This window comes from Alkalibacterium putridalgicola (genome assembly GCF_040959045.1).
Taxonomy (GTDB): domain Bacteria; phylum Bacillota; class Bacilli; order Lactobacillales; family Carnobacteriaceae_A; genus Alkalibacterium; species Alkalibacterium putridalgicola.
In genome coordinates this window covers 1,556,721-1,787,406 of the sequence record NZ_CP162615.1, presented here as the reverse complement: position 1 = coordinate 1,787,406, position 230,686 = coordinate 1,556,721, and the positions used below count along the sequence as shown (strand labels likewise).

Below are 230,686 nucleotides of genomic sequence, written 5' to 3'. Positions count from 1 at the left end.
AGCGATTCCGTCAACATAGAGGATTCGATCCTATCGGTCTGGGTCGGGCAGCAATAGGCTATGTGGTCAACCGAGGTCGTATCGTCGGTGGCGGGAGTACCATTACGCAGCAGCTGGCAAAAAATGCTTATTTATCAGCTGACCAGACGATCATGAGGAAACTGAAAGAACTGTTTCTGGCCATCGAAATAGAAAAGAATTACAACAAGGATTATATCCTTGAAATGTATTTGAACAATGCCTACTTCGGCAATGGCGTTTGGGGCGTGGAAGATGCCTCGCTTAAATATTTTGGGAAATCGGCTGATGAAGTGACGGTTCCGGAAGCCGCTTCTCTGGCAGCTATGCTGAAAGCGCCGAGTCACTATAACCCGATCGATGACTATGAACGGGCGATCGAACGGCGAAATGTCGTTCTGAAATTAATGGAAGATACAGAAGTTATAACCACAGAGGAAAAACTGGCTTATCAGAAAACAGAGCTGGATTTGTCAGACGGCTATAACAGGCAGGATAATTACCGTTACCCGTATTATTTTGATGCGGTGATCAATGAAGCCAGTAATGACTATGGAATCGAAGAAGAAGATCTGCTGAACAATGGTTATACGATCTACACTTCACTCAATCAGACACATCAGCAGCAGATGGATGCTGTCTATGAAAATAACCGCCTGTTTGAGACGGCTCCAGATGGCACGATAGCACAAAGCGCCTCCATAGCATTGAACCCGAAAACGGGCGGGGTGACAGCTGTTGTTGGCGGGCGTGGCGAGTACACGTTTAGAGGTCTGAACAGAGCGACACAGAGTTACAGGCAGCCAGGATCTGTCATCAAGCCGCTTGGTGTTTATGCTCCTGCTCTGGAAGAAGGGTATGATCCCTATTCCATGCTGGTAGATGAAGAACTGTCATATGGAGAAACAGAGTATACCCCTACGAATCTATCTGGAACATATGAGGGAGAAGTCCCAATGTATAATGCCTTATCCAGAAGTTTGAACGCACCGACAGTCTGGCTGCTCAATGAAATAGGCATCGATAAAAGTGTCAGAAAACTGGAACGATTCGGTATCGATGTTGAAGAAGGGGAACGGACCCTTGGTACCCTTGCGTTAGGCGGCGGATGGCATAAAGGCGTTTCTCCACTGGAGATCGCAAGTGCCTACAGTGTCTTTTCGAATGACGGACTGCGAGCCGAACCGCGTTTCATTACAAAAATCGTGGATGCTACCGGGGCTATCATCGTAGACAATACAGAAGCAAATATGACACGTGTCCTGTCCAAGGATGTGACCAGTGAAATGAACAGTATGCTGTTGAGTGTCTTTGAATCAGGTACAGCAAGAAATAATCAGCCTGATGGCTTTAAAGTTGCCGGCAAAACTGGAACTACCCAGACAGCAACCGGTGTCGGTTCCAATGATCAATGGATCGTCGGCTATACACCTGATATCGTGCTGGCAAGCTGGACGGGTTATGACCGCAATGCCTACCATCTGACTACTTATAGTTCACAAGGGATCGGTATGGTGTTAAAGGCTCAAATGGAAGGGATCCTTCCTCACACTGAACAGTCCACTTTCTTAGTTGAAGAGGCTGGCGAAGGCTATCAGCAAGAACAGGATTCAACCATTTTTGAACAGTTCACCGGCGGAATGGAAGAAGCTGGGGAAATAATAAAAGAGGGAGCCTCTCTCTTTAAAGATAAAACCAGCGAGCTGTTCGAACGATTCAGAAACAGAACACAAAACGAGTAGGTAAAGCGAAAATGAATCTTTTCTGGTATCTGTTTTCTATTCATGATACACTTGTAAAGGAAGAAAAAACGTTCGTATAGGAACGAAAACTGAAGGGATGATAGTATGTCCGTAAATATTTATGACACGGCTAACCAATTGGAACAAGATTTAAGAAAAACTGATGAATTTCAAAAACTTGATGCAGCATTCAAAGCTGTAAAAGAAGATGAAGAAGCAAATCAGGTATTCAATGAATTCAGACAAGTTCAGCAACTGATTCAACAGAAACAAATGAGTGGTCAGGAAATCACTGAAGAAGAAGCTCAACAGGCACAGGAAGTTTCAAATAAGATCGGTGAGAACGAACTGATCACTAACTTGCTCGAAGCTGAAAAAAGTGTTGGACAAATGATCGATGATATCAATCAGACAGTTCTGAAACCTGTCAGAGAATTATATCAATAAGAGTTTTTAGAAAGGACTTACTCGTGGAGTGGGTCCTTTTCCTGAAAACTATAAAGAACATACGTGCCCGAAAAAGGATGGATGAAAATGGTTCGATACATACATGCAGCTGATTTACATTTAGACAGTCCTTTCAAAGGATTAAAAAACATACCAGAAGAGCTTTTCAACAAAATTAAAGCGTCGACATTTGAGTCACTAAGAAATATTGTCGATGCAGCCCTTTCCCATCACGTCGACTTTGTTCTGCTTGCAGGTGATATTTACGACATAGAAGACCGTAGTATCCGTGCACAGGTCCACCTGAGAAAGGAAATGGACCGTTTGAATGAAGCTGATATCAGTGTTTTTCTCATACATGGTAATCATGATTTTTTGACCAATGATGAACTGCACCTTGCGCTGCCGGAGAATGTCGTTGTGTTCGGTCCGGAAGTCGAAACGAAGATACTGGAGACAGCGAGTCATGAAAATGTGGCAGTCAGTGGCTTCAGTTATGACCGGAACTGGATAGAAGAAAGAAAAATCAGCGACTATCCTTCCAGGAATGTAAAATGCGATTTCCATATAGGAATGCTTCATGGCTTCATGGAAGGTCAGGCCGCAGAACATGCACGGTATGCTCCCTTTAGCTTGTCAGAGCTTAAGGAAAAGAATTATGACTACTGGGCACTGGGGCATATCCACAAAAGACAGCAGCTCTCAAAGGATCCGCTTGTCTATTACAGCGGAAATACTCAAGGGAGACACAAAAATGAAGCGGGTGAAAAAGGATGTCTGCTCGTGGAACTGACAAAATCTCATGAAGACGTGACGTTTATCCCAACTGCAGATATCAGATGGCAGACAGTGGATCTGGATGTCACCTCTCATGAATCTATGAACGGGATTTTTGATAAAATAAAAGAAGGTCTGGCTAATGAAGAGTTAACCAATTCGCTGATCAGTCTTAATCTGTCAATTTCACCAGATACTCCGCAGACAGTTATTCAGAAGCTGGAAGATGAAGCTTTTTATCAGGTTTTCCAAAAAATCGGCCCGTCCGGATTCGTTTATATTGTTTCAGCCCAAATCAAAGTGAATAATACTGATCAACAGGTGCTTTCGCTTGAAAGTTCCTTTCCCTCCGCTTGGGAAAAGGCTGTGAGTGATGTCAGTAGAGACGAAACGTTTCAGGAAATGACTCAGGAGCTGTTTTCTCAGCATGCTTATGCCAAGTATGTTGATGATGATCAGGAAAAAATAAAAAATGACAGCATTGATGCAGCCAAGCAGTTACTGGTGCAGGATTTAGGAGACGAGATCAGTTATGATAATTAAGAAATTGATTATTTATGGCTATGGCAAATGGATCGATACTGAGTTTGATATACAAGCTCCTTTTCATTTGTTCATGGGAGAAAATGAAGCAGGGAAATCGACATTGATGTCATTCATCCATAGTATGTTTTTTGGCTTTCCCACGCGGCACAGCTCCGCCAAGCGTTACGAACCAAAAGAAAGCAGCCGTTACGGTGGTAAAATAATCATCCAGGATGAACGGTTTGGGGAAGTCAGCATTGAACGTGTTTCTGGAAAAGTGACCGGGGATGTCACTGTAACGCTTGAGGACGGGACGACCGGTGATGAGGCAATGTTAGCCATGCTCTTTTACAGCAAGTCCCGCTCTTTTTATGAAAGCATCTATTCATTTGACCTGAAAGGTATCGAAAATGTTCAGGATTTAAGCAAAGAACAGTTGAATCGCTTTTTCTTGAGTATTGGAGCACTCGGCCATGAGAAATACTTAAAGCAGGCGGACCATTATCATGTCCAGGCGGGAAAATTATTTAAGCCGATGGGAAGAAAACCTGAAATCAATCAGCTGCAACTGAAATTGAAAGAAAAGCAGCGTGGAGTAGAAAAAGCTAAAGAGAAGAATGAATCCTATATCAATCTGATAAAGTCTCACTTATCTAAACAGGAAACGATGAAAGAAATAGAAAAGGAACTGGCCAGTACCCTGGATGAACTGAACCACTTGAATGAGCTATCGAAGTATAAAGAGACCTTAGAGGAAATCGATTTGATAAAAAATCAGTTGAAAAAGATGCCGGATCCAGATCTGCCCGAAGATGGACTTTATCAGTTGAAGCAGACAAACAGTGAAGTCGAAACATATCAGCAGAAAATCAATGAACTGCAGGATAAACAGAAAACCTTGCAGCATCAATACAAACCGTCTAAAGAACTTATCCTGTATCAGCAGAATGAAGAGGAATTAAGCCAGTTCGAAAAAGAACTGGATCGCTGGGAAGATAGTGTACAGGCGCTGCAGCTGAAAAGGAAAGATTTATCAAATCTCGAACAGATGATAACTGAAATCAAAATCCGAGAAGATATCTCTCTTGCGGACGAGATTCCACCTGCACTGGAACAGTCGGGTATCAGTTATCTGAACAGTACTCGCAATCGGAGGAAGGAACTGGAAAAGAAACGTCTGGCGCTTGAGGAAAACAAACGAAACCTCATGCATCGAATCAACATAAATAATGATATGATGGATAAAATCGAACCAAAACTAATGTCTCTTTCAGAATTCAATTCCCTCGATGCAATGGAAGAGGATTTTGAGCTTAAGAAAGAAGAGAAGAATACTAATTTGCCTGTAATGGCGGTATTTTCAGCTGCTCTTCTTTTGAGTGCCTATTTGATCACAGTAGATGTGATGGTAGGTCTGGGGACTTCATTACTTGTGCTCATAGTAGCCTTTTATACCGGTTTTCGAACAAAAAATACAGCCTCAAAAAGCACTTCTGATAATCAGCGGGATCTGTTTTATCAGCAGAGAAACTTGCGTGATCAGTGGAAAGAGCTTCTTGCCATGAATGATGATTATCAGTCAAAACAGGAAGATATCGTCAAGGAACTTGATAACATAAAAACGACACAAGCATCGATCGAAGAGGACTTCAACCAATGGAAACTGAACCATTCATTTTCAGTGAAAGTCGCTCTTGATGACGTCGAGGACAAGTGGACTGTTTATCAGAAACTTAGAGAACTTGAAAAAAGAAAATCTGCATTACAACAGCAGACTGACGACATTGAAACTAGACTGAAGACACAACTGGATGCTTTTGAAGAAGCCTTTGCCCGTAAGTTCCTGTCTGGAAATGTTCTTGAAAAATTCAAAGAAATGCGGAGTATTTTTAGAGAGATAAAGAGAGAACAGCGCGGAATGAAGGAGTACATCAAACAGACAGAAGCAGTTCAGCATGAAATCAATTATTATGTACAGAAGTTGAATGAACTGAAAAAGACCAAACGGCAGTTTATTGATTCGCTGAATAGTGTAAACGAAGAAGACGTATACAGACTCTACTCTACACAGAAAGAAAAACAGGGAAAAGAAGCCAGGTTGTCTGTATTGTCAGCGAAAGTCCCTGTTAAAGACGGCGAGGAAACTATTCAATATAAACTGAATGATGTGAATAAAAATATGAATGAATTAAACGAACAGCATCAGAAATTAAGTGAACGACAGAAAGAATGCATGAAAGAAATCATGACGGATGAAATGAAGATCAGACGGCTAGAAGATGGCGGAGTATATACTGAACTTCTTCAGGAATTTGAAAACGAAAAGAGCTATTATCAGGAAGTGGTAACTAAATGGTCATCACTGAAAACGGCAGCAGGGATCATCGAAAAAACTCTGCATTATGCTAAAGAAGATAAACTGCCTCAGGCACTCTCAGTTGCTGAATCCTTTTTCAGTTTTTTGACAAATGGCAGATATCAGAAATTGTTTTTTGAGGATGACGTACTGTATATCATCGACCGATTCGGCAGCAGATGGCGAAGCGACGATTTATCCAGAGGAACAGTCGAACCGCTGTATATTTCGATGAGACTGGCTTTTATAAAAGCGACTAAAGAAAGCATACGATTTCCTGTATTGATCGATGATCCTTTTGTCAACCTTGATGATGAGCGTGTCAGAAAAATGTATCAGCTCCTTAGTGAATTTGATCTTGACGTTCAAGTCATCTACTTTTCTTTTGATTCTCGAATACAGGCTTTCATCGAGGAAGATAAGTGCGTATACTTAACAAAACAAGCTGGAAAAGGAGAGATGATCCATGAAGAAAATTTATGATTATCAAAAAGATGATCAAGTCAATTTGTATGTGCTCATAAAATCAGCAGACGAGAAAATAACACGTACCAATAAACCTTATTTGTCTTTTACATTTCAGGATACAAGCGGTGAAATAAGTGCCAATTACTGGGATGTCACCCCTGAAGATATTGAAAAATTCAAGCCGGGGACGGTCATAAGACTTGAAGGCAAACGTGAAGAATATAAAGGGAATCCTCAGATCCGCATCAATGCCATCCGTCCTGCCAAAGAAGATGAACCGAACAATCCAGAACTCTACGTCGAACGGGCACCGATCAACAAAGATAAAATGGTGGAAGAGTTCAATCATGCTCTCTTTGATATCACAAATGCCAATATGAATCGTATCGTTCGTTTCATCATGAAAAAGTATCAGCATGATTTTTTTCAGAGCCCGGCAGCCAAGACCAATCATCATGCCTTTATGGGCGGACTGGCATATCACACAGTCAGCATGCTGCGTATCGCGCGTTCACTTTCCGAAATCTACACCGACTTGGATGTTTCACTGCTGTTTTCTGGGGTCATCCTGCATGATGTAGGTAAAGTAGTCGAACTCAGTGGTCCAACGGCTACTGACTATACTCTGGAAGGGAAACTGATCGGACATATCGTGATGATCAATGAAGACATTGTCAGAGCATGCAGAGAACTGAAAATCGATGAGGATCACGAGGATGTCCTGCTCCTGAAACATACAGTCCTTGCCCATCACGGGGAACTGGAGTATGGCTCGCCCGTACGACCACTCATACCTGAAGCAGAAGTGATCCATTATATCGATCAGATCGATGCAAAAATGAACATGATTTCTTCGGCTCTCAGAAAAACAGAACCAGGTGAGTTTTCAGAGCGCGTCTGGGCAATGAATAACCGTTCATTCTACAAGAAAACGTATATAAATCCGGCTTCAGATTCTGAATAAAAAAAGAAGGATTTATGAATTGTTAATGAAAAAATCAAAAGTTTGATTTATACGTTTTCATTTTTAAATGACCTATGGTATATTTATCTAGGTACCGCTTGTTAATCCGTTAATAAGAGGAAATAAAAGAATATAATAGGATGTGTATGAGTTAGTATGAAAAAATGGTTAGTAGGCGCTATGGCTTGTTCAGGCTTATTGCTGGCAAGCTGCGCAAATAGTGAAGGCGAAGAAGTTGCATCAACTGAAGCTGGAAGAGTTCGTGAAAGTGAATTATATGAACGTATGAAAAGCGAACCTACCCAAGGCGGCATGACATACGGCGAGCAAATGCTTCAGCAAATTCTTTTAGAAGATATCCTTGAAAATGAATTTAAAGAAGATGTCACAGATGAAGAAGTAGATGCAGCGTTTGAAGAAGAAGCAGAACAGTATGGCGGCGTTGAGGCTTTTGAAGAAATGTTGACTCAACAAGGCATGTCTGCTGATGATGTAAAAGAGAACATACGCACGTCATTGTATGTGGAAGAAGCAATCATGCAGCATACTGAAATGACCGAAGAAGATGTTCAGGCTGCATATGACGAGTATGTTGTTAATTCTACAGTTGCTCATATTCTTGTCGAAGAAGAAGAACTGGCTAAAGATATCATCGATCAATTGAATGAGGGCGCTGATTTTGGTGAACTCGTAGCTGAATACTCAACCGATACAGGTACCGTTCAATCAGGTGGAGAGTTAGAATTAGAGGCGGGACGTTTTGTTCCAGAATTTGAAGAAGCCGCATTGAAGCTCGAAGAGGGCGAAATCACTCAAGAGCCAGTGGAATCTGAATTCGGATACCATATTATCAAAATGGTGGAAAAGGGAGAAAAAGGTACCCTTGAAGAAGAGCGAGAAAACATTGAAACAATGATCATTGAAGGCTATATGCAGGACCAGGAAATGGTCCAGCAGGCTATCAGCCAAGTCGTTCAGGATGCTAATGTCCAGATAGCCGATGAAGATTTATCTGGAGCTATGCAGCAGTTCATGCAAATGCCTGAAGCGGAAGAACCTGCGGAAGAATCACCGGATACAGCTATAGAAGAAAATGAAGAACCTGCAGAAGATACAGATACATCGGAAGAAGATACAGAAGACACAGAAGACGCAGAGTAATAAATGAAGTAGCGTAACAAACGTAAAACACCTTTTCACCTTTCAGCTTGAGTAAACTGCTGAAAGTGAAAAGGTGTTTTTTATGACCATAGTTAATTGTCAGTAGTTGATATTGTCTGTCGTTTCCTGAGCTTCTGTCTGTATTTTTTCTGTTTTTTCCTGAATCCTGCGTAAACGAGGTTCAGCTTCATGCTGGAATTCTTTGGCAATGAGTGTCATTTCATCCATGACATCATTTTGAACGAATGATACTTCAGCTTTTAACTGGTTGATGGAATCTTTTAAATCACTCACTTTATCCGAGACATCCTGCAGGTGGTCTGATGTTTCATCTGCATAATTTCTCAGCGCCTGCTGGTTTTCTTTTCCCGAGCGTGGTGTTTTGATCAATCCGTAGATTCCCCCGGCGACTAAACCGGATAAACTTCCTAATATGAAATGTTTCATTTAAATCCTCCTCTTTCAGTTCAATTCTTTTTTGATGGCGTGCATGATTTGATCCAGGTCTTCGCCTGAATAATCATTCGTATGGGTTTCCCATTTCAAACCAAAACCATCTGTCTCATCGTATCTCGGCAGTAAGTGGACATGACTGTGAAAAACACTCTGACTGGCTATCTCTTCATTGTTCATCAGCACATTCAGTCCCTTGCAGTCCGGATCAAAGGATTTAACTGCTCTGGCTATTTTGGGTACTTTTGAAAAAACACGAGCCGCCAGTTCATCTGAGTAGTCCAGGATGTTCCTGACGTGCTCTTTAGATATGACCAGTGTATGACCTTTGGTGACTTGAGACATATCCAGAATCGCAATAACATCTTCATCTTCATATATTTTACGGGAAGGGATGTCTCCTTCAATGATTTTGCAGAAAATACAATCGTCCATATAATCCCTCTTTCAGTCATTTTGTATACACTCAGTTTATCATATAATAGTGGTAAATAATAAAAAGAAGCCTAAAATCCATTTTACTCTGTTGAGATATGGTAAAATAATTACAATAAATGCAAGGAAGGAACGTTTAAATGAGTCTTAAAGTCACGAACCTGACAGGTGGATACAGTCGGACGCCTGTCCTGAAAGGTATATCGTTCGATTTAGACGATGGCGAGCTGATCGGTCTGATCGGATTGAATGGGGCTGGCAAAAGTACGACGATCAAACACATCATCGGATTGATGGATCCTTTTGAAGGGCAGATACAGTTGGACGGTAAAACGCTGAAAGAGGATCCTCCTCTTTATAGAAAGAAAATAGGGTTCATTCCTGAAACACCCTTACTTTATGATGAGCTGACTTTGAAAGAACATATCGAAATAACGGCAATGGCCTATGATGTGCCACTTTCTACAGTTATGGAGAGAGCGATGCCTCTATTGGATAAATTTCGCCTGACCGACCGTTTAGAATGGTTTCCCAGCGATTTTTCGAAAGGCATGAAGCAGAAAGTGATGATCGTGTGTGCCTTCATCATTGAACCGTCGCTGTATATCATTGATGAACCATTTTTAGGACTTGATCCTATAGCGATCAGAGATCTTATCCAGATGATGGAACAGAAGAAGAAAGAAGGGGCTTCGCTGCTGATGTCGACGCATGTGCTGGCAAATGCAGAACGGATCTGCGATAAATTTGTGATCATCGACAATGGAGAAGTTTATGCTCAAGGGACTCTAGATGAGCTGCGTGAAAAATTTGGCATGCCGGGAGCCACGCTGGATGAAATGTATACCCAGCTGGCGGATAAAGAAGGTTTCTTAAAATGACGATAGGAGATTTATTCAAAACAAGACAATCTATTTATTACAAAAAAATGAGTAAATATCTTAAATATGTCTTGAATGATCACTTTGTCATCTTACTGCTTTTTCTGGGCGGGGCTACAGGTCTGGCTTACCAGAACTATCTGGAAGCTGTCGAGTATAATGCGTTGGTTCCCAGGCTCCTGCTTCTTATAGTTATCGGACTCACGGTTTTTTCTGGTAGTATCCGCACGCTTGTTGAACCTGCGGATGCCGTGTTCCTCTTGCCTAAAGAAAAAGCCTTCGATAAGGTGATGAAAAAAAATCTGATCTACAGTCTTATTTTTCATAGTTTCTATACTTTGTTAATAGGCGTATTAGCTGCGCCTTTACTTTCAGCGATCGGTCATATGGAGAGCAATGGTCTTGTTTTCTGGCTGCTGACGCTGGTATGCTGGAAAGTCATTCATGGCATCCACGCTTATTATTCACTGAAGCAGCACAGAAGTGAAAGGGGCAGAACTATCCGCCTCATCATTGGATCGGTTTCTATAGTGGGTATCATGGTGAGTCTTTTTATTTCCGTTATAACAGGATTTCTTATTTCAGTTGTCACGCTGGGACTATTCTTTTTATTTGTGTTTCAATATAGTCAGTCAGACAGCTGGAACTGGGAAACGCTGATCGAAACGGAACAGAGACGAATACAGAAGATATATTCCATCATCAACCTGTTTATAGAAACCCCTTATTCAAAACATAAGGTGAAACGGCTAAAATTTATGGATTTTTTGTATACACTTCCTGTACTTGACCGGAATACCGAAATGTATTTTCTGTCGCGCATGTTTGTCAGAAACTACAATTTCAGCGGCTTGTATCTAAGACTGCTGCTGATTGGAAGTGTTGTTATTTATTTTTCTGAGAACTGGATCATCAATAGTCTGATCAGCATACTTTTTTTGTATCTGATCGGGTTCCAGCTGATACCGTTAAGACAAACATTCAAAAAAACGGTGTATTTCAATTTGTATCCTAATACAGATACTGATAAAATAAAAACTATTCAAAAATTAATTTTGCTGCTACTGACAGGTGGGTCTATTATTTATAGTATATCTTTTGTCAATAGCGGTATCCTGGCATTTATGAGGTTACTGTTGCTGAATGGTATCTTCAGCCTGTTCTTTACTTATATTTATATGCCGAGACGATTAAAAAAATAAAAAGGGGATTTTTATATGAAAGTCATTTGGGGAAAAGAAATAGTAGACAGAGACAAAGTTAATATCGATTTTGAAGATAGAGGTTACCAATTCGGTGACGGAGTATATGAAGTCATTAGAATATATAATCATACCTATTTTTGTGTTGATGAACATATCGATCGTTTTTTTACAAGTGCAGAAAAAATAGAGATGCGCATGCCGCTTACAAAGGCTGAATTAAAAGCTTTGATCACGGAGCTTCTAAAGGAGTCTGCAGTGAAAAATGGATCTATTTACATTCAAATGACGAGAGGGAATGCTTCACCAAGAGATCATTCTTATCCGTCTCAGGATGTTGTCCCGCTTCTGACAGGATCTATAACAGCAAGTGAAAGAAAAATCGAGAAAATGAAAAATGGTATGAGAACCACCCTTGAAGACGATATACGCTGGTTGAGATGTGACATTAAGATGATTTCCCTGCTCGGAAACATCATGCTTAAACACGAAGCGCATAAAAAGAATGCAGATGAAGCCATTCTGCACCGAGGCGATATCATCACAGAGTGTTCGTCTTCAAACATTGCGATGGTCAAAAACGGTGCTATATATACACATCCTGATGGCAACCTTATTTTACCCGGAATCACTAAAATCGTCTGGAAATCCTGTGCTGAAAAGTTGAACATCCCAGTCTATGAGCAAGCCTTTACGACCGAAGAACTTCTGAATGCAGATGAAGTGTTCATTTCAAGTACAACAAAAGAAGTCATGCCGATCAGTAAAATCGATGATAAAACGTTTGATGTATCGAAAAAAGGCTCGATCACTCGCTTGTTACAGAGTTGTTATGAAAAAGAGATCGTTAAACAATGTGGCGATTTAACGAATTAATGGAGACATTTCTACACTGAAAAATAAAAAAGAACATGCATGCGCTTGACGATAACTGATTTTCTTTCTACAATAGAAGGTGCATCAATGTCTTTACCATTGTTTGACTAATGAGATAAAAAAGGATTGAGTGAGTATGGAGTTGGAGAGAGAATCGGGGTGGCAACTGCATCCTATCGGAGGAGAAACAGGTCAGGCATATATGGGGACGCGAAATGAAGAACGGTTATTTTTAAAGCGCAATTCTTCTCCATTTTTAGCAGCTTTATCGCTGGAAGGTATATCACCTAAACTCGTCTGGACAAAGAGAATAGGAAACGGAGATGTACTGACTGCTCAGGAATGGTGCAGCGGGCGTACGCTTCATAAAGAAGAAATGCACATGACGAGTGTATTCAATATTATTCGCAAGGTTCATGGATCCCAAAGTTTAAAACGCATGCTGATGCGACTTGGGGGCAATGTTTTAAATCCAACTGATCTCTATAATCAATCGCTTGCCGATTTAGCTCCAGACCTCAGAATCCATCCTTTAATCAAAGAAGCCATCGTTTATTTAAAAGAGAATCTACCTGATGAAACAAGTACCGAGAATAAAGTCGTCTGTCATGGCGATATCTCGCACAAGAATTTACTTCTTTCCACTGATAATCATCTCTATCTCGTGGATTGGGATTCTGTCGTTATCTCGGATCCTTGTCATGATATCAGTCAGCTTATGGAGCGGTATATCCATCCAGAGAAATGGGATGCCTGGCTGGAATCAGTCGAATTTGCTGCAGAAGGGTATGCGAAAGAAAAAGTATACTGGTATAGCCTGCTGAATCTGCTTAATGACTTGAAACATAATCATAAAAAACAGGATTATATCAGAATGAACAATGATTTGATCAAATTAAATACAGTCTTAAATCGTATAAAAACATAAAATTGGGTCAGGTCTTTCAATCTGGCCTCTTTTTTAATGAGTACTAAAGGAGAATTCAAATGAGATTACGTCACAAACCATACGCTAAAGAGAAACTGGCAGAGTATGATCAGTATGTTGTCACAGAAGCGTTAGGACTTAAAGGACGCTGGCAGGAAAGATTTGGGAATGAAAATCCGATACATGTGGAAATAGGCTGCGGAAAAGGCCAGTTCATCATCAATATGGCGAAACAGCATCCCGAAATAAACTTTATTGGTATCGAACTGCAGACTAGTGTCATCGTCACTGCTCTGGAGAAACAGATAGAAGAAGACTTGCCGAATGTACAGCTGCTTCAAGCAAATGCAAGTGATCTGGCAGAGTATTTTGAAGAAAATAAAGTCGATCGTATCTATCTCACCTTTTCTGATCCTTGGCCAAAAAACCGTCATGAAAAACGACGCTTGACTTACAAGTCGTTTTTAAAGGTCTACGAAACGATTTTGAATCCGGAAGGCGAACTTCATTTTAAAACAGATAATCAGAAACTGTTTGAATACTCTCTGGTCAGCTTCTCGCATTATTCTGCAAAACTGAACGAAGTGTATCTTGATCTGCACAACAGTGATGTGACAGACAACGTCATGACTGAGTATGAAGAAAAATTCTCTAAAAAAGGCAACAGGATATATAAAGCAGTTCTTACTTTTGACAGCTCTGAATAAACGTAGGAAAGGAGTCTGGGACATTTGTCCGAGGCTCCTTTCGTTTTTTTTAAAATCAGCACAGTACCGCTCAACTTGATTTGGCCTGTTTTGTTAGCTGGCCGTACGATGCCTGCTGTAAGATTGCAGCCATCTACTATCTGCTAGTGAACCAGTCGATCTAGGCCATTGGCACACCTTTTTACGAGTAGCGGCGACCAAACTTGTCATAATAGCGAAATAGGCACACCTTTTTATGAGTAGCGGTGATAAAACTTGTCGCAAAAGCGAAATAGGCACACCTTTTTGTGAGGAGCGGCAACAAAACTTGTCACAACAGATCTCGAAAGATATATCCATAGGATTTGAGTAAGGGTAGGATAGAAGTTAGTTCTGGAAACGGCATTTTTTATTTAAATAGGCCAAATCCGTTGTAGTGAGTTGGTGCAGAGCATTCTATGAAGAGTTGAAAATAAATGCTAGCGATTATACATAAGTAAATGCAGAAGAGGGTGGGACAAAAGTCCCACCCTCTCTCTAACTGTTCATAAATTTTGTCACACACGGTAGATATCGATGATACTGCCTGTGTAGGCATCAGCGATGAATTCATACTGGACAAGTTTGTTCTCTTCATAACGGGATATCCCGCCATAGTAAACATCTGTTTTGTGCGCAAATTTTTTCCACGGTACTTTTGTCAGTTCGATCCAGGATCCGTCTAATGGGCCTTCTTCGAGGAAATCCTTTTTAATATCTTTTAAGATATCATCGGCTTTTAAAGCTTTTTTCTTACTGTATTGTCTGAATGATAGAGCACCAATTAGAAAGGACAACACAAGAACGAGGGAAAGCAGTGCCCATTCTTGCGAAGAATAACGGGACCCTTTCATTTTTTCTGACTGAAACACAGCGACTCCTCCTTTAAAATTATAGGTTAGGTCTATTTTATCACACAAGTGAGTGAAGTGTAATAGAAAAGGAATAGGAAAGCTTAAAATCCAACAGATTTTTGTGTATAATAATTAAGAATAGGTACAATACTATGTTTAGTGAGAGGAAACAGATAAATGACATCAACACACACAGATCTGAATACGAGAGAACTTATAAAAAAGACGACTGAATTACAGGGAACAAGTGGATTTGAACATGATGTGAGAGCGTTTATGCGTGACGAAATGACCCCCTACGTGGACAGCATCGATTATGATGGACTTGGTGGACTTTTTGGCGTGAAAGAATCATCGGAAAAAGAGGCACCAAAACTGATGGTGGCAGCTCATATGGATGAAGTAGGCTTTATGGTCTCTTCGATCACGGAAAAAGGGCTGATCAGAGTCCTGCCTCTGGGTGGATGGAATCCTTACGTCGTTTCATCTCAACGGTTCACACTACAGACCCGTATGGGGAATTACCCTGTCGTTTCTTCCTCAGTCCCGCCACATCTGCTGAAAAATAAAGAGGCATCCAAGTTATCTATTGAAGATATCCTGTTTGACGGTGGCTTTGAATCCAAAGAAGAAGCAGAGTCGTTTGGCGTGAGACCTGGAGATGCACTTGTACCGGACGTAGAGACGATAGAAATGGCAAATGGCAAATCCTTCATTGGTAAAGCCTGGGATAATCGCTTTGGTGTCACCTTGGTCTTGGAACTGCTTAAAATGCTGAAAGATGAATCACTCAAGAGTACGCTGATCGCGGGTGCGAATGTTCAGGAAGAAGTAGGTCTCCGTGGAACAAAGGGGGCAGTAAGGAAATTTGATCCAGATGCTTTTTTTGCTGTGGATTGTTCACCTGCTAATGATTTAAATGGTGACAAGGAAGCTTTTGGACGCTTGGGTGAAGGCTTCTTGCTGAGGATCCAGGACCCTGGGATGATATTGTCGAAAGAAATGAAAGAGTTTCTACTTGATACAGCTGAGACGAACGATATCCCTTATCAGTATTTTGTCTCAAAAGGCGGAACAGACGCAGTTGCGGCACATCAGCTGAATCAGGGGATCCCGAGTGCTGTCATTGGTGTTCCGGCACGTTATATCCATACCCACCAGTCACTGTTTCGAATCGATGATTATGAAGCTGCGCGGGAAATGGTTTATCGTGTCGTAAAGGCCTTCGATCGTTCCACACTGGAAACATTAAAGCTGAAATAATAAAATACAGAAGATTAAAGGAGAACATAAAATGTTTGTAAGTACGTATAATAATAACGGTTTGAAAGATGTATTGATGGTTTTACTTGAAAAAAGTGAAAGTGATGTACAGGAATTCAAAAGAGTCGACGATCTGGTCGAAATCACGAATAAAGAAACTGGAAGAGTCGTTGGTTACAACGTATTTAATGCTTCGTCTATTATAAATGATCTGACGAACGGGCCAGTTTCTTTATCAGAAGAAGATGTCGCTGAACTGAATAAGTTGATCGAAAAAGCTGGCTTCAATGTGACACTTGAACTGCAGGAGGGACCAAACTTTGTCGTCGGTCATGTTCAAACATGTAAACCGGTAGAAGGTTCTGACCATTTAAATGTCACTCAAACTGAAATCAATGACGGTAAAATCGTTCAGATCGTCTGCGGTGCGGGCAATATTGCTGAAGGACAGAAAGTTGTGGTTGCAAAGGTTGGCGCAGTCATGCCCGACGGAATGATCATCTGGCCTGGAGAACTCAAAGGAGTCAAGAGTGAAGGAATGGTATGTTCAGCAAGAGAACTCGGCCTTCCCCAGGAGTCAAAAGGAATCATGGTTCTGGATGATGACCGTGAAACGGGTGCTGAATTCAAACTCTAAACCAGTCATTCCATTAAGATAGAGGAGGGAAACGATGTCTTCCAAATATACAGATTTTTTTGAAACCAGCAGTAAAGCAGAAAAAAATCAGAAAAACAAAAAGACGAAACAGGTATCTTTTGATGACGCCTATTCACTTCCTAAGCATGTCAAAAGCAGAGAAACCGTAGAAAAAGGGTTTAAAGAATACTTGAGTCATAAAGAGGAAGATAGACGTAGAGGTTATATTACTCCTCCTTTTGAAGTGAGCAAAGTGCCTTCACCTATCTATGGCTACCATAAACCAAAAAAAGAGACGAAACCGGCTGTGGATTACGAGAGATTAAAAGAAGAAATGAAAAAAGAGGCCCGTGATCTGATTGTATACGAAGAGTACTTGACAGAAGAACTTGAAAATGAGTGGCGGACAGAAAAAGCGAAAGTTGAACAGCCTCCAGAACAGTATAGGACTAGCAAGCCAGGGTTGAATAAGAAGAAAAAGATGACCAGAAAAGCCTATGGCCTAAACCGTACGCTGGAAGCGATCATGGAAGAGGAAAAAGGCGGGAATAACCGGAATAGACGGAACGTTCCCGGATTATTTGAAAACAAAAAGGATCGGTAGTCCTATTGTATCGGAGATTTTACAAACGCATTAGCATATTTTAACTTTAGAATCTGAGGACTAGCTTTTATCATTCATTTGTCATATAGTATATAACGATGTGATTTTAGCTTGTTAGAGATAATTGGAGGACTACAAAAATGATACAAAATACGCTATACCATTTTGTTGGAATTAAAGGGTCAGGTATGAGTGCGCTGGCACTGATTCTGCATGATAAAGGTTATGACGTACAGGGATCTGACGTAAAGAAATATTTTTTCACTCAAAAGAATCTAGAAGAAGCCGGTATTCCGATGTTCGTTTTTGATAAGGATAATATCAAAGAAGGGATGACCATTATTGCCGGTAATGCATTCCCTGATTCGCATGAAGAAATCGTCCGTGCAAAAGAACTGGGCCTGCCCATCAAACGTTACCATGACTTCTTGGGCGAGTTAAGTAATCAGTATACCAGTATCGCTGTCACAGGGGCACACGGTAAAACCAGTACGACCGGTTTGCTTTCCCATGTGTTAAGCGGCATCAAAGATACCAGTTACCTGATAGGCGACGGAACCGGCAGTGGTGTGAAAGATGCGGAATACTTTGTTCTGGAAGCCTGTGAATACAGAAGACACTTCCTGGCTTATGCGACAGATTACGCAATCATCACCAATATAGATTTTGACCATCCAGATTACTATAAGAGTATCGATGATGTTCAGGACGCCTTTTTACAGTTTTCACAGCAGATAAAAAAAGCGATCTTTGCCTGCGGGGATGATGAAAGACTGCAGAAGTTACATGCTTCTGTACCTATCGTTTATTATGGCTTTGATGAATATAATGATTTTCAGGCAAAAAATATTGAACGGTCGACACACGGTTCATCGTTTGATGTCTACGTGCGCGGCGACTTTTATGGACGCTTCACTATCCCTTCGTTCGGTAAGCATAATATCCAGAATGCCTTATCCGTTATTGCCTTTGCCCACTATGACGGTCTGGATCAGGACAAAGTTAAAGAACGTCTGATGTCTTTTGCAGGAGTCAAAAGACGTTTCACTGAAAAAACGGTGATGGACACTGTGATCATTGATGATTACGCCCATCATCCTGCTGAAATCAAAGCGACTCTGGATGCTGCCCATCAGAAATATCCGGATAAAGAAATCGTCGCTGTTTTTCAGCCACATACATTCAGCCGGACGATCGCTTTGATGGATGAATTCGGAGAAGCCCTCGATCTGGCAGATGCCGTTTATCTGTGTGACATTTTTACATCTGCTAGAGAGCAGAATGGTGAAGTCACTATCCAAGATCTGCTGGAAAAGACTGAAAAAGGAAAAGAGATCATATCAGAAGACGATATGTCCCCACTTTTAAAACATAAAAATGAGGTCGTTATTTTTATGGGGGCAGGAGATGTCGAAAAATTCGAACATGCTTTTGAACGGATTTTGAGTCAGTCTGAAGCTGTGAATTAAAATATTTAGAGAAGGTACTGAAGAGAAGACGGAGTATCTGGAACGCCTAGCGTGTTCGAGATGTTTCCTGCTCTGAGGTACGTTCTCTTTTTCTATCCCTGAAATTTTGGTACTATAGTCATAGGAATAACAACTGGGAGTGGAGTAAATTGACCGATAATAAAAAACTGCTATTGATAGATGGGCATAGCGTAGCTTTTCGCGCATTCTATGGACTGCATAGCCAACTGGAAAGAATGAAGAACAGGAATGGATTGCACACCAATGCGTTATACGGTTTTCATAACATGCTTGAAGTCATTGTGGACAAGGAAAAACCGACGCATGCACTCGTCGCATTTGATGCCGGGAAGACCACTTTTAGACATAAATATTTTGAAGAGTATAAGGGCGGACGCTCTAAAATGCCCTCTGAGTTTGCTGAACAGATCCCCTATATGAAAGATCTTTTAAAGGGGTTCGGTCTGAAAAGCTATGAATTGCCGGATTATGAAGCGGATGACATTATCGGTACACTGGCCAGAGAAGCGGAAGAAAAAGGCTTCGAGGTCGTCGTTCTGACAGGAGACAGAGATTTGACCCAGCTGGCTTCTGACCACGTGCGTATCGATATAACCAAAAAAGGTGTCAAAGACCTTAAAGAACATACAAAAGATTCCATTCAGGAAGAGATGGGGATAACGCCTGAGCAGATCGTCGATATGAAAGGTTTAGCCGGTGATGCTTCAGACAATATACCCGGGGTCACTAAAATCGGAGAAAAGACAGCACTTAAACTTTTGCATGAATATGGATCCGTTGAAAATCTGTATGAACATATTGATGAAATGAAAAAATCAAAACGTAAAGAGTATCTGATAGATGAAAAAGAAACGGCCTTTTTAAGTAAGAAACTTGCTACGATAGACCGGGATGCACCTGTTGAGATCTCTCTGGATGAGCTGGATTATGATGGTCAGGACATGGAAGCCCTCATCTCTTTTTACAAGGAAATGGATTTCAATTCTCATTTAAGCAAGCTGGATACGACCGACTATATGGAAGAACTGGCTGAAGAGCTCACGGAGATCGATTCTACTTTCGTGGAAGAAATCGATGCATCCATGTTTAAAGATGGTATGGCGCTTTATACAGAAATGCTTGATGAGAACTATCATCATTCGGAGATCATATGTGTGGCCTGGGGAAACAAGGACAATGTATATGTTGCAGATCCGAAGACCGCTTTCCAGTCTGACGCATTCAAAAACTGGATCGAAGATGAAGCCATGCAAAAAGTCGTCTATGATGCAAAACAGACCTATGTTGCACTGAATAGAAATGAGTTGACCATAAAGGGAATAAGCTTCGATATCATGCTGGCGTCATATCTGCTCACCGCTGAGGACAGCAGCAGTGGTGACCTTGTGGATGTTGCAGTCAAACATGATTATCAGGGTGTTTCGCCGGATGAAATGGTTTATGGAAAAGGCAAGAAAATCAGCAGGCCGGAAGACGAATCGCGGATGCATGATCACTTAGCCCGAAAAGTTTTAGCTATTAATACTCTTTCAGAAACGCTCGACAAAGAACTGAAAGAAAACGAACAGGAAGATCTACTGAAGAAAATGGAGCTGCCGCTTGCCATGGTGCTCGCAGAAATGGAGATTCAAGGGATTACAGCAGATGCTGAGCGACTGGAAAAAATGAAAGGTGAGTTCCAGGAAACCCTTGATAGAGTCGAAAAGCAGATATTTAAAGAGGCTGGAGAAGAATTTAATATCAATTCACCCAAACAGTTGAGTGTGATTCTCTTTGAGAAAATGGGATATCCAGTGATCAAAAAAACGAAAACAGGCTATTCAACCGCTCAGGATGTCCTTGAGAAATTGAGAGACCAGGCACCGATCGTTGAGTATATTCTGGAATATCGTCAGATTTCTAAAATTCAATCGACCTATATCGAAGGTCTCTTGAAAGTGATCGACCCGGAAACGAGCAAGATACACACCCGTTACCTGCAGACTGTTGCGCGGACCGGCCGGTTGAGTTCGGTGGATCCTAACCTGCAGAACATACCGATCCGACTGGAAGAGGGCAGGAAAATCCGTCAGGCCTTTGTGCCTAGAGAAAAAGGGTGGAAAATATACGCTTCCGATTATTCTCAGATCGAGCTGCGCATTCTGGCACATATTTCAGAAGACGAGCATTTCATCAAAGCCTTTAATGATGACGAGGATATTCATACCACGACTGCTATGCGAGTATTTGATGTGGATGATGCTTCAAAGATCACTCCCAACATGCGTCGTGACGCAAAAGCCGTGAATTTTGGTATCGTCTATGGCATCAGTGACTATGGTTTGTCACAGAATCTGAACATCACGAGGAAAGAAGCAAAAGAGTATATCGACACCTATTTTGAACGTTTTCCTGGCGTGAAGACATTCATAGATGAAATAATCCGTCAGGCCAAGGAACAAGGCTATGTCGAGACGCTGTTCCATCGCCGACGCTATCTGCCGGATATCAATTCAAGGAATTTCAATTTACGTTCCTTTGCTGAGCGTACCGCTATGAACACACCTATACAGGGAAGCGCTGCGGATATACTGAAAATGGCAATGATCGAAATGAATAAACGGATCAAAGAAGAAAAGATGCAGGCGACGATGCTTCTGCAGGTCCACGATGAACTGATATTTGAAGTGCCTGAAGCCGAGATCGAAAAACTGGAAAAACTTGTAGAAGAAGTTATGGAAAATACAGTACAGCTCTCTGTGCCTTTGAAGGTCGATAGCAGTTATGGAGACAGCTGGTACGACGCAAAATGATAAAGATAAGAAGCGGGATCGATTCCCGCTTCTTTTATTGAATTTAACACTAGAGAAAGAGTTGAAAATATGCCTGAATTACCCGAAGTGGAAAATGTTCGAAACGGATTAAAAAAGCTGATCATCGGCAAAAGGATCGTCAATACCCGAGTACTGTGGGATAATATAATTAAAGATCCTCAGGTTTCTGAATTTCAGCAGAGGATACAGGGACAGAAAATCGAGGACATCCGCCGTCGAGGCAAGTTTTTATTGTTTGTCTTGAGTCGTGACGTTCTGATCAGTCATTTGAGGATGGAAGGGAAGTACCGTCTGGAAAGACCTGAAGTCCCCTTGACTAAGCATACACACGTCGTCTTTGAACTTGACAGCGGGGAAGAATTGAGATATCTGGATGTAAGGAAATTCGGTAAGATGAGTCTAGTTGAAAAAGCTGACTTGGAGTTGCATCCATCGATGAAAGATCTGGGCCCTGAACCCACAGATGATACTTTGGAAACAGCCTATTTAATAAACGCTTTGAAAAAAACGGAGCGTCCCATAAAAGCCTGTCTGCTTGATCAGAAGATCGTAGTGGGAATAGGTAATATATACGCTGATGAAATCCTTTATGATGCTTATATCCATCCAGAAAGAAAAGGAAATGAACTGAATGAAAGTGAAATCAAGCGACTGAGAGCTTCGATCATCAGTATCATGAACAAAGCCGTCGAAAAAGGTGGAACGACCATCCGTACGTATTCAAATGCTTATGGAGATGAGGGCAGTTACCAGAATTATCTTTCGGTTTATGGAAAAACCGAAGAAGTGTGTCCGCGATGTCAGCATACGATTAGAAAAATCAAAGTTGGCCAGCGGGGGACTCATTATTGTCCGCAGTGCCAAAAAGCAGGGAGTGACAAGCCATAGCACACGTATTAGGATTGACGGGAGGCATTGCCAGCGGGAAATCCACAGTCAGTCGTTATTTGAAAGAATCAGGTTTTCCTGTCATTGATGCGGATGTGATCGCCCGAGAAGTCATGGAACCGGGAGAACCTGCCTATTTAAAAGTCATTGAATGCTTTGGCCGGGAGATCCTGAACAAGGACCGGTCCATAGATAGAAAGACATTAGGGGATATCGTTTTTAATGACAGCAAGAAGCTGCAGCAGCTCAATACGCTTGTTCAAAAAGAGATCTTCACTGAAATAATGAAGAAGAAGAGTGAATTGAGTGCAGATGAACATAAACTGATCGTTCTTGACATCCCCCTTTTGTATGAGGCCGGTTATGATAAGGCAGTGGATGAAGTCATGGTGGTGTATGTGGATTATTCAACCCAATTAAGTCGATTGAAGAAACGAGATCAGCTGACAGAATCAGCCGCTGTTAGACGCATAGAAGCGCAGGAACCATTAAAATCAAAAAAAGACAAAGCGGATGTCGTCATCGACAACAGTGGAACACGCGAGCAGACCAAGCGGCAGATCGATGACTGGTTGACAAAAAATGACTATTCGTCACCACTTTAGTCATATGGTATAATAAGCATAAGAAATCCAAAGTAAAGGGCTGAAATATATGCATTGTCCAAGATGTCAGCACAATGGAAGCAGAGTGATAGACAGTCGACCGGCTGACGACGGCCGGGCTATCAGAAGACGACGTGAATGTGAGAACTGCTCGTTTAGATTTACTACATTTGAGAGAATCGAACAAAGTGCTATTCTAGTTGTCAAAAAGAATGGCAACCGTGAAGAATTCAGCAGAGAAAAATTGCTCAGAGGTATTAGACGAGCATGTGAAAAACGACCAGTGACAGCAGAAGATCAGGAAAATGTCGTAAACAAAGTAGAGCGGAAGATCCGTGATTTAGGACTTAGTGAGGTTCCATCAACAAAAATCGGAGAATTTGTCATGGAAGAACTTGTCGATTTGGATGATGTCGCCTATATTCGTTTTGCAAGTGTTTACCGTCAGTTCAAAGACATTGAAGTCTTCATGCAGGAGATGAAGGAACTGGAGAAAAAGAGAAAAGATAAAGAGTAAGTGAAAGGATAAACACATAATGAGTTACCCATGGAAAAATCTTCGCCCGAAAGATAGTCTGATACTGACAAAGTCAGACATTTTATCTGATTTAAATGTATCCACTGTTCTTTCTTTGTATCAGCCTTTAATGGGCGTGCAGGCAGCAAGTCTGTATCTGCTGATCAAGGAGTATCTGGATACATCTGAGGTCAGAGAATTGACCCTGTCAGATGTCATCACTCAACTGGATATAGGCCTGCGGGAATATTATGAGTCACGGATCAAACTTGAAGCCTATGGCTTGCTGAAAGTCTACAAGCATAAGGAGAATGAAGAGACTTATTTATTAAATATCGAAGCCCCCCTGCATCCGAAGCAGTTCTTCCAGGACACGATGTTGAGAATGCTGCTTACTGAAAAAGTGGGAGAACGTCTCGTTTCTGAATTAAAGAAAAAATACATTAAAACGGCTCATTCAACAGATCGATACCAGGAAATAACAAAGTCTTTCCATGAAGTGGTCCATTTCAATATGGAAAACTATACTGAAACATTTAATTCTATCGATATACCCAGTCAAACGACTAAACGCTCTCTGGTGGACGATGTATTAAAAGACAGTGATTTTGACTGGGACTTTTTCATGTCGGGATTAAACAAACATTTTATCCGTTCCAGATCACTTACCCCTGATATCAAAAAACTGATCGAGACCTTTCATTCGATCTACGCTATCAATGAACTGGATATGCAGAAATTCGTCATGGAATCGGCAGATATTACTTCTGGAGAAGTCAGTGAAAAAAATCTGACCCGCATTATCCATAATCATTTTTTAGGTAAATCGAAACAACTTAAATCATCTTCTCAAGGAAGCCTGGATGACGGGAGAAGAGCGCAGGAACTGCAAGCGAAAGGATTTAAAAGGGAAGAAATCGAAGTCGTCTTACATGCTGAAAAGACACAGCCCTATGCATACTTGAAATCCATCAAACAGCAAAAAGGCGGTTATGTCACGTCAAATGAAACGTGGCTGTTGAAGGAACTGGTCGAACAGGCCCCGTTATCCACAGCTGTGATCAATATATTGATGAATTATATACTGGTCGTGAAAAACGCTCCGATGCTGGAGAAAAATCTAGCCAGTAAAATTGCCAATGACTGGGCTCAGAATAAAGTGAGTTCGCCCGAAGAGGCTATGCTGAAAGTGAAGGAATTATACGATTCGGTCCGGGATAAAAGCAGTCAGAAACAATCCCGGCCTAAGACCAGCTACAAATCGGGCTATAAATCTTCTGCCAGCAGTAGAAAAGAAACCTTACCCTCATGGGCTAAGGAAGCTCAGCAGACTGATGAAAAACTAAGCACAGAAGAAGAAGAAGCCTTCAGAGAAAAATTGAGAAGAATCCGAAAACAGAAAAGTGGTGACCAATAATGGAAAGTCTCAAAAGTCAACTGGAAAAGATGATGGATGCCAGCAAACTGAATCAGACTTACAGAGATATCATGAAAAATCAGGTATTCACCGATCCTGACGTCCGTGAATTCCTGGCAGCAAATAAAGAGCTTCTGGATAAAACAGCGATCGAAAGAAGTGCCTCCAAACTTTATGAATTCGTTTCTGAAAAGCAGAAAGCAGAAAACATGAGCGGAGGTCTTGCTCCAGGGTATGAGCCAAAGCTTATCCTGAACAATCATCGAATCGATGTAACGTATGAACCGACACCTGAACTGATCAGCAGGCGCTCAAAAGAGAGGATCATGAATCGAATAAACTCTGTATTCATGCCCAAAGACTTAAAAACAGCTTCTTTTGAATCCTTTGAAGTAACGAAAAAAAGACAGGCGGCTGTAGAAAAAGCGATGATGTTTATTTCATCATATATTAATAATCCCAAGGCTTTTCACAAAGGCTTGTATTTACACGGAGCATTCGGTGTAGGGAAAACATACCTGCTGGGAGCCATCGCTCATGAACTATCCGAAGAGGGACACCCATCGACGATCGTACACTTCCCAACGTTCGCTGTGGAAATGAAAAATTCGATAGGAAAAAACACAACGGAAGACAAACTGGACAGTTTCAAGCGAGCAAAGATCCTGATGATCGATGATATTGGAGCAGACTCCATGTCTTCGTGGATCAGAGATGATATCCTTGGTGTCATCCTTCAATACCGTATGCAGCAGGAACTCCCGACTTTCTTCACGTCTAATTTTGATATGGATCAGCTGGAAAACGAACACCTGACTTTTTCACAGCGTGGAGAAAACGAACCGCTGAAGGCGAAGCGTATCATGGAAAGAATCAGATTCCTGGCTGAAGAAGTAGAGATGTCCGGAGAAAACAGAAGACATAAATAGGGTGGGAGTATTGTAAAACGAATGAACTTATGATACGATCATTACAATAAAACGAAGAGAAAGACAGCTGTGACAGCATAGCTTTTCAGAGAGAGAATGACTGCTGGGACATTCTTAAGACTAACTGCCGCAGACCCCTTTCGAGTACTATTTTGAATCCTGAGTAAAAATAGTCGCAGCCTCAGCGTTATCGAGTAATGAAGATAGAAAGTACACGTGTACTTTTCTATAAATTTTGGGTGGAACCGCGTATGATTCTGACGTCCCATTGAATGAGGTAAACTTATTCAATGGGACGTTTTTTATATATAAGGAGGAATAAAAATGGTCGAACAAATCAATGTCACACTGCCTGACGGTACAGTTAAAGAAGTGGAACAGGGCTCAACACCGAAAGATATAGCCGGGAGTATTGCCAAGTCTTTAGAAAAGAAGGGGCTGGCCGCCAAATGGAATGGTGAACTCATAGACTTCAGCCGTTCTTTAGACGAAGACGGGATGCTCGAGATCATCACACAAGATCATGAAGATGCCTTGTCAGTCCTTCGCCATTCAACAGCTCATCTGATGGCCCAGGCCATCAAGCGCCTGTATCCGGATGCGAAATTTGGCGTAGGTCCAGCTATCGAGAATGGTTTTTACTATGATACAGATACGAGCGAACCGATCACAGACGAAGATTTAGGTAAGATCGAAGATGAAATGATGGCAATCGTCAAAGAGAATCTTCCTATCGTAAGAAAAGAAATCAGCAGGGAAGAGGCATTAGAATTTTTTAAAAATGATCCATATAAAACGGAACTGATCAATGACTTGCCGGAAGATGAAGTCATCTCGATTTACGTACAAGGTGAGTTTGCCGATCTCTGCCGTGGGGTGCATGTTCCGTCGACGGGACGGATCCAGGTCTTTAAACTTCTTTCTCTGGCAGGCGCCTACTGGAGAGGTAATTCAGATAATAAAATGATGCAGCGCGTCTACGGTACTGCCTTTTTTGATAAAAAAGCACTGAAAGAATATCTGAAGATGCGTGAAGAAGCGAAGCAGAGAGACCACCGCAAACTGGGTAAAGAGCTGGACCTGTTTATGCTCAATCCGGAAGTCGGTTCTGGTCTGCCTTTCTGGCTGCCTAAAGGGGCAACGATCAGACGTATCATCGAGCGGTACATTACAGATAAAGAAATCAATCTTGGATATGAACATGTCTACACACCGATTATGGCCAACGTGGATTTCTATAAAAAATCAGGTCACTGGGATCACTATCATGAAGACATGTTTCCGCCGATGGACATGGGTGATGGAGAAATGCTTGTCCTGCGTCCAATGAACTGTCCACATCACATGATGGTCTTTAAAAATGATGTTCGCAGTTACCGAGACTTGCCTATCCGAATTGCCGAACTTGGTCAGATGCACCGTTATGAAAAGAGTGGGGCGCTATCCGGTCTGCAGCGAGTACGTGAAATGACCCTGAACGATGCGCATGTCTTTGTCCGTCCAGATCAGATCAAGGAAGAATTCAGACGTGTGGTCAATTTGATGCTGGCTGTATACGAAGATTTCGATATAACGGACTATCGTTTCCGCCTGAGTTATCGTGATCCTGAGAATACTGAAAAGTATTTCGACGACGATGCCATGTGGCTGAAAGCAGAATCCATGCTGAAAGATACTCTGGACGAAATGGGTCTGGAATACTTTGAAGCCATGGGAGAAGCTGCCTTTTACGGTCCTAAACTCGATGTACAGGTGAAAACAGCTTTAGGCACAGAAGAAACATTGTCCACCGTTCAGCTGGACTTCCTGCTCCCTGAACGCTTTGATCTGACATATGTCGGGGAAGATGGCCAGGACAATCACCGTCCAGTCGTTATCCACAGAGGGATCGTTTCGACAATGGAACGTTTTGTGGCTTACCTGATCGAACGTTACAAAGGGGCATTCCCTACTTGGCTGGCACCAGTCCAGGCTAAAATCATTCCTGTTAATCTGGATATCCACGGCGACTATGCCAAAGACCTGCAGGAAAAATTGTCATTACAAGGTCTGCGTGTGGAAGTAGATATGCGTAATGAGAAAATGGGTTATAAAATAAGAGAAGCTCAGACACTCAAGGTCCCTTATCAGCTTGTCATTGGTGACAATGAGATGGAAGAGGGCACGATTGCTGTACGTAGTTATGGTGAGAAGAAAACAGAGACTGTCGCATTGGATGCATTCATTGAGAAACTGAAAACAGAAGGTAAAAAATGAAGAGTTAAATAATGATTTGACAACACAGATCATTGATGGTATTATTAGAAAGTTGAGAAAACAAAGCAGAAGCCCCCGCTTCTCGCCTAAGTGATGCAAATCTCTGGGCAGATATGAACGTATATATAATTAAACGCAATGACTTGTGTTTTTATGCGGAGATAAGGCGGGATTTCTATAGCTAATAGAAATGTCGTCTTTTTCTGTGTTTTTCTCGCAAATACTTTGGAGGTGACCACCATAGCTAAAGACATGATTGTCAACGATCGTATTCGCGCTAATGAGGTACGGTTGATAGGTAAAGACGGTGAACAGATAGGAGTCATTTCACGTAACGAAGCATTGAGATTAGCAGAAGATGCCAGTATGGACCTGGTTCTTGTTTCTCCTAATGCTAAACCCCCAGTGGCTCGTATAATGGATTACGGAAAATATCGCTATGAACAACAGAAAAAAGAACGTGAAGCAAGAAAAAATCAGAAAATCGTCAATGTTAAAGAGATTCGTTTGAGCCCAACCATTGATGACCACGATTTCAACACTAAATTGCGTAACGCTCGTAAATTCTTGGATAAAGGCGATAAAGTAAAAGTTTCTATTCGTTTTAGAGGTCGAGCTATTACTCATAAGGAAATTGGACGTGAAGTATTAGAACGTATGGCGGAAGAAACATCTGATATTTCACAAGTTGAATCTAAAGCTAAAATGGATGGCCGCAGCATGTTCTTGATGCTCGCACCGAAAAGTGAGAAGTAATAAGCAATAGAATCATCACTTTATGATTCTGCTTAAAATTTTAGAGAAGAGTATTGGAGGAAAAGTATAATGCCTAAGCAAAAAACGCATAGAGGATCAGCAAAACGTTTCAAAAGAACAGGTTCTGGAAAACTAAAAAGAAGTCACGCAAAACGTAGCCATATGTTTGCGAACAAAACGCAGAAACAAAAACGTAAATTACGTAAATCTGCTATGGTTTCAGACAGTGATTACAAACGCATCAAACAGCAATTAGCTTACATGAAATAAAAATTTAGATTTCTAGGATTGTATTGAAGGAGGAAAAACAATGGCACGAGTAAAAGGTGGAGTCGTCACTCGCAGACGCCGTAATCGCGTATTAAAATTAGCTAAAGGATATTATGGTGCAAAACATCGCTTGTTCAAAGTTGCAAAACAGCAAGTAATGAAATCATATATGTATTCTTACAGAGACCGTAAGCAAAACAAACGTAATTTCCGTAAATTATGGATTGCACGTATCAATGCAGCGGCACGTATGAATGGTTTGAGCTACTCTAAATTCATGCACGGACTAAAAGTTGCAGGCATCGATATGAACCGTAAAATGCTGGCTGACTTGGCGATCAACGATGCAGCAGCATTCACATCATTGACAGATCAAGCTAAAGACGCATTAAACAAATAATAAAACTGGACCATATGATTTTGAGCATCGAATGCTCAAAGTCATATGGTTTTTTATTAATATAATGTTAACCGTATAGTAAAATAACTTTAATGTATTTTATCTGCTTCATGGTATAATAGAAAAGATTGCTTCAATTATAAGTGCTTTTCAAAATCCTCTTAGAATCAAATGCTCTAAGATAAGATAAAGAAAGCCTGGATTGATTTTAGTAATGAAGTAGAATCGTAAAAATATCATTATAGTATGTGAGGTATGACGAATGGACAAAAACAAAAAACGAATCGCCATTATTGGGAGCGGAGTGACCGGCCTCACTATTGCGTATCGCTTACAGCAGCAGGTCGATAAGGAAGAGCTACCTGTGGAAATAATCGTTTTAGAATCATCCATCCGTTCTGGAGGAAAACTGTATACCATGAAGTTTGGAGAAGAGTTTATTGATTTAGGAGCCGAGTCGATCGATACACGGCTACCTGAAGCAATGGAACTGATTAAAGAATTAGGCCTCAAGGATGAAATAGAGTTAAGTCAGAATGGCAAACAAGATGTGTATGCTTTCAATAAGTTGTATAACTTCGATTGTCCTACGTATAAAGGGATTCCCGTCAGGCGGACAGATATATGGAAGCTTGACTTGATTTCATTCCAAGGGAAATTGGATTTTTTAAGGAATACATATTTTTCCGGAAAAGAAGCGAATGAAGAAATCACAACCAAAGAGTACCTCGCACAACGTATCGGGGAAGAAATGGCTGAATATGCAGCCGAACCGTACTTTGCTAAAATCTATACAAGTGATATTGATGAGATCGGGATCCATGGATTCAATGAACCCATCGTAGAACTGGAACAGGAATACGGAACCTGGACAAAAGTTCTGGAGAACCACCCTGACATGCGTGATAGAGATGGTATGTATGCTACATTCAAAGAGGGACTGGAAACACTGACCAGAGAATTGACCGATAAAGTAAGCGGGAAAATAAGATTTTCCAAAAAGGTCACTGAAATAAAAAGAAGTATCAACAATACGTACATCCTTGATATAAATAAGAAAGAGCAGTTGAGAGTAGATTCCCTCGTTGTGGCAACGGATCCTGGATCTTATAATGAACTGTTCATAGACATCGAGTTAAGTGATTACTTCAAAGAAATCAAGATGGGGTCCGTGGGTTTTTTGCTGCTCAGCTTTCCAAAAGGTTCCTTGAAGAATCCGCCTAAAGGCAACGGGGTCCTGTCTGTCAGAAGGAATAATTCATATATTCAAAGCATTGTGTGGCTGAATAGAAAATGGAACCATTTTAAAGATAAGGACGAAGAGCTTTTGGGGATTTACTTCGGGCGTAGCGTAGACGGGGTCATGATGTCTTTAAGTAACAAGCAAATAGAAGAAGAAATCATCCAAGATGTGTCCAGCATGTTAAAAATCGATAGTGAACCCAACTACAAGATAATTAAGCGCTGGCCGAATGCTATTCCTCAGTTTACATTGACACACGAAGAAAAAAGAAAGAACTTGTTCGAGTTTTTGAGTGAAAAATATCCTGGTCTATATTTGGCCGGGAATGGAATCAAAGGATTTGGAATCAATAACTGTATAGCTCAAGCGAACGAAGTCAGCCAACAGGCTCTCGAACACCTTAAAAAAACAATATAGTATTTTTATAGCGTGATATTGAGTTGAATGGAAAAAAAACAACTAATTCTCTGTAAGAAAAAGAGATTTAGTTGTTTTTTTTTATGCTGAAACGTATTCTAGTAATAGAGATAAAGGAAAGAAGGGACAATATTATGAAGTTAACAGTGCTGGGTTACTATGGTGGTTATCCTACCAAAGGCGTAGGGACGAGTGCTTACCTAATTGAATCAGAGGGATTTCATCTTCTCTTAGATGCCGGCAGTGGAAGTCTGCTTGCCTTGGAAAAATATGTCGATCCTATAAAACTGGATGCTGTTCTGATCTCTCATTATCATCATGACCATATTGCTGATCTGGGTGTTCTGCAGTTCACACGATTACTAAAAAAAGACGAGCATGGGAATAAACCCCATCTGCTGCCAATATATTGTCACGATGAAGATAAAGATAGTTTTGCAAAAATGACATTTGAAAATGTCAGTCAGGGAATTGCTTATACAAAAGAACCAGAGCTGACGATCGGACCATTTAAAATAGAACATATGAAAACGATTCACCCTGTACCCTGCTATGCTTTTCGGATCACGGAGGAAAAAACAGGTAAAGCATTAGTGTTCACAGCTGATTCAGGTTATAAAAAAGATTTTATAGCCTTTTCAACAAAGGCTGACTTACTCCTTGCAGACAGCAATTTCTTCAGAGGGATGGAAAACCATTCTGTCCACATGACGGCTAAAGAATGTGGCAGAATTGCAGCTCGGGCCGGAGTGCAGAACCTGATGCTTACTCATTTGCCGCAAAAAGGCGATCTGAACCAGCTGGTCGCAGAGGCAAGGGAAGAAGCACCGGATGTGTCTGTACAACTGGCACAAAAAGATATGACAGTAACTATTTAAGAGGAGAGATATGGATGTATTATGTTAAGAATGAACGTGACGGTAAGGAAATACACGATCCTAAATTAAATTTAGCTATAGAGTATTATCTGCTCAATGAAGTGAAACTGGATGAACCGATATTGCTCTTTTATATCAATGACAATTCGATCATTATAGGAAGAAACCAGAACACATATGAAGAAGTCAATACAGCTTATGTGGAAGAGAACGGAGTAGATGTTGTCCGTCGATTTTCCGGAGGCGGGGCCGTGTATCATGACATGGGCGTCTTATGTTTCTGCTTCATTACTGAAGATGATGGTAATTCTTTCCGGGACTTTAAAAAGTTCACATCGCCAGTGATAGATGCTCTGCACCAGATGGGGGTAGAAGGGGCTGAATTAAAAGGTAGAAATGATCTGATCATAGATGGGAAAAAATTCTCCGGTAATGCCATGTATTCCAAGAATGGTAGAATGACTGCGCATGGAACCTTGATGTTTGATTCTCAAATCGAGGCAGTCGTTAAAGCACTGAAACCCAAAAAGCATAAGCTGGAATCAAAAGGTATAAAATCCATCCGCAGCCGTGTGACGAACATCAAACCCTTCCTTGATGATTCATATCAGTATATGAATGCCAAGGATTTCAGAGAACAGCTGCTTCTGCATATCTACGATACAGATTCCAAAGAAAATGTGAAGGAGTACGTCCTGACAGAAGAAGACTGGAAAAAAATCGATGCGTTTGCTGCTGAATATACAGCTAACTGGAATTGGAATTACGGCAAGTCACCTGCATTTGATATGGAGCGCAGCGAACGTCTATCTGTAGGGACAGTGGAAGTGAAGATGAATGTCAGAAAAGGTAAAATCGAAGATATCCGCATCTTCGGAGATTTCTTTGGCTTAGGTGAAATCGAAGACGTAGAAAAAGAACTGCAAGGTATACCCTATACCAAAGAAGCGATAAGAGATGCAATCAGTAAAGTAGATGTGAATAAATATTTCGGTAAAGTGGAGACTGAGGAGTTAGTCGATCTCTTTTACTGATCGTCAATAAAAATAAGAAGAGGTGTATTCGATGGACTGTCGTGTACACCTCTTTTTATTTGAATAGGCGTTTATTTATAATAATTATAAACAGTTAAAACACACAAAATTAAATTTGATTTTATAGACGACGTTGTTAAGGGTTTTTTTAAAAAAATATAAAATCGATATGTAAATTTGACAAAAAAAAGACAAAAAGGGGTTTACATTTTGTCACATTTAAGCTACTATTATAACTGTAGACAGATTCATTAGAAACTATTAATCAAACAAGCGAAGGGAGAAATACATAATGGTTACATTATTTACAACACCCAGCTGCACATCTTGTCGAAAAGCAAAGGCCTGGTTAGAGGAGTACGATATCCCTTACACAGAGAAAAACATGGCCCACACACCACTCGAAATCAATGAAATCAAAGCAATCATGCGTTTAACTGAGGATGGGACGGAAGATATCATATCTACACGTTCAAAAGCGTTTAAAGATCTGAACATCGATATAGACGAACTTTCAATGAAAGAATTATTTGTTCTGATCCAGGAAAATCCGACTTTGATCAGAAGACCGATAATCCTCGATGACAGAAGATTACAGATCGGTTATAACGAAGATGAGATCCGCCAATTCGTGCCTCGAGCAATCAGAGAAATAGAACTTCAAAAAGCACAGCAGTTGGTAGCACTAAAACAAAGCTGAATATAAAAAAGAATCGGCAAATCATTTGCCGATTTTTTTTTAAAAGTGAGAAAGGTATGATAATTATGAAAGTTGTGACTTGTATTTAAACAGTACCTTTTGTATAATAATTGGAGTGCAGTCTTTTCGACTGTACATTACCAGACAAGAAAATTTATCCCACAGGGACGTTTATTCCAAGGAAATGTGAGGTGTGGAATAATGGAAATTGAACATATCAACGATGATACGATTCGTGTAGTCATTGAAAATACTGATTTAGAAGAACGTGGTATCACTTTTCTTGATCTGCTGGGAAATCAGAAACAGATCGAAAAATTCTTTTATAGTATATTAGAAGAAGTGGATATCGATGAAGAATTTCAAGAATCTGAAGCAGTTACTTTTCAAGTCATGCCGAATAATAACGGATTAGAATTATTTATCAGTAAAGGGACCAATTTTAAAGAGGAAATAAATTCTTTGGACACGCTGAAGGACCAGTTAAATAAAAACGCGAATCAGAATGAAGAATCACTAGATGAAATTGATGAATACACTAAAGGTAATAACCCGACCAAAGAAGTAGTGGTTGCTTTAGAGAGTTTTGAACAACTGATAGCTTTATCTAAATCTCTGTATTTGGAAAGCGGGATGTCGACTCTTTACAGCTATAAAAACAAGTATTACCTCCACATAACATTCTTTGTCGAAGAAATGGTCGAAAAGACAAGTGATGAAGAACTGGCAGTTGCTCTTGAGTATGGAAACAAGACCAAAACAACACCTGAAGTATTAAATGAATATGCTGAAAAAATAATGGAAACAAACGCACTGGAATTGACACGCTATTACTTCAAATAAACTGAAAATCAATGAAGATCCTGCAGAATTTATTTCTGCGGGATCTTTTTTCGTTAAAAAATAAATAAACAGTAAATATTAATAAGTGAAGATAATAAAATGTGAAGAAGGGATAGCATGTTTACAGCAGTGGATAAGCAGCATAATTTAGTAACAGCGAACGAGTACACCAGAGAGAGTCAATGCTACTGCCCGGGATGCCGGGAAGAAGTGATATTCAAAAAAGGTGAAATCTATCAGGCTCATTTTGCTCATAAAAACAACAGTCGCTGCCAGATGTTCTCGGAAGGTGAGACAGCAGCACACATTGAGGGGAAATTACTTCTGTATCACTGGTTTAAAAAGGAAGAAATCACAGTTGAGCTGGAAGCCTATCTACCTGTATTGAATCAGAGACCAGATCTGCTGATTCAATATAACGGCGTTTCTGTGGCGGTCGAGTACCAGTGCAGTCCTATCTCAATAGAAAAAATCAGAAGCAGGACAGCTGGGTATGTACAGAATAATATAAAAGTGATCTGGATACTTGGTGAGAAATTAAAAGTGAATAAAACACTTTCCACGCGTCACTATGACTATCTTTTCGTGAATAAAAGTGGGGCATTCACTCTGTTTCAGCTCAATGAGAAAAAGCAGCAGCTTGAAGTTATCACAGATATTAGATGTTCCAATGCAGGACAGGCATTTAAGAGAAGCAGAGTCGATTTTGATGATGATATCTTCTATGTGAAAAAAATAGTTGAGCAACCAAACCACAACAGGGTTCCTGTTGTAAAGTCCAGAATAAATGAGGAAAAGAACTTATACCGACTTTCATATTATAAAGATAAAAGAGCAAGACGTTTTTTTGAACTTCTCTATTGTAATGATATGCATATAAAAACCTTACCTGATGTACTATTTTACAGTGTATCAAAGGAATGGTTCATCAGGACCTTATCGTATCAATGGAAACTGATAATCGTAATGTGGTTGGACGAACTGCACCCGACGCAGGTCATTACAGACGCCGGTCTCAGCCGAAAGATAAAAGAATGGGAGAACGAGGGAGAAATCATTTTTCATTATTTGCCGGATATAAAGCACAGTGTCCTGATCCAGCCATTGTTTCAGTTCATGGATCTTTTGTGTAACAAAGGTTATCTGAATGAAATAGCTGAGCGTAAATGGGTCCGCACTGAAACGATTTTATAACTATGAATATTTAATGAGTGAAGATAACGAAAAGATTAACAAACATAAAGATATTCTATTCGTTTTCAAATTATGTTATCATTAATATGTTGATAAAATTTTAGGAGGATATTTAATGGCTGAATCAAAAGCTTTACCCTTACGAGAAGAAATACCAGTCGAACAGACTTGGGATCTTACTGTCATCTATAAATCCGATGAGAAGTGGGAAGAAGACTTTAATGAGACTCAAAAATCAGTAGAAGAAGTGAAAACCTATCAGGGTCAATTAGCTTTCGGCAGCGGGACTTTCCTTGAAGCACTTGAAGCGATGTTGAATCTGTCAAGAAAAGTAAGCGCTCTTTATGTCTATGCGCACCTTAAAAATGATCAGGATACAGCGAATAGTACATATCAGGCGATGAATGACCGGGCACGCTACCTTGCAGCCTTGTCTCAGGAAGCGACGTCCTGGTTTGAACCTGAATTGATCGCACTGCCTGAAGAACAGCTATCCGGTTATTTTGATGAACAGGAAGAACTGAAACAATACAAACATTATATTACCCAGCTGACTGCAAACAAAGCACATGTTCTTTCAGCAGAAATGGAAGCACTGCTGGCAGCAGCAAGTGAAGTCCTGACCTCTTCCAGTCAGACCTTCAGTGTGCTGAACAACGCAGATCTGAAATTTCCAATGGTCAAAGGAGAAGACGGGGAAGAGGTCCAGTTGTCTCATGGGATGTATGGAGAACTTCTGGAAAGCACGGACAGAGAAGTAAGAAAAGAAGCCTTTGAAAAAATGTACGAGGTTTACGAAAGTTTCAAGAATACATTTGCCAGCACGCTCTCAGCAAATGTCAAGCATCATAATTATCAGGCTAAAGTCCATCATTATAATTCTGCAAGAGAAAGTGCCTTGTCAGATAATCACATACCTGAAGCCGTGCATGATACACTGATAGAAGTCGTTAATGATCATCTGCCGCTGCTGCACAGATACATGGATCTGAGAAAACAGGTCCTGGAACTGGATGAACTGCATATGTATGACTTATATACACCGATCACCGGTGAAGCCAGCCTGAAGTTCACATACGATGAAGCAAGAGACAAAACATTTGAGGGACTGGATGTTCTTGGTCCTGAATACAGAGCTGTACTCGACGATGCCTTTAACAGCCGCTGGATCGATGTCGTTGAAAATAAAGGGAAGCGCAGTGGTGCCTATTCTTCAGGTATGTATGATACTAATCCATATATCCTGCTAAACTGGCATGATTCACTCAATCATCTATATACACTCGTCCACGAGCTTGGACATAGTGCCCATAGCTACTTCACGAGAAAAAATCAGCCTTATGTTTATGGGAACTATTCGATTTTTCTGGCTGAAATTGCTTCAACGACCAATGAAAATCTGCTGACTGACTATCTCTTGGAGACAACAGAAGACCCTAAAGCAAGAGCTTACGTGCTGAACCATTATCTGGATGGGTTTAAAGGAACGGTATTCCGTCAGACACAGTTTGCAGAATTCGAACATTTTATGCATGAAGAAGCTGCAAAAGGCACGCCGCTTACAGCCGATTATTTGAGCGAAAGTTACAGAGAACTGAACAGCAAGTATTATGGTGATGCTGTTGAAAAAGATGAGGCCATTCAATATGAGTGGGCGCGTATCCCGCATTTCTACTATAACTACTATGTCTATCAATATTCTACAGGCTTCTGTGCCGCGACAGCTTTGGCTGATAAGATCCTTAACAAAGAAGAAGGGGCATTGGATAAATATCTGTCTTACCTGAAAGCAGGAAGCAGTGACTATCCGATCGAAGTAATGAAAAAAGCAGGCGTGGATATGACGGAAAGAGATTATCTGGAAAGAGCCATGAAAGTCTTTGAAGAACGACTGGATGAACTAGAAAAAGCGCTGGACTCTATTTAACTCATTAAATCATCAATGTGTTAGTTTTCTCTTTTATATCTTTTGAACACAATAAACAACCCGTCTCGAGCTGATCGCAATAGCTGAGGCGGGTTGTTTTTATATATTTAGATCAATGATCCTATACCATCTGAATCAGTGACAGATGCTTTGGCGTCGTTTTCTTGAGCTGGATCTTTTCATCAGAGAAACCGTGAAGTATCTGTTTAGTAATGACGGTATCTAAACGATAACCATATTCGTCATCGCCACTAGGATACAATACACAGGAGGGAGCGTTTTGTATATCCATTTCCTGTGCCAGTTTCTGATCTTTTTTGAATGCTGCTTTTGTAAAATCTGATTCGAAATCTTCTTCGAACATTTCCAGATCCAGTTTGATCAACTCGGCGATCTGAGTAAATAATTCTTTGGTAACATCTTTGCCTTCATTGATGACTTTATCCTGCAGCGCCATCAGGAATTTTCTGCCTTTTTTCTTGCCCTGCATCGAAGCGGCCTGAAAAGCTAAGCTGGCATGAAAAGAATCAGTGTAAAGCTGATTGCGATTGGATAACGTTTGGTTCTCTTTTTCTTTCATAATATTACCTATTGTATGGAAATTGAGTAATGGAATAAAACGCACCTTAACTTTTTCGTCTCGTTCATTGGAAAATGACTCTATAATTTTTTCGGTTTCATAACATGTTGTCCCCAAGGGATTTACAAATAAGAAAACTTCGATCATATTATTTAAAAACATCTTTAGCACACACCTAATTTGTATTTTTGTCAGTCATAACAGTTGTGATTCTTAATGGTTGCTTAATTTACTGCCGATACCCAACAGATTAAAATGAAACGGATTCTCGGGCAATAGTAATAGAGTTTCGAATATTTAATGTAAGCTGTAAAATCTTGTTGATTACATTATATAGACTAACAAATATATCAGGTATTTTGTAATGTTCTGCTTGATTACAGCATAAAAAAGACTGTTATTGTGACTAAAATGTCACAAACATCATAAATGTATGAAATCTAGTGGGCAGCATTAAAGGCACGGGCAATTTTATTTTGAGTCTCTCTTTTTGGAATAGCATGTTCTTTTAGGATCTGAGCAAACAATTTTTCACCCGTAGATTTTGAATCAGATTCCACTTCAAGTTCATAATCGATCTGATTCGAGTAATAACTCTTATCGAGTACGATAATGGAATGGGGGTTTTCAGCTTCAAGACGTTCGGTTTTCAGCTGGGCAATCTTGAAAACATCCTGATCGATCTCAATGCCCTCCTGAACCAGAACGGTGTGAATAGCTTCAGGAAGAGAAAACGATCCGGCTGTAATCAGTTCCCTGGCTTTTACTGGAGTCATATCCAGGGTCGTTTCAGTGTGATGTCCTTCAAAAGGTGTTTTGAGCGTCATTTCAGCTGAGCTGTCTTTTATACGGATACGGAGTGCGCAACGTGCATCTTTTAACTTGGCGTCTTGCGTATCGAAATAATAATTTTCCTGAATAACAGGAGAGGACACATCAGCAAAAAAAATGGTCTTTAGTTTATCGTATTCCTGCTGAGTTAAAAGGTTTTTGTACTCGATTTCTACTTCTTGTCTCATATTGATTATTAAACCCCTTGCTACGGTATTTTTTAAAAATATGTTACAATGATATCAATAATATTGACTAAATTAAAGTAAAGAAGGTATAGGATATGAATAGAGATTGGGAACTTTTCCTGCTTCCTTACAGACAGACAGTGGATGAACTGAAAGTTAAACTTCGCGGCCTGAGAGGAATGTATCAGTTGAGGAAAGAACACGGGCCGATTGAATTCGTCACCGGTAGAGTGAAACCGATAAAGAGTATTATAATGAAATCAAGAACAAGAGGTATTTCTTTAGATAAACTGGAGACTGATATGGAGGATCTGGCAGGCATAAGGATCATGTGCCCGTTCGTGGAAGATATTCATGACGTCGTATCTATGCTGAAGAACCGGAATGATTTAACAGTTGTTTATGAAAAAGATTATGTCACCAATAAAAAAGACAGCGGGTATCGTTCCTACCATCTGATATGTGAATATCCTGTCCAGCTGATCGATGAAGTAAAAATGGTTTTAGTGGAAATCCAAATCAGAACCCTTGCTATGAACTTCTGGGCTTCCATCGAGCACTCGCTGAATTATAAATATCAGGGAGAATTTCCTGAAGAAATCAATACCCGATTACAGAAAGCGGCAGAATCAGCTTTTCAGTTAGATGAAGAAATGTCTACGATCAGAGAAGAAATCAAAGAAATCCAAAAAAACTTCCGTTATTCTCAAGAGTAATTGACGTAAAGGAAGGAAAATCAACGTGAAAATAGCCATTGTACAGAATAATACTCAGGAATCATTACCTGTCGTAAGGCAGCTTAGAGAACTGCTAAATGAATCAGAATTGGAAATCGTAACTCAAAAACCGGATATCATCATTTCAGTTGGCGGAGACGGGACGTTATTGTCCGCTTTTCACCGTTACGCACATTTACTGGACAGTGTTCGTTTCATCGGTGTGCACACAGGACATTTAGGGTTCTATACCGATTGGAGACAGTACAACCTGAAAGAACTGGTCAACAGTCTGGAAAACGATAACGGTGAATTCATCCAGTATCCGCTTCTGGATGTTGAGGTCGTATATAAAAGTAGACACAAGAACAAGCATTTTCTGGCATTGAATGAATCCATCGTCAAAATCACTGACGGCACACTTGTTGGAGATGTCTATATCAAAGAAGAACACTTTGAGCGGTTTAGAGGTGATGGCTTATGTATTTCTACGCCAACAGGTTCAACCGGCTATAATAAATCGATCGGTGGAGCAGTCCTCCATCCAAGACTGGAAGCCCTACAGCTGACTGAAATCGCGTCTTTGAATAATCGCATTTTTCGAACACTCAGTTCGCCGATGATCATAGCACCGGATGAATGGATAAAAATCAAACCGATCGATACGAACACATTCACTTTAACGATAGATCAGTTAGTTTCATCAGAAACTGATGTTGATTACATACGTTTTCAAATTGCAAAAGAACGTATCCGATTTGCTCAATATCAGCATACGCATTTCTGGGATCGTGTGGAAGACGCATTTTTAGGAGCTAAAACGAATAATGAAAATCGAATGGACAGTCACTAGTCAGTCCCCTATGACATTAAAATCATTTTTAAAAACGAAACGTATTTCCAAGCGTCTGCTTGCGAAAGTCAAGTTTCAGGGAGGTCGTCTGGAAGTTAATCAGGAGCTGAGCAGGGTCAGAAAACAGGTATCAGAAGGGGATCGCGTTTCTCTTAGCTTGCCGGATGAGCCTGCAAATGACCACTTGGAGATCTCAGACAAGAAAATCGTTGTCTTGTTTGAGGACGAACATTTTCTTCTGGTCGACAAGCCAAGCAACGTTCCTTCTGTACCCTCATCACTTTACAGGAATCACACGATGGCTAACCGTGTAAAAGGTTATATTGAAAAAAAGGATTATCGTCATAAAACGATACACATCGTTACACGATTAGATAAAGATACTTCAGGAGTTATGATTTTTGCCAAACATGGCTTAGCACACTCTTATCTGGACCAGCTCTTAAAAGGAAAAGAATTATACAAGGAATACGTTGCGTTTGTAAATGGGAAACTCGAGAAACGATGGGACCTCATAGACAGACCGATCGGTCGTATGGAGGATTCTATAATAAAAAGACAAGTGGTTGAAACCGGAAAACCTTCAAAAACTGAATACTGGGTAAAAAAGAGGTACAGGGACTCGACACTGGTTAAAATTCAACTGCATACGGGACGCACACATCAGATCAGAGTGCATTTTTCTGATATCGGCCATGCTTTGCTGGGGGACACCCTTTATAATCCGGGATCGGCTGAAAAGTGGATAGACAGACAGGCTCTTCATTGTGCTAAAGTCGTTTTTGACCATCCATTCACTGGCAAAGAACTTTCAGTGGAATCCCCCTTACCAGATGATTTAAAGAGATTATCTAATCAATTGGAGAGTGTGAGCAGTGAAAAGAAAAGTTAAACGAAAAAAAACAACGAAAAGTGGCAAACGATCTGTTCTGCTGACAACACTACTTGTTAGTGTTGCTTTTTTATTGGGATCGTGGGCAGAAAGGAGTAACCTATCCTTTCAATGGATCGATACTTATGTAAGTGAAATAAAAGTGTATATAAGGTCCATCCCTATTCCATTTACTGACGATGAGATAAAAGGAAATACAGCTGAACTGCATTTTTTTGACGTTGGCCAAGGTTCAGCGACACTGCTGCAGGCCCATGACGGAACAACTATTCTGATCGATACCGGAAGATATGATGACAGCGAGCCTAGGATCATCAATTATCTTAATGATGAGATCGGTGTAGGGGGTAAGATCGACCTTATGATTTTCACTCACAATGATGCCGATCATATTGGTAATGGGGATATCGTCCTGGAATATTTTCAAGTAGAAGAAGTTTGGATGAATGGCATGGATCATACCTCTCAAACCTACAGTGATGTATTGGATGCAATGCTGGACACAGACGTAGCATACAAAGAACCCAAAGCCGGAGATGAAGCCGAAGTGGGACCTTTCTCGATTCAGGTCCTGCATCCTCTTTTAAATGAAACAGAAGAGAATCAGAATGACGAGTCGATCGTTACGCGTATCGCAATAGGGGATACATCTCTTGTACATTCTGGAGATGTGGATGCGCAAGTGGAAAAACGCATGATATTAGATAATCCAGCCTCGCTGCAGTCGGATATCATGGTTTTAGGGCATCACGGCTCAAGCACCAGTACAAGTATAGAGTGGCTGGAAGCAGTTGAGCCTAAAGTGGCTGTCTATCAGGCAGGCCCTGATAATCATTATGGCCATCCTCACAAAGAAACGATAGAGAAATTTACTGATCGTTCCGCTGCGTTACTTGGAACAGACACACATGGGACGATCCAGATCAACGTGACAAAGGATGATCAGCTGGAGATTTTAACTGAGGAGGGAAACTGATGTATGTGGTGTTAGAAGAAATAGAAGGCGAAACCGCCCGTCTCGTTCCCGATTCATCTAAAGAGCCTCTATATGTACCGGTTGGGGAACTCCCCGAAGATTACGAACTCGGGGATGTTTTTCTCGTTGAGAAGAAACAGGACCGGGCAGCTATTTACTTGAAGAGAGATATCAAAGAAAAAGAAAGAAGACTTGAGGTCAACCGCTGTAAAAGAAAAAGGCTTCTTAATAAGTCGCTTAATAAGAAACCGGATAAACACTGATTATATTTTTTTCTGCATAAAATGATGAGGGATGCCGGCATCTAAAAAACCTTCACCGTGGACTGTAAATCCTTCTTTTTCATAGAAAGAAATGGCGTGGTCTTGTGAATCCAGAATAAGGCTTGAACCATGCAACTGCTCTTTGGCGATTTTCTCGATATGTTTAAGCAGCAGTCTTCCCATACCTCGTTTACGATAAGGTGAAAGAACGGCTACCCGCTGAACCTTGACAGAATTATCAGCCTTTTTCAGTAAACGAGCGGTACAGACAGGTTTATCATCTTCATAACCGACGATATGCAGCGTCTGATCTTCTAATTCGTCTATCTCCAAGGATGGATCCACTTTTTGTTCCTCGATAAACACTTCTGCTCTGATAGCGATCGAATCACGATAGACTTCAGATAATATATCTGTGGTTGTTTTAAAATCCATACTATCCCTCTTTTCTGAAATTATGTCTTACTATAGCAATATTTACGTTTGTCGTCAATGTATCACCGAACTTACTCTTTCAATAGAAGGCTGTGTCGCTTATAATGTAAGAGAAACAAGTAAAAGAGGGGGATAAAGTGATCAACTGGAAAGAATCTAAATTAATGTTCTGGACAGTATGGCTCTTAGCAGCAGCCATACTCATTTACGTGCTTCAACGTATTGATTTTATATTAAATCCTTTAGTCGGCATTCTAACTGCGTTATTTATGCCACTGCTGATAGCGGGATTCCTGTATTATTTATTGAATCCTTTAGTCGAACTGCTGGAACGTTTTAGAGTAAAACGGATCATCGGCGTGGCTGTCGTGATGATCTTACTGATCGGATTTATTGCTCTATCGATCCTTCTCGGCATACCTATGCTCATTGAACAGACTTCCAATCTGATTTCCGGTATACCAATGTTTATCAGTGAACTGGAAATATACGCTAATCGTTTAGCTGAAGAGCCATGGATGCAGCAGATCGATATCACTATGGCTCTTGACAATCTTGAAATATGGTTGAGAGATATCGGATCGCGTTTCCTGTCTGGAATGGCTTCAGGTGTCGGCAGTGCTATCCAGGCCTTCACGGAACTGGCCTTTCTGTTTATTACAGTACCGGTGATCTTATTCTATATGCTTCATGACGGTCATAAATTTTTGCCTCTTGTAGTAGACATGACTCCTGCAAAATACAAAAAAAATATAAAAGAAATGATCATTCAGACAGACAATACCATTTCAAGCTATATCAGCGGAAAAGGTTTGGCCTCTTTACTGGTTGGGGTACTGCTCTTTTTTATGTATTCCATCATAGGTTTGCCTTCCGCTTTCCTGCTGTCATTTTTTGCCGCTATCACTAATTTCATACCATATGTCGGTCCGTTTATCGGAGCAGGACCAGCAATCGTTGTCGGACTGATCGAATCTCCTGCACGGGCCATACTGGCTGCTGTTTTTGTACTCGTCGCACAGCAGCTGGATAGTAACTTATTCACACCGTTCCTTGTCGGGAAGTCCCTGGCTATCCATCCGCTGACTGTCATACTGGTACTGCTGGCTTCTGCCAATATAGCAGGGCTTATCGGGATGCTGATCGGGGTCCCTGTTTTTGCGATCCTGAAAACGATCGGGACATACCTGATCAAAATGTATCATGAACAGAAACTGATTAAGTATTCAATAGACAAAAATAATTTTAAAGAGTAAGGACGTTTATATTGACTGATAATAAAAGTAATGAATTGACTAAAGAAGTAAAAAGAAGACGGACATTCGCTATCATCTCCCATCCGGATGCAGGGAAAACGACAATTACCGAACAGCTGCTTCTGTTTGGCGGAGCAATCAGACAGGCTGGAACTGTAAAGGCCAAGAAATCGGGTAAATTCGCCAAATCTGACTGGATGGAAATCGAAAAGCAAAGAGGGATCTCAGTAACGAGTTCTGTCATGCAGTTCGAGTATCAGAATAAACGGATCAATATCCTGGATACTCCGGGGCATGAAGATTTCTCTGAAGACACCTATCGTACATTGATGGCTGTCGATGCGGCTGTCATGGTCGTGGACAGCGCAAAAGGTATCGAAGAACAGACGAAAAAACTATTCAAAGTCTGTCGAATGAGAGGCATTCCTATTTTTACATTTATGAATAAACTAGACAGAGACGGTAGAGAACCCCTTGAGCTGATAGAAGAACTGGAAGAAGTTCTTGAAATCGATGCCTACCCCATGAACTGGCCGATCGGTTCCGGAAAGACACTTTTGGGCTTATACGACCTTTATCACAATCGGATCGAAGCATTCAGACCTGAAGAAACCAATAATGGCGAACGTTTCATCCCGTTGAATAAAGAGGGAGAGATAGAGGGAGAGCACAGGATCAAAAAGGAATCACTCTATGATCAAGTGCTTGAAGAAGCTTTACTCCTGAAAGAAGCGGGGAACGAATTTTCAACTGAAGCAATCGCTGCAGGGAAATTGAGCCCCGTATTCTTTGGTTCGGCTTTGACTAATTTCGGGGTCCAGACTTTTCTTGAAACGTTCCTGCAGTTTGCTCCAGAACCGTCTGCTCACGAAACGAGAGCGAACGATATCATTAAACCGACAGAACCAACATTTTCTGGATTTGTTTTCAAAATACAAGCCAATATGGACCCACGTCATCGTGACCGTATTGCATTTTTGAGAATCTGTTCTGGAAAATTTGAACGGGGAATGGACGTTACTCTGCCACGTACTGGGAAGAAAATCAGGTTGTCCAATTCCACTCAGTTTATGGCAGAGAGTAGAGAAACAGTGACAGATGCAGTTGCTGGAGATATCATCGGACTTTATGACACAGGGAATTTCCAGATAGGAGATACGCTGTACGCAGGTAAAGATGAAATAGAATTCCAGGAACTGCCACAGTTTACACCAGAACTTTTCATGAAGGTAGAACCAAAAAATGTAATGAAACAGAAGTCGTTCCACAAAGGGATCAACCAGCTGGTTCAGGAAGGTGCCATTCAGCTGTATAAATCGTATCACACCGAAACCTATATCATTGGAGCGGTAGGCCAGCTCCAGTTTGAAGTCTTCCAGCACCGCATGCTCAATGAATATAATTCTGAAGTCGTCATGACCTCTATCGGCAGCCGTATTGCCCGCTGGGTAAATCCGGATCAACTGGATGAGAACATGGGATCGAGCCGTAATATGCTTGTCAGAGACCGTTTCGATCAGCCGTTGTTCTTATTCGAAAATAAGTTTGCTGAGAGATGGTTCAGTGATAAATATCCTGAAGTAGAATTGACCTCTCTACTATAAAAAAACAGAAAAACACATATCCCTTTTCACGTTCATTCTGAACTGCACCCTGTCAAGTAGACAGTAAAAAAATAAAAAACTCTATGCCGCAGCCTGATACCGATATTCCATTGGTGTCAGGCTGTTTCTTGTCTCTTGAAATCGTTCGTAGTTGTAAAACTTCATGTACTTCTGTATATCTCTTTCAAGTTCCTTATAGGTTGAATAATGTTTCAGTTTGTAAGATTCACACTTGAAATGACCAAAAAAGCTCTCCATCGGTCCGTTGTCAATACATTTACCAACACGCGACATACTTCGTGTTATCCCAGCTTCTGTTGTAAGCTGACGATACGTTTTTGAGGTATACTGCGACCCTCGGTCGCTGTGTAAAAGCGGAGTGGCATTTGGATTAGTTTCTAATGCATCTTTTAGTGTGGCCATGACCAGAGGATTATCATTATGTTTTCTGAGTTTATAGGCAATGATCGATCCGTCATACAGGTCTTTAATGGCACTAAGATAGGCTTTTTGGCCGTCGCCATAATGGAGATGGGTGATGTCTGTGACCCACTTCTCGTTAGGTTTATCAGCTTCAAATTCACGGTTCAGATGATTCTCTTCGATATTTTTGTAGCTGGTTCGTGTACAGTATCCGTTAGAACGTCGAATATAGGACTTTAATCCCATTTGAATCATGAGGCGACGTACACGTTTCTTATTGTACCGTTTGGTCTTTGAGGCACGATTTAAATCGATTGTGAGGCGACGATATCCAAAGATGCCATTATAGTGATAAAAACGTTCTTTTATCCACGACATCAATCGTTCCGTTTCCTCTTCCCACCGAGAGGGAGTATGGTTCAACCATTTATAGTAGCCGGATCGAGAGACGTCTAAGATGTTACAGAGCATAAGTATAGAAACATCCGTTTCTTTATTATATTCATAGATAGCCTGAAATTCGTTCAGGCAGGATCCTATCCGCGCCGATTCCTCCTTTCGATAACTTTTAGCTTTTTTATCAAACCGTTCTCCGCTTCCAAATACTCATTTCTCTGCTTTAATCTTTTCACCTCAAGCTGAAGTTCTTCTTCTTCAGTCAACGTTTCTTTTGATTCTAAAGAACGCCCACGGCGGTCTTTAAGTGCTTCTGGTCCGCCATTTTTGTACTTGCGTACCCATTGATAGACTTGTTGATACGAAACATTATATTCTGCTTCGGCTTTATGATAATTCAGTTCATTAGCGATGGTGAATTGTGCAATTTCAATTCGTTCTTTCCATGTTGTTTTGCGCCCAGTATTCATTTTCTGACTTCCTCTACTAGTAGATTTAAATCCCTTTCCACTAGTATAAAGCTTAATCCATTTTCTTAAAACCGAACTGGACGAGATGTTGTACGTATCACAAGTCGATTCTAATCCCGCAGATGTATTTAGGTAGTGTTCAACTGCTTTTGTTTTCACTTCATCCGAATAGACTTTCCACCCTCTGGATTCTTTTAACCCTTCAATGCCATTGGCATTATATTTCCTAATCCAGCTTTTAAGCGCCGATTTACTTATCCCTTCATTCTTTATTAGAGAATTAATTGAACATCTTTCTTCCAGTATCGCGATGACCATCTCATATCGTTCATTTAAATTATGTGATGTAGTTCTTTTTGACATGACAAAAACTCCCCTTATAGTGTCAGAGAATTTTTTATTATTTCTCTGTCTACTATAAGGGGAGCATATCATTCATCTGAACCGGAAGGGGATATGTGTTTTTTACTTTATTTTAATTTTCAGGAAGTCGATTACTGTTCAGTGCTGTCAGTTTTATTCGTTTCTTCATTTGCTTTCTGCGACTCGCCGTTAGATGACTGTTCTTTTGATTTCTTAGTGATCACAATGGCATCATCTTCGACTGTTGCTGATATTTTACCTGGTTCTGGATTGTTGATATAAAACTCAGCGATTTTATCTTCGATGTGTTCTTCTATAACCCGTCTTAAAGGACGTGCACCCATCTTAGGATCATACCCTAAGTCGACAAGTTTCTCTTTAGCTGACTGATCGACGTGTACCGTTATATCATGCTGCTTCAATGCTTCATTGACATCTTCAAGCATCAGATCCACGATTTCCAGCAGATTTTCTTTTGAGAGGGGATGGAATTCAACGATTCCGTCAAAGCGGTTCAACAGTTCGGGTCTGAAATAATCCTGAAGACGATTTTTTATCGAATGCTGTTCTCCGCTCATCTGAGCTCCAAAACCTACGCTTGATTCGACATTGGTCGTTCCGGCATTGCTTGTCATGATAATGATCGTTTCTTTGAAGTTGACTGTACGCCCTTGAGCATCTGTCAAGCGTCCATCATCGAGGATCTGCAGGAACATATGCAGGACGTCTGGGTGTGCTTTTTCTACTTCATCGACCAGGATCAGACTATATGGATTACGTCTGACTTTTTCAGTAAGCTGTCCCGCTTCATCATAGCCAACATAGCCTGGAGGCGAACCGATCAGTTTGGATGTACTGTGTTTTTCCATATATTCGCTCATGTCCAGCCGAACATAGGAATCTTTGCTTCCAAACAATTCAAGAGCGAGAGTTTTTGCCAATTCTGTTTTTCCGACACCAGTAGGCCCCACGAACATAAATGAACCGATCGGGCGGTTTTTCTGTCTGAGACCAATACGGTTCCGGCGGATGGCTTTAGCTACTTTGTCAACAGCCTCATCTTGACCAATGACATGGTGTCTGAGCGCTTTGTCCAGATCTTTCAGCTGAGCCTGTTCTTTTTCTTTTAACTCACCTACAGGGATACCTGTTTTTATTTCGATGATATTTATAATATCCTGTTCTGTCACTTCGGGCTGTTCGGACTGAGGAGTCTGCTGTTCGATCATTTCTTTGTATTTTGTGACTTGATCACGATAAAAAGCAGCCTTTTCATAATCTTCTTTTTCTAAGGATTCCTGTTTCTGCTTTTCTGCTTCATCAATTTTTTCTTCCAGTGATTTCGGATCAACAGATTGAATCGTCAGATTCTTTTTAGATCCGGATTCATCCAACAGATCGATCGCCTTATCAGGCAGGAAACGATCTTGGATATAACGGTGAGATAATTCTACTGCACTTTTGATCGCTTTATCTGAATACTTAACGTGGTGGTAATCCTCATACTGTTTCTGGATACCTTTTAAAATCGTCAGTGTTTCTTCTATGGTCGGTTCATTAACTCTGACAGGTTGTAAACGGCGTTCCAGTGCGGGATCTTTTTCGATTTTTCTATACTCGTTTAAAGTCGTCGCACCGACCATTTGAAGTTCGCCTCTGGCTAAAGCGGGTTTTAAAATATTCCCGGCATCCATGCTGCTGCCTTCTGCAGAACCGGCACCGACGATTTCATGCACTTCATCGATGAACAAGATAATGTTGTCGTTATCTTTCAATTCATTCATCAACTGTTGCATACGCTCTTCAAACTGACCTCTGATTCCTGTTCCTTGAACAAGGGAGGCAACATCGAGACGGATAACTTCTTTATCCTGCAGTTTATGCGGCACTTCATCATTGACTATCTTCATCGCAAGACCTTCAACGATGGCTGTTTTACCTACACCCGCTTCTCCAGTGAGGACAGGATTATTTTTAGTTCGTCTGTTCAAAATTTCAATGACACGTTCGATTTCCTTGTCACGCCCGATCACCGGGTCTATCTTCCCGTCCTTAGCCATTTGAGTGAGGTCCACACCATATTCGCCAAGTAAACCGCCACGTCCTCCGCCGTTTGTCGGAGGCTGCTGATTATTGCCGGAGAACTGCCTATTAGGGGGAGTGGGTCTCTCTGTATTTGGATTCTGATTCTGAGACAGGGCACGGAAGAGGTCATCAAATTGATTGAAGCCAAACGGATCCTGGCTGTTTCCCTGATTCAAACGTCCTTGCTGTTCTTGCTGTTTTATTTCACGATAACATTTCTGACAAAGGTCAATTTCTCGTCGTCGTCCATTGACGCTTGTGGTTAAATGAATTGTTGCAGGTCGCTCCATACAGCGTTGACATATCATGATAAGAAAACTTCCTTTCTATATAAAGTTCTAATTTTATTATACGTATTATCTGTTCAAAGGTCAGTTCAAAGGGGTTGAGTTCACGCGAAAAACCTTGACCAATATTGACCTTTGATAGATTTATTATACATTGACCATTTTTGACTTTCAAGGATAAGTTATATGAGTTGAGAAAAAACAGTTGTAGGTAAAGGAGAAAAGTGGTAATCTGTATAGGAAGAAAGAATAAAATGGCGGTTTAATGGAAAAGTACGGAAAAAAAGTACACATCCATGACAGACTGAGGTTCTATTCTTTTCATAATAAAAAAACTTTTTTTAAAAGGAGCAGTTCAAATGGAAAAAAGAGAATACACGATTATTGCAGATACAGGGATCCACGCTAGACCCGCAACGTTGTTAGTACAGCAGGCAAGCAAATTCAATTCAGATATTACATTAGATTATAAAGGTAAGTCTGTTAACTTGAAATCTATCATGGGCGTTATGTCTTTAGGCGTAGGTAAAGGTGCAGAAGTTTCGATCACAGCTGATGGAGCTGACGAAAAAGAAGCCATCGCAGGAATCGAAGAAACAATTAAAAATGAGGGAATGGCTGAATAATGACTTCAAAAGTATCCGGAATTGCAGCAAGTGATGGAATCGCTCACGCAAAAGCCTACTTACTCGTTGAACCAGACTTAACAATCGAGAAAAATGAAATTTCTGATACTGATGCTGAAATGAAACGTTTAACAGAAGCAACTGATAAAGCTAAAGAACAATTAACTAAAATCAGAGCTATTGCTGCTGAATCGTTAGGCGAAGAAGAAGCACAAGTATTCGATGCTCATATCATGGTGTTGTCAGATCCAGATCTAATGGATCAGACAAAAGCTGTTATCGACAGTGAGAACGTAAATGCGGAATATGCTTTTAAACAGGTGACGAATACATTCATCACTATGTTTGAGGGGATGGAAGACAACGCATACATGCAGGAACGTGCTGCCGATATCCGCGATGTCAGAAAACGTGTGATCGCAAATCTCTTGAATGTGACCTTGCCTTCACCAGCAACCATTGAAGAAGAAGTTATCATCATTGCAGAAGATTTAACACCGAGTGACACAGCTCAGTTAAATAAGAAATATGTCAAAGCATTCGTCACGAATGTCGGCGGACGTACATCTCATTCTGCTATCATGGCCAGATCACTTGAAATCCCAGCGATCGTTGGGACTAAAGATATCACTGAACGCGTGTCTGAAAATGACCAGCTTATCGTTGATGGTTTAGAAGGGGACGTTTACATCAATCCTTCTGAAGAGGAAATATCTTCATTCAACAAGAAAGCTGAAGACTATGACAAGCTGAAACTGGAATGGGATCAGCTGTTGAATGAGCCGAGTGTGACCAAAGACGGCAAACATGTCGAATTGGCTGCAAATATCGGAACACCAAAAGACTTAGTCGGTGTCAAAGACAATGGCGGAGAAGGTATCGGTCTATATCGTACAGAATTCTTATATATGGATTCTGCTGAACTTCCTACAGAAGAGGATCAGTATGAAGCGTATAAAAAAGTTCTGGAAGGTATGGAAGGTAAGCCGGTCGTCGTGAGAACGATGGACATCGGTGGGGATAAAGAGCTTCCTTATTTAGAATTGCCTAAAGAAATGAATCCGTTCCTTGGCTACCGCGCTATCCGCGTCAGTTTAGATCAGGATTCTATTTTCAGAACCCAGTTAAGAGCGTTGCTTCGCGCTTCTGTTCATGGAACGTTACGAATCATGTTCCCAATGATCGCGACCCTGCAGGAGTTTAGAGAAGCAAAAGCTATACTGGAAGAAGAAAAAGCTTTGTTGATCAAAAAAGGTGTGGAAGTTTCTGATTCGATCGAAGTCGGAATAATGATCGAAATTCCTGCTGCAGCAGTGTTAGCTGATCAGTTCGCTAAAGAAGTGGATTTCTTCAGTATCGGCACAAATGATTTGATTCAATATACAATGGCTGCGGACAGAATGAACGAGCAGGTTTCTTACCTGTATCAACCATATAACCCATCTATTCTGCGTCTTGTGAAAATGGTTATAGATGCTGCTCATAACGAAGGTAAATGGGCCGGCATGTGCGGAGAAATGGCTGGAGATCAAATCGCAGTTCCATTACTGATCGGACTGGGATTAGATGAATTCTCAATGAGTGCAACAAGTATTCTTAAAACCAGAAGTCTGCTTAAAAAGCTGGATTCTGATGAAATGAAAGAATTGTCTCATAAAGCTGTTACAGAATGCACAACGGTAGATGAAGTTATTGAGTTAGTTAACCAATATGTAAAAGATTGATCAGACAGATTGGGTTCCATTTGGAGCTCAATCTGTTTTTCTATATTAAAAATTCAGGAGTGAGCGTATGACTAACATCGGATTCATAGGAACAGGCGTTATGGGAATTTCTGTAGTTGAACACCTGCTAAAAAATGATCACACCGTTACTGTGTATAACCGTACAAAGGCAAAAGCCGAAACACTTTTAACCAAAGGTGCGGTGTGGGCTGAAACCCCTCAGAATGTTGCGGAAACATCGGATATCATTTTTACGATGGTAGGGTATCCTGTAGATGTAGAAGATGTCTATTACGGAGAAAAAGGCATATTCAAGGCGGATGTAGCGAATAAAGTACTGATCGATTTGACGACCAGTACACCTTCTCTGGCAGAAAAGATCAATCAGACAGCAAAAGAAAAGCATGCAGAGGCCTTGGATGCACCGGTTTCCGGTGGAGACCTCGGTGCGAAAAAAGGAACGCTTACGATAATGGTCGGTGGGGATGAACAAGTATTCAATGATATGAAAGAGATTTTCAAGCTCTTCTCATCGTCGCTGGAACTGCATGGACCTGCTGGTAGTGGTCAGCATACAAAAATGGCTAATCAGATAATGGTCGCAGGCACGATGACTGGGCTGACAGAGATGCTTGTGTATGCAGAAAAAGCTGAGCTGGATCTAAAAAAAGTGGTGAAAACGTTGAGTGGCGGTGCAGCAGGTAACTGGTCACTGGAAAATTATTCTCCGAGGATATTAAAAGAGGATTATTCGGCTGGTTTTTTTGTCAAACACTTTATAAAAGATTTGAGTATAGCGCTGGATGAAGCAGAGAAGATGGGATTGAACTTACCGTCCACTATGTTAGCAAAAGAATTATACGAGCAATTGAGTCAGAAGGGCCATGCAGAAGATGGAACGCAAGCACTCATCAAATTGTGGTGGGAAAACGAATAGGGTAGCAAATTGTATTTTAAAGTTAAAGAAGCTGGGAAGAAAGTATAGTGACCTCAGAAAGTCTAACTTTTTGAGGTTACACTAAACTCCCAGCTTCTTTCTTAGTTTAGTGAAGGCGAAGTGTTCTCTGAAGGTATTGTGACCAGTTAATGATGTAATTCTGCAGGAAGTAGTCGCAAAAACCGTTTAGTGACCAGTTCATGCTGTGATTCTCCAGAAAGTAGTCACAATAACCGTTTTAGAGATCCGTTGATACAATAAATTCTAAATTCACCCAAAAGTGACTGCGATACTAGGCAATAAGTCATCAGGTTGATTTTTCTCTCTAAAGGATTTCACAAAAAGCAAAAAGACTGGGGATTCTCTTCCCAGTCTTAATTCTCTATCACCTTTATTTTCTTAACGTATTTACATATTCAGTCAGTCGGACCATTGCTGTCTTGATATCCTCTAAATTCGATGCGTAGCTGATCCGGAAGTAGCCTTCACCGGCAGCTCCAAATGCATCACCGGGGATCATGGCTACGCGGTATCCTTCAGCAAAGCCGTAGCAGAAGTCGTAGCTGCTCATCTTCAGTCCTTTTGGAAGGGCCGCAAAAATATAAAAGGCTCCTTTAGGTTCTGTTACTTCCAGATTCAATTCCTGAAGCGTCTGCATGACGACCCTGCGACGTTCTTTATAAGCAGCCTTCATCGGCAAAGCATCATCCTGACCATTTACCAGTGCCTCGATACCGGCATATTGTGTAACTGTCGAAGCGCTCGTGACCAGCGACTGATGGGTTTTGACAAGTTCAGATGTGATTAGCTCAGGCGCAAAAATGAGTCCTAAGCGCCAGCCGGTCATGGCATGTGATTTTGACAGGCCATTAATAACGATCGTCTGATCTCTCAGGTGTTTCCCTAACGAAACATGAGTGTCATCGTAAACCAGTTCACTATATATTTCATCACTGACCGCAAGCATTTTTGGATAGTTTGAAAGAGTGAGAGCAATTCCTTTCACTTCAGCTTCTGTCCACGTTATGCCTGTCGGATTGTTAGGGTAATTCAAAATGATGGCTTTTGGTGTTTTATCCAGAGACTGGATCGTTTTCTCTATCAAGTCAGGCGTGACCATAAAGCCGGTTTCAGATGTGTCCATGTAAATCGGGGTCGCTTGACTCATTTTTACCAGAGAGTCGTAAAGAGAAAAGAAAGGCGAGGGGATCAAAACATAGTCTCCAGGATTAAGCAAAGTAAATAGGGTCGTGGCCAATGCCTCGGTGGCGCCAACTGTTGCAATGATTTCCGTTTCCGGATCGTAAGACAGATCATATTTGGCTGCTGCAAAGGCCGAAGCAGCTTCTCTTAGTTTAATGTCTCCGGCAGTACGGGTATAGAACGAATAATCAGAATCGATCGCTTTTTTAGCAGCTTCCTTGACGTGTTCGGGTGTCGGGAAATCAGGCTGTCCGAGTGTCAGTCGGATCAATGGTTCGAATGTACTGACCTGATCATCAAATTGCCTGATTTTAGATATTTCGAGATTTCTTATCTGGTGATTTAAATTGAAGTGGGTAGTTTTATTCATGTGTTTTTCCTCCTGTATCGTATTAGTTTACCATAATGCAAATTCAATAAAACAGTATAAAATATCGTCATAGTCTCATATAAGACAATAATCAGCTTAAATCACAGCGCATCTAATGTAATTTGGGCTGAAATCTGTTAAAATGTAGAAGTGAAGTGACAAAAGAAGAGAAAGGGGAAAACAAATGAAACCATCCCAACTTATACCTATTATCAGAAGACTGGATGCAATGCGCGAAGATCAGTCGGATGAAGTTCAAGTAAGACGTTTTGAACGAAACGGCCAGGAAAAGTGCATCGTACGCTATGATAATAAATCTAATATGTTTGAACTTGAAGACCGAACGACAGAACAGACTTATGAATTCGATAATATCGATTATGTAGCTGTTGAAATACTTGAACTGGTCCAGCCCGCAACATCTACAGAAGAGTAAGAAGTGCACAAAAGGAAGTGCTTTGTGTGCTTCCTTTTTTTTAGAAACTCCCCTTTCGTGCATGTTGATTTCAGTCAGGAGGGAAAATATGCTGAGTAGTTTTAAGCCAACGTGGATGGTTGAATCCATATATCAAATCACCCCGGAACAATTAAAAAGAGAAAATATAAAAGCGGTATTGACCGATCTAGATAACACACTTATTGCCTGGAACAATCCGGAGGCAACGGAAGAAACGATCGCATGGATCAAATTAATGAAAAAGAATGATATCAAAGTGGTCATATTATCCAATAACTCTAGAAAAAGAGTAAAGAAGATCGCAAGTATTCTTGAACTGGATTTTATACCTAGAGCGTTGAAACCATTAACGAGAGGTTTCAAGAAAGCGCTGAAAGACTATTCTTATTCCGAAGAAGAATGGCTGATGGTCGGCGATCAAGTCATCACCGATATCAGAGGAGCTAATAAAGCCGGGATAAGAACGGTATTGGTCAAGCCTATACTAGATTCTGATGCTTGGAATACGCGATTGAACAGGTTCGTGGAGCTGAAGATCATGAACTATCTGATAAAAAAAGATCCCGAAATGAAATGGAGAGATACGATACATGGCAGACGAATTAAAGAATAATGAACTAAGGTGTATTGGCTGCGGAGCAGTTTTGCAGTCACAAGATGAAACGAAATCGGGTTATCTTCCTGCCTCTGTCCTGGAGAAAAAAAGCGCTGAAGATCTAGTGTACTGCAAACGCTGTTTTCGTCTGAGACATTACAATGAAGTTCAGGACATCGAACTGAGCGATGATGACTTTTTGAACATGCTTCATGAATTGAACGAAGAGAACGCACTCATAGTCAATGTCATTGATTTATTCGATTTTAACGGCAGTATCATCTCGGGGATTCAGAGGTTTGCCGGAAGCAACCCGATCGTTATCGTAGCCAACAAGAGTGATTTGCTGCCCAAATCGCTTGGTGAAGGCAAAATGCGTCAGTGGGTGACAGAGCAGGTTCAAAGCTATGGAATCAGACCACAAAATGTCTATCTGCTCAGCGCCTTGAATAAAGCCTCTGTTGAAAAATTTATGGAAGCTCTGGACAAGGAACGTCAAGGGAAAGATGTGTACGTCGTCGGAACGACCAACGTTGGGAAGTCCACACTGATCAATCAAATCATAAACATCGCTACAGATTCAGAAGATACGATCACGACTTCCTATTTCCCAGGGACCACATTGGGTAAAATCGAAATACCCCTGGACGATGAAAAAGTACTTGTAGATACGCCGGGAATCATTCAGAAAAGTCAGTTGTCACACTATTTAGATGCCAAAGATTTAAAGGTCGTGACACCGAGAAAAGAAGTGAAACCGAAAAATTATCAGTTGAACGATAATCAGACATTATTCTTCGGAGGATTGGCTCGCTTTGACTACCTGATGGGTGAAGGAAAAGAATCCTTTGTCTGTTATGTATCCAATGAACTTTATATTCATCGCACAAAAACGGAAAGAGCAGATGAACTGTATGAAAACCAGTTAGGGGAACTGCTGACACCGCCGAATGCTGCTTCGGCTGCTGATTTCCCGGCACTGAAGCGTCATGAATTTAAAATAAAGGAACCCTCTGACATCGTCTTCAGCGGCTTGGGGTGGGTTTCGATCGATGCTGTAGATATCACAGTAGCAGGATGGGCGCCTCTAGGTGTCGATGTTACCGTGAGAAAACAGCTTATTTAAATAATTATACTCAGAAAAGAGGATGGATATGAATTTAACAGGTAAACAGAAACGTTTCTTGAGATCAGAAGCAAACAGTCTGACGCCTATTTTCCAAATTGGGAAAAATGGATTAACAGTCGAGATGGTCAGGGAATTTGAAGATTCACTTGAAAATAAGGAATTAATGAAGGTCCAGTTACTTCAGAACACAGAGTGGACAGCCGGTGAAGCTGTCGAGTTTATAGAAGAACATTCAGACATTACTGTCGTGCAGAAAATAGGCAGGGTATTAGTGTTGTTTAAACCTTCTGACAAAGAAAAATATCAGCGCTATTCTTCTCGCCTGCCTAAATCCAATCATTCATAAAGGAGAGAACGAGCGTTGGTCAATAAAGTTGCAAATGTCATCGAACCGGAAGTTCTAAGTGAATTGATCGGGGCACTCCCTAAAAGGAAAATCGGGATTTTGGGCGGAACGTTTAATCCGCCGCATTTGGGACATTTAATTATAGCCGATCAGGTCAAAGACCAGCTTGGCTTAGAAGAGATTCTGTTTATGCCAAGTGCAGAACCACCGCATAAGAAAGAAAAGAAGACCATTGACGCCAGTCATCGGTCAGTTATGCTGACTGAGTCTGTGAAAGACAATGGTTCGTTTTCTGTGGAAAAAGCAGAACTTAAGCGCGGAGGAAAAAGCTACACGTATGATACGATCGTGGAACTTAAAGAAAAGAATCCCGATGTAGAATATTACTTTATTATTGGAGCAGATATGGTTCAGGATTTGAAAAACTGGTATAAAATCGATGAACTTGTAAATATGGTTCAGTTTGTGGCTGTCAACCGTCCCTATTACAGTCTGGAAACTCCCTATCCTGTTATTGGTGTCGATGTACCGAATATTGATATTAGTTCAACGTTGATCCGTCAGAAAGTGAAAGATGGTTGTTCTATTAGATATTTGGTTCCTCCCGAAGTAGAGAATTATATCGAAAGTAAAGGATTATATAAAAATGAAGAAAATTCAGATGGAATACCAGAATAACTATATTCGCTTAAACAGAGAAGAACTGGTTGAACTTATGCATGAATCCATGAGCTATCGCCGATATAAACATGTTTTAAGAGTGGAACAGACAGCTTTATATCTCGCAGATAAATATGACATAGACATGGAGAAAGTCAGCATCGCCGCCTTGGCACATGATTATGCAAAGGAAAGGCCTGATGCTGAAATGCGTGATCTGATCATCAGTGAAAATCTGGAATTGGATATGCTTCAGTTCGGAAGTAATATCTGGCATGGGCCTGTAGGGGCTATACTGATGAAGAACGAATATCAGCTTGAGAATGAAGAAATCCTTGAAGCTATCAAGGCCCATACCATTGGCAGTCCGACAATGAGTGAGGTGGCACAAATCATTTATGTTGCTGACTATATCGAACCCAAACGTTCTCACAGCGGTGTGGATAAAGCACGGAAACTGGCAGACAAAGATTTGACTAAAACAGTTTCTTACATTACCCGACAAACGCTGAAACATTTAGTCAAAAGAGAAAATAAAATATATCCCAAGGCAGTTGAAACGTATAACGCCTGGGTAGTAGACAACTAAGGAGAGAAAATATGAAACAAACACCAATGGAAGTACTAGAATACGTAGTGAAAGCAGCAGATGCCAAACAAGCCGAAGATATCGTTGCGCTTGATATGAAGAATGTTTCACTGCTGGCAGATTATTTCGTTATTCTGCATGCAAATAATGACAGACAGCTTAATGCCATTGCACAAAGCATATTAGATGAAGCTTCTAAGCACGACCAGGACATTAAACGAGTAGAAGGTAAAGATGATGCTAAATGGGTCCTCATTGATTTAGGCGATGTGATCGTTCATTTGTTCAATCAGGAAGAACGTGAATTTTATAAACTGGAACGCTTGTGGTCTGATGCAGATTATGTTGACATAGAGAAATGGCTGGACTAATGACATACAATTGGTTTGCAAAAGTATACGATGATTTGATGGATGACAGCCTTTATGAAAAATGGCTGAACTATACAAAAAAATACATTCCTGAAGGTGAAGCGATACTTGAACTTGGAAGCGGGACGGGCATACTGGGATTGAAGCTGAAAGAAAGCGGATATGATATTACCGGGCTTGACTTGTCTGATGAAATGTTGAGCCTGGCTTATAACCGACAACTCGAAGAAGGTGTGACGTTCCCTCTCGTCCAAGGAGATATGAGGGATTTAAAAGATCTGCCTGTGTATGCGAATGTCATCTGCTACAGTGATGCACTTTGCTACATGAAAGATGAAAATGAACTGTATGCAGTGTTTAAAGAAGTTTACAGCAAGCTTGAAAATGAAGGCTTGTTTCTTTTTGACGTCCACTCCATCTATCAGATCGAAGCTTTTCTAAATACGTCTTTTCATGCCGAAACTGATGGTATCGTATTTTTGTGGGACAGCTTTGAAGGAGAAGAACCTTATTCGGTGGAACATGAACTGTCATTTTTTGTGAATAGTGAAGATAACAGTTATGACCGATATGAAGAAACACATAAAGAAAGAACTTATCCGCTGGACATGTATAAAAAGTTATTACAAAAAGCCGGCTTCAACAAGATCGAAGTCTGTGCTGATTTTACAGAAGAAGTAAAAGAGGACAGCCGACGCTGGTTCTTCGCCTGTAAGAAGTAAGGAGTACGTTTATGAAAGTATGTGGAGTCGTTGCGGAATACAATCCGTTTCACAATGGACACTTATATCAGCTTGCAGAAGCCAAAAAGAAGACAGGAGCCGATGTTCTGATCGTAGCGATGTCCGGTAATTTTCTTCAGCGAGGTGAACCGGCTGTTATAGATAAATGGCAGAGAGCTCAAACTGCGCTTAGCCATGGGGCTGATATCGTTCTTGAAATACCTGCTGCCTTCAGTGTTCAGCCAGCTGATCTGTTCGCAAAAGGTGCAGTCGAACTCCTGGATCTTATGGGTATCGATGTTTTAAGCTTTGGAAGTGAATCCGGCGACGGTTCTGATTTTCTATTATCAGCAGCGATGTACCTGGAAAAAGAAGAAGAAATCAATGAACTGTTTAAACCTGAGCAGGAACAAAAACTGACCTATGCCAAAAACATGAGCAGACTTCTTGCGAAATACTTACCGGAAATCAAATTGGATCTTACCCAACCGAACAACATACTCGGATTTGCGTATGCAAAAGAACTGCAGAAGAAAAATAGATCTATCGGTATTCAGACTGTGAGAAGGAAAAGCAGTCATTATCATGATCAGGAAATCGGATCCGGTGACGAAATTGCCAGTGCAACAGCGATAAGGAAAATGTTGTCTTCTTCAAAGGAGTGGGAAACTGCCTCCAGTCTTCCATTTCCAGAAGAAACCAAAACCAGTTTAGTTAACAGCAAATTGGTTAAATGGGATGATTTTTTCCCGTATTTGAAATACAGGATAACAACGACTTCGCTGGAGGGATTGAGTCAAATCTATTTGATGGAACAAGGTCTGGAGTACAGAGTGAAGGCAGTGATAAAAGAAGCTGAGGATATGGCTGGTTTTCTGACGGCGCTCAAAACTAAACAGCTTTCCTGGACGAGACTTCAGCGCATATGTTTTTATATTCTTCTCGATAAAACAAAAGAAGAAATGGAAAAAAGAATAGACCATCTCAATTTCATCCGGTTGCTCGGATTCAACCGTACCGGACAGACTTATCTAAGTGAGATAAAGCGGCAGTTAGAGATTCCGCTGGTCACTAATGTCAGTCAGAAGAACAGTGCACTGGTTGCACACGATATCACTGTGAGCGAAGTATATAGACTAGCGGAGCATGACAGGATAAAATCTCAGGATTATAAAAGAAAGCCTATAAAAATGGATTGACTTTATCTGTTTAAAATAGTATAATTATTTTTGTTGCTCATTAAGTGAAAACTTTTAAAAGTAATGATGTTTGTGCCTATGACATTGTTTGATAAAAGACGTTAAACACTGAGGTGAAGTCTATGAAAATAAAATGGGCATTAAATGAATTGAAAAAGTATCAGGATTCTCCATTAACATTAAATGGATCGGTCGATTTAGAGGCGTCATTGAAAGAAAGAGACAATGATATAATCGCGGCAAGTCCGGTTTCCCTTCAAGGGATGTTGACTGTTGATGAGAAATCTGTATATTATGTTGATATGACGATGAAAGTGAAAGTGACGTTACCTTCTTCACGTTCGTTAGAACCTGTTGAATTGGTCATGACTATTCCATTTTCAGAGATCTATCTGGCCCCTGACTCTCCTGTTAGTCTGGAACAGTTTGCAGAAGAAGAACTGGCTGAACGCTTGACCACCGATACATTGAATCTCAAGAAGCCGATCGAAGATGCTATATTGACCAGTAAACCCAGTCAAATCTTCACAGCGGAAGAACTTGAATCAGATGATATGCCAAGTGGAAAAGATTGGATAGTTTTACCGGAAGATCAGCATAACAATGATATGCATTCATCTAATGGTGAAGGAGATCCGAGATTTGCAGTACTTAAAGATCTCTTCAAAGAAGATAACGAGTAAGCAATAGAATTCGAAACCTTTTAAGGAGGTGTGTTGGAAAATGGCAGTACCTAAAAGAAGAACTTCTACTAGCAGAAAAGCAAAAAGACGTACTCATATCAAATTGGACCTTCCAAACATGAGTGATTGTCCTAATTGTGGTGAAGTTAAACGTAATCACCACGTATGCCCTTCATGCGGACATTACGCAGGCAAAGAGGTAATCAACAAAGAAGCATAATTTAATCAGTCTATACGATGATTTAAATTATAGAAAAAGTGTTTATGACTCTTGTTCATAAGCACTTTTTTGCTTTTCTCTATGGTGAACACTACATAATAAAGAACTATCAATATATGAAAAGAAACGGATGTGACTGTGTGAATACATTATCGGACCAGCTCCTATTGATCGGTTTTTATTCTGTCCCATTTATAACGCTCCTTTTTTCAGGATGGATTAATAAGCAGTTTAAGCAGCTGCGGCTGTCTTTGAAAGTAGTCGATCTTATTATTCCCTATATGCTCGTACTCCTGTTCATTATGAGCGAGCTTTATTTCCCCATCAATCTCATTCCTTACTTCGTTATGGTCATATCTTTAGTGGGGATCATTCTGGCCACTTATTATACGTTTTACCTGAAAGAGCTGAAGCTTTATCTTTTTTTCAGAATATGGTGGCGGATCGTATTTATTACCTGTCTGCTTTTCTATATCAGTGCAGGTGTCTGGGTGCTTTTTTCCTAGCTGACCACGACCTGTCCTTAGTCATGAAACTTTAATAAACATGCGTTCCCTAGCCATATGTATCAGTGGCTAGGTTTTTTTTATTTTTGAGCAGAAATCCCAGTTTTTTTACCGGAAATGGTGTGGTAGAAAGTGGGGAATTGTGGTAGACTTTAACATATAAGTGGGGAAAGGGGATAGTGAAATGTTGCTGGGAGAGTATAAACATGCAATCGATGCAAAAGGACGTTTGATCGTTCCAGCAAAATTCCGAGATGATCTTGGAGAGAATTTCATTGTGACCCGCGGATTAGACGGCTGTCTTTTCGGCTATCCCATGAGAGAGTGGAGAGAACTCGAATCCAAGCTGAAACAGCTCCCTCTCGCCAAAAAAGAATCGAGAGCGTTTACACGCTTCCTTTATTCAGCAGCTACTGAATGCTCACTGGATAAACAGGGGAGGATAAACCTGCCTAATACATTGATCGATCACGCAGCACTTGAAAAATCGTGTTTCATTATAGGCGTGTCCGACCGTATAGAAATATGGAGCGAAGAGAGATGGACGTCATTTGCTGAAGACGCGAATGAATCATTTGAAGACATAGCAGAGGAAATGATCGACTTTGGTTTCTGATATGAAATCAGCAGAGGAGTATAGAAATGGCAGAATTCAAACATGAAACAGTATTACTTAACGAGACTGTAGACGGACTAAATGTAAAACGAGACGGGATATACGTTGACTGCACCTTGGGAGGAGCAGGACATACAGCCCTCATTTTAAGCCAGCTTGGTCCAGAGGGTCATTTATATGCATTCGATCAAGATATGACTGCTATCGAAAATGCCCGCAAGTTTTTGTCTGATGAATTGGAGAGCGGCAAACTGACCTTTATTCATGATAACTTCAGGCATTTGAAAAGTGCGCTTGAAGCAGAGCATGTCTATAAGGTCGATGGTGTTTTATATGATCTAGGTGTTTCATCACCGCAGCTCGATGTCACAGAAAGAGGATTCAGCTATCATAAAGATGCTAGGCTGGACATGCGGATGGATCAGACACAGGAGCTGACTGCTTATGACATCGTAAATCACTGGGAATACAGTGATCTGGTTCGCATATTTTTCCGTTATGGTGAAGAAAAGTTTTCAAAGCAAATTGCGAGAAAAATCGAAGCCAGACGATCAGAACGACCGATAGATACGACTCATGAACTGGTAGATATTATCAAAGAAGCCATTCCGGCTCCGGCCCGAAGAAAAGGCGGACATCCTGCTAAACGCGTGTTTCAGGCACTGCGTATAGCAGTCAATGACGAGCTTGGCGCATTGGAAGACTCACTTGAACAGGCAGTTGATTTGATAAATGTCGGGGGACGAATCAGTGCGATCACCTTTCATTCTTTAGAAGACCGTATAGTCAAACAGCTGTATAAAAGTTACTCAGAACTTCCGGAGCTGCCTCGCGGTCTACCGGTCATCCCTGATAGTAAGCAGCCCATACTGAAAATGGTGAACAGAAAGCCGATACTGCCTTCAGAGGAAGAGCTGAACAGCAATAACCGCTCACGCAGTGCTAAGCTTAGAGTCGCCGAAAAACAAAGAGAAAAATAAGTCACCTCTGAATAATCAGCAGAATGGAGAAGGTTACCTATGATGAATGATAACTTAGCTAGACAGTTGGCGAACAAGACCCAGCCGCTCAATCAGCCATTAACTCAACCTAAAACGACACAAACGAGAGAAACTGAAAAAAGATTACATAAAAAGGGATTGACCCGACTAGAGATGCTGGTAAGCAGTATGTTCGGTATCGTTCTTTTCGTTTTGGCAGTAGGGCATATCGCCTTATCTATGCAGGTCTCAACAACGAATAGAACGATCCAGGATATAGAAGCTCAGGCAGCAATGGTTCAAGTGGAAAACAGCAATTACGAACAGAACGTTCAGGAACTTTCACGCTATGACCGAGTGTATGCTATCGCAAAAGACAATGGTCTGGAAATGAATGAAGAGCAGATCAGGAATGTATTTAAATGAAACAGATAAAGAGAAAAATCAAAGAATCGAATCCCTTTCGTAATAGAAAATATATAGCGATCATGCTGTATATTTTTTGTTTTATCTTGTTTTTCAGTGTGTTCTCACGGTTTGCATGGATAATGGTCACGGGAGAAGTCAATGGGGAAAATTTAGTATCCAATGTGCACAAGCTTTATACGCGCAACAATGTCCTGCGGGCCAACCGTGGAACGATTTATGATTCCAGCGGCAACCCCATCGCTATGGATGCAAATACCTATAAAATGATTGCTGTTTTGACTGACGACTGGTCGACGCCTAAGCGTCCGATCCACATTCAAGAGCCGGAAGCAGTAGCAGAAGTCCTCGCAAGACATTTATCAATGAGTGAGACAGAACTTCTGGACAGGCTGACTAAAGACAGCAGCCAGGTCGAATTCGGCAGTGCAGGAAATAACCTGACCTATGAGATCGTGAGTAACATCGAAGAAGATCTCGAAAAAGAAGAATTGACAGGCATAACGTTTGAGGAGAAGAAAAGCAGGCTATACCCTAATGGAACCTTTGCTTCTCATACGGTCGGATTGGCACAGAGAGATGCGGAAAACGAAGAAGATCAGTCCCTTAAAGGCGTTCTCGGACTGGAAAAAGAATACGATGAAATCTTAAGAGGTGAAGACGGTTATATCGAATACCAGAGAGACCGTTTCGGCTACGTCATCCCTAATCAGGAAATCGAAGAAGTCCTCCCTACAGATGGTAATGATATTCAACTTACTCTAGATAGACGCATGCAGATCTTTCTAGAAAGCATCGTGGAAGACGTTGAGGAAGAGCATGCGCCAGAGGTCTTAACAGCGACTTTGATGCATGCTAAAACAGGTGAGATCCTTGCCACGACACAAAGACCTACATTCAATGCGACATCAAAAGAGGGGATCGACCAGACGTGGCAGAACTACCTTGTTGAATACCAATTTGAACCTGGATCGACATTGAAAGTAATGACCTTGGCTGCGGCTATCCAAGAAGGGACGTTCAAACCCTATGATTATTATAAATCCGGTAAAATAGAGGTCGGCGGAGAACTGATCAGAGACGTCAAGCCTGAAGGGTGGGGGTATATTTCATACCTGGAAGGACTCGCACGTTCAAGTAACGTGGGCTTTGTGCACCAGACAGAAAAGATGGGATACGATGTATGGGAGACCTACCTAGATAACTTTGGTTTCGGTCAGCCGACAGGCATTTCTCTACCGAATGAATATAGCGGATCAAATCCTTATGCCACGCTGAGCCAGCAGGCAAATACAGCATTCGGACAAGGTATATCAGTGACACCTATTCAAATGCTGCGTGCATTTTCTGCTATAACGAATGATGGGAAAATGGTTGAACCTCATTTAGTTAAGAAAATCGTGGATACTCAAACGGGTGAAGAAGATATTTTTCAGCCTGAAGAATCAGACGCAGTGATTTCTAAAGAAACTGCTGATCAGGCACTTGAATATTTGACCGAAACAGTATACAGTGATGTAGGTACAGCTCAGGGATATGCTGTCGAAGGCTTTGAGATTGGTGCTAAGACTGGTACTGCTCAAATGGTCGGCTATAATGGTCGCTACCTGTCCGGAGGATCCAATTACATCTATTCAGTTGTTGGTATGGGACCGGTAGAAGATCCTGAACTGATCTTCTATGTGACCGTCCAGCAGCCTGAACTGAATGGAGTCGGACATGGCAGCTACGTCGTTCGGAAAGTTTTTAATCCAGTCATGAAGCGTGCACTGGAATATTACTCTTCTGAAGAAACGGTCACTGATTTTGAAGAAACACCTGAACGGATGGAGAACGTCATCCAGGAAAATACTCAGACAGTTATCGAAACACTTACGAGTGAAGAGAAAGAATTCAGCATCATTGGCTCTGGAGACACGATCGTCCAACAGTATCCTGCCACAGACGCTGAGCTGAATGAGTCAGACAGGATCATGCTGATGACTAACGGTGCGATGACTCTGCCTGATCTAACAGGCTGGTCCAAGAGTGACGTATTGAAACTTTCAGAAATGACAGGGGTCGAAGTGATCATTAAAGGAGAAGGATTCGTCAATTCTCAAGACCTTGCTCCACACTCTTTCATAGAGAGTGAGACCGAACTCACGGTGACTTTATCACCGAATGGATAATTTTTCGGAAAGAAAGGAAAAAAATAGTGCAAAGCATTCAATTACTTTACCCGCTGATTTTGAGCGGGGCGATCGTCGCAGGCTTGACGCCTGTATTTATAAAAGTGTTCAAAGAAAAGCAGTTAGGGCAAACGACGAGGGGGGAAGGACCTTCCTGGCATGAAGTGAAATCCGGGACACCGACGATGGGCGGTATTTCTATCCTGATCGCTGTGTCGATCGCTATGCTGATATTCAGTATGGTGTTTTCTGTGAACGGTTTGCTGGTCCTTCTGCTTACCTTTATTTTGCTTGTATATGGAAGCATTGGCTTCATCGATGACTATATAAAAGTAATGATGAAGCGAAACCTCGGTCTGACAAGTCTGCAGAAACTGATTGGACAAATTGCTGCAGCTGTTTTATTTTATATAGGCGTTTCCCAAGTGCTGGACATACAGAGTGTCGCTCTGCCTCTTGGAACAGAACTGGATCTTGGTTTCTTTTATGTCCTGTTTATCCTTTTCTGGCTGGTTGGCTTTTCTAACGCTACCAATTTGACTGACGGTATCGACGGTCTGCTGACCACTACAGCATTTATTGCATATTTGACTTACACTGTGATCGCAGTCATGCAGGAACAGTATGAAGTAGCTGTCTTCACAAGTGCTGTTCTAGGTGCTTTGATCGTTTTTTTCCTTTTTAACAGGAAACCGGCCCGCATATTTATGGGTGATGTCGGCTCGCTTGCGCTGGGTGCCGGCTTGGCTGCTGTCTCGATCGTTCTGAATCAGGAATGGACCCTGCTATTGATCGGTATAATATTTGTCATTGAGACAGCAAGTGTCATGATGCAGGTGACGTCGTTCAAGTTGACGGGAAAACGATTATTTAAAATGAGTCCGATCCATCACCATTTTGAAATGGTTGGATGGGATGAATGGAAAATCGTCATCATCTTTTCGCTGATCACTCTGGCTGCTTCGCTGTTGACCTTGCTGATTTTATAATGTAAAAAACTGGTAGTAGTTATTCTACTTCCAGTTTTTTAAATTCACTGTACACTTATACATAGGCTAGATAGTAAAAATGAGGGGTTTTATGATGAAGAATGTAGAATATTTTGAAAATAAATCTGTTCTAGTCCTGGGACTTGCAGTCTCCGGCTATAACGCTGCACTGCTGCTTAATAGGCTGGGTGCAGAAGTCATCGTCAATGACTTCAAAGATCTTAGTGACAACGAGGAAGCGATGGATCTGACTGATAAAGGTATCGAAGTTATTTCTGGGGGACACCCTATGGATATCCTTGAAAGGCCGTTGGATTTTATTGTTAAAAATCCTGGCATTCCGTATTCCAACCCTCTGGTCAAGCGGGCAGTAAGTAAAAATATAAAAATCATTACTGAAATCGAACAGGCATACTTAATATCAGAAAGTCCAGTCATAGCTATCACAGGTACAAATGGTAAAACAACGACCACCATGATGGTGGAAACCCTCTTAAATGAGAACCGGTCTGCAGGTAAAGCATACGCAGTGGGTAATATAGGGACCCCGGCTAGTCTGATTGCTCAGAAATCCAAGCCAATAGATGACCTGGTCATGGAAGTCTCCAGTTTTCAGCTGATGGGCATCGATTCGTTCCATCCATCGATCGCTGTCATCACCAATATCTATTCTGCTCACTTGGATTATCACAAAACACGAGATGAGTATGTCAATGCAAAAATAGCTATAACAAAAAATCAAACATCATCTGATTATCTTATCTTCAATCGAGACCAGGATGAACTTACCGAATTAGTTGAAAGTACAAGCGAAGCACAGCTTGTCCCATTCTCTCGAAAAAGAGAACTGGAAAACGGCGTTTATGTAAAAAATAAAATGATCATGTACAAGAAAGAAGCCATTATGCCGACGGACAAGGTACTGATCCCCGGCGAACATAACCTGGAAAATGCACTGGCCGCAATAGCGGTCGCTAAGCTGAAAAAAATGGAAAACGAAGATATCCAAGCGGCATTCTCACAGTTCAAAGGCGTCAAACACAGGATGCAGCTAGTAGATAAGGTAGAGGGTCGAAGTTTCTATAATGATTCCAAGGCGACCAATTCATTAGCAACGATCCATGCCCTGGAAGGTTTTTCCGACCCAGTCATTTTGATTACTGGGGGACTGGATAGGGATGAGTCGTTCGACGACTTGATTCCTCTGCTGAAAGAGCATGTCAAAGCAGTTATTGCATTCGGTGAAACGAAGGATCAGCTGGCTGAGGTAGCCAGAAAAGCAGATATTGAATCGGTTATCGTAGTGGATACAGTAAGTGAAGCGACCGTAGATGCTTTTAGAAAAAGTGAAAAGGGCGATGTGATACTGTTGTCACCTGCATGTGCAAGCTGGGATCAGTATGCGAATTTCGAAGAACGCGGTGATGATTTCATAGAGACCGTAAAAACGATTCAACAGTCGGTTAAAGGAGGATAAGCACTTTAGTGCGTAAATAATGAAAATATTAGTAACAGGTGGAGGCACGGGCGGACATATCTATCCTGCCCTAGCGTTGATGAACAGGATGAAAGAACTCGATGACCACGCTGAATTTTTATATGTCGGAACCCATCGCGGACTTGAAAGTTCGATCGTTCCCGAGAAAGGCTATGCATTCGAGCCCCTTAAAGTAGAAGGTTTTAAACGCGATATCAGCTTTAAAGGGTTGATGTACAATATGAATACCGTGAAGCTGTTTCTTTCCTCTATATCTAAAGCAAAAAAAATAGTACGTCAATTTGATCCGGATGTTGTGATCGGTACGGGTGGGTACGTTAGTGCACCTGTTTGTTATGCAGCCGCTAAATTAAATGTCCCCACGCTGATCCATGAACAGAACAGCGTTGTAGGCTTAACAAATAAGTTTCTCGCCAGACATGTCTCTGCGATCGCCATATGCTTTGAGGAAGCCCGCGAACAGTTCGGATCCAATCAGGATAAGGTCGTCTATACCGGCAATCCTCGTGCCCAGGAAGTAGCTGGGTTTGTTAAAACGGATATCCTGAAAGAATACAGTCTTGATCCGGATAAACCGACGGTGCTGATTTTCGGAGGAAGCAGAGGCGCATTCAAGATAAATGAAACGATCGTCGACAGCGGGACAGATCTAACCAAGAAATCGTATCAGACGCTCTTTATAACCGGTAAGCATCATTATGCTTCTATAATGGAGAAATGGAATAAGTCAACGACTGTGTCTGAGGAAGATTCTAAGAACGTAAAAATCGTTCCCTATATCAACGAGCTGCCTGAAGTGTTTGCTTCGGTTTCGCTTGTGGTCTCCAGAAGCGGGGCAACAACACTTGCTGAACTCACTGCTCTAGGCATCCCGAGCGTCCTTATCCCGAGTCCCAATGTAACTGAAGATCATCAGACAAAGAATGCACAAAGCCTTGTGGACAAGGGAGCTGCATTGATGCTTGAAGAATCAGATCTGAATGGAGAGAAACTGATTGAAAAAATCGACCTTCTAATGGCTGACAAGCTTAAGCGAGAAGAAATGAGTCGGGCTGCAAAAGGATTAGGTAAACCCAATGCTTCAGACCTCATTATCGATACGATTTTGAAACTTTTGAAAATCAAGAAAGTTTAGGAGAAAATGCCATGAGCAAACAAGAGGAGAATTTCACTAAAAATGAAAAGAAGGTATCCGTGCCTGAATCCTCGGTCGTTTATCTAAAGAAGGATAGGAGAAGACTGCTCAAGTATGGAATAGTCGTTACTTTATTTTTGGCTGCAGGTCTTCTGTCGTACTATTTTGTCAGTCCATATCGTCTAGTAGAAGAGGTTTCGGTTACTGGGACAGATGAAGTATATGATCAGACTGTCCTTGATTCGAGCGGTTTGAGCTCTGGACAATCGATCTGGGAAAACTATCTGAATAGAGGCAAGATAGAAGAGCAGATCGTTGAATCCAATCCACAGGTCAAAAAAGCAGAGCTGACCCTCACTGGCATGCAAGCTCTCACAATTACGATCGAAGAGCACCAGGCAGTAGCCTATTTAGCCAGTGACAATACGTACAGAAAAATACTGGAAAACGGTGTTATTCTGGATGAAACAGTCCCTCGTATCAATTCTGGTCAGCCTATACTCAATGATTTTGAGGAAGGCAGAGCTTTAAACCAGGTTCTTGATGAATATGAAAAGATAGATGAAGAGGTAAAAGAATTGATTTCCGAAATAGACTATCTGAATGATGAACGTAATAGCCTGCTCTTACGAGTCTTCATGAACGACGGGAATGAAGTGCTGGTCAATGCACCGAATTTTTCGGAGCGGTTGAATTACTATGAGGAAATGAAAAATACGGTCGATGATGTGAAGGGTTTATTCGATTTGGAAGCGGGAGCATATTTTATACCTTTTTCAGATGAAGAAGAATCAGAAGAAATTGAAGATTTTGAATAAAAGCAAGAGTGAAGAGCGGATTTCACTCTTGCTTTTTTCGCGAATGCCGGATATTTTTGAATGTTACACAAAAGTAATCGAAAAATACTGATAAATCAGCAAACACTCTTCATAATAGCTGTCATTTTATGGTAAAATGAATTGGAGTAATAACTTTAAAATAAATATAATCTTTAAAAGATAGTTGAACAGTAAGATTTTTGAGATAGGAGGTTTCAATAAATTGAAAAATGGTGTGTATACAAGTTTAGATATTGGAACCACTTCAATTAAAGTCATTGTTTCTGAAGTTCTAAATGGTCAGATGAATGTTATTGGAGTTGGAAGTGAACGAACCAGCGGGATGAGTAAAGGCTTGATCATTGATATTGACGAGACCGCTCAGTCGATCAAAAAAGCTGTCGATCAAGCTCAAGAAAAAGCGGGTGTGAAAATCGATGCGCTGATCGTAGGCGTACCTGCTTTAAACATCGAGATCAATCCGTTTCACGTCAGTGTCGATGTCTCGAGTGCCAATCAGGAAGTCGATGATGAGGTCATCGAGAAAATGGTCAAACAGATCCGCGAGAAAAAAGTTGCTTCAGATCAGACACTCTTGTCTGTAATGATCGAAGAATTTATTGTGGACGGCTTTGACGGCATCAAAGATCCGAGAAAAATGGTCGGAGATCAAGTTGAATGTTACGGCACTGCGTTGAGTGTTTCAAAAACTGTGCTGCACAATATCAAAAAAAGTGTAAACAATGCAGGCTATGCAGTTGAAGACCTGATTTTCCAGCCTAAGGCGATGTCAGAGCTGATAATGACTGAAGATGAAAGACGATTTGGCACGATCCAGATCGATTTAGGCGGCGGACAGTCCACTGTATCGGCCGTTCATGATCAACAGGTGAAGTTTTCCAGCATAATCAAAGAGGGTGGAGCGAATATAACTAAAGATATATCGGTCGTCTTGAATACCTCGTTAAAAAATGCGGAAAAAATCAAAAGGGAAGTTGGCTATAGCTTTATTGATGATGAGGCGCTGGAAAATGATCAGTCTATCTCCGTTGATGTGGTAGGTCAGGATCAAACCGTTCAGGTCAAAGAGTCTTATATAGCTGAGATCATTGAAGCCAGAGTCGCTCAGATCTTTGAACAGATCAAGGCGGAACTGGATGAGATCGGCGCTTTGGAGCTCCCCGGAGGAATTATTTTGACAGGCGGGACTTCAGCGATTCCCAAAATAGAGGAGTTAGCAGAAGAGATCTTCAATGTACACGTAAAAAAATATGTCCCTGATTTTATGGGCGTGCGTTATCCGTCGTTTACGAATGCGATCGCACTGGTCCATTACAAGGCGATTATGGATGATATCCATAGCGTGATGAATCATTATGTCTTGTTCGACAAGGAGAAACCTTCTCAGAACATCGTCAAGAAACAGGATACGAGTCCGGTACAGGCGATTTCAAAACCGACTAAAAACAGTAACGAAAACAGCGAAACGTTTTTAGATAAAATAAAGAATTTCTTAGCACATTTCTTTGATTAAAACATATATTTTCTACAGGAGGATAAAACAGTATGGATTTAGAATTTGATTCTTTTGCTGCAAATGGAGCAAAAATAAAAGTGATCGGCGTTGGCGGAGCAGGTGGTAATGCTGTCAATCGCATGATCGAAGACGGTGTACAGGGTGTTGAATTTATCGTGGCAAATACAGACCTTCAAGCTCTGGACATGATGAGTGCGGAAACTAAAATTCAACTCGGACCTAAATTGACGCGTGGACTAGGTGCCGGTGCCAATCCGGAAGTTGGAAGAAAATCTGCTGAAGAAAGTGAAGAAGCATTGGCTGAAGCGCTGAGCGGAGCAGACATGGTCTTTGTCACCGCCGGCATGGGCGGAGGTACGGGTACAGGTGCCGCCGGGATCGTTGCACGTATCGCCAAGGAACAAGGTGCTTTAACAGTCGGTGTGATCACGCGACCATTCACGTTCGAAGGACCTAAAAAAGGCCGCTTTGCTGCAGAAGGAATTGCTTCGATGCGTGAACACGTAGACACCTTAGTCACGATCTCCAACAATCGACTGCTTGAAATCGTAGACAAGAAAACACCGATGATGGAAGCATTCAGAGAAGCCGATAATGTACTGAGACAAGGCGTTCAAGGTATCTCTGATCTGATTACCAATCCTGGCTATGTCAACCTGGACTTTGCTGATGTCAAGACAGTCATGGAGAATCAGGGATCAGCACTAATGGGGATCGGGACAGCTACTGGAGAAAATAGAACTGCAGAAGCGACTAAAAAAGCGATCTCTTCACCACTGCTTGAAGTCTCTCTTGACGGAGCAGAAAATGTGCTGTTGAATATTACAGGCGGATCTGACTTGACATTGTTTGAAGCGCAGGATGCTTCTGATATCGTATCAGCTGCAGCAACCAATGAAGTCAATATCATTTTTGGTACATCAGTCAACGAAGAACTGGGTGACGAAGTGGTCGTCACTGTTATCGCTACAGGCATAGATCCTGAAAAACGAGGCTCTCAGGCCAAGCAGTCAAAACAGAAAGCATCAGGACAGACACCAGCTGCCGCTCAGGAAAAAGATCCTTTCGGTAATTGGGATATTCGCAAAGAACCAAATCTAAGAGACCGTCACAACGCTGATTTAGATGAAAAGGCTGAAAGCAGATCAGAATCTTCTAAAAATCTCTTCGATCGTGAAGATTCAGCAGAAGACAAGTCTAACGAAGATGAAATGGATACACCGCCTTTCTTTAGAAGAAGACGTAAATAATCCATTTGAAAGGAAGAGTATAAATGAGTTTGAAGGATAAATTCAATGATTATTTTTCTCTGAATGATACCGATGATGATATGGATTATGAAACACCAGTCGCACCAGTGAAAAAAGAGAATAAAAAGTCATCAGCTCCTTTACCAGCGGAAAATAAAAAAGTTAGCTATAAAGGATCCAATCAGAATATAGTAGCGATCAATCAGCAGCAGGCTATAAAGAAACCTAGAATCAAAGTGGTTGAACCTCGTTTATACTCAGAAGTTCAATCGATCGCCGATGTTTTGCTGAACAATCAATCTGTTATCCTGAATTTCAGAAGGATGGAGAAAGAACAGGCCAAGAAGATGCTGGATTTTCTGATGGGGACGACTTATGCCATCAAAGGAGATATTCAGCGTTTGGGTGAGGAGATATTCATCTGTACACCACAGTCGTTTGAAGTCGATGGATCCGAACTGCAGGCGTTAAAAAATACTGATTTTTAATTAGAATGGAGTCCCAAAAGTTACTATGTTAGTACAAATATTATCAGCAGTCTATAGATTGGTCATGCAAGGGATCGATCTTTATAGGATTGCACTCGTTGTTTATTTCCTGCTGTCCTGGATGCCAGGCGGCTATCAGTCGAAGCTGGGTCAATTTCTTATCCGTATCTGTGAACCCTACGTTGGGGTGTTCCGTCAATTCGTTCCGCCTATCGGCATGATCAGCTTAGCCGGAATCGTGGCATTTTTTGCCTTGAACTTTATCGAGTACGGTGTGACTGCTGTATTTCAGCTTATTTTCAATCTCTTGATTTAAGATTGGATGATGAATGAATGGAAGAACTATACCAGCACTTTAGAGAAGACGAAAAATACTTTATCGATCAGGTAATGGACTGGGTCCAGCAGGTGGAATTTCAGTATTCTCCCTATCTCACTCCCTTTTTAGATCCAAGGGAACAGTATATCGTGGAAGCGATCATAGGTCAGCACAGTGAAGTAAAGGCTGAGGCCTTTGGCGGGTATGAAACAGCTGAAAGAAAAAGGCTGTTTCTATCACCTTCCTATTTCGATCCTAAACAGGAGGATTATGAAATCAAAATCACCGAGATCCGGTACCCTAAAAAGTTTGCCGAATTGTCTCATGGAAAGATTTTAGGCACACTTATGGGGACAGGCATCAAGCGGGAAATGATCGGTGATATTATCTCAGATGGAGAAGACTGGCAGTTTTTTGCAGATGCGTCTATCATGCAGTACCTGCTCACGTCCTTGACTAAAATCGACAATATCACTGTACAGCTCGAAGAAGTTCCGTATACGGCTATCCTTATGCCTAAAGACTCCTGGGACGAGCGACTTGAAATCGTTTCTTCATTAAGGCTTGACGTTGTATTGGCAGGTGTCTTCAATGTGTCCAGACAAAAGTCAAAGGAACTTATCTCTTCAAACAAAGTCAAAGTAAACTGGAATGAGACAGAAAGACCGGATATCATTTTAGATATACATGATGTCGTCTCTATCCGAGGATATGGCCGGATACGAATAGAAGCGATAGAAGGAAAAACAAAAAAAGAGAAAATCAGGCTTAAACTAGGTGTGCTTGATCGGAACAGATAAATCGTAAGTTTTAAATGATATTTGAATCAGGAATCAATAGATCTTGGAATAAAATAATTATGGAGGTGTCATTCCATGGCGTTAACACCAATGGATATACATAACAAAGAGTTTCCAGTGAGAATGAGAGGATATGACCAGGATGAAGTCAACGACTATCTTGATCAGATCATCAAAGAGTATGAAATGCTTTTAAAACAGAAAAAAGAGACAGAGAAAAAGTTGGATCTGGCAGAAGAAAAACTGGCTAATTATGATCAGATGCATGATTCTTTGAATAAATCGATCCTTGTAGCTCAGGAAGCGGCGGACAGATTAAAACTCAATGCTGAAAAAGAAGCTGAAATGATTGCAAAAGAAGCAAATACAGAAGCGTCTAACCTGAAACATGATGCTGAAAACAATGCAGATGAGCTATTGAAAGATGCAGTGAATAAAGCACGCAAAATCGAACAGGAAACAGAAGAGCTTAGAAAACAGAGCAGAATCTTTAGACAAAGGCTTCAATTAATGATAGAATCTCAATTGGAGTTAGTAAAAAAAGAAGAGTGGGATGATATTTTACAGCCACCCGCTTCAGAACAGCCTGAAATAGAAACAATCAAAGAAGTGAAAAAAGAACTGGATGAAAAAGACGGCGAAGAAACTGCAGATCTAAAACATGACTCTGAACCTTCAGTGTCCGTGGAAGAAGAATATGAAGAAGGCATGACGCCGGCAGTTGAACTTCCATAACAGAATAAATAAAAGAATCTTGAACCACCTTTTTTAGTGAAAGCTTTACAGAGAGTCAAATAATGCTGAGATTTTGACAAGTGGAAACTTTGATCGATCATTCAAGTTAACGGATAATGAATAAAGTAGTTATTCGCGCTTTCCCGCGTTAAAGGACTGAGGAAAAGTTAATAAACTTTTCAAACTAAGGTGGTACCACGAAGATTTCGTCCTTCCGGATGGGATCTTTTTTTTGCATCAAAAAATTTAAAATCGAGGGTGATGAAATGGAAATGAAAGAAACCTTGAATTTGCTTAAAACGAAGTTTCCAATGCGGGCAAATTTACCAAATAAAGAACCAGAAAGACAACAGGAATGGAAAGAACAGGATATTTACGGCCAGAGACAGGAACTGAACAAAGACAAACCTTCTTTTATCCTGCATGACGGACCTCCTTATGCGAATGGAAATATCCATATCGGTCATGCGTTGAATAAAATTTCAAAAGATATTATTGTCAGATACAAGTCTATGTCAGGTTTCCGTTCACCATATGTACCAGGATGGGATACACACGGACTACCTATTGAACAGGCCCTTACAAATACAGGGGTGGACAGAAAATCAATGTCTGTGGCGGAGTTCAGAAAACTCTGTGAAGACTATGCCTGGAAGCAGATCAATAAACAGCGTGATGACTTTAAACGCTTAGGTGTGGCCGGGGAATGGGACAATCCTTATGTGACGCTAACGAAAGATTATGAAGCGGAACAGATCCGTGTATTCGGAAAAATGGCAGAAAAAGGTTATATCTACAGAGGATTGAAACCTATATACTGGTCTCCTTCAAGTGAATCTGCACTGGCTGAAGCGGAAATCGAATATCATGATGTACGTTCTCCAAATATCTATGTAGCCTTTAATGTCAACGATGGCAAGTCTGTCCTTGACAATGACACATCTTTCGTAATCTGGACGACGACACCGTGGACACTGCCGGCTAACTTAGCTATTGCTGTAAAACCCGATGCCACTTACGGTGTCTATAAAGCGGACGGTAGAAAATTCGTCGTTGCAGCTGAGCTTGCAGATAAAGTAGCTGAAACGCTGGAGTGGAACGAGGTAAAACTGGTAAAAGAAATTCCTGGTAAAGACCTGGAAGGCATCACGGCCAGTCATCCATTCTATGACAGAGACTCACTGCTGATCTTGGGAGACCACGTTACATTGGAAGATGGTACGGGCTTAGTCCACACTGCTCCCGGACATGGTGAAGATGACTATATCGTCTGTCAGAACTACGATCTGCCAGTCCTTTCGCCAGTTGACGGAAAAGGATTGTTTACAGATGAAGCGCCTGGATTAGAGGGAATCTTCTATGATAAAGCAAATAAGACGATCACTGAATGGCTGGATGAAAATAATGCGCTATTGAAACTCGATTTCTTCACGCATAGTTATCCGCATGACTGGCGTACTAAAAAACCGGTCATCTTCAGAGCGACACCACAATGGTTTGCTTCGATCAAAGATTTCAGGCAAGATATTCTTGAAGCTGTCGAAGAGGTAGACTGGTTGCAGCCTTGGGGCATGCAGCGTATCTATAACATGGTCAGAGATCGTGGCGACTGGGTCATATCGCGACAACGTGCCTGGGGAGTCCCACTGCCTATTTTCTATGGTGAAAACGGCGAACCGATCATTACGCCAGAATTAACTGAACATGTTGCTGAATTGTTTGCGGAACATGGGTCTAATGTCTGGTTTGAAAGAGAAGCTAAAGACCTTCTGCCTGAAGGATTTGAGCATCCGTCCAGTCCTAACGGCCAGTTTGAAAAAGAGACCGACATCATGGATGTCTGGTTTGATTCTGGATCATCCCACCATGCAGTGCTTCGTCAGCGGGATAATCTGGAATTTCCGGCGGATATGTATCTGGAAGGGTCCGACCAGTACCGAGGATGGTTCAACTCCAGTCTAACGACTTCAGTAGCCATAAACGGGGTACCACCGTACAAATCAGTCTTGTCACAAGGCATGGTCCTGGATGGTGCCGGCAAGAAAATGAGTAAATCCATCGGGAATGTCATTGATCCAAACAAGGTGATCAAACAGATGGGTGCCGATTTGATCCGGTTATGGGTGTCGAGTGTCGATACGCAAGCGGATGTCAGAGTAAGTATGGATATCCTGAAACAAGTATCAGAAGTCTATAGAAAAATCAGAAACACGATCCGATTCCTGATTCAAAATACAGAGGACTTTGATTTCAATAAAGATGGCATTGCCTACGAAGACTTAAGACCTGTAGACCAGTATCTAATGAATAAACTCAATCTAACTGTTGAACATGTGATCGACGGTTACGAACGTTACAATTTCTCAGATATCTTTAAAGAAATCAATCATTTCCTGACCCTGGACGTCTCTAATTTCTATGCAAACTTTGCAAAAGATATCCTTTATATCGATGCACCGGAAGCGTATGACAGACGAGCAATGCAGACTGTCTTTTATCATATCGTTAGAGATCTGACTAAACTGCTTACTCCGATCCTGCCTCATACAGCTGAAGAAATCTGGAGCTATCTTGAAGAAGAGGAAAGCTATGTTCAGTTAGCCGAATTCCCGGAAGTTAAAGAATATGACAACTCAAAAGAACTTCTGGATCAGTGGAGCCGATTCATGTCGCTGCGGGATAACGTATTGAAAGCAAACGAAGTAGCACGTGAAAATAAAATCATCGGTAAAGATTTTGAAGCAAAAACGACGATTTATGCATCACAGTCTGTGAAAAATCTGCTGGATAGCCTGAATAGTGATATCAGACAAATACTGATCGCTTCTGAAATCAACATTAAAGATTTAGAAGAGAAACCTGAAGACGAACGCATTTTAGATTTTGAAAATGTATCGATCCTTGTAGAAAGAATGCAGGGAGACGTATGTACACGCTGCCGTATAACAACTGAAGACAGCATCAAGCTTTCTGAAGATGAATACCTGTGCCAGCGTTGTCATGATATTTGTGAAGAACATTATCCTGAAGTGTTGAACAACAATTAAACTGTAGTGGAACATTTCCTGTTGAATTAACAGGAAATGTTCTTTTTTTATGCATTAATGTATTGAAATAAAACGGTTTCTTTTGTATAATTTGATTGTGATAGAAAGTGAAAAAGACGATATAATACATTTGTATCATGTTTCATGTCTGTTGCAATATATTTTTGGGAGGATATACAATGGTTGAAGGTACAGTAAAGTGGTTTAATGCAGAAAAAGGTTTCGGTTTTATTGAAGTTGAAGGACAGGAAGATGTCTTTGTTCATTTCAGCGCAATCAACAGCGAAGGCTACAAGTCATTAGATGACGGCCAGGCAGTAGAATTTGAAATCGTTGACGGCGAAAGAGGCCCTCAAGCTGCAAACGTAAATAAAATATAAAAGAAAAAGACTTCCTCAAAACGAGGAAGTCTTTTTTAGTAATTGGAAAAGATTATAAACGGCTGGCAATCAGGTCATACAAGAATACGATCAGGATCGCGCCGACGATAGCTGGTATAATATAAAAATTAGCTATTTCCGGACCCCACTGGAACAAAGCATGTCCTGCCCATGCACCGATGAAACCTATAATAATGTTACCAATAATACCGCCTGGAACATCGGTACCAACAATAGCCTGGCCGATTGCACCAATGATGCCTCCAACTATAAGTGACCAAATAAATCCTAACATACTTATCTCTCCTCTTTCTTTATTATGATCTTACAAATAAAGTATAGGACACTGTCACATTTTGTTCAAATATTTTGACTTATTGATTTACTGATTATTGGTATCACTAGGTTCAGTGAGTTTGAGCAACTGATCTCTCAAGCGGCTTTCCAGTTGGGTAAGCTGCACTTCAGCCTCTTTACGTTTTGAACGTCCTTCTTTTTGTATGTTCAAGGTTTCTTCCAGCGTTTCCACTAAATCTGACTGTGTCTTTTCAAGCGTTTCGATATCGATAATACTGCGTTCGTTTTCTCTTGCTGTTTCGATAGAAGACTGTTTGAGCATTTCAGAATTTTTCGTCAAGAGATCATTGGTGGTCTCAGACACTTGTCTCTGTGCTGTGACAGCTTCTTTTTGTCGAAGAAGAGTCAAAGCCACCACGATCTGATTTTTCCATAAAGGAATAGCTGTGTTGATCGAAGTCTGTATTTTCTCGGATAAAGCCTGATTCGTGTTCTGGATAAGACGAATCTGCGGTGCCTGCTGAATAGTCATCTGACGTGCTGTTTTCAAGTCATACACACGTTTATCCAGACGATTTTGAAATTGGTTCAAGTCATTGACTTTTTGAACGTCCATCTGATTATTGCTGGTCTCAGCATGTTCAATGGCTTTTGGGATGATCTCGTTCTGCAGTTCTTCCATCTTGACTTCGCCGGCAGCAATATACACATTCAGCGCTTCAAAGTAATCGTAGTTATTGTCGTACAGTTCTTCAAGCATTTCGTTGTCTTTTAAAAGCAGTTCTCGCTCTTTATCGAGCTTGACGGCTATCTTATCGACCTGGGCACCGATCTTCTGATACTTGGCTGTGGTTTCGTAGATCGACCGATTGATTTTTCTGAATATTTTTTTGAAGAGATTCTTGTTCTCAGCCTTCAGTTCATTTGGGTCGGCTTCATTCAAGCGGAACATCAAATCGTTAAGTGTTTCTCCAATATGATTGGTTTCCTGATTCTGAACATGATTTAAAACACTGTGAGAAAATTCGCCCAATTTCTGCTGCGCCTGAGCACCATAATTGAGTAGTGAATCTGTGTCTGATATATCGATCTGTTTAGCCAGCTCATAGGCCTGGTTCCTGCGCTGTTCGCTGAGTGTATCGATGACTTTTTTTGATTCAGTCTTTTTTACCAAAGGCTGTTTTGTTTTTTTTGATTCATTGATCCCGGACTGTTCAGAGCCGAAGGGGTCGGCCAGTAAATCATCGATTTCTGCAGATTTTTGAGTATCAAACTGATTTTCATGATTAGTTGACATAGTTTGCACCTCTTATAAGTAGTCTGTTGGATAAGCTGATCGTCACTTTATATCGTTTTATCGAATATCTGGTCATCTGATTTGTCTTTATTGAACGTACGTTTTGCTAATTCTACTTCCACTGACATATCCTGAATATCATCTGCTTTAAATTTTACATAATCTTCAGCAATCAGTTCACACATCTTGTCAATTGTATTTGCTGACTTTTCAAGAATATCGTAGGTGGTTTTGCTTTTAGCTTTATGCCCTTCGATTTCGACATATTTTTCAGATAGATCTGCCAGTGAAGGGAGATGGACGTAAAGAAATTTATCGACATCATGCAGTCTGTTTGGCTCCTGCGTGATGTTTTTAAATAATTCCTTGGCCAGTGAGACAGTATTGTTGCGGTGTTCGATCGCTCTCAGTTTTCCGGATCGCTGCATATTCTGTTCAATAGTGATGATCTGTTGTTGAGCCTGAAACATTGTGCGTCTGAAATAATCGATATCTTCTTTCGATAATCCTTTTGAAGAATAGAATTCTTCCTTTTCTTTAGTCAGCCGGGGAAGCTTTTCTTTAGTCAGCCGGGGAAGCTTTTCTTTAGTATTTCCTCGAGAGTTTTTAGTCAAAACGTTTAACAGCAGTACACCGATCCCGATGCTCAATAAAAAGGAAATCAGGATATTGACTTCAAACCCCACCAGCAGTAAAAAGATGAACATGATTATAAATAAGATGAACGCGTAAGTTAAGTTTAAGCGTGTATTTGATTGTTTCATTTAAATCCTCCATTCCATTTAAGTGATAAATTTCTTCTACCCTAATAATATCATAAATGATGAATTTTTTTATATAAGACCTTAGATGGATTTATAAAGTTAAAATTCAAAACAGGATGAAAATCTTAAGTAAATAAGTTATGATAAAAAATATAACTAAGGAGATGACTTCATGGAGTTCTACGAAGAAACAATAAAGAGTACATCGATATACAAAGGAAATGTGACTGAATATATTGTCGAGGACGTGAAACTGCCAAACGGAGAAATGTCTCAGAGAGAGATCGTTCGTCATGACGGTGCTGCAGCTGTTCTGCCTTTTACCGAGGCAGGTGAACTGATATTAGTTAAACAGTACCGCAAGGCTATCGATCAGTTGAGTATTGAGATACCGGCTGGATTAAAGGATAAAACTGACGGCGACGGATTGGAGACCGCCAAACGCGAGCTGGAAGAAGAAACGGGTTATAACGCGAAAAACTGGAAATTCATCACGTCTTTTTACAGTACTCCGGGTTTCACTGATGAATTTTTAGAGATATATGAAGCCACTGGTTTATATCTGGCTGAGAATCCCTTGAGCCTGGATGAAGACGAGACGGTCGAAGTGGTTATCGCAACTTATGATGAAGCCTGGGAGTTTTATCATAAGGGTTTGCTGAGAGATTCGAAGACTGTTTTTGCCCTGTTTTACTGGAAAATGAAAAAATTAGAAAGAGAGCTAGGGAAATAATCATGTCATCAAGAATACAAAAGAAAGAAGAAGAAAAGATAAAAAAAAAAGAAAGAAAGAAAATAAGCAGGAAAAAAAGAAAAGAGAAGAAGAACAAAGAAAGGAAACTGAATAAAACGGGACGTACAGCTAAAAAGCGGTCAAAAGAAATGGACAGGTATCGACTGGTTGAAAAGCGTCTGAACCTGGCGATCATCATTGTCGCATTACTGCTGCTGATCGTTTTGTCCTATGTTTTCTTTATATAATAGACGAGGAAGGTATAATATGAAAATCGGTATCATTGCTGCTATGGAACAAGAAGCACGTGAAATCATCAGTAAACTAGAAAGTCCTAAGGAAACGACCAAAGCAAATCAGCATTTTTATGAAGGGAAAATCAATGATGTTCCGATCGTCCTTGTGCGATCCGGTATCGGGAAAGTCAATGCCGCCATTGCAGCGACATTATTGATCGAAGTGTATAAAGTGGAGGCTGTCATTAACACAGGATCTGCAGGTGGAATCGGAGACGGATTGACAGTGGAAGATCTGGTCATCTCAAGAGAGCTCTCATATAACGATGCAGATGCCCGGGCTTTTGGATATGATTTTGGTCAGATACCACAAATGCCCAGCAGATATACATCAGATCAGCCACTCGTGGAAGTTTTCAAGCAGGCCGCTCTAAAGAAGAACTGGACCATTAAAGAAGGACTAATCGTCACAGGGGATTCCTTTATCAGTGACCGTAAAAAAGTCGCGGAGATCCGGGAACAGTTTACTGATGTCCTGGTAACTGAAATGGAAGGCGCCGCGATAGCGCAAACCTGTTATCAGTTTGATATTCCATTTGTAGTTATTCGTGCTGTGTCTGATGTTTCTGACGAAGAAGCCTCACTCTCCTTTGATGAATTCATCGAGAAAGTTGGAAAAAAATCAGCAGAAACCGTACTGGAATTTATTTCTCTGGTAAACTAAGCAATTTAATAGATTTATAATAAGCAAGTATAATACAGGCAGGCTTTCGGTATCCTTTTGTCGAGAGTCTGTTCTTTTTTTGGTACAATAGCGAGTGAACTCAAGGAGGCAATAAGATGAAAAATTATTTTGAAAAATCAGATTTTGATTTGTTCGATATTAACGGACTGGACGAACGGATGCATGTCATCAGAGAATCTATCCAGCCAGTGTTCCAGCATTTCGGTGATACTTACATAGATCATGTAAATAAATACACCGGTTTTGAAGGAAGCTTTCATATAGCACAACATAGAAGACGCACAACAAACCCACCCGAATCAACTTGGAGCGCTCTAGGAGGCAATAAGCGCGGATATAAAAAATACCCGCATATCCAGATCGGTATCAATGAAGAGTATATTTTTATGTTTCTTTCGCTGATCGATAACCCCAAACATGAAAAACTGATGGCCCAGTATCTTTTATCTCATCCTGCGTTGTGGAATGATCTGCCCGAAGATTACTATGTCTCCGGAGATCATACCAAGACAGCCGTAAACAAAGCAGAAGAAGAGATGATCGAAAAAACGCTGCACCGCCTGGTCAAAGTTAAAAAAGGCGAGATCATGCTGGGACGTATCATCAGACCGGATAACGACGTGCTGGGGGATGGCGAAAAACAGGAAACATTCTTTAAAGAGACCTTGGATGTCCTCCTTCCTGTATATAAGGAATTACTGGATCTTTATCAAGAAGAGGAGAGAAAATGAAAACTGAAAAAGAAAAAATGACCGGCGGAGAAATGTACAGACCTGATGACCAGCAATTAGTAACAGAAAGAAGGGCTGCTCATCTGAAGGCGCAGGCATTTAACCGTGCGGAGACAGATCAGGAGAGACAGGAAATCATTAAAGAACTGTTCGGGAGTACAGGAGAAAACATCACAGTGGAACCGACTTTCAGAACGGACTATGGACAGAACATCCATGTAGGAGAAAATTTCTATGCCAATTTCAATTGTGTCTTTCTAGACGTCTGTCCGATCAGAATCGGAAAAAATGCGATGCTAGGACCCGGAGTCAGCTTAGTAACACCAGAGCATCCATTAGAAGCAGAAGCCCGGAATTCAGGCTATGAATTCGGTAGGCCGATAGTGATCGGAGACAACTGCTGGATCGGTACAAATGCAACCATCGTCGGTGGAGTGACACTTGGCGATAATGTGGTTGTGGCAGCCGGGGCTGTCGTAAAAAAATCATTTCCAGATAATGTTATTATCGGGGGGGTTCCGGCTGGAATCATCCGGACGATCGATAATGATTAGGGTATAAAGGGTCATAGATTCATTATTTAATGTTATGTACACGAGTTTTCTGCATATCTTTAGACATTTTTTGCTTGTTTAGATATGATGTAAGTATAGAACTCTTCTTAAACTGCTTTGAATAAATGGGCAGTTATGAAGAAAATAATGAATGGAAGGTGAAGCACATGAAAGAACTGTTTACATTTCCAACTGATGAACTTCTGCAAGAAAATGAGGTCGTAGTATCGATATCGCTTAACTCTGAATCAAACTCTTTTGAAACAGAAGCTAATCAGATTCAATTTCAAAATTTATTAAAAGAAGCTAAAGAGAAACTCTGTGAAAAATATGACGAAAAATATTGTGATTCATTACTTGAAAAAGTCGAAGGGCTTAGAACAAATACTGATTTCTGGAGAAAGGTGACGGATAGTGTAATCATCTATATTACTCCAGATGATGTGTATTACTATAGACTAAGTGTCCCTGTCCACAATGGAACAGTGGTATCTGACCAGGCTTATATTTTACCCCTGATTTCAAACTTTCAATACATCAGTTACTATCATTTACTGTGCCTGAATCATGATAAATTCAGATTGTTCAATGGTCGCGGTAATAAAGTTCAGGAAATTGAATTGCCTGAAGATGCACCAACGACATTGACTAAAGCATTGGGTGAAGAGCTGACAGGCGGCGCATTGAATGTTGCTGATTATGCTGGCGGTGCAGGAACAGGTATGTTCCACGGTCACAATGAGAAAAGCAACGAGGTGGAAATCGATCAGGTAAACTACTTCAGAGCAGTTGACAAATATATTTATGAGAATTTTTCTAAACCAACTGAACTCCCACTAGTACTGTTTGCTTTACCTGAAAATATTGCTGATTTTGAAAAAATATCCAAAAATGAATTTCTGGATGACACAAAAGTTGAAGCTTCACCAGCCCAACTTTCCGTCAACGACATACAGGATAAAACCAGTGAAGTCGTGAATGAAATCGTCAATAGACGCTACCAGAAACTGGTAGACCGTTACGAAGAAACCACACCGGAATTCAAGCTTGGTGCCCAGTATGCTGACTTGGCAATGGCGAGCATTCAAGGGAAAATCGATACACTACTACTGGAAGACCATTATCAGGTACATGGTCGTATCGATGAGAATGGACAATACCACGAAGGTACGGAAACGAATATTTACGTCAATCAGCTTGTCCACAACGTTTTGAAAACGAACGGTCAGGTATATGTACTGGAAACGGCCAGCATGCCATCAGATACAGGTATCGCTGCTCTGTTAAGATTCTAGGTCCAGACACTATTTGAATGATTAAAAAGAAACCTCTCAAAATCAGATACACTTCTGGTTTTGAGAGGTTCTTTAATTAGAAGACTATTGTGTGTTGACTAATCGGTTTAATACAGGTATACTAGAAGTTGTGTAAAATACCGCAGCAGAAAGTGGTAACCGCGTCAACAGTTTCTTGCCATGTTAGTTATGAGCTCAATTGTGTAACCAGCGGCTGCAAAGGTGAAGATTGAAAAGAAACTGCACGTATTACTGAGCTTTCACACGTTATTTTACTCCATATACTATAACAATGGAGGAATTTTATTATGTCAAGATATACAGGACCATCATGGAAAAAATCAAGACGTTTAGGTATTTCTTTAACAGGAACTGGTAAAGAAATCGCACGTCGTCCTTACGCACCTGGTCAACACGGACCTACAGCCCGTATCAAATTATCAGAATACGGACTACAATTAAAAGAAAAACAAAAATTACGTTTCATGTATGGATTAAATGAACGTCAATTCTTTAACTTGTTTACAGAAGCAGGTAAAATTCGTGAAGGAAAACACGGTGTCAACTTCATGATCTTACTTGAACAACGTCTGGACAACGTCGTTTACAGACTTGGTCTGGCAACAACTCGTCGTCAAGCACGTCAATTAGTAAACCACGGACACATCACTGTTAACGGTAAACGCGTTGATATCCCATCATTCCGCGTATCAGTTAATGATGTCGTTGGTGTTAGAGAAAAATCTAGAGACATGAAAATCATCAAAGAATCTGTCGAATCATTATTTGGTCGTCCGGACTTTATTTCATTCGATGATGAAAAATTAGAAGGAACACTTACACGTTTACCATTACGTGAAGAAATGCCTGCTGAAATCGAAGAAGCATTTATCGTTGAGTACTACAACAGATAATAAAAGACAAGATAATAATGAAAAGGCTGAGACATTCAAATGTCTCAGCCTTTTTTTGAGCCAGCAGGATAGCTAAACTAGTTTTATCATCTTAAAATAACTATCTTAATAAAGAAGAAGTCTTGTTTAGCAGGTTGGATTAGTGACTTGAATTTTTTTATGGAAGAATCAAGTTCAGCACATGATAAACGTCCTGAACTTAACTATTTTCTGAAAAAGTGGAGTACAGCACTTTTTGAACGGTCTGAACTCAACGATTCAGTGAAAAAGTGAAGTACAGCAATTTACGGACGTCCTGAACTCGACTATTCACTGAAAAAATGGAGGCAGAACCGATAATGGATATAAAAAGACCAAAAGAAATCTCTCTTTTACAGAAGATTCTTTCGGTCTTTTTATATTTTCATTTTTTCTAGTCAGATTACACGTAATAGTAAGAAACGACAGGTCATTTAGATATGCAGGTGCTGCAATAATACACTGACAAATTCTTCCAACATTAAACGGTCCTCTTCTGTGAAGCGGTTTTTAACCGGTGCATCCATATCCAAGACACCAATTTTCTTTCCGTCTTTTATCATAGGCACAACGATTTCAGACTGACTTGCCGCGTCACAGGCGATATGACCAGGGAAAAGGTGAACATCGTCGACGATAAGTGAACGCTGTTCTTTCAAAGCTGTTCCACAGACGCCGTCGCCTTCTTTGATCCTGATACAGGCTACTTTTCCCTGGAAGGGGCCAAGAATCAGTTCATTATCATTTTCATCCCACAGGTAAAAACCTGCCCAGTTGATATTTGAAAACTGTTCTGAGAGGAGTGCAGAGGCGTTACTCAGATTTGCGATCATATTTGTTTCGTCTGCTATAATGGCCGCCAGTTGTTTATTCAGCATGTATTTGATTTCGTTCGACATAAGTTAATCCTTTCTCTATTAAATTTATTTAATTTGCTTGCTAGTATAACATAATTCACTTAAGTTTGATATACTAGACAAAAGAGTGAGAATGCCATAAAAGGCAAAGATGTGTTGGAGGCGAAAGAATGACAGTTGAATTAATCATTACATTAAGTATTGTTATACTTGCTATATTGATCTATACCGTTACATATTTTATCAGAAAGAAACATTACGAGAGAATCGATGAGCTGGATCGCATAAAAAAAGAGTTGTATTCTAAAATGCCTTCGGACAAGATCCGGACTTTAGACAAAATGATGATTACAGGCCAGTCAAAAGAAGTCGCTGACAGTGTCATAGCTGACGTCAATATTATTGAGGGCAAGAATCTCCCGGCTGTCGAATCGCACTTGTTTGATGCTGAACAGGCAACGGACCGGTACCGTTTCAACCAGTCCACCAAAAGCGAACAGAAGGCTGAGGAATTACTGAAAGAGACTGAGGAAAATATCCTGCTCACCTCTGAAAAAATGGATGAACTTTTACAGAGAGAACAGGCAAATCTGCGAAAAATTGATTCGATCAAAAAACGTTATCATAAAGTAAGGAAAGAATTATTGGCGAAGAGCTTTACATTTGGTGAATCGATCAACAGCCTGGAAGATAGGTTGGGTGTAATGGAAAATCTCTTCACTTCGTTTTCTGATTTAACTGCTTCCGGTGACCATGAAGAAGCTAAAAAAGTGGTCAATCAGCTGGAATCCCGGTTGACAGAAATGGAAGCTATGATAGTTTCCATACCGGAACTCAACAGTAAGATCGAGAATGATTATGAGAAACAGCTTGAGGAAATTAAAGAAGGATACGAAAAGCTGATCGAACAGGATTATATTTTCCCAGAATCTTTTGATATTGAAGAACATATCAGTCAACTGTCAACTAAAATCGTCCAGTTGAAAGGTCTGCTTGCTCAACTTGAATTAGAAGAAATAGAATCTGAACAAGCCAATGTAGAACAGATTATTGATGAGCTGTATGATGCTATGGAAAAAGAAATCAATGCCAAGTACTCGCTTGAAAAACTTTTGAGAAAATTACCAAAGATCATTTATTACGTTACAAATCAGAGCAAGGAATTAAGTCTTGAGATCGATCGTATCGGACAGAGCTACCAGCTTTATCAGGGAGAACAGGAAACTTATGGTGAAATGAACAATGCGATGCAGGAACAGAAAAACGTAGTAGCAAGCCTGACCGAACAAATCGAAAAAAATAGTATCGCTTATTCAGATGCTGAAGAACTGCTGCTCCAAGCCTTTAGTCAACTGGAAAACCTCTCACATTCTTACGATACATTGTCAGAGAGTTTGTATGCTTACCGTGATAAAGAAAAAGAAATCAAAAAAGATTTGGAAGAGATGGAGCATGCGCTGAGAGAGATGAAGAGATATATTCAGGGAAAACACCTTCCTGGGCTGCCGGATGATTATCTTGACCTATTCTTTTACACAACGGATCATCTTGAACAGTTGTCAGTGGAATTAGCCAGACCAAGATTGGATCTAGAAGAAGTGACTCGTCTTCATGCCCTTAGTGATGAAGATATCGAGCATCTGGCAGATAAAACAGAAGAGACAGTAGACAATGCGTTACTTACTGAATTGACAAGTCAGCGTCTCTATCGATACAAAGAAGACTATCCTGGAGTCATGGAAACGATCAAGTACAGTGAAGCCTTGTTCCTGGATGAATATAACTATGAAACCTCACTTAAAATGGTGAGAGAGAAACTTGAATCGATAGAACCGGGGGCTTTTGAAGAAGTGAAGTCTCTTTATAAGAAAGAAATGTCAAACGCTCAATAATGACATACACAGACTCTTGGACCGTAGGATGTTTTACGGCTGAGAGTTTTTTTTTAGGTGTGTTTCGATAAGTGACGAATATAGCTTGAAGCTTGTAAGGATTTTGTTATAATATATAGAGTTTGATGATAACGAGAATCAAGAAGAGGTGCAAGATGATTTATTTTGATAATTCTGCAACGACAAAAATCGATCCATCCGTGTTAGCGACGTATCGATCTGTCAGTGAGCAGTACTACGGCAATCCGTCAAGCCTGCATCAGTTGGGAGAGCAGTCGAGGCAGTTATTAACTCAGTCGAGAAAACAGATAGCGGAGTTATTAGATGTCAGCAAAGAAGAGATTTATTTCACCAGCGGCGGAACCGAAGGGGATAACCTGGCTATAAAAGGCACTGCTATAGAAAAGATGGACTACGGACGCCATATCATCACTTCGTCCACGGAACATCCAGCCGTTATACAAAGCATGGAGCAGCTGGAAGCACTGGGGTGGGATGTTACTTATCTATCAGTTGATGAAAAAGGGCAAATAAGCCTTGAGGAACTCGAGCAGTCACTGAGAAAAGATACGGTTTTAGTATCGTTGATGGCAGTCAACAACGAAACAGGTAGTCTTCAGCCACTTAAAGAAGTAGGAGAACTGCTGGAACTTTATCCGTCTGTGCACTTTCATGTGGATGCTGTTCAGGCTATCGGAAAAATAGATCTGGATTTAAATGAGTCAAGAATCGATATAGCTGTCTTTTCCGGTCATAAATTTCATGCACCCAAAGGAACTGGATTTATATATGTGAAGAGTGGAAGAAAACTGGCGCCCTTGTTAAGTGGCGGCGGACAGGAAACAGGTCTTCGAAATGGAACCGAGAATGTTCCTGGCAATGTAGCGCTGGCAAAATCACTGAGATTGCTGATGGAGAATAAAGAGGAGACTGCACAAAAATTATTAGATATGAGGAAATCGCTGTTGGCGTATTTTGCCGACCTTGACAGAGTGACTGTTTTTTCACCAGAAGAAAGTGCTCCCCATATTGTCTGTTTTGGAATAAAAAATATCAAGGGAGAAGTCGTGGTTCATGCCCTTGAAAAACACGGCATTTATATTTCAACAACAAGTGCCTGCTCGAGCAGAAAAAAAGATAATATCCATTCGATCAGAGAAATGGGTTATTCATTAAAAGAAGCGGAGTCTGCCGTACGAATAAGCTGGAGTCAAATAAACACGCTGCAGGAAGTCGATGCATTCAAGAGCGCAGTCGATACCGTTTATTCACAGTTGAAATCAATTGAGTAGAGGAGAACAAATTTGGAAATCACAGAATTAATGATAAGATACGGTGAATTATCCACCAAAGGCAAAAACAAAAAGATATTTATTAAGAAATTAAATAAAAACGTTACAAAAAAACTGAAAAAATATGACCAGGTAAAGGTGAGTTACAATCGCGACCGCATGCATGTCAAACTTCATGGTGAAAATGCTGAACCGATTATTTCAGAATTGAATGACATATTTGGTATACAATCATTTTCGCCTATAGTCAGGGTCGAAAAGTCAGTCGAAGAAGCTGAAAAAGCCGTCATCGAACTGATCAGGAAAAACTATACTCCGGGCATGTCATTCAAGATCAACACCCGACGCTCAGACCATTCATTTGAATACGATACTAACGACATCAATCGCATGCTGGGCACAGCAGTGGAAGATGCTATGGCAGATATCCATGTACAAATGAAAAACCCGACAGTGACCGTTAGGGTCGAAGTTAGAAATAGGGGGATCTTTATATCGGTAGATACCATTCAGGGGCAGGGGGGGCTGCCAGTCGGTTCTTCCGGCAAAGGGATGCTTATGCTTTCTGGAGGTATTGATTCACCTGTAGCCGGTTATCTTTCAATGAAAAGGGGCATGGAAATAGAAGCAGTCCATTTTCATAGCCCTCCATACACGAGCCCGCAGGCTTTAAAGAAAGCCAAAGATCTGACGGCCAAGCTGTCTCGTTTTGCTGGAGAAATTATATTTATAGAAGTTCCTTTCACTGAGATCCAGGAACAGATCAAGAAAGAAGTTCCAGATGAGTATTCCATGACGATCACAAGAAGAATGATGATGCGACTGACGGATGAGATCCGTAGAAAACGTAATGGCTTAGCTATCGTTAATGGAGAGTCTCTGGGGCAGGTCGCATCCCAGACACTTGAAAGTATGCTGGCGATAAATGCTGTGACCAGCACGCCTGTCCTGCGTCCGCTTATTTCCACAGACAAGAATGATATTATAGATATCGCGAAACAAATCGATACGTATGAACTGGCCGTACAGCCTTTCGAAGACTGCTGTACGATTTTTGCACCAACCAGACCGAAAACGAAACCGAAATTACAGAAAGTGGAAGACTTTGAGAAAGCGATCGACGTTAATGGGTTGATGGACCGCGCATTAGAAGGTATGAAGATCGAAAAGATCGGCATAGAAACGGACGAGAACAAAGAACGCGAAAAAACCTTTGCTGACTTGTTATGATGTTTTAGTTGCAAAACCTCTTCCGAAACAGTTAAACTAAGGGTATACTATAGGAAAGAAGGGGAAACAATGGACGTAATGATGAAAGGTGAAAAATTTCAGACAAACGGACCCGTTCCAGAAGTAGGAGATAACGCTCCTTCCTTTAATCTTAAAAACCTGAACAATGAAGACGTTAAACTTTCCGATTATGAAGGAGAAGTCGTTATTTTAAGTACTTTCCCGGATATAACGACGAGTACGTGTGCAAGACAGACGGATACCTTTAATACAGAAGGTAAAGAGCTGAAAAATACCACAGTCCTCTCGATCTCTGCCAATACTGTTGAAGAGCAGGAAAAGTGGGGGCAGGCAAAAGATGTGGACACTGTTTTACTGCATGACAGCGAACGCAACTTTGCCAAGGAATATGGTCTATATATTGAAGATATGGACAAAATCGCACGTGCCGTATTTGTCTTAAATAGACACGGACAAATCGTTTATAGAGAAATCGTGAAAGAAATGTCCGGTGACCCAAATTACGAAGATGCTTTATCAGCTGCGCGTCACGAAGAAGCTGAACTGAGTTAATATAAATGAATAAATCAAGGCAATGATCATGAGTAGTATCAATAAAGAGGATCTTAGAGAATGGGTGTCTGGTGGAAATCCCTGATCGATCATATTGAGAAGTAGCATGTGAGCTATACAGTGAACAAAGAAGTAGCTGTAACTGGACTGACAGACCATTAAAACTGTTGTTAAGAGATCACTGTTTTTTAATTACAGTGATAATTTAGGTGGTACCGCGAAGCATTCGTCCTATATCCATAGGATGAATGCTTTTTTTATGAGAAAAAAGGAGTGATCATTTTGGAAAAATCGTTAGACATGTCAAAGAAGTATGAGCCGTCAAAAGTAGAAGAAGGGCGTTATGAAAAATGGCTGAAGGAAGATTTGTTCAGACCGGATGGTAAAGGGACAGAACCTTATTCCGTCGTTATTCCTCCACCCAACGTGACCGGAAAGCTGCACTTAGGTCACGCATGGGATACAACACTTCAGGATATCATTATCCGTCAGAAGAGAATGCAGGGGTATGATGCATTGTGGCTGCCGGGGATGGATCACGCTGGAATCGCGACGCAGGCAAAAGTAGAAGAAAAACTAGCTCAGGATTCCATTTCAAGATATGACCTGGGTAGAGAGAAATTTCTCGAAAAAGTTTGGGAATGGAAAGAAGAATATGCTGGAAATATCCGCAGACAGTGGTCGAAAGTAGGTATTTCCGTCGATTATTCAAGAGAACGTTTCACTTTAGACGAAGGTCTGAATGATGCTGTAAACAGAGTATTTGTCGACTTATATAATAAAGGACTTATTTATCGCGGCGAATACATTATCAACTGGGATCCCAAGGCACAGACTGCCTTGTCAGACATCGAAGTGGACCATAAAGATGTCAATGGTGCATTCTACCATATCACGTATCCTATCGTGGATGGTGAAGGCGAAGTGGAGATCGCAACGACACGGCCGGAAACCATGCTTGGTGATACAGCCGTAGCTGTTCATCCTGAAGATGAAAGATATCAGCACCTCATAGGTAAAAAAGTGCTGCTCCCAGTGGTCGAAAGAGAACTGACTGTCGTAGCAGACGATTATGTGGACCGGGAGTTCGGGACAGGTGTGGTCAAAATCACTCCAGCACACGACCCGAATGACTTTGAAATAGGTAAACGACATAACCTGGAACAAGTGAATGTCATGAATGATGACGGCTCAATGAATGAACTAGCTGGAAAGTATGAAGGCATGGACCGCTTCGAAGCACGAAAAGCTCTTGTCAAAGATTTGAAGGAAGCCGGCAACCTCATCAAGGTTGAAGAAATGACACATAGCGTCGGTCATTCCGAACGTACAGGTGTGATCGTTGAACCTAGACTATCCACACAATGGTTTGTTAAAATGCAGCCGCTGGCAGAACAGGCGCTGAGAAATCAGCAGACTGAAGACAAGGTCAACTTTGTCCCTGAACGGTTCGAAAAAACATTCAACAACTGGATGGAAAGCGTTCATGACTGGGTCATTTCAAGACAGTTATGGTGGGGGCACCGCATCCCAGCCTGGTATCATAAAGAAACCGGTGAACTGTATGTGGGAGAAACAGCTCCAGAAGACAGCGAAAACTGGGAGCAGGACAATGATGTTCTGGATACATGGTTCAGTTCAGCTTTGTGGCCGTTTTCTACCATGGGATGGCCGGATACAGATTCAGAAGACTTCAAAAAATATTTTCCGACTAGTACGCTGGTTACGGGCTATGATATCATCTTTTTCTGGGTCAGCCGCATGATTTTCCAGAGTCTGGAATTTACCGGCAAGGCGCCGTTCAAGAATGTACTGATCCATGGATTGATTCGAGATGAACAGGGCAGAAAAATGAGCAAGTCGTTAGGCAACGGTATCGATCCGATGGAAGTCATCGATCAGTACGGCGCTGATGCCTTGAGATGGTTCTTATCCAATGGTTCAGCACCTGGGCAAGATGTGCGCTTCAGTTATGAAAAAATGGATGCTTCTTGGAACTTCATCAACAAGATCTGGAATGCCAGCCGCTATGTTATCATGAATCTCGAAGATTTCTCATTTGAGGATATCGATCTTTCGGGAGAAAAATCTATAGCAGACAAATGGATACTCGCTCGCTTGAATCAGACCATCAGACAGGTGACTGAGCTGTTTGAAAAATTTGAATTTGGTGAAGCCGGCAGAAGACTGTATACCTTTATCTGGGATGATTATTGTGACTGGTATATTGAAATGAGTAAAGAACTGCTTATTCAGGGTACAGATGAACAGAAAGTGACGACCCAATCTGTCCTGGTCCATGTACTGGATCAGACACTGCGTCTCCTGCATCCTATCATGCCGTTTGTGACAGAAGAGATATGGGAACATATCCCGCATGAAGGTCAGTCTCTTGTCGTTGCAGAATATCCTGAAACGGTAAGTGAGTTTGACGATCAGGAAGCGATCACCAACATGGAGATGCTTATTGAACTGATCCGTTCTGTTCGTTCCATTCGTCTGGATGCCAATCGTCCGCTATCTAAAAAAATCGATATCCTGATAAAAACTAAAGGTGAAAAAGAGAAAGCCTTCTTAGTCGAGAACCGTTCCTTTATCGAACGTTTCTGTAATCCCAATGAACTGGTGATCGATACGGAAGTGGAAATACCTGGAGAAGTGAAGTCCGCAGTCATTTCTGGAGCGGAAGTATATCTTCCACTAGCGGGTCTAGTCGATATTCAGGAAGAAATCCAGCGTCTGGAACAGGAAAAAGCCAAATGGCAGCAGGAAATGGATAGAGTAGAGAAAAAACTGGCAAATGAAAAATTCGTGCAGAATGCACCGGAAAAAATCGTGAATGCTGAAAAAGAAAAAGGACAAGATTACAAAGAGAAGTACGAGGCGGTAACGAACCAGATCGAAAAATTAAAACAAGTCAAAGAAGGGTAAACATGAATAAAGTAGTCGTATTTGACATGGATGGTTTGATGTTTGATACAGAACCGCTATACTATAAAGCGAATCAGAAAACGGCTGATGCCTTAAGCATTCCGTTTGACTATTCCTTTTATGAGAAGTATATCGGAGCAAGTGAAACTGATTTTTTCCAGGCCATGTTTGATCAGTTTCCTAAAAACAATGTCCAGCAGTTCATCATTGACAGCAAAAAAGATGTTGAGGACCTTCTGTCATCTGAACCGCCTGCGATAAAAAAAGGCCTAGTCGAACTGCTCGCTTATTTAAAAGAGCAGGGGTATAAGACGGTCGTGGCTTCCAGTTCAGAACGGAAGTTAGTGGAAAAACTTTTAGAGATGACCGATCTCAAAGGCTACTTCGATGCGTATATTGGAGGAGACGAAGTCGCGAAATCCAAGCCTCATCCTGAAATATTCCAGAAAGCAGTCCAGCTTGTCGGGGGATGCACAGTCTGATGTGCTGGTTCTTGAAGATTCGCTCAATGGTGTTCGGGCAGCATATGAAGCCGGTTATAAAGTAGTCATGGTCCCCGATCTTTTAAAACCGTCGAAAGAAGCTAAAGCTAAAGCATTAGAAATCTGTGAGGACTTGGAGAAAATTCTTATCAAAATAAAAAGTGAGAATTTTTTTTAAATGACAGTATATATTGAAGAGAAGATAAAATCTTCTCTTCTTTTTTATTGGAGGGAATTCTATGCTTAATCAGAAATTTGTTGATGTTCCACAAGAGTCAAGACCTAGAGAAAGGATGGCCGAATATGGTCCTGAAGCACTCGCTAACCATGAACTGCTGGCAATACTGCTTCGAACGGGAACAAGAGATCAGAATGTCCTGCAGCTCAGCATGCAGGTTTTTTCAAACTTTGATGATTTGTACATGTTCAAAAATGCTACTCTGGAAGAACTTTTAGCCATACCGGGAATAGGGAAAGCAAAAGCCTTCGAACTGTTGGCAACGATCGAATTGGGTAAGCGTCTGGCTAAAACAACAGTTCTAAAAGAAGGAGCAGTCACGTCTAGCCAGTATGTAGGAAAGCTGTTACTGGAAGAACTGAAAGGCTTGCAGCAGGAACTGGTGGTGGGGTTATTTTTAAATACAAAGAACGAAATAATAAAAAAAGAAACGATTTTTAAAGGTGGGTTGAATTCTAGTGTTGCTCATCCAAGAGAGATATTCAAAGCGGCTATAAAATATTCCTCTGCACGTATAATCATAGCCCATAATCATCCTTCCGGGAATCCTGAACCTTCAGACGCTGACCTGCGATTTACAGAGAGGATGTGTGAAGTGGGAAAAATCGTCGGTATAGAACTTCTTGATCATTTCATTATTGGGGAGGACCAGTACATCAGTTTGAAAGAATATGGAGCCTTGTGAATTTCGATGTTTTTGACAGAGTGGTCATAAGATATTTCCCATAAAAAAGTGCTAAATACTTGCATAAAATAATATGGCGTGGTACTATGAATTTAGCATTTTGTTAGGGAAAGAAAAAAGTAATGTGTAATAACATTCCGATTCGTACCTATAGCAATAATGTGAAATAAATTGTGCTTTAAGGCACGAGGAGGAACAGTAAACATGGAAAACGGTACAGTAAAATGGTTTAACGCAGAAAAAGGATTTGGATTTATCGAGCGCGAAGGTGCAGACGATGTATTCGTACACTTCTCAGCTATCAACGAAGAAGGATTCAAATCATTAGAAGAAGGTCAAGCAGTTACTTTCGATATCGAAGAAGGCGCACGCGGACCTCAAGCAGCTAACGTAGAAAAAGCTTAATACTAAACTATTATAATTTTTTAACCGAGTAGGGTATCTATCCTGCTCGGTTTTTTAGTGCATAGAAATAATTAATGTGACGTTTCAAATATTAAATTTAAAATAAAGTGTAAGTTAGCTAGTGCATATTGATTAATAAAAAGGTACAATTGTATAATGTAAGTTTAGGATTTATTATGCTAGTATGTGAAAGTGTTGAAAGGAGATTTTTTAGTGTTCTGGTTCAGAAAAAAAGGGGTCGGTATTGATTTAGGTACCGCTAATACAAATGTTTATATAGAAGGAAAAGGTATCGTCCTTGGCGAACCTTCAGTTGTAGCTAAAGATAAAACAAAGGATGAAGTCGTATCTGTTGGTATAGATGCTCAAAAAATGATAGGTCGTACACCTGGTAGTATCGTTGCCTTGCGTCCGATGAAAGATGGCGTAATCGCAGATTTCGATACAACAGCAGCCATGCTTGAATACTTCATAACGAAAGCCGTAGGAAAACGTGGTTCTAAACCTGAAGTCGTTGTCTGTGTTCCCGGTGGTGGAACAGAAGTTGAAAAGAGAGCCATCATCGATGCGGCAAAAATGGCTGGAGCGAGAGATGCCTACTTGATAGAAGAACCGTTTGCTGCTGCAATAGGAGCAGGGTTACCTGTCAATGAACCTACAGGCAGCATGGTCGTGGATATCGGAGGCGGGACCACTGACGTTGCTACAATATCATTAGGCGGGATCGTCAGCAGCCGTACGATCAAAATGGCGGGTGATCAAATGGATCAGTCCATCATTCAATACATCAGAAACAAATTTAATCTGCTCATAGGTGAACGAACGGCTGAAGCGGTGAAAATGGAATTGGGCAGTGCCTCTATTGAAGCTGCTAAAGACATGGGCTCTATGGATATTCGCGGAAGGGACTTATTGACCGGTTTACCTAAGACGATATCGATTCCGGCTATCGATGTGGCAGAAGCCATCAAAGAAGTGATCGAAAGTATTCTTGTCGCTGTGAAGGGAACCCTTGAAGATACATCGCCTGAAATCTCAGCGGATGTTATCGACCGTGGTATCGTCTTGACAGGGGGCGGCGCTTTGTTGAAGCATCTAAGCGATGTTATTGCAGAAGAAACGGATGTTCCTGTATTTGTTGCAAGCAATCCTTTAGATTGTGTAGCGATAGGGACCGGAGAAGCATTGAACCACATGAATATATATAGAAAGCAATCGAGATAAATATGTAAACTAGCGGGAAGATATTCTTCCCGCTAGTTTAATGATACCGTGTATGCGTGTTCTAAAATTAGACACATATACCAGCTGTTCATTTCAAACTGCCTCTACGAACTGACTATAATCTATGGTAAAATAAGCGAAGTTAAATTATAAGAGGTGTCGCAATTGAACCAGTTTTTTACAAATAAAAAATTAATCGTCCTGCTTATCAGTGTGATCATGTTTGTTTCGCTGATTTCGTTATCCATGCGAAACACAGGGAACATCCCCTTTTTTCAACAGGCGACCAACGACATTACTGCGGTTCTGGGAAGGATTTATTCCAAACCTGCCAATGCTATAATCGGCGTGTTTGATTCGATAGATGATCTACAGGATACGTACACTGAAAATCAGAGATTAAAAATAGAAATCGATCAGATATATGAACGTCAAGCAGAATTGAATACACTAAAAGATGAGAACGCTCGCTTGGAAGAAGAACTGGATCTGAAACAGTCTTTAACCGATTACCGGACCATCTCAGGGACCGTAATCTCTCGAAATCCGGATAACTGGGTCGACCAGTTAGTTGTTGATCGCGGAAGTCAGGATGGTGTGGAAGTTGGGATGCCTGTCATGTCCGGAAATGGTCTGATCGGTCGTATCGCTGAAACAAATCCGACCAGTTCAAAAGTCGTTCTACTGACAAACATCGAGCAGACGGCTAATCAGGTTTCTTCAGAAATCGTCATGGGAGATGAGACAGTATACGGAATAATCAGCGACTATGATGCCGATGCGAATCAGCTTCTGATGTCTCAGATTACATCAACGGTAGAAATCAGCGAGGGAGAACTTGTGACCACTTCCGGTTTGGGTGGAACTATCCCACGAGGTCTGGTTATCGGTGAAGTGGAAGAGGTCTCAATGGATTCACATGGCCTTGCTCAACAGGTATATGTAAAACCTTCAGCTGATTTTAACGCTATCCGTTTTGTAACCATTATCCATCGTATGGCCGAGAGCGGTGAAGAGTGATGACTAACTGGAAAAAAATAACGATTCCCGTTTTTCTACTGTTTTTCACTTTGCTCATAGACGGAGGGTTGTCGTATTTATTTCGTGAACAGTTAAGTACGTCTTTCGGTGTAATGATCCCCAGACTGGTCATTATTACACTTATCATGCTTTCTTTCTATCTGGAACCAAAGCAGTTGTTCATCCTTGCTTTTGTTTTCGGTTTTATTTATGACAGTTACTACAGTGGGATTTTAGGCATATATATTGCAGCATTTGTGTTGATTCCATATCTGGTCATTCAAATCCGCCAGATAATCAATCCTTACTTCTCTGCTATATTGCTGATCAATATTGTTGTACTGACTTTAATGGAATTATTTGTTTTTAGTGTGTACAGAGTCATCGGACTGTCCGATATGACGCTGCAACTCTTCCTGGTCAGTCGCTTGAATGGCACATTGATATTCAATACACTTGCTTTTATAGTCATTGGGTATCCGCTCAAGGAATGGATCAAAGTGTTAGTCAGCTTAGAAGAAAACAAGGCTGGATCGAGTAGAAAAAACAATGTATCAATAAGATAAAACTAGAGGTGGAACAGAATGAAGAGTGCGGTATCACTAAAAGGGACCCAAGAAGGTTATCAGCTTATTATTCAGTCTTCAGCTTCCCTGCAGGATGTGTATGAAGAACTGGAAACATTAACATTACAGATGAAAAAAGATTCTCATACTGGGAGAAAAATCAATTTTCATGTCAAAACGGGTCAGAGAGAATTAACAGATGCAGAAAAAGAAAAGGTATCAGCAATCGTTGAAGATGAGTATTTTAAAGTCTCATCATTTGAATCAGAAGTTTTGTCGCTGGAAAAGTGTCTGCAGTGGCATAAAGAAGCGAGTCCCACGCTGGAAGTCAGGACAGTTCGAAGTGGACAGATCGTCGAGGCTGAAGGAGACATGCTGCTCATTGGTGTTGTTCACCCTGGAGGCATGGTTCGTGCCACGGGAAGTATTTATATTATAGGAGAACTGAAAGGCATTGCACATGCAGGGGTCAATGGGAAAGAAAGTGCTGTTGTCGTTGCTAATTTCCGGTATAATGCACAAGTACGGATAGGAGACAATGTTCATGTCATAGAAAAAAAAGATCAGCCAACGGATGAAGATTCTGACACAACAGAATTTGTATATGTTAATGACTTACATATCATTGAAGTTTCCAGCTTGGAAAACTTAAAAACTATTCGACCAGAAATAGGTAAACATGCAGGAGGTATTTATAATGGGTAAAGCCATAGTTATAACATCAGGTAAAGGTGGAGTAGGCAAGACGACTTCGACCGCAAATATTGGAACAGCACTGGCGCTTCAAGGGAAAAAAGTATGTCTCGTTGATATGGATATAGGGTTGAGAAACCTTGATGTTATTTTGGGTTTGGAAAACAGAATAATATATGACATCATCGATGTGGTAGAAGGAAGAGCAAAGCTTCATCAGGCACTTATAAAAGATAAACGTTTCAACGATCAGCTTTTTCTACTACCAGCAGCTCAACATGCAGATAAAAATGCAATAAATGAGATCCAGATGGTGGACATGGTCGAAGAACTGAAAAAAGACTTTGAGTATATTTTAATCGATTGTCCGGCAGGCATTGAACAAGGGTTTAAAAATTCCATTGCTGCTGCTGATGATGCTATTTTAGTCACGACGCCAGAAATTTCTGCTATCAGAGATGCGGACAGGATCATCGGACTGATAGAGCAGACGGCTATAGAAGCACCTCAGCTTGTAATCAATCGTATCCGTAAAGGAATGATGGAAGCAGGAGATGTTATGGACGTAGAAGAAATCACCCGTCATCTGTCTATTAAACTGTTGGGGATCATCTTTGAAGATGATGAAGTTGTTCGGGCATCCAATAAAGGGAACCCTGTTGTGTTAGACCCCAACCACCCGTCATCGCAAGGCTATCGTAATATTGCAAGAAGAATACTTGGCGATACGGTACCTCTCATGACGATGAAAGAAGAAAAAGTAAGTATTTGGAAAAAAATATTTGGCTTTGGAAAATAAATATGCTATGATATAAAAAATAATAAATAGCTATGATGAGAAAAAGTAAAAGTCACTCCTTTTCAGAGAGGTTACGGTCGGTGAGAGTAACTATAGGCGTACTTTGAAAACACATCTCTAAGCTAAAAGCTGAACTCGAGTAGGCTTATCGGATGCACCCGTTATCGTGCCAGCGTTTAGTCGTTTTGAACGTGTTGAGGTGACGATTTTTTATATTGTCACGAATAAAGGTGGGACCACGATATTTAATCGTCCTTTAATTCTCTTATATAAGAGGATTAAAGGGCGTTTTTTTTGTTTGTACAGGAACTGCAGTCTTGTATGAACACTTGCTGTAGAACTAAAAAAGTATAAATAACTCTAGGAGGAACACGAATGAAAAATTCAAAAATGCTATTAATGGGATTGATTGTTTCTGGGATCGTCTTAACAGGATGTCAGACTAATGAGACAGAAAGCAGTACAGATGAAAAGGCCTATGTGGTTGGTTTGGATGATACCTTTGCTCCAATGGGATTCAGAGATGATGACGGCGATCTGGTTGGCTTCGATATCGACCTGGCAGAGGCAGTAGCTGATGACTTGGGGTATTCCATCAGCTTTCAGCCTATCGATTGGGCTATGAAAGAGACCGAACTAAACACGGGTAATATCGATATGATATGGAATGGTTATACGATTACTGATGAACGTGCTGAAAAAGTAGACTTTGGCACACCATATCTGGAGAATAGTCAACTGATCGTTACCTTGGAGGAAAACGGGATCGATTCTAAATCTGATTTGGCTGGCAAAAAAGTTGCTGCCCAGCAGTCATCGAGTGCCATCAGTGCAATTGAGAGCGATCCATCTGATATCATGAGTGAATTTGATAACAGCGAAGTCATACAGTTCCCATCAAATAATGATGTGTTCAATGACCTGATATCCGGTCGAAGTGAAGCCATTGTGGTGGATGAAACGCTGGGAAGATTCTATATGTCACAGAATCCGTCACCGGATTACAAAGTGCTGGAAGAGGATTTTGGCAAAGAAGAGTATGCAGTAGGCTTCAGGCAGGATGATGATGCATTGAGAGAAGAATTTAATGCATCTTTAGAAAGACTCATGGAAGATGGAACGTACGATGATATTTATCAGGAATGGTTCAGTGAACAGGAATAATTTATAGGAGTGAAAGTTATGTTATGGTCAGCCTTGCCTTCGATCATTGGAGGCTTAGAGTTAACGTTGAAGTTGTTCGGGTTAGTACTGGTGCTTTCACTGCCGATAGGGTTGGCAGTGGCAGTTATAAAAGTGTATGGACCTAAATTTTTACAGGGTATCATTACGCTCTATATATATGTAATGCGGGGAACACCGTTGCTGCTTCAGTTAATGTTTGTATTCTTCGGCTTACCTTACATCGGCTTGACACTTGACCGGTTCCCAGCCGCTGTTTTTGCTTTCATCCTGAATTATGCTGCTTATTTCGCAGAGATATTCAGAGGTGGCATGGTAGGTGTACCGACTGGTCAGTTTGAAGCACTGAAAGTGCTTGGTATCAGCCACTTTAAAGGGTACCGGAAAGTCATCTTTCCACAGGTTTTGAAAACCACATTGCCCAGCATAGGAAATGAGGTACTGGCATTGGTGAAAGATACCTCTCTTGTTTATATTTTAGGATTAGGAGAAGTATTGAGAGCTGGCCAGATAGCAGCTAATCGCTATGCATCGCTGATTCCGTTTATATTCGTAGGTATCCTTTACCTTATTGTCACCGGCATTATTTCATATCTGTTGAATAAAATCGAGAAACAGTACCAAATATAAAAAGGGGGGAACGAGATGCTTGTCATAGAAAACCTGGGTAAAAAAATGAATGGTATCGATTTGATCAAAGATTTCTCATTAACAGTCAGGAAGAGAGAGATCGTATCCATAGTAGGGGAATCGGGATCAGGCAAGACGACTTTTATCCGATTGCTGAACCAGCTGGATATGCCAGATGAAGGACAAATCAAACTTGATGATGATGTTTTATTTACTAGCCAGGAAAGCGATAAAAAAGTAAACAAAAAAATTGGACTGGTTTTTCAGGATTTTCAGCTATTTCCTAATCTGACAGTTAAAGAAAACTGCACACTCAGTCCGGTCCTCAATAAGGATCTCAGTAAAAAAGAAGCGGAAATAAAAGCTGAAGAATTACTGAAAAAATTAGCTATCTTTGACAAACAGGAAGCATACCCTAAAGAGTTGTCAGGGGGACAGAAGCAGCGTGTAGCTATAGCACGGGCGCTTATGCTGGAACCGCAGATTTTATGTCTGGATGAACCTACTTCTGCACTGGATCAGGAGACTGCCAACCGGTTCGGTGAGCTGCTCATGTCCATCATCAAGAATGATGTCGGAGTCATTATGATCACCCATGATATAAATTTTGCTGAAAAGTTCAGTGATCGAATCGTTTCTTCCCGAAATTTTTTAAAATGAACGTGTACTCAATTGAAACTGGGTATCAGCTGTCATGGATATTAATTTAATGATTGACTATGGCTGGTCGATTTGGTATGCTAGTAATGTTGTAAATGTGTAGCACCACAACTACAACCGCTCGTATATAAGTCTGAAAAGCAGGAGACTGCTACTTATAACGGCGAGTCTAAGTGCTTAAGAATAAAACTGAACGTTTTATTCATTAATTAAAGGAGGTGCAGCAAACATGTACGCAATTATCAAAACAGGTGGAAAACAGTTTAAAGTTGAAGAAGGCCAAGATATCTTCGTAGAAAAATTAGACGGAGAAGCTGGTGATTCAGTTACTTTTGACGAAGTTTTGTTTGTTGGAGGAGATAATACTGTAGTAGGTAATCCCTTCATCGAAGGCGCGTCTGTAGAAGGTAAGATCGAGAAACAAGGTCGTGCTAAAAAAGTAACGACTTACAAATACCGTCGCAGAAAAGATTCCCATAATAAAAAGGGACATCGTCAGCCTTATACAAAAGTTTCTATCACATCAATCAAATCAAACTAATCATTGAGAAAGTGAGACTGAAATGATAGATATTCAATTTCGCCGTAAAGGTTCAAATTTTATGTCAGTCGAAATGTCTGGACATGCTGAAGCTGGCCCGTACGGTTATGATGTTGTCTGTGCTGCCGTTTCAGCCTTAAGTATCGGAACAGTCAATAGTCTGTCAGAGATAGCTGAAATACCCGTAGAGGTCGTTTCTGCTGAAGATTCTGGCGGCTATCTGGAATTTACTATTCCTGCTGGTATTTCTCAAAAACAAATGGAAACAGGCCAGATACTCATGAAAAGCCTTCATCTGTCTTTAAAAAGTATAGAAGAAGAATACAGTGAGTATGTGAAAATTAATTCCCTAAAAGGGAAATAATGGAGGTGCATTGAATATGTTGAAAATGAATCTACAATTTTTCGCTCATAAAAAAGGTGGCGGTTCAACAACCAACGGCCGTGATTCACAATCAAAACGTTTAGGAGCTAAACGTGGAGATGGACAAGTTGTCTCTGGAGGATCTATTTTATTCCGCCAACGTGGAACTAAGATCTACCCAGGTGAAAACGTGGGTCGAGGTGGAGACGACACTTTATTCGCTAAAATTGATGGTGTTGTTCGCTTTGAACGTAAAGGAAAAAACAAAAAGCAAGTTTCTGTTTATCCTGTAGCAAACTAATTATCATAGAAATTGGAATCATAAATCTTTACGATTTTGATTCCTTTTTTTCTATCATTAAAACTGACACTGTGTCATAACGTGTGCTCTGATTCCTACATACGTGCGGCTTAAATCTTGTGCAGGACAATCGAATGAGTTAGAATAATAGTAGAGTTTTATGGTATTTTCAACTCTGTCGGATCTCTGGCAGAGGGTTGAAATGAAAGGATTGTTGCAGTGGATACATCTAAAGTTGAGAAGTTTTATAACGTTTTACTTGGATCGACCCAGCTTATCAAGGAAGATCTGGATTCGACATTTATAGAAGCCTTTATTGAAACAGGTGAAAACATTCTGGACAATGGGCACATTCACATTGAAGATGGGCTCCCTGAACCAGAAACAAGAGATAAATTGAAAGAGTTATATGATTCGATATCTCTGAGCGAGCTGTCGCTGGAAGAAAAGAAAAAGGCTGTTCAAATGATTTTGATCAGTATGGTGAAAGAAGATCAGCTGCAAGTCAACCACCAGCCAACACCCGATGGTATCGGGGTCATCTTGTCTTATTTTATAGACCTTTTCTTTGATAGAGACAAACCGCTTCATATCGCCGATTTATCTGTCGGAAGCGGGAATTTGCTCTATACACTGTTTACGACCCTCTTTTCAAGAAACAAGCAGCTTAAATTGACAGGTGTAGACAACGACGAACTGCTCATATCGCTTGCGTCAACGCTCTCAGCTATGCTGGATATCCCTGTTCATTTGATGCATCAGGATGCCCTGCAGCCCTTGCTGCTCGAACCTGCAGACCTAATGATATCGGATCTGCCTGTTGGCTACTATCCGAAAGAGGTTCAAAGTGAGGAATTTCAGACTCGCTTCGAAGAGGGGTACTCCTACAGTCATTTCCTGCTCATTGAACAAGGATTCAAATACTTGAAAGAAAGCGGCTATGCCTTTTACCTGCTTCCGACGAATGTGTTTGAATCAGAAGAAGTAAAAAGCCTGCTGAAATATGTTCATTCTGTCGGGCACGTCCAAGGGATCGTTCATATGCCGCTGGAATGGTTCAGTTCAGCCAAGGCCAGAAAATCTCTGTTTATTGTTCAGAAAAAGGGAGCAGACAGTAAACAGGTATCTGAAGTGCTTGTTTCTGATGTACCGAACATCAAAGATCAGGAAGCATTCCAATCGTTTATCATCAATATAAAAAAATGGAAAAAAGAGCAGAACATTTAAAAATGGGAGAGAATACAATATGTCAAAAACTATTGCTATCAATGCAGGAAGTTCAAGTTTGAAATGGAAATTATTCACTATGCCTCAGGAAGAAGTCCTTGCTTCAGGCATCGTTGAACGTATCGGATTGAACGATTCGATCTTCACTATCAAATACAACGATGGTGAAAAATACGAAGAAGTCGTAGATATTGCGGACCATGAAATTGCTGTAGAAATGCTTTTAAAACAGCTGACTGAACTAGGTATCATCGAAGACTTCAACGAGATCACTGGTGTTGGACACCGTGTCGTTGCCGGCGGAGAAATCTTCAAGGATTCCGCTTTAGTGACTGATGAAGTCGTGGAACAGATCGAAAGTTTATCTGAGTTTGCACCGCTGCATAACCCTGCCAATGCGACAGGCATCAAGGCGTTCCGTAAGATTTTACCGGATATCACAAGTGTTGCAGTATTTGACACGTCTTTCCATCAGACCATGCCTAAAGTGAACTACTTGTACAGCATTCCTTTAGAATACTATGAGAAACACAATGCACGTAAATACGGCGCACACGGAACCAGTCATAAATATGTTGCCCAGCAAGCAGCTGAAATGCTGGAAAAACCGATTGAAGACTTGAAAATCATCACCTGCCACTTGGGTAACGGTGCATCGATCACTGCGGTCGACGGCGGAAAATCAGTTGATACTTCAATGGGCTTCACTCCTTTAGCTGGAGTAACGATGGGCACACGTTCAGGTGACATCGATGCTTCACTGCTTCCATTCTTGATGGAAAAAGAAGGCATTGAAACGATCAATGACATGATCTATATTCTGAATAACGAATCCGGTCTTAAAGGCCTTTCTGGGATTTCAAGTGATATGAGGGACTTGGAAGACGCAGAGGAAACAAATGAACGTGCAGCCTTGGCTCTGCGTATCTTTGAAGACAGAGTAATCAAATACATCGGTTCTTATGCAGCAACGATGAATGGTGTCGATGCGATCGTATTTACTGCGGGTATCGGTGAAAATGGTATAGAGACACGTGAGAACATCATCAATGGTGTTTCATTCCTTGGTGTCAACATCGATAAGGAAAAAAATGATGTCCGCGGCAAACAGAGAGTTATTTCTACAGACGATTCTAAAGTTAAAGTGCTGCTCATTCCTACAGATGAAGAACTTATGATTGCCCGTGATGTACAGAAATTAAGTAAGTAAAACAAACAAAAAAACGTCTCTTTCACGGTAAAGGAAAGAGACGTTTTTTATTTGAATCGCTTGGTCGATCAGTCTTCTGTGAACTCGTTGTTCAGGTCAGTACGTACGATCAGCACGTCACACTCAGCCTGACGGATCACATATTCAGAAACGGACCCTACAAAGATTCGTTCTACCGCATTCAAACCGGTCGCACCCAGCATGATCAAATCGATGCTTTCAGCTTCAGGGATCTGTTTGGCGATCATTATTTTCGGTGAGCCGTATTCTAGTACAGTCTTGACTTGTGACAAGCCTTCTTTTTCCGCATATTCTTTGTAGTCGTTAAGGGTATTCTTGGCTTCTTCACGCGCATTATCTGCGATCGATCCATCAAACGTACTGAATGACTGATAAGCCCGCGTATCGATAACGTGAGCAAGAACCAGAACAGCATCATTTCGCTTAGCCACTTCGACAGCTTTCTTGAACGCTTTCTCTGCCTGCTGAGACCCGTCTATCGCTACCAATATCTTCTTGTACTCTTGTAACATGTGACACACAACCCTTCATATTTTCTTACCTTCATTATACTAAAAAAGTAAGCGATTACCTAATAAAAGGAAAAAAGAGCCAGGACGCTAGGTCCTGGCTCAGTTTATGACTAAGTATAAGAAATCCGATGGTGCCGGTTGAATGCCATGTTAGGTTGAACCCGCTATTGGCAGGTGGGCTTCACCAGAAAAATATTTGACTTCCAAGTGATAAGGCGTGTCAGCAATTCTTCCTTTAGAATCCCAATGTTTTAATAAAATGTTCGGTCAACACAGTTTGTAGGCATCGCGTACACCTCAGAATTCTTATCTTTATATTAGCACAGAGGTCTAGTTTAGTCAACGCAGAGTGCTCGGTTACGAAAAAAATTATTTGTTGTTGAACTTGGATAATTGACTGTTCAAAGCATTCTCAAATTTAGATGTAGCTGCCGGTGAATAGTACCGTTTATTCTTGATGGTGTCTGGGAGGTACTGCTGTTTGATCCAGTGATCGTCATGGTTATGGGGATACTGATAGCCGATCCCGCTGCCTAGTTTTTCAGCTCCAGAATAATGGGCATCTTTCAGGTGATCAGGGACATCTCCGGATAGACCGTTTCTTACATCGCTTAAAGCGGCATCTATAGCGGAAATGGCACTATTGGACTTGGGTGACAGACACATCTCTATCACCGCATTGGCCAAGGGGATACGGGCTTCTGGAAAGCCAATTTTTTCTGCTGCTTCTGCTGCAGTGACGACACGGGCGACCCCTGCCGGATTGGCTAGACCGATATCTTCATATGCTGTGACGATAAGGCGTCTGATGATGACTTTGAGTTCGCCAGCCTCGATCAAGCGAGCTAAATAGTGAAGTGCAGCATGGACATCACTGCCGCGAATGGACTTCTGAAAAGCAGAGATAGCATTGTAATGGGCATCGCCATCTTTATCATGACTCAACGCCTTCCTTTGAAGACATTCTTCGGCCGTTTCTTTCGTGATGACGATCTTACCGCTGCTGTCTGCTTCGGTTGACTTTACAGCCAGCTCCAAGGCATTCAAGGCACTTCGCAGATCCCCTTGAGTGGCCCGGGCAAAGTAGGCCAGTACATTTTTTTCAATAGCGATAGAATAGGAGCCGAGACCATCTTCCTCGTCGGTCAGCGCCCTGTTTAAGGCAGAGATGATTTGGTCCTCCGCCAGAGGTTTCAGTTCAAAGATCTGTGCCCGACTTCTGATCGCTGGGTGAATAGAAATATAGGGATTTTCCGTCGTAGCCCCGATCAAAACGATCCGTCCGTTTTCAAGATGTGGGAGCAGAAAATCCTGTTTGGGTTTATCTAGACGATGGACCTCATCGAGGAGCAGAACCACCGTTCCGCTCATTTTTGCTTCTTCGACTACGATCTCCAGATCCTTTTTCTTGTCTGTCGCTGCATTCAGCATGCGAAAGGCATATTGAGTGGATCCGGCTATGGCGCTTGCTATGCTCGTTTTTCCGATACCGGGAGGACCATATAAAATCATGGAGGAAAGCTGTTTGGCTTTTACCATCCGCCATATGATCTTTCCTTCTCCCACGAGGTGCGTCTGTCCTACGATGTTGTCAATGGTTTTTGGCCGCATGCGGTAGGCTAATGGTTTGTTCAATGTGATTCTCCTTAATGAAACGCGTAATTTCAGGTGATACAAGTATAGCATTCTTTCTTCTACAATGGAACAAAAGTGAACGAATGTTTGCTATGGAAAAGACTAATTTTTTATGTTGGATGAGACCTTTTGTGATATGATATAAATTGATATCAACAGCATATTATATTAAGAGGAAGTATAAAATGAATCTAAAGAAAATAATACAGAACAATCAGCTTGAACCTTATTTTGTAAAAGGATCCTTCGGTATAGAGAAGGAAGGGCTAAGAACCGATGAATCAGGACATCTCGCTCAAACAGATCATCCGGCCGGATTCGGTAGCCGTAATCATCATCCTTATGTCCAGACAGACTTCAGTGAGGCGCAGCTTGAATTAGTTACGCCGGCTCTCGACACGTTGAAGCAGCAGTATCAATGGCTGAAGGCTTTGCATGATGTCGTCAACCGTACGATCGATGAAGATGAATTTGTCTGGCCATTCAGCATGGCTAATATCCTGCCGGAAGAAGAGGATATTCCTCTGATCAAAGTGGATGATTACAGAGAAATCCGGTATCGTGAAAAATTGGCTGAAAAATATGGCAGAAAAAAACAGATGATCAGCGGTGTCCATTATAATTTCTCTTTTACCCCTGAGTTTCTGGAGAAAATCAACAGTCATGTTCAGTCAGAAGAAAATGTCGATGAGTGGTGCAATGACTTGTACCTGAAGATGTCACGAAATTATCTAAGGTATCAGTGGGTCCTGACTTACCTGTTCGGAGCATCTCCCACAAGTCATCCTTCGCTTTTGGACAGTGAGACTATCGGTCCTGTAAGAAGTCTTAGAAACAGCCAGTACGGCTATCACAACACGTTCAGCGATAATGTTTCTTATGAATCCATAGAGAATTATATTCGTGATATCGAAGAGTTAGTACAAAACAATACTTTATATGAAGAAAGAGAATATTACGGTTCATCGCGTTTACGGGGCGCCGGAAAAAACGTGTGCCAGTTAGTCAATAACGGCACACGCTACGTTGAATTCCGGTCATTCGACCTGAACCCGCTCGATCCGCTTGGATTTTCTTATGAGCAGTCTCTATTTGTTCATGTCTTTCTACTGACAATGGTTTGGATGGATGAAGACAACACTGATGAGGATATCAAGGTAGGTATAGCTAAGAACGCAGCCACTGCGCTTGAACATCCCTTTGAACCTTCGCAGTATAAAGAAGAAGGTCTTGCATTATTGAAACGTATGAAGGAGACCAGTCTGGAACTGGATCTGAGTGATGACTATACAGCTGTGATAGACAAAGCGATCCATCTGTTTCATCATCCAAAAGAGACGCTGTCCGCTCGGATCGTCGAGGAACAGAAAGACAGAGGCTCATTTATTGAATATGGTATCGCGCTCGGGAAAAGCTATAAACAGCTTTCTCTTGAGAAACCTTTCCTTTTGAATGGGTTTGAAACACTGGAAATGAGCACCCAGCTCCTTTTGTTCGATGCTCTGCAGCTCGGTGTGAAAACGACGGTGCTGGATGAACAGGACCAGTTTCTTGCCTTTAATCATAAAGGGGATAAAGAGTACGTCAGAAACGGAAATATGACATCAAGAGATACGTATATTTCCCATTGGATCATGGCGAATAAAACCGTGACGAAGAAACTACTCAAAGACAATGATTTTGCTGTCCCTGAAGGTGAAGAGTTTTCTTCACTAGAAGAGGCTAAAGATTATTATCCTATTGCCAGAGACAAAGCCATCGTCATCAAGCCCAAATCGACCAACTACGGTATCGGCATCACGATTTTTAAACAAAGACCTGAAAGAGCTGATTATGAAGAAGCACTGAACTTCGCCTTTACAGAAGATGACAGCATCCTCATAGAAGAATATATCGAAGGGACTGAATATCGCTTCTTTGTACTGAATGGGAAAGTTGAAGCTGTCCTGCTGCGCGAACCGGCCAATGTTACGGGGGACGGTGAGCACACGGTCAGAGAGCTTATCGAAATGAAAAACACTCATCCTTACAGAGGAGAGAATCACCGTGCTCCGCTGGCAAAAATAAAAATGGGTGAGATCGAAGCACTCATGCTAAAAGAACAAGGTTACACTTTCGACAGTGTCATAGCTAAAAAAGAAAAAGTATATCTCAGGGAAAATTCAAATATCTCTACGGGTGGTGACTCTATCGATGTGACTGACGACATGCATGAAAGTTATAAACGCATTGCAGAAGAAATCGCAAGTGCATTAGATGTTAAAGTAACTGGTTTGGATCTGATCGTCCCTGACATTAAAGTACCGAGTACAGAAGAGAATAAAGGCTATACTGTCATAGAAGCCAACTTTAACCCGGCGATGAATATGCATGCCTATGTACAAAAAGGAAAAGGCAGACGCTTATCAAGAAAAGTGCTGGATATGTTATATCCTAACATCGAACTCTCTTAGTTTAGAAAGGATAAATTATGAGCGAAACAGTCTATTTAGATCATGCAGCGACTACTCCCATGCACCCTGAAGTAATTGAAATTATGACAGAGGCTATGAAAAGAAATTTTGGAAATGCCTCAAGCATTCATCAAATCGGACGTGAAAGCAGAGGCCTGGTTGAAGAAGCGCGCCGAACGTTTGCGGAAAGTATACATGCCAAGCCTCAAGAAATTGTCATTACGAGCGGCGGGACCGAAAGTGATAATATCGCCATATTAAAGACTGCTGAAAAGTACAAAGATAAGGGGAAACATATTATAACGACTGTGGTCGAACATCCGGCTGTCTTGAAACCCATGGCATATCTAAATGAAACAGGATTTGATATCACTTATTTGCCTGTCAATGAAGATGGGGAAGTAACCGTGGAACAAGTCAAAGAAGCTCTCCGGGAAGAGACTATACTTGTTTCGATCATGTATGGGAATAATGAAATCGGAAGTCTTATGCCTATCAAAGCAGTAGGTCAATATTTGAAAGAAACTGCTCCTGAAGTGGTCTTTCATACAGATGCTGTTCAGGCTTATGGGACTGAGGATATCGACGTAAGAGATGAAAATATTGACTTACTCTCAGTCTCCGCGCATAAAATCAACGGACCCAAAGGGATAGGCTTTCTCTATATAAATGAGGATATCTCAATCCCCCGTCTAATTATGGGTGGAGAACAGGAGAACAACAAACGAGCGGGAACTGAAAACATCCCTGGTATTGCGGGCTTTAAAAAAGCAGTAGAACTGAGAATGACAAACAAAACAGATCTAAGAGATTCTTATAGTTATTTCAAAAAACTGTTTATTAATAAACTAGAAGAAACTGATATAGACTTTAGCGTAAATGGATCAATGGAAAGAAGTCTACCACATATACTGAGCATTCATTTGAAGGGAGTACCGTCAGATAAACTGCTCATCCACTTGGATTTAGCTCGAATCGCCGTATCGACAGGTTCCGCCTGCTCAGCAGGGAATGTTGACCCTAGTCATGTATTGATTGCTTTATATGATAAGGGACACCCGGCAATCGAAGAAACAATAAGAGTGAGTTTTGGTTTGGGTGTGACAGAAGAAGCTATTATAAAAACAGTTGAAAAAATTCAGGACGCCTGTACTTTTTTAAAGGGAAGTTGATGTATAATAAAGACAGTAGAACTTTAAAGGAGGAATAAATGAATGGCAACATACAAGACAGATCATTTATTAGGCAGTGAGGATCATTATGCTGTACATGAGGATGCAAAACGGTACACGCTTAGAGACAACGGGTTCCTGGAAAGTAAAAACGGTTCGTTTCAATATGAGCGTGTCCTTTCTCTGCATAGTCAGGACAAGAAAGTCCCTAAACTGAAACTGGTTATTTCCAAGGAGATCAATGAGCTGAAACTGTCTGCTGTGACCTCGAACGGGTTGAAGAAAGTCGACCTATACAAATCCGATCAGCTGGAAGAGGAAAGAAAATTTGCCGAAGGGATCATTGAATCGCTTGTCAACGCCAATGTTCTTAAAAAGGTTTAAAACCCTCTTTCAACCTAAAAACCTGCTCCAGAGAAAAGACACACAATCCAATTGTGTGTCTTTTCTTTTAATAATCCCCGCTATCCCTTGATTTATTCATGATAGACAGTATAATAGTACAGACTGGAAACATACGAACCTTCAATTCGTGCAAGTACAGAATCTTTACAGAAATGATGGTGAAAAAATGTCAAATGCAAGTACAAGAGTGGTCGTAGGCATGAGCGGTGGAGTCGATTCATCCGTTACAGCTTTACTGCTTAAAGAGCAAGGGTATGACGTTATTGGCGTTTTTATGAAAAACTGGGACGATACAGACGAAAATGGTTTCTGTACCGCTACAGAAGATTATAAGGACGTCGCTCTCGTAGCCAATAAAATAGGCATCCCTTATTATTCGATCAATTTCGAGAAGGAATATTGGAACAAAGTCTTCCAGTATTTCCTGGATGAATATAAAAAAGGACGCACACCGAATCCGGATGTCATGTGCAACAAGGAAATCAAATTTAAAGCCTTCCTTGATTATGCCATGAGTCTTGGCGCTGAATATGTCGCTACCGGGCATTATGCCAGGGTCAGCAGAGACGAAGACGGAACGACTCACATGCTGCGCGGTGTGGATAACAACAAGGACCAGACCTATTTCCTGAATCAGCTGTCTCAGGATCAGCTGTCTAAAGTCATGTTCCCTCTAGGTGAAATGGATAAAAGTGAAGTCAGAAAGATAGCTGAAGAAGCTGGACTGGCCACAGCCAAGAAGAAAGATTCAACAGGCATCTGTTTTATCGGAGAAAAAGACTTTAAAGAATTTTTGATGAATTATCTTCCTGCTCAGCCAGGTAACATGGTGACCGAAGCAGGCGAAGTCATGGGACGTCATGACGGGCTGATGTACTATACTATTGGACAAAGAAAAGGTCTGGGTATAGGTGGAACAGGTCAGTCCAATGAACCGTGGTTTGTTATTGGGAAAAATCTGGAAAAGAATGAACTGATCGTCGGCCAGGGATTCACTCATCCCCACCTTTATGCGACGCATCTGGAAGCTAGTGACTTCTCCTTTACAATTGGTAAAGAGTATCCTGAAACGTTCAGATGCTCTGCTAAATTCAGATACAGACAAAAAGACGTCGATGTAACTGTTCACTATAATAAAGAAGAAGATACAGCAGTAGTAGAATTCGATGAACCGGCACGTGCAATCACTCCCGGTCAGGCTATCGTCTTTTATGATGGAGACGAATGTCTGGGCGGCGGAACGATAGACCGTGCCTACAAGGAAACTGAATTACTGCAATACATTTAAGTGAGATGATGATAAAAGAGCTGCTCTGTTGATCAGACAGCTCTTTTTTTACTTTCTGGATGAACCCTTCAAAATGAATGTCCTTTCTGTTTCAGATGTAGTATACTGATAGACAATATTAGTGATAAAAGGAGCGGTACGCATGTACTTATTCGAGCAGTATGGTATGGAAGGAGAAGAACAGTTCACCTATTCTTCATTGAAAGATTTGAACTTTCCACTTCATTTTCATCGGGCATATGAAATCATTATTGTAGAGAAAGGTGAAATGGTCATTGCTGTTGAAGAAAGAGACTATCACCTTAAAGAGGGGGAGGCTGTATTCATTTTCCCTAATCAGCTGCATAAACTGTCTACACCAGAATATTCTGTCTGTAGAGTACTTATTTTTTCACCAGAACTGATTGGACATTTTTTTTCATCTTACAAAAGTTCTGTACCAGAAGATAACCGCTTTGCAGTGACAGAGATACCGGAAAAACAGGCACTGTCCTCTATTTATGCACAGAAAGCAGTCTTATATGGGTATTGTGATACACTGATCCGTTCGACATCTTTTGAAGAAATAAAAGTATCCTCAAAACGGAAGATCATCCAGAACGTCCTTATTTATATCGACAATCACTATCAGGATGACTGTACATTAAAAGATGTCACAAAAGCCATCCAATATGATTATGCCTATGTCTCAAAACTGTTTTACACTTACACGAACCTGACATTCACGACCTATATAAACAGATACCGTTTAACTCAGGCAACTTATCTCCTGCTCAATACGGAAGAGACGATAAGTGATATTTCTCAAAAATGCGGGTATAAGACACTGCGCACGTTCAACCGTAATTTCAAGGAATTAAAGTCTGTTTCACCCTCTAAATTCAGAGAAGAAAATAAAGTTTCTGGTAAAAACCTCTAGATTAATGAGCGAGTATTAGATAAACTATTCAAGGAAGGAGGACGTCTCATGCAGCAGCTTGATTTTTCAAACGAAATGGGTTCAGAAGAATATATCAGTGGTGAAATAGCCGCGGTATATTTCTCCAGTCCTTCTAATTATTATAAAGTGATGCTTGTCAAGATCGATTCAACGAACACAAAAGTAAATGAGACACAGACTGTGGTCACAGGTAACTTTGGTCAGATCCAAGAAGGGGACAGTTACAAGTTCTTTGGAAAGTGGACGGATCATCCGAAATACGGACTACAGTTTCAGTCTTCAAAATATATCAAAGAAAAACCCTCTACTGAAGAAGCGATCGTAACCTATCTTTCCAGTCCACGCTTTAGAGGAATCGGAAAGAAGTCTGCTGAAAAAATAGTGGATACTTTAGGTCTGAACTGTATTGATATGATCCTTGATGATGAAAAGGTGCTGGACAGCATCCCTGGATTGAATGAATCAAAAAAAGAAATGATCCTTTCTGTTCTGGACAAAGAACAGGGGATGCAGAAAGTCATCATAGCCTTAAATAATTACGGGATATCCAATAAACTGGCTTATAAGATATATCAGCGCTTCGAAGGGGACACACTCTCTGTCATTCAGTCAAATCCATACCGGCTGATCGAAGAAATCGAGGGTATCGGTTTCAGCCGGGCGGATGCAGTAGCTGAGGAGATCGGGATCGTTGGTGATGCACCTGAACGAGTGAAAGCAGGCATCGTTTATACGCTTGAAGAACAGACCATGAAATCCGGCGATACTTATGTAGAAGCAGAATTTTTATTGAATAACAGCATCGCTGTACTGGAAAAAAGCCGGCCATTTATCATAGATCCGGATCTGATCGCTGAGAATATTATTGAACTAGTCGATTCTCAAAGCATCATCCAGGAGGAAGATGCCTTTTACCTGCCTTCACTGTATGCTTCAGAGTGGGGGATAGCCAATGCGCTAGAGCGGTTGAAGATAAATGCTGAAAAAGAAACTGTAAAAGAAGCTGCCATAAACAAAAAAATAAAGCAGTTTGAAAAGCGTCGGGGTATTTCTTTCGGATCGTCTCAGAAAGAAGCGATAAAAAAAGCTTTAACGTCACCGGTATTCCTGCTGACCGGAGGGCCTGGAACAGGGAAGACGACGGTCCTTGAAGTCATCGTATCCATTTATGCTGAACTGGAAGATATCAGCCTGGATCCGGCAGACTATCCCAATGACCCTTTCCCTGTCCTGCTGGCTGCACCGACTGGACGTGCAGCTAAACGAATGAAAGAAACGACCGGACTGCCATCAAGCACCATTCATCGACTTCTTGGCTTGACGGGTTCCGATGATGATCCGCTTCAGGAATCTGATCGGATGCTGAAAGGTTCCCTCCTGATCATTGATGAGATGTCGATGGTCGACACCTGGTTAGCTTATCAGCTCTTGAAAGCTGTCCCAGATAATATGAAAGTCATCATGGTCGGAGATAAAGACCAGCTGCCTTCAGTGGGGCCAGGTCAGGTCCTCAGAGATTTGATTGCGAGTGAAGAAATCGAGAAAAAAGAACTCACTGAGATCTATCGCCAGAATGACGGCTCATCGATCGTCTCGCTGGCCCATGAAATTAAAAGAGGCGATATACCCGATGATTTCACTTCAAAGAAAAATGACCGGAATTTTTTTCCGTGCGGGACGAATCAGGTCGTCGATATCGTGTCATTATTAGTTTCAAAAGCGATCGAAAAAGGGTACACAGCTCAGGATATCCAGGTGCTGGCCCCGATATACAAAGGCAGTGCCGGGATCGATCGGCTGAATAAAAATCTTCAGGATCTTTTCAATCCTAAAAAAGAAAAAACCAAAGAAGTCGAATTCATGGATAAAAACTACCGTATAGGAGATAAAGTTCTGCAGCTCATCAATGAGCCCGAGCGCAATGTTTTCAACGGAGATATGGGAATCATTACCGGGATCGTCTCAAAGAAAGAATCAGAAAACAATGTGGAAGAACTGGTCATAGATTTTGACGGTAATGAAGTCAACTATCTGAGAAATGAGTGGAATAAAATCACACTCTCATACTGCTGCTCTATCCATAAGTCTCAAGGCAGTGAATATCCGATGGTCATTCTGCCTATCGTATACGGGTATGGCCGTATGCTCAAAAAGGATATCATTTATACTGCCATCACACGTGCCAGTCAGACATTGCTTTTATGCGGAGAACAGAATGCATTTCTGAAGAGCGTTTCTGAAAATACAACGGAACGGCTGACCTCATTAGCCAGTCGGATCAGTACCAGTTCAAAAGAAGAGAACCCGGTTCTGGAAATCAAGAGAAAGAAAATAGAAACACCTCAGTCAAGAGCCGACTATGTCCTGACGCCTTCAGATGTTGAAACTGATGCAGTGGATCCGATGATCGGCATGGAAGGTATCAAACCTTAAAGAAGCGACCTCATAAACTGAGATCGCTTCTTGCGTTTTATATCCAGAATGGCCGTTTGACTGTTCGGACCGACATGTTTTGTATGTTTTTCTCTATAAGCTCGCCGTCACGCTGACCATACTGGGGAGTGTACAGCGTGAAGCTGCAGGAAGCAACTCGATGACTATGCAGCTTGGGATGCTTCAGATGACTCTGAGTTGTCAGGATCGAAAAAAGAATACTGAGAAGCTCTTTAAAGCTCACTTTTTCAGCAATAACCAAATCGATCATGCCGTCAGTTGCAACAGCCTCCGGATGAATAGGAATGCCTCCTCCAAAAAATTTGTTATTTGTACATACGATAAGTAGGGATTCACCATAAATATAATTCTGTTTATCAGTCACCAGCTTCAGCGGGAAGGCTTTCTGGGAAAAATAGGCAGAGAGAACGGAAGCGAGATAAGAGAACTTTCCGATGGTCTGCTTGTTTTTCGTCTTGTCTATTTTATTGATAACCATGCCATCCAGTCCAAAGCCTATGCTGTTTACAGCAACAATATTTGAATAGTCCGATGTACCGATCAGTACATCCAGATAGGTAGGGGAATCGGTATCGAGTATATTGTTAACTGAGGCTTCGATCGTTAATGGCAGTCCAAGCGACCGGGCAAAATCGTTGCCGGATCCCGTAGCTATATAGGCCAAAGGAATAGGAGCGTCAACATTCAGCAATCCCTGCACAGCTTCATTTAACGTGCCATCGCCTCCCACAGCAACGATCAACGTGTCATTTTCTACCTTGTCTGCTAAATGTTCAGCGAGTACAGTGGCATGCTTGGGGTATTGGGTGATATGTATTTCGTAGGTACTATTAGAACGCTGCATGACCTGTCGGATCTGGTGCGTTGTTTTTTTGCCGTTTCTGGAAAATTCGTTCACGATAAAAATCAAATGTTTATTCTTCACGTAATCACCAATTCTTGTTTTATAACCATAGTATACGTGAAATATATAGAAAAGAAAGATAATCTTAGTAAATACACAGAAACAGAACTTGTCCTTGTCATTGTGACACTTAAAGTGTTAGAATGTTTCGAGTTGACTAATAGCGATTTAAAAGGAGGATATTAAATGTTACGAGTAGCAAAAAAATATACATTAAGCGCGGTGGACTATGTCTATATCATTTTCGGATCATTTTTAGCGGCTGTGTCTTTTCAGGTGTTTTTATTACCTAATAATATAGTCTCAGGTGGTGTTTCCGGCTTATCCATTGCAGCGAATGCCACGTTCGGCTGGGATCCGGCGATGTTCCAGTATGCACTTAATATTCCTCTACTGATCCTGTGCTTTTTACTGCTGGGGAAAGAAGCGGGATATAAAACGATCCTGGGCAGCCTGCTGATTCCCTTTTTCCTGATGTTCATTGGAGATTGGGATCCTGTCACTAGAGAGCCGCTTCTGGCAGCTTTGTTTGGCGGCGGTATTACCGGTTTAGGTCTCGGTATCGTTTTTCGGGCAAAATCGTCGACTGGCGGAACGAGTATCATAGTACAAATTTTATATCAGTACCTCCACCTCCAGCTGGGACTTAGCACTATAATGGTGGACGGTGTTGTCATCCTTATAGCCTTGCTGGTCTTTGATGTCGAAACAGTGATGTTTTCACTGATAGCCTTGTACATCGTTTCCAGAACGATCGACATGGTCCAGCTTGGCTTCAATAGAAATAAAAATGTCTTCATCATCTCAGACAATCCAGAAGACATCAGACAGGAAATCCTGCATACCATGGAACGTGGAGTCACGAATCTTGGGATACGCGGAGGATATGGCAATACAGACAAAGATATGCTGATGGCTGTTATACAGGAAAGAGAATTCACGCTCCTGAAAGAGGCAGTCATAAAAGCCGATCCTGATGCCTTTGTCGTTGCCATGCCGGCCAGTGAAGTGCTGGGACGCGGATTTTCGATGCATAAATATTTTCCTGCGCATGAAACAGATTGGACAGATGAAGTGTAGAGACTTGTATGCTTTAATCATTGGCTTTTTAGTAGTAAACTGTCCGGAGAATATTGACTAATGGACCGATCTGCGCTATACTTTTAACATTCACAGAAGGACATGCTGAAGCTTTACTAAAAGAGAGATATTCCGCTGGTGAAAGAATATCACAGACTTCAGTGCTACCTTTGGATCATTTATACGAAAGTATAACGTTACTTGGCGTTAACAAGTCTCAAGAGGTAATGGCTGACTGAATAAGTTATTACAAACAAGGTGGTACCGCGAGCACTCGTCCTTGTCTGTAGTAATTTATTCAGTTTTTTTGTTTATATAAATTGTTTATAAAAGGAGAAATGAAAAATGAAAGAACTATCAAGTGCTGAGTTGAGACAACTTTTTTTAGACTTTTTCAAAGAAAAAGGACATAAAGTAGAAAAAAGTGCCTCACTGGTTCCCGTAGAAGATCCGACGCTGCTCTGGATCAATTCAGGAGTCGCTACGATGAAGAAATATTTTGACGGCACCGTCCGACCGGATAACCCTAGAATAGCCAGTTCACAAAAGAGTATTCGGACAAATGACATCGAGAATGTCGGTGTGACGGCCAGACATCACACATTGTTCGAAATGCTGGGAAACTTCTCTATAGGAGATTACTTTAAAGAAGAAGCAATCGAATGGGCATGGGAATTCCTGACTGGGGACAAGTGGCTGGCGCTGGACCCGGATAAACTATATATTACGGTCTACCCTCAGGATGTAGAGACGTATAACATCTGGAAAGACAAGATCGGTGTTGACGAGTCTCATCTTATAGAGGAAGAGGGTAATTTCTGGGATATCGGAGAAGGACCGTGCGGCCCCGATTCTGAGATTTTTTATGACAGGGGAGAAGCCTTTAATGATCTGCCTGAAGGACACGAAGAGAATTATCCAGGCGGAGAAAATGAACGCTGGCTGGAAATATGGAACTTGGTTTTCTCGGAGTTCAACCATAAATCCGATGATACGTATGTGCCATTACCTAATAAAAATATTGATACGGGTATGGGACTTGAACGAATCGTATCTGTCGTCCAGAATGCACCGACAAACTTTGAAACAGATTTGTTCATGCCTATCATAAACAAAGTCGAAGATATTTCCGGTCACGAATATAACAAGAACAAAAAGGATAGAGTCAGTTTTAAAGTAATCGCGGATCATATCCGTACACTGGTTTTTGCCATCAGCGATGGGGCACTGCCTTCCAACGAAGGACGGGGTTACGTGTTAAGACGCCTGCTGAGAAGAAGTGTCATGCATGGCAGAAGGCTGTCCATCGAAAAACCATTCCTGACCCAGCTGATTCCAGTAGTCGGGGAAATCATGCAGGCACATTATCCTGAAGTCAGTGAGAACACTGAATTTATTGAGAAAGTTATTTTAAACGAAGAAGAACGATTCCTTGAAACGCTCTCTGCCGGTTTAGACAAGGTAAAAGAAATCGTCGAAGAATTAAAGGCTGAGGGGCAGACCATTATTTCAGGAAAAGATGTTTTCCAGTTGTATGACACATATGGTTTCCCTCTGGAATTAACAGAGGAAGTTGTTGATGAGGAAGACATCACAATCAACTATGAAGAATTCGAAGTGGAAATGGAAAAACAGCGTGAACGAGCACGATCTGCCCGCCAGGCAGAAGGGTCCATGGCCGTTCAGTCTTCTCTCTTAAGTGATGTGTCAGTTGAAAGTGATTTTATAGGTTATAATCACGACGAAACGTCGAGTGAACTCGTTAGGATTATTAAAGAGGAGAGCTTTGTCCAGACAGCTGAGCCGGGAGAATCAGTCAGACTTATATTCAGCGAAAGTCCTTTTTATGCTGAAAAAGGTGGACAGGTGGGCGACAGCGGCCTGATCCTGAATGATGAACAAACCGTGATGGCAGAGGTGACGAATGTCAAATCTGGCCCTGATGGACAGCCTATTCACGAAGCAGAGATAAGACACAAGCTGAATGTCAATGAGACCTATTATCTAGTCATAGACAGAAAACGTAGAAGACTGATCGAACGGAACCACACGGCTACGCATCTATTGCATCAGGCATTAAAAGATGTTCTGGGGGATCATGCGAATCAGGCTGGCTCTCTAGTGGAAGACAGTCAGTTAAGATTTGACTTTACTCATTTTGGGCAAGTGACTGAAGAAGAGCTCAAGAAAATGGAAGAGCAGGTCAATCAGAAGATCCAGGAAAATATTATGGTCGAAACAGTTGAAACAGACATCGATACGGCAAAAGAAATGGGCGCAATGGCCTTATTTGGTGAAAAATACGGGAAGCATGTCCGAGTCGTATTGATAGATGACTATTCAAAAGAGTTATGCGGTGGAACACATGTCAAAACCACTTCAGAAATCGGCTTATTCAAGATCTTATCCGAAACAGGTATCGGTGCCGGAACACGACGTATTATCGCGAGAACAAGCGAAGGGGCCTACCGCTGGATGGAAGAACAGCTGACTATCTTAAAGCAGGTCTCAAAATTAATGAAACTGCAATCGCACAGTGATCTGCCTATTAGAGTAGAAGGTCTTCAGAAAGAAATAAAAGAGATCAGTCAGGCAAATGAATCGCTGCATGCCAAACTGGCGAATGCTCAGGCGGAAGATATCTTTACAAAAACGGAAACAGTTGGAGACTTAACTGTTATCGCTGAAGAAATCAAAGCTAAAGACATGAACCAGCTGAGACAGCTGGCAGATAAATGGAAGCAGAATAACTATTCGGATATCCTGGTCCTTGGACTGAGAAATGAGGATAAGGTCAATCTCATAGCTTCTCTTAATGAGAAAGCAAGAGAGAAAAATCTGAAAGCTAGCCATCTTATCAAAACGATTTCTCCTTATGTCAAAGGCGGCGGTGGCGGCCGGGACGACTTTGCACAGGCAGGCGGAAAAAATCCGGACGGACTTCCGGAGGCATTACAGGCCGTTTCTGAATGGGTAAGAGAAAACAGCTGATCTGTGTAGTAAATGAATAAGTATATTCATATTTCGATTTCACATCATAGAATGCATTGTACTTTGGGTTGATTTCTAGTAAAATGGACATACTAGAAACTTTCAGAAAGAATATGATCAACTAGCCACTTATATTCTGTAATGAAAAGACGGAGGGAACATTAGATGACTTCAAATGACCATACTGTTCGATTTAATGTAGATAATATCGATGAACACAGTGTTGAAGAAACATTGAAACTCGTATATACTGCATTAGAAGAAAAAGGGTATAATCCTATCAATCAGATCGTCGGCTATCTATTATCCGGAGATCCGGCATATATACCTCGTCATAACGATGCCAGAAACCTGATCAAGCGGCACGAGAGAGACGAAGTCCTGGAAGAACTCGTTACGCGATATATTGAGACAAAAAAATAATATGCGGATAATGGGTTTGGACGTCGGATCAAAAACGGTAGGTGTGGCTGTCAGTGATTATTTTGGATGGACGGCACAGGGAATAGAAACAATAAAAATAAATGAATCCAGAGAAGAATTCGGACTGGACCGTTTAAAAGAACTCATCGAAGAGTATGAAGTAGAGTCGTTCGTTGTCGGGCTCCCGAAAAATATGGATGGCACGATCGGCGAACGGGCAGAAATCTCTATGGAATACGGTGACAGGATAAAAGAATGTTTCGGTTTGCCGGTCACGTATGTCGATGAACGGCTGACAACCATGCAGGCAACAAGAATGCTGATAGAAGAAGGAAATACTTCCCGTAAAAAACGAAAAAAAGTAATCGATAAACTTGCGGCTGTGATGATATTACAAAATTATTTAGATCAGCAGTCAAAAAGCTAAAGGAGGAAATAACTATGTCAACTGACCACAACCATGATCACAACCACGACCATGAGCACATAACGATCATAGATGAAGAGGGTAATGAAGAATTATATGAGATCCTTTTCACTTTTGAATCAGAAGACTTCGATAAATCCTATGTCCTTGTCTATCCAGCTGGAACAAGTGAAGGTGATGAAGTCGAATTGTCTGCATTTTCTTATAAAGAATCAGAAGGCGGGCTTGAAGGAACATTAAGTTCCATCGATTCTGATGAAGAATGGGAAATGATCGAAGAAGTATTAAATACATTTATAAGTGATGAAGAAGAAGATTAAGTAAAAAAGCAAACAGAAAGACGGATATCAGTAGTGAGTCGCTTTCATCTGGAAGCAGTTATGAAAGTCTCACGGCTATCCGTCTTTTTTTTTGAGTCAGATATAAAGTAATCTTGAAAGTACAACATTAACGTGCGGAAAATTCGATTGTAGCATAGAATTATCTTTTCTATACACTGGATATTGTGTATAATGATTAAGATAACTATCTTAACAAAAAAGGATGGACAGTTCATGCCTGATAGAAAGTCAACCAAGACGGTAAGAAAAATTGTATTGAGTATCGTTTCAATTCTGATCATATTAATTATTGTGCTCGTTGTATCGGGGTATCAGTACTATACCTCCTCACTGGAACCGCTAGAGCCGGAAAGAAACACAGATGTCCCGGTAGAAATCCCTATTGGTTCATCACGGACAGATATTGCTCGTATACTTGAGGAAAATAATATCATACGGAGTGCATTCGTCTTTAATTATCATTTAAGATTTACTGGAGAAGAGGGCTTCCAAGCAGGCTACTATCTATTTTCACCTTCGATGTCTACAGAAGAAATCGTGTCCCAGCTTCAAGAGGGTGGCACACCGATCATGGAAGAATCGGCAGGGAGCATCACGATCCCCGAAGGATTTACTGTAGAACAGGTGGCTATCGTTATTGAACAACAGACAGATTATTCAGTCGATGAATTCTTTGAACTGATCGAAAGCGATGCTTTTCTGGAAGAAAAATTGGAAGAATATCCGGATCTTTTGACTGGAGCAATGGAAGTCAAGGAAGAAACACTGTATACATTGGAAGGGTATCTTTTTCCTGCTACATACGAGTTTCTTGATGATACAACAATGGAACAGTTAGTTACACAAATGATCAGTCGAATGGATCAAGTGTTCCAGGAACATTATACTGAAATCAAAGAACAGGAAACGACTGTTCACGACATATTGACACTGGCTTCTTTTGTTGAACGAGAAGGTATTACTTATGAAGACCGTGAACTGATCGCTGGTGTCTTTTACAATCGTCTTGATGTCGGCATGGCCCTTCAGACAGATGTGAGTGTAACCTATGCTCTTGGAGAGCATCAGGAAAGAATAACCTATGATGATCTGGAAGTTGATTCCCCCTATAATTTGTATCAAAACACAGGGCTTGGACCTGGACCGGTAAATAATCCGTCTGAAGAAGCCATTCAAGCCACTCTTTATCCTGCTGAAACAGATTATATGTATTTTCTCGCTGATTTAGCGACACGAGAAGTATATTTTTCAGAGACATATGAGCAGCATTTGGACTATAGAGATGAATATTTACGATAATAATTAAAAGCATTGAGTCTTTATTGACTCAGTGCTTTTGTTAAGACCACTATACCGTCAATTTAAGAAAGGAATTGTGTAATGAATAAGAATCAAAAAGACAAACCTATTGTCATAGGAGTAACTGGAGGATCGGGCAGCGGGAAGACGAGTGTCAGTCAGGCTATTTACAACTATTTTCCCGGTAAATCGATCATGATGCTTGAACAGGACTCTTATTATAAAAATCAGGATCATCTAAGTTTCGAAGAGCGTTTAAAAACAAATTATGATCATCCTTTTGCTTTTGATACAGACTTACTTATTTCTCATCTACACGATTTATTAAACTACAAAAGTATCAATAAACCGGTTTATGATTACACTCGACATACAAGAAGCGACAAAACGATCCTGCAGGAACCGAAAGAAGTCATCATTCTCGAGGGAATCCTGATACTTGAAGATGCCCGCTTGAGAGACTTAATGGATATCAAAGTCTATGTCGATACGGATGATGATATAAGGATCATTCGTCGCATTAAAAGAGACATCGAGGAGCGGGGGAGGACACTGGACAATGTCATTGAACAGTATCTAACTGTTGTAAAGCCGATGCACTCCCAATTCATAGAACCAACAAAAAAATACGCAGATATTATTATCCCCGAAGGTGGAAGAAATCAAGTGGCCATTGATTTGATGACGACGAAGATACATACCATCTTTCAAGAGCGCTCCTTGTAAAAGAGGGGCTCTAATTTTATAAAAACGCTTTACATCGACAAACGTTCATGGTATCTTAATTCCATTGAGAATTTAGTTGACATTAAATTTTTTGATATATAGCTATTATTAGACTAAAGTATTTTATGAGGTGAATGATAATGATGACAGAAAAAGTATATCCAATGACAGCTCAAGGAAAAGAAAAGCTGGAAAACGAATTAAACGAACTAAAGTCAGTAAAGAGAAAAGAAGTTGTTGAACGGATCAAGATAGCTAGAGGATTCGGAGATTTATCCGAGAACTCAGAGTATGAATCTGCTAAAGATGAGCAGGCGTTTATCGAAGGCCGAATAAGCACTCTTGAAAACATGCTGCAAAATGCTGAAATTATTGACAGTTCCAATTCTAAAGAAGGAGAAGTGACTTTAGGGCGATCAGTTATGTTCAAAGAACTCCCGGATGGAATTGAAGAAGAATATACCATTGTCGGTAAAGCTGAAGCGGATCCTTTCTCAGGTAAAATTTCAAATGAATCTCCTATAGCACAAGCCTTGCTTGGAAAAAAAGTTGGAGATAAAGTTGATATCCAAACACCTGGCGGGACGATGTCAGTAGAAATCACAAAAGTTGTCTAAATAAAAAAATAAGCTAAAGACTTGTCTGAGAAGGATGAGCCTTTAGCTTTTTTATCAGTCTTAGGACCTATCTTTATGATAAAGTGATGCTATTTTGAAAAAATTTCGCTATACTTGCTGTAGACTAAATAAAGGAGAGTGAAGGCTATGAGTACCTATGCTTATAAAGCAACGCTGGTAGTGTTATTCGTCTGGATGTTATATCAAATCGTTCATAATTTTGTTTTTCTCTTATTTTTGATATTAGCTTTAGGTTTTCTTATTCTATATAAATCCTCTCCTAAAGAAACGCAGCGTCACACCAACTATCTTTGGACAAGCATTGCTTTCTTTCTAGCCTCGTTTGTTTTTACAAGTGCCTTTTGGGTATTGCTTGTCCTGTTTCTTCTTTTTCAATTAAGCTCTGATGAGAAGCTGCTCAATACGATGCGTGATCCTTTTTTTAGAAAAAAACAGTACTGGCGCGATAAAGAATTCATCTCGATTCAGTGGAATGAACTGGAAGCCAATGAACTGAAGCTGTATCGAAACAAATGGATCGGTGATGATTTTGTAGGTAAAGATATCTTTGAATGGGAAGATCATAATCATCAGAAAATCATGGGTGATACATTTTTTGATTTGGGGAACACTGTTTTGCCGATGAAAGAAAATGTTTTGATGCTGAGAAAAGGTTTCGGTGATACGAAATTATTCATACCGAAAGATGTAGCTATATCTCTAGATGTCAGTATCATTCTAGGGAAGCTTATTATTGAGGATGAAGTTTTTGACTTGAAAAACGAAACAGTCAAATGGCAGTCTCAGAATTATGGGAAAGCTTTGCGAAAAATCAAAGTCGTTTCCAGTACGATCATAGGGGAAGTAGAGGTCGTCTATTTATGAAAAAGACCTTGTCCCACTTATTTAAGTATTTTTTGCTGTTCTTTTTTATTCTTCTCTTTATTACAGTGTTTATTTTCTTGTCCCTTTCTGAATATCAGTGGGTCACGGCGCTTTACAGGGCAAACATTGTCGGTGTTTCTCTAATTTTTTATCTCATTTTCTTTTCGTTTATCCTGGCAGTCGTGACGCTTTCTTATTTAAGATCATTTGAGAAAAAGAAGCTGAGAAAAGTGGAAGAATGTTTGAGGATGATGAGTCAAGGGCATTACTCTGCCTCGATTTTTCTAAATATGTATTCACTGGATACGCCGTTGCAGATAAATGAGGATATTGACAGACAGTTCCTGAAACTGCATGAAAAATTGATGTTCATGGCTGATGAAGCGTTGAAAAATGCAGAAGAATCCAAGACACTGGATAATGAAACAAAAAACGATATCCTGGAAGGCGAAAGAAAACGCATTGCTAGAGAACTGCATGACTCTGTATCTCAGCAGTTATTTGCTGCGTCCATGATGCTTTCTGCAGCTAATCAGCAGGCAGGCGACTGTCCTGAATCTTTAATAAAACAGTTGAAGATGGTCGAGCAGACGATCAATGCTTCTCAGACAGAAATGCGTGCGCTGCTTCTTCATCTTAGACCGGTACAGCTAGACGGGAAGTCTTTGAAAGAGGGCGTAGAACAGCTGCTGAAAGAACTCTCGTCCAAAATCGAAGTGGATATTCATTATCAGATAGAAAGAATCGTCATGCCCACTATTATGGAGGATCATTTTTTCAGAATTCTGCAGGAACTGTTGTCGAATGTTCTGAGACATGCAAAAGCGGAAGTACTGGAAGTTTATTTAACACAAAACAGCAGTGGGATCCAGCTTAGAGTGAATGATGACGGTGTCGGATTTGATGTCAACAATAAAAAAGCGGGCAGTTACGGGCTACATAATATAAAAGAACGGATAGAAGGTATGGGAGGGAGCGTTAAAATTGTGTCTCTTCCAAACTTTGGGACACGTATTGAAATAAATGTACCTTTAGTATGAGGAGAGTGATCATGTGATACGATTGATGCTGGTGGACGACCATGAAATGGTGAGATTAGGCTTGTCATCCTTTTTCTCTATTCAGGAAGATTTTGAAGTGGTGGCAGAAGCTGCAGATGGAGAGGCAAGTATTGAACTGGCTGTAGAAGAAAAGCCGGATATCATTTTAATGGATCTTGTTATGGAAGTGATGGATGGAACCGAAGCCACTATTGAAATAATGAAGAGGTGGCCTGAAGCAAAAATCATTATTTTAACTAGTTTTATTGATGATGAGAAAGTCTATCCGGCGATGGAAGCCGGTGCATGCGGTTATATCCTGAAGACGTCTTCTGCAACAGAGATAGCTCAGGCGATCAGAGAAACCTATAATGGACAATACTATATTGAAGATGAAGTGACGAGCATTCTTGAAGAAAAAAGACATGAAGAGAATGAAGGACACTTGCATGACAGACTAACAAGTCGTGAAAACGAAGTCGTCCAACTCATATCCAAGGGCTACACTAATCAGGATATCGCGGATGAATTGTTTATTACATTGAAAACTGTGAAAACACATGTCTCTAATATCTTGTCAAAATTGGAAGTGGAAGACCGTACGCAGGTAGCGATTTATGCGTTCAGACATGACATCGTTGAAAATGAATAGTAAAAAGGCCTCAGTCAAGTAAAGCGTACTCACTTGACTGAGGCCTTTTCATCTAATTAGTTCGTTAAAATGACGGGTAAAATAATGGGACGACGTTCTGTCTCTGCAAAGAGAAAGGCTTTAATGTCATCGATCAATTCATTTCTCATTTTATATTCATTCAGTTGTTTATGTTTGAATGAGCGCTGAATACTGTCATAAGCAACTTTTTGTGCTTTCTGGATCAGTTCTTCAGATTCTCTCATATAAATGAATCCTCTGGAAATGATATCGGGACCGGCGAGGACCTGTTTCTTCTTAGCGTCGATCGTAGCAACAACGACGACAAGTCCGTTATCAGAAAGGATCTTACGGTCTCTAAGGACAACGTTGCCGATATCCCCAACGCCACTGCCGTCTACATAAACATCTCTTGCTTCGATTTCACCTGCGCGTCTGGCGGTGTCTTCGGTGAAAGCAAGGATATCTCCATTATCCAGTATGAAACAGTTGTCTTTTGGTACACCAGTTTGCTGAGCAAGCTGGGCGTGGATACGCTGCATACGATGTTCTCCATGAATAGGGACAAAGTATTTTGGCTTCATAAGCTGCAGCATTAATTTCTGTTCCTGCTGGCCACCATGACCGGATGTGTGGATGTTATTTATTTTACCATGAATAACGTTTGCTCCAGCTTCAAGCAATTGATTAATGACACGGTTGACGCTCATTGTATTGCCTGGAATAGGAGAGCTTGAAAAGATAACGTTATCTCCAGGCTGAATAGAAATTTGTCTGTGTGTACCGTTTGCGATCCTGCTCAAGGCTGCCATCGGTTCTCCCTGAGACCCAGTACATAAAATCAGAACTTCATTTGCTTTATAGTTCTTTATTTCATTCGGATGGATAAATGTTCCTTCATCTGCCTGAATATATCCTAACTCTTTACCTGTTTCCAAATTGTTGACCATGCTGCGCCCAAACACGGCAATTTTGCGCCCTGTTTTGTTTGCCGCCTCAATGGCTTGCTGGACTCTTGAAATATTTGAGGCAAAAGTAGCAAAGATGATACGCCCGTCGATTTTTTTGAATAAGCTTCTGATCGAGTCACCGACTACTTTCTCGGATTTTGTGAAGTTGGGGATCTCAGCATTTGTACTGTCTGACAGTAAGGCGAGCACGCCTTCTTCGCCGATACGAGCCATCTTATGCAGGTTGGCAGGTTCTCCCACGGGTGTGAAATCGAATTTAAAGTCTCCAGTTTCTACAATGTTTCCATTTGGTGTTTTAACAACGATGCCGTAAGCTTCAGGAACACTATGGGTGGTTCTGAAGAAAGATACCTGAGTCTTTCTGAACTTGATTACAGTGTCTTCATTTATCTCGTGCAGGGTTGCTGAACGGAGCAGATGGTGTTCGCTTAATTTGTTTCTGATCAAAGCAAGTGCCAGTTTTCCTGCATATATAGGAATATTGAGTTCTCTCAACAGATAAGGCGTTCCACCTACATGGTCTTCATGTCCATGAGTGATGAAGAGTCCCTGGATCTTATCCTTATTTTCTACCAGATAAGAGTAATCAGGTATAACATAATCGATTCCCAGCAGATCATCTTCCGGAAACTTGATTCCGGCATCGATCAAGATGATTTCATCTTGAAATTGTATAGCATAGGTATTTTTACCTATCTCGTTTAAGCCGCCTAATGCAAAGATGGCCGTTTCGTTGTTTTTTATATTTGGTTTCATTATATAACTCCCTTGTCATAATTATTGATCTATTAAAAATCTTACTTTGCCTAACTGTGATATATAGTAAATTAAAAAGGTAAACCTATTTTGATAATCTCCGCTCGGTGCGTGGTGTAAGAAACCACTGTTATAATTATTCTACCATACTAAAAATAATAAGTATAGAATAAGGAAAACAGCATAGAGGAGAACAAATCAGAAAAATCGGATTGTAGTTTGCCGGAAATTTAGATATAGTAGAACGTGTATGTATAGTGAAGGAGTGTCTGGCATTGGAAAATAAAAAGCTTTTTATATTTGATATCGATGGAACTGTCCTGGATAATAGCAAGTCCATCCCGTTAGAAACGAAGCAGGCGATCAAAGAGTTAAGCGAATCACATGAAGTTGCAATAGCGACCGGAAGGAATCGTACGATGGCGAAAGAAGTCATTGAGGAATTAGGGATTTCCAGTTACATCGTATGTAACGGTGCGGCGGCATACTATAAAGATGAAGCTATTTATACAAATTTTCTAAATGAAGAGGATTTGGAAAAGTTGATTGACATTGCCGATGCACATGACCACCAACTGGTCTATGAAACAATAGATGATTTAAGACGCAGGAATGAAGTGCCCGGTAAACGTATGACAAACGGTATGACATTTGTAGGCTTTGATGTTCCAGCTTATGACAAAGAATTTTACAAGAAAAATCCGCTTGTTCAGTGTCTGTTATTTATTTCTGAAGAAGAAATGGATATTTACGCTGATAAGTTCAGTCATTTCAGATTTGTACGCTGGTATAAAGAGGGGATAGACGTGTTACCTGCAGACGGATCGAAATATCTGACTATAAAGATATTAGCTAATCATATGGGGATAAATCTGAACGATGTCATAGCTTTCGGTGATGGCATGAATGATATTGAAATGATCAGACATGTAGGTACAGGAATTGCTATGGGAAATGCAGAAAAAGAAGTAAAAGATGTTGCAGATAGTGTAACAGAATCTAATGAGAATAATGGCATTCCCAGTGCTTTACGTAAAATGAAGTACATTAAATAATAAAGTTGCCAATATAAATAAATCAAAAAAATCAAAAAAAGAATCAAAAAAAGAATGTTCAAAATAAAATTTACTCTGGACAAATAGATTGAAATAAGTAATAATATAAAAGGACATTCTTTTTGGGGGTATAGCTCAGTTGGGAGAGCGCTTCGCTGGCAGCGAAGAGGTCAGCGGTTCGAGCCCGCTTATCTCCATAATTTTTTAAGAACTGCAGAACAAAACACACGTTTTTGTGTTTTGTTCTGCAGTTCTTTTTTTATTCCGACAGCTTATTAGTGTTCGATCACAGTCGGTGCAGCTGGAATTAACAGACGACTTCACTAGAAGATAAGGTACAATCGCGAAGTACCGGTAATTGAATTAAAGTTTCAAATATATTTATTGAAACGCTTACATTTTTAGTATATAATCTACACTTACAGTGAAATATGAGAATGGAGGCGATGAAATGCTGACAGATAGACAGGTAGCTGAACTGAAAGCACTTATGGAAAAACATAAGAATAGTAAAGAGTCACTTCGAATCGCCGATGTAACCAAGGTGATTTATCCCGTTGATAAGTACAAGAAGCAACATAAAATTAAAAGTTAAACTTAAAATCAGAGAACTAAAAGATATGCCTTAAAGTTAAAGCATAAAAATCAATTTTAGATTTTTTAAAGTTAAGCCAAGGTAAAGATTTCCTGTTACTATGCAGAATCTACACACATTTTACTTAATTTGAAATTCTAGTGTGGTATTTTGTTGTTGAACAGTATTCCTTTCAGCACAGAGCTATGCTAAGATATAACTAAACATAATCGGAAAATTATTACTATGTTGAGCTCCCCTCTAGAATGGTTGCTGAAAATTCAGATGACCATAACCACTTTTAAATGAATATTTCTATTAGATTGATAAAAAAACTATCTTCATCTATTGAAAAGTGGTATATTAGTATACGACATTATTTTAAATATCTACAAAAGCATTATGGTGTTAAGTCAAGAGAATAGATTAAAAATGACAACCTATTTTCATAAAAAAGGGTACACTGAACTAAACCGCCACGTATTCGAAAATACGTTCGGTTTATATCTTCGGATAGTCGTCCTTAAGAAATAGTTTCTCTTAAGACTCCATCGCCTCCGATCTTGCGATATAGAGTTGGTGATCGCTTAGGAGTGCAAACACCAGACGCACTAATTTTCGTGCAGTTAAGACGAGGGCTCGTTTGTGTTGTGTTTTCGGTACTTCTTTATATTTTTTCTGGTAATAGGCTTCATACTCAGGAATATATCGTCTTACAGAGTTGGCAGCTTGAACTAAGTAATAACGTAAATAACGGTTTCCTGACTTAGACATTGGTGTCTTTTCTTTTTGATAGTTACCAGATTGATGTTTTGGCCAATAAAGACCAGCGTATTTTGCCAATTGAGCTTCGTGGTTAAATCGGTCGATTTGACCAACTTCAGCGATAATGCCTGCGGCATAAACAGGTCCAATGCCTGGAATGCTTAACAATGTTTTGGCGCTATCGATGGTTTCCATAATATTCTCAATAGCTTTATCAATGATTTTTATTTCTTGTTCAAATCCACGTATAACACGCATTTGAACACCTAGATTGATATCAATACTGTCTTGTGCTAGTTTGCCTAAGCGATAAGAGTCTGAGACAGATTTTCTAATGACTTTAGCTAATTTGACAGGATCTTTAAAGCGTCCTCGCCCAAACTTTTGAAGTAAAGCAGCTAGCTCAACGCTATTCATTGTCCGAATCTCAGCCATTGAAATATCGCCATTCATTAATTGAATCATCGTTGAACTAAACACAGAGGTGCTTATATTTTCAGCTTTTAAGTCACTCGAAAGAGTGTTGCACTTGTAATAAAGATTTTCCACGTAGTGCTGCTGGGCTTCGGTCATCTGACGAATCAACTGATAGCGTGTACGAGTAAAACGTAGTAGAGCAACGAATTTTTCCTCTCGTGGTTGAGTTTTCGTATGCTTTCCAGTTGTCAAAAACTCAGCAATGATTTGGGCGTCTAATTTATCATTCTTTTCTTCTGTCCAGACTTTAGAAAAACGATGAATAACCCGCGGATTTTCTACAATGGTTTCAACGTTAATCAGTTTCAACTCTGGATCATTTGAGAAGAATAAGGACGGATGCATACTGTATTGACCAGTCGCTTCCATACCTACAAGTATTTTGTCAAAATTCAACTCCTCGTGAAAGCGAAGGATTTGGTCTTTAATCATTGTGGCGCCTGACTCACTATTCGCTACTGTCTCTTGCCAAAGAATCGTATTGGTATCATCTTCACGTAAGAGAAAACAAGCATCAAGCTTCGCTTTACTTACGTCTAAACCGACAAATAATTTCATGGAAGGGTTCCCCCTTTCGTTATAAATTTGGAAGGTAAGCTTGGTCACTCCGGGCTATCCCTGTAACACAATGCGTGCCTTAACCTCGCGCATAAGTATTTAACTCGTTTCTTGTGTAGCTGCCAAAACCGAAGGTTTCCTAAGACCAACGGACACAAGAACCAAGCCATACAGCTTATGAGTAAATAGTCTCAACATTGTGACGGGAAGCATGCTTAATGAGTAGTCGAACTACAAGGAGAGGAAAGCTTCATCCCATTTAGAACCATCTTCCATCTAGTTCTATTTTACACAGAAACAGCACGGAATGACCAAGCGATAACCAAGATATTTAATTATCAAAGAACTAAAGTGAATGGATCATCAAAAGCGACTTTTTGAAATTTTTCTCCCCCATGGGGGAGAAAGCTCCATTCTTTCAAACAGTTAATCAATCAACTAAGTTAAGAACAATTCTTAACTACAAACTTATTATACGAGGAGAGGACTTGATGAACTTAGAAAATAAATCATCTCAAATAGAATTTACAACGGCTTCTCAAACATTAAAGTATGGATTTTTTTGGTTTATTGCTTTCTTTTTCGCTATTCTGGCTTTTCTATTTAATTCACCGGAGGAAATACTGGAAGGGCAAATCGTTATACTCCTGTCTCCTTCAAATTTAGTAACAGATTATTTTGCTATATCAAACGTCGGAGCAACACTTTTCAATTCAGCAATATTAACAGCTCATTCAATATTGATCATTAAAATGTCAAAGGCAAGGATCAATGGAGCTGTCATTGCCGGCGTATTAACAGTTGCTGCTTTTTCCTTTTTTGGTAAGAATCTTTATAACTCTACGCCGATAGTTTTAGGTGCTTTTGCATATGCATGGTCAACTAAAGCACCGGCTGAACATTCATTACTTGCTGCATTGTTTGGTACTGCTTTAGGCCCACTTGTTAGTGAGATCTCATTTAATATCGGTCTATCCTTGTTGTCCGGTATCTTCTACGGATACCTAGCCGGCTTTATTGCCGGCTATATTATTCCTCCTTTAGCTCATCATATCGTTAAATTTACTAAGGGCTTTAGTGTTTATAATATAGGATTTACATGCGGTGTTATAGGTACCTTATTCGTTTCTATTATTCGTAGCACAGGGAGAGAAGTAGAGCCGGTATCGCTCTTATCTTCCGGTCATAATGAACCTTTCATCATCATTTTTCTTGTTTTATTCTCAATTATGATGATCACTGGGCTTCACTTTAATCATTGGACGTTAAAGGGATACGGAGAATTGCTGCAACATTCCGGTCAGCTTTCAACTGATTTTCTTGATCTGAATGGTTTTAGCATTACTTTGATCAATATGTCATTACTAGGATATCTATCCCTGGGCTATGTTCTGTTTCATGGCGGAGAATTAAATGGACCAGTTATAGGTGGTATCTTAACTGTGGTCGGTTTTGGAGCTTTTGGTAAACATATCAGAAATGTCATACCTATCCTTATAGGAGTGACTTTGATGGGATATTTGAACAATTATGACATGAGTTTAACAGGAGTAGTCACTGCAGGGTTGTTTGGAACAACCATTGCCCCGATAGCTGGAAGATATGGCGTAGTGATCGGTATGTTAGCTGGAGCGTTCCATTTAAGTATTGTAAGTAATACAGACACTCTTCATGGCGGGATAAATCTTTATAATAATGGCTTTTCTGGGGGATTCGTTGCAGCAATAATGATTCCCATATTGGAGGCTTTCCATTATCATAAGGAAAAAAGGAAGGAACTTCGAGAACCAGTGGATCCAGCAGATGAGATGAAAGGCGAGTCATAATTAGAGAACCAGAATAACTGGGATAAGAAAGGTAGACAAAAACCGCGTTCCCGGTTCAGCATGCATACTACATGCTGAACCGGGAACGCGGTTTTTTAACGAATATTGATAAATAAGCAGGCAGAGTCTATACCGGAGTATATTGTTCTATTCTGCTGATCCTAATACTTCCAAATCATCAGGGAGGGCTAAAGGGTTATCTGGATCGATGTGGTCATAAAACATGACGCCGTTCAAGTGGTCAATTTCATGTTGAACCACAATGGCAGGAAAGTTCTTCAAACGTTTTTTCTGTGTGTTGCCGTCAATATCGACATATTCAACTTTGATACGTTTATGTCTGGGGACATATCCCGGCACTTCCCGGTCCACAGACAAGCATCCTTCTCCTTCTGACAGGCAAGTCTGCTGAACAGAATGACTGACGATCTTTGGGTTGATCAATACCCCGCTGAATTCGGGTTCAGACTCTTCGGGATCATCAGAAGGAACATGAACGGCGATCATGCGCTTGGAAACATTTACTTGCGGAGCCGCTATACCGACTCCTGGTCGTAATTCATATTTTTCAGCTGTTTCAGGGTCCTGGCTGTTCTTTAAAAATTCCAACATTTTATCTGCCAAATCTTTTTCTTCATCAGTCAAGGGAAGAGTCATTTTACCCGCTACTTTACGTAAAGTAGGGTGTCCTTCACGTATAACATCATTCATGGTCAACATTTTCATTTCCTCCTTAAGCAAGTTCACTAGTATTTTAACAGTTTTTCCTAATTTCTGCACCTTTATTATTAAATTTATAAAAATAGCTGATAAGTTATGTTTGTTTATTAAGAGTGATGGATTTCACATGATAATTTTTCTGAAAAATCAACTGGTACACTTTTTTTTTTTCGGGTCTTTTATATAACAGTTTTTTTCCCTGTATTACTTTATTAAAATAAATTTTAAAATCTCATCATTCCAGAGAGTATAACAGTAACGTTGTGCTTTGTATCACAATGACCCGACAATCCTTTTGTGCCGGTATTTCTTCCCGGTCAATTAAGACGCTATCGCTTGCATTTCACTTAAAAAAATGATAAATTGGAAAAGGAATAGATAAAAATGTAACAGTCAAAAAGCGCTGTAACACTTAATTATATAAAGAGAGAGGAATGGGTAATCTATGGCAAAGCAACCAGTTGATTACGAAGCATTATTAAGTTCGATCGAAGCTTCGTTTCCGATGGTTCAAATATTAGATAAAGATGGGAACGTTGTTAACAACGACATCATGCCGGATTTATCTGATGATGAATTAGTAGAATTAATGACAAGAATGGTGTGGTCACGAGTCCTTCACGACCGCTCAATGGCGTTAGCTCGTCAAGGAAGATTAGGTTTCTATGCTCCAACAATGGGACAGGAAGCTTCACAGCTAGCAAGTCATTTCGCATTCAAAAAACAAGATTGGCTATATCCGGGATATCGTGATATTCCACAATTGATTCAACACGGCTTATCAGTATCCCAAGCATTCTTATGGTCAAGAGGACATGTGGAAGGCAATAACTATCCTGAAGATTTACATGCAATGGGTCCTCAAATCATTATCGGTGCACAGTATATCCAAGCGATGGGTAATGCAGTAGGACAGAAACTGGCTGGAAAAGAAGATGAAGTAACCTTCACTTATACTGGTGACGGCGGATCTTCACAGGGTGATGTATACGAAGGTATGAACTTTGCCGGTCGTTACAAAGCACCTATCGTCTTCTTCATTCAAAACAACGGCTATGCTATTTCCACTCCTCGTGAGAAACAGTCCGCTGCTAATACGCTGGCTCAAAAAGCTGCTGCTGCTGGTATCCCTGGAATCCAGGTCGATGGTATGGATCCATTGGCAGTATATGCAGTAACTAAGCAGGCACGTGAATGGGCTGCTTCAGGTAATGGTCCAGTACTGATCGAAACGATCACATCCCGTTTCGGACCACACTCAACATCTGGTGATGATCCAACGCGTTACCGTGAACAAGAATCGTTCGATTACTGGGAACAAAGAGATCCGCTTATTCGCTTCCGTAACTTCCTGAAAGAAAAAGGACTATGGACTGACGAAAAAGAAGAAGAGCTGATCGAAAAAACTAAAGAAGAAATCAAACAAGCTGCCAAAGAAGCAGATCAAGCTCCAAAAATGAAAGTTTCAGAATTCCTGAAAAACATGCACGGCGAGCCTGGTCAGAATATCGTTGAGCAGATCGAGAAATATGAAGCAAAGGAGAGTAAATAATCATGGCGAATCTTACAATGATTCAAGCGATCACGGAAGCCTTAGATCAAGAAATGGCTCGTGATGAAAAAGTCCTGGTATTCGGTGAAGACGTAGGTAAAAACGGCGGTGTTTTCCGTGCGACTCAAGGTCTTTTTGATAAACACGGTGAAGACCGTGTCAATGACACTCCGCTTGCTGAATCTGGAATCGGCGGTATGGCATTTGGTTTAGCTGTTCAAGGCTTCCGTCCAGTAATGGAAATCCAGTTCTTCGGATTCGTTTTCGAAGTCATGGATTCAATTGTTGGTCAAATGGCGCGTACACGTTACCGTACAGGCGGCAAATTAAACTTGCCAGCCGTAGTTCGTTCACCATTTGGTGGCGGTGTTCACACACCAGAAATGCACGCAGACAGTTTAGAAGGTTTGATGGCTCAGTCACCAGGACTTAAAGTCGTTATCCCTTCAAACCCATACGATGCTAAAGGGTTGCTAACTTCAGCTATCCGCGATGAAGATCCTGTTGTATTTCTTGAACACATGAAATTATACCGTTCATTCCGTGATGAAGTTCCTGAAGAACAGTACACGGTCCCTCTAGGAAAAGCGGGAGTTGCTAAAGAAGGTTCTGACGTTACTGTAGTAGCCTACGGTTATATGGTACGTGAAGCACTTAAAGCTGCAGAACAGCTGGAAAAAGACAATGTATCAGTTGAAGTACTTGACCTGCGCACAGTCTCACCAGTTGATTATGAAACAGTAGTTAAATCTGTTGAAAAAACTGGCCGTATGGTTATGGTTCAGGAAGCTCAACGTCAGGCCGGTGTCGGAAACACTGTTATTTCTGAAGTTTCTCAGCGTGCTATTCTTTCATTAGAAGCACCTATCGGCTTCGTTTCTGCCCCTGATACGGTATATCCATTTGGTCAAATCGAGAACACCTGGTTACCAAACGCTAAAGATATTACTGCAGCAATCAAAGAAACAGTTGAATTTTAATTAACGTTAACTGTCAGTACTGAATGAACACATTCAAAGTAAAATCATTTTAGAAGGGAAGAAAATTACAATGGCTTTTACATTTAAACTCCCTGATGTCGGGGAAGGCATGGCTGAAGGAGAAATCGTCAGCTGGTTAGTTTCTGAAGGAGACACCATCGAAGAAGGCGATTCTATTGCTGAAATCCAAAACGATAAATCAGTTGAGGAACTAGCCTCTCCAGTAGATGGAACGATCAAGAAATTCTTGGTAGAACCAGGAACAGTCGCTTCTGTAGGTGATCCTATTGTTGAGATCGATGCTGAAGGACACGAAGGTGACAGTGAGGATTCAGAAGAAGCAGCAGAAGAAACAGCTGCTAAATCAGAAGTATCGTCTGAAGAAGCTAAAGCCGGCGCTGAAAAAACAGATCCGGCGCAATCAGAAGCAAGTGTTTCTGATGATGTTGTTAAGACTGCTGATTCTAACAAACGCGTTCTTGCCATGCCGTCTGTCAGACAGTATGCACGTGAAAAAGATGTTGATATCAGCCTTGTAGAAGCATCAGGCAAAGGCGGGCGTACGACACGCGACGATATCGATAACTTCCTTCAAGGTGGCGGACAAGCTGCAGCTTCTCAAGAAACAGCTGCTACTGAAGATAGCTCACAGAGTGAAGCTAAAGGAACGACTTCTGCGGTTTCCACTAATGTCAAACCATTTAAATCTGGTCGTTCTGATGAAGAAACCAGAGAAAAAATGTCAACGACCCGTAAAGCAATTTCAAAAGCAATGGTCAACAGCAGCTTGACGATTCCATCTGTATCATTGTTTGATGAAGTAGATGTAACGAAATTGATGGCACACCGTACGAAATTCAAGACGATTGCAGCTGAGCAAGATGTTAAATTGACTTTCTTGCCATATGTTGTTAAAGCGATCATCGCTGTCATGAAGAAATTCCCGGCACTTAACTCATCTATCGATGATACGACTGATGAAGTTGTTTACAAAAACTACTTCAACATCGGTATTGCTGCGGATACTGATCAAGGACTTTATGTTCCGGTTGTTTCAGATGCTGATAAGAAATCAATGTTCAACATCGCTTCTGAAATTTCAGAACTAGGCGCTAAAGCACATGAAGGCAAATTGAAATCAAGTGATATGGCAGACGGATCGATTTCAATTTCTAATATTGGTTCAGTAGGCGGCGGTTGGTTCACGCCGATCATCAACCATCCAGAAGTCGCTATTTTAGGTGTTGGACGTATCGCTAAAAAAGCAATCGTAAATGACGAAGGAGAAGTCGTTGCTGCTCCAATGCTGGCATTGTCGTTAGTGTTCGATCATCGTGTTATTGACGGTGCAACAGGTCAAAAAGCCATGAACGAATTAAAACGTCTGTTGGCAGATCCTGAGTTATTATTAATGGAAGGATAAGGTGAATCATAAATGGTAGTAGGAGATTTCGCAATTGAACTGGATACAGTAGTTGTCGGAGCTGGACCTGGTGGATATGTGGCAGCTATTCGTGCCGCACAAATGGGACAGAAAGTCGCTATTGTAGAGAAAGAATTTATAGGTGGCGTATGCTTGAACGTTGGATGTATTCCTTCAAAAGCATTGATCACTGCTGGACATAAGTATCAGGAATCACTTGATTCAACAGTATTCGGTGTTACTTCTAAAAATGTTGAAATCGACTTTGCGAAAACACAGGAATGGAAAAACACTCAAGTCGTCAATAAACTGACTAAAGGTGTTGAAGGCCTTCTTAAGAAGAACAAAGTAGAGATCTTACGTGGGGAAGCATTCTTTAATGACGAGAATACAATGCGTGTCATGGGAGAAGATAGTGCGCAAACCTATTCCTTCAACAATGCGATCATCGCAACAGGCAGCCGTCCAATCGAAATTCCAGGATTTAAATTCAGTGACCGTGTTTTAGACTCTACCGGTGCATTGAATCTGACTGAGATTCCTAAAAAAATGGCTATCGTTGGCGGTGGATACATCGGTTCTGAATTAGCGGGTGTCTATGCCAATTTAGGTACTGAAATCACGATTCTTGAAGGTCTTCCTTCAATCTTGAATGGTTTCGACAAAGACATGGTCAAGCTTGTAGAGAAAAACTTCAAGAACCGCGGAGTAGATATCATTACTAACGCAATGGCTAAAGAGTCAACTGTTACAGATAACGGCGTAACTGTTAAGTATGAAGCTGATGGAGAAGAAAAATCTCTGGATGTGGATTATGTATTGGTTACAGTAGGACGTAAGCCAAATACTGATGAATTAGGTCTTGAACAAGCTGGTGTTAAAGTCAGTGATCGTGGATTGATTGAAGTCAACGAACAAGGCAGAACGAACATTAATAGTATCTATGCTATCGGTGACGTCGTTCCAGGACCTGCTTTAGCACACAAAGCAAGTTATGAAGCTAAAATAGCTGCTGAAGCTATTTCCGGTAAAAAAGTAGCTGTGGATTACCGCGCACTTCCAGCCGTAGCTTTCACAGATCCTGAAATCGCATCTGTTGGATACACTGAAAGTGAAGCAAAAGAAAAAGATCTTGATGTTAAAGTCACAAAATTCCCACTTGGTGGTAACGGTCGTGCATTATCTCTTAACGCTACTGAAGGTTTCGTACGTTTAGTAACAACGAAAGAAGACAATGTCATCGTTGGTGCTCAAGTTGCGGGGATCAGTGCTTCAGACATCATAGCTGAGCTTGGTTTAGCTATTGAAAGTGGTATGAACGCTGAAGATATCGCCTTAACGATCCACGGACATCCTTCATTAGGTGAAGTTGTCATGGACGCGGCTGAAGCAGCATTAGGTTTACCTATCCACATGTAATAAGTGTAAGGTTGTAAACACGGGAGATTCTCGGCTTAAAAGCCGGGAATCTCTTTGTTTTTGCAATTTGCTGTCTACTCATTTAAACTTAGATTAAAGATGTGTGAAATGAGGAGAAATTATGTCGGAGAATAGAATGAATAGAGATAAAACGGTCATTAAATGGATCGATGAGATAAGTCGGGTCATTATTCAAAAAAAAGATAATCAATTGGAAATCGAACAGAAGACATCGGCCAATGATTTAGTAACGAACATGGACAAGTGGGTGGAGAAAGAGTTGGTTGAAAGAATCCGCTCAGCTTATCCTGAAGATCGTATTTTAGGAGAAGAAGGATTCGGAGATGCTGTTGAAAACATGAGCGGGACAGTCTGGTTCGTGGATCCTATTGATGGAACATTGAATTTTATACTTCAGAACGAAAATTTCGCTTTGATGTTAGCTGTTTACGAAGATGGAGTACCGGTGCAAAGCTATATCTATGACCTTACCCTCAATAAATTGTACAAGGCAATTAAAGGCGAAGGGGTCAGTTGTAACGAACAACTGTTAAGTGAACCAGCGAATGTATCCTTGAGTGAAGGTATGCTCGCTACGAATTCTAGTATTATGATTGAAGACAAATATGATAAAGTCAGAAAAATAGCTAGAAAGAGTTTAGGTTTAAGACTGGTCGGTTCTGCCGGGCTTGAGACAGTTGAAGTGGCGAAAGGAAGTATTGCGGCTTATATCGCTACGAACTTAAAGCCTTGGGATATTGCTCCAGGCATTTTATTTATGGAAGAACTCGGATTGAAAGCTACTCAATTTAATAATGAACCATTAGATTTACTCAAGAATAACAATATCGTTTTTGCGACCCCAAAAGCTCATGACGAAATTATGAAACTTATGAATATATAATGAGGGAATAGCTTGTAATTTTGTTTGTATTACTGTTATAATACTTGGGGCAACAATATAGGATATTTGGAGAGCATTTATTCTTGAGTGTGAATCTATCAAGAATAAGTGCTTTTTATGATGAACATAAAAGAAAGCTCTATGAAAACGACAACAAATAATTAGATTCTAAGGTAATGAATTCGGAGGAATATTATGAAAAAAAGAGATGATATAAGAAATATTGCAATAATAGCTCACGTTGACCATGGTAAAACGACGCTGGTTGACGAGTTGCTGAAACAGTCTGATACGTTGGATGCTCATGGTGAATTAAGTGAAAGAGCCATGGATAATAATGATCTGGAAAAAGAACGTGGCATCACGATACTGGCTAAAAATACAGCTGTTAAATATAAGGACCACAACATCAACATTCTGGACACACCAGGACATGCCGACTTCGGTGGAGAAGTGGAACGTATCATGAAAATGGTCGACGGTGTTATTCTTGTCGTAGATGCTTACGAAGGAACGATGCCTCAGACACGTTTTGTTCTAAAAAAAGCGCTGGAAATGAAATTGAGACCGATTGTTGTTGTTAACAAAATTGATAAAGATACTGCTCGACCAGCAGAAGTCGTTGACGAAGTTGTAGACCTGCTTATTGAGTTAGACGCAGATGAAGATCAGCTGGAATTCCCGGTTGTTTACGCTTCTGCAATCAATGGGACAAGCAGTCTTTCGGATGACCTGGCAGATCAGCAGGACACGATGGAGCCTATCTTTGAAAGTATTTTAAAAGAAATTCCTGCCCCTGTGGATAACAGTGACGAACCTTTACAATTCCAAGTATCGTTGCTTGATTACAATGACTACGTTGGAAGAATAGGTATCGGTCGTGTATTCAGAGGGAAAATAAAAGTTGGAGACAACGTTACGTTAAGTAAACTGGACGGGTCAACCAAGAATTTCCGTGTAACAAAACTGTTTGGTTTCTTTGGACTCGATCGTGTAGAAATCGAAGAAGCTAAAGCCGGAGATTTAATTGCTGTTTCAGGATTTGAAGACATTTTCGTTGGAGAAACAGTGACACCTGCAGACCATGTAGATCCGTTGCCTATTCTTCACATCGATGAGCCAACGTTACAAATGACTTTCTTAGTGAATAACTCTCCGTTTGCAGGCCGAGAAGGTAAATGGGTAACATCAAGAAAGATCGAAGAACGTCTAATGATGCAGCTTCAGACCGATGTATCACTTCGTGTAGAACAAACTGAATCTCCTGATGCGTGGATCGTTTCTGGACGAGGTGAGTTACACTTATCTATCCTGATCGAGAATCTGCGTCGTGAAGGCTTTGAGTTACAGGTATCCAAACCTGAAGTTATCGTTAAGGAAATTGATGGTGTGAAATGTGAACCATTTGAACGTGTACAAATCGACACACCCGAAGAGTACATGGGTTCAGTTATTGAGAACTTGAGCCAGCGTAAAGGTGAAATGCAGGACATGATCCATACTGGAAATGGACAGGTTCGTTTGATATTCCTGGCGCCTGCTCGTGGTTTGATCGGTTTCACAAATGATTTCTTATCTCTGACTCGTGGCTATGGTATCATGAACCACACCTTTGATCAGTATTTACCGTTGGCACAAGGTAAGACTGGTGAACGTCGTTATGGTGCGTTGGTTTCTATGGAAAACGGTGCAGCAACGACCTATAGTATTATGAATCTGGAAGACCGTGGGGTCATCTTCGTAGAACCTGGTACAGAAGTTTATGAAGGGATGATCGTCGGGCAGCATAACAGAGATACAGATATAGCTGTTAACGTCACTAAAGAAAAACAGAAGACGAATGTCCGTTCTGCAAATAAAGATCAGACTAATGTTATCAAACGTCCGCGCATCATGACACTTGAAGAATCTTTGGAATTCTTAGCTGATGACGAATATTGCGAAGTTACACCCGAATCTATCCGATTAAGAAAGAAAATCTTGAATAAAAACGAACGTGAGAAAGCAGCGAAACGTTCACTGTAAGCTATTGAATTTGAACTGAATCTCATCTCATTTCTTTTATATTTTCAACTCAGTACAGTTATGATATACTTGTAAAAAGAAAGCGATGGAAATAGTTTGAGGAAGGATAGACTTATGGATCAATTACAGATTGCTCTTGCTAAAGACGTTTTAAATGAAGACGCTAGAAAAATAGCTTCTTTGATCGAAAACCAGCAGCATTTGTGTGTTGCTTGCCCTGCTTTTGAAGAAGTCATTGATACCCAAATGTTTGGTTTTTCAAAAAAAGTGGAGTTTGCGATCGCTATGGGCATGATGGATGAAGAAGAAGGACATTTAATGTTGAGTTCTTTAGAAAAACATTTAAATGATTTATACACAGACGCTTTTAATTCCAACTAAAAAGAGTGAAACAGATTAAAAGTCCCTCTCGTGTGGAGGGACTTTTTTGTTATAATGAAAAAAACAGAAGAAGGTGAAAAACTTGGAACAGGAAAAAAGCACCAGAGCCGGATTAGTTGTCTGGCTGTATACCACAAAATATGTAAACAAGTTAAAGCGTTATGGTCTTGTCCATTATGTGTCGAAAAGTATGAACTATGCAATCATTTATGTGAACCGGGAGGATATGGAAGCAACCGCCGGCACGATCGCAAAACAGCATTTCGTGAGAAAGGTTGAAGAGTCTTATCGATGTGACCTGCCAAATACTTTTGACGGCATCTTGGATGAAGTTGCAGCATTATCAGAAAAAGAAGATGAAGATAATATGTTGGGCAGTATGTTTAAATAATAGTGAAGGGTGATCGTGCATGAGAATTATATCAGGAGAATTCGGGGGTAGAAGACTCAAAGCTGTTCCCGGTCAGAGTACCCGTCCTACTACAGATAAAGTGAAAGAATCCTTATTCCACATGATCGGTCCGTATTTTGATGGCGGTCATGCTCTGGATCTTTATTCGGGAAGCGGGGCTCTTGGGATCGAAGCGGTATCGAGAGGTATGAAGAAAGCGTATCTAGTCGATCACAGCCACCAGTCAATAAAGACGATCAATGAGAATGTCAAGATAACGAAAGAGCAGGAAAAATTTATTGTCTGGAAGAAAAAGGATACTCAGGCTCTGGAAAATCTTAGACAGCTTGGGGAATCTTTCGATCTGGTGCTGCTTGATCCTCCTTATGGCAGACAAGAGCTGGAACAGGTAGTGAAACAGCTTCTTGACTACCAGTTAGTGAATGATCGTGCTGTCATAGTGTGTGAAACAGATAAAGACGTGTCGCTGGACTTCGATGCCCCAACTCTGAGATTTATAAAAGATAAGATATATGGTACCACGCGCATTTCTCTGTATGAAAAGGTGGCCGCCGAATGAAAAGAGCCCTGTATGTAGGAAGCTTTGATCCGTTGACGTATGGTCATTTGAACATTATGGAAAGAGCAGCAGACCTGGTGGATGAGCTGATCGTCGTGGTAAGTGCGAGTACGGCAAAAAACTATTTGTTTTCTGAAGAAGAACGGCTCTCAATGGTTAAAGACAGTTTGCTGGACAGGAATATTGAAAACTGTCAGATCATTGCCCATGATGGATTGACCGTTAAACTGGCAAGAGAAAAAAATGCCAGACTGCTGATTCGAGGTATCCGATCCGTAAAGGATTTTGAATATGAACGGGATATAGCCGATCTGAATTCTCTCATGGATGAGGGTATCGAGACCCTTTGTCTGATTTCTGATGCAGAGTACCAGTCCATCAGTTCGACCATGGTGAAAGAAATTGCCTTTTACGGAGGCGATGTACACCAACTTGTCCCCAGCGGTGTAGAGGATAGATTGAAGAAAGCAATGATGAAGGTGGATAAAGACAAGTGAATAAGAAACGATTTATTTTAAAAACATTTCTTCTGGGACTGGCCGTTTATCTTTTATTTTTTCTGCCTATTCCATATTTTATCGAAAGACCCGGAAGTGCTGTGGTCATTAACGATAAAGTAGAGGTAGATGGACAAACAGATGGCTCAGACAGTCAGTATATGCTGACGACCATTGAGGTTTTCAGAGCTACGCCGTTTTCTTCGCTCTTTCAGTTTTTACCCTATCATTCCGGAGTTAGCGAAGCAGATATGCTTGGCAGTTATGATGATTATGATGATTATCGTATGCTACAGCAGTATTACATGGATTATTCCATTGACACAGCTAAAGCCGCAGCATTTAATGCAGCTGAGTTACCTTATGATATAGAATATGAAGGAGTTTATGTGATGTCGGTGTCTCCGGAATCCAACTTCTATGATGAGCTGGAGATGGGGGACAGTATTTCTGAAATCAATGGAGAATCTTTTGAGAACACAGACGGGTTCATCGAGTATATCAGCCAGCAGTCTGTGGGAGATGAAGTGACCCTCACTGTTGTCAGAAGCGGAGAGACGACCCAAGTGAGTGGCGAACTGATTTTGATCGAGGAAACTGGTAATCCGGGTATCGGCATTACGCTGGTGACGCAATCTTCAGTTACGACATCTCCAGAGGTTTCAATAGATGCTGGGAATATCGGTGGCCCCTCAGCTGGACTGATGTTCTCGCTGCAAATTTATAAAATGCTTGTTGAAGACTTTGACAGCGATCTGGTAGTTGCCGGAACGGGCACTATTGCTGAAAATGGTGATGTTGGCCGCATAGGAGGAATTGACAAGAAAGTTGTAGCTGCACATGAAGAAGGAGCTGCCGTTTTCTTTGCTCCGGATGATGAAATCGACAGTCAGGTACTGGAAGAGTATCCTGATCTGCAATCGAATTATGAAACGGCACTCGAAGCAGCAGAAGACATTAACACAGATATGGAGATCGTACCTGTTGACCACATCAGTGATGCTATTGATTATCTAAATAATATCGATTAAATAATAATACGAAGAGGTAGGGACTAATATCCTTGCCTCTTCGTTTTTTTCTAAGATCTGTATACTTTAAGTAGCCAGTCTAGCGTTCATGTATCAATATAATCAGAGCATTCCTAAGTCATTATTTAATGACGCAATAAAATTGTATTTTGATCAGAGTTTTAAAGTGAGTTTTTATTTTTTTGGATAATATAATAGGTGAGGAGTTGAAGGAGGGGTTCGACAAGACATGAAGCAAATCAGATACGTTAAGGAAATAAGTATAGGCATTCTCGTTATCGGGATACTTTTAATTGGTTATTTCGGGGTGTTATCAGATTCTGATGAGGGTGATGAAACGGCAGATACTGTCTTATTGGAGTCGTTGATGGAAAATCCTTCTCAGATGCCTGAGGAAGAGGAGAAAGAAGAAAATGAAGAGCTCCTGCATCAGGAGGGGAAATCACAGGAAACAGTGACTGTAGTCGTTGATGTGAAAGGGGCTGTAAAGTATCCGGGGGTTTTTTCTCTCAATGCAGAACAGCGCGTGATCGATGCAGTAGAGGCGGCAGGTGGTCTGACAGAAGAAGCCGATTCTAAGACTATTAATTTTGCACAGCTACTGGTAGATGAAATGTATGTCTATATACCGGCAACGGGCGAGGAAACGACACAGTTGTCCGGCATGTCTGAAAATCATCTGACAAAAGAAACTATCATTGATATCAATTCAGCAGATGAAACAGAGATGCTTCAGTTGGATGGCATTGGTCCGAGTAAAGCGGCGGAAATCATTAAGTATAGAGAGACGAACGGTCCATTTAAGTCAATAGAAGAACTGATGAACGTGTCCGGTATAGGAGAAAAAACGTTTGAACGAATAAAAGAAATGATAAAAGCTGATTAAATAGCATGCTGTTGAAATATTTTTCAAGACGGGTGGTTTAAATTGTGAATAGAGAAAAAGGCAGCAGTATAAAAATACAGGTATCTACAAATATCAGTAAAAGAAATAAGACATCTAGATGTTTACAGGAAAACTGATTTTTATCGCGTTGTCACTCTTGTCTGTCGCGGTAGGTATAAGTAGTGGATTTACTCTGCCAGTGCTGATAGTGACAGCTTTTATCTGGCAGAGAGTGCTCATCCAAAAGAACGGTGTCCTCCTTATCGTCTCCATTTTAGTGACGCTATTATTCAGTATGAGATTTGCTTATTTCTATCCGACTGGCTCTTCCATAACTCTGTCTGAGAATGAATGGGTAAGTGTGGCTGTGAAAGAAACCAGCTGGAAAGTTGACGGAGATAAGTTGGAATTTGAAGGTCTGATTCAGCAGGACAGTGTCCGTGAAAAAGTCAAAGTGATCTATTACATTAAGAGCGAAGGTGAAAAGCATCGACTGGCTGCATCGATTCCTAAAAGTGCCGCCATTAAAGGTGTTCTGTCGATACCTGAGGAACCTTCTAACTTTAACCAGTTTAATTATGGGACGTATCTGAAAAATAAAAAAATCTTTAATATACTAAAAGCTTCCGAACTTGCTGTTTGGGAACACGAACAGGAAAAACCAAGGGATGTGTATGTATTCGATTCCTTTAGACAAGAGATACTATCGCACATTGATCGTACATTGACACCGAAGACGAGCGCTTATACCAAGACCCTCTTGTTTGCTGATAAACGTTCATTCTCGAGCGATGTCATGGATTCCTTTAAAGAGTTAGGAATCGTGCATCTGCTGAGTATTTCCGGGCTGCATGTCGTTTTTCTGATCGATTTGATACGGCTTTCGCTTTTGAGGATGAAAATAAGCAAGGAGGCCACGGCTTCAAGTCTTTTACTGATCCTGCCGCTTTATGGCATAGCGACAGGCTTTGGGGTGAGTGTCTTCAGAGCTGTAGGCCAGGCCTGGCTAAAACTGTTAGGGGACAAACTGAATCTGACGGTGACAGCACTAGACAGCTGGTCTATGATGCTGATCCTGACTCTTTTCATTCAGCCATACAGTCTGTATATGATCGGTTTTCAATTAAGCTATCTTATAAGTTTTATGATTATTGCACTGGCACATCAGCCTTTTTTTAAACAAGGGACTAAAGTGGAGACATATGTGACTATGAATCTTCTGCTGCTTGTCTCTTCCATCCCCGTATTAAGTTATCATTTTTATGAGTTTTCCTGGGGTGTCCTTGTTTTGAACAGTCTGTTCATTCCTTTGGTGGGCAGTCTGCTGTTGCCGCTGCTGATAGTCAGTCTTTTGCTCTCGTTACTGATCCCCAGTTCTTTAATCTTTGAAGGCATTCTATTTATGATAGATAAGCTGATAACTGCCATGGAAACCATTGTCAGTGAGACTGCATCGAGTCTGACTTTTACTTTCGTTACCGGGAGACTCTCACAGGCAGCCTATTTTCTGCTGGCTTTATTCATTTTAGTGTTACTCGTAATGATCGAAAAGAATAGACCGAAAAGATTTCTTCCTTTTCCCGTTATCGGCATAATCATATGTGTGCTTTCTGTCAGGTTTTCACCTTTAGGACAAGTTCTAATGATCGATGTGGGTCAGGGAGAAGCTATCCTGATAAAAGAACCTTGGGGGAGAGGGAATTATCTCATTGATACCGGTGGACAGGCAGAATTTCCGGTCGAAGAATGGCAAAATAGGGAAAAAATGTTTAATGTGGGTGAAAATATCATCCTGCCTGTGCTAAAATCAGAAGGAGTACATAAACTGGAATCCATTATTATTACCCATCCGGATATAGACCATTATGGAGCGATGATGGATATCATCAGTCATATGCGCACAGAACAAGTGGTTTCCGCTAAAACCACCTTTCTGGAGGAAAATTTTCAGAGTCAGTTTTCTTCTATCGTCAAATTTGGCACTGTAATCAAAGAAGCAGCTGAAGGCAGCGGCATCTATCTTCCGAAAAACACATTCGCCGTCCTGTCTAATGAAGAAATGACAACTGCTTCAAAAAATGACAGTTCATTGGTCCTGTATGGGTTGATCGGCAGAAAAACGTGGCTTTTTACGGGTGACTTGGAAGCTGAAGGTGAAAAAGTCCTGCTGGAAAAATATCCGAATATGACGGCTGATATTTTGAAAGTCGGCCATCACGGAAGTCAGACATCCTCCCACGATGGATTTATCAATCAGCTCAGGCCTGAAACAGCCTGGATTTCCGCCGGCAAGTCTAACAGATACGGGCACCCGCATGATAATGTAACTGAGAAGCTAAGAGATCGGGATATTAACATTTATCGGACAGACACTAATGGAGCAGTCAGATATAGATTCACAGACCAGTATCCATTAGTAATTATAGACAGTTACCTGTTTTCTTTTGAACAGAAAAGAGGACAAAGAGGAGAATGAGATGAAAACCGTATTAAAACAGATCGATAAAATAAAAAAAGGACAGCTGAAGCCTGTTTATGCTGTCATCGGCACTGAAAGAATGCTGATAGAAGAGGTGACGGCTTCTTTGACTGAGACGATCCGGGCCGGTCAGGAAGATGACATGAATATCATGCATTTTGATCTCACCGAGACCAGTATAGACGATGTGATATTTGAAGCCGAAAGTTTTCCTTTTTTCGGCGGGAAGAAACTTATCTTCGTTCATTCAAGCTATATCTTTACCGGAAAGAAAGTCTCAGCGGCTGTTAAACACACGCCGTCACTGGTTGAGAACTACTTGAATGATCCATCGGACTTCTCCATACTCGTTTTTATTGCTCCTTACGATAAGCTGGATAAACGAAAGAAAGTGACTAAAACCCTTTTGAAATCAGCCGAAGTCATCGATGTGACCCCGGCATCTGAAAAAGATACAGCTGACTATTTGAAAAGTTACTGCCAGAGCAGCGGATACAGTATGTCCAGAGAATCTTTTGAGCGGCTGCTGCAGTTGACAGATAGGAATCTGTCAAAAGCTAAAAATGAACTGGATAAGCTGATGGTATATCACATAGAAGACAAAGAAATCAGCATGGAGTCGATCGACAAACTGGTATCGAAATCGCTGGAACAGAATATCTTTGAGCTGAATGAAAGGGTATTGAAGAAAAATGTCAAACAGTCAATAGTACTTTATCAGGATCTTCTCCATCAGAAAGAGGATCCAATAAAAATCCTTGCTTTAATGATCAGTCAGTTCAGATTACTGCTGCAGGTAAAGATTTTACGGAAAAAAGGATACCAGCAGGCTGATATAGCGGGTATACTAAAAATACACCCCTATCGTGTCAAGCTGGCATTGCAGACGGAGAAAAGATTCAAGCAGGAGATCCTGTCACAAGCGCATCGCTATCTGATTACTGCAGACTACGAAATCAAGAGCGGGAAAGTGAACGCAGAGATGCAGATCGAACTCTTTATATGGAAATTTTCCACAATGACGGAATAAACCTGAAATGAGCAAAAGTTTTCATTGAAAATATAAGTCATGTGATGTAAAATGGAGAATGTTGAACTAATCAACTCACATGGTCTAGATAGTGCTGTTTAGTTACAGTAACCATTTAATTCCAACTATATGTTTACTAAATAAGGAGTGTTTTACAATGCCAAATATGGATCAAGCAATCAAACGTCAAAGACAAGACGTGAAAAAAAGAGCAACTAACCAAAGTCAAGTCACATCAATGAGATCAGCTAAGAAAAAATTCTTAACAGCTGTTGATACTGATGCTGACAATGCAAAAGACTTATATGAAGATGCTGTTAAAGCAATCGATAAAGCTTCATCAAAAGGATTAATTCACGAAAACAAAGCTGCCCGTGATAAATCACGTTTAAGCAAAAAATTAGCTAAATAAGTATGAAAAGTATTCTCTAAAGACACTTAGTCTTCGGGAATACTTTTTTTATGATAAACTGATAGCGACTAGTTTATACAAGGAGTGTTAGAATGGCTGAACAGAGCTTTAATTTAAAATCGCTATATAAACCAAGCGGAGACCAGCCTGAAGCGATCAAGCAGCTGGTAAAGGGTATCAAGGATGATCAGAAAGAACAGGTACTTCTTGGCGCCACCGGAACAGGTAAAACGTTTACGATGTCCAATGTCATTCAGCAGGTCAATAAACCAACGCTGGTGATGGCTCATAATAAAACATTGGCGGGACAGCTGTATACAGAGTTCAAGGAATTTTTCCCCGACAATGCAGTGGAATATTTCGTCAGTTATTATGACTACTATCAGCCGGAAGCCTATGTTCCTTCAACGGATACCTTTATTGAAAAAGATGCGAGCATCAATGATGAAATCGACAAGCTGCGGCACTCTGCCACCAGTTCTCTGCTCGAACGACGGGACGTTATCGTCGTTTCTTCAGTGTCCTGTATCTATGGGTTAGTTAATCCGAAAGATTACGAGGAACATGTCCTTTCATTGCGATCAGGGATGGAGATCAGTAGAGAGGACTTATTGCGCCGATTGGTGGACATGCAGTTCGAACGCAATGATATCGATTTTCAGCGTGGTCGGTTCAGAGTGCGCGGGGACATTGTCGAGATATTCCTGGCTTCCAGGGAGAGCGAAGCGATACGTGTCGAGTTTTTCGGTGATGAAATCGACAGGATCAGGGAAGTGGATGTTTTGACAGGTGAAGTCAAAGCGGATCTTGCTCATGCAGCGATTTTCCCTGCGACTCACTTTGTATCAAACGATGAACAGACACGGTCTGCTATTGAATCGATCCAGGCTGAATTAAAGGACAGGCTTGAAGAACTTCATAAAGAGAACAAGCTTCTGGAAGCACAGCGACTCGAACAGCGGACGAATTATGACATTGAAATGATGATGGAAATGGGCTACTGTTCCGGGATAGAAAACTATTCCAGACATCTCGACGGACGGAAGCCGGGAGAATCGCCTTATACACTGCTGGACTTCTTTCCAGAAGACTCGCTTTTCATCATCGATGAATCCCATATGACTATGCCGCAGATACGGGGCATGTATAAAGGGGACAGAGCCCGTAAACAGCAGCTGATCGATCACGGATTCAGATTGCCGAGCGCACTCGATAATCGACCGCTGCGTCTGGAAGAGTTTGAAGAACGAGTACCACAGATCACTTATATTTCAGCTACGCCGGCCGAATACGAAATGAGCCGTTCGAGCCAGGTCGTGGAACAGATCATCCGTCCGACAGGCTTGCTGGATCCGATCGTTGAAGTCAGACCTATCAAGGGACAGATCGATGATATCATCGAAGAAATAAACAAGCGTATCGAGAAGAACGAGCGGGTGTTTATCACGACCCTGACCAAAAAAATGTCAGAAGACTTAACGGATTATCTGAAAGAAGTGGGGATAAAAGTCCAGTATCTGCACAGTGATGTCAAGACGCTGGAGCGGACACAGATCATCCGTGACCTGAGAGTCGGGAAGTTTGATGTGCTGATCGGTATCAACCTGCTGCGAGAAGGGCTGGACGTGCCGGAAGTCTCGCTGGTCACGATTTTGGATGCTGATAAAGAAGGGTTCCTCAGAAGTTCACGTGCGCTGATACAGACCATGGGACGTGCCGCACGTAACGAGAATGGCCGGGTCATCATGTATGCGGATCATATCACTGATTCTATGCGCAATGCGATTGATGAAACAGAAAGGCGCCGTGCCATCCAGGAAGAATATAACGAAAAACACGGCATCACCCCGACGACCATCAAAAAAGAAGTACGGGATCTTATTAAGATCACGACTGCTGTGGATGAAGAGGAAAAAGATCTGTCGGAAGAAACGATCAAAAACTTATCCAGAAGAGAAAGAATGGAACTTATTGAAACGATCGAACTTGAGATGAAAGAGGCAGCTAAGGATCTTAACTTTGAGAAGGCCGCAGATTTAAGAGATGTCGTCATGGAACTGAAAACGAAATATATGAAGTAGAAACTGAACAGACTTCTGTATGTTTACCGGTGAAATCACTTGATTTTTCCTCAGGACTAGTGTACTCTTTAGAGTGTGCATGACGCACAGACCGTTACTTGGTTTGCCGCATCACCAGCGCCTACTCAGTAACAGGATTCACAATATGGAAAGAGGTGGAAAAAAATGGCAATTTCAAAGGAAAGAAAAAATGAAATCATTAATGAATATGCCCGTCACGAAGGAGACACTGGTTCTCCGGAAGTGCAGATCGCAGTTTTAACTGCTGATATTAATGAATTGAATGAACACGCAAAAACACACAAAAAAGATTTTCATTCAATGCGCGGACTAATGAAAAAAATTGGTCACCGTCGTAACCTGTTGGCTTATTTACGTAACAAAGACATCACGCGTTACCGTGAATTGATCCAAAGACTTGGTTTACGTCGTTAATTTATATCTTAAGCAGGGCTGCTTATTCATATAAGTGAAGTCATGTTTAATATTTATGATAAATACAAAGCGGGATTCTATGGAATCTCGCTTTATTTATAATAAAGATCAGGATGCCTGTCATACTACTAACCAAACGTGATGAGTCTGAATCGTCAGAAAAATGACGTTTGTTTAGTAGATACGGCTTCCTGTCAAAATGAAGGAGAGAAATGAATGACTGAAAAAAAAGTTTTCACAACTGAACTCGGTGGACGTAAATTAACTGTTGAGATCGGCCAAATGGCAAAACAGGCTAACGGAGCCGTTCTCGTCCGCTATGAAGACACTGTGGTTTTAACTGCTGCAGTGGCAAGCAAGAAAGCCAGTACCCTGCCATTCTTCCCGCTGATGGTGAATTACGAAGAAAAAATGTATTCTGTCGGAAAGATACCTGGAGGATTCATAAAACGTGAAGGAAGACCATCTGAAAACGCCACATTGACTGCGCGTCTGATCGACAGACCGATCCGTCCAATGTTCGCCGAAGGTTTCCGTAACGAAGTGCAGGTCATGAATACTGTATTGTCTGTCAATCCGGACAATTCTCCTGAAATGACAGCAATGTTCGGTTCATCACTGGCATTATGCGTATCAGATATTCCGTTCAACGGTCCTATTGCCGGCGTTAATGTCGGACGTATCGATGGCGAATTTATCATCAACCCGTCAGAAGAGCAAATGAATGAATCAGATATCCAGCTGACTGTTGCCGGAACAAAAGATGCCATCAACATGGTGGAAAGTGGCGCGGATCAGGTTGCTGAAGAAGACATGCTGGAAGCTTTACTGTTCGGACATGAAGCAATCAAAGAACTTGTTGCTTTCCAGGAAGAAGTCGTAGAAGCGGCAGGAAAAGATAAGATGGATGTCACTTTACTGCTTCCTGACAAGGAATTGAAAAATGAAATCGTCAATGAATATAATGACAAGATGAAAGAAGCGATCCAGACGTTTGACAAGCAGGAACGTGCTGAAAAAACAGAAGCGCTTAAAAATGAAATCGTTGAGAAGTATGAAAGCGAATATATGGATGCACCGGATTATGAAGCTGTCATCAAGGATGTCAAAGCGATCATCAATGGTATGGAAAAAGATGAAGTGCGTCGTCTGATCACTGAAGAAAATACACGTCCAGACGGTCGTAAAGTGGATGAAATCAGACCGCTTGATTCAGAAGTAACGATACTGCCGCGTGTCCATGGTTCAGGTCTGTTTACCAGAGGTCAGACTCAGGCATTATCTGTCGCAACGCTTGCACCGCTGACAGAACATCAGCACATCGACGGATTAAGCAGCGAAGACAGCAAACATTTCATGCATCACTATAACTTCCCGAACTACTCTGTCGGAGAAACAGGTCCAGTCAGAGGACCGGGTCGTCGAGAAATCGGACACGGGGCTTTAGGAGAACGTGCCTTACTGCCGATCATTCCTAACGAAGAAGATTTCCCATATACCATTCGTTTAGTAGCTGAGGTGCTTGAATCAAACGGGTCATCATCTCAGGCAAGTATCTGTGCTGGTACGCTGGCACTGATGGATGCAGGTGTTCCGATCAAAGCACCAGTCGGCGGTATCGCCATGGGACTTGTGATGGAGGGAGACAATTACACTGTCTTGACCGACATTCAGGGACTGGAAGATCACCTGGGGGATATGGACTTTAAAGTAGCCGGTACCCGTCAGGGAATCACTGCCCTGCAGATGGATATCAAAATCGAAGGGATCACGAAAGAGATCCTTGAGGAAGCTTTAGTTCAAGCTAAAAAAGCAAGACTTGAGATCCTGGACAATCTTGAAGCAACGATCGACGCACCGCGTTCTGAGTTGAGTCAGTATGCGCCTAAGATCGAATCGATCAAGATCAAGCCGGCTCAAATCAAAGTGGTCATTGGTAAAGGTGGAGAAACCATCAATGGCATCATCGATGAAACAGGTGTTAAAATCGATATCGATGAAGAAGGCAATGTCTCGATCTACGGTCAAGATGCCGAAGCAATCAAACGTGCCATAACGATCATCGAAGAACTGACAGAAGAAGTCGAAGTCGGTAAAGTGTATTCCGGTACAGTTAAGCGTATCGAAAACTTTGGGGCATTTGTCGAAATTATCAAAGGTACAGATGGCTTGGTCCATGTATCTGAATTGTCAGACAAGTACATCAAAAATGTTTCGGATGTCATTTCTGTCGGTGACAAACTTGATGTTAAAGTAACAGAGATCGATAATCGCGGTCGAGTCAACTTATCACGTAAAGCTGTTCTGGCAGAACAAGAAGAAAAAGAGAATAAATAATTTTCTACAGTAAGCAGAAAAAGCATGTCTCTCATAAAACGGGAGACATGCTTTTTGTTTTTCTGGTTCTTTTACTATAAAGTATTAAATAGAACAAATGGTACAGACAGTACGGGCAAAAAATGATACAAAAGGAGCAGAGAGTGTGGATAAAACGTTCAGTCACAAGTTGAATACAATAAAATGGGTAGGCATACTCACAATGACTATCGATCATATTGGGTATTTTTTACTTCCGAATCTGCTGCTATTACGTATTATCGGCCGCATCGCATTTCCTTGTTTTCTCTACAGTACGATAGAAGGAACGAGACGGACACATTACTATGGAAGCTATATATTTCGATTGATCCTGCTTGGGATCCTGTCCATGCCAATTACTCCAAATACTGTCAATGTGCTCTTCTTACTAGCTTTATTTTCTTTATCGTTGAGATTTAAAAAGTTTACTTTGGTGTTCGCTCTGTTAAGTGTGTTTGCTGAGTACAGTATCTACGGGTTTTTGCTCGGATGGAGCATATACTGGCTGAAAGAACGCAGCTGGCTTCAGGGGACTGGCCTTGCAGCGCTGACACAACTGCTTGTAGGGGCATCGATCCAGCTCTTTTCTCTGTTGTCCCTTCCACTTTTAGTTATGGACAAAGGGTTGAAACTTCCTAAACTGCCGAGATACTTTTTTTATGTTTATTACCCGCTGCACCAGCTGGTTTTGATAGTGATCGCTGCCAGTCTTTAAAAAAATGAAGAAATCCAGCTCAGCAAAGACTGTCTGCTGGTTTTCAAATACTAAACATAGGTGTGTTCTCCACGAATGGAGAGATCAGTAGAGGTGATGACTTCTGTTTTATTTGTATCGTGATAGGTCACGACAAGCCCGCCTGTTGGATCGATCGTTCTGATAGACGCTTTTCTTTTTTGTTCTTTATCTATGATCCAATAATCTTTTCCGATCAGGACAGACTGCTCTCGGCAGATAGATAAGAAAGGTTCAGTATGCTGAGAACCCAGGAAAGCTACATAGAAATTTTCGAAATGTTTTAGAAAACGGGCTACCAGCTTATTGGGATCGATCTCTCCAGCCTTTTCTTCTCTGATCGAGGTTGCCTTACTCTGCAGGTCTTCCGGTATGTCCATTTGATCCACGTTTGTATTGATCCCGATCCCAATAACGATACCTTTAAGAGAACGGCCGGAAAATTCAGTCTCTACTAAGACACCGGCTATTTTTTTGTTGTTCAGAATAATATCGTTCGGCCATTTGATTTTCACATCAGCCCATGCGTCCAGTGCTTTTACAAGTGAGGCAGCTGTCAGCTGGGTAAGCAGTGGAATCCTTTCAAAAGGAATATCCGATTTCAGGACGAGCGATAAGGAAATACTGGCACCCGCAGGAGATGTCCAGTTCCGGCCCAGTCGTCCTTTACCGGCAGTCTGTTCATGTGCCAGGATGATTTCCCCGTTTATCAGATCTGTCAGATTTTCTTTTGCGTAGCTGTTCGTTGAGTCCAGCCTGGCGTGCAGCTGAACAGGTTTACCTATAAAATCAGTCTCCAGCTGCTTTAAAATGGCCGGAACGGAGAGCAGGGGATAAGCTAAATGAATGTCTCTACCTTGTGTGCTGATCGGATAATTTTGCTCCTGCAGCTCAGTAACAGACTTCACTACCCTTTCCTGGCTTGCCATGAGCTCACTGGCCAAGTTCTCAAATGTAAGTATCTGTGGATAGGCTAAGGTCAGTGCATCGATAATATCTTGTTTAAAAGTCATGTCTTGGGGTCTCCTTAATAATAATATCTGTAAAAACAATTACAGGATATTCGGGTCTTGTATATATTCTATCAGAAGTGAAGGGGCATTTGGAGAGCGGAGGATAAGGGAGGCAGAGTTTCACTCACAGATGCTAACGAGATTTATCCGTATTGTAAGTAGTGAAGAACTGAAATAGCCTCGGAGTATGAAAATGACCCTATCTGTGCTATACTTTAAATACGAGTGTGAACGAACGGGCAATACATAGGTGAAAAAAACTATAAATAAAACAAGCTGAAAAAGCTTTTTAGAGGTGGAAAAAATAGTGAGTAATATAAAAATTATTCCTCTTGGAGGAGTAAGAGAAAATGGTAAAAACTTATACGTTGTGGAATCGGGAGAGGATATCTTTGTCCTTGACTGCGGTCTGATTTATCCGGAAGATGAACTTTTCGGTATCGATGCCGTTATTCCTGATTTTAGTTATTTAGAAGAGAATAAAGACAGAATAGCCGGTGTCTTTCTGACACATGGCCACGAAGATGCTATCGGAGCACTGCCTTATTTCCTTGATTTATTTGAAGTACCCGTATTCGGTTCAGAACTGACGATCGAACTGGCTAAATTATTTGTGAATGAATCGAGCCTGACACCCTCATTTGATGACTATCACGTCATTGATGAGAAAACGGAAATCGATTTTAACGGTACGCTGGTCAAATTCTTCCGTACAACACATACTATTCCCGACTCTATGGGGATCGCTGTGCAGACTGAAGAAGGAAACATCGTCTACACCGGTAACTTTAAGTTTGATCAAAGTGCCCAGGATATGTACAGCAGCGATTTGTCTCAAATAGCCGATTTAGGTAAAGAAGGCGTCCTCGCACTGCTGAGTGATTCGGGAGAAGCAGAAAGCCCATATGAAAACGTTTCTGAGAAAAAGGTTCAGGAAGAAGTTCTGGATACATTCCAGAACACTGAAGGCAGGATCATTGTAGCGGCTGTAGCCAGTAACATTCTGCGTATCCAGCAGGTATTGAATGCGGCACATCGCTCCAATCGAAAAGTGTTTATAACCGGAAAGAATCTTGAAGCTATACTTGAAACAGCTATGAAGTTGAATAAACTGACACTGCCGGATGAAGACCTGATCGTACCGGTCGACCAGATCGGTAAATATGATGATGATCGGGTGCTGGTTCTTGAAACGGGAGCTGCAGGTGAACCGATCAAAACCCTCAATCGTATGGCCGCAGGCAGCCACCCTCAAGTCAACATTAAAGAGGGGGATCTGATTTTTATTGCGACAAGTCCTTCTATAGCAATGGAAGTGATGGTTGCAGAAACTGAAAACTTGATCTACCGTGCAGGAGCTACGGTGAAACAGATTTCAGATAATATGAAAGCTTCTGGACATGCCACGCCAAATGATCTGCAGTTAATGATCAACCTGCTGAAACCGACCTATTTCATTCCTATCCAGGGTGAGTATAGAATGCTGGCTGCGCATGCCGATTTAGCTCATGAAACAGGTATTCCTTATCAGAACATCTTCATCTTGAGCAACGGGGACGTCGTAAGCTATTCTAAAAATAAAATGACTCAAAGTGGACAAGTATCTGCAGATAACACACTGATCGATGGTATCGGCATCGGGGATATCGGAAATATCGTCCTGCGTGACAGACGTCTGTTGTCTGAAGACGGGATCTTTGTTGCCGTAGTGACGATCGACCGTAAGAAACAGAAAATCGTCTCAAATCCGCATATTGTTACAAGAGGCTTCGTCTTTGTTAAGGAAAGTCAGGACTTGATAGACGAATCTTCTGACATTGTTAAAGACATCGTGAAGAAGAACCTCAAGCACAATGACTTCGACTGGGGTTCGATCAAACATGATATAAGAGAAGCATTGAATAGTCATTTATGGAAAAAAACAAAGAGACGTCCGATCATTCTTCCTGTTATCATGGAAGTCAATCAGAACAGACGCTTCAACAGATAAATTTAATTAAATAATCATACTGTACTAGGGGAGTCAATGATATTGACTGAGAGTGAACTGAAAGTTTAGACCCTTTGAACCTGTACGTTAATGCGTGCGTAGGAAGAGTACTTGATGTGAGAACTAAAGCTTCTGGGTTTCTAGCTCAGGTAAGCCTGAAATCTCCTCCTAGTTCAGTTATAGACTATGGAGGAGATTTTTTATGCAAAACAGAAAACTGCGTATTTATTTGGAAGGGACATTATTTGCCGCGATAGCGATGGTTTTATCATTTATTCCGACAGGTATCGGATCATCATTCAGTGTCTCTCTAGGAATGATTCCACTGACATTCTATGCGATCAGAAGAGGACTCGTACCGGGCCTGTATGCTGGTTTTCTTTGGGGGCTTCTGCATTTTGTCACTGGTTCAGTATACATGCTGAATATTTATCAGGTCATGATCGAATATACGCTGGCTTATGCCTTTGTTGGACTGGCCGGCTTCTACAGTAAAGACATACTGAAGAATATTTCTTTAAATAATCACAAAACTGTTCAATTTTACATTCTCGTCGCCGTCTTTTTCGGAGCTCTAGGACGCTATTTCTGGCATTTTATCGCCGGCTGGATCTTCTGGGGGGATTATGCTCTCTGGGGAATGAGTGCGGTATTGTTTTCACTCGTTATGAACGGTTTAAGTATGCTGGTGACCGGATTTGTGACTATGATCGTCATGCTGATACTTTATAGAAATTCACCTGTTATCTTTCATCCGAAAAAATAATGAGTCAGATAACCGTCTATATTTCTAGACAGAGAGTGCAGAGCTAATGTAAACTAAAAGAAATGAAGGTTTTTAGAAGGAGTCAAACATGGACATTATTTCTGCACTTTTTTGGATAACTATCCTATTAAATTCAGCCTTAGCCATATTTACCGTTTTTCGTGAAAAAGAAAGAGATATTGCAGCGATATGGGCCTGGCTGCTGGTGATCATCATGCTGCCAGGCTTTGGGTTCGTCATTTACTTGTTTTTAGGGAGGAAAATATCAAAAGAAAAAATATTTGATATTCAATCTCAGGAACGTATCGGAATGGTCCAGTTAGTTGAGTCACAGAAAAAGTTGATAGAAACAGAAAATCTTGATGTCCCTGAATCCAAGTATCAGGACAAGACCTTTGAACTTATCCAGTTATTTCTAAACGGGAATCAGGCAGTTCTGACAAAAGGAAATAAAGTGAAACTGATAAATGACGGCAATGATAAATTTGATCAGATGCTGGAAGATATCAGAAAAGCAAAAGATCATATCCATGTGACCTATTATATATTTCGGGGGGACTCGATAGGAAAGAAACTGCTTAAAGCACTGGAAGACCGTGCAAAGCAAGGTGTTAAAGTAAGGGTACTCTATGATCCTGTGGGTGCAAGAGTACTGGGTAAGCATTTTTTTGATGGTCTGCGTCAATATGGCGGTCAGGCGGAACCTTTTTTTGGCTCCCGCTTTTTTCTTATCAATTTAAGACTGAATTATAGAAACCATAGGAAAATCGTGGTGATTGACGGAAAAATTGCTTATACTGGTGGATTCAATGTCGGAGACGATTATCTTGGTTTGTATGAAGAGATGGGGTACTGGCGTGATACTCATTTAAGGATCGAGGGGAACGGCGTACTTTCTCTCCAGACACGCTTTTTGATGGACTGGAATGCATCGACAAAACAAAAAACGATCGAATATGACGAAAGTTATTTTCCATTTTCTGGATTAAAAGGTGATACAGATTTGCAGATCGTCTCAAGCGGACCGGACAACGAGATGCACGCCATTAAAAAAGGATTCATCAAAATGATCAGTATGGCCAAAGAATCTGTCTATATTCAAACGCCTTATTTCATACCTGATGAAGCATTGATGGAAACCCTTAAAGTGGCGATCCTGTCTGGGATCGATGTCAAGGTCATGCTTCCCAACAAGCCTGACCATCCTTTTATTTACCGGGCGACCTTGAGCTATGCTGCAGAACTGATCGATTATGGGGGGGAAGTTTACATCTATGACAATGGCTTTCTGCACTCCAAGACGATCGTCATAGATGAAGAAATCCTGTCAGTAGGCACAGCCAATTTTGATATCAGAAGTTTCAAACTGAATTTCGAAGTCAATGCCTTTATTTATGACAGGGTGCTGGCTCAGAGTCAGGTCCAGCTCTTTAAAAAAGATGCTGCGCAGTCGTTTTTACTTACCGAAGAAATCGTCGACGGCTACTCCACGTGGGAACTGTTCAAACAGCAGTTCAGCCGTTTGTTTTCTCCCATTCTATAAGGTGGCTTGAACTTTCAGACGGGGTAATGCGATCAAAAGAGACGATAAAGATCATTTTAAAGATAGTGATGACATTAAGGTCAGCGTGTATAGAGAAGGATAAATATAAAAATGCTGGGAAAAGCGAACAAAGGGATACGACCTTTGTCAACTTTCTCCAGCATTTTATTTTCGTCTATATAATCGTCTGATATGCCTGATATCTCGAGCATTGATCAAGTAAGTAATAGATTGAAGCTCTGACTTGATAATGACTTGAGTCGTTTTTGGTGAAAAATAAGCGATGCCTGTAAATTCACTTATACTTTCTGACTGCGAAGTAGGATTGACCTGTATCGCGACAAGGAACCGATTTTTAACCGCTTGTTTTAAAAAAGTCGTGATCTGTTCTTTAGGCATCTGGGGCTGAACATTAGTAATGGATGGAAATAGCGAACCGTATCCCTTTTTCAAGTAATGAACGATGGACTGTCTGTTCTCGGCTAATCTGTTCATATTTATCCTCTCCCGAACATATGTTACCTATATTATATCTAACGAACATACATTCGTCAATGGAATTTATTTTATTTAGTGGATATTGTTTCTATTTATTGACGGAATAAGTATAATATAAAGTGTAGTGAAAAAGGGGTGATAAAAAATATGAACTACCAGATTATTACTGATTCTTGTAGTGATTTGCCTTTAGAGCTGGTCGAGAGATATAATCTGGCGATCGTCAATTTTACTATTAGAATCGGCGATGAAGAATTAGCAGATGACATGGGAGAAAAATTTGATAAAGAGGATTTTTTTCAACGTCTCAAAGAAGGAGAAACGGCCTCCACTTCTCAAGTCAACGTGCATTCATACTTAGAGAAATTCAAATATTATATTGAGCAGGGGATGCCGGTTCTTTATTTAGCTTTTTCTTCAGCTCTGTCAGGCTCATTCAACTCAGCCGTTCAGGCTAAAAGAATGCTCGAGGAAGAGTTTGGTGAAGTGGATATAGATATTATAGACACGAAAGCTGCCAGTCTAGGGCAAGGGCTGCTGGTTTATGAGGCGGTCCAGAAGCAGGAAGAAGGGTATACGAAAGAAGAACTCATTAACTGGGTGGAAGAAAACAAACTGAATTATCATTCCTGGGTGACAGTCGATGATATCAAGCACCTGCATCGTGGTGGCAGAATCTCTTCCACGGCTGCTACAGTCGGTTCTCTGCTTCATGTCAAACCGATCCTTATTATGGATCCCGAAGGCAGACTTGTACCAGCTACTAAATTGAGAGGCAGGAAAAAATCCCTAAACTATCTTGTCGAACAGACGATCAAGGGCGTGAACGATCCTGAAAACCACTCGATTTTCATTGGCCATGTCGGTGTACAAGAGGAAGCTGACTTGATCAGGGATAAAATACTTGAAAGAGTCAGTCCAAAAGAAATGATTGTTTCCAGTTATGGTCCGACAGTAGCGGCACATACAGGCTTTGGCTCGATTGCTGTTTTCAGTTATGGACACAGTCGAACAGACTGATTCCATAAATTAATACAATAAGCTTAACCCAACCCGGAAAACTAGTATACTAGTTGACAAGTCATATGTTGTATGGTATTATTCTAGAGTAAGACATAAATAATAATTTTTATACGGTTGGGCGTTAGCTTTCAAGGATAATTTCTTCTGGGGTGAGAAGAAGCTTGTTAGCTGCGCCCACTTTTTTTGAAAGGGGGAAGAAAATGAACCGGGAAGCTATAAATTATGTTAAAGAAGCTGAAGCGAGAGTAGAAGAACTGCGTGCTAACGCTAAGGCGGAAATCAAGGAAATAAATGCAAAAAAAGAAGAGGAAATCTCACATCATCAGGCAATCACGAAACAGGAAGTGGAAGCCTACAAGGAAAAGAAACACGATGAAATGAGACAGGCCTTGGAAAAAGATGAGCAGGAAATGGAAGAAGCCGTTCAGGCTGAGACCGTTAAGTTCGATGTTGCTTATAAAGAAAAAAAAGATGTGTTAGCCAATCGAATAGCAGAGGAGGTATTGCGTCGATATGGCAATAGCTAAAATGAAAAAGTTGACATTATTAGCAGAACATGCTCATAAAGAGGATGTTTTAAAAAGAGTACAGGAGATGCAGAGTCTCGAAGTTACTTCACTTGCTGATAAAGACGATGAAGATTTACTAAAAGAGTTCATAAGAGAAACACCTGTTTCAAAAACCCAGGATCTACAGGGGAAACTTCAGGATATCGAGTATGCTATCGATTACCTGGATGACTATGTTATTCAGCCGGGACTGATCGAAAAACTGAAATCTAAAAGAGACGTTTATACGCTCTCCGAATTGGAAACACATGTTGAGGCGGCGAATATAGATACATCACTCGATCTTGTGTCAGTTAAAGAACAGGAAATAAATACACTCGGCGAAGAGCTTAAAAGATTAAAACAAGAAGAACAGTTCCTGAGAAAATGGCGGGGACTTAATTTCATGCCGAATGAAGTCGACCGGTTCAACCTGATGCACATCATGATCGGTACGGTGGATATAGAGCATGCCGAGCCCCTTATCGATACATTGAAAGAAAATGGCAAGATATATTACGAGGAAGTTTACAGACGCAGTGATGAAGTGGCGTATCTCTTTATTCTTCCTAAAGATGATGTGGAAACATTGACGGATAGTATCAGTCAGTACAGTTTTCAAGAACTAAACTATGACTACGAAATGCTGCCGGAAGATGCGCTGTACAGAAATCTGCTGGAACAGAAAGAAAAAAGAGAGACGCTGGCTGATCATAAAAAAGAAATGGAAGGCTGGAAGTCAGTTTATAAAGACTTGCAGTTAGCGGAAGAATACTACTACAATTTATCCGAAAGAAACAAAGCGAAGGATATCCTAGTCGATAGTCCTCACTTGTTCATGTTGACTGGATGGATAGAGGAAGAAAAAGTTGAGGAATTGAAGTCCAGCATCAACCTGGCAGTCGGCGAAAACGATGTTGTTATACTCACGGATGAAATTAAGATGGAAGAATACAGAGATGTACCTATTGTTCTTAAGAACAACAAATTAATCCAGCCGTTTGAAATGATCACTGAGATGTTCAGTTACCCACAATACAATGAAGTCGATCCTACTCCTTATATGTTCCCGTTCTTTCTGATTTTCTTTGGGATGATCGGTGCCGATCTGGGTTATGGTCTAATATTATGGGTTGCAACGTTTGGTGCTTTAAAATACTTTAACATTGAAGGGTCTACAAAAAGATTTCTCAAGTTCCTGTATATACTTTCGTATCCGACTATGGCTTTTGGATTATTTTTCGGAAGTTTCTTCGGGATAGAACTGCCCATACAAGTGCTTTCTCTTCAAGACGATGTAATTGAAATCATGATTATTTCCGTCGCCATCGGAATTTTCCAGTTGGTATTCGGCTTGATCATGAATGGTATCATCAAAGGGCGTCAAGGACAGAGAGCCTCAAGTTATATCGATGGGTATGCATGGGCTATGATGCTCGTAGGTGTCGTGCTCTATGTGCTAGGGTCAATGGTCTGGGATATTTCTTTACTGTCTCAAATCGGTATTGGTCTGGCATTGCTCAATGTAGTCGGTATTCTAGTCGTTTCCACTATCTCAAGCAAGAACAAAGGACTTGGGTTTGGACTCGGTCTATATAACTTATATGGAGTCTCTGGGTATATCGGAGATATCGTAAGTTATACGCGATTAATGGCTCTTGGTGTAGCAAGTGCGAACATTGCTATGGCATTTAACCTGATCATCGGTTTCTTGCCACCGTTGATCAGATTCACTGTCGGTGTCGTACTGATCATTGCATTACAGGCTTTAAATATTGCACTGGCTTTCTTAAGTGCGTATGTTCATTCATCTAGGTTACAATATGTAGAATTTTTCGGTAAATTCTTTGAGGGTGGCGGCAAACCGTTGCTTCCTCTGAGAACACTTGAAAAACATATATGGTTAAAAAAAGAAGCTAATTATAAAATGGAGGAATAAATTATGGATTTTGTACAAACACTTTTCGGAGACAACATGGGTCAGGTATTTGCGGCGATAGGGATTGCAGTAGCAGTTATCTTTTCAGGAATCGGTTCATCACGCGGGGTTTCAACTGCCGGTGAAGCAGCAGCAGCTTTAACTAAAGAACAACCAGAATCATTTGGTCGTGCATTGGTACTACAAATGCTACCAGCAACACAAGGTCTTTACGGTTTCGTAATCGGGCTGTTGATCCTGCTTGAAATCACTCCTGACATGGCTGTATCTCAAGGATGGTATTTATTGATGGCTGGTCTTCCAGTTGGGATCACAAGTTTATCTTCTGGTGGTAACCAAGGACGCGTTTCTGCAGCTGCTATGCAGATCTTGGCTCAAAAACCAGAACATACAACTAAAGGGATCATCTACTCAGCGATGGTTGAGACTTACGCAATTCTAGGTTTCGTTATTTCCTTAGTAATGATTATCTTATAATACCAAAATAGAATCACTTCTTTAACAGAGTATAGTCCTTTTCAGGTCTATACTCTTCGTAAAAAAAGAACTACTAAGGAGGTTCAGTATGGCAGATTTAAAACTGTTGACAGAAAGAGTTGTTGAGAAAGAAAAAACAGCGATCCGTCAGCGTGTAGAAGAAGCACGTGAAAATGCTGAAGACGAGATCCAGGCTGCTCGTGCAAAAGAAGAACAAGATAAAATTGTACGTAAACAAACAATCGATGAACAAACTCAACAAAAGTATAAAATACGTCTAAACACGTTAGAAGTTCAGAAAAGAAACAATATCCTAGCAGCAAAACAAAGGGTTCTTTCAAAAGTATTGGAAGATGCAAATCAGGAACTGAATCAGATCCAGGCCCCTGCATTCAAGAAATTTCTTGCTGACATCCTGACTCAGTTCAAAGCTGAAGGCAGCGTTGAACTCTTATTAGGAGAAAAAACATCTGGTCTTGTTTCTCAGGAATGGATCGATGAAACAACGGGTACACAGCTGCAGGCAACACTTTCAAACGAAACCGTTGATGATAAAGCAGGTGTACTTGTGCAGAAAGAAGGAGTCGAGTACAACTTCATGTTTGATGCATTGATCGAAGATTCAAGATCGGAGCTCATTCGCATCATAGCTAAAGAATTATTCAATTAAGGAGGAGAAAGATTTGAAAGATACCGCTTATAGTTCAAGTAATGTTCTCATACGTGTCTACGAGAACAACCTCCTCACTCGTGCTCATTTTGAAAGGATGCTGACAGCAGATTCATTTGAAGAGGCTGTTAATGTACTTCGTGAAACACCTTATCGTAATGATGTTGATAGAATAAAAGAAGACAAAAATTACGACTCAATGTTCATGAATGAGCTGCATCAGACGTATAATGAGATGCTTAATATTGTACCGAACAAGGAATTGATTGAACTTTTTGGATTACGCTATGCATATCACAACATGAAAGTCCTTTTTAAGGAAGAAATAACTGATCAGGATTTGGATCATTTGTTTATTCCTATCGGACGGTATCCCATCTCTGAATTACGTCAGGCTGTTCGTACACGAGAGTCAGACGTTCTACCTGAAGAATATATGAACAGTATAAACGAAGTGAAAACTGATTATGAGGAATACCACAATGTGCAGGCAGTAGACATCATACTGGACAGACGCTATTTTACGCATGCCCGTCTGTTAGCTGATGAAACTGGCGAATCTGGTGTGCCGGAATTGATTGAACGCCACATCGATTATAATAATTTTTCAACACTTGTTAGAGGGATACAGCAGAATCGTACGCGCAACTTTATGCTGACGATTTTGTCAAGTTCCGGATCCATACCGAAAGCAGATTTGCTTGAGCTAGTTGAAAAAGATCTAAATGCTGTAGCCGAGTACTATAAAAAGACTGATTATCGTGATATCGTAAGTAGAGCGATCGATAAGGATACCGGAGAATTGTCAACGGTCAATGTTGACTATGAGACTGACAATGCTTACATGGAAAAAATGCGTGAAGCACGTCTGGAATCATTTGGGCCAAAGCCTGTTATTGCTTATCTGTATGCGAAAGAAACAGAAGTGATGAATTTACGCTTGATTCTTTCAGGTAAAGAAAATGGCTTGACCGCGGATGAAATTAGAGAAAGGATGCGATTAAACTATGCCTAATAAAATTGGTGTTGTTGGAGATAAAGAGTCCGTATTGGCTTTTAAAATGCTTGGATTCTCTGTGTCTTTCGCATCTGAAGCTAAAGAAGCGCGCCGTATCATCGACAGTATGGCAGATAAAGATTATGGAGTAATATATTTAACAGAACAATTGGCAGAGATGATACCAGAAACCATTACACGCTACGATGCAAAAATGAAACCTGCCATCATTTTGATCCCGAATCATGCCGGGTCACGAGGAATCGGTAAAAAACGTGTCCAGGATAATGTGGAAAAAGCTGTGGGTCAAAATATCTTATAGGAGGGTACGAATTTGAGTAAAGGAACGATTGTGAGTGTTTCCGGCCCACTGGTTACAGCTAGTGGTATGGAAACAGCAAATATACAAGATATTTGTCGAGTAGGTGAATTAGGACTGATCGGCGAAATTATTGAAATGAGAGGCGACGTAGCCTCAATTCAGGTTTATGAAGAAACATCAATGGTCGGACCTGGCGAAACTGTGGAAACGACTGGAGAAGCTTTATCAGTAGAATTAGCACCCGGTATGATTTCACAGATGTTTGACGGGATCCAGAGACCTCTTGATGAATTTATGGAAAAAACGCAAAGTAATTACCTTGAAAGAGGAATGACTATTGCCCCTTTGAATCGTGATAAAAAATGGGAGTTTGTTCCTTCTGTAGAAGTCGGGACAGATTTGACTGAAGGCGATATCGTGGGGACCGTTCAGGAAACAAACGTTATCGAACATCGCATCATGGTTCCATATGGTGTTAAAGGGAAATTGAAATCGATCGAAACAGGGTCTTTCACTGTTACCGATACGATTTATGTCTTAGAAACTGATCAAGGCGATAAAGAATTTACAATGATTCAGAAATGGCCTGTACGTCAGGGTAGACCGATTGCAGAAAAACTGAATCCGGTCGAACCACTGATCACTGGTCAGCGTGTTATCGATACCTTGTTCCCTGTAGCTAAGGGTGGCGCAGCTGCTGTACCAGGTCCGTTCGGAGCGGGTAAAACAGTTGTTCAGCACCAGATCGCTAAATGGGCCGACGTTGACTTAGTTGTCTACGTAGGTTGTGGTGAACGTGGGAATGAAATGACCGACGTTATTAATGAATTCCCTGAACTGATCGACCCGAATACTGGCGAATCGATCATGGCAAGAACTGTGCTGATCGCTAACACGTCTAACATGCCCGTGGCAGCCCGTGAGGCTTCTATTTATACCGGTATCACGATCGCAGAATATTTCCGTGACATGGGTTATTCAGTAGCGATCATGGCTGATTCAACATCCCGTTGGGCTGAGGCTCTGCGTGAGATGTCTGGACGTCTTGAAGAAATGCCTGGTGATGAAGGGTATCCTGCTTATCTAGGAAGTCGTATAGCTGAGTACTATGAACGTGCCGGAAAAGTCGTTTCCTTAGGAAGCACCGGCAGAGAAGGAAGTATCACAGCGATCGGAGCCGTGTCACCTCCAGGGGGAGATACATCTGAACCTGTTACGCAGAACACTTTGCGTGTCGCTAAAGTATTCTGGGGACTAGACAGTTCACTGGCGCAGCGTCGTCACTTCCCGTCTATCAACTGGCTGAATTCATATTCATTATATTCGAATGATATGAATTCCTTTGTCGGCAGCAAACTGAACGTCGACTGGAGCGGTATGGTCACCCATACAAAATCATTGCTTCAGGATGAGTCGGAACTGCAGGAAATCGTTCGTCTGGTCGGTGTGGAATCCTTATCTGAAAGAGACCGTTTAAAACTGGTCACAGCTCGTATGGTCCGTGAAGACTATCTGCAGCAGAATGCCTTTGATGATGTCGATACCTATACATCCAGAAATAAACAGTATGAAATGCTGAATGCTATCCTTAAGTATCAGCAGGAAGCCGAAAAGGCAATGGATCTAGGCGCATACTACGACGAAATCATTAAAGGGACCGAAGACGTACGTGAAAGAATCGGACGTATGAAATTTGTTCCTGAAGAAGAATTATCCCGCATTCAAGAAATAAACACACAAATCGAAAACGATATGAAAGTAGTACTTGAGAAAGGTGGTGTAGAATCAGATGCTTAAAGAATATAAAACAGTTTCTGAAATCGTTGGACCGTTAATGACCGTTCAAGGTGTTGAAGGAGTTAAATTCGACGAATTAGTAGATATCGAACTCCAGACAGGTGAACGTCGTCGTGGACAAGTACTGGAAATCAATGGCGATAAAGCTGTCGTTCAGTTGTTTGAAGGATCATCTGGTATCAACTTGGATGAGACGAAGGTTCGTTTCCTTGGAAAGCCTCTATCTCTTGACGTCTCAGAAGATATGATCGGCCGTACATTTGATGGTATGGGACGCGTGAGTGACGGCGGACCGGATCTGATCCCGGAAAAAAGTCTGGATATCAATGGACAAGCGATCAATCCGATCGCCCGTGAATATCCGGATGAATTTATTCAGACTGGTATTTCAACGATCGACCATCTGAATACATTGGTACGTGGACAAAAACTACCGGTATTCTCTGGTTCTGGACTGCCACATAAAGAACTGGCTGCCCAAATAGCTAGACAGGCCAGCGTTAAAAATAAAGATGAAAAGTTCGCGGTTGTTTTTGCAGCTATCGGTATCACGTTTGAGGAAGCTGAGTTCTTTATGAACGACTTTAAAGAAACAGGCGCTATCGACCGTTCTGTGCTGTTCATCAACCTGGCTAATGATCCGGCGATCGAACGTATTGCGACACCGCGTATGGCTTTGACAGCGGCTGAATATCTGGCTTTTGAAAAAGACATGCACGTTCTTGTTATCATGACAGATATGACCAACTATGCTGAGGCACTTCGTGAAATCTCAGCGGCCCGTCGTGAAGTTCCTGGTCGTCGTGGTTATCCCGGGTATCTGTATACCAACCTGGCAACCTTATATGAACGTGCCGGAAGACTGGAAGGAACGAAAGGATCAGTAACGCAGATTCCGATCTTGACGATGCCGGAAGATGACATCACTCACCCGATCCCTGACTTGACAGGTTATATCACTGAGGGACAGATCATCCTGTCGCGTGAACTTTATAACCAGGGTTATCAGCCTCCAATCGATGTCCTGCCATCCTTGTCCCGTCTGAAAGACAAAGGGACCGGTGAAGGCAAAACACGAGAAGACCACGCGCCAACCATGAACCAGATGTTCTCTGCTTATGCTCAAGGTAAAGAAGCAAAAGAACTGTCTGCCGTGCTTGGTGAAGCAGCCTTGTCTGACGAGGATAAGAAATACGTTGAATTTACCAATAAATTTGAGAAAGAATATGTTAACCAGGGGAATTATACCAACAGATCTATCGAAGAAACTCTGGATTTAGGCTGGGACTTGCTGAGAGTTCTACCAAGACCTGAATTGAAACGTATTAAAGACGATATGTTAGACAAATATATGCCCAAAGGAGAGTGAGGTAAATGGCCAAGTTAGACGTCAACCCCACTCGAATGGAACTTGCGAAATTAAAGAAACGATTAGGTGTAGCAAGTCGTGGTCATAAGCTACTGAAAGACAAGCAGGATGAGCTTATGCGTCAGTTTATTGAACTGATCAGAAAAAATAATGAATTAAGAAACCAGGTCGAAGAAAAACTGGAGAAAGCCATGCAGTCTTTTGCTATGGCAAAATCATTATTACACGAAAACTATATTGAAGAACTGATGGCTGTTCCAACACGAAGTGTCTCTTTAAATATGGGGCGTCGAAACATTATGAGTGTCAGAGTACCTCAAATGAACTTTCAATATGATGAAAGTGTCGAAGATGCGACAGAGTTAACATACGGCTATTTAAATTCGAATGGTGAACTGGATTTGACATTTGAATATCTTGTAGAAGTCATGCCGCAAATGTTAGAATTGGCAGAAATTGAAAAAACATGTCAACTGATGGCGGATGAAATCGAAAAAACAAGACGTCGTGTAAACGCATTGGAATATATGACGATTCCTCAACTTGAAGAAACCATTTACTTCATTCAAATGAAACTGGATGAAAGTGAACGTGCAGCAATCACCCGTCTGATGAAAGTGAAGGACATGGGTTAATAAGATGCAGCAGTATTCAAACCACTGAAAGAAGTTATTTAACTTCTTTCGGTGTTTTTTTTGTACTCTGAAAGAGTATTTGAGTTATAATAAATATAACTATGAATAACGGCTGATAAATATATGGAAGATCAAAAGCATGAAGAGAGGGGGATATCATTGGAACCGGCATTTTTTGAGAAAGAAAATGTTAGACGGGCCATCGTTTTTGGCGGCGGGGGTGCCAGAGGAGCTTTTGAAATAGGCGTGTGGAAAGCACTGGATGAACTGAGTTATCATGCCGATATCGTCACGGGGACATCGGTGGGAGCATTGAACGGAGCTTTATATCTACTTGGCAATCAAAAAGCGGCAGAAGAGATGTGGAAAGAAATCGAAACAAACGATATCCTGGGATTTGAATCTCCAGCAGAAGTTGCGGGGTTTGGTGATTATGGTAAAACAGTTTCAGAATTTATAATGAAAGTCATTAAGGAAAAAGGATTGAGCACCAAGCCTCTGAAAGAAATGGTCATCAAATATATTGATGATGAGCAGGAAATAAGAAATAAAAGTATCATATTTGGTCTCTCTACTGTCAGTTTTAAAACAATGAAAGTCGAAAACTTTTACCTGGAAGATATAGAAAAAGGCAAGTTGAGAGATTATCTTCTTGCCAGCTCTGCACTTTATCCGGCTATGGAAAAGTATTACATCAACGGAATACCTTACATCGACGGGGGTTATGGAAACAATATACCGATCGATATGGCGCTGGATAAACAGCCGGACCAGCTGGTTGTAGTGGATGTCCATGGCCCGCATTTGTTCAAACGCGATCCGCGTATCGATAATTGCGAGTATATATGGATCAGAACGAACTGGCCTCTAGGAGATATGCTACTATTCGATAAGCAGAGGACAGAACTGAATATTCGACTGGGCTATCTGGAAACCATGAAACAGGCGCATGCTAATGATTACATGGGATACTGGTATACATTCGATCCCGAAAGTCAGGATACTGAAAAAGAGGCATTCTATGTTGCTCTACATCAGTTATTGATCGGCCAGCGTTCCAGTCATTTATTGAGTCAGATCGATAAGGAGAATTACCAGAAGACGTTATTGAAGGAACTTTCAAGAAAATGGGGAAAAGTGGTCGATAAAAACACGCTTATGCTGGCTCTGCTTGAGATGACCGGCAGAACGTTTAAAGTTTCACCTGATAAAAGGTATGTAATAAGCGACTTTCAGGATCGGATAATGGAAAGAGTGAGAAAACTGCTGGAAGCTGAAGAAAAACAGCCGATCGAAGTCTTTGAACCCTCCTATATCCTCAGTGGAAAGGAATGGAGCAAAGAATTCTTTGAACAGTTGCCTCTAGTGTCTAACCGCAGAATGACTGTACAGATACTCCGGTGGATATCTGATGATTTGATTTCTTCGGACCACCCGCTTTTTAATATCATTATGAGAGTGAAGCCATATCCTCTGATCCTGGCTCTTTACTGCAAGTTTTTATTTTCGAAAGAAAATGAATAATTTTAAAAATTTGTTCATTTCCACTCTGAAATATGGTAGAATTGAGGATAAGTTTTTAAAGATAGTATGTGTCAGGAAGGAAGTTCAAATGGAAGATCGTGGTTTACTCATCGTATTATCTGGACCCTCAGGTGTCGGTAAAGGGACAGTACGGAAAGCTATTTTCGAAAATCATTCCAATAACTTTGATTATTCTATCTCAATGACTACACGCAAAAAGCGTGAAGGTGAAGTAGAAGGTGTCGATTACTTCTTTAGAACAAAAGAAGAGTTCGAAAAACTTATCGAAGAAGATGGTTTGCTTGAATATGCTAATTATGTAGGTAATTATTACGGCACACCGATGAAATACGTCAATCAGACTTTGGATCAGGGAAGAGATGTCTTTTTAGAAATCGAAGTTCAAGGAGCATTGAAAGTAAGAGAAAAAATGCCGGAAGCTATTTTTATTTTTCTATCCCCGCCTAACCTGGAAGAACTGAATTCCCGCATAGTGAATCGCGGCACAGACAGCGATGAAATGATTGAAAAAAGAATGAAAAAAGCAGTAGAAGAGTTAAAGCTCATTCAGTACTATGATTATGTTGTTGAAAATGATACCGTTGAGAATGCTGCGCGAAAAATACGCAATATCATTGAGAGCGAGCATTTGAAAGTGACAAGAAATCTGAAAGAGTACGCACATATAATCGAGGAGATGGAATAAATGTTATTATACCCTTCACAAGATGATTTACTGAAAAAAATCAATTCTAAATATTCATTGGTGATTTTAGCTGCTAAACGAGCTAAACAGTTACATAATGAAGATGACACACACATGCTGGAAGACTATCAGAGTGTAAAAAACGTCGGTAAATCCCTCGAGGAAATCATTTCGGGAGATTTAGTTATCGATCCGGACAGCATAGAAAAATAAATAATCAGTAGCCTCTGTTTTAGGTCTTTTATAAGAGAATCTCTTTAAAAGACCAAGTGCAGAGGTTTTTTCTAGTATGCGAAATTGACAGAATGGTTAAAGACAGCGATGTGTTTTACTGATAAAATAAGAAAAAGACGTGTGAGGTGTAATAGATGTTAAAAGGGAAAAAAATAGCACTGTATGTTACTGGAGGAATAGCGGTATATAAAGTCGTTGATCTGATGCGAACGCTGATCAAAGCGGGTGCAGAAGTTAAAGTCGCTATGACGGAGTCTGCGACGCAGTTCGTCTCTCCATTGACCTTTCAAGTCTTAAGTAAAAGCGCCGTTTATACCAATACATTTTCAGAAGATGATCCCGAACGGGTCAATCACATATACTTTGCTGACTGGGCAGATTTAGCGATCGTTGCCCCATTGACAGCGAATACACTGGCTAAACTGGCTAATGGGATAGCTGATAATTTTGTCAGCTCAGCTTTACTAGCCAGCACCTGTCCTGTTTTCACCATCCCTGCAATGAATGAGCATATGTGGGAGAATCAGGCAACACAGGCCAATATCGAAACACTTAGGGGAAGACAGATGTATGTGATGAATCCTGATGAAGGCTTTCTGGCTGAAGGTTATTCAGGAAAAGGCCGGTTTCCGGCCCAGGAACGTATAGTGGACGAATTGCGTCTGTTTATACGCGAAGCGGCCGTGGATCTGCCGCTTAAAGGGAAATCTGTGCTGGTGACTGCCGGTGGAACGAAGGAGCGTATAGATCCCGTACGATTCATTTCCAATGATTCCTCTGGGAAAATGGGCCATGCAGTAGCAGAGGCCGCCTGGGAAAGTGGAGCCAAAGTGACGCTGATCACTGCCAGTTCGTTAGACGTGTCCGAGAATATTACCGTTGTCCGGGTAGAATCCGCTGAAGAGATGTATGATGCCGTATCCAGCCGCTTTGATTCAAGTGATGCACTGGTCATGGCTGCAGCGGTATCTGATTATTCACCAGAAACGGCAAGTCCGCATAAAATGAAAAAGCAGGATCAGTTGACTATAACATTTAAAAAGAACCCTGATATTTTGAAAGAGATGGGGAATCGTAAACATTCATCCCAGTGTCTGGTCGGTTTCGCGGCGGAAACAGACAACATAGAAGTGTATGCAAACAAGAAACTGAAAGAAAAGAAGGCGGATCTGATCGTGGCTAACGATGTGGGCAAGAAAGACCGCGGGTTTAACGTGGACAAAAATGAAGTGATTTTCTTCAGTCAAGCTCGAGAGCCACAGATCATTCAACTCAAAGAAAAAACAGAAATTGCAAAAGACATTATCGATTGGATCAGTGAATTTTTAAATTAAGAGGAGAAGTCACATGTCTCTAGTAGCTAATATAATAGTGGATGTCCCTACGCTCCAGACAAATAGACCCTATACTTACAGTATCCCTGAAGCTTTCAGTGACGTCATAGAACCAGGCATGCGGGTCGTTGTTCCTTTTGGGAACGGGTCGAGAAAAATACAGGGTTTTGTCGTTGAAATCAAAGAACAAAAGACAACGGAAATGGAATTGAAGCCTGTCGAGTCTTTGATGGATAGCTATCCGGTCCTGACAGAAGAACTCCTTCGATTAGGTGGATTTCTGGCCTATCAGACATTCAGTTTTCAGGTCAAATGTTACCAGACTATGCTGCCGGCAGTGATGCGAGCCAAGTACAGTAAAAAAATAAAAATCATTGATGAAATACCTGAGTCTTTGTTATGGGATGTCTTTAAAGGTAAAGACGAAGTGAGCTGGGAAGATGCAGAGAAGCAGAACGCTTTAACACAGCTCATTCAGCTGGAAAAAGAAGATAAAGTCGAAATCGACTATGATGTACAGGATAAAGCAGCAGTCAAAAAAGTAAAAAAAGTCAGATCCATACTGAGTTTCGAGACCTATGAAGAAATCAAGGCCGATATCCGGTCCAATGCAAAAAAACAGAAACTCTTTTTGGATATCCTGCAGTCTACGGATAATGAAACGGCACTGACTTATGCGGAACTGAAAGAGTGGGGGATAACCTCCTCGACTATCCAGTCGGGCGTCAAAAAAGGCTGGTGTGAGGTTTATCATGAGGAAGTATATCGGGATCCTTACGCTTCAAGCACTTTCGAACGAAGCACTCCATTGTCCTTAACGGAAGATCAGGCGCACGCGTTCAATGAGATCCATCAGACGATCAAAGACGAGCAGCACAAGGTCTTTCTTCTAAAAGGAGTCACGGGAAGCGGGAAAACAGAGGTCTACCTGCAGACGATTTCTGAAGTGATCGATAAAGATGAAGGCGCGCTTATGCTGGTGCCCGAGATCGCTCTGACCCCTCAGATGGTCCAGCGTTTCAAAAGCCGTTTCGGTGATCAGGTGGCTGTACTGCACAGTGGCCTGTCGAATGGCGAGAAGTATGATGAATGGCGCAAGATAGAAAAAGAAGAAGCCAAAGTTGTCGTCGGTGCACGTTCAAGTATCTTTGCACCGTTGAAGAACATTGGCATCATTATTATAGACGAGGAACACGAAACAAGCTACAAGCAGGAAGAATTTCCTAAATACCATGCCAGAGATGTGGCGATCTGGCGGGGCGAGTACCATGATTGTCCGGTCGTTTTGGGCAGTGCCACGCCTTCTCTGGAGTCCAGAGCCCGGGCAACTAAAGAGGTGTATACTCTTCTTGAACTGAAAAGTCGTGTCAATGACTATCCCATGCCCGAAGTCGACGTGATCGACATGAGAGAAGAAGCGAAGAGCGGCAACCATTCGATCTTTTCCGAAGCGCTGCTTGACGGTCTGAAAAAGCGGATCGAACGGAACGAACAGTCTGTGCTCCTTTTGAACAGACGCGGCTTTTCCTCATTCGTCATGTGCCGAGACTGCGGTTATGTACTGGAATGCCCGAACTGTGACATCTCTCAGACGCTGCATATGGACACGAAGACCATGAAGTGTCATTACTGCGGACATGAAGAAGGCATCCCCAAGAAGTGTCCGAAGTGTGAGAGCCGGTCCATCCGGTATTATGGCACAGGCACGCAAAAAGTAGAAAAAGAACTGAAAGAATTGATCCCGGAAGCGGGGATCATACGCATGGATGTGGATACGACCCGTAAAAAAGGTGCTCATGAAAAACTGTTCAATCAGTTTGAGAGAAAAGAAGCGAATATCCTGCTGGGCACACAGATGATCGCCAAAGGTCTGGATTTTCCAGATGTGACGCTTGTCGGTGTGATCAATGCAGATACGGCTCTTGGATTGCCGGATTTCCGTTCTGCCGAAAAAACGTTCCAGCTGCTGACTCAAGTGAGCGGTCGTTCGGGGCGGGGAGAAAAAGAAGGCAAAGTGATCATTCAGTCTTATAATCCTGAACATTATGCCATCCAGTATGCAAAGCAGCACGATTATGATTCATTCTATAAAAGAGAAATGCATTTACGGCATATAAGTGAATATAGTCCGTACTATTTTCTTTTAAAGATCTCTGTGAGTCATGAAAATGAAATGACGGCTGCCAAAAAAATCAGACAGTATACGGATTATATCCGTCCAGCCTTGTCAGATAAAGCCATCGTCCTTGGACCTACGCCTAAATCGATCGCCCGGACACACAACCGCTATCATTTTCAAGTCCTGATCAAGTACAAACAAGAGACCGGACTGACAGATAAAATACATCAGTTACTGCAGGAAACGCAGAAAGAACAGGCTAAAGGCATCTTTATATCGATAGATTATCAGCCTTTAGACTTTATTTAGAATTGAGGTTTTAACATGTATAAAGTTATTTTTATGGGCACACCGGATTTTTCAGTCCCGATTCTGGAAGCTTTGGCAGAAAATTCTCTGTGCGAAGTTATCGGCGTGGTAACACAGCCGGATAGAAAAGTCGGAAGAAAAAAACGGCTGACTGCTCCTCCCGTCAAGAAAAAAGCTTTGGAATACGATATTCCTGTTTTCCAGCCTGAGAAATTGTCTGGAAGTGATGAACTGAAAGACATTTTAAATTTGAGCCCGGATCTGGTGATTACTGCCGCGTACGGTCAATATGTCCCGACCGTCCTGCTCCATACACCGCCATTCAAAGCGATCAATGTCCATGCGTCGCTCCTCCCGAAATACAGAGGAGCTGCGCCGATCCATTACGCCTTGATCAACGGGGAACCAGAGACAGGTGTAACGATCATGTATATGGAGAAAGAAATGGATGCTGGAGATATCCTCTCACAGCGAAGCCTGCCGATTGAAGAGACAGACACAGTCGGGAGTTTATTTGATAAACTCAGTCTGCTCGGCAGGGATCTGCTGATGGACACGCTTCCTGACCTGTTCAGCGGTGAAATCGTTCCGACGAAACAAAAAGAATCGGAAGTCACTTATGCTCCAATGATCAAGCCTTCTGAAGAAAAGGTCGACTGGGAAGAATCAGCTGAAACGATCCATAACAAAATACGGGGAATGAATCCTTTTCCGGGTGCCTATACGCTCTTGAGCGGTCAGCGATTCAAACTGTGGAAAGCTGAACCGATAAAGAGAAAGAATGAAGAGGTGCCGGGAACGATCGTCGTGTTGAATAAAAATGAATGCATCGTGGCCTGTGGAGACGATACAGCCTTGTCACTTCATGAAGTTCAGTCTTTCGGCAAACCGAAAATGCCGATCAGAAATTTTCTGGCTGGTGCTTTAAATTATTTAAAAGAGGGAATGCACTTTGACAACGAATAATCTGAAACACAGCAGCCGATACATTGCTGTTACGATACTGGAAAAAATCGAAAAGAATCAGTCTTTCAGCAATCTGCTGCTCACAGAAGCGGTTAAAAAGAATCAGTTGTCAGACAAGGATAGAGGACTGCTGACGGAACTCGTATATGGCGTGATCCAGAACAAGCTGCTTCTGGACTATCAGCTCGAGCCGTTCATCAAACAGCCGGAGAAAGTTGAAAACTGGGTCAGACAGCTGCTCAGACTTTCCTTGTATCAGATGACCCAGCTGGATAAAGTGCCTGCACATGCAACCGTGAACGAAGCGGTGCGTATTGCTAAAGCCAGGGGACACAAAGGGATTGCCGGATTCGTCAATGGTGTCCTGCGTAGTATCGACCGCCAGGGTGTGCGTTCTCCAGAAGAAATCACGGACTCGGTTAAGTACTTGTCGATCAGATACAGCTTTCCGGTTTGGATGATCGAACTCCTCATAGAAGAAGTAGGCATCGTTGAAACTGAAAAAATCATTCAGTCTTTGTCTAAACGAGCGAAAGTGAGCCTGCGCGTCAATACTCAGATGAAGCCGATGGACGAGGTCATTGACCAATTGAATGATGAAGGATACGAAGTCAGACCCAGCCAGATCGCCAGAGATGGACTGATATGCGAGAACGGACTGCCGGTGAGCTCGGAACTGTTTAAAAACGGCACCATTACGATTCAGGATGAAAGCTCCATGCTGGTCGCAGAAGCGATGCAGATAGACGAGGGTGACAATATCCTGGATGCCTGTGCTGCACCGGGCGGAAAGACTACACATATGGCCTCTTATCTCGACGGCTCGTCCGGATCTGTCACTGCTCTGGATCTGAATAAAAACAAGCTGAAAAAAGTTGAGGAAAATGCTGAACGTCTTGGAATGTCGTCACTGATCAGGACACGTCCGATGGATGCAAGAAAAGTCAGCGATGCATTTGAGGCTCAGTCATTCGATAAGATCCTTGTCGATGCGCCGTGTTCCGGTCTGGGACTGATGAAACGGAAGCCGGATATCAGATATCAGAAAACACTGGATGATATCTATGCTCTGCAGAAAGTTCAGGGAGATATCCTGGACAGTGTCGCACCCCTTTTGAAAAAAGGCGGACGACTGATATACAGTACCTGTACCATCACACTCAAAGAGAACAACGAAGTGATCGAAGCATTTTTGAAAGAACACCAGGAGTTCAAACTTGAACCGGTCTTTACACATAAAAAGGCTGTTCAGCTTTCCAAAGAAGGTCTTGTCAATTTATACCCGCATTATTTTGATACAGACGGATTCTTTATAGCAAGTTTAGTTAAATACTGAACCTAAGGTGGTGGGAAGTCTCTGACACTTAAAGTCAGGCTTTCCGCCATTACATAGCAATCATGAAATCAAGTTAAGCAGGAGTGAGAGAAACTGAAAATTTTTAAGAAAACCCACATCGGTAAACGTTCGATCAATCAGGATTACGTTGAGACGTTTTTAAATAAAGACAACCAGCTCTTAGCTGTCCTGTGTGATGGTATGGGAGGACATAAAGCTGGGGATATAGCAAGTGAAATGGCTGTGCTTCAGATAGGTAACCACTGGAAAGAAACATCGTTCAGCAATGGGCCTGAAGCAAGCGAATGGCTTGATCAGCATATCAATCTGGAGAATCAGAGAATCTACAGGATAGCAAAGACTTACAGTGATCTGGATGGAATGGGCACAACGCTCGTCACATCAGCATTTATAAATGATGAAATCGTCGTCGGGAATGTTGGGGACAGTCGCGCTTATTATCTGGACCAGAACGGACTGGAGCTCGTGACCGAAGATCACTCGTTTGCCAATGAACTGAGACTAAAAGGAGAAATATCTGATGAAGAAGCCAGAAATCATCGCCAACGCCATACACTTACCCGCTCGCTGGGTGTGTTCGACAAAGTGGCTGTCGATTTTTTCTATTTAAAGCAGACCGATGACTCGCTGCTCATGCTTTGTTCAGATGGTTTGTCAAACGGTGTTGATCAGCCATTGATGGACAAGGTGCTTAGAGGAAAGCGGTCTTTAAGTGACAAGGCGAATATCATGACTGAATATGCTTTACAGAACGGTTCGACCGATAACATAACCATGTGTCTGATCGAAAATAAATCAGATTCAACTGATAAAGGAAAGGAGGATGAATAAATGAAGGCTGGAGAAAGAATAAATGACCGGTATAAGCTGATCAGGGAAATCGGCTCAGGTGGCATGGCCAAAGTGTTTTTAGCTGAAGATCTGATCCTTGAGCGTCAGGTGGCTGTTAAGCTTATGGCTTATAATTTCCACAATGACGAAGCCAGTATTCGCCGATTCAAAAGAGAGGCCTTGTCCACCACGGAGCTGCTTCATTCGAACATCGTGAATGTCGTCGATGTTGGAGAAGACGAAACCCCCTATATCGTTATGGAATATGTGGAAGGTTATGACTTAAAAGAATACATTAAAGCTCATCACCCTATTCCGTACAAGAAAACCGTGAATTTCATGACACAGATATTGAATGCCGTAGAGTATGCGCACAGACACAATATCATCCATAGAGATCTAAAGCCCCAGAACATACTTATCGCACATGATGAAACGATAAAGATAACAGACTTTGGGATTGCTGTGGCGCTGTCAGAAAACTCGATCACACAGACCAACTCGCTGCTGGGTTCTGTGCATTATATTTCTCCTGAACAGGCACGAGGAAGTATGGCGACCAAGCAGTCAGATATTTACTCGCTTGGCATACTCCTTTATGAGCTGTTGGCCGGACATGTCCCTTTTGACGGAGAGTCGCCGGTTTCCATAGCACTCAAGCACTTTCAGAATGAGATACCTTCTCTTAGAGAGAAGGACGCCTCCCTCCCTCAGGCTCTTGAGAACGTGGTCTTGAAAGCGACGGCCAAAGAACCTGAGAAGCGGTATCAGTCTGTGCATGCAATGAAAGAAGATTTGCAGACCGCTCTTTCTTCAGATAGAACCAGAGAACCTAAATTTGTACCAGAAGATATGAGTGACGACAGAACTCGGATCCTTAAACCGTTCATACCACCCAAGCAGAAAGAAGAATCGGAGGAGTCAGCGCCTGTAGGTGAAAAGACATCCGCAAAGAAAAAGGCGCTTAATCGCTCACAATCAGTAAAAACGACGAAACGCAAGAAAGTCTTAGTGCTTATCATCATCTTTTTAATCATCTCTGTGCTGAGTGTACTCGCCTTTATTTTTTCTCAACCTCAAGAGGTTCAAGTACCGGATTTAGCTGGACTGACCACAGAAGAGGCATTGACGGAACTGGAAACACTCAACTTGGGTATAGGGGAAAGGGTCGAACAAAATGATGAAGAAATAGAGGAAGGCCGGATCATTAAGTCAAATCCTGCAGCTGGCTCAACTTTAAGAGAAACCAGCGAGGTCGATGTGTATGTCAGTCTTGGAAAGATGCCGGTAACGGTCGGGGATTATGAGGGCGAAGTTTATGAAGAGTCCAGAGCCGAATTGACAGACCTTGGTTTTACTGTGGAAAGAGAAAATGACAACCATCCTTCTATTCCTGAAGGGGATATCATTTCACAGAGTATCGATTCAGGAGAAGAAGTGATCCCAAGTGAATCCACGATGGTCTTTACTGTCAGTGAAGGCCCGGAAGGTCATGATCTGATTAATCTTACCGGTTATTCTCTTGAAGGAGTCGAGAGATATGCAGATGATTATAATCTTTCTGTCACGATCACACGCGAACCGCACGATTCCATTCCTGAAGGACAAGTTGCAAGTCAGTCGCCAGAACCGGGCTCCCTTGTTTATAACGGTTCCCGTATATCTGTGGTCTTCTCCACAGGGCCAGAGGAACCGGAGATCATTTCTTTTGACCGGGGTATAACGATCGAATACGTCGATACCCAGGAAGAGACTGAGACGGAGACTACAGAAGAAAATGGCGGAACGCAGCCCGAAGAGATTGTTGAAGAACCGAATCATATCGAGATTTATGTCGACGATGCTGAAAATACGTACGACGACATCTACCGTGAGTTTGATATTTATGAAGACACTATGGAAATCATTTCCTTCAGCGTCCTGGAAGATGAGACGGCTAGTTACAGAGTCTTGAGGAATGGTGAAATAATCATGGAAGAATCTGGAATAACACCGAATAATTAGAAAGGATGTGAGAGCGTGAATAAAGGCCAGATCATAAAAGCGTTAAGCGGGTTTTACTATATCAAAACAGCAGAAGGTACAGTCTATCAGACACGCGCACGGGGGATTTTTCGAAAGAAAAAGATCACACCTCTAGTTGGTGATTATGTCGAATTCAGTTTTGGAACCGAACAGGAAGGTAGTCTGGAAACCATTCTTCCGAGAAAAAACGAACTGGAAAGACCATCAGTGTCCAATATTGATTTGGGGATCATTGTGATGTCCATAAGTGATCCTGATTTCTCAACGTCTCTATTAGATCGATTCCTGGTTTCGGTTGAATATAAAGACATTCAACCGCTCATCTATGTAACAAAAACAGACATTGCCAGCGAAGCAGAGTATAATAGGGTCAAGACCATCTGTAAAGATTATGAAAAAATCGGTTATGCAGTCATCTTGCCTGAACAGTGCAAGACTATGGAGCCGGAAGATATCAAAGAAAGCCTGCAACCTTATGTAGAAGATAAAACGGTCGTCTTTATAGGACAGTCTGGAGCAGGGAAATCCACGCTGCTGAACAAGATAGACCCGCAGTTGAATATCAAAACCGCCGGCACATCAAAATCTCTGGGCAGAGGGCGCCATACGACCCGCCACGTGGAGCTGATCCCTGTGATGGGAAGTCTGATCGCGGATACACCGGGGTTCAGTGCTATTCAGTTTGATGACATCACAGAGCAGGAACTGAGCGAATGTTTTCCTGAAATTTGGGAAAAGGGCAAAGACTGCCGATTCAGCAGCTGTATTCACCAGAATGAACCGGATTGTGCAGTGAAAGCTGCTGTAGAAGAAGGAGAAATCGCAAATCATAGATATAAGAATTATTTACAGGTATTAGAAGAGATTCAAAACAGAAAACCACGTTATGGAAAGAAAGGGGAAAAATAATGAAAATCGCACCTTCGATATTAAGTGCTGACTTTGCAAATCTAAAAGATGACATCCTCACGGCTCAGGAAGGGGGAGCTGACTGGATCCATGTCGATTCGATGGATGGTCATTTTGTTCCTAACCTGACTTTTGGCGCCAATGTAGTGAAGGCTATCCGGCCTCATACCAGCTTGCCGATCGATTGTCACTTGATGGTGGAAAATCCGGGGAATTTTGTCGAGGATTTCGCTCAGGCTGGAGCAGATTATATATCGATCCAGTACGAAAGCACAGCCCATGTCAATCTTGCACTTCAGCTGATCAAGAGTTTTGATGTCAAAGCCGGCATCGTTATTAACCCTTCTACCCCAGTCAGTTTGCTGGAAGATGTTCTTTCTATGGTAGACATGGTCCTTGTTATGACCGTGAACCCAGGATTCGGTGGCCAGTCGTTTATTCCGGAAACATTGAACAAAATCAGAAAACTCGATCAGATGAGAACAGAGAATGACTATCACTTTCTTATTGAAGTCGACGGCGGGATCAATCCTGAGACTATAAAAGAATGTGCCGAAGCAGGCGCGAATGTTTTTGTGGCAGGTTCTTACGTATTCAATTCTGATGATCCTGGGGAACGCATCGAAGCCTTGAAAAATGCGGTGAGGGATAGTGCCTAAGACGGCTCACATCGTTCTTGGAGCACCGGCAGAACAAGCGGTGTTCCCTGAACCCAGGCAGGGAGATAGCGTGATAGGAGTGGACAGAGGCGCGTTTGAGTGCCTGTCCAGGGATATCGGCGTCACTATAGCGGTTGGGGATTTTGATTCCGTGACACCTGAAGAAAAAGCGGCTCTTCGGTCATCAGCGGAATCCTTCCATGAATTTGATTCCGATAAAGATGATACAGATGCCGAAATTGCCTTAAAGATCGCTGTTAATGATGAAACAGTAAGTGACATCAGGATCTATAACTGGTCTGGCGGTCGACTGGATCATCTGTTGAGTATTTTCTATATGGTCTATCAGCCGAGGTTCAAAAAAGCGATCGGCCGGATGACGTTATACAATAAAACAAACACGATCACGTTTTATCCACCGGGAAGTCATACGCTCGTGAAGGACACAGCCCGGCAATACTTATCCTTCATTGGCATGACGCCGATCGAAGAGCTGACGCTTAGAGGTGTCAAATATCCTCTTGATAAAGAGTCTTATTCCTATCCAAGAGCGCTGGTCAGTAATGAATTTCTGGAGAAGGAATGCCGGTTTTCATTCAGCACAGGTCTGCTGGCCGTGATCCAAAGCGGTGATAAATAAAAAGAACGGATATCTAAAGGAATTGTTCCCTTGATATCCGTTCTTTTTCGTTTTTAAACGCGTTCAACTTTACCTGATTTCAAAGCGCGAGCTGAAACCCAAACTTTTTGAGGTTTACCATCAACCATAATACGAACTTTTTGTAAGTTCGCACCGAAGGTACGTTTAGATTTGTTATTAGCGTGAGAGCGATTATTTCCGCTTCTAGCTTTACGTCCAGTTACAAAACATTCTTTAGCCATTCTTTTTCTCCTCCTTCGTGCCTAGCTCAAATAAATAAAGCTAACTCATACTTATATAAAATATCATAATTATGCGTATGAAGCAAGTGGTTTTTAAAAAAAGAATCAAGTGTTTTACCTTTACAGAGGCCGGGTAAGTAGACGGAAAACAACTTTTTATACATTAAACTGGAATACTCCCTACAAAATCTAACCATTACAGTGTATACTAGGTAGAGTGTGTACTACACAAAACTTTTGGATGCATAAGCAAACAGGCATAGAGACACCATCTTTTTTTATCAGGTGCAGTATGCTAAAATATGTTTGAATATCAGAGGAAATTAACAATGTAAAAAAAATCTTGTAAACCGAAAGGAGATTGCAATATGAGCGTTCAAATGAATACAGAATACGGGAACATAGAAATGGCCAGTGATGTGATATCCACTGTAGTTGGTGGTGCTGCAACGGAGATTTTCGGAATCGTAGGAATGGCGAGCCGCAATCAAGTACGTGATGGTATCAATGAGATCCTGAATAGAGACAATTATTCCAAAGGTGTCGTTGTAAGACAGGAAGACAAAGATATAGCGGTAGACGTTTATATCATTGTCAGTTATGGTACGAAAATCACGGAAGTATCTAAAAATGTACAGGAAAGAGTTGGATATCAGCTTGAACATGATCTGGGCATCAAAGCCAGTTCTGTCAATGTGTTCGTCCAAGGCGTCAGAGTTCAAAACGATTTTTAAGCCAACGTCACATGTGTTGAGTGACAAAGGAGGATAATGAAAAAGTGGATGTAAATAGTTTGAAAGCAAAGAAATTTAAAGAAATGGTGGCTCTCGGGAGACAGCGCCTGGATGAACACACAGAATATGTTAACTCGCTGAATGTCTTTCCTGTGCCGGATGGCGATACGGGAACGAATATGAACCTCTCATTTACGAGTGGAGCCAATGCGGTAAAGGAATCTTCAAGTGAAAAAATGGGAGAAATCACCCAGTCCTTAGCTAAAGGTCTATTGATGGGGGCACGCGGAAATTCAGGTGTTATCCTTTCTCAGTTATTTAGAGGGTTTTCAAAAGCTCTGGAAGGAAAAGAAGAAGTAAATGCGTCAGATCTTGCTCAGGCCTTTCAGGCAGGTGTGGATACAGCGTATAACGCTGTCATGAAACCTGTTGAAGGGACGATCTTGACGGTGGCTAGACAATCGGCAAAAGCCGGTATCCAGAAAGCTGAAGAAACAGACGATGTGATCGTTCTGATGGAAACAGTTCTTGAAGCCGCAAAACGTTCATTGAAGAAGACCCCAGATCTCTTGCCCATACTGAAAGAAGTGGGCGTCGTGGATAGTGGCGGTCAAGGTCTTGTCTATATATATGAAGGGTTCCTGTCATCACTGACGGGTGAAAAACCATCCGAAGATGCAGAGCCGAATCTCGATGAATTAGTACGCGCCGAACACCACAGAAGCGGTGTACACGAGCATGTAAATACTGAAGATATCACGTATGGCTACTGTACAGAGATCATGGTGCACATTGGCGAAGGTGAAACGGTCGAAAAAGAATTCGATTATGAAGAATTCCGTAATTATCTGAATGAACTGGGCGATTCCCTGCTGGTCGTAGCAGATGACGAAATCATTAAAGTGCATGTGCATACAGAACGTCCGGGAGAAGTCATGAATTATGGGCAGAAGTTCGGTTCGTTAATGAAAATCAAAGTCGATAACATGCGTGAACAGCATTCTGCTTTGTCCGGAGATGAACTCGAGGGATCAGAAGCAAAACCAGCAAAAGAAGAAAAAGACTTTGCGGTCGTCGCGATCGCTCCCGGCGAAGGACTGAAGGAACTGTTCGAAAGTCTGGGTGTCGATTATGTTCTGCAGGGTGGACAGACGATGAATCCAAGTACTGAAGATATCGTCAAGGCAATGGAAAGTGTTCCTGCCAGACAGTATATCATCCTTCCCAACAATAAAAATATCTTTATGGCTGCTGAACAGGCTACGGACGTCATTGAAGCCGAAGCTGCCGTTGTTCCTACACGCACCATCCAGCAGGGACTGACAGCCATGCTGGGGTATAACCCGGGACAGGACCTTGAAGCGAATAAATCAGCCATGTCTGATGAAATCGAGATGGTCAAATCCGGTCAGGTGACGTTTGCGGTCAGAGATACTGAGTTGAATGGATTGACTATCAAAAAAGATGATTACATGGGAATCATTGATGGAGATATCAAAGTAACGGCTCCCGAACTCTTTGAAGTCACTTTAGAGACAGTTAGAGCGATGCTGGACGACGAAAGCGAAATCGTGACTGTGCTGATAGGCGAAGAAGGTTCTGAGGAAGACGCGGAAAAATTAGCTGAAATCCTGGAAGATGAATTTTCTGATATCGAAGTGGAGATCCATCAGGGTGGACAGCCGGTCTATCCTTATCTTATTTCTGTAGAATAAAAGGAGACAAATAGAGAAACGACTTGAACGTCCGTTGTTTTCTCTATTTTTCTTTATTTAAAAAGAAAGGAGGAGCCTATGACTCTGTCGATGGAAGATTCGGTTGCACGTTTGAGCGGAGTCGGAGAAAAAAGAGTGGAAGCGTTGAATGAGCTGGGAATAATCACAATCCTCGATCTGCTGACCTATTATCCTTTCCGCTTTGAAGATCTGACAGCTAAAGCGATCGAAGAGATCGAAGACAATGAAAAAGTCGTTCTGGAAGGAACAGCAATATCGGAAGGAACAGTTTCTTATTTTGGCAGAAAAAGAAACAGGCTGACTTTCCGGATGAACTGTGATCATGTCATCGTCTCGGTCACCTTCTTCAATCAGCCTTATCTTAAAAAGCAGATCGAAGCGGGGAAGGAAATCAAGGTCTTCGGTAAATGGGATGGGCATAGAAAGCAGCTGAGCGGAATCAAGATCCTTTCTTCCGACTCTGCGAATGACCAGGAAGCTATCTATCATTCCTCGAAAAAAATCAGACAGTCTACGATCTTTAAATTGATCGAAAAGGCCTGGGAAATTTACAAGGACATCATACCGGAAGATATGCCCAAGCCCCTTCGCCGGCAGCACAACCTCCTGTCACGCAGAGAAATGATCTATCACATGCATTTTCCTTCTGACAGTAGAGAGCTGGAGGAGGCCAGATATTCTGTTATCTTCCGGGAGTTCTTCATTTATCAGTTAAGGATGGCCTGGATAAAACGACAGACTAAACTAGCACAGAACGGGCTGACGATCGATTATGATGTCAGACAGTTGAAGGCATTTTTTGATACACTCCCATATGAGCTGACCCAGGCTCAAAAGCGGGTCGTGAATGAAGTGTGCAAAGATTTGAAAATACCAGGACAGATGTTCAGACTCCTCCAGGGAGATGTAGGGAGCGGGAAAACGGTTGTTGCAGCTTCAGCCATACTGGCAGCCAAGACAGCAGGGAAACAGTCAGCCTTGATGGCACCGACAGAAATCCTCGCGACCCAGCACAAACAGTCACTGGATGAGATGTTTAAAAAAACGGCAATCAATGTGGAACTGCTGACTGGATCGACCAAACGCAAAGAACGGGAGAAGATTTTAGAAAGGTTGAGAACAGGTGATATCGATTGTATCATCGGTACACATGCTCTGATCCAGGAAGATGTCGTGTTTCACTCGCTGGCTTTAGTGATCACGGATGAACAGCACCGGTTTGGGGTCAACCAGCGCAGAACACTTAGAGAAAAAGGCTTGAACCCTGATGTGCTGTTTATGACAGCCACGCCGATTCCCCGAACCCTTTCCATTACCGCATATGGGGAAATGGATGTCTCGGTCATCGATGAGATGCCTCTTGGAAGGAAGCCGATCTCGACTTACTGGATCAGACCGAAGCACTTTGACCGGATGACCGGTTTTTTGAAGAAAGAGCTGGCAAAAGGACATCAGGTTTATGTCATCAGTCCACTGATCGAAGAGTCGGAAATGATGGATCTGGAAAATGTCACAGCCCTTTACCATACGTATCAGGAGATCCTTGGCGAGTCATTTAACGTGGGCCTTCTCCATGGGAAAATGTCTGCTGCAGAAAAAGAAGCGACCATGGACGAGTTTCAGCGTAATGCTATCCAAGTGCTTGTGTCCACAACAGTTATTGAAGTAGGTGTCAACGTCCCGAATGCGACGCTGATGATCATTCATGATGCCGACCGCTTTGGACTGGCCCAGCTTCATCAGCTGAGAGGACGCGTCGGACGAGGGGAGCAGGAATCCTACTGTATTCTGATCGCGGATCCCAAAGGTGAAAAAGGGGCAGAACGGATGCAGATCATTACCGAAACCTCAGACGGCTTTGCCTTGAGTCAGCGGGATCTGGAAATGCGCGGACCGGGTAATATTTTCGGCAAAAAACAATCGGGTCTCCCTGAATTTAAAGTGGCGGATATCGTTGAAGATTTCAGTATACTTGAAGAAGCCAGGATGTCAGCCCAGCAGTTGATCCAATCTTCAGAGTTTTTCCAGAACACTGAGTTTGAACCGCTGAGAACCAGTCTGGGTATCACTGGAGAAAACGAAATGATACTGGACTAGAATATATCGAGGAGGAAAATAATATGAGAATAGCCGTAGATGCGATGGGTGGAGACAATGCCCCATCAGAAATCGTAAAAGGGTGTGTAAAGGCCGCCCGTGAATTTAGTGATGTCACGCTGGTATTATATGGAAAAGAAGACCTTATCCGTAAAGAATTGGATGAGTCACTGACCAATATAGAGATCGTGCATACGGATGAGAAAATATTAAGTGAGGATGATCCTGTCCGTTCGATCAGAAGAAAAAAAGAGGCGTCTATGGTCAAAGCCGCTTTATCAGTGAAAAACGGTGAAAACCATGCGCTGTTCTCAGCTGGGAACACAGGTGCACTTCTGGCAGCCGGGACATTGCTGATCGGGAGGATGAAAGGCGTCGACCGCCCTGGACTTTTAGCCACTTTCCCGTCGCTTTCTGACAAGCGATCTGTCTTTCACATGATAGATGTAGGAGCTAATGCTGATTCCAAGCCCGTGAATATCGATCAGTATGCAACTTTAGGTTCACAGTATGCCAGATTTGTCCATGGCATCGAATCCCCGACTGTCGGTCTATTGAATAATGGCACAGAAGAAAACAAAGGGAGCATGCTGACCAAAGAAGCGTATCAGTTATTAGAAAATAATAAGGATATTAATTTTGTTGGTAATGTCGAAGCCAGAGAACTCCTGAATGGTGTCGCCGATGTCATCGTGACAGATGGCTTTACCGGCAATGCTGTATTGAAGACGATCGAAGGGACCGCCATGTCTATGATGACTGTTCTGAAAAATTCCATTTATAATAATGGGATAAAGTCTAAAGTCGGCGGACTACTGCTTAAAGACAGTCTGAAAGGCATGAAAGACTTACTGGATTATTCAAAATACGGTGGAGCGGTTCTTTTCGGTGTCAAAGCCCCGGTCATCAAAACACACGGGTCCGCTACATCTGAGCCAGTTTATCATACGATCCGTCAAATCAGAGAGATGCTGGATTCTAAGCTTCTGGAAGAATTGATTGGTCACTTTGAACAGAATGAAGAGTGAAAGCGGCTCAGACCCTTCGTCAGTTATGAAGAAAAATATATTTTTCCCAAAAAAGATGGAAATTGAAAAAAGAATGCGCTACAATTACAATTGTGCATTAAATGATAATTTGATAACAGGCTTATGAAAAAAAAGTAACAGATCACTATTACTCTTCAAAGGAGCGAAAAAAATGACAGAACAAGAAGTTTTTGAAAAAGTACAAGCAATCATCGTTGAACGATTAGGTGTAGATGAAGATAAAATTTCTAGAGATACAACCTTTAAAGACGATTTAGGTGCCGACTCTCTGGATGTAGTTGAACTCGTTATGGAGATGGAAGATACATTTGGCAGAGAGATTTCTGATGAAGATGCAGAACAAATCACAACAGTTGGGAAAGCAGTCGATTACATATATTCAAACCTATAATATTTAGTTGAACAAAATTTGACTATTATAATATAATGAGAAATAAATGATAATAAAATGCTTGAATTTTAAACCAATTGTTATAAAATGAGAAATAAGCATTGATATGCTAATAAATACAGTGTATAATTCAATTTATATTATTAAGCTTTTGATTAGAAAAGAATGAAAGTTTGGTAATCTTCTTTCGGGGAGTTATAAATCACTTTTCGTAGAAGGAAAGCATAGGAGGTTAAGTAGTGGCCGTCGAACGTAGTTTGTTAGAGGTTAACAACTTAGAGACAGGGTTTCGTTTTGGTGATGTGTATCATAACGCAGTAGATGGTGTTTCATTAACATTAGAGAACAATGAAATACTTGCTATCGTAGGAGAATCCGGATGTGGGAAATCCACACTGGCTACATCCATTATGGGACTGCATGATCCAAAGAATACCGAAATCAAGGGAGAAGTTATCTATAAAGATTTAAACCTTCTTGATTTGAACGAAAAGTTGTATAACCGTATCAGAGGAAATGACATTGGAATGATTTTCCAGGATCCGCTTGGCTCATTGAATCCATTAATGACCATATATAATCAAATTTCGGAATCACTTGAATATCATTCAGATTTAAATGAACAGCAGAGAAAAGATAGAGTATTAGAATTACTCAATCAGGTCGGCATTCCAAGACCTGAACAAATCATGAAAAATTATCCGCATGAATTATCTGGCGGGATGAGACAAAGAGTAGTCATTGCCATTGCTCTCGCGAACAAGCCCCCAGTCATTATTGCAGATGAACCGACAACAGCCTTGGATGTTACGATTCAAGCTCAGATCCTTGACTTGATGGTCGATATCCAGGATGAAACAGGCTCTGGAATCATCCTGATCACCCATGACTTAGGTGTTGTTGCAGAAACAGCAGACAGAGTAGCAGTAATGTATGCGGGACAAATCGTGGAAGAAGCACCAGTTGAAGAACTGTTTGCCAATCCTAAACATCCATACACACGTTCACTCTTGAATTCCATTCCACACGAACTGGAAGATGACGATGATGAATTGCATGTCATTCATGGCACAGTGCCTTCATTACAGAAATTACCAAGAAAAGGGTGCCGATTCGCTCCGCGTATTCCGTGGATACCAGAAGAAGCACACGAAGAAAATCCAGTCTTGCATGAAATCAGTCCCAACCACAAAGTGAGATGTACGTGCTGGAAACATTTCCACTTTGAAGGGGAGGATAAATAATATGGCTTTCTTAGAAGTTCAGGATCTAAAAGTGCACTACCCGATCCGTGGAGGGGTGCTTAACACGATCCAAGATTATGTCAAAGCGGTCGATGGTGTCAACTTATCCATTGAAAGCGGAAAAACATACGGTCTAGTTGGTGAATCCGGTTCAGGAAAAACAACGATCGGTAAAACGATCATCGGACTGGAAAAAGCAACAGCCGGCAAGATCATATATGAAGGTGAAAACGTAACAAATAAAGCGCGCAGCCGAAAGAAAAAATACGCCAATTACAACAAAGACGTTCAGATGATTTTTCAGGATTCCACCTCATCTATGAACCCTAAAAAGCGTATTATCGATGTCATGGCTGAACCCATGCGCAATTACTTTGATTACACTCCGGATGAAATCAAGAGAAGAGTCGCAGACTTACTTGAAATCGTCGGGATGAATGCAGAAGCGATGTATAAATATCCTCATGAATTCTCAGGAGGACAGAGACAGAGGATCGGTGTTGCCCGAGCGGTAGCGAGTGATCCAAAACTAATCATTGCAGATGAACCGACTTCAGCACTTGACCTGTCAGTACAAGCTCAGGTACTTAACTTTATGAGACGTATCCAGAAAGAATACGGATTGAGTTACCTCTTTATTTCACACGATTTAGGTGTGGTTCAGCACATGTCTGATGATATAGCGATCATGCATAGAGGACGTTTTGTTGAGCAGGGATCTAAAGAGGCTATTTATAACAATCCTCAACATATCTACACGAAACGATTATTATCAGCCATTCCCGATATGGATCCAAAAACACGGGATGCGCATAAAGTCGAAAGACAGCGTGTGGAAGCAGAATATGATGCACAGGAAACAGAGTACTACGATCCTAAGGGACGTGTTTACGACCTTCAACGATTTGACGAAGATCATTTTGTGGCTTTGAAACCTGAAGAACCTAACGCATCTCTGCAAAATGAGAAAGTCAACACAGGAGGGGGAAATTAATCATGTGGAAAACAATTATCAGGCGTGTACTCTTAATGATTCCTCAAATCCTGATCCTGAGTATCCTCATCTTTATTATTGCTGACTTCATGCCAGGAGATCCTTTTACTGGACTGATCGATCCCAACTTGGATCCGGCTCAGCTGGAAATAATGAGAGAGAGATATGGTCTGAATGATCCGCTTCCGGTTAAATATGTGAGATGGATGACTAATGCCTTTCAGGGCGACTTTGGACGAAGCTTCAATTATCAGCAGCCTGTTACCGCGGTTATTGCCGGGCGTATAGGCAATACAATACGATTGTCCTTACTATCAGTTATTTTAACTTACCTGATCGGTCTACCATTAGGCATCTTGGCTGGACGATTCAATGAGTCTGTTTTGGATAAAACGATTCTTGTCTATAACTTTGTCAGTTTCGCTGTTCCGATTTTCGTTTTAGCTTTACTTATGGTTTGGATCTTCGGTTACAACCTGAACTGGTTCCCGGCTCGAGGAAGTATCGACATCAATGCTGATACACAATGGGAGATATGGACGAGTCAGTTTTATCACCTCTTACTTCCATCGATAACGACCGCTATTTTAGGAACGACTTCGATCATCCAATATTTGAGAAGTGAGATCATCGATGCGAAAGTTTCTGACTATGTAAAAACAGCACGCTCAAAAGGTGTGCCGATACAGAAAGTGTATACGAAACATATCTTCAGAAATGCTTCACTTCCGATTGCATCAGGATTCGGTTTTACTATTGTAAGTTTATTTACAGGATCGATTTTCATCGAACAGATCTTTACGTACCGTGGGATGGGATATTTATTCCTCCAATCAATCAATACGAGAGATTACAGCGTCATTTTTGTTCTAGTCTTGTTCTATGGGTTCCTGGCATTAATAGGAACGCTTCTATCTGACTTGATTCTTATGGCTGTAGATCCGCGTATCCGCATTGATTAATCTGATATTTTTGTAGAAAGGAATGAATATGTCTTATGGCAACAAAAAAAGATGCAGAAGCTGCGGTTTTATCTGATGATATGGCTGCATCTGCCCCACCGATGGGTATGAAAGTAATTGCTCGAGAGTTTATGAGAGATAAACTGGCTTTAGTTTCACTGATCTTGCTGATCGTGATTTTAGCGACAGTCTTTATCTGGTCATTCATAGTTGATCAGGATGTCGTACAAACCGTAAGTTTATGGGATTCTTATTTACCGCCGATGTCAATGAGTGAAGATCCTCTTTATGAAGGAACAAGATATATACTGGGTACAGATTCGGCAGGACGAGACATTTTCGGCTTACTGCTTATAGGAGCACGTAACTCACTGCTCTTGGGCTGGACAGTTACCGTTGTAACGAGTGCCATTGGTATCGTTGTCGGCATCCTGGCCGCTTACTATGCAGGTATGGTGGATAACATCATCATGCGTATAATCGATTTCATCATGATCTTACCTCAATTAATGATCATTATTATCTTTGTAACGATCGTTCCAAACTACAACGTCGTTACATTTGCAGCAATACTGATACTCTTTAACTGGCATGGACAGGCTCGATTTATTCGTGGGCGTGCACTGACTGTTGGACGTCTGGATTTCATCAGCGCTTCTAAAACAATGGGTACACCGTCACTTGTCATTATGCTTCGCGAAATGATGCCTAATATAAGTTCACTGATCATTGTCAACCTGACACTGAACTTTGCAGGCAGTATCGGCTTAGAAACAGGGTTATCCTATCTTGGATTCGGTTTACCGACCGGTACACCAAGTTTAGGGACGTTAGTTTCCTATGCCACTAATCCAGATATTCTGGAAAATAAAGCTTGGGTTTGGTTACCAGCTTCAACCTTGATACTCGTGTTGGTGCTGTGTATAAACTACGTCGGTCGCGCGCTACAACGTGCAGCAGACGCTAAACAAAGATTAGGATAAGAGAAGGGGAGAAAAATTATGTCAAACAAGAAAAGATATAGCATGCTTGCAAGTACAGCAGCTGTTGCATTTATTTTAGCAGCTTGTGGTAATGGGGATACCGAAGATACAACAGAAGAAACTGGAAATGGCACGGACACTTCAGAAGAAGTTGAAGAAGGTTCTGATGAAGAAGCTTCTGCCGGGGACGAAGTACAACCGGTCGAATTCGACACACGTGTTGAAAACGAAGGGGAAGCCATTGAAGGTGGAACATTAAGTGTTGGTTATGTATCTGATTCACCATTTACAGGGATCTTCAGTACAGAACTTTACACAGGTAATCCAGACGCTATCGTTATGGGTTACATGATGGGTACTTTACTAGGTTACGATGAAAACTATCAAATCGATGATTCAGGTGCAGCGACATTTGAATTGGATCAAGAAACGAATACCGTAACAATGACTGTTAAAGATGATGTTTTATGGCATGACGGTGAACCAGTTAAAGCTGGAGACATCGCCTTTGCACACGAAATCATTGGTCACCCGGACTACACTGGTGTACGTTACAGTGGAGATCTGGCTAATATCGTCGGTATGGAAGACTTCAAGAACGGTGAAGCTGACAGTATTGCCGGGATCACTGTGGTAGATGATAAAACAATAGAAATCGAATACCAAACCGTTGGTGTTCAAATGCTTCAAGCTGGTGGTGGCGTATGGGGTTATGCTGCACCTCGTCACTATCTGGAAGATATTCCCGTTGCTGAACTGGAATCTGCTCCTGAGATCCGCGAAAACCCAATCGGGTTCGGACCATTCATGGTGGACAATATCGTCCCTGGTGAATCAGTATCTTATACTGCTTTCGAAGATTACTACCGTGGTGCACCAAGACTTGACCGTATCGAATTAGAAACTGTTCCGACTACAACAGCTGTTGCAGCTATGGAAAATGCATCATATGATGTATTTGTAGGTATGCCTACCGATCAGTTCGAAAACTATGAAAATATCCCTGGTTACACGAACTTAGGTGTCGACGATACAGCCTACACTTATATCGGTTTCAAACTGGGTGAATGGCAGGAAGCTGAAACAGACGAAGACGGAAACATTACAGAACCAGCTCAGAACGTTTATAATCCGGATGCTAAAATGGCAGACAAGAGCTTACGTCAGGCCATGGCTTACGCTATCGACAATGATGCTGTTGGCTCACGTTTCTACCAGGGCTTGCGTCGTCGTGCTAATTCTCCGATCATCCCTAACTTCTCAGATTACTATGCTGAAGATCTAGAAGGCTATCCATTCGACCAGGAACGTGCAAACGAACTCCTTGACGAAGCTGGATATGTAGATACTAATGGTGATGATTTCCGTGAAACACCTGAAGGCGAAGAGTTAGTTATCAACTTTGCATCTATGTCTGGTGGAGAAGTTGCTGAACCGATCGTTGAGTACTACATGCAGTCATGGGAACGTGTCGGCTTGAATGTTCAACTTCTTGATGGCCGTCTACATGAATTCAACTCATTCTATGACCGTGTTGAAGCAGACGATCCAGATATCGATATCTATCAAGGAGCATGGGGAACAGGATTTGACCCAACTCCAGAAGGCTTATATGGCCGTTTCGCACCATTCAACTACACGCGTTGGGCTACAGAAGAAAACGATGAGTTTATGGAAGCAATGACAAGTACCGAAGGCTTCGATATCGACTGGCGTGCAGAACAGTTCCAGGAATGGCAGGAATACTTCATGGAAGAATTACCAGTTATTCCTACATTGTTCCGTAAAGCTGTAACACCTGTCAACAATCGTGTTGGTGCTTACGACATCACTGTTGGTGAAAATCCAGATACTGAAGGTGTAGGTCTACACACGCTTTACCTGATCAGTGAAGACCGCGCAACTGAATAACTTCTAGCAGTTGTTCAAGACAAGAATCACTATCTGAATATTCTGAAAAACCACCTGGACTATTTTTCAGGTGGTTTTTTGGTATTAAATATTTGAAGTTATTTTATAATTAATGTAATATAAGATGTAGATTTCGTGTTTTTTTCACAAAAAACTTCGAATTAAAACTAAAGAATGATGAGGGTTACATATGTTTTTAGCATGGCGAGAAATAAAGTATTCAAAAACACGTTTTGCATTGATTATAGGCGTGGTTATTTTAATTGCTTATCTGGTTTTCTTTTTGACCGGACTGGCATACGGTTTAGCTCAGGAAAACCGTATGAGTATCGACAAGTGGGATTCTGACGGCATCGTGCTGGCAGATGAATCTAATTTAAATATCAATATGTCGATGTTTCCAAAGGAACAGATCGACGACATCGAAGCATCTGAGAAAGCGTCTCTGGGTGTCGCATCCAGTGTGGTGCAGCCAGCGGATGAGAGTGACGAAGAAAGTAAGATAAATGTCACGTTTTTCGGTATCGATAAAGAAGAATTCATTTTCCCGGAAGTCGTTGAAGGGGAAGAATTTGAAAGCAACAGGGAAGTTATTGCAGATATAAGCTTGAGAGAAGAAGAAGGTATCGAGATCGGAGATGAATTGTCATTAGCCGGAATGGATCTTACTGTCGAGATCGTTGGCTTTACTGAGAATGCGAAGTTCAGTGTCGGTCCTGTTCTTTACACAAACCATCCAACATATCAGGAAATAAGAGCGAGCGGCTTTGGTGAAAGAGAAGAAGAAATTATCAGTGCCATAGTGGTCCGCAGTGATTCAGAAGAACTGGCTGATGTCGAGACAAACAGCGAAGACCTGAATGTCTACTCTACAAGCGAGTTCATTTCTAACTTGCCCGGCTACACAGCTCAGGTATTGACGTTTGGATTAATGATCGGCTTTTTAGTTCTGATAGCAGCCATGATCATCGGGATCTTCATTTACGTTCTTACTTTACAGAAATCATCCATGCTTGGGGTAATGAAAGCCCAGGGGATATCATCCAGCTATATTGCTAAATCTGTAATAGGTCAGACGTTCCTGCTTTCCTTTATAGGTGTATTCACAGGCTTGGGATTGACCCTGCTTACTGGATTACTTTTACCGGCAGCTGTACCGTATCAGAACAACTTTATCTTTTTAGCTTCGATTACAAGCTTGCTGATAATAGTAGCTGTGGCGGGAGCCTTTTTCTCAGTTAGAACGGTAGTTAATATAGATCCACTAGAAGCGATAGATTAGGAGATTGTTATGAAGCTGATTGAATTGAAAGATGTAAAGAAAACCTTCCAGGATGGGAGAAAAACGATCGAAGCATTAAAACCGACAAATTTCTCAGTAGAAGAGGGAGAATTTGTTGCAGTCATCGGGCCAAGTGGATCGGGGAAAAGCACCTTTCTTACGATCATTGGAGGCTTGCAGACACCAACTGAAGGAAATGTTTTTATCAGAGAAGACAAATTCAGTGAGTTAGATGAAAAAGAACGGGCAAAAAAAAGGTTCGATGAAATAGGATTTATCCTGCAGGCATCTAATCTCATCCCCTTTCTGACGGTTAAAGATCAGTTGAAGTTAGTCAATAAGATAGAAAAATCAAAACTCGATGAAGATAAAGTACAAAATTTGTTATCCGAACTAGGGATCGATCATTTAATGGATAAATACCCAAGTGATCTCTCGGGTGGCGAAAAACAGCGTGCGGCGATCGCCCGGGCGATGTATCACAATCCTGCCGTCATACTGGCTGATGAACCGACAGCCAGTTTGGATACCGATCGTGCGTTTGAAGTGGTGGAAATACTGGCTCGAGAAACAAAGAAGGAGAAGAAAGCGACTATCATGGTCACTCATGATGAACGGTTGACCGATTATTGTGATGCCGTTTATACAATGAAAGATGGCGTATTAACAAAAAATCAGAAAAAGTAGGCGATATAAATGGCAAAAACAGTAAGTGTTATTGGGGCCGGTGTGGCCGGTCTGGCAAGTGCTATCCGTTTACAGAATCAAGGTTATGACGTAACGCTATACGAAAAAGAAGCCTTGCCGGGCGGAAAAATGAATCAGATAAAAAAGGACGGCTTTACGTTCGATTTGGGTCCGAGTATCGTCATGATGCCGGAAATTTATAATGAAGTATTTGAGGTGGCCGGACGCGACCCCAAGGACTACATACCGATGACACGACTTGATCCTATGTATTCTGCTTATTTCGAAGACGAGCGTATCGATGTATCCAATGATTTGGTTAAGTTGATCGACCATTTAGAAGGGATAAGCGATGAGGATGCGGTCGGTTTCCTTGCTTATCTGAAAGATATATATGAACGATTCATCATTGCTAAAAAGTATTTTATCCAGCGTCCATTCAGGAATGCGAGCGATTTTTATAACCCATTCATGATCCGACAAGCAATGAAACTGAAGACCTTTGACAGTGCCAACCATTCGATTGGTAAATTCGTGAAAGACAAACGTCTGCAGCAGATTTTAAGCTTTCAGACACTCTATATCGGTATATCGCCCTCAAACGGACCTTCCCTGTATACCATCATTCCTATGATCGAATACCTGTATGGTATCTGGTTCATTAAAGGCGGAATGCATACGATGGCAAGTTCAATGGAACGTCTGTTTTTAGAATTGGGCGGCACAGTGAACTACAATACACCGGTAGACGAAATCGTTATCGAAAATAAAAGGGCAACAGGCATCAAAGTCAACGGTGAAAAAATACTTTCTGACTATGTCATGTGTAACGCCGATTTTCCTTACGCAATGAAAAATCTGGTGAAAGATAAAAAGGCAAAAGGCAAGTATACAGATAAAAAAATAGATGAGATGAAGTATTCATGTTCTTGCTTTGTCATGTATCTTGGTATGAACAAAAAATATGATGATGTGGAAAACGTTCATAGTTTTATCTTCTCTCAGGAACTGGACCAGAACCTGGAAGATATTTTCGAAGGGAAACTGCTGGAGAAGGCCTCATTTTATGTGTACATCGCTTCGAAGATGGACGAAGATCTGGCACCTGAAAATAAAGACGGTATCTATGTACTGCTGCCTGTTTCGGATCTGGCCACGGCGAATTACGAATGGACAGAAGAAACGAAAGCTTATTACCGTGATCAAGTACTGTCCAAGCTTAAAACCATTGAGGGTTTCGAAACGGTCGAAGAAGACATCATATCTGAAAGTTATATGACGCCAGTCGACTTTGAACAGAAATACAATGCCTACAATGGAGCGACCTTTGGATTAAGACCGACCTTGACTCAAAGCAACCACTTCAGACCCCAGGCTAAAGCCAAACATACAGAGAACCTTTATTTCACTGGAAGCAGCACGCATCCTGGAGCAGGGGTACCGATCGTTCTGACTTCTGCCAAAATTGCCACAGACGAATTGATCAAAGACGATAAATAGAATATTAAAAAGGAGGACAGAGCCGAAGCTCTGTCCTCCTTTTATGGACTATAATTTAAAATAGTTTTCTAAATACTCAGCCAGTCCATCTTCGTGGTTAGAATGTCTGGTAATATCATTACTTATTGACTGTAGACGTTCAGAACCATTTGACATAACGACTCCGTGTCCGGCGTACTGGATCATTTCATAATCATTTTCCTGATCACCAAAGGCCAGTATGTCCTCACGGGCGAAATGATAGTATCTGGCTATGCGTTCCAATCCCATGGCTTTCTGTACACCTGCAGCTACGACTTCAAGACATGGCGTATTACCGCCCCACATACGGACCTCTACCGAATTTTTGTAAGTATCGATGATTTTCTGCTCGATTTCCGGCTGGAAATTTCGGGTAGTGGTAAATACGCCGACAGAAGTGGGATCTTCCAGCAGGATCTCCGGTCTTAGTTGTCTGCTCATATGGATCCCTTCAGGAAAGAAGTCAGGATAAGGAACATATTGTCCTTCGATATAAATGGCTGTCTGGGATTCAGCTGCTATAAGTTGAACTTCGGGATTATCCTTAAGAGACAGCATGGACAAAGCAAGGTCTTTGCTTAGTGTCTTATGGTAACCATGATCCCAGGATTTCTGTGAAGGATTATGTAACCAGGCCCCATTGAAATTCACGATCGGCGTATCCAGTTCAAGCTGCTTGTAGTAATAATAACTGTTCCTATAAGGCCTTCCTGTAACGATAGAAACGATATGGCCATCTTTTCTTAGTCGCTGTATTGTCTGTAACGTCCTGTTTGATATTTCAGACTGGTCGTTAAGGGTCGTACCATCCAAATCCAGGGCAATTAATTTTCTTTGCATATTATATCATCCTTTTAGTTCATCGCTTTTCAGTATCTTTATCAGTATAGCAAAGCTGCATGAAAATGTATAATAGTAATTATAAAGGAAAGCTACTCCTGATTTGATTAAAAAAGTCAGACATATGTATGAATTCTCAAGCATGAATATGGTAAAATATAGGAGTGTAAGGAGGAAATTTCATGACTGAAAAGAAATCAGTATGGACTGAAGAAGAAATTGAAGATATAAAAAAACGCATAATGGAAGCCATGGAGCAGGTTATTGACCCGGAACTCGGAATCGATATCGTTAATTTAGGCTTAGTGTATGAAGTGAATGTATTTAACGGCGGTTATTGCGAAATAAAAATCACACTGACCACTATGGGCTGTCCACTAGCTGATGTCATAACTGGAGATATTCTAAACGCTATGAAAAACATACCGGAAGTAACAGAAACTGATGTTAAATTAGTATGGTATCCGGCTTGGGATACCTCCAGAATGAGTCGCTATGCACGTATTGCTTTAGGAATCAGATAATCCATACTCTCAGTAAAGTCCAGGAATCGTTTTTTTATTCCTTAGGCTTTAATGAGAGTTTTTTACTGTTATAATAAAAGATGAAACCTGCCGATAAAGGAAAATGTAAAGAGGTGAAACCATTGTTGAACTACATACCCTTGAATATAATAAGTGCTTATTCTTTACTGGAAAGCACAGTTACTGTCAAACAGCTGGTGTCCAGGGCCAAAGAGCTCGGATACAGCACGATCGCACTAACGGATAATGAAGTCTTGCATGGGGCAGTTGAATTCTATCAGGAAGCAAAAAAACAGGATGTTAAGCCGATCATTGGTATAACGGTCGATATATACGAGAACGAGGGGACAGAAAAAGGTTTATCTGCTGTTTTACTTGCTGAAAATGACGAAGGATATCAGAACCTTCTGTCCTTATCCAGTAAAATAAAAGTCGATCACGTAAGAGTTACAGCCGATATATTGAAGGCTCATGCCAGTCATTTAACGGCCATCGTTGCTTTTCAAAGTTTAAATGAACTTCTTTCTGATAAAGATGCCCGTCTGAGGGAACGTTTAGAAAGAATCAGAAGAGAGATCAGTCATACTTATTTAGGGGTGGCCTATAACGGAAAAAATAATGATGACGTAAAGAATATTATTAAATTTGCTGAAGAAATCGCTATGCCTACTGTGGTCAGTGAACCTGTCAAGTCACTGGAAGCAAAAGACTCCCTGTCGTTGAAGGTTCTGAATGCAATAAAAAATCAGACTACGCTGGATTCTGATGAGCATCAGGATGAACTTCCTTTCTTTTTTTTAAAGCAGCCGAAAAATATAGTTGACAAATACACGCAGATCGGTTTAAATGACGCATTGACCAACTCAGTGAGGATTGCTGATTCGATAAATCTGGAGTTGAGCTGGGAGAGTGTCCTTCCTCAGTTTGATACACCAGATGGAAAAAAATCATCCCATTACCTTAGGGAAATAGTCTATTCTCATTTAGAGGATAAATTACCTGGACATTCTGAAGTATATGACCATCGAATCCAGAAAGAACTCGATGTGATCATCAAAATGGGATTTGCTGATTATTTTCTGATCGTCTGGGATCTGATGAAGTATGCACACGGCAAGGGAATCGTTACAGGAGCGGGAAGAGGATCGGCAGCCGGTTCACTGGTATCCTATGTACTGAACATAACAGATGTGGACCCTGTTGCGTACGATCTGCTTTTTGACCGTTTTCTTAACGAAGAAAGATATACCATGCCCGATATCGATTTAGATTTTCCTGATGATAAGCGGGATAGTATATTAAACTATGTCTTAAATAAATATGGGAAAGAACATGTTGCCCAAATCGCCACGTTCGGAACATTTGCTGCCAAAATGGCTGTCCGGGATACTGCCCGAGTGTTTGGTTTTTCAGCTGTCGAACTCAAAAAGTGGTCTGATGCTATACCGAGTTCTCTGGGGATAACTTTAAGAAAAGCCTATAAAGAGTCGGGAGAACTTCGAAAACTAGTCAATGAGAATGATAAAAACAAAGCACTATTTAAAACAGCATTAAGTTTAGAGGGCTTACCTAGACATGTATCTACGCATGCAGCAGGCGTCGTCATTTCCAGAGATCCTCTTGTTAAAACGTCCCCTCTGCTGGAAGGGAATGGTGCGATGCCGCTCACTCAATTTACAATGAATGATGTCGAAGCTGTCGGGTTACTTAAAATGGACTTCTTAGGTCTTAAAAATCTGTCCATCTTAGCCGATTGTCTCAATAATGTGAGGGAATTAAGAGGGGGTGTCAGAGAGAAACTGGCAGCCATTCCACTCGATGACCAGAAGACCATGGATTTATTCAGAAATGGCGATACAAATGGTATTTTTCAATTTGAATCGAGAGGCATACGGAATGTCCTGAGAAAACTTCAGCCGACAACTTTTGAGGATATAGTGGCGGTCAATGCACTGTATAGACCAGGTCCCATGGAACAAATCGATGTGTATATCCGAAGAAAAAATAAAGAGGAAGATATCGCGTATATTCATGAGGATCTTAAAGAAATCCTGGAAGTGACGAATGGGGTTATGGTCTATCAGGAACAGGTCATGAAAGTAGCCTCTAAAATAGCGGGCTATAGTTTGTCGGAAGCCGATATTTTGAGACGAGCGATATCTAAAAAAATAAAATCGGAGATAGATGCAGGGCGCAAACAGTTTGTTGCAGGGGCCAAATGTAAAGGGTACAGCCCAGATGTTGCTGCTCGTATATATGAACACATCGAGCGTTTTGCTGACTATGGCTTTAACCGATCGCATGCCGTGTCTTATTCTAAACTTGCTTTTCAGCTTGCTTATTTTAAAGCAAATCATCCGGCCGCTTTTTTCGTTTCGCTTATGCGTGCCTCGGCAAACAATAAAGATAAATTAAGTGCTTATCTATTGGAGGCAAAACAGAGACATATCGAACTTGTCCATCCTGATATCAATAAAAGTGATGAGAATTTCAAAGTTGAGAATGGCAAGATCTGCTTCGGCTTCAACTCGATCAAAGGTATGCGAAAAGATTTTGTGCATCACATTCTGTTCGTGAGAAGAAAAAAGGGAAAGTTCAAGGACTTGCTATCTTTCATAAATAGTATCGATGAAAGATGGAGAAAAGAACAACTCATTCTGCCTCTCATATATGCAGGAAGTTTTGACAAGTTGGAGTACAACCGGCGTACATTGGTCGACTCATTGGAATCGATGCTGAATAGTGTGAATATGAGTAGCGGGAATATCGAGCTGTTCGAATCGCTCGCGCCAAAAATACATGAAAAACAGGAATACAGTTTGGAAGAACGTCTGAAACAGGAATTTGAAGTCACAGGTTTTTATCTCTCGGGGCATCCAGCGGATAAATTTATGGATATGAGAGATAACAGACAAATCATCTATATAACTGATTCTATTCAGAATAAAGTGCAGACATATATTGTCTCTGTTCAGGGAATCAAGAAAATACAAACAAAAAGAGGCGAACCCATGGCCTTTTTAGAAGTGACTGATGCCTCTGGAGAAGCGACATGCGTTTTGTTTCCAGATGTATATAGAAGATACTCAAAAGTGCTTGAAAAAAACAGTATATTCTTAGTGAAAGGCAAAGCTGAATTTAAAAAAAATAAGTGGAACGTGCTCGTGTCACAGATGCAGGATCCTGGATCCATTACTAAAGCCGTTCAAAAGTATTTATATTTAAGATTTGAAGACCTGAAAGAACAAAGAGAAGTATTTAATGAAATTTTAGAAATATTGGAAAAAGATCAAGGGGATACAGAAGTTATTATTTATGATCAGTCGCTGGACAAAAAAGAAAAACTGAAAGCAAAATATAAGGTGGATAGCCATACAACAAGTGTTAACTCGATTGCAGAAATTTTGGGTGAAAAGAATGTGATTTTAAAATAATTATAAAATTTTCGCTGTATATCTGTATTTTATAAGACAATTAGACAAAAAAGTGATAAGATAAGAGATGGATGAAATAAAAATGATGATTTTGAAGTTTCTTGAGTGGAGAGAGAGTTTTCTTTACTCAAGGTGTTTTACATATCTTTACCGGATTGTCCGGTGAGTGTGGAAAGAAAAATTGCATTGAAGGTGGATATAAAGATGAAAAGAATTGGAGTTCTTACAAGTGGAGGAGACGCTCCGGGAATGAATGCTGCTATTCGGGCAGTTGTCCGAAAAGCACTTCATGAAGGTATGGAAGTTTACGGTGTTAATTATGGTTTTGCCGGACTTGTAGCTGGAGACATTAGAAAACTGACCAGAAGAGATGTAGGTGATATGATCCAGCGTGGAGGAACATTCCTTTATTCCGCGCGTTATCCTCAATTTGCTACAGAAGAAGGACAATTAAAAGGTATCGAACAACTTAAACGCTTTGGGATAGAAGGGTTAGTTGTCATCGGTGGAGACGGATCATATAGAGGTGCTTACGCACTGACTAAACACGGGTACCCTTGTGTCGGCGTGCCTGGAACGATCGATAATGACATTCCTGGAACGGACTATACAATAGGTTTCGATACGACGATCAACACAGTGCTTGAGGCACTTGACAGAATCAGAGATACAGCCACGTCTCATATCCGTACGTTCGTTATTGAAGTAATGGGAAGAGATGCGGGAGATATCGCTTTATGGTCAGGCGTAGCCAGTGGTGCTGAGCAGATCATTATTCCTGAAAAGGAATTTGATATCACCGAAGTTGCGGAAACGATCCGCGTCGGTCGAGAAAAAGGTAAAAAGCATTCGATCATCGTACTGGCCGAAGGCGTTATGGACGGTCAGGAGTTTGCTGAGAAACTGGATGCGATCGATAATTTCCATGTCAGAGTAACTGTTTTAGGACACGTACAAAGGGGTGGTTCTCCTACAGCAAGAGATAGAGTTCTGGCTTCTCAGTTCGGTGCTAAAGCTGTCGAGGCCCTTAAAGACGGACATGGCGGCGTATGCATAGGGTTGGATAAAGAAGAATATGTAGTCAGAGATATCGTAGATACCTTAGACAATATGAAGCATAAACCAAACCTGGACCTGTATAAGCTGAATGAGGAAATCTCAAACTGATCAGCGCTATACTTGTTTAGAACTTTAAATCATCATTACTATTTAAAAAATATAAATATAGGAGAGTTAACGTATGAAAAAAACAAAAATCGTTTGTACCATAGGTCCGGCTAGTGAATCATTAGATACACTGGTAAAGTTAATCGAATCAGGAATGAACGTTGCACGCTTGAACTTCTCTCACGGAGATCACGCAGAGCACTTAGCCCGTATTGAAAATATCCGCAAAGCTTCTGAAAAAACGGGTAAAATGGTCGGTATCATGTTGGATACCAAAGGTCCTGAAATCAGAACGCATAACATGAAAGACGGCGCGATCACTTTGACAAAAGGAGATACAGTACGTATTTCTATGTCAGAAGTTGAAGGAACAAAAGAAAAATTCTCCGTCACTTATACGGACTTGATCAATGATGTAACACCTGGCTCAAGCATTCTTCTTGACGACGGTCTGATCAACCTGCAAGTGACAGATATTGAACACGATAAAGGTGAAATCGTGACTGTAGCCCAGAATACAGGTGTTCTGAAAAACAAAAAAGGTGTAAACGTACCTGGCGTTTCAGTTAACTTACCTGGTCTGACAGAAAAAGACCGTTCAGATATTCAGTTTGGTTTAGACAACAATGTTGATTATATCGCTGCTTCATTTGTAAGACGTCCGTCAGATGTATTGGAAATCACTGAAATTCTGGAAAAACAAGACAAAATGCATGTTCAGATCATTCCTAAAATCGAGAACCAGGAAGGTGTAGACAACCTTGAAGAAATCCTGGCTATTGCTGACGGATTGATGGTTGCCCGTGGTGACTTAGGCGTGGAAATCCCAACAGAGGACGTGCCGATCGTTCAGAAACGCATGATTTCTCTATGTAATAATGCCGGCAAACCGGTCATTACTGCTACTCAAATGCTGGACTCCATGCAGGTCAACCCTCGCCCGACAAGAGCAGAAGCATCAGACGTCGCTAACGCTATCTTTGACGGAACAGATGCGATCATGCTTTCTGGTGAAACAGCTGCCGGAGACTACCCTGTTGAGTCAGTACAGACCATGTACAACATTGCTATACGTACTGAATCGTCACTGGTCAACCAGGACGCCTTTGCTCTTAAAGCGTATGACCGAAACGACATGACAGAAGCGATCGGTCAAGCTGTCGGACATACAGCAAAAAATCTGAATATCCATACGATCGTTGCAGCGACTGAATCCGGACACACTGCACGTATGATTTCTAAGTTCAGACCAAAAGCTGATATTTTAGCCGTAACATTCAGCGAAGAAACAGCAAGAGGTTTGGCTCTGCAGTGGGGCGTTCAACCGACTGTTTCAGAAAAACCTACATCAACTGATGATATGTTCAACTTGGCCACTCAAACAACAGTTGAAAAAGGCTTTGCTAAAGAAGGCGATCTGATCATTATTACAGCCGGCGTACCTGTTGGAGAACGCGGAACTACGAATGTCATGAAGATCCAATTGATCGGATCAAAACTGACAAGCGGCCAAGGTGTCGGTTCTGAATCAGTTATCGGTAAAGCGATCGTGGCTGAAACAGCTGACGAAGCGATCGAACGTGCAATCGAAGGCGGCATTTTAGTCGTGAAGAGCACAGATAAGGATTACCTGCCGGCAATCGAGAAATCTGCTGCTATCGTAGTAGAACAAGGCGGACTGACTTCACATGCAGCCGTGATCGGTATTGCTATGGGTATCCCAGTTATCGTTTCTGCTGAAAATGCAACAGAATTGATCGAACAGGATGAATTGATCACTGTCGATGCTCGTCGTGGTATTATCTACCGTGGCGCAACTACAGCAATTTAATCCACCGATTAAACTAGAAAAATAAGTTATAAATGAGACAATGGTTGATAGAATTCGTAGGATTGATGTTCTTGAGCATCTTCGAAATGACATTCAATCATTGTCTCATTTTTTATTTTTACTTTATAGTTACAAAAAGGAGACAGACATGAATAAAGATTTGGCAACAATCATTACAGCTATCGTCACAGACAAAAATGATAAAGAAGCATTTGTGCAGAAGAATGGGATCACATACAGAGTCGTTTCAGAAGATGAGGTTTCTGTTGGGGATACATTAAAAGGATTTGTATATATCGATAAACAGGATCAGGCAGTATTTACGACGGATCTCCCTGAAATCAATAAAGAAACGTTCGGCTGGGGGACAGTCGTCAAGGTGAACAGAAAATTAGGCGTTTTTGTAGATGTAAACTGGCAGGATAAGGATGTTGTCGTTTCCATGGATGATCTGCCTGCAGAAGGGCGTCTCTGGCCAAAAGAAGGGGATAAGCTCTTCGTTTCCATTAAAGTAGATGACAAGGATCGCATATGGGGTGATCTGGCAGACGAAGAAAAATTCTTTGAAGACTACGTCGAAGGCACGAAACAAATGCATAATCAGGATGTTACGGGTATCGTCTTCCATCTTAAGAAAAGCGGGACCTACATTATTACAGAAGACAAATACATTCTGTTTGTTCATCCGAGTGAACAGGATCAGGAGCCAAGACTAGGTCAGGAAGTTTCAGGCCGGATCATCGGGGTAAGAGAAGACGGCGTCCTTTATGCTTCCAGACAACCGCGGGCGCATGAAGTCATTGAAGATGATGCACTTATGCTGCTTGAGATGCTGAAACGTTCTGAAGATGGTCGTATCCCATTCCATAATAAAACGGAGCCTGAGCTTATCAAAAAGCAATTCGGGATCAGTAAGGGACAATTTAAGCGTGCTGTCGGCAGACTGATGAAAAAAGGGTTAGTCACTCAGGACGAAGAAGGTACAAAATTGATCAAAGATCCCGCAGATGAACAATAAACAGGTTGAGACTTTGGAGATATTCTTTTATACTTATTCTAATGAGGAATAGGTATAGCAGGGTATAGATAAGAATCAATATAATCTAAGGGAGTTCGGCATGAATAAATTAGACTCTTCGTTTAAAGTAATAAAAAAGAAATTGCAAGAGGCAGGGTTCAAACTGACCCCTCAAAGAGAGCTGACCGTTGAGGTTTTGCTTGAAAAGGAAAAAGACCACTTGAGTGCCGAAGAAGTGTACCTTTTGGTGAAATCAAAAAACGCCGGTATCGGACTGGCGACAGTTTATCGTACGCTTGAGATCCTGACCGAGCTTCAGATCATCAATAAGCTGACTTTTCAGGATGGAATCGCTCGATATGACCTCAATATGAATGGTGGTAAACATCAACACCACCACTTATTGTGTCTGAAATGCGGGAAGATCGAAGAAGTGAAAAATGATATGCTCCTAGAAATCGAAATGGAGATCGAGAAGGAATATCACTTTATAGTGAAAGATCATCGCCTGACTTTCCACGGTATTTGCAGCAATTGTACCAGTAACCAATTGAGTAAATGAGGTTGAGTGTATGTTGAATAGAGAACCATTTGATGACTATATCGTCTTTCTTAAAATCGAAAAAGGCTTATCTGTTAATACAGTCAACAGTTACAGGAGAGATATCGAACAATACATCAGTTACCTGGATGAACATGAAATAATGTCGTGGGAGGGGATAGACCGCTATCTCCTTCTCGCTTATTTCAGTGATCAGAAGAACATGAATAAGGCAGACAATACGATCATCCGTATGTTTTCTAGTATCAGAAAATTTCATCAGTACTTAAAACAGGAAGGATATACGCAGGAAGACCCCATGCTGTACGTGAAAACGCCTAAGAAGGCAGATAGCTTGCCTAAAATCGTATCCATGCAGCAGATCGATCAGCTCCTGCAGACACCAGACACCACCAGACCTTTAGGTATTAGGGATCGCGCGATACTGGAAGTGATGTATGCCACGGGCCTGCGCATTACCGAATTGATAGAGTTGACGACCAATGACATTCATATGTCCATGAAGCTCATTCAAATAGTCGGCAAGGGAAACAAAGAACGGCTGATACCCATCGGTGATATGGGCTGTAAGTGGCTGGACTACTATATGACCACGACCAGACCGAAACTGCTGGGAAAAGCGAAGCAGGAGACTGCTGTTATTTTTTTGAATTCTCGTGGAAGCCCTTTAAGCCGGCAGGGTGTCTGGAAAAACATAAAAAAAATCGCTCAAAAAGCCGGGTTGAAAAAATCGATCACGCCACATACGCTGAGACACTCTTTCGCCACTCATCTACTTGAGAATGGTGCGGATCTGAGAGTGGTACAGGAGCTTTTGGGCCATGCGAATGTTTCTACGACCCAGATCTATACACACATAACCAAGCACAGACTGAAAGATGTCTATACGACCTACCATCCGAGGGCTTGACAGTAATAATGAGTGTAATCTAAAAATGTTATCATAAAAGCGCTGAACACCGCGTCATTCTTGCATTCTTAAGAAGAAACATATATTCTAAAAGTATGAGAAAATAAAAGGAGGAAGTTTTTTTATGAATTTTGATCGTGTCCATTTAGTCGTTTTAGATTCAGTCGGTATCGGTGAAGCACCCGATGCTAAAGATTTCAATGATGAAGGCGCACACACGTTAGGCCACATTGCAGAAGAGGCAGGCTTAAGTGTCCCGAACATGCAGTCTTTAGGTTTAGGAAATATTGCACCTTTAAAAGGGATCGATCCCGTCGATTCAGCAAAAGGCTACTATACAAAACTGGAAGAAAAATCTGTAGGTAAAGATACGATGACGGGCCACTGGGAATTAATGGGTCTGCATATCAAAACACCGTTCAGAGTCTTCCCTGATGGCTTTCCTGATGACTTGATCAAGCAGATCGAAGAGCACACAGGAAGAAAAGTCGTCGGCAACAAACCGGCGTCTGGAACGGAGATCATTGATGAGCTCGGTGAACACCAGATGGAAACAGGTGACCTGATCGTTTACACATCTGCTGACCCTGTTCTCCAGATCGCAGCACATGAAGAGGTGATCCCTCTGGAAGAGCTATACGAGATCTGTGAATATGTCAGAGAAATCACAAAAGATGATCCTTATATGATCGGTCGTATCATTGCCCGTCCATATGTGGGCGAACCTGGTGATTTCAATCGTACAAGCAACCGTCACGACTATGCATTAAGTCCTTTCGGTGATACGGTACTGGATTCTCTTAAAGAAGACGGTAAAGATGTCATTGCAGTCGGCAAGATCAATGATATCTTCAACGGCAAAGGCATTACAGAATCTGTACGTACGAAATCCAATATGGATGGTGTGGACCAGCTGTTGAAAGTCATGAAAAAAGATTTCAACGGTATGAGCTTTACTAACCTTGTTGATTTTGATGCTCTTTACGGCCACAGAAGGAATGTTGAAGGATATAGAGACGCTCTGGAAGCTTTCGATGCCCGCATGCCGGAAATCTATGATGCTCTAGAAGATAACGATCTTCTGATCATTACGGCTGACCATGGTAACGATCCGACAGCTTCTGGAACAGATCATACGAGAGAGTACGTTCCTGTTCTGATTTATTCTCCAAAATTTAATACTGGAGAAGAATTACCTCAGGGACTGTTTGCAGATATCAGTGCAACGATCGCAGACAACTTCAACGTCAAAGCCACTGGTTTCGGCGACAGCTTCCTCGGCAAACTAAAATAAATATTTAAAAGGAGAAAAATGAATGACTGAAAAATATACTGAAGCAATTGAGAAAGCATCTTCATTCCTTAAATCTAAAGGGATGGAAAAACCCGAAATAGGACTGATCCTGGGATCCGGTTTAGGAGAGCTGGCAAACGAAGCAGAAAATGCTGTTGTTGTTCCTTATGAAGATATCCCTGAATTCCCTGTTTCCACAGTTCAAGGACATGCCGGCCAGCTGGTTTACGGTGACCTCGGCGGGAAAAAAGTCCTGGCTATGCAGGGACGTTTCCACTACTATGAAGGCTATTCCATGCAGGAAGTTACTTTCCCAGTCAGAGTAATGAAAGCTCTTGGCGTAGAATCACTGGTCGTTACGAATGCCGCAGGCGGAGTAAATGAAGACTTTACACCAGGCGATCTGATGATCATTACTGATCACATCAACATGATCGGTGTGAACCCGCTGCACGGGCCGAACGATAACGATCTAGGTCCAAGATTTACTGATATGAGCAGTGCCTACAACAAAGAATATCAGCGTCTTATTGAAGAGGCAGCTTCTGAAAAGGACATCAACGTTCAAAAAGGTGTGTACATGGGCTTTTCAGGTCCGACGTACGAAACGCCAGCTGAAGTCCGAATGGCGCGTACTTTAGGCGGAGATGCTGTCGGTATGTCAACTGTGCCTGAAGTGATCGTTGCTAATCATGCCGGTCTTAAAGTTGCAGGTATTTCATGTATCACGAACTATGCTGCAGGCATGCAGGAAAATCTGAATCACGACGAAGTGGTAGAAGTCACCACACGTGTAAGAGAGACATTTAAGTCCCTAGTCAAATCAGTCATTTCAAAACTTTAAACCGTTTGGACTAAGTCATATCGGGAGAAAGAGCGAAAGTGTAGAAGCTTTCGCTCTTTCTCTGTCTGTATATCAGTATCTGTTTGATTTTTGAGTGATAAGTAGGTATGATTATCATGAATGATTTTCTTTCGTTGTAAACAACCAATTTAACAAGGAATGTGGGAAATGATGAATAAACAGACTTATAATAAACGAATGATGAGCAACATGGAAGTCAACAGTCAGAATCATTTAGTCATTGATGGTGTGGATACAGTAGATATCGTCAATAAATACGGTACGCCTGTCAATGTCTATGATATCTCTTTGGTCAAACAGAAAATCAGTGCATTTAAAGAAGCCTTTAAAACGTATGAAAACAAAACGCAGGTTGCTTATGCCAGTAAAGCGTTCTCTTCGCTGGCTCTTTATGAAATACTGGCTAAAGAAGATGTATCCCTGGACGTTGTATCCGGTGGTGAACTTTTTTTAGCTCTAAAAGCTGGCTTTCCAAAAGAGCGTATTCATTTCCATGGAAACAATAAATCACATGAAGAACTGGAAGCTGCTATATCCGAACAGATCGGCTGCATAGTGATCGATAATTTCTATGAAATCGGCATGATCGAAGAGCTTACAGAGAAACTCGACGCCACAGTGGATGTCCTGATACGAGTCACTCCAGGTGTAGAAGCACATACGCATGAATATATCACAACTGGACAGGCAGATTCTAAGTTCGGCTTTGATTTGGCATCCGGTCAGGTCGAAGCAGCCATCAAAGAGATCAAGTCCATTGACAGGATCAATATGATCGGTCTGCATGCTCATATCGGTTCTCAGATTTTTGAGGTCGACGGATATCAAGTAGTGATAGAGAAACTTATAGGTAAAGCTAAAGAGTGGAAAGAGGCCTATGACTTTAAATTAGATGTTCTGAATGTAGGTGGAGGATTCGGTATACGCTACACGGATGAAGATGCTCCTCTTCCGCTGGATGAGTATGCAAAAGCTATTATGAGTGCTGTGAGAAAACATGCAGACGTGAATGATTTGGTCTTACCCGAGATCTGGATCGAGCCGGGAAGAAGTATCGTCGGCGAAGCAGGGACGAGCCTGTATACCATTGGAACGCAAAAAACGATCCCCTCGATCAGAAAATATGTGTCTGTTGACGGTGGGATGGCAGATAATATCAGACCAGCCTTATATCAGGCGGAGTATACAGGCGTATTGGCAAACAGAGTCAACGAAGAGGAAGAAGAAAAAGTCTCTATTGCCGGAAAAGCCTGCGAAAGCGGAGATATGCTGATCTGGGATATCACCTTACCGCAGCCGGACCAGAATGATATCCTTGCTGTCTTCAGTACGGGTGCTTATGGCTATTCTATGGCCAGCAATTACAATCGTCTTCCAAGACCAGCTGTTGTATTTGTAGAAAACGGGAAAGACTTTTTAGCGATTCGACGAGAAACAGTTCAGGATTTCCTGAAGCTGGAAAATAGTATGGAAAACTGGAACTAAAATAGGAGGGCTTTTATGCTCATCAGATATAAAGCTGATTATCAGAAAATAACGATGGGATTACTGTCCTACGTTCCTGATTTAAAAGAGACAGCTCGTTTGACAAAGGAAATGGAATGGTACAATCAGGAAGATAACAGGCAGCTGTTTTTATGGAAAAGTGAGGAAACAGGAGATTTAGCCGGTGTTGTCGGTATAGAAGAGGATGAAGAAATCGTTCTCTTGAGACACATTGCGGTCAATCCTTCCTATCGTGAAGAAGGGATGGCATACCGTATGCTGACGGCGCTGTCAAAAATCTATGCATCGAAGCGTATTGTCGGTACACTTGAAACGGCCTCGATTGTTACGAAATGGCAAAAAGGAACAGATCATCAATAACACAACAAAGTAGGAATCCGAATGAGCGAAAAATGGAAAGTAAACTTGGATATATTTGAAGGTCCACTTGATTTGCTGCTTCATTTGATCAATAAACTGGAGATAGATATCTATGATATCCCCATTAAAGAAATAACTGAACAGTATTTAAATTATATCCATGCCATGCAGATGCTCCGGCTGGACGTGGCAGGGGAATATCTTGTCATGGCCGCTACTCTGATGTCGATCAAGAGTCAACTGCTTCTTCCAAGAAATGAATCATGGGAAGAAGAAGGGGAAGAGTATGCCGTTGAAGAAGATTCCATCGAGAATCTTCAGCAGAAACTCCTCGAGTATCGCAAGATAAAATATGCATCGACTAAACTTAATGAGCACCGGAAAACCAGGGAGCAGCATTACTCGAAACCACATGAAGACTTGACCCATTTCCAGCAATTTGTTCCTATGGAAGCGGGAGAACTGGAACTGAGAGATCTTATTGGAGCTTTTGGTGAAATGTTTAGAAGAAAAGAATGGCTGGATCCCGCACCCAGCACGATCGATCTGGAAGAAATCACAGTGAATGAGAAAATCGAGTGGCTTGAAAGAAGGATGCTGAAAAGCACACAGGCCATTCCTTTTAGACTGCTCTTTTCCAGACCGACCAAAAGAGAATATGTCGTCACCTTTCTGGCTCTACTGGAGATGATGAAAGACAACCGGGTCATCATCAAACAGAGTGAGAGCTTTGGTGAAATTTATTTATCACGTGTACAGCAGGAGGAGAAAGGACTGAGTCAGCCAGATGAATGAGTTTGCTACATATGAAGCTTTATTATTCATAGCCGGGGAAGAGGGGATGAGGCTGAATGATTTGGCTCAGTTGACCAAATCGACCCCCGAGCATGTTAAAGCGTGTCTTGAAGAACTATCTGAACGTTACTTGAACGAGGAAAACAGTGGTCTCAAGCTTATAGAAACCGCAGAAACCTATCGTCTGGTCACGAAGAAAGAATTTTCAGCGGTCATCGAACAGTATGCTCAGTCTCCTTTATCGAAAAAATTAAGCAAGGCTTCAGTTGAAACCTTAGCCGTTATTGCGTATAAGCAGCCGATCACGCGAATGGAAATCGAAGATATCAGAGGCGTTCAATTGTCTTCAAGTCTTCAGAAACTGAAATTAAGAAATCTGATTCAAGAAATAGGACGTGTGGAGGCGCCCGGACGTCCGGTACTTTATGGTACGACCGACTATTTCCTGGATTATTTTGGATTGAACGATCTGACAGAATTACCTGAACTTGAAGTCGAAGAAAAAATTGAAAATCAGCGTTTATTTGATGAAGAATTAGAATTTTAAAGGAGATTATTATGGAACGTCTACAAAAAGTTATGGCACATGCGGGAATCGCTTCCCGTAGAGGCTCAGAAAAATTGATCAAAGAAGGCCGAGTACAAGTTAATGGTAAAGTGGTTACCGAGATGGGGCTGAATGTAAGTCATGCGGATACGATCGCAGTAGACGGTGTTCCGATCACTAAAGAAGAAAAATTATATTTCATATTGAATAAACCTAGAGGAGTCATCTCAAGTGCTGATGATCCTAAAGGCAGAAAAACAGTGGTCGACTTTTTCTCTCACGTCGATCAGCGCGTTTATCCTGTTGGTCGTCTGGATTACGATACAACTGGTGTGCTTTTATTAACGAATGACGGTGAACTGACCAACCAGCTTACTCATCCCAAATACGGGATAGAGAAAACGTATATCGCTAAAGTAGAGGGACTTATTCATAAATCATCCATTTCAAAACTGGAAAAAGGGCTGGAAATCGATGGCTACAAAACGCGTCCTGCAAAGGCGAGGATTATAGATATCGATATCAAAAAGAATAAGAGTATGGTCGAGCTGACCATTCACGAAGGAAAAAATCATCAGGTCAAAAAAATGCTTAAGGCAGTGGGGCATCCTGTTGAAAAACTGAATAGAGACCGGTATGGCTTCTTGACGACTGAAGGGCTGCAGTCTGGAGAATGGCGTGAACTGAAAACATTTGAAGTGAACAAGCTGAAACAGCTCGTTAAAGAAAACTCTTAAAAGCGAATATATTGGCGGAAACAAAGCGCATTCGTTATAATAGTTATAGATGATATTTGCTGAACAGAAGAGATACTAGCAATGACTAAAGTATGAATTAGAGGAGTGTCTAAACGTGACCGAAGAGACTAATCAAGACAACAAAAAGAAATTGCTAGTAGTTGATGATGAAGATAGAATCAGAAGACTACTAAAAATGTATTTGGAAAAAGCCGATTACAGCATTGAAGAAGCTGAAAATGGACAAAAAGCTTTGGATTTGGCTCTCGAAAATGATTATGATCTGATCCTTCTGGATGTCATGATGCCGGAAATGGACGGACTTGAGGTAGCAGAAGAAATCAGAAAAGAAAAAGAAACCCCGATCATGATGCTGACGGCGAAAGGGGAAGAATTGAACCGTATACAGGGCTTTGAAGCGGGTGTGGATGATTATATCGTCAAGCCATTCAGTCCAAGAGAAATCGTCCTGCGTGTGGCCGCTATTATCAAACGGACAAAAAGTGAATCGCCTGCCGGAACGAACGGAGATGTTTCAGATACATTGACATTGCCTCATCTGGAAATCGACAATGATTCCAGAAGAGTAACAGCAGACGGGAAATCGGTCAATTTGACGCCTAAAGAGTACGACCTGCTGCATTATCTCATGTCGTCGCCGGATCAGATTTTTGGAAGGGAACAGCTGCTCCGAGAAGTGTGGAAGTATGAATTCTTCGGAGATCTGAGGACGGTGGATACACATATCAAGCGTCTGAGAGAAAAGCTCAAAAAGGAATCAGAAGTCGCATCTAAGATGATCGAAACCGTTTGGGGATTAGGGTACAAACTGAATTCTTATCCAGACGAAGAGGAGTAAGCGTATGAAGATAAATGTAGTGGCAATCAGGATCTGGCTCATTACGTTTGGGATCACGTTATTGTCATTCGTCTTCACAACTGTATTTTACGGTGTTTTCTATTCTCAGGAGATCAAAGAGAACTATATGGATGAATATGAACAGATCATAGAAAATGTGGAACGCCTGGCAACTGCGGATCCGCATTTTTTATTGGAAAATATCGAGCCGATCAATAATTTTCATTCACAAGTGAATTTCGCCTTGTTACTGGAGGATACTTACACCCCGAACGACGATGAGTGGGTCTTACCCTTTGATGAACAGGAACAGGAAATGATCGCTGAGGAACCAGGGATCATGGACGTTATTGATTCCAGTGAGTCCGTTAAGATGCGCTCAGACCAAAATGACGAATACGATGCTACGATCCCCTATGTCTTTCACATACAGCCAACGGTCATCGATGGGGAAGATGCGCTGCTGTATTCCTGGGCAGACTTGTCTTTTCTCGTAACGCTGGAAAGACGCATCAGTTATCTGCTTACCGGTCTTGTGCTGGCGCATATCTTTGCGGCTGTATATTATTATATCTACCTTAAACGAAATGTTTCAGAACCGATCAACGCCATGACTAATATCGCTTTCGACTTTGCGCGGGATGATTTCAGTCATCAGCTCCCGATCTCAGGACGGGATGACTTGTCTGAGCTGGCCATGGCGATGAATAAGATGGGACATTCTCTTGAGACGAACCGGATGGTCGTTAAACAGGAAAAAGAATTATTGTCTCATATACTGGATAATATCGAGACCGGGATCATCTATTACGATTCTGATAAAACGCTTCTGTTATCCAATCCTGTTGGTGATCTGTTTCTCACACATTATCAGATCGAAGAATCGAATTTTTCAGATCAGGATGAATTTGTTGATATAGAAGCAAAACTGGATGAAGTCATTCAAGAGAAAGCATCGGTCGAGTTTACCATTGAGATGGAAGAAACGTATTATGTGGTGACTGTGCTGCCTCTACTGGAAAGTGAAAGCCAGGATCTCCGTGGTCTGGTCGTTTCCACAAAAGATCTGACTAAGGAACATCGTCTGGACAGGATGAGAGTCGACTTTATCAATAATATCTCTCATGAATTACGTACCCCTCTAGTGATGGTCCAGGGCTATAGTGAAGCCATACTCGATGACGTAGCGGAAAGCATAGAAGAAAAGAAAGAAATGGCTCAGATCATTCGAGATGAATCTCAGCGTATGAACCGGATGGTGAACGAAATGCTGGACTTGTCACGGATGGAAGCCGGCTATATTGAATTGCAGAAGACGGAAGTCAATATGAACAGTTATCTGCGTAATCTTCTGTTCCGTTTTGATAATATGGCGAGTGATGTTGAGGTGTCACTCCAGATGGAAGCGCCGAAAGAAACGATCCACCAGATGCTTGACAAAGATAAGATGGATCAGGTTTTTGTGAACTTGATCAATAATGCAATCAGACATACCAGCATGACAGAGAAAAGTGAAAAAATCGTCACCCTTCAGCTGCTTAAAGAAGAAGAACTGGATGAAGTGGTGATGATCGTTAAGGATACCGGGACAGGCATACCCGAAGACGATCTGCCATATATCTTTGACCGGTTTTTCAAAGCAGATAAGTCTCGGAATAATTATTCGTCCAATGCCAAAGGAACAGGTATCGGCTTGTCTCTGGTCAAGAATATCATTGAAGCTCATGGTGGATTCATTGAAGTGGAGTCGACATTTGGTGAAGGTTCTGCCTTTATCATCCACATCCCTATGTCTGACGAGGAAGACGATTCAGAAGAGTGACCGGGATGTCAATTCAAACACTTGACTAATTCTGTTATTCCATTATAATAAGTAGTGAAAATAAAATAATTATGATTCATCTTCAGGGGCAGGGTGCAAATCCCTACCGGTGGTATAGTCCACGAGCGAGTAAAATTGCTGAACTGGTGTAATTCCAGTACCGACAGTATAGTCTGGATAAAGAAGATGGAGCTTTTTGACTGAATATAAATCTGTCTATAGCTCTGTTTGCTTCCTGAAATATGGAGACAAGCAGAGTTTTTTTGTTTCTTCATCTTTCGGGGGCAGCAGCATGTCAGTGGTATTCAGTGGAGTTCACCCTAAGTAGGATGAATCCTTTCAGGAGGATTTATTATGTCAAACAGCAAGACGAAGAAATTAGTAGGTGTCGCCATGTTAGCATCATTAGCCTGGGTGATATCCATGTTAGCTTTTCCGGTACTGCCTGGTTCACCATTTTTGAAGGTGGATTTCAGTGATTTAGCCGTGTTATTCGGCATGTATGTATATGGGCCAGCAGCAGGAATCACGATTGCGTTTATTCGCTCACTCTTATCCTATGCCCAAAAAGGTGGAGAAATGGGATTCCCGATCGGTGATACTGCGGCATTTATAGCTTCAGTTTCGTTTACACTGCCGATCTACCTTGTACTCATCAAACATGGTTCATCGTTAAAAAATAAAATAGCGGGTATCTTTTCATCAACGTTGTCCTTGACAGTCATGATGTCGGTACTGAACTGGCTGTTTATTGCTCCAGCCTATATGGCTGTTATGGGATTCGATGTCGGTCCTATGCGTACGTATCTACTATTAGCCGTGGTTCCTTTTAACCTGATCAAAGGTGTACTGGTTGGACTTGTTTTCTACGTTGCCTTTAGCAAACTTAAACCTTGGCTGGATAAAACGAAGAAAAAATATAAAAAAAAGCGGGCGCACAGAATGGTCGCTAATGAAACGCACTAATTAAAAAAACTTTTTCTAAAAAAGAATAAATCATACCCGATTGATTCAAGGTATGGTTTGTTCTCTTTTTTTGTTTTGACAAAAGTCATATTTCTCATTAAGACATTCTTGAAATAATGTTATAATAGGAATCAAATATGCAAGGATATCCGCGGAGGTGTCATAAGAGTGAGAGAAGATTTTATTTTCAAATTCATACTGAGTTTGTTTAACGAGCAAACGCGTGTGACAGCTAAACAGCTCAGTCTAATCGCGGGAGGAAAGCGTACCCCTTCAGTCCTGTTTAATGTTGAGAAAAATAAGCTCTACACTCTGTTTGGCCTATTTCCGGATCTTTCTTTAAAAGAATGGGAGAGTCTGACAAATACTCTTCTTGAGAACGAGCTCGTTGATTTGAATGAAGGGAGTCTGTGCCAGACTGCGAAGGGGGCGAAAGTCAAAAAAATTTTACGGATGCTTTTCCAGTGAACAACGAATTGGATCAGTTGCGCTATTCGGCGACTAAGCCGCTTTTTTGGCATCGTCTGATTTTCACAACACAGGTCTTCTCAGAGTACAGTAATAATAATAAGCATTACCTGCCTTATCTTTCGTCACTGGATGATCAGCAAAGCCTGAAAAAGTGGCTGGGAGAACAGGGGAGGTCAATGGATGAATTGACTGCAGACTGGTTCAAAGAGCTGAGAGCCTTCTTCCAGACGTTGCTGCCCAAAGAGGCTGACTTTATTGCCGGCCATCTCACTGGTTACAATGTCAGCGGGAGTACCAGCCGTCAGATGCAGGAAACATTTGGATTATCCCAAAAACACTATGCCGTCTTCATTGATCAGCTCAGTTACAAATCAGCTCGATTAGATGGAGACCGATATCCTCTGCTTAAGTCACTATGGGAAACGACCCATATGGATTGTGAGGAGGGCTTAAGTCACAGTGCAAGAATATCAAAGCATCTGCTTGAAGAAGGTAAGGGCATAGAAGAAATTGCCAGAAGAAGAAAACTGAAAGCCAATACCATTAAAGAGCACATACTGGAATGCGTTCTGATAACCGACTGGCCGTACTTTAAACGGTATATCCGAGCTCAACACTTTACTGCCTGCCATGAATTACTTGAAACAAATCCCTCGGTGAAATATGCTGAAGCGAAAACTCTGATCGATGATCTGGATTTTTTCACTTTTCGTTTAGTCGAGATCGAAAGGATGCGACGTTATGGATGACTTACTTGAAAAACAGATGTATGAGAGGCTCGAATCAAGGTTCGGTTTTACTTCATTCAGGCCGGGACAAAAAGAGGCGATCGAAACGGCTTTGACTGGATATCATTCTCTGGTCATGTTGCCTACAGGAACAGGGAAGTCACTTTGTTATCAGCTGCCGTCCTATTTCCTGCCCGGAGCTACGCTTATCGTTTCGCCACTGCTTTCTCTTATGGAAGACCAAGTCGAAACGATGAAAAAGAACGGGGAGAAGTCAGTCGTTGCTTTGAACAGTTTTATGTCTCAAAAGGAAAAAAAGCTGGTCGTCAGCTCTCTACATACGTATAAGTTCATTTTCATGTCGCCGGAGATGCTGCAGCAGGAGTGGATTCTTGACCACTTGAAGAACTTGACCGTCTCTTTGCTTGTTGTAGATGAAGCGCATTGTATTTCTCAGTGGGGTATGGACTTTCGCCCCGATTATCTGAAACTGGGAGAGTTAAGAAACCATTTAAATGATCCTTTGACTATGGCGCTGACGGCGACTGCTGTGAAAACGGTCAGAGATGAAATCATCGAAAATCTGAATCTCCATGGAAAGGTAAAGGAAGTGATTTATTCTGTTGATCGTCCATCAATACAATTAAGAGTGGAACAGTGTACGGGAGATAAAGATACCAGGCTCTTTAATGCGATCGAAGCATTCGGACGTTCAGGCATCATATATTTTTCCAGTAAAAAAGGTGCAGATGCGATCGCCAGAAGGATCAGAGAAACCACCGAATATACTGCTGAAAGTTACCACAGTGATATTGAAGCAAAAGACAAGAAAAAAATACAGGCACAGTTTCTGACGAACGAGATGGATATCATCTGTGCAACGAGTGCCTTTGGGATGGGGATCGACAAACCCGATATCAGGTACGTGATCCACTATCATATGCCAGCAAATCCAGAAATGTATCTTCAGGAAATCGGCCGGGCAAGCAGAGACAGGAAAGGCGGCATTGCGCTGCTCCTTTATGAGAACGGGGATGAATATCTTCAGAATAGGCTGCAGGAAGAGTCACTGCCTGAAGAGAACGAATTGAGATATGCCTATAGACATCCAAAGGCACTGGAAGCTCTGAATGATGACAGCAAAACCAGACTCGCAAAATACTTTATAAAACAAAATATAGATATCAATGAAGCATTAAATCGTATATCAGAACGAAAACGGTATAAAAAACAACAGTTGAGTGTCATGGTTCAGTATGCTTCTGCAGACAGATGTAAACGAAAAATGCTATTGAATTATTTTAACGAAGAACTCAACGAATATCCCGGTGACTGTTGTTCTAGCTGTGACTCTCAATTAAGCTTACCTTATCAGCGGCAGCCTGGTCATATAGAACAAAAGAGAGAACTGGCCTGGGAAGTGATTTTGAACAAATTATTTAAATTTAACGAGCTGCCTAAAAAGTAATCGTATCTATGCTATAATAAATATCGAATCGTATGAGAGGAGTCACACTATGGGGAAAAAAGATCGTCAATCCATGGAAGAGCTTTGGTCAAAACGCTTTGACGAAGAAGTTGAATCCGATGAAGAAGAGCCACTGTCAAGAAAAGCTAAACGCGAAAGAGAAAAAAGCATTTCTCCGATCCTAACTGCCTTTTTAGTCTTTTTACTGCTGCTTGCCATCCTGCCGATATCCGCTTATCTCTGGTGGTCAAGTAGAGACAGCTTGTCTGAAGAACCAACAAGTCCTGCGGTCGAACAAGTCGCAGAAAATGAGCAAAATGAAGAGCCAGAGGAATCAGATGATATAGTACTTGAAGACACCGAGGAATCAGATACAAGAGATTCAGAGGAAGAGGAATCACAGAACGAAAGCGAAGTGGCTGCAGAAGCTGACGACGGATCCGATGAAGAATCAGGTGAAGGCGTAACCGGCACTGAAGATGGGTCTGAACCAGCAGCCAGCTCAGATGAGACTGGTTCCGATGAAGAAACAACGGACAGTTCGCAGGAAGAGATCGGCAATACCGGATCTTCCGATACAGTTCCCGCTGCTGAAGAAGAACCGGCAGAAACAGGGGATGCTACTTATTATACTGTTGAAGCGGGAGATAATATGTACCGCATTGCACTCAATCATGGGATGAGTACGGAAGAACTCATGCAGCTGAATGGCATCCAGGATGAAACCGTGTATGTAGGGCAGGAATTGAGAGTAAACTAATCAGATAACGAAAGTGTGGAGAGAATGGACAATAAATCATTAACCATTGCTATAGACGGACCGGCTTCTTCAGGTAAAAGCACAGTAGCTAAGCGGATCGCGGCCGACCTGGGCCTTATCTATGTGGATACGGGTGCGATGTATCGGACATTGACGTTTGAAGCCTTAAAAAACAATGTGAATATAAAAGACCAGAAGGCTTTGGTCGATTTGCTGGAGAAAACTGAGATCACATTTGAACCGGATGAAAAAGGCCAGTCTGTTTTTTCAAATGGCGTGGATGTCACATATGGCATCAGAGATAATAATGTGACAAACACCGTTTCTGTTGTTGCCGCACATTCCAAAGTCCGTCAGTTGATGGTCAAGCGACAGCAGGACATGGCCCAGGATAATGGCGTCGTCATGGATGGCCGTGATATCGGTACGGTCGTATTGCCGGATGCCGACCTTAAAATCTTTTTAGTGGCCAGTGTCAAGGAAAGAGCTGAACGCCGGCACAAGGAAAATAAGGAAAAAGGCATTTTTTCTGATCTGGATCAGCTGAAGAAAGATATTGCAGAAAGAGATTATAAAGACTCCACGCGTGATTCATCTCCTTTGAAGCAGGCAGAGGATGCGGTCAGGATCGATACGACAAAAATGACGATCGATGAAGTCGTCGATACTATAAAAAATTTGATCAAAAAAGCCTGATTTCAAGGATTTACACAAGATAGTATGTTTTAGTGGAAATTATTTTATATATTCGGTACAATTAAAGATGTAGGAATTATTGGTTTTGGGAGGCAAATATTATGACAGAAGAAAATAGAAACGAAGTAGAGAACACAGAGGTGACTGAAGAAGAAGCAGTCGAAACTGCAAACGAGCAGGTACAGGTCAATACACCTGGCGACACTTCTCCTGAAGATGTCATGGCTGAGAATGAAGAAGCAGATGTACAGCCTGCAGTGGAAACAGATAATGCAGCATCTGAATCAATGTCAGATGTCATGAATGCCGTCGACGATATCACTCCTGGTGATCTTGTCAAAGGTGAAGTATTGACTATTGATAAAGATAAACAGGTCATTGTCGGTTTAGAAGGTGGACAGGAAGGCGTTATTCCACCAAGAGAACTGGCAACCGAACGTTTCGACCATCCGTCTGATGTTGTGTCCATTGGTGACACTATCGATGTGGTCGTTTTAAGAGACGTCAAGGATAAAGAGCAAGGCAGCTTTATTTTATCTAAAAAACGCGTCGACCAGCGTAAAGTATGGGAAGAACTTCAGCAGAAATACGATAACGACGAAGTGATCGAAGCAACTGTTTCACGTGTCGTTAAAGGTGGTCTGACTGTTGATTTAGGCGTAAGAGGTTTCGTTCCCGCTTCACAGATCGACACCCACTTTGTCAATGACTTGAATCAGTTTGAAGGCAACACCTATGACTTTAAAATCATTGAAATCGACCCTAAAGAACGTCAGCTGATCCTTTCCCGTAAAGTCCTTCTTGAAAAAGAACAGGCTGCAGAGAGAGAAAAAGCGCTTGAGAATCTTGAAGAAGGATCAGTTGTTGAAGGTGAAGTCGTTCGTCTGACTAACTTTGGTGCTTTCGTAAATGTCGGTGGCGTAGACGGACTGGTTCACATTTCTGAAATCGCTCATGAGCGTATCGATTCTCCTAAAGATAAACTATCTAAAGGGGACAAAGTCGACGTGAAAGTCCTTAAAGTAGACAAAGAGCAGGAACGTGTTTCTCTATCTATTAAAGAAACTCTAGCTGGACCTTGGGATAATCTTGAAGAAGAACTGCCGGCCGGTACAGTAACTAAAGGCACGGTCAAACGTGTGACTGACTTTGGTGCGTTTGTTGAAGTCAAACCGGGTGTTGAAGGACTTGTTCATATTTCTGAAATGGCACACAAACATGTGGAAACACCGCATGAAGTGGTAGCTAAAGATGAAGAAATCGAAGTCAAAGTCTTGAGTGTCAATCCTGAAGAAGAACGTATTTC

221 protein-coding genes, 1 tRNA gene, 1 other RNA gene, 1 pseudogene, 2 riboswitches and 5 other annotated features (2 of these 231 only partly in view) are annotated in these 230,686 nt (G+C 41.4%); of the genes and pseudogenes, 200 read left to right on the top strand and 24 right to left on the bottom strand.

Annotation, left to right across the window (positions count from 1 at the left end; genetic code table 11):
* The 6 genes from AB4027_RS08460 to AB4027_RS08435 all read left to right on the top strand — a co-directional run.
* A protein-coding gene (locus tag AB4027_RS08460; protein WP_368645009.1) for a PBP1A family penicillin-binding protein crosses the window boundary here: on the top strand, nucleotides 1-1,760 show its 3' portion. The gene continues 358 nt to the left of window position 1, outside the view; 1,760 of the gene's 2,118 nt are visible here — the last part of the coding sequence; its start codon lies off the left edge, out of view; its stop codon occupies nucleotides 1,758-1,760.
* Between the two features lie 105 nt (nucleotides 1,761-1,865).
* Nucleotides 1,866-2,207 carry a YlbF family regulator gene (locus AB4027_RS08455; RefSeq protein ID WP_091487682.1) on the top strand — a complete coding sequence of 114 codons (342 nt, stop codon included), beginning with the start codon at nucleotides 1,866-1,868 and terminating at the stop codon, nucleotides 2,205-2,207.
* An 87-nt stretch (nucleotides 2,208-2,294) separates the two neighbouring features.
* The gene (locus AB4027_RS08450) at nucleotides 2,295-3,527 is read left to right on the top strand and encodes an exonuclease SbcCD subunit D (RefSeq protein ID WP_368645008.1); all 1,233 of its coding nucleotides are present in this window, start codon (nucleotides 2,295-2,297) and stop codon (nucleotides 3,525-3,527) included.
* Nucleotides 3,517-6,348: an AAA family ATPase gene (locus tag AB4027_RS08445; protein ID WP_368645007.1), complete on the top strand. Its 2,832-nt coding sequence runs from the start codon at nucleotides 3,517-3,519 to the stop codon at nucleotides 6,346-6,348. Before AB4027_RS08450 ends, AB4027_RS08445 begins: the two co-directional genes overlap by 11 nt.
* Entirely contained in the window at nucleotides 6,332-7,297 is a 966-nt protein-coding gene (locus AB4027_RS08440) for a 3'-5' exoribonuclease YhaM family protein (protein ID WP_368645006.1), read from the top strand. The genes AB4027_RS08445 and AB4027_RS08440 overlap by 17 nt, the downstream gene beginning before the upstream one ends.
* A gap of 156 nt (nucleotides 7,298-7,453) precedes the next feature.
* Nucleotides 7,454-8,458: a peptidylprolyl isomerase gene (locus AB4027_RS08435; RefSeq protein WP_368645005.1), complete on the top strand. Its 1,005-nt coding sequence runs from the start codon at nucleotides 7,454-7,456 to the stop codon at nucleotides 8,456-8,458.
* Nucleotides 8,459-8,557: 99 nt separating this feature from the next.
* Here AB4027_RS08435 and AB4027_RS08430 read toward each other — a convergent pair whose 3' ends face one another.
* Nucleotides 8,558-8,905 carry a YtxH domain-containing protein gene (locus AB4027_RS08430; protein WP_368645004.1) on the bottom strand — a complete coding sequence of 116 codons (348 nt, stop codon included), beginning with the start codon at nucleotides 8,903-8,905 and terminating at the stop codon, nucleotides 8,558-8,560.
* Nucleotides 8,906-8,920: 15 nt separating this feature from the next.
* Entirely contained in the window at nucleotides 8,921-9,346 is a 426-nt protein-coding gene (locus AB4027_RS08425; protein ID WP_368645003.1) for an HIT family protein, read from the bottom strand.
* 140 nt (nucleotides 9,347-9,486) lie between these two features.
* On the opposite strand from AB4027_RS08425, the gene AB4027_RS08420 reads away from it, so the two are divergent.
* The 5 genes from AB4027_RS08420 to trmB all read left to right on the top strand — a co-directional run bounded on the left by AB4027_RS08420 (nucleotide 9,487) and on the right by trmB (nucleotide 13,940).
* Nucleotides 9,487-10,227, top strand: a complete 741-nt coding sequence (locus tag AB4027_RS08420) for an ABC transporter ATP-binding protein (protein WP_368645002.1) — start codon at nucleotides 9,487-9,489, stop codon at nucleotides 10,225-10,227.
* Nucleotides 10,224-11,429, top strand: a complete 1,206-nt coding sequence (locus AB4027_RS08415; RefSeq protein ID WP_368645001.1) for an ABC transporter permease — start codon at nucleotides 10,224-10,226, stop codon at nucleotides 11,427-11,429. The genes AB4027_RS08420 and AB4027_RS08415 overlap by 4 nt, the downstream gene beginning before the upstream one ends.
* A 15-nt stretch (nucleotides 11,430-11,444) precedes the next feature.
* On the top strand, nucleotides 11,445-12,305 hold the full coding sequence (gene dat / locus AB4027_RS08410; RefSeq protein WP_368645000.1) for a D-amino-acid transaminase: 861 nt from the start codon (nucleotides 11,445-11,447) through the stop codon (nucleotides 12,303-12,305).
* Nucleotides 12,306-12,441: 136 nt separating this feature from the next.
* Nucleotides 12,442-13,233 carry a phosphotransferase family protein gene (locus AB4027_RS08405; protein WP_091487666.1) on the top strand — a complete coding sequence of 264 codons (792 nt, stop codon included), beginning with the start codon at nucleotides 12,442-12,444 and terminating at the stop codon, nucleotides 13,231-13,233.
* Nucleotides 13,234-13,292: 59 nt separating this feature from the next.
* The gene (trmB, locus tag AB4027_RS08400; RefSeq protein WP_091487665.1) at nucleotides 13,293-13,940 is read left to right on the top strand and encodes a tRNA (guanosine(46)-N7)-methyltransferase TrmB; all 648 of its coding nucleotides are present in this window, start codon (nucleotides 13,293-13,295) and stop codon (nucleotides 13,938-13,940) included.
* 536 nt (nucleotides 13,941-14,476) lie between these two features.
* Here the strand turns inward: trmB and AB4027_RS08395 are convergent.
* A complete protein-coding gene (locus AB4027_RS08395) occupies nucleotides 14,477-14,830 on the bottom strand; it encodes a hypothetical protein (RefSeq protein ID WP_368644999.1) in 354 nt (117 codons plus the stop codon).
* Between the two features lie 159 nt (nucleotides 14,831-14,989).
* Between AB4027_RS08395 and pepA the strand changes: the two genes are divergently transcribed.
* From pepA to pepF, 21 genes are all read left to right on the top strand, one after another.
* On the top strand, nucleotides 14,990-16,075 hold the full coding sequence (gene pepA, locus AB4027_RS08390; protein ID WP_091487663.1) for a glutamyl aminopeptidase: 1,086 nt from the start codon (nucleotides 14,990-14,992) through the stop codon (nucleotides 16,073-16,075).
* A gap of 31 nt (nucleotides 16,076-16,106) precedes the next feature.
* The gene (gene ytpR / locus AB4027_RS08385) at nucleotides 16,107-16,712 is read left to right on the top strand and encodes a YtpR family tRNA-binding protein (RefSeq protein WP_091487662.1); all 606 of its coding nucleotides are present in this window, start codon (nucleotides 16,107-16,109) and stop codon (nucleotides 16,710-16,712) included.
* A gap of 34 nt (nucleotides 16,713-16,746) precedes the next feature.
* Nucleotides 16,747-17,316 carry a hypothetical protein gene (locus tag AB4027_RS08380; protein ID WP_368644998.1) on the top strand — a complete coding sequence of 190 codons (570 nt, stop codon included), beginning with the start codon at nucleotides 16,747-16,749 and terminating at the stop codon, nucleotides 17,314-17,316.
* A gap of 140 nt (nucleotides 17,317-17,456) precedes the next feature.
* Nucleotides 17,457-18,785 carry a UDP-N-acetylmuramate--L-alanine ligase gene (gene murC, locus AB4027_RS08375; RefSeq protein WP_368644997.1) on the top strand — a complete coding sequence of 443 codons (1,329 nt, stop codon included), beginning with the start codon at nucleotides 17,457-17,459 and terminating at the stop codon, nucleotides 18,783-18,785.
* Between the two features lie 149 nt (nucleotides 18,786-18,934).
* On the top strand, nucleotides 18,935-21,598 hold the full coding sequence (polA, locus tag AB4027_RS08370; RefSeq protein WP_368644996.1) for a DNA polymerase I: 2,664 nt from the start codon (nucleotides 18,935-18,937) through the stop codon (nucleotides 21,596-21,598).
* A gap of 69 nt (nucleotides 21,599-21,667) precedes the next feature.
* The gene (mutM, locus tag AB4027_RS08365) at nucleotides 21,668-22,507 is read left to right on the top strand and encodes a DNA-formamidopyrimidine glycosylase (protein WP_368644995.1); all 840 of its coding nucleotides are present in this window, start codon (nucleotides 21,668-21,670) and stop codon (nucleotides 22,505-22,507) included.
* A gap of 14 nt (nucleotides 22,508-22,521) precedes the next feature.
* Nucleotides 22,522-23,112, top strand: a complete 591-nt coding sequence (coaE, locus tag AB4027_RS08360; protein WP_368644994.1) for a dephospho-CoA kinase — start codon at nucleotides 22,522-22,524, stop codon at nucleotides 23,110-23,112.
* Between the two features lie 49 nt (nucleotides 23,113-23,161).
* Nucleotides 23,162-23,629 carry a transcriptional regulator NrdR gene (gene nrdR, locus AB4027_RS08355; protein ID WP_368644993.1) on the top strand — a complete coding sequence of 156 codons (468 nt, stop codon included), beginning with the start codon at nucleotides 23,162-23,164 and terminating at the stop codon, nucleotides 23,627-23,629.
* Nucleotides 23,630-23,648: 19 nt separating this feature from the next.
* The gene (locus tag AB4027_RS08350; protein WP_368644992.1) at nucleotides 23,649-25,046 is read left to right on the top strand and encodes a replication initiation and membrane attachment family protein; all 1,398 of its coding nucleotides are present in this window, start codon (nucleotides 23,649-23,651) and stop codon (nucleotides 25,044-25,046) included.
* Nucleotides 25,046-25,975: a primosomal protein DnaI gene (gene dnaI / locus AB4027_RS08345; RefSeq protein WP_368644991.1), complete on the top strand. Its 930-nt coding sequence runs from the start codon at nucleotides 25,046-25,048 to the stop codon at nucleotides 25,973-25,975. Before AB4027_RS08350 ends, dnaI begins: the two co-directional genes overlap by 1 nt.
* Before the next feature lie 45 nt (nucleotides 25,976-26,020).
* Nucleotides 26,021-26,246 (top strand) — a binding site (T-box leader).
* A 53-nt stretch (nucleotides 26,247-26,299) separates the two neighbouring features.
* Nucleotides 26,300-28,231: a threonine--tRNA ligase gene (gene thrS, locus AB4027_RS08340; RefSeq protein WP_368644990.1), complete on the top strand. Its 1,932-nt coding sequence runs from the start codon at nucleotides 26,300-26,302 to the stop codon at nucleotides 28,229-28,231.
* A 252-nt stretch (nucleotides 28,232-28,483) separates the two neighbouring features.
* Entirely contained in the window at nucleotides 28,484-28,987 is a 504-nt protein-coding gene (gene infC / locus AB4027_RS08335; RefSeq protein ID WP_091487644.1) for a translation initiation factor IF-3, read from the top strand.
* A 69-nt stretch (nucleotides 28,988-29,056) separates the two neighbouring features.
* A complete protein-coding gene (gene rpmI / locus AB4027_RS08330; protein WP_091487643.1) occupies nucleotides 29,057-29,257 on the top strand; it encodes a 50S ribosomal protein L35 in 201 nt (66 codons plus the stop codon).
* A gap of 40 nt (nucleotides 29,258-29,297) precedes the next feature.
* On the top strand, nucleotides 29,298-29,657 hold the full coding sequence (gene rplT, locus AB4027_RS08325) for a 50S ribosomal protein L20 (RefSeq protein WP_091487641.1): 360 nt from the start codon (nucleotides 29,298-29,300) through the stop codon (nucleotides 29,655-29,657).
* Between the two features lie 262 nt (nucleotides 29,658-29,919).
* Nucleotides 29,920-31,317: a protoporphyrinogen oxidase gene (gene hemG / locus AB4027_RS08320; protein WP_091487639.1), complete on the top strand. Its 1,398-nt coding sequence runs from the start codon at nucleotides 29,920-29,922 to the stop codon at nucleotides 31,315-31,317.
* 134 nt (nucleotides 31,318-31,451) lie between these two features.
* On the top strand, nucleotides 31,452-32,195 hold the full coding sequence (locus AB4027_RS08315) for an MBL fold metallo-hydrolase (RefSeq protein WP_091487638.1): 744 nt from the start codon (nucleotides 31,452-31,454) through the stop codon (nucleotides 32,193-32,195).
* 14 nt (nucleotides 32,196-32,209) lie between these two features.
* Nucleotides 32,210-33,229: a lipoate--protein ligase gene (locus tag AB4027_RS08310; RefSeq protein WP_368644989.1), complete on the top strand. Its 1,020-nt coding sequence runs from the start codon at nucleotides 32,210-32,212 to the stop codon at nucleotides 33,227-33,229.
* A 292-nt stretch (nucleotides 33,230-33,521) separates the two neighbouring features.
* Nucleotides 33,522-33,929, top strand: a complete 408-nt coding sequence (gene spxA, locus AB4027_RS08305; RefSeq protein WP_091487634.1) for a transcriptional regulator SpxA — start codon at nucleotides 33,522-33,524, stop codon at nucleotides 33,927-33,929.
* 201 nt (nucleotides 33,930-34,130) lie between these two features.
* Entirely contained in the window at nucleotides 34,131-34,772 is a 642-nt protein-coding gene (locus tag AB4027_RS08300; RefSeq protein ID WP_368644988.1) for an adaptor protein MecA, read from the top strand.
* Nucleotides 34,773-34,889: 117 nt separating this feature from the next.
* Nucleotides 34,890-35,966, top strand: coding sequence for a competence protein CoiA (locus AB4027_RS08295; protein WP_368644987.1), 1,077 nt, complete (start codon nucleotides 34,890-34,892; stop codon nucleotides 35,964-35,966).
* 115 nt (nucleotides 35,967-36,081) lie between these two features.
* A complete protein-coding gene (gene pepF, locus AB4027_RS08290; RefSeq protein ID WP_368644986.1) occupies nucleotides 36,082-37,893 on the top strand; it encodes an oligoendopeptidase F in 1,812 nt (603 codons plus the stop codon).
* Nucleotides 37,894-38,014: 121 nt separating this feature from the next.
* Here the strand turns inward: pepF and AB4027_RS08285 are convergent, their stop codons facing one another.
* Nucleotides 38,015-38,635 carry a DsbA family protein gene (locus AB4027_RS08285; RefSeq protein WP_368644985.1) on the bottom strand — a complete coding sequence of 207 codons (621 nt, stop codon included), beginning with the start codon at nucleotides 38,633-38,635 and terminating at the stop codon, nucleotides 38,015-38,017.
* Between the two features lie 278 nt (nucleotides 38,636-38,913).
* A complete protein-coding gene (locus tag AB4027_RS08280; RefSeq protein ID WP_368644984.1) occupies nucleotides 38,914-39,492 on the bottom strand; it encodes a CYTH domain-containing protein in 579 nt (192 codons plus the stop codon).
* 95 nt (nucleotides 39,493-39,587) lie between these two features.
* Between AB4027_RS08280 and AB4027_RS08275 the strand changes: the two genes are divergently transcribed.
* From AB4027_RS08275 to AB4027_RS08255, 5 genes are read left to right on the top strand one after another with little or no spacing between them, the layout of a single operon-like run.
* Nucleotides 39,588-40,208, top strand: a complete 621-nt coding sequence (locus AB4027_RS08275; RefSeq protein ID WP_368644983.1) for a GTP pyrophosphokinase family protein — start codon at nucleotides 39,588-39,590, stop codon at nucleotides 40,206-40,208.
* A gap of 25 nt (nucleotides 40,209-40,233) precedes the next feature.
* Nucleotides 40,234-41,061 carry an NAD kinase gene (locus tag AB4027_RS08270; protein WP_177165464.1) on the top strand — a complete coding sequence of 276 codons (828 nt, stop codon included), beginning with the start codon at nucleotides 40,234-40,236 and terminating at the stop codon, nucleotides 41,059-41,061.
* Complete coding sequence (locus AB4027_RS08265) at nucleotides 41,036-41,953, top strand: RluA family pseudouridine synthase (RefSeq protein ID WP_368644982.1); 918 nt, start codon at nucleotides 41,036-41,038, stop codon at nucleotides 41,951-41,953. Before AB4027_RS08270 ends, AB4027_RS08265 begins: the two co-directional genes overlap by 26 nt.
* Nucleotides 41,937-42,929 (top strand): ComEC/Rec2 family competence protein, encoded by a 993-nt coding sequence (locus tag AB4027_RS08260; protein ID WP_368644981.1) that lies wholly within the window; start codon nucleotides 41,937-41,939, stop codon nucleotides 42,927-42,929. The genes AB4027_RS08265 and AB4027_RS08260 overlap by 17 nt, the downstream gene beginning before the upstream one ends.
* Nucleotides 42,929-43,192 carry a hypothetical protein gene (locus AB4027_RS08255; protein ID WP_368644980.1) on the top strand — a complete coding sequence of 88 codons (264 nt, stop codon included), beginning with the start codon at nucleotides 42,929-42,931 and terminating at the stop codon, nucleotides 43,190-43,192. The genes AB4027_RS08260 and AB4027_RS08255 overlap by 1 nt, the downstream gene beginning before the upstream one ends.
* Here AB4027_RS08255 and AB4027_RS08250 read toward each other — a convergent pair whose 3' ends face one another.
* Nucleotides 43,193-43,627, bottom strand: a complete 435-nt coding sequence (locus AB4027_RS08250; protein ID WP_091487616.1) for a GNAT family N-acetyltransferase — start codon at nucleotides 43,625-43,627, stop codon at nucleotides 43,193-43,195.
* 137 nt (nucleotides 43,628-43,764) lie between these two features.
* Here AB4027_RS08250 and AB4027_RS08245 point away from each other — a divergent pair, with 137 nt between their 5' ends.
* Nucleotides 43,765-44,883, top strand: a complete 1,119-nt coding sequence (locus AB4027_RS08245) for an AI-2E family transporter (RefSeq protein WP_368644979.1) — start codon at nucleotides 43,765-43,767, stop codon at nucleotides 44,881-44,883.
* Nucleotides 44,884-44,894: 11 nt separating this feature from the next.
* Complete coding sequence (locus AB4027_RS08240; protein WP_368644978.1) at nucleotides 44,895-46,487, top strand: peptide chain release factor 3; 1,593 nt, start codon at nucleotides 44,895-44,897, stop codon at nucleotides 46,485-46,487.
* Nucleotides 46,488-46,568: 81 nt separating this feature from the next.
* Here the strand turns inward: AB4027_RS08240 and AB4027_RS08235 are convergent.
* Nucleotides 46,569-48,139 (bottom strand): annotated as a pseudogene (locus AB4027_RS08235) (IS3 family transposase).
* A 131-nt stretch (nucleotides 48,140-48,270) separates the two neighbouring features.
* Nucleotides 48,271-50,532 (bottom strand): AAA family ATPase, encoded by a 2,262-nt coding sequence (locus AB4027_RS08230; protein WP_368644977.1) that lies wholly within the window; start codon nucleotides 50,530-50,532, stop codon nucleotides 48,271-48,273.
* Between the two features lie 338 nt (nucleotides 50,533-50,870).
* Here AB4027_RS08230 and AB4027_RS08225 point away from each other — a divergent pair, with 338 nt between their 5' ends.
* The 3 genes from AB4027_RS08225 to AB4027_RS08215 all read left to right on the top strand — a co-directional run bounded on the left by AB4027_RS08225 (nucleotide 50,871) and on the right by AB4027_RS08215 (nucleotide 53,798).
* A complete protein-coding gene (locus AB4027_RS08225) occupies nucleotides 50,871-51,137 on the top strand; it encodes a phosphocarrier protein HPr (RefSeq protein WP_091487722.1) in 267 nt (88 codons plus the stop codon).
* The gene (gene ptsP, locus AB4027_RS08220; protein WP_368644976.1) at nucleotides 51,137-52,861 is read left to right on the top strand and encodes a phosphoenolpyruvate--protein phosphotransferase; all 1,725 of its coding nucleotides are present in this window, start codon (nucleotides 51,137-51,139) and stop codon (nucleotides 52,859-52,861) included. Before AB4027_RS08225 ends, ptsP begins: the two co-directional genes overlap by 1 nt.
* A gap of 67 nt (nucleotides 52,862-52,928) precedes the next feature.
* Entirely contained in the window at nucleotides 52,929-53,798 is an 870-nt protein-coding gene (locus AB4027_RS08215) for an NAD(P)-dependent oxidoreductase (RefSeq protein WP_368644975.1), read from the top strand.
* A 391-nt stretch (nucleotides 53,799-54,189) separates the two neighbouring features.
* Here the strand turns inward: AB4027_RS08215 and AB4027_RS08210 are convergent, their stop codons facing one another.
* Nucleotides 54,190-55,371, bottom strand: coding sequence for an aminotransferase class I/II-fold pyridoxal phosphate-dependent enzyme (locus AB4027_RS08210; protein WP_368644974.1), 1,182 nt, complete (start codon nucleotides 55,369-55,371; stop codon nucleotides 54,190-54,192).
* A gap of 184 nt (nucleotides 55,372-55,555) precedes the next feature.
* Between AB4027_RS08210 and AB4027_RS08205 the strand changes: the two genes are divergently transcribed.
* From AB4027_RS08205 to AB4027_RS08070, 28 genes are all read left to right on the top strand, one after another.
* Nucleotides 55,556-55,807 (top strand): YkuJ family protein, encoded by a 252-nt coding sequence (locus AB4027_RS08205; RefSeq protein WP_091489058.1) that lies wholly within the window; start codon nucleotides 55,556-55,558, stop codon nucleotides 55,805-55,807.
* A gap of 88 nt (nucleotides 55,808-55,895) precedes the next feature.
* Nucleotides 55,896-56,441 carry a YqeG family HAD IIIA-type phosphatase gene (locus AB4027_RS08200; protein ID WP_368644973.1) on the top strand — a complete coding sequence of 182 codons (546 nt, stop codon included), beginning with the start codon at nucleotides 55,896-55,898 and terminating at the stop codon, nucleotides 56,439-56,441.
* The gene (gene yqeH, locus AB4027_RS08195; RefSeq protein WP_368644972.1) at nucleotides 56,419-57,549 is read left to right on the top strand and encodes a ribosome biogenesis GTPase YqeH; all 1,131 of its coding nucleotides are present in this window, start codon (nucleotides 56,419-56,421) and stop codon (nucleotides 57,547-57,549) included. The genes AB4027_RS08200 and yqeH overlap by 23 nt, the downstream gene beginning before the upstream one ends.
* Before the next feature lie 28 nt (nucleotides 57,550-57,577).
* Nucleotides 57,578-57,898 (top strand): ribosome assembly RNA-binding protein YhbY, encoded by a 321-nt coding sequence (yhbY, locus tag AB4027_RS08190; protein WP_091489061.1) that lies wholly within the window; start codon nucleotides 57,578-57,580, stop codon nucleotides 57,896-57,898.
* A 39-nt stretch (nucleotides 57,899-57,937) separates the two neighbouring features.
* Entirely contained in the window at nucleotides 57,938-58,576 is a 639-nt protein-coding gene (locus tag AB4027_RS08185) for a nicotinate-nucleotide adenylyltransferase (protein WP_246119130.1), read from the top strand.
* Nucleotides 58,545-59,147, top strand: a complete 603-nt coding sequence (gene yqeK / locus AB4027_RS08180; RefSeq protein WP_368644971.1) for a bis(5'-nucleosyl)-tetraphosphatase (symmetrical) YqeK — start codon at nucleotides 58,545-58,547, stop codon at nucleotides 59,145-59,147. Before AB4027_RS08185 ends, yqeK begins: the two co-directional genes overlap by 32 nt.
* An 11-nt stretch (nucleotides 59,148-59,158) precedes the next feature.
* Nucleotides 59,159-59,518 carry a ribosome silencing factor gene (rsfS, locus tag AB4027_RS08175; protein WP_091489065.1) on the top strand — a complete coding sequence of 120 codons (360 nt, stop codon included), beginning with the start codon at nucleotides 59,159-59,161 and terminating at the stop codon, nucleotides 59,516-59,518.
* On the top strand, nucleotides 59,518-60,240 hold the full coding sequence (locus tag AB4027_RS08170; RefSeq protein WP_368644970.1) for a class I SAM-dependent methyltransferase: 723 nt from the start codon (nucleotides 59,518-59,520) through the stop codon (nucleotides 60,238-60,240). Before rsfS ends, AB4027_RS08170 begins: the two co-directional genes overlap by 1 nt.
* A gap of 11 nt (nucleotides 60,241-60,251) precedes the next feature.
* Complete coding sequence (locus AB4027_RS08165; protein ID WP_368644969.1) at nucleotides 60,252-61,439, top strand: nucleotidyltransferase; 1,188 nt, start codon at nucleotides 60,252-60,254, stop codon at nucleotides 61,437-61,439.
* Between the two features lie 122 nt (nucleotides 61,440-61,561).
* Nucleotides 61,562-62,122, top strand: a complete 561-nt coding sequence (locus AB4027_RS08160; RefSeq protein WP_091489070.1) for a DUF177 domain-containing protein — start codon at nucleotides 61,562-61,564, stop codon at nucleotides 62,120-62,122.
* Between the two features lie 40 nt (nucleotides 62,123-62,162).
* Nucleotides 62,163-62,342: a 50S ribosomal protein L32 gene (rpmF, locus tag AB4027_RS08155; protein WP_091489072.1), complete on the top strand. Its 180-nt coding sequence runs from the start codon at nucleotides 62,163-62,165 to the stop codon at nucleotides 62,340-62,342.
* 140 nt (nucleotides 62,343-62,482) lie between these two features.
* Nucleotides 62,483-62,848 (top strand): DUF3397 family protein, encoded by a 366-nt coding sequence (locus AB4027_RS08150; RefSeq protein WP_368644968.1) that lies wholly within the window; start codon nucleotides 62,483-62,485, stop codon nucleotides 62,846-62,848.
* A gap of 184 nt (nucleotides 62,849-63,032) precedes the next feature.
* Nucleotides 63,033-63,464, top strand: coding sequence for a division/cell wall cluster transcriptional repressor MraZ (gene mraZ, locus AB4027_RS08145; RefSeq protein ID WP_368644967.1), 432 nt, complete (start codon nucleotides 63,033-63,035; stop codon nucleotides 63,462-63,464).
* A 26-nt stretch (nucleotides 63,465-63,490) separates the two neighbouring features.
* Nucleotides 63,491-64,444, top strand: a complete 954-nt coding sequence (gene rsmH, locus AB4027_RS08140) for a 16S rRNA (cytosine(1402)-N(4))-methyltransferase RsmH (protein ID WP_368644966.1) — start codon at nucleotides 63,491-63,493, stop codon at nucleotides 64,442-64,444.
* A 39-nt stretch (nucleotides 64,445-64,483) separates the two neighbouring features.
* Nucleotides 64,484-64,870, top strand: coding sequence for a cell division protein FtsL (gene ftsL, locus AB4027_RS08135; RefSeq protein ID WP_368644965.1), 387 nt, complete (start codon nucleotides 64,484-64,486; stop codon nucleotides 64,868-64,870).
* On the top strand, nucleotides 64,867-67,041 hold the full coding sequence (locus AB4027_RS08130; protein WP_368644964.1) for a penicillin-binding transpeptidase domain-containing protein: 2,175 nt from the start codon (nucleotides 64,867-64,869) through the stop codon (nucleotides 67,039-67,041). The genes ftsL and AB4027_RS08130 overlap by 4 nt, the downstream gene beginning before the upstream one ends.
* 26 nt (nucleotides 67,042-67,067) lie before the next feature.
* The gene (mraY, locus tag AB4027_RS08125) at nucleotides 67,068-68,030 is read left to right on the top strand and encodes a phospho-N-acetylmuramoyl-pentapeptide-transferase (protein WP_368644963.1); all 963 of its coding nucleotides are present in this window, start codon (nucleotides 67,068-67,070) and stop codon (nucleotides 68,028-68,030) included.
* Nucleotides 68,031-68,124: 94 nt separating this feature from the next.
* Nucleotides 68,125-69,507 (top strand): UDP-N-acetylmuramoyl-L-alanine--D-glutamate ligase, encoded by a 1,383-nt coding sequence (murD, locus tag AB4027_RS08120; protein WP_368646418.1) that lies wholly within the window; start codon nucleotides 68,125-68,127, stop codon nucleotides 69,505-69,507.
* Nucleotides 69,508-69,526: 19 nt separating this feature from the next.
* Nucleotides 69,527-70,663, top strand: coding sequence for an undecaprenyldiphospho-muramoylpentapeptide beta-N-acetylglucosaminyltransferase (murG, locus tag AB4027_RS08115; protein WP_368644962.1), 1,137 nt, complete (start codon nucleotides 69,527-69,529; stop codon nucleotides 70,661-70,663).
* A gap of 11 nt (nucleotides 70,664-70,674) precedes the next feature.
* Complete coding sequence (locus AB4027_RS08110; protein WP_368644961.1) at nucleotides 70,675-71,481, top strand: cell division protein FtsQ/DivIB; 807 nt, start codon at nucleotides 70,675-70,677, stop codon at nucleotides 71,479-71,481.
* Between the two features lie 223 nt (nucleotides 71,482-71,704).
* A complete protein-coding gene (gene ftsA / locus AB4027_RS08105) occupies nucleotides 71,705-73,015 on the top strand; it encodes a cell division protein FtsA (protein ID WP_368644960.1) in 1,311 nt (436 codons plus the stop codon).
* A 32-nt stretch (nucleotides 73,016-73,047) separates the two neighbouring features.
* The gene (ftsZ, locus tag AB4027_RS08100; protein WP_368644959.1) at nucleotides 73,048-74,268 is read left to right on the top strand and encodes a cell division protein FtsZ; all 1,221 of its coding nucleotides are present in this window, start codon (nucleotides 73,048-73,050) and stop codon (nucleotides 74,266-74,268) included.
* A 23-nt stretch (nucleotides 74,269-74,291) separates the two neighbouring features.
* Nucleotides 74,292-74,756: a cell division protein SepF gene (locus AB4027_RS08095; RefSeq protein WP_368644958.1), complete on the top strand. Its 465-nt coding sequence runs from the start codon at nucleotides 74,292-74,294 to the stop codon at nucleotides 74,754-74,756.
* Between the two features lie 25 nt (nucleotides 74,757-74,781).
* Nucleotides 74,782-75,072, top strand: coding sequence for a YggT family protein (locus tag AB4027_RS08090; RefSeq protein ID WP_368644957.1), 291 nt, complete (start codon nucleotides 74,782-74,784; stop codon nucleotides 75,070-75,072).
* Between the two features lie 17 nt (nucleotides 75,073-75,089).
* Nucleotides 75,090-75,875, top strand: coding sequence for an RNA-binding protein (locus AB4027_RS08085; RefSeq protein WP_368644956.1), 786 nt, complete (start codon nucleotides 75,090-75,092; stop codon nucleotides 75,873-75,875).
* 75 nt (nucleotides 75,876-75,950) lie between these two features.
* Nucleotides 75,951-76,610, top strand: a complete 660-nt coding sequence (locus AB4027_RS08080) for a DivIVA domain-containing protein (protein ID WP_368644955.1) — start codon at nucleotides 75,951-75,953, stop codon at nucleotides 76,608-76,610.
* Between the two features lie 266 nt (nucleotides 76,611-76,876).
* Complete coding sequence (gene ileS, locus AB4027_RS08075; protein WP_368644954.1) at nucleotides 76,877-79,657, top strand: isoleucine--tRNA ligase; 2,781 nt, start codon at nucleotides 76,877-76,879, stop codon at nucleotides 79,655-79,657.
* 179 nt (nucleotides 79,658-79,836) lie between these two features.
* Nucleotides 79,837-80,037 carry a cold-shock protein gene (locus tag AB4027_RS08070; RefSeq protein ID WP_091489098.1) on the top strand — a complete coding sequence of 67 codons (201 nt, stop codon included), beginning with the start codon at nucleotides 79,837-79,839 and terminating at the stop codon, nucleotides 80,035-80,037.
* Between the two features lie 52 nt (nucleotides 80,038-80,089).
* On the opposite strand, the gene AB4027_RS08065 is transcribed toward AB4027_RS08070, so the two are convergent.
* The 3 genes from AB4027_RS08065 to AB4027_RS08055 all read right to left on the bottom strand — a co-directional run bounded on the left by AB4027_RS08065 (nucleotide 80,090) and on the right by AB4027_RS08055 (nucleotide 82,395).
* Nucleotides 80,090-80,332: a GlsB/YeaQ/YmgE family stress response membrane protein gene (locus AB4027_RS08065; protein ID WP_368644953.1), complete on the bottom strand. Its 243-nt coding sequence runs from the start codon at nucleotides 80,330-80,332 to the stop codon at nucleotides 80,090-80,092.
* Between the two features lie 87 nt (nucleotides 80,333-80,419).
* Entirely contained in the window at nucleotides 80,420-81,631 is a 1,212-nt protein-coding gene (locus AB4027_RS08060; RefSeq protein WP_368644952.1) for a toxic anion resistance protein, read from the bottom strand.
* 47 nt (nucleotides 81,632-81,678) lie between these two features.
* Nucleotides 81,679-82,395 carry a 5-bromo-4-chloroindolyl phosphate hydrolysis family protein gene (locus AB4027_RS08055; RefSeq protein ID WP_368644951.1) on the bottom strand — a complete coding sequence of 239 codons (717 nt, stop codon included), beginning with the start codon at nucleotides 82,393-82,395 and terminating at the stop codon, nucleotides 81,679-81,681.
* 172 nt (nucleotides 82,396-82,567) lie between these two features.
* Between AB4027_RS08055 and AB4027_RS08050 the strand changes: the two genes are divergently transcribed.
* The 7 genes from AB4027_RS08050 (at nucleotide 82,568) to rpsD (ending at nucleotide 87,603) form a co-directional block, all read left to right on the top strand.
* Nucleotides 82,568-83,128: an NUDIX hydrolase gene (locus tag AB4027_RS08050; RefSeq protein ID WP_368644950.1), complete on the top strand. Its 561-nt coding sequence runs from the start codon at nucleotides 82,568-82,570 to the stop codon at nucleotides 83,126-83,128.
* A gap of 2 nt (nucleotides 83,129-83,130) precedes the next feature.
* Nucleotides 83,131-83,376, top strand: a complete 246-nt coding sequence (locus tag AB4027_RS08045) for a hypothetical protein (RefSeq protein ID WP_368644949.1) — start codon at nucleotides 83,131-83,133, stop codon at nucleotides 83,374-83,376.
* Between the two features lie 19 nt (nucleotides 83,377-83,395).
* The gene (locus AB4027_RS08040) at nucleotides 83,396-84,088 is read left to right on the top strand and encodes a 5'-methylthioadenosine/adenosylhomocysteine nucleosidase (RefSeq protein WP_368644948.1); all 693 of its coding nucleotides are present in this window, start codon (nucleotides 83,396-83,398) and stop codon (nucleotides 84,086-84,088) included.
* Between the two features lie 116 nt (nucleotides 84,089-84,204).
* Nucleotides 84,205-84,840, top strand: coding sequence for a DUF1054 family protein (locus AB4027_RS08035; protein ID WP_368644947.1), 636 nt, complete (start codon nucleotides 84,205-84,207; stop codon nucleotides 84,838-84,840).
* On the top strand, nucleotides 84,837-85,394 hold the full coding sequence (locus tag AB4027_RS08030; protein WP_368644946.1) for a sugar O-acetyltransferase: 558 nt from the start codon (nucleotides 84,837-84,839) through the stop codon (nucleotides 85,392-85,394). The genes AB4027_RS08035 and AB4027_RS08030 overlap by 4 nt, the downstream gene beginning before the upstream one ends.
* 167 nt (nucleotides 85,395-85,561) lie before the next feature.
* Complete coding sequence (locus AB4027_RS08025) at nucleotides 85,562-86,689, top strand: hypothetical protein (protein WP_368644945.1); 1,128 nt, start codon at nucleotides 85,562-85,564, stop codon at nucleotides 86,687-86,689.
* A 308-nt stretch (nucleotides 86,690-86,997) separates the two neighbouring features.
* Complete coding sequence (rpsD, locus tag AB4027_RS08020) at nucleotides 86,998-87,603, top strand: 30S ribosomal protein S4 (protein ID WP_091489117.1); 606 nt, start codon at nucleotides 86,998-87,000, stop codon at nucleotides 87,601-87,603.
* Between the two features lie 452 nt (nucleotides 87,604-88,055).
* Here rpsD and AB4027_RS08015 read toward each other — a convergent pair whose 3' ends face one another.
* Nucleotides 88,056-88,520, bottom strand: a complete 465-nt coding sequence (locus AB4027_RS08015; RefSeq protein WP_091486143.1) for a GAF domain-containing protein — start codon at nucleotides 88,518-88,520, stop codon at nucleotides 88,056-88,058.
* A gap of 128 nt (nucleotides 88,521-88,648) precedes the next feature.
* Between AB4027_RS08015 and AB4027_RS08010 the strand changes: the two genes are divergently transcribed.
* The 22 genes from AB4027_RS08010 to AB4027_RS07905 all read left to right on the top strand — a co-directional run bounded on the left by AB4027_RS08010 (nucleotide 88,649) and on the right by AB4027_RS07905 (nucleotide 108,623).
* Nucleotides 88,649-90,370: a septation ring formation regulator EzrA gene (locus AB4027_RS08010; protein ID WP_091486141.1), complete on the top strand. Its 1,722-nt coding sequence runs from the start codon at nucleotides 88,649-88,651 to the stop codon at nucleotides 90,368-90,370.
* A 155-nt stretch (nucleotides 90,371-90,525) separates the two neighbouring features.
* The gene (locus AB4027_RS08005; protein ID WP_091486138.1) at nucleotides 90,526-91,662 is read left to right on the top strand and encodes a cysteine desulfurase family protein; all 1,137 of its coding nucleotides are present in this window, start codon (nucleotides 90,526-90,528) and stop codon (nucleotides 91,660-91,662) included.
* A gap of 12 nt (nucleotides 91,663-91,674) precedes the next feature.
* Nucleotides 91,675-92,892, top strand: a complete 1,218-nt coding sequence (thiI, locus tag AB4027_RS08000) for a tRNA uracil 4-sulfurtransferase ThiI (protein WP_368644944.1) — start codon at nucleotides 91,675-91,677, stop codon at nucleotides 92,890-92,892.
* Between the two features lie 69 nt (nucleotides 92,893-92,961).
* Complete coding sequence (gene tpx / locus AB4027_RS07995) at nucleotides 92,962-93,465, top strand: thiol peroxidase (protein ID WP_368644943.1); 504 nt, start codon at nucleotides 92,962-92,964, stop codon at nucleotides 93,463-93,465.
* 13 nt (nucleotides 93,466-93,478) lie between these two features.
* Nucleotides 93,479-93,702 (top strand) — a binding site (T-box leader).
* Between the two features lie 45 nt (nucleotides 93,703-93,747).
* Nucleotides 93,748-96,396: a valine--tRNA ligase gene (locus AB4027_RS07990; protein ID WP_368644942.1), complete on the top strand. Its 2,649-nt coding sequence runs from the start codon at nucleotides 93,748-93,750 to the stop codon at nucleotides 96,394-96,396.
* A 2-nt stretch (nucleotides 96,397-96,398) separates the two neighbouring features.
* On the top strand, nucleotides 96,399-96,878 hold the full coding sequence (locus tag AB4027_RS07985; protein ID WP_368644941.1) for an HAD family hydrolase: 480 nt from the start codon (nucleotides 96,399-96,401) through the stop codon (nucleotides 96,876-96,878).
* Nucleotide 96,879: 1 nt separating this feature from the next.
* Nucleotides 96,880-97,056, top strand: coding sequence for a hypothetical protein (locus tag AB4027_RS07980; protein WP_368644940.1), 177 nt, complete (start codon nucleotides 96,880-96,882; stop codon nucleotides 97,054-97,056).
* 61 nt (nucleotides 97,057-97,117) lie between these two features.
* On the top strand, nucleotides 97,118-97,801 hold the full coding sequence (gene radC / locus AB4027_RS07975; protein ID WP_091486125.1) for a DNA repair protein RadC: 684 nt from the start codon (nucleotides 97,118-97,120) through the stop codon (nucleotides 97,799-97,801).
* A gap of 204 nt (nucleotides 97,802-98,005) precedes the next feature.
* Entirely contained in the window at nucleotides 98,006-98,206 is a 201-nt protein-coding gene (locus AB4027_RS07970) for a cold-shock protein (RefSeq protein ID WP_034302391.1), read from the top strand.
* Between the two features lie 213 nt (nucleotides 98,207-98,419).
* Nucleotides 98,420-99,430, top strand: a complete 1,011-nt coding sequence (locus tag AB4027_RS07965; protein WP_368644939.1) for a rod shape-determining protein — start codon at nucleotides 98,420-98,422, stop codon at nucleotides 99,428-99,430.
* A gap of 165 nt (nucleotides 99,431-99,595) precedes the next feature.
* Nucleotides 99,596-100,450: a rod shape-determining protein MreC gene (gene mreC / locus AB4027_RS07960; protein WP_368644938.1), complete on the top strand. Its 855-nt coding sequence runs from the start codon at nucleotides 99,596-99,598 to the stop codon at nucleotides 100,448-100,450.
* Nucleotides 100,450-101,016: a rod shape-determining protein MreD gene (mreD, locus tag AB4027_RS07955; RefSeq protein WP_091486117.1), complete on the top strand. Its 567-nt coding sequence runs from the start codon at nucleotides 100,450-100,452 to the stop codon at nucleotides 101,014-101,016. The genes mreC and mreD overlap by 1 nt, the downstream gene beginning before the upstream one ends.
* A gap of 18 nt (nucleotides 101,017-101,034) precedes the next feature.
* Entirely contained in the window at nucleotides 101,035-101,721 is a 687-nt protein-coding gene (locus AB4027_RS07950) for a septum site-determining protein MinC (RefSeq protein WP_368644937.1), read from the top strand.
* Complete coding sequence (gene minD / locus AB4027_RS07945) at nucleotides 101,714-102,508, top strand: septum site-determining protein MinD (RefSeq protein WP_091486112.1); 795 nt, start codon at nucleotides 101,714-101,716, stop codon at nucleotides 102,506-102,508. The genes AB4027_RS07950 and minD overlap by 8 nt, the downstream gene beginning before the upstream one ends.
* Nucleotides 102,509-102,531: 23 nt before the next feature.
* Nucleotides 102,532-102,768: a binding site (T-box leader), on the top strand.
* A 115-nt stretch (nucleotides 102,769-102,883) separates the two neighbouring features.
* Complete coding sequence (locus tag AB4027_RS07940) at nucleotides 102,884-103,672, top strand: amino acid ABC transporter substrate-binding protein (RefSeq protein ID WP_368644936.1); 789 nt, start codon at nucleotides 102,884-102,886, stop codon at nucleotides 103,670-103,672.
* 18 nt (nucleotides 103,673-103,690) lie between these two features.
* Nucleotides 103,691-104,320 (top strand): amino acid ABC transporter permease, encoded by a 630-nt coding sequence (locus tag AB4027_RS07935; protein WP_368644935.1) that lies wholly within the window; start codon nucleotides 103,691-103,693, stop codon nucleotides 104,318-104,320.
* A 15-nt stretch (nucleotides 104,321-104,335) separates the two neighbouring features.
* Nucleotides 104,336-104,980, top strand: a complete 645-nt coding sequence (locus AB4027_RS07930) for an amino acid ABC transporter ATP-binding protein (RefSeq protein ID WP_091486109.1) — start codon at nucleotides 104,336-104,338, stop codon at nucleotides 104,978-104,980.
* Between the two features lie 105 nt (nucleotides 104,981-105,085).
* Nucleotides 105,086-105,161, top strand: a sequence feature (ribosomal protein L21 leader region).
* A 48-nt stretch (nucleotides 105,162-105,209) separates the two neighbouring features.
* Nucleotides 105,210-105,521 carry a 50S ribosomal protein L21 gene (gene rplU, locus AB4027_RS07925; protein ID WP_091486106.1) on the top strand — a complete coding sequence of 104 codons (312 nt, stop codon included), beginning with the start codon at nucleotides 105,210-105,212 and terminating at the stop codon, nucleotides 105,519-105,521.
* A gap of 22 nt (nucleotides 105,522-105,543) precedes the next feature.
* The gene (locus AB4027_RS07920) at nucleotides 105,544-105,885 is read left to right on the top strand and encodes a ribosomal-processing cysteine protease Prp (protein ID WP_091486103.1); all 342 of its coding nucleotides are present in this window, start codon (nucleotides 105,544-105,546) and stop codon (nucleotides 105,883-105,885) included.
* A gap of 16 nt (nucleotides 105,886-105,901) precedes the next feature.
* Nucleotides 105,902-106,186 (top strand): 50S ribosomal protein L27, encoded by a 285-nt coding sequence (rpmA, locus tag AB4027_RS07915; protein ID WP_091486102.1) that lies wholly within the window; start codon nucleotides 105,902-105,904, stop codon nucleotides 106,184-106,186.
* A gap of 219 nt (nucleotides 106,187-106,405) precedes the next feature.
* A complete protein-coding gene (locus tag AB4027_RS07910) occupies nucleotides 106,406-107,413 on the top strand; it encodes a class I SAM-dependent methyltransferase (protein WP_368644934.1) in 1,008 nt (335 codons plus the stop codon).
* 19 nt (nucleotides 107,414-107,432) lie between these two features.
* Complete coding sequence (locus tag AB4027_RS07905) at nucleotides 107,433-108,623, top strand: acetate/propionate family kinase (RefSeq protein ID WP_368644933.1); 1,191 nt, start codon at nucleotides 107,433-107,435, stop codon at nucleotides 108,621-108,623.
* A gap of 68 nt (nucleotides 108,624-108,691) precedes the next feature.
* Here the strand turns inward: AB4027_RS07905 and AB4027_RS07900 are convergent, their stop codons facing one another.
* The 3 genes from AB4027_RS07900 to AB4027_RS07890 form a co-directional block, all read right to left on the bottom strand.
* Complete coding sequence (locus AB4027_RS07900; RefSeq protein WP_368644932.1) at nucleotides 108,692-109,156, bottom strand: universal stress protein; 465 nt, start codon at nucleotides 109,154-109,156, stop codon at nucleotides 108,692-108,694.
* Nucleotides 109,157-109,274: 118 nt separating this feature from the next.
* A non-coding RNA gene (gene ssrS / locus AB4027_RS07895) (6S RNA) lies at nucleotides 109,275-109,463 on the bottom strand.
* Between the two features lie 62 nt (nucleotides 109,464-109,525).
* Nucleotides 109,526-110,791: a replication-associated recombination protein A gene (locus AB4027_RS07890; protein ID WP_368644931.1), complete on the bottom strand. Its 1,266-nt coding sequence runs from the start codon at nucleotides 110,789-110,791 to the stop codon at nucleotides 109,526-109,528.
* A 185-nt stretch (nucleotides 110,792-110,976) separates the two neighbouring features.
* Between AB4027_RS07890 and gshAB the strand changes: the two genes are divergently transcribed.
* The 6 genes from gshAB to AB4027_RS07860 all read left to right on the top strand — a co-directional run bounded on the left by gshAB (nucleotide 110,977) and on the right by AB4027_RS07860 (nucleotide 119,482).
* On the top strand, nucleotides 110,977-113,244 hold the full coding sequence (gshAB, locus tag AB4027_RS07885; protein ID WP_368644930.1) for a bifunctional glutamate--cysteine ligase GshA/glutathione synthetase GshB: 2,268 nt from the start codon (nucleotides 110,977-110,979) through the stop codon (nucleotides 113,242-113,244).
* 17 nt (nucleotides 113,245-113,261) lie between these two features.
* Nucleotides 113,262-114,416, top strand: coding sequence for a cysteine desulfurase family protein (locus tag AB4027_RS07880; protein ID WP_368644929.1), 1,155 nt, complete (start codon nucleotides 113,262-113,264; stop codon nucleotides 114,414-114,416).
* Nucleotides 114,417-114,458: 42 nt separating this feature from the next.
* Nucleotides 114,459-114,800, top strand: coding sequence for a hypothetical protein (locus AB4027_RS07875; RefSeq protein WP_368644928.1), 342 nt, complete (start codon nucleotides 114,459-114,461; stop codon nucleotides 114,798-114,800).
* 187 nt (nucleotides 114,801-114,987) lie between these two features.
* Nucleotides 114,988-116,109: a tRNA 2-thiouridine(34) synthase MnmA gene (gene mnmA, locus AB4027_RS07870; RefSeq protein ID WP_368644927.1), complete on the top strand. Its 1,122-nt coding sequence runs from the start codon at nucleotides 114,988-114,990 to the stop codon at nucleotides 116,107-116,109.
* A gap of 142 nt (nucleotides 116,110-116,251) precedes the next feature.
* The gene (locus AB4027_RS07865; RefSeq protein WP_091486079.1) at nucleotides 116,252-117,028 is read left to right on the top strand and encodes an AraC family transcriptional regulator; all 777 of its coding nucleotides are present in this window, start codon (nucleotides 116,252-116,254) and stop codon (nucleotides 117,026-117,028) included.
* 48 nt (nucleotides 117,029-117,076) lie between these two features.
* Nucleotides 117,077-119,482 (top strand): ATP-dependent RecD-like DNA helicase, encoded by a 2,406-nt coding sequence (locus tag AB4027_RS07860; protein ID WP_368644926.1) that lies wholly within the window; start codon nucleotides 117,077-117,079, stop codon nucleotides 119,480-119,482.
* A gap of 37 nt (nucleotides 119,483-119,519) precedes the next feature.
* On the opposite strand, the gene AB4027_RS07855 is transcribed toward AB4027_RS07860, so the two are convergent.
* Nucleotides 119,520-120,428 carry a diacylglycerol kinase family protein gene (locus tag AB4027_RS07855; protein WP_368644925.1) on the bottom strand — a complete coding sequence of 303 codons (909 nt, stop codon included), beginning with the start codon at nucleotides 120,426-120,428 and terminating at the stop codon, nucleotides 119,520-119,522.
* Nucleotides 120,429-120,593: 165 nt separating this feature from the next.
* On the opposite strand from AB4027_RS07855, the gene AB4027_RS07850 reads away from it, so the two are divergent.
* The 11 genes from AB4027_RS07850 to AB4027_RS07800 all read left to right on the top strand — a co-directional run bounded on the left by AB4027_RS07850 (nucleotide 120,594) and on the right by AB4027_RS07800 (nucleotide 130,888).
* Nucleotides 120,594-121,487 carry a YitT family protein gene (locus AB4027_RS07850; RefSeq protein ID WP_368644924.1) on the top strand — a complete coding sequence of 298 codons (894 nt, stop codon included), beginning with the start codon at nucleotides 120,594-120,596 and terminating at the stop codon, nucleotides 121,485-121,487.
* A 345-nt stretch (nucleotides 121,488-121,832) separates the two neighbouring features.
* The gene (gene alaS / locus AB4027_RS07845) at nucleotides 121,833-124,478 is read left to right on the top strand and encodes an alanine--tRNA ligase (RefSeq protein ID WP_368644923.1); all 2,646 of its coding nucleotides are present in this window, start codon (nucleotides 121,833-121,835) and stop codon (nucleotides 124,476-124,478) included.
* A gap of 165 nt (nucleotides 124,479-124,643) precedes the next feature.
* Nucleotides 124,644-124,901, top strand: a complete 258-nt coding sequence (locus AB4027_RS07840; RefSeq protein ID WP_091486067.1) for an IreB family regulatory phosphoprotein — start codon at nucleotides 124,644-124,646, stop codon at nucleotides 124,899-124,901.
* Nucleotide 124,902: 1 nt separating this feature from the next.
* Entirely contained in the window at nucleotides 124,903-125,328 is a 426-nt protein-coding gene (gene ruvX / locus AB4027_RS07835; RefSeq protein ID WP_091486064.1) for a Holliday junction resolvase RuvX, read from the top strand.
* A gap of 14 nt (nucleotides 125,329-125,342) precedes the next feature.
* Complete coding sequence (locus AB4027_RS07830) at nucleotides 125,343-125,648, top strand: DUF1292 domain-containing protein (protein WP_091486061.1); 306 nt, start codon at nucleotides 125,343-125,345, stop codon at nucleotides 125,646-125,648.
* Between the two features lie 234 nt (nucleotides 125,649-125,882).
* Nucleotides 125,883-126,968 (top strand): endolytic transglycosylase MltG, encoded by a 1,086-nt coding sequence (gene mltG / locus AB4027_RS07825; protein ID WP_368644922.1) that lies wholly within the window; start codon nucleotides 125,883-125,885, stop codon nucleotides 126,966-126,968.
* Between the two features lie 81 nt (nucleotides 126,969-127,049).
* Nucleotides 127,050-127,694 carry a uridine kinase gene (gene udk, locus AB4027_RS07820; RefSeq protein WP_091486056.1) on the top strand — a complete coding sequence of 215 codons (645 nt, stop codon included), beginning with the start codon at nucleotides 127,050-127,052 and terminating at the stop codon, nucleotides 127,692-127,694.
* Between the two features lie 143 nt (nucleotides 127,695-127,837).
* Nucleotides 127,838-128,311 (top strand): transcription elongation factor GreA, encoded by a 474-nt coding sequence (greA, locus tag AB4027_RS07815; protein WP_091486166.1) that lies wholly within the window; start codon nucleotides 127,838-127,840, stop codon nucleotides 128,309-128,311.
* A 147-nt stretch (nucleotides 128,312-128,458) separates the two neighbouring features.
* The gene (gene liaF, locus AB4027_RS07810; protein ID WP_091486054.1) at nucleotides 128,459-129,196 is read left to right on the top strand and encodes a cell wall-active antibiotics response protein LiaF; all 738 of its coding nucleotides are present in this window, start codon (nucleotides 128,459-128,461) and stop codon (nucleotides 129,194-129,196) included.
* The gene (locus AB4027_RS07805; RefSeq protein WP_368644921.1) at nucleotides 129,193-130,236 is read left to right on the top strand and encodes a sensor histidine kinase; all 1,044 of its coding nucleotides are present in this window, start codon (nucleotides 129,193-129,195) and stop codon (nucleotides 130,234-130,236) included. The genes liaF and AB4027_RS07805 overlap by 4 nt, the downstream gene beginning before the upstream one ends.
* Before the next feature lie 13 nt (nucleotides 130,237-130,249).
* A complete protein-coding gene (locus AB4027_RS07800; RefSeq protein WP_368644920.1) occupies nucleotides 130,250-130,888 on the top strand; it encodes a response regulator in 639 nt (212 codons plus the stop codon).
* Between the two features lie 56 nt (nucleotides 130,889-130,944).
* On the opposite strand, the gene AB4027_RS07795 is transcribed toward AB4027_RS07800, so the two are convergent.
* Complete coding sequence (locus AB4027_RS07795; RefSeq protein ID WP_368644919.1) at nucleotides 130,945-132,615, bottom strand: ribonuclease J; 1,671 nt, start codon at nucleotides 132,613-132,615, stop codon at nucleotides 130,945-130,947.
* A 275-nt stretch (nucleotides 132,616-132,890) separates the two neighbouring features.
* Between AB4027_RS07795 and AB4027_RS07790 the strand changes: the two genes are divergently transcribed.
* The 3 genes from AB4027_RS07790 to AB4027_RS07780 all read left to right on the top strand — a co-directional run bounded on the left by AB4027_RS07790 (nucleotide 132,891) and on the right by AB4027_RS07780 (nucleotide 134,265).
* A complete protein-coding gene (locus tag AB4027_RS07790; RefSeq protein ID WP_091486042.1) occupies nucleotides 132,891-133,670 on the top strand; it encodes a Cof-type HAD-IIB family hydrolase in 780 nt (259 codons plus the stop codon).
* Between the two features lie 124 nt (nucleotides 133,671-133,794).
* Nucleotides 133,795-133,867 (top strand) — tRNA-Ala (locus tag AB4027_RS07785).
* Nucleotides 133,868-134,121: 254 nt separating this feature from the next.
* Entirely contained in the window at nucleotides 134,122-134,265 is a 144-nt protein-coding gene (locus AB4027_RS07780) for a hypothetical protein (protein WP_368644918.1), read from the top strand.
* 519 nt (nucleotides 134,266-134,784) lie between these two features.
* Here AB4027_RS07780 and AB4027_RS07775 read toward each other — a convergent pair.
* Nucleotides 134,785-136,044 carry an IS110 family transposase gene (locus AB4027_RS07775; RefSeq protein WP_368644917.1) on the bottom strand — a complete coding sequence of 420 codons (1,260 nt, stop codon included), beginning with the start codon at nucleotides 136,042-136,044 and terminating at the stop codon, nucleotides 134,785-134,787.
* Nucleotides 136,045-136,535: 491 nt separating this feature from the next.
* Between AB4027_RS07775 and AB4027_RS07770 the strand changes: the two genes are divergently transcribed.
* Entirely contained in the window at nucleotides 136,536-137,870 is a 1,335-nt protein-coding gene (locus AB4027_RS07770) for a DUF1576 domain-containing protein (protein ID WP_368644916.1), read from the top strand.
* 147 nt (nucleotides 137,871-138,017) lie between these two features.
* Here the strand turns inward: AB4027_RS07770 and def are convergent, their stop codons facing one another.
* Entirely contained in the window at nucleotides 138,018-138,590 is a 573-nt protein-coding gene (gene def / locus AB4027_RS07765) for a peptide deformylase (RefSeq protein WP_091486038.1), read from the bottom strand.
* A 445-nt stretch (nucleotides 138,591-139,035) separates the two neighbouring features.
* Here def and pdhA point away from each other — a divergent pair, with 445 nt between their 5' ends.
* The 19 genes from pdhA to AB4027_RS07670 all read left to right on the top strand — a co-directional run bounded on the left by pdhA (nucleotide 139,036) and on the right by AB4027_RS07670 (nucleotide 160,169).
* A complete protein-coding gene (gene pdhA / locus AB4027_RS07760) occupies nucleotides 139,036-140,142 on the top strand; it encodes a pyruvate dehydrogenase (acetyl-transferring) E1 component subunit alpha (RefSeq protein ID WP_091486035.1) in 1,107 nt (368 codons plus the stop codon).
* Between the two features lie 2 nt (nucleotides 140,143-140,144).
* Entirely contained in the window at nucleotides 140,145-141,122 is a 978-nt protein-coding gene (locus AB4027_RS07755; protein ID WP_091486033.1) for an alpha-ketoacid dehydrogenase subunit beta, read from the top strand.
* A 70-nt stretch (nucleotides 141,123-141,192) separates the two neighbouring features.
* On the top strand, nucleotides 141,193-142,545 hold the full coding sequence (locus AB4027_RS07750) for a dihydrolipoamide acetyltransferase family protein (protein ID WP_143058648.1): 1,353 nt from the start codon (nucleotides 141,193-141,195) through the stop codon (nucleotides 142,543-142,545).
* 12 nt (nucleotides 142,546-142,557) lie between these two features.
* On the top strand, nucleotides 142,558-143,964 hold the full coding sequence (gene lpdA, locus AB4027_RS07745; protein WP_091486030.1) for a dihydrolipoyl dehydrogenase: 1,407 nt from the start codon (nucleotides 142,558-142,560) through the stop codon (nucleotides 143,962-143,964).
* A gap of 121 nt (nucleotides 143,965-144,085) precedes the next feature.
* A complete protein-coding gene (locus tag AB4027_RS07740) occupies nucleotides 144,086-144,868 on the top strand; it encodes an inositol monophosphatase family protein (RefSeq protein ID WP_368644915.1) in 783 nt (260 codons plus the stop codon).
* A gap of 195 nt (nucleotides 144,869-145,063) precedes the next feature.
* On the top strand, nucleotides 145,064-146,893 hold the full coding sequence (typA, locus tag AB4027_RS07735; protein WP_368644914.1) for a translational GTPase TypA: 1,830 nt from the start codon (nucleotides 145,064-145,066) through the stop codon (nucleotides 146,891-146,893).
* 114 nt (nucleotides 146,894-147,007) lie between these two features.
* Entirely contained in the window at nucleotides 147,008-147,274 is a 267-nt protein-coding gene (locus AB4027_RS07730; RefSeq protein ID WP_091486025.1) for a DUF1507 family protein, read from the top strand.
* A gap of 82 nt (nucleotides 147,275-147,356) precedes the next feature.
* A complete protein-coding gene (locus AB4027_RS07725; RefSeq protein ID WP_177165408.1) occupies nucleotides 147,357-147,665 on the top strand; it encodes a YlbG family protein in 309 nt (102 codons plus the stop codon).
* Nucleotides 147,666-147,684: 19 nt separating this feature from the next.
* Nucleotides 147,685-148,245, top strand: coding sequence for a 16S rRNA (guanine(966)-N(2))-methyltransferase RsmD (gene rsmD / locus AB4027_RS07720; protein WP_368644913.1), 561 nt, complete (start codon nucleotides 147,685-147,687; stop codon nucleotides 148,243-148,245).
* Nucleotides 148,242-148,742, top strand: coding sequence for a pantetheine-phosphate adenylyltransferase (coaD, locus tag AB4027_RS07715; protein ID WP_368644912.1), 501 nt, complete (start codon nucleotides 148,242-148,244; stop codon nucleotides 148,740-148,742). Before rsmD ends, coaD begins: the two co-directional genes overlap by 4 nt.
* On the top strand, nucleotides 148,739-149,773 hold the full coding sequence (locus AB4027_RS07710; protein ID WP_368644911.1) for a SepM family pheromone-processing serine protease: 1,035 nt from the start codon (nucleotides 148,739-148,741) through the stop codon (nucleotides 149,771-149,773). The genes coaD and AB4027_RS07710 overlap by 4 nt, the downstream gene beginning before the upstream one ends.
* A 229-nt stretch (nucleotides 149,774-150,002) precedes the next feature.
* Nucleotides 150,003-150,659 carry a helix-hairpin-helix domain-containing protein gene (locus AB4027_RS07705; RefSeq protein WP_368644910.1) on the top strand — a complete coding sequence of 219 codons (657 nt, stop codon included), beginning with the start codon at nucleotides 150,003-150,005 and terminating at the stop codon, nucleotides 150,657-150,659.
* A gap of 118 nt (nucleotides 150,660-150,777) precedes the next feature.
* On the top strand, nucleotides 150,778-153,135 hold the full coding sequence (locus AB4027_RS07700) for a DNA internalization-related competence protein ComEC/Rec2 (protein WP_368644909.1): 2,358 nt from the start codon (nucleotides 150,778-150,780) through the stop codon (nucleotides 153,133-153,135).
* A 1-nt stretch (nucleotide 153,136) separates the two neighbouring features.
* A complete protein-coding gene (gene holA, locus AB4027_RS07695) occupies nucleotides 153,137-154,168 on the top strand; it encodes a DNA polymerase III subunit delta (RefSeq protein WP_368644908.1) in 1,032 nt (343 codons plus the stop codon).
* A 157-nt stretch (nucleotides 154,169-154,325) separates the two neighbouring features.
* Nucleotides 154,326-154,580, top strand: a complete 255-nt coding sequence (gene rpsT, locus AB4027_RS07690; protein ID WP_091486005.1) for a 30S ribosomal protein S20 — start codon at nucleotides 154,326-154,328, stop codon at nucleotides 154,578-154,580.
* A gap of 92 nt (nucleotides 154,581-154,672) precedes the next feature.
* On the top strand, nucleotides 154,673-156,661 hold the full coding sequence (gene uvrB / locus AB4027_RS07685; protein WP_091486003.1) for an excinuclease ABC subunit UvrB: 1,989 nt from the start codon (nucleotides 154,673-154,675) through the stop codon (nucleotides 156,659-156,661).
* Between the two features lie 165 nt (nucleotides 156,662-156,826).
* The gene (gene rpsO / locus AB4027_RS07680) at nucleotides 156,827-157,096 is read left to right on the top strand and encodes a 30S ribosomal protein S15 (RefSeq protein ID WP_091486000.1); all 270 of its coding nucleotides are present in this window, start codon (nucleotides 156,827-156,829) and stop codon (nucleotides 157,094-157,096) included.
* Between the two features lie 216 nt (nucleotides 157,097-157,312).
* A complete protein-coding gene (pnp, locus tag AB4027_RS07675) occupies nucleotides 157,313-159,433 on the top strand; it encodes a polyribonucleotide nucleotidyltransferase (RefSeq protein ID WP_368644907.1) in 2,121 nt (706 codons plus the stop codon).
* Nucleotides 159,434-159,578: 145 nt separating this feature from the next.
* The gene (locus AB4027_RS07670; protein WP_368644906.1) at nucleotides 159,579-160,169 is read left to right on the top strand and encodes a TraX family protein; all 591 of its coding nucleotides are present in this window, start codon (nucleotides 159,579-159,581) and stop codon (nucleotides 160,167-160,169) included.
* Nucleotides 160,170-160,219: 50 nt separating this feature from the next.
* Here the strand turns inward: AB4027_RS07670 and AB4027_RS07665 are convergent, their stop codons facing one another.
* A complete protein-coding gene (locus AB4027_RS07665; RefSeq protein WP_368644905.1) occupies nucleotides 160,220-161,200 on the bottom strand; it encodes a biotin--[acetyl-CoA-carboxylase] ligase in 981 nt (326 codons plus the stop codon).
* Nucleotides 161,201-161,507: 307 nt separating this feature from the next.
* Between AB4027_RS07665 and AB4027_RS07660 the strand changes: the two genes are divergently transcribed.
* The 3 genes from AB4027_RS07660 to cls all read left to right on the top strand — a co-directional run bounded on the left by AB4027_RS07660 (nucleotide 161,508) and on the right by cls (nucleotide 165,499).
* On the top strand, nucleotides 161,508-163,190 hold the full coding sequence (locus AB4027_RS07660) for a ribonuclease J (protein ID WP_368644904.1): 1,683 nt from the start codon (nucleotides 161,508-161,510) through the stop codon (nucleotides 163,188-163,190).
* A 16-nt stretch (nucleotides 163,191-163,206) separates the two neighbouring features.
* Nucleotides 163,207-163,313, top strand: a riboswitch (TPP riboswitch).
* Between the two features lie 79 nt (nucleotides 163,314-163,392).
* Nucleotides 163,393-163,956, top strand: a complete 564-nt coding sequence (gene thiT / locus AB4027_RS07655) for an energy-coupled thiamine transporter ThiT (protein ID WP_091485988.1) — start codon at nucleotides 163,393-163,395, stop codon at nucleotides 163,954-163,956.
* Between the two features lie 88 nt (nucleotides 163,957-164,044).
* Nucleotides 164,045-165,499 carry a cardiolipin synthase gene (gene cls, locus AB4027_RS07650; RefSeq protein WP_091485985.1) on the top strand — a complete coding sequence of 485 codons (1,455 nt, stop codon included), beginning with the start codon at nucleotides 164,045-164,047 and terminating at the stop codon, nucleotides 165,497-165,499.
* Nucleotides 165,500-165,664: 165 nt separating this feature from the next.
* Here cls and AB4027_RS07645 read toward each other — a convergent pair whose 3' ends face one another.
* Nucleotides 165,665-165,994 (bottom strand): hypothetical protein, encoded by a 330-nt coding sequence (locus tag AB4027_RS07645; RefSeq protein ID WP_091485982.1) that lies wholly within the window; start codon nucleotides 165,992-165,994, stop codon nucleotides 165,665-165,667.
* 150 nt (nucleotides 165,995-166,144) lie between these two features.
* On the opposite strand from AB4027_RS07645, the gene AB4027_RS07640 reads away from it, so the two are divergent.
* From AB4027_RS07640 to AB4027_RS07535, 22 genes are all read left to right on the top strand, one after another.
* Entirely contained in the window at nucleotides 166,145-167,017 is an 873-nt protein-coding gene (locus tag AB4027_RS07640; RefSeq protein ID WP_368644903.1) for a DegV family protein, read from the top strand.
* A gap of 115 nt (nucleotides 167,018-167,132) precedes the next feature.
* Nucleotides 167,133-167,179 (top strand) — a sequence feature (sodium ion sensor (DUF1646 type); this cis-regulatory element may regulate processes involved in with the transportation of sodium ions).
* A gap of 41 nt (nucleotides 167,180-167,220) precedes the next feature.
* Complete coding sequence (locus AB4027_RS07635) at nucleotides 167,221-167,547, top strand: hypothetical protein (RefSeq protein ID WP_091485976.1); 327 nt, start codon at nucleotides 167,221-167,223, stop codon at nucleotides 167,545-167,547.
* Entirely contained in the window at nucleotides 167,534-169,507 is a 1,974-nt protein-coding gene (locus AB4027_RS07630) for a V-type ATP synthase subunit I (protein ID WP_368644902.1), read from the top strand. The genes AB4027_RS07635 and AB4027_RS07630 overlap by 14 nt, the downstream gene beginning before the upstream one ends.
* Nucleotides 169,508-169,984: a V-type ATP synthase subunit K gene (locus tag AB4027_RS07625; RefSeq protein ID WP_177165417.1), complete on the top strand. Its 477-nt coding sequence runs from the start codon at nucleotides 169,508-169,510 to the stop codon at nucleotides 169,982-169,984.
* An 88-nt stretch (nucleotides 169,985-170,072) separates the two neighbouring features.
* Nucleotides 170,073-170,654 (top strand): V-type ATP synthase subunit E family protein, encoded by a 582-nt coding sequence (locus AB4027_RS07620; RefSeq protein WP_368644901.1) that lies wholly within the window; start codon nucleotides 170,073-170,075, stop codon nucleotides 170,652-170,654.
* A 13-nt stretch (nucleotides 170,655-170,667) separates the two neighbouring features.
* Nucleotides 170,668-171,669, top strand: a complete 1,002-nt coding sequence (locus AB4027_RS07615) for a V-type ATPase subunit (RefSeq protein WP_368644900.1) — start codon at nucleotides 170,668-170,670, stop codon at nucleotides 171,667-171,669.
* Nucleotides 171,662-171,973, top strand: coding sequence for a V-type ATP synthase subunit F (locus AB4027_RS07610; protein WP_091485962.1), 312 nt, complete (start codon nucleotides 171,662-171,664; stop codon nucleotides 171,971-171,973). Before AB4027_RS07615 ends, AB4027_RS07610 begins: the two co-directional genes overlap by 8 nt.
* 12 nt (nucleotides 171,974-171,985) lie before the next feature.
* Entirely contained in the window at nucleotides 171,986-173,770 is a 1,785-nt protein-coding gene (locus tag AB4027_RS07605) for a V-type ATP synthase subunit A (RefSeq protein ID WP_091485959.1), read from the top strand.
* Nucleotides 173,763-175,139 carry a V-type ATP synthase subunit B gene (locus AB4027_RS07600; RefSeq protein WP_368644899.1) on the top strand — a complete coding sequence of 459 codons (1,377 nt, stop codon included), beginning with the start codon at nucleotides 173,763-173,765 and terminating at the stop codon, nucleotides 175,137-175,139. The genes AB4027_RS07605 and AB4027_RS07600 overlap by 8 nt, the downstream gene beginning before the upstream one ends.
* Before the next feature lie 5 nt (nucleotides 175,140-175,144).
* A complete protein-coding gene (locus AB4027_RS07595) occupies nucleotides 175,145-175,774 on the top strand; it encodes a V-type ATP synthase subunit D (protein WP_368644898.1) in 630 nt (209 codons plus the stop codon).
* A 159-nt stretch (nucleotides 175,775-175,933) separates the two neighbouring features.
* Nucleotides 175,934-177,298, top strand: a complete 1,365-nt coding sequence (locus tag AB4027_RS07590) for a patatin-like phospholipase family protein (protein WP_368644897.1) — start codon at nucleotides 175,934-175,936, stop codon at nucleotides 177,296-177,298.
* 88 nt (nucleotides 177,299-177,386) lie between these two features.
* Entirely contained in the window at nucleotides 177,387-178,004 is a 618-nt protein-coding gene (gmk, locus tag AB4027_RS07585) for a guanylate kinase (RefSeq protein ID WP_091485949.1), read from the top strand.
* Nucleotides 178,005-178,217 carry a DNA-directed RNA polymerase subunit omega gene (gene rpoZ, locus AB4027_RS07580; protein ID WP_091485947.1) on the top strand — a complete coding sequence of 71 codons (213 nt, stop codon included), beginning with the start codon at nucleotides 178,005-178,007 and terminating at the stop codon, nucleotides 178,215-178,217.
* 155 nt (nucleotides 178,218-178,372) lie between these two features.
* Nucleotides 178,373-179,572, top strand: a complete 1,200-nt coding sequence (gene coaBC / locus AB4027_RS07575; RefSeq protein ID WP_368644896.1) for a bifunctional phosphopantothenoylcysteine decarboxylase/phosphopantothenate--cysteine ligase CoaBC — start codon at nucleotides 178,373-178,375, stop codon at nucleotides 179,570-179,572.
* 13 nt (nucleotides 179,573-179,585) lie between these two features.
* Nucleotides 179,586-182,000: a primosomal protein N' gene (gene priA, locus AB4027_RS07570; protein ID WP_368644895.1), complete on the top strand. Its 2,415-nt coding sequence runs from the start codon at nucleotides 179,586-179,588 to the stop codon at nucleotides 181,998-182,000.
* Nucleotides 182,001-182,015: 15 nt separating this feature from the next.
* Nucleotides 182,016-182,966 carry a methionyl-tRNA formyltransferase gene (gene fmt / locus AB4027_RS07565; protein WP_368644894.1) on the top strand — a complete coding sequence of 317 codons (951 nt, stop codon included), beginning with the start codon at nucleotides 182,016-182,018 and terminating at the stop codon, nucleotides 182,964-182,966.
* The gene (gene rsmB / locus AB4027_RS07560) at nucleotides 182,953-184,302 is read left to right on the top strand and encodes a 16S rRNA (cytosine(967)-C(5))-methyltransferase RsmB (protein ID WP_368644893.1); all 1,350 of its coding nucleotides are present in this window, start codon (nucleotides 182,953-182,955) and stop codon (nucleotides 184,300-184,302) included. Before fmt ends, rsmB begins: the two co-directional genes overlap by 14 nt.
* A gap of 93 nt (nucleotides 184,303-184,395) precedes the next feature.
* The gene (locus AB4027_RS07555) at nucleotides 184,396-185,154 is read left to right on the top strand and encodes a Stp1/IreP family PP2C-type Ser/Thr phosphatase (RefSeq protein ID WP_368646417.1); all 759 of its coding nucleotides are present in this window, start codon (nucleotides 184,396-184,398) and stop codon (nucleotides 185,152-185,154) included.
* Complete coding sequence (gene pknB, locus AB4027_RS07550; RefSeq protein WP_368644892.1) at nucleotides 185,155-187,158, top strand: Stk1 family PASTA domain-containing Ser/Thr kinase; 2,004 nt, start codon at nucleotides 185,155-185,157, stop codon at nucleotides 187,156-187,158.
* Nucleotides 187,159-187,173: 15 nt separating this feature from the next.
* Complete coding sequence (gene rsgA, locus AB4027_RS07545; RefSeq protein WP_368644891.1) at nucleotides 187,174-188,088, top strand: ribosome small subunit-dependent GTPase A; 915 nt, start codon at nucleotides 187,174-187,176, stop codon at nucleotides 188,086-188,088.
* Entirely contained in the window at nucleotides 188,088-188,747 is a 660-nt protein-coding gene (rpe, locus tag AB4027_RS07540; RefSeq protein WP_368644890.1) for a ribulose-phosphate 3-epimerase, read from the top strand. The genes rsgA and rpe overlap by 1 nt, the downstream gene beginning before the upstream one ends.
* Nucleotides 188,740-189,387: a thiamine diphosphokinase gene (locus tag AB4027_RS07535; protein ID WP_177165405.1), complete on the top strand. Its 648-nt coding sequence runs from the start codon at nucleotides 188,740-188,742 to the stop codon at nucleotides 189,385-189,387. Before rpe ends, AB4027_RS07535 begins: the two co-directional genes overlap by 8 nt.
* Before the next feature lie 53 nt (nucleotides 189,388-189,440).
* On the opposite strand, the gene rpmB is transcribed toward AB4027_RS07535, so the two are convergent.
* Entirely contained in the window at nucleotides 189,441-189,629 is a 189-nt protein-coding gene (rpmB, locus tag AB4027_RS07530; RefSeq protein ID WP_091485920.1) for a 50S ribosomal protein L28, read from the bottom strand.
* 368 nt (nucleotides 189,630-189,997) lie between these two features.
* Between rpmB and AB4027_RS07525 the strand changes: the two genes are divergently transcribed.
* From AB4027_RS07525 to AB4027_RS07465, 13 genes are all read left to right on the top strand, one after another.
* On the top strand, nucleotides 189,998-190,363 hold the full coding sequence (locus tag AB4027_RS07525) for an Asp23/Gls24 family envelope stress response protein (protein ID WP_091485917.1): 366 nt from the start codon (nucleotides 189,998-190,000) through the stop codon (nucleotides 190,361-190,363).
* A 44-nt stretch (nucleotides 190,364-190,407) separates the two neighbouring features.
* On the top strand, nucleotides 190,408-192,078 hold the full coding sequence (locus AB4027_RS07520) for a DAK2 domain-containing protein (protein WP_368644889.1): 1,671 nt from the start codon (nucleotides 190,408-190,410) through the stop codon (nucleotides 192,076-192,078).
* Between the two features lie 78 nt (nucleotides 192,079-192,156).
* Entirely contained in the window at nucleotides 192,157-194,196 is a 2,040-nt protein-coding gene (gene recG, locus AB4027_RS07515; RefSeq protein WP_368644888.1) for an ATP-dependent DNA helicase RecG, read from the top strand.
* Between the two features lie 23 nt (nucleotides 194,197-194,219).
* The gene (plsX, locus tag AB4027_RS07510; RefSeq protein WP_368644887.1) at nucleotides 194,220-195,224 is read left to right on the top strand and encodes a phosphate acyltransferase PlsX; all 1,005 of its coding nucleotides are present in this window, start codon (nucleotides 194,220-194,222) and stop codon (nucleotides 195,222-195,224) included.
* Between the two features lie 172 nt (nucleotides 195,225-195,396).
* Nucleotides 195,397-195,636 carry an acyl carrier protein gene (gene acpP / locus AB4027_RS07505; protein WP_091485906.1) on the top strand — a complete coding sequence of 80 codons (240 nt, stop codon included), beginning with the start codon at nucleotides 195,397-195,399 and terminating at the stop codon, nucleotides 195,634-195,636.
* Between the two features lie 239 nt (nucleotides 195,637-195,875).
* Entirely contained in the window at nucleotides 195,876-196,880 is a 1,005-nt protein-coding gene (locus AB4027_RS07500) for an ABC transporter ATP-binding protein (protein ID WP_091485904.1), read from the top strand.
* 1 nt (nucleotide 196,881) lies between these two features.
* Nucleotides 196,882-197,874 carry an ATP-binding cassette domain-containing protein gene (locus AB4027_RS07495; RefSeq protein WP_368644886.1) on the top strand — a complete coding sequence of 331 codons (993 nt, stop codon included), beginning with the start codon at nucleotides 196,882-196,884 and terminating at the stop codon, nucleotides 197,872-197,874.
* A 2-nt stretch (nucleotides 197,875-197,876) separates the two neighbouring features.
* Nucleotides 197,877-198,836, top strand: coding sequence for an ABC transporter permease (locus AB4027_RS07490; RefSeq protein ID WP_368644885.1), 960 nt, complete (start codon nucleotides 197,877-197,879; stop codon nucleotides 198,834-198,836).
* Nucleotides 198,837-198,871: 35 nt separating this feature from the next.
* Complete coding sequence (locus AB4027_RS07485) at nucleotides 198,872-199,819, top strand: ABC transporter permease (RefSeq protein WP_368644884.1); 948 nt, start codon at nucleotides 198,872-198,874, stop codon at nucleotides 199,817-199,819.
* A gap of 18 nt (nucleotides 199,820-199,837) precedes the next feature.
* Nucleotides 199,838-201,730 carry an oligopeptide ABC transporter substrate-binding protein gene (locus AB4027_RS07480; RefSeq protein ID WP_368644883.1) on the top strand — a complete coding sequence of 631 codons (1,893 nt, stop codon included), beginning with the start codon at nucleotides 199,838-199,840 and terminating at the stop codon, nucleotides 201,728-201,730.
* A gap of 190 nt (nucleotides 201,731-201,920) precedes the next feature.
* The gene (locus AB4027_RS07475; protein ID WP_368644882.1) at nucleotides 201,921-203,012 is read left to right on the top strand and encodes an ABC transporter permease; all 1,092 of its coding nucleotides are present in this window, start codon (nucleotides 201,921-201,923) and stop codon (nucleotides 203,010-203,012) included.
* A gap of 9 nt (nucleotides 203,013-203,021) precedes the next feature.
* Nucleotides 203,022-203,699: an ABC transporter ATP-binding protein gene (locus AB4027_RS07470; protein ID WP_091485888.1), complete on the top strand. Its 678-nt coding sequence runs from the start codon at nucleotides 203,022-203,024 to the stop codon at nucleotides 203,697-203,699.
* A gap of 9 nt (nucleotides 203,700-203,708) precedes the next feature.
* Entirely contained in the window at nucleotides 203,709-205,199 is a 1,491-nt protein-coding gene (locus AB4027_RS07465; RefSeq protein ID WP_368644881.1) for a phytoene desaturase family protein, read from the top strand.
* A gap of 48 nt (nucleotides 205,200-205,247) precedes the next feature.
* On the opposite strand, the gene AB4027_RS07460 is transcribed toward AB4027_RS07465, so the two are convergent.
* Nucleotides 205,248-206,060, bottom strand: a complete 813-nt coding sequence (locus AB4027_RS07460) for a Cof-type HAD-IIB family hydrolase (RefSeq protein ID WP_368644880.1) — start codon at nucleotides 206,058-206,060, stop codon at nucleotides 205,248-205,250.
* Between the two features lie 182 nt (nucleotides 206,061-206,242).
* Between AB4027_RS07460 and AB4027_RS07455 the strand changes: the two genes are divergently transcribed.
* From AB4027_RS07455 to rpsA, 23 genes are all read left to right on the top strand, one after another.
* Nucleotides 206,243-206,584 (top strand): metal-sulfur cluster assembly factor, encoded by a 342-nt coding sequence (locus AB4027_RS07455; protein WP_091485880.1) that lies wholly within the window; start codon nucleotides 206,243-206,245, stop codon nucleotides 206,582-206,584.
* A gap of 122 nt (nucleotides 206,585-206,706) precedes the next feature.
* On the top strand, nucleotides 206,707-210,018 hold the full coding sequence (gene dnaE, locus AB4027_RS07450; protein WP_368644879.1) for a DNA polymerase III subunit alpha: 3,312 nt from the start codon (nucleotides 206,707-206,709) through the stop codon (nucleotides 210,016-210,018).
* 204 nt (nucleotides 210,019-210,222) lie between these two features.
* A complete protein-coding gene (gene pfkA, locus AB4027_RS07445) occupies nucleotides 210,223-211,185 on the top strand; it encodes a 6-phosphofructokinase (RefSeq protein WP_368644878.1) in 963 nt (320 codons plus the stop codon).
* A gap of 73 nt (nucleotides 211,186-211,258) precedes the next feature.
* Entirely contained in the window at nucleotides 211,259-213,016 is a 1,758-nt protein-coding gene (gene pyk, locus AB4027_RS07440; protein WP_368644877.1) for a pyruvate kinase, read from the top strand.
* 148 nt (nucleotides 213,017-213,164) lie between these two features.
* Nucleotides 213,165-214,034: a S1 RNA-binding domain-containing protein gene (locus AB4027_RS07435; protein WP_091485870.1), complete on the top strand. Its 870-nt coding sequence runs from the start codon at nucleotides 213,165-213,167 to the stop codon at nucleotides 214,032-214,034.
* Between the two features lie 100 nt (nucleotides 214,035-214,134).
* Nucleotides 214,135-214,596 carry a Fur family transcriptional regulator gene (locus AB4027_RS07430; RefSeq protein WP_368644876.1) on the top strand — a complete coding sequence of 154 codons (462 nt, stop codon included), beginning with the start codon at nucleotides 214,135-214,137 and terminating at the stop codon, nucleotides 214,594-214,596.
* A 10-nt stretch (nucleotides 214,597-214,606) separates the two neighbouring features.
* Complete coding sequence (xerD, locus tag AB4027_RS07425; RefSeq protein WP_368644875.1) at nucleotides 214,607-215,506, top strand: site-specific tyrosine recombinase XerD; 900 nt, start codon at nucleotides 214,607-214,609, stop codon at nucleotides 215,504-215,506.
* A 124-nt stretch (nucleotides 215,507-215,630) separates the two neighbouring features.
* Entirely contained in the window at nucleotides 215,631-216,800 is a 1,170-nt protein-coding gene (deoB, locus tag AB4027_RS07420) for a phosphopentomutase (protein ID WP_368644874.1), read from the top strand.
* 22 nt (nucleotides 216,801-216,822) lie between these two features.
* Complete coding sequence (locus AB4027_RS07415; RefSeq protein WP_368644873.1) at nucleotides 216,823-217,644, top strand: purine-nucleoside phosphorylase; 822 nt, start codon at nucleotides 216,823-216,825, stop codon at nucleotides 217,642-217,644.
* A 171-nt stretch (nucleotides 217,645-217,815) separates the two neighbouring features.
* Entirely contained in the window at nucleotides 217,816-219,150 is a 1,335-nt protein-coding gene (lysA, locus tag AB4027_RS07410) for a diaminopimelate decarboxylase (RefSeq protein WP_368646416.1), read from the top strand.
* Nucleotides 219,151-219,165: 15 nt separating this feature from the next.
* A complete protein-coding gene (locus AB4027_RS07405) occupies nucleotides 219,166-219,531 on the top strand; it encodes a GNAT family N-acetyltransferase (RefSeq protein ID WP_091485857.1) in 366 nt (121 codons plus the stop codon).
* A 21-nt stretch (nucleotides 219,532-219,552) separates the two neighbouring features.
* Nucleotides 219,553-220,326 (top strand): segregation/condensation protein A, encoded by a 774-nt coding sequence (locus tag AB4027_RS07400; RefSeq protein WP_091485854.1) that lies wholly within the window; start codon nucleotides 219,553-219,555, stop codon nucleotides 220,324-220,326.
* The gene (gene scpB, locus AB4027_RS07395) at nucleotides 220,319-220,873 is read left to right on the top strand and encodes an SMC-Scp complex subunit ScpB (protein WP_091485851.1); all 555 of its coding nucleotides are present in this window, start codon (nucleotides 220,319-220,321) and stop codon (nucleotides 220,871-220,873) included. Before AB4027_RS07400 ends, scpB begins: the two co-directional genes overlap by 8 nt.
* A gap of 11 nt (nucleotides 220,874-220,884) precedes the next feature.
* On the top strand, nucleotides 220,885-221,610 hold the full coding sequence (locus AB4027_RS07390; RefSeq protein ID WP_091485848.1) for a pseudouridine synthase: 726 nt from the start codon (nucleotides 220,885-220,887) through the stop codon (nucleotides 221,608-221,610).
* Nucleotides 221,611-221,725: 115 nt separating this feature from the next.
* Nucleotides 221,726-222,469 carry a response regulator transcription factor gene (locus tag AB4027_RS07385; protein ID WP_281282294.1) on the top strand — a complete coding sequence of 248 codons (744 nt, stop codon included), beginning with the start codon at nucleotides 221,726-221,728 and terminating at the stop codon, nucleotides 222,467-222,469.
* 4 nt (nucleotides 222,470-222,473) lie between these two features.
* Nucleotides 222,474-224,291, top strand: coding sequence for an ATP-binding protein (locus tag AB4027_RS07380; RefSeq protein WP_091485846.1), 1,818 nt, complete (start codon nucleotides 222,474-222,476; stop codon nucleotides 224,289-224,291).
* A 74-nt stretch (nucleotides 224,292-224,365) separates the two neighbouring features.
* A riboswitch (FMN riboswitch) is annotated at nucleotides 224,366-224,483 on the top strand.
* 159 nt (nucleotides 224,484-224,642) lie between these two features.
* On the top strand, nucleotides 224,643-225,257 hold the full coding sequence (locus AB4027_RS07375) for an ECF transporter S component (protein ID WP_368646415.1): 615 nt from the start codon (nucleotides 224,643-224,645) through the stop codon (nucleotides 225,255-225,257).
* A gap of 168 nt (nucleotides 225,258-225,425) precedes the next feature.
* Nucleotides 225,426-225,725 (top strand): hypothetical protein, encoded by a 300-nt coding sequence (locus tag AB4027_RS07370; RefSeq protein ID WP_368644872.1) that lies wholly within the window; start codon nucleotides 225,426-225,428, stop codon nucleotides 225,723-225,725.
* Complete coding sequence (locus tag AB4027_RS07365; RefSeq protein ID WP_368644871.1) at nucleotides 225,722-226,477, top strand: helix-turn-helix domain-containing protein; 756 nt, start codon at nucleotides 225,722-225,724, stop codon at nucleotides 226,475-226,477. Before AB4027_RS07370 ends, AB4027_RS07365 begins: the two co-directional genes overlap by 4 nt.
* On the top strand, nucleotides 226,470-227,924 hold the full coding sequence (locus AB4027_RS07360; RefSeq protein WP_368644870.1) for an ATP-dependent DNA helicase RecQ: 1,455 nt from the start codon (nucleotides 226,470-226,472) through the stop codon (nucleotides 227,922-227,924). The genes AB4027_RS07365 and AB4027_RS07360 overlap by 8 nt, the downstream gene beginning before the upstream one ends.
* A gap of 49 nt (nucleotides 227,925-227,973) precedes the next feature.
* Nucleotides 227,974-228,684 (top strand): LysM peptidoglycan-binding domain-containing protein, encoded by a 711-nt coding sequence (locus AB4027_RS07355; RefSeq protein ID WP_368644869.1) that lies wholly within the window; start codon nucleotides 227,974-227,976, stop codon nucleotides 228,682-228,684.
* 24 nt (nucleotides 228,685-228,708) lie between these two features.
* Nucleotides 228,709-229,380 carry a (d)CMP kinase gene (cmk, locus tag AB4027_RS07350; RefSeq protein WP_368644868.1) on the top strand — a complete coding sequence of 224 codons (672 nt, stop codon included), beginning with the start codon at nucleotides 228,709-228,711 and terminating at the stop codon, nucleotides 229,378-229,380.
* Between the two features lie 221 nt (nucleotides 229,381-229,601).
* A protein-coding gene (rpsA, locus tag AB4027_RS07345; protein ID WP_368646414.1) for a 30S ribosomal protein S1 crosses the window boundary here: on the top strand, nucleotides 229,602-230,686 show its 5' portion. It continues 208 nt past the right edge of the window; the window shows 1,085 of its 1,293 coding nt (coding positions 1-1,085); it begins with the start codon at nucleotides 229,602-229,604; the stop codon falls past the right edge of the window.

Excerpts from the sequence above, each read along its gene's own strand:
- AB4027_RS08455 (WP_091487682.1), top strand. The coding sequence starts at position 1,866 with ATGTCCGTAAATATTTATGACACGGCTAACCAATTGGAACAAGATTTA.
- AB4027_RS08450 (WP_368645008.1), top strand. The coding sequence starts at position 2,295 with ATGGTTCGATACATACATGCAGCTGATTTACATTTAGACAGTCCTTTC.
- AB4027_RS08445 (WP_368645007.1), top strand. The coding sequence starts at position 3,517 with ATGATAATTAAGAAATTGATTATTTATGGCTATGGCAAATGGATCGAT.
- AB4027_RS08440 (WP_368645006.1), top strand. The coding sequence starts at position 6,332 with ATGAAGAAAATTTATGATTATCAAAAAGATGATCAAGTCAATTTGTAT.
- AB4027_RS08435 (WP_368645005.1), top strand. The coding sequence starts at position 7,454 with ATGAAAAAATGGTTAGTAGGCGCTATGGCTTGTTCAGGCTTATTGCTG.
- AB4027_RS08430 (WP_368645004.1), bottom strand. The coding sequence starts at position 8,905 with ATGAAACATTTCATATTAGGAAGTTTATCCGGTTTAGTCGCCGGGGGA.
- AB4027_RS08425 (WP_368645003.1), bottom strand. The coding sequence starts at position 9,346 with ATGGACGATTGTATTTTCTGCAAAATCATTGAAGGAGACATCCCTTCC.
- AB4027_RS08420 (WP_368645002.1), top strand. The coding sequence starts at position 9,487 with ATGAGTCTTAAAGTCACGAACCTGACAGGTGGATACAGTCGGACGCCT.
- AB4027_RS08415 (WP_368645001.1), top strand. The coding sequence starts at position 10,224 with ATGACGATAGGAGATTTATTCAAAACAAGACAATCTATTTATTACAAA.
- dat (WP_368645000.1), top strand. The coding sequence starts at position 11,445 with ATGAAAGTCATTTGGGGAAAAGAAATAGTAGACAGAGACAAAGTTAAT.
- AB4027_RS08405 (WP_091487666.1), top strand. The coding sequence starts at position 12,442 with ATGGAGTTGGAGAGAGAATCGGGGTGGCAACTGCATCCTATCGGAGGA.
- trmB (WP_091487665.1), top strand. The coding sequence starts at position 13,293 with ATGAGATTACGTCACAAACCATACGCTAAAGAGAAACTGGCAGAGTAT.
- pepA (WP_091487663.1), top strand. The coding sequence starts at position 14,990 with ATGACATCAACACACACAGATCTGAATACGAGAGAACTTATAAAAAAG.
- ytpR (WP_091487662.1), top strand. The coding sequence starts at position 16,107 with ATGTTTGTAAGTACGTATAATAATAACGGTTTGAAAGATGTATTGATG.
- AB4027_RS08380 (WP_368644998.1), top strand. The coding sequence starts at position 16,747 with ATGTCTTCCAAATATACAGATTTTTTTGAAACCAGCAGTAAAGCAGAA.
- murC (WP_368644997.1), top strand. The coding sequence starts at position 17,457 with ATGATACAAAATACGCTATACCATTTTGTTGGAATTAAAGGGTCAGGT.
- mutM (WP_368644995.1), top strand. The coding sequence starts at position 21,668 with ATGCCTGAATTACCCGAAGTGGAAAATGTTCGAAACGGATTAAAAAAG.
- nrdR (WP_368644993.1), top strand. The coding sequence starts at position 23,162 with ATGCATTGTCCAAGATGTCAGCACAATGGAAGCAGAGTGATAGACAGT.
- AB4027_RS08350 (WP_368644992.1), top strand. The coding sequence starts at position 23,649 with ATGAGTTACCCATGGAAAAATCTTCGCCCGAAAGATAGTCTGATACTG.
- dnaI (WP_368644991.1), top strand. The coding sequence starts at position 25,046 with ATGGAAAGTCTCAAAAGTCAACTGGAAAAGATGATGGATGCCAGCAAA.
- thrS (WP_368644990.1), top strand. The coding sequence starts at position 26,300 with ATGGTCGAACAAATCAATGTCACACTGCCTGACGGTACAGTTAAAGAA.
- infC (WP_091487644.1), top strand. The coding sequence starts at position 28,484 with ATGATTGTCAACGATCGTATTCGCGCTAATGAGGTACGGTTGATAGGT.
- rpmI (WP_091487643.1), top strand. The coding sequence starts at position 29,057 with ATGCCTAAGCAAAAAACGCATAGAGGATCAGCAAAACGTTTCAAAAGA.
- rplT (WP_091487641.1), top strand. The coding sequence starts at position 29,298 with ATGGCACGAGTAAAAGGTGGAGTCGTCACTCGCAGACGCCGTAATCGC.
- hemG (WP_091487639.1), top strand. The coding sequence starts at position 29,920 with ATGGACAAAAACAAAAAACGAATCGCCATTATTGGGAGCGGAGTGACC.
- AB4027_RS08315 (WP_091487638.1), top strand. The coding sequence starts at position 31,452 with ATGAAGTTAACAGTGCTGGGTTACTATGGTGGTTATCCTACCAAAGGC.
- AB4027_RS08310 (WP_368644989.1), top strand. The coding sequence starts at position 32,210 with ATGTATTATGTTAAGAATGAACGTGACGGTAAGGAAATACACGATCCT.
- spxA (WP_091487634.1), top strand. The coding sequence starts at position 33,522 with ATGGTTACATTATTTACAACACCCAGCTGCACATCTTGTCGAAAAGCA.
- AB4027_RS08300 (WP_368644988.1), top strand. The coding sequence starts at position 34,131 with ATGGAAATTGAACATATCAACGATGATACGATTCGTGTAGTCATTGAA.
- AB4027_RS08295 (WP_368644987.1), top strand. The coding sequence starts at position 34,890 with ATGTTTACAGCAGTGGATAAGCAGCATAATTTAGTAACAGCGAACGAG.
- pepF (WP_368644986.1), top strand. The coding sequence starts at position 36,082 with ATGGCTGAATCAAAAGCTTTACCCTTACGAGAAGAAATACCAGTCGAA.
- AB4027_RS08285 (WP_368644985.1), bottom strand. The coding sequence starts at position 38,635 with ATGTTTTTAAATAATATGATCGAAGTTTTCTTATTTGTAAATCCCTTG.
- AB4027_RS08280 (WP_368644984.1), bottom strand. The coding sequence starts at position 39,492 with ATGAGACAAGAAGTAGAAATCGAGTACAAAAACCTTTTAACTCAGCAG.
- AB4027_RS08275 (WP_368644983.1), top strand. The coding sequence starts at position 39,588 with ATGAATAGAGATTGGGAACTTTTCCTGCTTCCTTACAGACAGACAGTG.
- AB4027_RS08265 (WP_368644982.1), top strand. The coding sequence starts at position 41,036 with ATGAAAATCGAATGGACAGTCACTAGTCAGTCCCCTATGACATTAAAA.
- AB4027_RS08255 (WP_368644980.1), top strand. The coding sequence starts at position 42,929 with ATGTATGTGGTGTTAGAAGAAATAGAAGGCGAAACCGCCCGTCTCGTT.
- AB4027_RS08250 (WP_091487616.1), bottom strand. The coding sequence starts at position 43,627 with ATGGATTTTAAAACAACCACAGATATATTATCTGAAGTCTATCGTGAT.
- AB4027_RS08230 (WP_368644977.1), bottom strand. The coding sequence starts at position 50,532 with ATGATATGTCAACGCTGTATGGAGCGACCTGCAACAATTCATTTAACC.
- AB4027_RS08225 (WP_091487722.1), top strand. The coding sequence starts at position 50,871 with ATGGAAAAAAGAGAATACACGATTATTGCAGATACAGGGATCCACGCT.
- ptsP (WP_368644976.1), top strand. The coding sequence starts at position 51,137 with ATGACTTCAAAAGTATCCGGAATTGCAGCAAGTGATGGAATCGCTCAC.
- AB4027_RS08215 (WP_368644975.1), top strand. The coding sequence starts at position 52,929 with ATGACTAACATCGGATTCATAGGAACAGGCGTTATGGGAATTTCTGTA.
- AB4027_RS08210 (WP_368644974.1), bottom strand. The coding sequence starts at position 55,371 with ATGAATAAAACTACCCACTTCAATTTAAATCACCAGATAAGAAATCTC.
- AB4027_RS08205 (WP_091489058.1), top strand. The coding sequence starts at position 55,556 with ATGAAACCATCCCAACTTATACCTATTATCAGAAGACTGGATGCAATG.
- AB4027_RS08200 (WP_368644973.1), top strand. The coding sequence starts at position 55,896 with ATGCTGAGTAGTTTTAAGCCAACGTGGATGGTTGAATCCATATATCAA.
- yqeH (WP_368644972.1), top strand. The coding sequence starts at position 56,419 with ATGGCAGACGAATTAAAGAATAATGAACTAAGGTGTATTGGCTGCGGA.
- yhbY (WP_091489061.1), top strand. The coding sequence starts at position 57,578 with ATGAATTTAACAGGTAAACAGAAACGTTTCTTGAGATCAGAAGCAAAC.
- yqeK (WP_368644971.1), top strand. The coding sequence starts at position 58,545 with ATGAAGAAAATTCAGATGGAATACCAGAATAACTATATTCGCTTAAAC.
- rsfS (WP_091489065.1), top strand. The coding sequence starts at position 59,159 with ATGAAACAAACACCAATGGAAGTACTAGAATACGTAGTGAAAGCAGCA.
- AB4027_RS08170 (WP_368644970.1), top strand. The coding sequence starts at position 59,518 with ATGACATACAATTGGTTTGCAAAAGTATACGATGATTTGATGGATGAC.
- AB4027_RS08165 (WP_368644969.1), top strand. The coding sequence starts at position 60,252 with ATGAAAGTATGTGGAGTCGTTGCGGAATACAATCCGTTTCACAATGGA.
- AB4027_RS08160 (WP_091489070.1), top strand. The coding sequence starts at position 61,562 with ATGAAAATAAAATGGGCATTAAATGAATTGAAAAAGTATCAGGATTCT.
- rpmF (WP_091489072.1), top strand. The coding sequence starts at position 62,163 with ATGGCAGTACCTAAAAGAAGAACTTCTACTAGCAGAAAAGCAAAAAGA.
- mraZ (WP_368644967.1), top strand. The coding sequence starts at position 63,033 with ATGTTGCTGGGAGAGTATAAACATGCAATCGATGCAAAAGGACGTTTG.
- rsmH (WP_368644966.1), top strand. The coding sequence starts at position 63,491 with ATGGCAGAATTCAAACATGAAACAGTATTACTTAACGAGACTGTAGAC.
- ftsL (WP_368644965.1), top strand. The coding sequence starts at position 64,484 with ATGATGAATGATAACTTAGCTAGACAGTTGGCGAACAAGACCCAGCCG.
- AB4027_RS08130 (WP_368644964.1), top strand. The coding sequence starts at position 64,867 with ATGAAACAGATAAAGAGAAAAATCAAAGAATCGAATCCCTTTCGTAAT.
- murD (WP_368646418.1), top strand. The coding sequence starts at position 68,125 with ATGAAGAATGTAGAATATTTTGAAAATAAATCTGTTCTAGTCCTGGGA.
- murG (WP_368644962.1), top strand. The coding sequence starts at position 69,527 with ATGAAAATATTAGTAACAGGTGGAGGCACGGGCGGACATATCTATCCT.
- AB4027_RS08110 (WP_368644961.1), top strand. The coding sequence starts at position 70,675 with ATGAGCAAACAAGAGGAGAATTTCACTAAAAATGAAAAGAAGGTATCC.
- ftsZ (WP_368644959.1), top strand. The coding sequence starts at position 73,048 with ATGGATTTAGAATTTGATTCTTTTGCTGCAAATGGAGCAAAAATAAAA.
- AB4027_RS08095 (WP_368644958.1), top strand. The coding sequence starts at position 74,292 with ATGAGTTTGAAGGATAAATTCAATGATTATTTTTCTCTGAATGATACC.
- AB4027_RS08090 (WP_368644957.1), top strand. The coding sequence starts at position 74,782 with ATGTTAGTACAAATATTATCAGCAGTCTATAGATTGGTCATGCAAGGG.
- AB4027_RS08085 (WP_368644956.1), top strand. The coding sequence starts at position 75,090 with ATGGAAGAACTATACCAGCACTTTAGAGAAGACGAAAAATACTTTATC.
- AB4027_RS08080 (WP_368644955.1), top strand. The coding sequence starts at position 75,951 with ATGGCGTTAACACCAATGGATATACATAACAAAGAGTTTCCAGTGAGA.
- ileS (WP_368644954.1), top strand. The coding sequence starts at position 76,877 with ATGGAAATGAAAGAAACCTTGAATTTGCTTAAAACGAAGTTTCCAATG.
- AB4027_RS08070 (WP_091489098.1), top strand. The coding sequence starts at position 79,837 with ATGGTTGAAGGTACAGTAAAGTGGTTTAATGCAGAAAAAGGTTTCGGT.
- AB4027_RS08065 (WP_368644953.1), bottom strand. The coding sequence starts at position 80,332 with ATGTTAGGATTTATTTGGTCACTTATAGTTGGAGGCATCATTGGTGCA.
- AB4027_RS08060 (WP_368644952.1), bottom strand. The coding sequence starts at position 81,631 with ATGTCAACTAATCATGAAAATCAGTTTGATACTCAAAAATCTGCAGAA.
- AB4027_RS08055 (WP_368644951.1), bottom strand. The coding sequence starts at position 82,395 with ATGAAACAATCAAATACACGCTTAAACTTAACTTACGCGTTCATCTTA.
- AB4027_RS08050 (WP_368644950.1), top strand. The coding sequence starts at position 82,568 with ATGGAGTTCTACGAAGAAACAATAAAGAGTACATCGATATACAAAGGA.
- AB4027_RS08045 (WP_368644949.1), top strand. The coding sequence starts at position 83,131 with ATGTCATCAAGAATACAAAAGAAAGAAGAAGAAAAGATAAAAAAAAAA.
- AB4027_RS08040 (WP_368644948.1), top strand. The coding sequence starts at position 83,396 with ATGAAAATCGGTATCATTGCTGCTATGGAACAAGAAGCACGTGAAATC.
- AB4027_RS08035 (WP_368644947.1), top strand. The coding sequence starts at position 84,205 with ATGAAAAATTATTTTGAAAAATCAGATTTTGATTTGTTCGATATTAAC.
- AB4027_RS08030 (WP_368644946.1), top strand. The coding sequence starts at position 84,837 with ATGAAAACTGAAAAAGAAAAAATGACCGGCGGAGAAATGTACAGACCT.
- AB4027_RS08025 (WP_368644945.1), top strand. The coding sequence starts at position 85,562 with ATGAAAGAACTGTTTACATTTCCAACTGATGAACTTCTGCAAGAAAAT.
- rpsD (WP_091489117.1), top strand. The coding sequence starts at position 86,998 with ATGTCAAGATATACAGGACCATCATGGAAAAAATCAAGACGTTTAGGT.
- AB4027_RS08015 (WP_091486143.1), bottom strand. The coding sequence starts at position 88,520 with ATGTCGAACGAAATCAAATACATGCTGAATAAACAACTGGCGGCCATT.
- AB4027_RS08010 (WP_091486141.1), top strand. The coding sequence starts at position 88,649 with ATGACAGTTGAATTAATCATTACATTAAGTATTGTTATACTTGCTATA.
- AB4027_RS08005 (WP_091486138.1), top strand. The coding sequence starts at position 90,526 with ATGATTTATTTTGATAATTCTGCAACGACAAAAATCGATCCATCCGTG.
- tpx (WP_368644943.1), top strand. The coding sequence starts at position 92,962 with ATGGACGTAATGATGAAAGGTGAAAAATTTCAGACAAACGGACCCGTT.
- AB4027_RS07985 (WP_368644941.1), top strand. The coding sequence starts at position 96,399 with ATGAATAAAGTAGTCGTATTTGACATGGATGGTTTGATGTTTGATACA.
- radC (WP_091486125.1), top strand. The coding sequence starts at position 97,118 with ATGCTTAATCAGAAATTTGTTGATGTTCCACAAGAGTCAAGACCTAGA.
- AB4027_RS07970 (WP_034302391.1), top strand. The coding sequence starts at position 98,006 with ATGGAAAACGGTACAGTAAAATGGTTTAACGCAGAAAAAGGATTTGGA.
- mreD (WP_091486117.1), top strand. The coding sequence starts at position 100,450 with ATGACTAACTGGAAAAAAATAACGATTCCCGTTTTTCTACTGTTTTTC.
- AB4027_RS07950 (WP_368644937.1), top strand. The coding sequence starts at position 101,035 with ATGAAGAGTGCGGTATCACTAAAAGGGACCCAAGAAGGTTATCAGCTT.
- minD (WP_091486112.1), top strand. The coding sequence starts at position 101,714 with ATGGGTAAAGCCATAGTTATAACATCAGGTAAAGGTGGAGTAGGCAAG.
- AB4027_RS07940 (WP_368644936.1), top strand. The coding sequence starts at position 102,884 with ATGAAAAATTCAAAAATGCTATTAATGGGATTGATTGTTTCTGGGATC.
- AB4027_RS07935 (WP_368644935.1), top strand. The coding sequence starts at position 103,691 with ATGTTATGGTCAGCCTTGCCTTCGATCATTGGAGGCTTAGAGTTAACG.
- AB4027_RS07930 (WP_091486109.1), top strand. The coding sequence starts at position 104,336 with ATGCTTGTCATAGAAAACCTGGGTAAAAAAATGAATGGTATCGATTTG.
- rplU (WP_091486106.1), top strand. The coding sequence starts at position 105,210 with ATGTACGCAATTATCAAAACAGGTGGAAAACAGTTTAAAGTTGAAGAA.
- AB4027_RS07920 (WP_091486103.1), top strand. The coding sequence starts at position 105,544 with ATGATAGATATTCAATTTCGCCGTAAAGGTTCAAATTTTATGTCAGTC.
- rpmA (WP_091486102.1), top strand. The coding sequence starts at position 105,902 with ATGTTGAAAATGAATCTACAATTTTTCGCTCATAAAAAAGGTGGCGGT.
- AB4027_RS07905 (WP_368644933.1), top strand. The coding sequence starts at position 107,433 with ATGTCAAAAACTATTGCTATCAATGCAGGAAGTTCAAGTTTGAAATGG.
- AB4027_RS07900 (WP_368644932.1), bottom strand. The coding sequence starts at position 109,156 with ATGTTACAAGAGTACAAGAAGATATTGGTAGCGATAGACGGGTCTCAG.
- gshAB (WP_368644930.1), top strand. The coding sequence starts at position 110,977 with ATGAATCTAAAGAAAATAATACAGAACAATCAGCTTGAACCTTATTTT.
- AB4027_RS07880 (WP_368644929.1), top strand. The coding sequence starts at position 113,262 with ATGAGCGAAACAGTCTATTTAGATCATGCAGCGACTACTCCCATGCAC.
- AB4027_RS07875 (WP_368644928.1), top strand. The coding sequence starts at position 114,459 with ATGGCAACATACAAGACAGATCATTTATTAGGCAGTGAGGATCATTAT.
- mnmA (WP_368644927.1), top strand. The coding sequence starts at position 114,988 with ATGTCAAATGCAAGTACAAGAGTGGTCGTAGGCATGAGCGGTGGAGTC.
- AB4027_RS07865 (WP_091486079.1), top strand. The coding sequence starts at position 116,252 with ATGTACTTATTCGAGCAGTATGGTATGGAAGGAGAAGAACAGTTCACC.
- AB4027_RS07860 (WP_368644926.1), top strand. The coding sequence starts at position 117,077 with ATGCAGCAGCTTGATTTTTCAAACGAAATGGGTTCAGAAGAATATATC.
- AB4027_RS07850 (WP_368644924.1), top strand. The coding sequence starts at position 120,594 with ATGTTACGAGTAGCAAAAAAATATACATTAAGCGCGGTGGACTATGTC.
- alaS (WP_368644923.1), top strand. The coding sequence starts at position 121,833 with ATGAAAGAACTATCAAGTGCTGAGTTGAGACAACTTTTTTTAGACTTT.
- AB4027_RS07840 (WP_091486067.1), top strand. The coding sequence starts at position 124,644 with ATGACTTCAAATGACCATACTGTTCGATTTAATGTAGATAATATCGAT.
- ruvX (WP_091486064.1), top strand. The coding sequence starts at position 124,903 with ATGCGGATAATGGGTTTGGACGTCGGATCAAAAACGGTAGGTGTGGCT.
- AB4027_RS07830 (WP_091486061.1), top strand. The coding sequence starts at position 125,343 with ATGTCAACTGACCACAACCATGATCACAACCACGACCATGAGCACATA.
- mltG (WP_368644922.1), top strand. The coding sequence starts at position 125,883 with ATGCCTGATAGAAAGTCAACCAAGACGGTAAGAAAAATTGTATTGAGT.
- udk (WP_091486056.1), top strand. The coding sequence starts at position 127,050 with ATGAATAAGAATCAAAAAGACAAACCTATTGTCATAGGAGTAACTGGA.
- greA (WP_091486166.1), top strand. The coding sequence starts at position 127,838 with ATGACAGAAAAAGTATATCCAATGACAGCTCAAGGAAAAGAAAAGCTG.
- liaF (WP_091486054.1), top strand. The coding sequence starts at position 128,459 with ATGAGTACCTATGCTTATAAAGCAACGCTGGTAGTGTTATTCGTCTGG.
- AB4027_RS07805 (WP_368644921.1), top strand. The coding sequence starts at position 129,193 with ATGAAAAAGACCTTGTCCCACTTATTTAAGTATTTTTTGCTGTTCTTT.
- AB4027_RS07795 (WP_368644919.1), bottom strand. The coding sequence starts at position 132,615 with ATGAAACCAAATATAAAAAACAACGAAACGGCCATCTTTGCATTAGGC.
- AB4027_RS07780 (WP_368644918.1), top strand. The coding sequence starts at position 134,122 with ATGCTGACAGATAGACAGGTAGCTGAACTGAAAGCACTTATGGAAAAA.
- AB4027_RS07775 (WP_368644917.1), bottom strand. The coding sequence starts at position 136,044 with ATGAAATTATTTGTCGGTTTAGACGTAAGTAAAGCGAAGCTTGATGCT.
- AB4027_RS07770 (WP_368644916.1), top strand. The coding sequence starts at position 136,536 with ATGAACTTAGAAAATAAATCATCTCAAATAGAATTTACAACGGCTTCT.
- def (WP_091486038.1), bottom strand. The coding sequence starts at position 138,590 with ATGTTGACCATGAATGATGTTATACGTGAAGGACACCCTACTTTACGT.
- pdhA (WP_091486035.1), top strand. The coding sequence starts at position 139,036 with ATGGCAAAGCAACCAGTTGATTACGAAGCATTATTAAGTTCGATCGAA.
- AB4027_RS07755 (WP_091486033.1), top strand. The coding sequence starts at position 140,145 with ATGGCGAATCTTACAATGATTCAAGCGATCACGGAAGCCTTAGATCAA.
- AB4027_RS07750 (WP_143058648.1), top strand. The coding sequence starts at position 141,193 with ATGGCTTTTACATTTAAACTCCCTGATGTCGGGGAAGGCATGGCTGAA.
- lpdA (WP_091486030.1), top strand. The coding sequence starts at position 142,558 with ATGGTAGTAGGAGATTTCGCAATTGAACTGGATACAGTAGTTGTCGGA.
- AB4027_RS07740 (WP_368644915.1), top strand. The coding sequence starts at position 144,086 with ATGTCGGAGAATAGAATGAATAGAGATAAAACGGTCATTAAATGGATC.
- typA (WP_368644914.1), top strand. The coding sequence starts at position 145,064 with ATGAAAAAAAGAGATGATATAAGAAATATTGCAATAATAGCTCACGTT.
- AB4027_RS07730 (WP_091486025.1), top strand. The coding sequence starts at position 147,008 with ATGGATCAATTACAGATTGCTCTTGCTAAAGACGTTTTAAATGAAGAC.
- rsmD (WP_368644913.1), top strand. The coding sequence starts at position 147,685 with ATGAGAATTATATCAGGAGAATTCGGGGGTAGAAGACTCAAAGCTGTT.
- coaD (WP_368644912.1), top strand. The coding sequence starts at position 148,242 with ATGAAAAGAGCCCTGTATGTAGGAAGCTTTGATCCGTTGACGTATGGT.
- AB4027_RS07705 (WP_368644910.1), top strand. The coding sequence starts at position 150,003 with ATGAAGCAAATCAGATACGTTAAGGAAATAAGTATAGGCATTCTCGTT.
- AB4027_RS07700 (WP_368644909.1), top strand. The coding sequence starts at position 150,778 with ATGTTTACAGGAAAACTGATTTTTATCGCGTTGTCACTCTTGTCTGTC.
- holA (WP_368644908.1), top strand. The coding sequence starts at position 153,137 with ATGAAAACCGTATTAAAACAGATCGATAAAATAAAAAAAGGACAGCTG.
- rpsT (WP_091486005.1), top strand. The coding sequence starts at position 154,326 with ATGCCAAATATGGATCAAGCAATCAAACGTCAAAGACAAGACGTGAAA.
- uvrB (WP_091486003.1), top strand. The coding sequence starts at position 154,673 with ATGGCTGAACAGAGCTTTAATTTAAAATCGCTATATAAACCAAGCGGA.
- rpsO (WP_091486000.1), top strand. The coding sequence starts at position 156,827 with ATGGCAATTTCAAAGGAAAGAAAAAATGAAATCATTAATGAATATGCC.
- pnp (WP_368644907.1), top strand. The coding sequence starts at position 157,313 with ATGACTGAAAAAAAAGTTTTCACAACTGAACTCGGTGGACGTAAATTA.
- AB4027_RS07665 (WP_368644905.1), bottom strand. The coding sequence starts at position 161,200 with ATGACTTTTAAACAAGATATTATCGATGCACTGACCTTAGCCTATCCA.
- thiT (WP_091485988.1), top strand. The coding sequence starts at position 163,393 with ATGCAAAACAGAAAACTGCGTATTTATTTGGAAGGGACATTATTTGCC.
- cls (WP_091485985.1), top strand. The coding sequence starts at position 164,045 with ATGGACATTATTTCTGCACTTTTTTGGATAACTATCCTATTAAATTCA.
- AB4027_RS07645 (WP_091485982.1), bottom strand. The coding sequence starts at position 165,994 with ATGAACAGATTAGCCGAGAACAGACAGTCCATCGTTCATTACTTGAAA.
- AB4027_RS07640 (WP_368644903.1), top strand. The coding sequence starts at position 166,145 with ATGAACTACCAGATTATTACTGATTCTTGTAGTGATTTGCCTTTAGAG.
- AB4027_RS07635 (WP_091485976.1), top strand. The coding sequence starts at position 167,221 with ATGAACCGGGAAGCTATAAATTATGTTAAAGAAGCTGAAGCGAGAGTA.
- AB4027_RS07630 (WP_368644902.1), top strand. The coding sequence starts at position 167,534 with ATGGCAATAGCTAAAATGAAAAAGTTGACATTATTAGCAGAACATGCT.
- AB4027_RS07620 (WP_368644901.1), top strand. The coding sequence starts at position 170,073 with ATGGCAGATTTAAAACTGTTGACAGAAAGAGTTGTTGAGAAAGAAAAA.
- AB4027_RS07610 (WP_091485962.1), top strand. The coding sequence starts at position 171,662 with ATGCCTAATAAAATTGGTGTTGTTGGAGATAAAGAGTCCGTATTGGCT.
- AB4027_RS07600 (WP_368644899.1), top strand. The coding sequence starts at position 173,763 with ATGCTTAAAGAATATAAAACAGTTTCTGAAATCGTTGGACCGTTAATG.
- AB4027_RS07595 (WP_368644898.1), top strand. The coding sequence starts at position 175,145 with ATGGCCAAGTTAGACGTCAACCCCACTCGAATGGAACTTGCGAAATTA.
- gmk (WP_091485949.1), top strand. The coding sequence starts at position 177,387 with ATGGAAGATCGTGGTTTACTCATCGTATTATCTGGACCCTCAGGTGTC.
- rpoZ (WP_091485947.1), top strand. The coding sequence starts at position 178,005 with ATGTTATTATACCCTTCACAAGATGATTTACTGAAAAAAATCAATTCT.
- coaBC (WP_368644896.1), top strand. The coding sequence starts at position 178,373 with ATGTTAAAAGGGAAAAAAATAGCACTGTATGTTACTGGAGGAATAGCG.
- priA (WP_368644895.1), top strand. The coding sequence starts at position 179,586 with ATGTCTCTAGTAGCTAATATAATAGTGGATGTCCCTACGCTCCAGACA.
- fmt (WP_368644894.1), top strand. The coding sequence starts at position 182,016 with ATGTATAAAGTTATTTTTATGGGCACACCGGATTTTTCAGTCCCGATT.
- pknB (WP_368644892.1), top strand. The coding sequence starts at position 185,155 with ATGAAGGCTGGAGAAAGAATAAATGACCGGTATAAGCTGATCAGGGAA.
- rpe (WP_368644890.1), top strand. The coding sequence starts at position 188,088 with ATGAAAATCGCACCTTCGATATTAAGTGCTGACTTTGCAAATCTAAAA.
- rpmB (WP_091485920.1), bottom strand. The coding sequence starts at position 189,629 with ATGGCTAAAGAATGTTTTGTAACTGGACGTAAAGCTAGAAGCGGAAAT.
- AB4027_RS07525 (WP_091485917.1), top strand. The coding sequence starts at position 189,998 with ATGAGCGTTCAAATGAATACAGAATACGGGAACATAGAAATGGCCAGT.
- recG (WP_368644888.1), top strand. The coding sequence starts at position 192,157 with ATGACTCTGTCGATGGAAGATTCGGTTGCACGTTTGAGCGGAGTCGGA.
- plsX (WP_368644887.1), top strand. The coding sequence starts at position 194,220 with ATGAGAATAGCCGTAGATGCGATGGGTGGAGACAATGCCCCATCAGAA.
- acpP (WP_091485906.1), top strand. The coding sequence starts at position 195,397 with ATGACAGAACAAGAAGTTTTTGAAAAAGTACAAGCAATCATCGTTGAA.
- AB4027_RS07495 (WP_368644886.1), top strand. The coding sequence starts at position 196,882 with ATGGCTTTCTTAGAAGTTCAGGATCTAAAAGTGCACTACCCGATCCGT.
- AB4027_RS07490 (WP_368644885.1), top strand. The coding sequence starts at position 197,877 with ATGTGGAAAACAATTATCAGGCGTGTACTCTTAATGATTCCTCAAATC.
- AB4027_RS07485 (WP_368644884.1), top strand. The coding sequence starts at position 198,872 with ATGGCAACAAAAAAAGATGCAGAAGCTGCGGTTTTATCTGATGATATG.
- AB4027_RS07480 (WP_368644883.1), top strand. The coding sequence starts at position 199,838 with ATGTCAAACAAGAAAAGATATAGCATGCTTGCAAGTACAGCAGCTGTT.
- AB4027_RS07475 (WP_368644882.1), top strand. The coding sequence starts at position 201,921 with ATGTTTTTAGCATGGCGAGAAATAAAGTATTCAAAAACACGTTTTGCA.
- AB4027_RS07470 (WP_091485888.1), top strand. The coding sequence starts at position 203,022 with ATGAAGCTGATTGAATTGAAAGATGTAAAGAAAACCTTCCAGGATGGG.
- AB4027_RS07465 (WP_368644881.1), top strand. The coding sequence starts at position 203,709 with ATGGCAAAAACAGTAAGTGTTATTGGGGCCGGTGTGGCCGGTCTGGCA.
- AB4027_RS07460 (WP_368644880.1), bottom strand. The coding sequence starts at position 206,060 with ATGCAAAGAAAATTAATTGCCCTGGATTTGGATGGTACGACCCTTAAC.
- AB4027_RS07455 (WP_091485880.1), top strand. The coding sequence starts at position 206,243 with ATGACTGAAAAGAAATCAGTATGGACTGAAGAAGAAATTGAAGATATA.
- pfkA (WP_368644878.1), top strand. The coding sequence starts at position 210,223 with ATGAAAAGAATTGGAGTTCTTACAAGTGGAGGAGACGCTCCGGGAATG.
- pyk (WP_368644877.1), top strand. The coding sequence starts at position 211,259 with ATGAAAAAAACAAAAATCGTTTGTACCATAGGTCCGGCTAGTGAATCA.
- AB4027_RS07435 (WP_091485870.1), top strand. The coding sequence starts at position 213,165 with ATGAATAAAGATTTGGCAACAATCATTACAGCTATCGTCACAGACAAA.
- AB4027_RS07430 (WP_368644876.1), top strand. The coding sequence starts at position 214,135 with ATGAATAAATTAGACTCTTCGTTTAAAGTAATAAAAAAGAAATTGCAA.
- xerD (WP_368644875.1), top strand. The coding sequence starts at position 214,607 with ATGTTGAATAGAGAACCATTTGATGACTATATCGTCTTTCTTAAAATC.
- deoB (WP_368644874.1), top strand. The coding sequence starts at position 215,631 with ATGAATTTTGATCGTGTCCATTTAGTCGTTTTAGATTCAGTCGGTATC.
- AB4027_RS07415 (WP_368644873.1), top strand. The coding sequence starts at position 216,823 with ATGACTGAAAAATATACTGAAGCAATTGAGAAAGCATCTTCATTCCTT.
- lysA (WP_368646416.1), top strand. The coding sequence starts at position 217,816 with ATGAATAAACAGACTTATAATAAACGAATGATGAGCAACATGGAAGTC.
- AB4027_RS07405 (WP_091485857.1), top strand. The coding sequence starts at position 219,166 with ATGCTCATCAGATATAAAGCTGATTATCAGAAAATAACGATGGGATTA.
- AB4027_RS07400 (WP_091485854.1), top strand. The coding sequence starts at position 219,553 with ATGAGCGAAAAATGGAAAGTAAACTTGGATATATTTGAAGGTCCACTT.
- scpB (WP_091485851.1), top strand. The coding sequence starts at position 220,319 with ATGAATGAGTTTGCTACATATGAAGCTTTATTATTCATAGCCGGGGAA.
- AB4027_RS07390 (WP_091485848.1), top strand. The coding sequence starts at position 220,885 with ATGGAACGTCTACAAAAAGTTATGGCACATGCGGGAATCGCTTCCCGT.
- AB4027_RS07380 (WP_091485846.1), top strand. The coding sequence starts at position 222,474 with ATGAAGATAAATGTAGTGGCAATCAGGATCTGGCTCATTACGTTTGGG.
- AB4027_RS07360 (WP_368644870.1), top strand. The coding sequence starts at position 226,470 with ATGGATGACTTACTTGAAAAACAGATGTATGAGAGGCTCGAATCAAGG.
- AB4027_RS07355 (WP_368644869.1), top strand. The coding sequence starts at position 227,974 with ATGGGGAAAAAAGATCGTCAATCCATGGAAGAGCTTTGGTCAAAACGC.
- cmk (WP_368644868.1), top strand. The coding sequence starts at position 228,709 with ATGGACAATAAATCATTAACCATTGCTATAGACGGACCGGCTTCTTCA.